The sequence below is a fragment of the Nannocystis punicea genome, assembly GCF_026965555.1.
Lineage (GTDB): Bacteria > Myxococcota_A > Polyangia > Nannocystales > Nannocystaceae > Nannocystis > Nannocystis punicea.
Genome location: NZ_CP114040.1, coordinates 1609013 through 1839698 on the forward strand (window position 1 = coordinate 1609013; position 230686 = coordinate 1839698).

General features: G+C 70.9%; 180 protein-coding genes and 2 pseudogenes (2 of these 182 cut by a window edge). 107 read left to right on the forward strand and 75 right to left on the reverse strand.

Translation table 11 applies throughout. The annotated features are described in order from the left end of the window. Window positions 1-633: the 5' portion of a hypothetical protein gene (locus tag O0S08_RS06250; protein ID WP_269038090.1), read on the reverse strand. The gene continues 120 nt to the left of window position 1, outside the view; 633 of the gene's 753 nt are visible here — the first part of the coding sequence; its start codon is at window positions 631-633; the stop codon falls past the left edge of the window. An 891-nt stretch (window positions 634-1524) separates the two neighbouring features. Here O0S08_RS06250 and O0S08_RS06255 point away from each other — a divergent pair. The 4 genes from O0S08_RS06255 to O0S08_RS06270 all read left to right on the forward strand — a co-directional run bounded on the left by O0S08_RS06255 (window position 1525) and on the right by O0S08_RS06270 (window position 5596). Continuing rightward, window positions 1525-2070 carry a DUF2239 family protein gene (locus O0S08_RS06255; RefSeq protein ID WP_269038091.1) on the forward strand — a complete coding sequence of 182 codons (546 nt, stop codon included), beginning with the start codon at window positions 1525-1527 and terminating at the stop codon, window positions 2068-2070. Next, complete coding sequence (locus O0S08_RS06260) at window positions 2067-2453, forward strand: GIY-YIG nuclease family protein (RefSeq protein WP_269038092.1); 387 nt, start codon at window positions 2067-2069, stop codon at window positions 2451-2453. The genes O0S08_RS06255 and O0S08_RS06260 overlap by 4 nt, the downstream gene beginning before the upstream one ends. Before the next feature lie 51 nt (window positions 2454-2504). Further along, window positions 2505-3572 carry a hypothetical protein gene (locus O0S08_RS06265; RefSeq protein ID WP_269038093.1) on the forward strand — a complete coding sequence of 356 codons (1068 nt, stop codon included), beginning with the start codon at window positions 2505-2507 and terminating at the stop codon, window positions 3570-3572. Window positions 3573-3886: 314 nt separating this feature from the next. Beyond that, entirely contained in the window at window positions 3887-5596 is a 1710-nt protein-coding gene (locus O0S08_RS06270) for a sensor histidine kinase (RefSeq protein WP_269038094.1), read from the forward strand. Window positions 5597-5629: 33 nt separating this feature from the next. Here the strand turns inward: O0S08_RS06270 and O0S08_RS06275 are convergent, their stop codons facing one another. The 3 genes from O0S08_RS06275 to O0S08_RS06285 all read right to left on the reverse strand — a co-directional run bounded on the left by O0S08_RS06275 (window position 5630) and on the right by O0S08_RS06285 (window position 8905). Next, window positions 5630-6562, reverse strand: coding sequence for an aldo/keto reductase (locus O0S08_RS06275; RefSeq protein ID WP_269038095.1), 933 nt, complete (start codon window positions 6560-6562; stop codon window positions 5630-5632). After that, window positions 6559-7476, reverse strand: coding sequence for a helix-turn-helix transcriptional regulator (locus O0S08_RS06280; protein ID WP_269038096.1), 918 nt, complete (start codon window positions 7474-7476; stop codon window positions 6559-6561). Before O0S08_RS06280 ends, O0S08_RS06275 begins: the two co-directional genes overlap by 4 nt. Window positions 7477-7543: 67 nt before the next feature. After that, on the reverse strand, window positions 7544-8905 hold the full coding sequence (locus O0S08_RS06285) for an aerolysin family beta-barrel pore-forming toxin (protein WP_269038097.1): 1362 nt from the start codon (window positions 8903-8905) through the stop codon (window positions 7544-7546). Between the two features lie 170 nt (window positions 8906-9075). On the opposite strand from O0S08_RS06285, the gene O0S08_RS06290 reads away from it, so the two are divergent. Together O0S08_RS06290 and O0S08_RS06295 are read left to right on the forward strand one after the other, a co-directional pair. Continuing rightward, window positions 9076-10581, forward strand: a complete 1506-nt coding sequence (locus tag O0S08_RS06290; RefSeq protein ID WP_269038098.1) for a sigma 54-interacting transcriptional regulator — start codon at window positions 9076-9078, stop codon at window positions 10579-10581. Between the two features lie 11 nt (window positions 10582-10592). After that, window positions 10593-15038 carry a serine/threonine-protein kinase gene (locus O0S08_RS06295; RefSeq protein ID WP_269038099.1) on the forward strand — a complete coding sequence of 1482 codons (4446 nt, stop codon included), beginning with the start codon at window positions 10593-10595 and terminating at the stop codon, window positions 15036-15038. A 273-nt stretch (window positions 15039-15311) separates the two neighbouring features. On the opposite strand, the gene O0S08_RS06300 is transcribed toward O0S08_RS06295, so the two are convergent. Continuing rightward, complete coding sequence (locus O0S08_RS06300) at window positions 15312-16106, reverse strand: helix-turn-helix transcriptional regulator (RefSeq protein ID WP_269038100.1); 795 nt, start codon at window positions 16104-16106, stop codon at window positions 15312-15314. A 1139-nt stretch (window positions 16107-17245) separates the two neighbouring features. Between O0S08_RS06300 and O0S08_RS06305 the strand changes: the two genes are divergently transcribed. From O0S08_RS06305 to O0S08_RS06350, 10 genes are all read left to right on the forward strand, one after another. Beyond that, the gene (locus O0S08_RS06305; protein WP_269038101.1) at window positions 17246-17413 is read left to right on the forward strand and encodes a hypothetical protein; all 168 of its coding nucleotides are present in this window, start codon (window positions 17246-17248) and stop codon (window positions 17411-17413) included. A gap of 76 nt (window positions 17414-17489) precedes the next feature. Beyond that, the gene (locus tag O0S08_RS06310; RefSeq protein WP_269038102.1) at window positions 17490-17672 is read left to right on the forward strand and encodes a hypothetical protein; all 183 of its coding nucleotides are present in this window, start codon (window positions 17490-17492) and stop codon (window positions 17670-17672) included. Window positions 17673-17778: 106 nt separating this feature from the next. Beyond that, complete coding sequence (locus O0S08_RS06315; protein WP_269038103.1) at window positions 17779-17946, forward strand: hypothetical protein; 168 nt, start codon at window positions 17779-17781, stop codon at window positions 17944-17946. Window positions 17947-18033: 87 nt separating this feature from the next. Beyond that, window positions 18034-19023, forward strand: a complete 990-nt coding sequence (gwsG, locus tag O0S08_RS06320; protein WP_269038104.1) for a grasp-with-spasm system ATP-grasp peptide maturase — start codon at window positions 18034-18036, stop codon at window positions 19021-19023. Then, window positions 19013-19213 (forward strand): hypothetical protein, encoded by a 201-nt coding sequence (locus tag O0S08_RS06325; protein ID WP_269038105.1) that lies wholly within the window; start codon window positions 19013-19015, stop codon window positions 19211-19213. The genes gwsG and O0S08_RS06325 overlap by 11 nt, the downstream gene beginning before the upstream one ends. 2 nt (window positions 19214-19215) lie before the next feature. Then, window positions 19216-20358 carry a grasp-with-spasm system SPASM domain peptide maturase gene (gwsS, locus tag O0S08_RS06330; RefSeq protein ID WP_269038106.1) on the forward strand — a complete coding sequence of 381 codons (1143 nt, stop codon included), beginning with the start codon at window positions 19216-19218 and terminating at the stop codon, window positions 20356-20358. A 25-nt stretch (window positions 20359-20383) separates the two neighbouring features. After that, window positions 20384-21604 carry an erythromycin esterase family protein gene (locus O0S08_RS06335; RefSeq protein ID WP_269038107.1) on the forward strand — a complete coding sequence of 407 codons (1221 nt, stop codon included), beginning with the start codon at window positions 20384-20386 and terminating at the stop codon, window positions 21602-21604. Then, window positions 21601-22572 carry an efflux RND transporter periplasmic adaptor subunit gene (locus O0S08_RS06340; RefSeq protein ID WP_269038108.1) on the forward strand — a complete coding sequence of 324 codons (972 nt, stop codon included), beginning with the start codon at window positions 21601-21603 and terminating at the stop codon, window positions 22570-22572. The genes O0S08_RS06335 and O0S08_RS06340 overlap by 4 nt, the downstream gene beginning before the upstream one ends. A gap of 5 nt (window positions 22573-22577) precedes the next feature. After that, a complete protein-coding gene (locus tag O0S08_RS06345) occupies window positions 22578-24785 on the forward strand; it encodes a peptidase domain-containing ABC transporter (RefSeq protein ID WP_269038109.1) in 2208 nt (735 codons plus the stop codon). Then, a complete protein-coding gene (locus O0S08_RS06350; RefSeq protein WP_269038110.1) occupies window positions 24782-25675 on the forward strand; it encodes an efflux RND transporter periplasmic adaptor subunit in 894 nt (297 codons plus the stop codon). The genes O0S08_RS06345 and O0S08_RS06350 overlap by 4 nt, the downstream gene beginning before the upstream one ends. A gap of 107 nt (window positions 25676-25782) precedes the next feature. On the opposite strand, the gene O0S08_RS06355 is transcribed toward O0S08_RS06350, so the two are convergent. The 3 genes from O0S08_RS06355 to O0S08_RS06365 form a co-directional block, all read right to left on the reverse strand. Beyond that, window positions 25783-26535, reverse strand: coding sequence for an SMI1/KNR4 family protein (locus tag O0S08_RS06355; RefSeq protein WP_269038111.1), 753 nt, complete (start codon window positions 26533-26535; stop codon window positions 25783-25785). 405 nt (window positions 26536-26940) lie between these two features. Then, complete coding sequence (locus tag O0S08_RS06360) at window positions 26941-27807, reverse strand: hypothetical protein (protein ID WP_269038112.1); 867 nt, start codon at window positions 27805-27807, stop codon at window positions 26941-26943. Between the two features lie 467 nt (window positions 27808-28274). Beyond that, complete coding sequence (locus O0S08_RS06365) at window positions 28275-29144, reverse strand: hypothetical protein (RefSeq protein WP_269038113.1); 870 nt, start codon at window positions 29142-29144, stop codon at window positions 28275-28277. 333 nt (window positions 29145-29477) lie between these two features. On the opposite strand from O0S08_RS06365, the gene O0S08_RS06370 reads away from it, so the two are divergent. From O0S08_RS06370 to O0S08_RS06380, 3 genes and pseudogenes are all read left to right on the forward strand, one after another. After that, window positions 29478-30185 (forward strand): ABC transporter ATP-binding protein, encoded by a 708-nt coding sequence (locus tag O0S08_RS06370; RefSeq protein WP_269038114.1) that lies wholly within the window; start codon window positions 29478-29480, stop codon window positions 30183-30185. 22 nt (window positions 30186-30207) lie between these two features. Further along, window positions 30208-31269 (forward strand): annotated as a pseudogene (locus O0S08_RS51215) (ABC transporter permease); the annotation flags it as partial. An 88-nt stretch (window positions 31270-31357) separates the two neighbouring features. After that, on the forward strand, window positions 31358-32599 hold the full coding sequence (locus O0S08_RS06380; RefSeq protein ID WP_269038116.1) for an FtsX-like permease family protein: 1242 nt from the start codon (window positions 31358-31360) through the stop codon (window positions 32597-32599). 175 nt (window positions 32600-32774) lie between these two features. On the opposite strand, the gene O0S08_RS06385 is transcribed toward O0S08_RS06380, so the two are convergent. Then, window positions 32775-33206, reverse strand: a complete 432-nt coding sequence (locus tag O0S08_RS06385) for a hypothetical protein (RefSeq protein ID WP_269038117.1) — start codon at window positions 33204-33206, stop codon at window positions 32775-32777. 428 nt (window positions 33207-33634) lie between these two features. Between O0S08_RS06385 and O0S08_RS06390 the strand changes: the two genes are divergently transcribed. From O0S08_RS06390 to O0S08_RS06405, 4 genes are read left to right on the forward strand one after another with little or no spacing between them, the layout of a single operon-like run. Beyond that, window positions 33635-33781, forward strand: a complete 147-nt coding sequence (locus tag O0S08_RS06390; RefSeq protein WP_269038118.1) for a hypothetical protein — start codon at window positions 33635-33637, stop codon at window positions 33779-33781. A 46-nt stretch (window positions 33782-33827) separates the two neighbouring features. After that, window positions 33828-33980, forward strand: a complete 153-nt coding sequence (locus O0S08_RS06395) for a hypothetical protein (RefSeq protein ID WP_269038119.1) — start codon at window positions 33828-33830, stop codon at window positions 33978-33980. A 51-nt stretch (window positions 33981-34031) separates the two neighbouring features. Further along, a complete protein-coding gene (locus O0S08_RS06400; RefSeq protein WP_269038120.1) occupies window positions 34032-35135 on the forward strand; it encodes an MvdC/MvdD family ATP grasp protein in 1104 nt (367 codons plus the stop codon). A gap of 17 nt (window positions 35136-35152) precedes the next feature. Beyond that, window positions 35153-36214 (forward strand): TIGR04500 family putative peptide maturation system protein, encoded by a 1062-nt coding sequence (locus O0S08_RS06405; RefSeq protein ID WP_269038121.1) that lies wholly within the window; start codon window positions 35153-35155, stop codon window positions 36212-36214. 18 nt (window positions 36215-36232) lie between these two features. Here the strand turns inward: O0S08_RS06405 and O0S08_RS06410 are convergent, their stop codons facing one another. Next, window positions 36233-37225: an SPM autocatalytic domain-containing protein gene (locus tag O0S08_RS06410; protein WP_269038122.1), complete on the reverse strand. Its 993-nt coding sequence runs from the start codon at window positions 37223-37225 to the stop codon at window positions 36233-36235. A 291-nt stretch (window positions 37226-37516) separates the two neighbouring features. Between O0S08_RS06410 and O0S08_RS06415 the strand changes: the two genes are divergently transcribed. From O0S08_RS06415 to O0S08_RS06425, 3 genes are all read left to right on the forward strand, one after another. Then, on the forward strand, window positions 37517-38206 hold the full coding sequence (locus O0S08_RS06415) for a glutathione S-transferase family protein (RefSeq protein ID WP_269038123.1): 690 nt from the start codon (window positions 37517-37519) through the stop codon (window positions 38204-38206). 144 nt (window positions 38207-38350) lie between these two features. Beyond that, entirely contained in the window at window positions 38351-39229 is an 879-nt protein-coding gene (locus O0S08_RS06420; protein WP_269038124.1) for a hypothetical protein, read from the forward strand. Window positions 39230-39409: 180 nt separating this feature from the next. Further along, window positions 39410-39682 carry a hypothetical protein gene (locus tag O0S08_RS06425; RefSeq protein WP_269038125.1) on the forward strand — a complete coding sequence of 91 codons (273 nt, stop codon included), beginning with the start codon at window positions 39410-39412 and terminating at the stop codon, window positions 39680-39682. Window positions 39683-39744: 62 nt separating this feature from the next. Here O0S08_RS06425 and O0S08_RS06430 read toward each other — a convergent pair whose 3' ends face one another. The 3 genes from O0S08_RS06430 to O0S08_RS06440 are packed head-to-tail and all read right to left on the reverse strand — an operon-like array spanning window position 39745 to window position 45719. Further along, window positions 39745-41184 (reverse strand): TolC family protein, encoded by a 1440-nt coding sequence (locus tag O0S08_RS06430; protein WP_269038126.1) that lies wholly within the window; start codon window positions 41182-41184, stop codon window positions 39745-39747. Further along, the gene (locus O0S08_RS06435) at window positions 41177-44500 is read right to left on the reverse strand and encodes an efflux RND transporter permease subunit (protein ID WP_269038127.1); all 3324 of its coding nucleotides are present in this window, start codon (window positions 44498-44500) and stop codon (window positions 41177-41179) included. Before O0S08_RS06435 ends, O0S08_RS06430 begins: the two co-directional genes overlap by 8 nt. 10 nt (window positions 44501-44510) lie before the next feature. Beyond that, window positions 44511-45719, reverse strand: coding sequence for an efflux RND transporter periplasmic adaptor subunit (locus O0S08_RS06440; protein ID WP_269038128.1), 1209 nt, complete (start codon window positions 45717-45719; stop codon window positions 44511-44513). 324 nt (window positions 45720-46043) lie between these two features. Here O0S08_RS06440 and O0S08_RS06445 point away from each other — a divergent pair, with 324 nt between their 5' ends. The 4 genes from O0S08_RS06445 to O0S08_RS06460 all read left to right on the forward strand — a co-directional run bounded on the left by O0S08_RS06445 (window position 46044) and on the right by O0S08_RS06460 (window position 50881). After that, complete coding sequence (locus O0S08_RS06445) at window positions 46044-47489, forward strand: sensor histidine kinase (RefSeq protein WP_269038129.1); 1446 nt, start codon at window positions 46044-46046, stop codon at window positions 47487-47489. Continuing rightward, on the forward strand, window positions 47486-48856 hold the full coding sequence (locus tag O0S08_RS06450; RefSeq protein ID WP_269038130.1) for a sigma-54-dependent transcriptional regulator: 1371 nt from the start codon (window positions 47486-47488) through the stop codon (window positions 48854-48856). Before O0S08_RS06445 ends, O0S08_RS06450 begins: the two co-directional genes overlap by 4 nt. A gap of 127 nt (window positions 48857-48983) precedes the next feature. Then, entirely contained in the window at window positions 48984-49598 is a 615-nt protein-coding gene (locus O0S08_RS06455) for a GrpB family protein (RefSeq protein ID WP_371879529.1), read from the forward strand. 332 nt (window positions 49599-49930) lie between these two features. Beyond that, window positions 49931-50881: a PAS domain-containing protein gene (locus tag O0S08_RS06460; RefSeq protein ID WP_269038132.1), complete on the forward strand. Its 951-nt coding sequence runs from the start codon at window positions 49931-49933 to the stop codon at window positions 50879-50881. Between the two features lie 620 nt (window positions 50882-51501). Here the strand turns inward: O0S08_RS06460 and O0S08_RS06465 are convergent. Continuing rightward, window positions 51502-52755, reverse strand: a complete 1254-nt coding sequence (locus O0S08_RS06465; RefSeq protein ID WP_269038133.1) for a hypothetical protein — start codon at window positions 52753-52755, stop codon at window positions 51502-51504. 75 nt (window positions 52756-52830) lie between these two features. Next, window positions 52831-55215: a hypothetical protein gene (locus O0S08_RS06470; protein ID WP_269038134.1), complete on the reverse strand. Its 2385-nt coding sequence runs from the start codon at window positions 55213-55215 to the stop codon at window positions 52831-52833. 207 nt (window positions 55216-55422) lie between these two features. Here O0S08_RS06470 and O0S08_RS06475 point away from each other — a divergent pair, with 207 nt between their 5' ends. Together O0S08_RS06475 and O0S08_RS06480 are read left to right on the forward strand one after the other, a co-directional pair. Then, window positions 55423-55947: a MarR family winged helix-turn-helix transcriptional regulator gene (locus O0S08_RS06475; RefSeq protein WP_269038135.1), complete on the forward strand. Its 525-nt coding sequence runs from the start codon at window positions 55423-55425 to the stop codon at window positions 55945-55947. Between the two features lie 306 nt (window positions 55948-56253). Beyond that, entirely contained in the window at window positions 56254-56382 is a 129-nt protein-coding gene (locus O0S08_RS06480; RefSeq protein ID WP_269038136.1) for a hypothetical protein, read from the forward strand. A 26-nt stretch (window positions 56383-56408) separates the two neighbouring features. Here the strand turns inward: O0S08_RS06480 and O0S08_RS06485 are convergent, their stop codons facing one another. Both O0S08_RS06485 and O0S08_RS06490 read right to left on the reverse strand, forming a co-directional pair. Then, window positions 56409-57032: a class I SAM-dependent methyltransferase gene (locus O0S08_RS06485; RefSeq protein ID WP_269038137.1), complete on the reverse strand. Its 624-nt coding sequence runs from the start codon at window positions 57030-57032 to the stop codon at window positions 56409-56411. After that, window positions 57029-57775: a hypothetical protein gene (locus tag O0S08_RS06490; RefSeq protein WP_269038138.1), complete on the reverse strand. Its 747-nt coding sequence runs from the start codon at window positions 57773-57775 to the stop codon at window positions 57029-57031. The genes O0S08_RS06485 and O0S08_RS06490 overlap by 4 nt, the downstream gene beginning before the upstream one ends. A 288-nt stretch (window positions 57776-58063) precedes the next feature. Between O0S08_RS06490 and O0S08_RS06495 the strand changes: the two genes are divergently transcribed. Then, the gene (locus tag O0S08_RS06495; RefSeq protein WP_269038139.1) at window positions 58064-59359 is read left to right on the forward strand and encodes a hypothetical protein; all 1296 of its coding nucleotides are present in this window, start codon (window positions 58064-58066) and stop codon (window positions 59357-59359) included. Between the two features lie 171 nt (window positions 59360-59530). Here O0S08_RS06495 and O0S08_RS06500 read toward each other — a convergent pair whose 3' ends face one another. Continuing rightward, window positions 59531-60085, reverse strand: a complete 555-nt coding sequence (locus tag O0S08_RS06500; RefSeq protein ID WP_269038140.1) for a hypothetical protein — start codon at window positions 60083-60085, stop codon at window positions 59531-59533. Continuing rightward, window positions 60082-61431 carry a hypothetical protein gene (locus tag O0S08_RS06505; RefSeq protein ID WP_269038141.1) on the reverse strand — a complete coding sequence of 450 codons (1350 nt, stop codon included), beginning with the start codon at window positions 61429-61431 and terminating at the stop codon, window positions 60082-60084. The genes O0S08_RS06500 and O0S08_RS06505 overlap by 4 nt, the downstream gene beginning before the upstream one ends. A gap of 226 nt (window positions 61432-61657) precedes the next feature. Here O0S08_RS06505 and O0S08_RS06510 point away from each other — a divergent pair, with 226 nt between their 5' ends. After that, window positions 61658-61990 (forward strand): hypothetical protein, encoded by a 333-nt coding sequence (locus O0S08_RS06510; RefSeq protein WP_269038142.1) that lies wholly within the window; start codon window positions 61658-61660, stop codon window positions 61988-61990. Between the two features lie 96 nt (window positions 61991-62086). On the opposite strand, the gene O0S08_RS06515 is transcribed toward O0S08_RS06510, so the two are convergent. Continuing rightward, window positions 62087-62887 carry a TatD family hydrolase gene (locus O0S08_RS06515; RefSeq protein ID WP_269038143.1) on the reverse strand — a complete coding sequence of 267 codons (801 nt, stop codon included), beginning with the start codon at window positions 62885-62887 and terminating at the stop codon, window positions 62087-62089. Between the two features lie 431 nt (window positions 62888-63318). On the opposite strand from O0S08_RS06515, the pseudogene O0S08_RS51220 reads away from it, so the two are divergent. From O0S08_RS51220 to O0S08_RS06525, 3 genes and pseudogenes are all read left to right on the forward strand, one after another. Continuing rightward, window positions 63319-63576: pseudogene (locus O0S08_RS51220) on the forward strand (transposase); the annotation flags it as partial. Window positions 63577-63595: 19 nt separating this feature from the next. Beyond that, window positions 63596-64198 carry an IS5 family transposase gene (locus O0S08_RS06520; RefSeq protein ID WP_269033713.1) on the forward strand — a complete coding sequence of 201 codons (603 nt, stop codon included), beginning with the start codon at window positions 63596-63598 and terminating at the stop codon, window positions 64196-64198. 160 nt (window positions 64199-64358) lie between these two features. Further along, window positions 64359-65513, forward strand: a complete 1155-nt coding sequence (locus tag O0S08_RS06525; protein ID WP_269038144.1) for a hypothetical protein — start codon at window positions 64359-64361, stop codon at window positions 65511-65513. A 47-nt stretch (window positions 65514-65560) separates the two neighbouring features. Here the strand turns inward: O0S08_RS06525 and O0S08_RS06530 are convergent, their stop codons facing one another. Together O0S08_RS06530 and O0S08_RS06535 are read right to left on the reverse strand one after the other, a co-directional pair. After that, window positions 65561-66094, reverse strand: coding sequence for a hypothetical protein (locus O0S08_RS06530; protein WP_269038145.1), 534 nt, complete (start codon window positions 66092-66094; stop codon window positions 65561-65563). 407 nt (window positions 66095-66501) lie between these two features. After that, window positions 66502-67764 (reverse strand): SMI1/KNR4 family protein, encoded by a 1263-nt coding sequence (locus O0S08_RS06535; protein ID WP_269038146.1) that lies wholly within the window; start codon window positions 67762-67764, stop codon window positions 66502-66504. A gap of 253 nt (window positions 67765-68017) precedes the next feature. Between O0S08_RS06535 and O0S08_RS06540 the strand changes: the two genes are divergently transcribed. Continuing rightward, complete coding sequence (locus O0S08_RS06540; protein ID WP_269038147.1) at window positions 68018-69550, forward strand: DUF488 family protein; 1533 nt, start codon at window positions 68018-68020, stop codon at window positions 69548-69550. 334 nt (window positions 69551-69884) lie between these two features. Here O0S08_RS06540 and O0S08_RS06545 read toward each other — a convergent pair whose 3' ends face one another. Continuing rightward, window positions 69885-70034 carry a hypothetical protein gene (locus O0S08_RS06545; RefSeq protein ID WP_269038148.1) on the reverse strand — a complete coding sequence of 50 codons (150 nt, stop codon included), beginning with the start codon at window positions 70032-70034 and terminating at the stop codon, window positions 69885-69887. Window positions 70035-70272: 238 nt separating this feature from the next. Between O0S08_RS06545 and O0S08_RS06550 the strand changes: the two genes are divergently transcribed. Together O0S08_RS06550 and O0S08_RS06555 are read left to right on the forward strand one after the other, a co-directional pair. Continuing rightward, window positions 70273-70899, forward strand: a complete 627-nt coding sequence (locus O0S08_RS06550) for a carbonic anhydrase (RefSeq protein WP_269038149.1) — start codon at window positions 70273-70275, stop codon at window positions 70897-70899. Window positions 70900-71073: 174 nt separating this feature from the next. Beyond that, window positions 71074-72048 (forward strand): hypothetical protein, encoded by a 975-nt coding sequence (locus O0S08_RS06555; protein ID WP_269038150.1) that lies wholly within the window; start codon window positions 71074-71076, stop codon window positions 72046-72048. A gap of 209 nt (window positions 72049-72257) precedes the next feature. Here O0S08_RS06555 and O0S08_RS06560 read toward each other — a convergent pair whose 3' ends face one another. Further along, the gene (locus O0S08_RS06560) at window positions 72258-73700 is read right to left on the reverse strand and encodes a hypothetical protein (protein ID WP_269038151.1); all 1443 of its coding nucleotides are present in this window, start codon (window positions 73698-73700) and stop codon (window positions 72258-72260) included. 1142 nt (window positions 73701-74842) lie between these two features. Between O0S08_RS06560 and ltrA the strand changes: the two genes are divergently transcribed. Continuing rightward, window positions 74843-76270 carry a group II intron reverse transcriptase/maturase gene (gene ltrA / locus O0S08_RS06565; protein WP_269038152.1) on the forward strand — a complete coding sequence of 476 codons (1428 nt, stop codon included), beginning with the start codon at window positions 74843-74845 and terminating at the stop codon, window positions 76268-76270. Window positions 76271-76401: 131 nt separating this feature from the next. Next, the gene (locus O0S08_RS06570; protein ID WP_269038153.1) at window positions 76402-76953 is read left to right on the forward strand and encodes a hypothetical protein; all 552 of its coding nucleotides are present in this window, start codon (window positions 76402-76404) and stop codon (window positions 76951-76953) included. A 173-nt stretch (window positions 76954-77126) separates the two neighbouring features. Here the strand turns inward: O0S08_RS06570 and O0S08_RS06575 are convergent, their stop codons facing one another. The 5 genes from O0S08_RS06575 to O0S08_RS06595 form a co-directional block, all read right to left on the reverse strand. Beyond that, window positions 77127-79580: an amino acid adenylation domain-containing protein gene (locus O0S08_RS06575; RefSeq protein ID WP_269038154.1), complete on the reverse strand. Its 2454-nt coding sequence runs from the start codon at window positions 79578-79580 to the stop codon at window positions 77127-77129. Window positions 79581-79676: 96 nt separating this feature from the next. Next, window positions 79677-79898: a hypothetical protein gene (locus O0S08_RS06580; protein ID WP_269038155.1), complete on the reverse strand. Its 222-nt coding sequence runs from the start codon at window positions 79896-79898 to the stop codon at window positions 79677-79679. A gap of 61 nt (window positions 79899-79959) precedes the next feature. Beyond that, window positions 79960-80595, reverse strand: a complete 636-nt coding sequence (locus O0S08_RS06585; RefSeq protein ID WP_269038156.1) for a hypothetical protein — start codon at window positions 80593-80595, stop codon at window positions 79960-79962. A 94-nt stretch (window positions 80596-80689) separates the two neighbouring features. Then, window positions 80690-82375, reverse strand: coding sequence for an FG-GAP repeat domain-containing protein (locus O0S08_RS06590; RefSeq protein WP_269038157.1), 1686 nt, complete (start codon window positions 82373-82375; stop codon window positions 80690-80692). A 365-nt stretch (window positions 82376-82740) separates the two neighbouring features. Next, window positions 82741-82992 carry a hypothetical protein gene (locus tag O0S08_RS06595; RefSeq protein ID WP_269038158.1) on the reverse strand — a complete coding sequence of 84 codons (252 nt, stop codon included), beginning with the start codon at window positions 82990-82992 and terminating at the stop codon, window positions 82741-82743. A gap of 144 nt (window positions 82993-83136) precedes the next feature. Here O0S08_RS06595 and O0S08_RS06600 point away from each other — a divergent pair, with 144 nt between their 5' ends. Continuing rightward, on the forward strand, window positions 83137-85029 hold the full coding sequence (locus O0S08_RS06600; protein WP_269038159.1) for a multicopper oxidase family protein: 1893 nt from the start codon (window positions 83137-83139) through the stop codon (window positions 85027-85029). Window positions 85030-85041: 12 nt separating this feature from the next. On the opposite strand, the gene O0S08_RS06605 is transcribed toward O0S08_RS06600, so the two are convergent. Both O0S08_RS06605 and O0S08_RS06610 read right to left on the reverse strand, forming a co-directional pair. Further along, window positions 85042-85533: a nuclear transport factor 2 family protein gene (locus O0S08_RS06605; RefSeq protein WP_269038160.1), complete on the reverse strand. Its 492-nt coding sequence runs from the start codon at window positions 85531-85533 to the stop codon at window positions 85042-85044. Window positions 85534-86019: 486 nt separating this feature from the next. Then, window positions 86020-86808 carry a YoaK family protein gene (locus O0S08_RS06610; RefSeq protein WP_269038161.1) on the reverse strand — a complete coding sequence of 263 codons (789 nt, stop codon included), beginning with the start codon at window positions 86806-86808 and terminating at the stop codon, window positions 86020-86022. A gap of 123 nt (window positions 86809-86931) precedes the next feature. Between O0S08_RS06610 and O0S08_RS06615 the strand changes: the two genes are divergently transcribed. Together O0S08_RS06615 and O0S08_RS06620 are read left to right on the forward strand one after the other, a co-directional pair. Further along, window positions 86932-87357, forward strand: a complete 426-nt coding sequence (locus tag O0S08_RS06615) for a hypothetical protein (RefSeq protein ID WP_269038162.1) — start codon at window positions 86932-86934, stop codon at window positions 87355-87357. 467 nt (window positions 87358-87824) lie between these two features. Then, complete coding sequence (locus O0S08_RS06620; RefSeq protein WP_269038163.1) at window positions 87825-88472, forward strand: hydrolase; 648 nt, start codon at window positions 87825-87827, stop codon at window positions 88470-88472. Window positions 88473-88506: 34 nt separating this feature from the next. Here the strand turns inward: O0S08_RS06620 and O0S08_RS06625 are convergent, their stop codons facing one another. Continuing rightward, the gene (locus tag O0S08_RS06625; protein WP_269038164.1) at window positions 88507-89397 is read right to left on the reverse strand and encodes an AraC family transcriptional regulator; all 891 of its coding nucleotides are present in this window, start codon (window positions 89395-89397) and stop codon (window positions 88507-88509) included. Between the two features lie 161 nt (window positions 89398-89558). Then, entirely contained in the window at window positions 89559-90464 is a 906-nt protein-coding gene (locus O0S08_RS06630) for a LysR family transcriptional regulator (protein WP_269038165.1), read from the reverse strand. Between the two features lie 67 nt (window positions 90465-90531). Between O0S08_RS06630 and O0S08_RS06635 the strand changes: the two genes are divergently transcribed. The 5 genes from O0S08_RS06635 to O0S08_RS06655 all read left to right on the forward strand — a co-directional run bounded on the left by O0S08_RS06635 (window position 90532) and on the right by O0S08_RS06655 (window position 96839). Beyond that, window positions 90532-91311 (forward strand): NAD(P)H-dependent oxidoreductase, encoded by a 780-nt coding sequence (locus O0S08_RS06635; RefSeq protein WP_269038166.1) that lies wholly within the window; start codon window positions 90532-90534, stop codon window positions 91309-91311. Window positions 91312-91703: 392 nt separating this feature from the next. Beyond that, on the forward strand, window positions 91704-92426 hold the full coding sequence (locus tag O0S08_RS06640; protein ID WP_269038167.1) for an RNA polymerase sigma factor: 723 nt from the start codon (window positions 91704-91706) through the stop codon (window positions 92424-92426). A 436-nt stretch (window positions 92427-92862) separates the two neighbouring features. Beyond that, on the forward strand, window positions 92863-93693 hold the full coding sequence (locus O0S08_RS06645) for a hypothetical protein (RefSeq protein WP_269038168.1): 831 nt from the start codon (window positions 92863-92865) through the stop codon (window positions 93691-93693). Then, window positions 93690-95996, forward strand: coding sequence for a caspase family protein (locus O0S08_RS06650; protein ID WP_269038169.1), 2307 nt, complete (start codon window positions 93690-93692; stop codon window positions 95994-95996). The genes O0S08_RS06645 and O0S08_RS06650 overlap by 4 nt, the downstream gene beginning before the upstream one ends. Before the next feature lie 123 nt (window positions 95997-96119). After that, window positions 96120-96839 (forward strand): thioredoxin family protein, encoded by a 720-nt coding sequence (locus tag O0S08_RS06655; protein WP_269038170.1) that lies wholly within the window; start codon window positions 96120-96122, stop codon window positions 96837-96839. A 364-nt stretch (window positions 96840-97203) separates the two neighbouring features. On the opposite strand, the gene O0S08_RS06660 is transcribed toward O0S08_RS06655, so the two are convergent. From O0S08_RS06660 to O0S08_RS06670, 3 genes are all read right to left on the reverse strand, one after another. After that, window positions 97204-97947, reverse strand: a complete 744-nt coding sequence (locus O0S08_RS06660) for a hypothetical protein (protein WP_269038171.1) — start codon at window positions 97945-97947, stop codon at window positions 97204-97206. A 260-nt stretch (window positions 97948-98207) separates the two neighbouring features. Beyond that, on the reverse strand, window positions 98208-99023 hold the full coding sequence (locus O0S08_RS06665; RefSeq protein WP_269038172.1) for an arylamine N-acetyltransferase family protein: 816 nt from the start codon (window positions 99021-99023) through the stop codon (window positions 98208-98210). A gap of 200 nt (window positions 99024-99223) precedes the next feature. Next, window positions 99224-101272, reverse strand: a complete 2049-nt coding sequence (locus O0S08_RS06670; RefSeq protein WP_269038173.1) for an esterase/lipase family protein — start codon at window positions 101270-101272, stop codon at window positions 99224-99226. Between the two features lie 825 nt (window positions 101273-102097). Here O0S08_RS06670 and O0S08_RS06675 point away from each other — a divergent pair. From O0S08_RS06675 to O0S08_RS06685, 3 genes are all read left to right on the forward strand, one after another. After that, window positions 102098-103039, forward strand: coding sequence for a hypothetical protein (locus O0S08_RS06675; protein ID WP_269038174.1), 942 nt, complete (start codon window positions 102098-102100; stop codon window positions 103037-103039). Between the two features lie 619 nt (window positions 103040-103658). Beyond that, window positions 103659-103967, forward strand: a complete 309-nt coding sequence (locus tag O0S08_RS51225; RefSeq protein ID WP_371879599.1) for a con-10 family general stress protein — start codon at window positions 103659-103661, stop codon at window positions 103965-103967. A gap of 692 nt (window positions 103968-104659) precedes the next feature. Further along, window positions 104660-105499: a hypothetical protein gene (locus tag O0S08_RS06685; protein ID WP_269038176.1), complete on the forward strand. Its 840-nt coding sequence runs from the start codon at window positions 104660-104662 to the stop codon at window positions 105497-105499. Between the two features lie 156 nt (window positions 105500-105655). Here the strand turns inward: O0S08_RS06685 and O0S08_RS06690 are convergent, their stop codons facing one another. The 3 genes from O0S08_RS06690 to O0S08_RS06700 form a co-directional block, all read right to left on the reverse strand. Then, window positions 105656-105886, reverse strand: a complete 231-nt coding sequence (locus O0S08_RS06690; RefSeq protein ID WP_269038177.1) for a hypothetical protein — start codon at window positions 105884-105886, stop codon at window positions 105656-105658. A gap of 271 nt (window positions 105887-106157) precedes the next feature. Then, window positions 106158-109013, reverse strand: coding sequence for a serine/threonine-protein kinase (locus O0S08_RS06695; protein WP_269038178.1), 2856 nt, complete (start codon window positions 109011-109013; stop codon window positions 106158-106160). 133 nt (window positions 109014-109146) lie between these two features. Then, window positions 109147-109782, reverse strand: a complete 636-nt coding sequence (locus O0S08_RS06700; RefSeq protein ID WP_371879530.1) for an RNA polymerase sigma factor — start codon at window positions 109780-109782, stop codon at window positions 109147-109149. Between the two features lie 106 nt (window positions 109783-109888). Between O0S08_RS06700 and O0S08_RS06705 the strand changes: the two genes are divergently transcribed. The 8 genes from O0S08_RS06705 to O0S08_RS06740 all read left to right on the forward strand — a co-directional run bounded on the left by O0S08_RS06705 (window position 109889) and on the right by O0S08_RS06740 (window position 120496). Beyond that, window positions 109889-110287 (forward strand): DUF6010 family protein, encoded by a 399-nt coding sequence (locus O0S08_RS06705; RefSeq protein WP_269038180.1) that lies wholly within the window; start codon window positions 109889-109891, stop codon window positions 110285-110287. 716 nt (window positions 110288-111003) lie between these two features. Next, window positions 111004-111423 carry a type VI secretion system baseplate subunit TssE gene (gene tssE / locus O0S08_RS06710; protein ID WP_269038181.1) on the forward strand — a complete coding sequence of 140 codons (420 nt, stop codon included), beginning with the start codon at window positions 111004-111006 and terminating at the stop codon, window positions 111421-111423. Window positions 111424-111430: 7 nt separating this feature from the next. Next, complete coding sequence (tssF, locus tag O0S08_RS06715; RefSeq protein ID WP_269038182.1) at window positions 111431-113161, forward strand: type VI secretion system baseplate subunit TssF; 1731 nt, start codon at window positions 111431-111433, stop codon at window positions 113159-113161. Then, window positions 113137-114171, forward strand: coding sequence for a type VI secretion system baseplate subunit TssG (gene tssG / locus O0S08_RS06720; protein ID WP_269038183.1), 1035 nt, complete (start codon window positions 113137-113139; stop codon window positions 114169-114171). Before tssF ends, tssG begins: the two co-directional genes overlap by 25 nt. Then, entirely contained in the window at window positions 114168-115535 is a 1368-nt protein-coding gene (locus tag O0S08_RS06725) for an FHA domain-containing protein (RefSeq protein ID WP_269038184.1), read from the forward strand. Before tssG ends, O0S08_RS06725 begins: the two co-directional genes overlap by 4 nt. Then, window positions 115528-116475 (forward strand): hypothetical protein, encoded by a 948-nt coding sequence (locus O0S08_RS06730; RefSeq protein ID WP_269038185.1) that lies wholly within the window; start codon window positions 115528-115530, stop codon window positions 116473-116475. The genes O0S08_RS06725 and O0S08_RS06730 overlap by 8 nt, the downstream gene beginning before the upstream one ends. 229 nt (window positions 116476-116704) lie before the next feature. Then, window positions 116705-119149 carry a hypothetical protein gene (locus tag O0S08_RS06735; protein WP_269038186.1) on the forward strand — a complete coding sequence of 815 codons (2445 nt, stop codon included), beginning with the start codon at window positions 116705-116707 and terminating at the stop codon, window positions 119147-119149. A 36-nt stretch (window positions 119150-119185) separates the two neighbouring features. After that, window positions 119186-120496, forward strand: a complete 1311-nt coding sequence (locus O0S08_RS06740) for an FG-GAP repeat domain-containing protein (RefSeq protein ID WP_269038187.1) — start codon at window positions 119186-119188, stop codon at window positions 120494-120496. A 579-nt stretch (window positions 120497-121075) separates the two neighbouring features. On the opposite strand, the gene O0S08_RS06745 is transcribed toward O0S08_RS06740, so the two are convergent. Further along, window positions 121076-121681 carry a hypothetical protein gene (locus tag O0S08_RS06745; protein WP_269038188.1) on the reverse strand — a complete coding sequence of 202 codons (606 nt, stop codon included), beginning with the start codon at window positions 121679-121681 and terminating at the stop codon, window positions 121076-121078. Window positions 121682-121853: 172 nt separating this feature from the next. Between O0S08_RS06745 and O0S08_RS06750 the strand changes: the two genes are divergently transcribed. The 7 genes from O0S08_RS06750 (at window position 121854) to tssA (ending at window position 134017) form a co-directional block, all read left to right on the forward strand. Beyond that, complete coding sequence (locus O0S08_RS06750; protein ID WP_269038189.1) at window positions 121854-123614, forward strand: FHA domain-containing protein; 1761 nt, start codon at window positions 121854-121856, stop codon at window positions 123612-123614. An 89-nt stretch (window positions 123615-123703) separates the two neighbouring features. Then, window positions 123704-124507 carry a type VI secretion system lipoprotein TssJ gene (tssJ, locus tag O0S08_RS06755; RefSeq protein WP_269038190.1) on the forward strand — a complete coding sequence of 268 codons (804 nt, stop codon included), beginning with the start codon at window positions 123704-123706 and terminating at the stop codon, window positions 124505-124507. An 18-nt stretch (window positions 124508-124525) separates the two neighbouring features. Next, window positions 124526-125890 (forward strand): type VI secretion system baseplate subunit TssK, encoded by a 1365-nt coding sequence (gene tssK / locus O0S08_RS06760; RefSeq protein ID WP_269038191.1) that lies wholly within the window; start codon window positions 124526-124528, stop codon window positions 125888-125890. A gap of 3 nt (window positions 125891-125893) precedes the next feature. After that, window positions 125894-126562, forward strand: coding sequence for a DotU family type IV/VI secretion system protein (locus O0S08_RS06765; protein ID WP_269038192.1), 669 nt, complete (start codon window positions 125894-125896; stop codon window positions 126560-126562). A 5-nt stretch (window positions 126563-126567) separates the two neighbouring features. Further along, a complete protein-coding gene (locus O0S08_RS06770) occupies window positions 126568-130119 on the forward strand; it encodes a type VI secretion protein IcmF/TssM N-terminal domain-containing protein (protein ID WP_269041942.1) in 3552 nt (1183 codons plus the stop codon). Between the two features lie 2 nt (window positions 130120-130121). Further along, window positions 130122-131564 carry a type VI secretion system contractile sheath large subunit gene (gene tssC / locus O0S08_RS06775; protein WP_269038193.1) on the forward strand — a complete coding sequence of 481 codons (1443 nt, stop codon included), beginning with the start codon at window positions 130122-130124 and terminating at the stop codon, window positions 131562-131564. 23 nt (window positions 131565-131587) lie between these two features. Further along, the gene (tssA, locus tag O0S08_RS06780; RefSeq protein WP_269038194.1) at window positions 131588-134017 is read left to right on the forward strand and encodes a type VI secretion system protein TssA; all 2430 of its coding nucleotides are present in this window, start codon (window positions 131588-131590) and stop codon (window positions 134015-134017) included. A 66-nt stretch (window positions 134018-134083) separates the two neighbouring features. Here the strand turns inward: tssA and O0S08_RS06785 are convergent, their stop codons facing one another. The 3 genes from O0S08_RS06785 to O0S08_RS06795 all read right to left on the reverse strand — a co-directional run bounded on the left by O0S08_RS06785 (window position 134084) and on the right by O0S08_RS06795 (window position 137871). Beyond that, window positions 134084-134254 carry a hypothetical protein gene (locus tag O0S08_RS06785; protein ID WP_269038195.1) on the reverse strand — a complete coding sequence of 57 codons (171 nt, stop codon included), beginning with the start codon at window positions 134252-134254 and terminating at the stop codon, window positions 134084-134086. Between the two features lie 234 nt (window positions 134255-134488). After that, window positions 134489-136696, reverse strand: coding sequence for a serine/threonine protein kinase (locus tag O0S08_RS06790; protein WP_269038196.1), 2208 nt, complete (start codon window positions 136694-136696; stop codon window positions 134489-134491). A gap of 35 nt (window positions 136697-136731) precedes the next feature. Then, window positions 136732-137871 carry a hypothetical protein gene (locus tag O0S08_RS06795; RefSeq protein ID WP_269038197.1) on the reverse strand — a complete coding sequence of 380 codons (1140 nt, stop codon included), beginning with the start codon at window positions 137869-137871 and terminating at the stop codon, window positions 136732-136734. Between the two features lie 179 nt (window positions 137872-138050). Between O0S08_RS06795 and O0S08_RS06800 the strand changes: the two genes are divergently transcribed. Continuing rightward, window positions 138051-138953, forward strand: coding sequence for a hypothetical protein (locus O0S08_RS06800; RefSeq protein WP_269038198.1), 903 nt, complete (start codon window positions 138051-138053; stop codon window positions 138951-138953). 162 nt (window positions 138954-139115) lie between these two features. Here O0S08_RS06800 and O0S08_RS06805 read toward each other — a convergent pair whose 3' ends face one another. From O0S08_RS06805 to O0S08_RS06815, 3 genes are all read right to left on the reverse strand, one after another. Beyond that, window positions 139116-140177, reverse strand: a complete 1062-nt coding sequence (locus tag O0S08_RS06805) for a hypothetical protein (RefSeq protein ID WP_269038199.1) — start codon at window positions 140175-140177, stop codon at window positions 139116-139118. A 114-nt stretch (window positions 140178-140291) separates the two neighbouring features. After that, a complete protein-coding gene (locus O0S08_RS06810; protein ID WP_269038200.1) occupies window positions 140292-140576 on the reverse strand; it encodes a hypothetical protein in 285 nt (94 codons plus the stop codon). A gap of 60 nt (window positions 140577-140636) precedes the next feature. Further along, the gene (locus tag O0S08_RS06815) at window positions 140637-140999 is read right to left on the reverse strand and encodes a hypothetical protein (RefSeq protein ID WP_269038201.1); all 363 of its coding nucleotides are present in this window, start codon (window positions 140997-140999) and stop codon (window positions 140637-140639) included. Between O0S08_RS06815 and O0S08_RS06820 the strand changes: the two genes are divergently transcribed. Next, window positions 140989-142197, forward strand: a complete 1209-nt coding sequence (locus tag O0S08_RS06820) for an NHL repeat-containing protein (protein ID WP_269038202.1) — start codon at window positions 140989-140991, stop codon at window positions 142195-142197. The two genes, O0S08_RS06815 and O0S08_RS06820, sit on opposite strands and share 11 nt — an antisense overlap. Before the next feature lie 256 nt (window positions 142198-142453). On the opposite strand, the gene O0S08_RS06825 is transcribed toward O0S08_RS06820, so the two are convergent. Then, on the reverse strand, window positions 142454-142855 hold the full coding sequence (locus O0S08_RS06825; protein ID WP_269038203.1) for a hypothetical protein: 402 nt from the start codon (window positions 142853-142855) through the stop codon (window positions 142454-142456). 490 nt (window positions 142856-143345) lie between these two features. On the opposite strand from O0S08_RS06825, the gene O0S08_RS06830 reads away from it, so the two are divergent. The 3 genes from O0S08_RS06830 (at window position 143346) to O0S08_RS06840 (ending at window position 146326) form a co-directional block, all read left to right on the forward strand. Further along, window positions 143346-143633, forward strand: a complete 288-nt coding sequence (locus O0S08_RS06830; protein ID WP_269038204.1) for a hypothetical protein — start codon at window positions 143346-143348, stop codon at window positions 143631-143633. 28 nt (window positions 143634-143661) lie between these two features. Next, a complete protein-coding gene (locus O0S08_RS06835) occupies window positions 143662-144546 on the forward strand; it encodes a hypothetical protein (protein WP_269038205.1) in 885 nt (294 codons plus the stop codon). Window positions 144547-144838: 292 nt separating this feature from the next. Continuing rightward, on the forward strand, window positions 144839-146326 hold the full coding sequence (locus O0S08_RS06840) for a thrombospondin type 3 repeat-containing protein (protein WP_269038206.1): 1488 nt from the start codon (window positions 144839-144841) through the stop codon (window positions 146324-146326). A gap of 136 nt (window positions 146327-146462) precedes the next feature. On the opposite strand, the gene O0S08_RS06845 is transcribed toward O0S08_RS06840, so the two are convergent. Then, a complete protein-coding gene (locus O0S08_RS06845) occupies window positions 146463-149420 on the reverse strand; it encodes a serine/threonine-protein kinase (RefSeq protein WP_269038207.1) in 2958 nt (985 codons plus the stop codon). A 405-nt stretch (window positions 149421-149825) separates the two neighbouring features. Between O0S08_RS06845 and O0S08_RS06850 the strand changes: the two genes are divergently transcribed. The 3 genes from O0S08_RS06850 to O0S08_RS06860 all read left to right on the forward strand — a co-directional run bounded on the left by O0S08_RS06850 (window position 149826) and on the right by O0S08_RS06860 (window position 153822). Beyond that, complete coding sequence (locus O0S08_RS06850) at window positions 149826-150950, forward strand: hypothetical protein (protein ID WP_269038208.1); 1125 nt, start codon at window positions 149826-149828, stop codon at window positions 150948-150950. 824 nt (window positions 150951-151774) lie between these two features. Further along, window positions 151775-152734, forward strand: a complete 960-nt coding sequence (locus O0S08_RS06855) for an SMP-30/gluconolactonase/LRE family protein (protein ID WP_269038209.1) — start codon at window positions 151775-151777, stop codon at window positions 152732-152734. 872 nt (window positions 152735-153606) lie between these two features. Next, entirely contained in the window at window positions 153607-153822 is a 216-nt protein-coding gene (locus O0S08_RS06860) for a hypothetical protein (RefSeq protein ID WP_269038210.1), read from the forward strand. A gap of 228 nt (window positions 153823-154050) precedes the next feature. Here O0S08_RS06860 and O0S08_RS06865 read toward each other — a convergent pair whose 3' ends face one another. Together O0S08_RS06865 and O0S08_RS06870 are read right to left on the reverse strand one after the other, a co-directional pair. Continuing rightward, complete coding sequence (locus O0S08_RS06865) at window positions 154051-154833, reverse strand: hypothetical protein (RefSeq protein ID WP_269038211.1); 783 nt, start codon at window positions 154831-154833, stop codon at window positions 154051-154053. 1023 nt (window positions 154834-155856) lie between these two features. Further along, the gene (locus tag O0S08_RS06870; RefSeq protein ID WP_269038212.1) at window positions 155857-158868 is read right to left on the reverse strand and encodes a DUF4215 domain-containing protein; all 3012 of its coding nucleotides are present in this window, start codon (window positions 158866-158868) and stop codon (window positions 155857-155859) included. A 646-nt stretch (window positions 158869-159514) separates the two neighbouring features. Here O0S08_RS06870 and O0S08_RS06875 point away from each other — a divergent pair. From O0S08_RS06875 to O0S08_RS06900, 6 genes are all read left to right on the forward strand, one after another. Then, on the forward strand, window positions 159515-160885 hold the full coding sequence (locus O0S08_RS06875; RefSeq protein WP_269038213.1) for a DUF1552 domain-containing protein: 1371 nt from the start codon (window positions 159515-159517) through the stop codon (window positions 160883-160885). Further along, the gene (locus O0S08_RS06880; protein WP_269038214.1) at window positions 160882-162606 is read left to right on the forward strand and encodes a DUF1592 domain-containing protein; all 1725 of its coding nucleotides are present in this window, start codon (window positions 160882-160884) and stop codon (window positions 162604-162606) included. Before O0S08_RS06875 ends, O0S08_RS06880 begins: the two co-directional genes overlap by 4 nt. A 62-nt stretch (window positions 162607-162668) precedes the next feature. After that, window positions 162669-163076, forward strand: a complete 408-nt coding sequence (locus tag O0S08_RS06885; protein WP_269038215.1) for a hypothetical protein — start codon at window positions 162669-162671, stop codon at window positions 163074-163076. 55 nt (window positions 163077-163131) lie between these two features. Then, on the forward strand, window positions 163132-164238 hold the full coding sequence (locus O0S08_RS06890) for a hypothetical protein (protein ID WP_269038216.1): 1107 nt from the start codon (window positions 163132-163134) through the stop codon (window positions 164236-164238). Window positions 164239-164703: 465 nt separating this feature from the next. Next, window positions 164704-165306 (forward strand): RNA polymerase sigma factor, encoded by a 603-nt coding sequence (locus O0S08_RS06895; protein WP_269038217.1) that lies wholly within the window; start codon window positions 164704-164706, stop codon window positions 165304-165306. Then, window positions 165303-166682: a tetratricopeptide repeat protein gene (locus tag O0S08_RS06900; RefSeq protein ID WP_269038218.1), complete on the forward strand. Its 1380-nt coding sequence runs from the start codon at window positions 165303-165305 to the stop codon at window positions 166680-166682. The genes O0S08_RS06895 and O0S08_RS06900 overlap by 4 nt, the downstream gene beginning before the upstream one ends. Before the next feature lie 246 nt (window positions 166683-166928). Here the strand turns inward: O0S08_RS06900 and O0S08_RS06905 are convergent, their stop codons facing one another. Next, window positions 166929-167363, reverse strand: a complete 435-nt coding sequence (locus tag O0S08_RS06905) for a hypothetical protein (RefSeq protein ID WP_269038219.1) — start codon at window positions 167361-167363, stop codon at window positions 166929-166931. A 309-nt stretch (window positions 167364-167672) separates the two neighbouring features. Beyond that, window positions 167673-168530: a helix-turn-helix domain-containing protein gene (locus O0S08_RS06910; protein ID WP_269038220.1), complete on the reverse strand. Its 858-nt coding sequence runs from the start codon at window positions 168528-168530 to the stop codon at window positions 167673-167675. Window positions 168531-168670: 140 nt separating this feature from the next. Here O0S08_RS06910 and O0S08_RS06915 point away from each other — a divergent pair, with 140 nt between their 5' ends. Then, window positions 168671-169012, forward strand: coding sequence for a nuclear transport factor 2 family protein (locus O0S08_RS06915; RefSeq protein ID WP_269038221.1), 342 nt, complete (start codon window positions 168671-168673; stop codon window positions 169010-169012). 282 nt (window positions 169013-169294) lie between these two features. Here the strand turns inward: O0S08_RS06915 and O0S08_RS06920 are convergent, their stop codons facing one another. After that, window positions 169295-170245, reverse strand: a complete 951-nt coding sequence (locus O0S08_RS06920; protein WP_269038222.1) for a LysR family transcriptional regulator — start codon at window positions 170243-170245, stop codon at window positions 169295-169297. Between the two features lie 130 nt (window positions 170246-170375). On the opposite strand from O0S08_RS06920, the gene pcaD reads away from it, so the two are divergent. Together pcaD and O0S08_RS06930 are read left to right on the forward strand one after the other, a co-directional pair. Continuing rightward, complete coding sequence (gene pcaD, locus O0S08_RS06925; protein WP_269038223.1) at window positions 170376-171173, forward strand: 3-oxoadipate enol-lactonase; 798 nt, start codon at window positions 170376-170378, stop codon at window positions 171171-171173. Window positions 171174-172018: 845 nt separating this feature from the next. Continuing rightward, on the forward strand, window positions 172019-174229 hold the full coding sequence (locus O0S08_RS06930; RefSeq protein WP_269038224.1) for a hypothetical protein: 2211 nt from the start codon (window positions 172019-172021) through the stop codon (window positions 174227-174229). Window positions 174230-174367: 138 nt separating this feature from the next. On the opposite strand, the gene O0S08_RS06935 is transcribed toward O0S08_RS06930, so the two are convergent. The 7 genes from O0S08_RS06935 to tssD form a co-directional block, all read right to left on the reverse strand. Beyond that, on the reverse strand, window positions 174368-174700 hold the full coding sequence (locus tag O0S08_RS06935) for a hypothetical protein (protein ID WP_269038225.1): 333 nt from the start codon (window positions 174698-174700) through the stop codon (window positions 174368-174370). 192 nt (window positions 174701-174892) lie between these two features. Further along, complete coding sequence (locus O0S08_RS06940; protein WP_269038226.1) at window positions 174893-176401, reverse strand: hypothetical protein; 1509 nt, start codon at window positions 176399-176401, stop codon at window positions 174893-174895. An 839-nt stretch (window positions 176402-177240) separates the two neighbouring features. After that, on the reverse strand, window positions 177241-178170 hold the full coding sequence (locus O0S08_RS06945; protein WP_269038227.1) for a PP2C family protein-serine/threonine phosphatase: 930 nt from the start codon (window positions 178168-178170) through the stop codon (window positions 177241-177243). Between the two features lie 642 nt (window positions 178171-178812). After that, window positions 178813-179586 carry an SIMPL domain-containing protein gene (locus tag O0S08_RS06950; protein ID WP_269038228.1) on the reverse strand — a complete coding sequence of 258 codons (774 nt, stop codon included), beginning with the start codon at window positions 179584-179586 and terminating at the stop codon, window positions 178813-178815. A 108-nt stretch (window positions 179587-179694) separates the two neighbouring features. Beyond that, a complete protein-coding gene (locus tag O0S08_RS06955; RefSeq protein ID WP_269038229.1) occupies window positions 179695-180402 on the reverse strand; it encodes a tail fiber domain-containing protein in 708 nt (235 codons plus the stop codon). Window positions 180403-180475: 73 nt separating this feature from the next. Next, window positions 180476-183109, reverse strand: coding sequence for a type VI secretion system ATPase TssH (gene tssH, locus O0S08_RS06960; RefSeq protein WP_269038230.1), 2634 nt, complete (start codon window positions 183107-183109; stop codon window positions 180476-180478). 119 nt (window positions 183110-183228) lie between these two features. Beyond that, window positions 183229-183726 carry a type VI secretion system tube protein TssD gene (gene tssD, locus O0S08_RS06965; RefSeq protein WP_269038231.1) on the reverse strand — a complete coding sequence of 166 codons (498 nt, stop codon included), beginning with the start codon at window positions 183724-183726 and terminating at the stop codon, window positions 183229-183231. A 362-nt stretch (window positions 183727-184088) separates the two neighbouring features. Here tssD and tssB point away from each other — a divergent pair, with 362 nt between their 5' ends. From tssB to O0S08_RS06995, 6 genes are all read left to right on the forward strand, one after another. Further along, the gene (tssB, locus tag O0S08_RS06970; RefSeq protein ID WP_269038232.1) at window positions 184089-184598 is read left to right on the forward strand and encodes a type VI secretion system contractile sheath small subunit; all 510 of its coding nucleotides are present in this window, start codon (window positions 184089-184091) and stop codon (window positions 184596-184598) included. Window positions 184599-184635: 37 nt separating this feature from the next. Then, the gene (gene tssC, locus O0S08_RS06975; protein WP_269038233.1) at window positions 184636-186126 is read left to right on the forward strand and encodes a type VI secretion system contractile sheath large subunit; all 1491 of its coding nucleotides are present in this window, start codon (window positions 184636-184638) and stop codon (window positions 186124-186126) included. 4 nt (window positions 186127-186130) lie between these two features. After that, on the forward strand, window positions 186131-187828 hold the full coding sequence (locus O0S08_RS06980) for a serine/threonine protein kinase (protein WP_269038234.1): 1698 nt from the start codon (window positions 186131-186133) through the stop codon (window positions 187826-187828). Between the two features lie 13 nt (window positions 187829-187841). Further along, a complete protein-coding gene (locus tag O0S08_RS06985) occupies window positions 187842-189134 on the forward strand; it encodes an FHA domain-containing protein (RefSeq protein WP_269038235.1) in 1293 nt (430 codons plus the stop codon). After that, window positions 189131-189562: a penicillin-insensitive murein endopeptidase gene (locus tag O0S08_RS06990; protein ID WP_269038236.1), complete on the forward strand. Its 432-nt coding sequence runs from the start codon at window positions 189131-189133 to the stop codon at window positions 189560-189562. Before O0S08_RS06985 ends, O0S08_RS06990 begins: the two co-directional genes overlap by 4 nt. A 118-nt stretch (window positions 189563-189680) precedes the next feature. Further along, a complete protein-coding gene (locus tag O0S08_RS06995) occupies window positions 189681-190421 on the forward strand; it encodes an SDR family oxidoreductase (RefSeq protein WP_269038237.1) in 741 nt (246 codons plus the stop codon). A gap of 18 nt (window positions 190422-190439) precedes the next feature. Here the strand turns inward: O0S08_RS06995 and O0S08_RS07000 are convergent, their stop codons facing one another. Then, window positions 190440-193784 (reverse strand): FHA domain-containing protein, encoded by a 3345-nt coding sequence (locus tag O0S08_RS07000; RefSeq protein WP_269038238.1) that lies wholly within the window; start codon window positions 193782-193784, stop codon window positions 190440-190442. A gap of 118 nt (window positions 193785-193902) precedes the next feature. On the opposite strand from O0S08_RS07000, the gene O0S08_RS07005 reads away from it, so the two are divergent. Beyond that, window positions 193903-196515 (forward strand): type ISP restriction/modification enzyme, encoded by a 2613-nt coding sequence (locus O0S08_RS07005; RefSeq protein WP_269038239.1) that lies wholly within the window; start codon window positions 193903-193905, stop codon window positions 196513-196515. 25 nt (window positions 196516-196540) lie between these two features. Here O0S08_RS07005 and O0S08_RS07010 read toward each other — a convergent pair whose 3' ends face one another. The 3 genes from O0S08_RS07010 to O0S08_RS07020 form a co-directional block, all read right to left on the reverse strand. Continuing rightward, complete coding sequence (locus tag O0S08_RS07010) at window positions 196541-196957, reverse strand: hypothetical protein (RefSeq protein WP_269038240.1); 417 nt, start codon at window positions 196955-196957, stop codon at window positions 196541-196543. 30 nt (window positions 196958-196987) lie between these two features. Then, entirely contained in the window at window positions 196988-198211 is a 1224-nt protein-coding gene (locus tag O0S08_RS07015) for a DUF4215 domain-containing protein (RefSeq protein ID WP_269038241.1), read from the reverse strand. Between the two features lie 92 nt (window positions 198212-198303). After that, the gene (locus O0S08_RS07020) at window positions 198304-199569 is read right to left on the reverse strand and encodes a DUF4215 domain-containing protein (protein WP_269038242.1); all 1266 of its coding nucleotides are present in this window, start codon (window positions 199567-199569) and stop codon (window positions 198304-198306) included. Window positions 199570-200463: 894 nt separating this feature from the next. Here O0S08_RS07020 and O0S08_RS07025 point away from each other — a divergent pair. Beyond that, window positions 200464-201717, forward strand: coding sequence for a hypothetical protein (locus O0S08_RS07025; protein ID WP_269038243.1), 1254 nt, complete (start codon window positions 200464-200466; stop codon window positions 201715-201717). A 381-nt stretch (window positions 201718-202098) separates the two neighbouring features. On the opposite strand, the gene O0S08_RS07030 is transcribed toward O0S08_RS07025, so the two are convergent. Genes O0S08_RS07030 through O0S08_RS07050 form a run of 5 tightly spaced genes read right to left on the reverse strand, consistent with a single transcriptional unit; the run spans window position 202099 to window position 208232 of the window. Continuing rightward, on the reverse strand, window positions 202099-203316 hold the full coding sequence (locus O0S08_RS07030; protein WP_269038244.1) for a TlpA family protein disulfide reductase: 1218 nt from the start codon (window positions 203314-203316) through the stop codon (window positions 202099-202101). A 10-nt stretch (window positions 203317-203326) separates the two neighbouring features. Next, window positions 203327-203593, reverse strand: coding sequence for a hypothetical protein (locus O0S08_RS07035; protein WP_269038245.1), 267 nt, complete (start codon window positions 203591-203593; stop codon window positions 203327-203329). Window positions 203594-203602: 9 nt separating this feature from the next. Beyond that, window positions 203603-204718 (reverse strand): hypothetical protein, encoded by a 1116-nt coding sequence (locus O0S08_RS07040; protein WP_269038246.1) that lies wholly within the window; start codon window positions 204716-204718, stop codon window positions 203603-203605. Window positions 204719-204733: 15 nt separating this feature from the next. Beyond that, window positions 204734-206035, reverse strand: a complete 1302-nt coding sequence (locus O0S08_RS07045) for a vitamin K epoxide reductase family protein (RefSeq protein ID WP_269038247.1) — start codon at window positions 206033-206035, stop codon at window positions 204734-204736. A 13-nt stretch (window positions 206036-206048) separates the two neighbouring features. After that, complete coding sequence (locus tag O0S08_RS07050; protein WP_269038248.1) at window positions 206049-208232, reverse strand: serine/threonine-protein kinase; 2184 nt, start codon at window positions 208230-208232, stop codon at window positions 206049-206051. 489 nt (window positions 208233-208721) lie between these two features. On the opposite strand from O0S08_RS07050, the gene O0S08_RS07055 reads away from it, so the two are divergent. Next, window positions 208722-209366: a hypothetical protein gene (locus tag O0S08_RS07055; protein ID WP_269038249.1), complete on the forward strand. Its 645-nt coding sequence runs from the start codon at window positions 208722-208724 to the stop codon at window positions 209364-209366. A gap of 127 nt (window positions 209367-209493) precedes the next feature. Here the strand turns inward: O0S08_RS07055 and O0S08_RS07060 are convergent, their stop codons facing one another. Beyond that, window positions 209494-211011, reverse strand: coding sequence for a carboxypeptidase regulatory-like domain-containing protein (locus tag O0S08_RS07060; RefSeq protein WP_269038250.1), 1518 nt, complete (start codon window positions 211009-211011; stop codon window positions 209494-209496). A 77-nt stretch (window positions 211012-211088) separates the two neighbouring features. Between O0S08_RS07060 and O0S08_RS07065 the strand changes: the two genes are divergently transcribed. Further along, the gene (locus tag O0S08_RS07065; protein WP_269038251.1) at window positions 211089-211574 is read left to right on the forward strand and encodes a hypothetical protein; all 486 of its coding nucleotides are present in this window, start codon (window positions 211089-211091) and stop codon (window positions 211572-211574) included. Window positions 211575-211613: 39 nt separating this feature from the next. Here the strand turns inward: O0S08_RS07065 and O0S08_RS07070 are convergent, their stop codons facing one another. After that, window positions 211614-213233 carry a GDSL-type esterase/lipase family protein gene (locus O0S08_RS07070; RefSeq protein WP_269038252.1) on the reverse strand — a complete coding sequence of 540 codons (1620 nt, stop codon included), beginning with the start codon at window positions 213231-213233 and terminating at the stop codon, window positions 211614-211616. 444 nt (window positions 213234-213677) lie between these two features. Here O0S08_RS07070 and O0S08_RS07075 point away from each other — a divergent pair, with 444 nt between their 5' ends. From O0S08_RS07075 to O0S08_RS07090, 4 genes are read left to right on the forward strand one after another with little or no spacing between them, the layout of a single operon-like run. Then, window positions 213678-214439 (forward strand): MlaE family ABC transporter permease, encoded by a 762-nt coding sequence (locus O0S08_RS07075; protein ID WP_269038253.1) that lies wholly within the window; start codon window positions 213678-213680, stop codon window positions 214437-214439. Window positions 214440-214441: 2 nt separating this feature from the next. Continuing rightward, window positions 214442-215167 (forward strand): MlaE family ABC transporter permease, encoded by a 726-nt coding sequence (locus O0S08_RS07080; protein ID WP_269038254.1) that lies wholly within the window; start codon window positions 214442-214444, stop codon window positions 215165-215167. Further along, on the forward strand, window positions 215167-215952 hold the full coding sequence (locus O0S08_RS07085; RefSeq protein ID WP_269038255.1) for an ABC transporter ATP-binding protein: 786 nt from the start codon (window positions 215167-215169) through the stop codon (window positions 215950-215952). The genes O0S08_RS07080 and O0S08_RS07085 overlap by 1 nt, the downstream gene beginning before the upstream one ends. Window positions 215953-215961: 9 nt before the next feature. Continuing rightward, the gene (locus tag O0S08_RS07090; RefSeq protein WP_269038256.1) at window positions 215962-216996 is read left to right on the forward strand and encodes an MlaD family protein; all 1035 of its coding nucleotides are present in this window, start codon (window positions 215962-215964) and stop codon (window positions 216994-216996) included. Between the two features lie 194 nt (window positions 216997-217190). On the opposite strand, the gene O0S08_RS07095 is transcribed toward O0S08_RS07090, so the two are convergent. The 3 genes from O0S08_RS07095 to O0S08_RS07105 form a co-directional block, all read right to left on the reverse strand. Continuing rightward, window positions 217191-218111, reverse strand: a complete 921-nt coding sequence (locus O0S08_RS07095; RefSeq protein ID WP_269038257.1) for a tetratricopeptide repeat protein — start codon at window positions 218109-218111, stop codon at window positions 217191-217193. Continuing rightward, the gene (locus O0S08_RS07100) at window positions 218108-218683 is read right to left on the reverse strand and encodes an RNA polymerase sigma factor (RefSeq protein ID WP_269038258.1); all 576 of its coding nucleotides are present in this window, start codon (window positions 218681-218683) and stop codon (window positions 218108-218110) included. Before O0S08_RS07100 ends, O0S08_RS07095 begins: the two co-directional genes overlap by 4 nt. Before the next feature lie 71 nt (window positions 218684-218754). Next, on the reverse strand, window positions 218755-219591 hold the full coding sequence (locus O0S08_RS07105; protein ID WP_269038259.1) for a hypothetical protein: 837 nt from the start codon (window positions 219589-219591) through the stop codon (window positions 218755-218757). A 337-nt stretch (window positions 219592-219928) separates the two neighbouring features. Between O0S08_RS07105 and O0S08_RS07110 the strand changes: the two genes are divergently transcribed. Beyond that, window positions 219929-220936 carry a hypothetical protein gene (locus O0S08_RS07110; RefSeq protein WP_269038260.1) on the forward strand — a complete coding sequence of 336 codons (1008 nt, stop codon included), beginning with the start codon at window positions 219929-219931 and terminating at the stop codon, window positions 220934-220936. 81 nt (window positions 220937-221017) lie between these two features. On the opposite strand, the gene O0S08_RS07115 is transcribed toward O0S08_RS07110, so the two are convergent. Beyond that, window positions 221018-221863 (reverse strand): fatty acid desaturase family protein, encoded by an 846-nt coding sequence (locus tag O0S08_RS07115; RefSeq protein WP_269038261.1) that lies wholly within the window; start codon window positions 221861-221863, stop codon window positions 221018-221020. A gap of 121 nt (window positions 221864-221984) precedes the next feature. Between O0S08_RS07115 and O0S08_RS07120 the strand changes: the two genes are divergently transcribed. From O0S08_RS07120 to O0S08_RS07150, 7 genes are all read left to right on the forward strand, one after another. Further along, window positions 221985-222992 (forward strand): fatty acid desaturase family protein, encoded by a 1008-nt coding sequence (locus tag O0S08_RS07120; RefSeq protein ID WP_269038262.1) that lies wholly within the window; start codon window positions 221985-221987, stop codon window positions 222990-222992. Beyond that, window positions 222989-223723, forward strand: a complete 735-nt coding sequence (locus O0S08_RS07125) for a hypothetical protein (protein WP_269038263.1) — start codon at window positions 222989-222991, stop codon at window positions 223721-223723. Before O0S08_RS07120 ends, O0S08_RS07125 begins: the two co-directional genes overlap by 4 nt. A 184-nt stretch (window positions 223724-223907) precedes the next feature. Beyond that, window positions 223908-224846: a hypothetical protein gene (locus O0S08_RS07130; RefSeq protein ID WP_269038264.1), complete on the forward strand. Its 939-nt coding sequence runs from the start codon at window positions 223908-223910 to the stop codon at window positions 224844-224846. Between the two features lie 181 nt (window positions 224847-225027). Next, window positions 225028-227457 (forward strand): FHIPEP family type III secretion protein, encoded by a 2430-nt coding sequence (locus tag O0S08_RS07135; protein ID WP_269038265.1) that lies wholly within the window; start codon window positions 225028-225030, stop codon window positions 227455-227457. Window positions 227458-227469: 12 nt separating this feature from the next. Continuing rightward, window positions 227470-228585: a tryptophan 2,3-dioxygenase family protein gene (locus O0S08_RS07140; RefSeq protein WP_269038266.1), complete on the forward strand. Its 1116-nt coding sequence runs from the start codon at window positions 227470-227472 to the stop codon at window positions 228583-228585. 3 nt (window positions 228586-228588) lie between these two features. Then, window positions 228589-229743, forward strand: coding sequence for an N-methyl-L-tryptophan oxidase (gene solA, locus O0S08_RS07145; RefSeq protein WP_269038267.1), 1155 nt, complete (start codon window positions 228589-228591; stop codon window positions 229741-229743). A gap of 120 nt (window positions 229744-229863) precedes the next feature. Next, window positions 229864-230686, forward strand: partial view of a GGDEF domain-containing protein gene (locus O0S08_RS07150; RefSeq protein ID WP_269038268.1) — the 5' portion only. Its footprint extends 668 nt past the window's final position; 823 of the gene's 1491 nt are visible here — the first part of the coding sequence; the start codon lies at window positions 229864-229866; the stop codon falls past the right edge of the window.

Genomic DNA, 230686 nt, shown 5'->3' on the forward strand with positions numbered 1-230686 from the left:
CGGGAGGTCGAAGGGCTTTGCCCGGCTCGAATCGATCCGCCCCAGGATCGTCCCGTTGAGGCGAACCCGCGTCGCCTTCACGGAGAAGGTGGCTGTCGCACCCTCGATCGTCCCCTTGTTCTTGAGCGTGAACACCTGTTCGCCGAAATCCAGCCGGACGAGGTTACCGTAATACAATCGTTCCACGTACCGCACCGTAGCGGGGACCCTTTCATCGTTCAGCGGGCGACAAAGCGTGGCCTCGATGCACTTGCGGGCCTGCGAGCTGAGGTCCAGCCGTCTCGCTACCCGGGCGAGCGACAGCTTGGTCACGTCCGAGCGAAACTTCATCCCCACCTCGAGTGGCAGGTCGGCTGGAGGCTGGACCTTGAGATTCGCCCCCACGGAGTTGGCCAGCAGCGCGACCTCGAGTCCGTCCGCCAGAGTGGAGACCTCGATCCAGTCCGATCCGGGCCTGCCCGAGTCCTCGCGCCGTACATGCAGCGTATCGTGTACTTTCCCCAGTTCGTTCGGGATCTCGCCGGCGTCGAACCCTTCACAGGCCTCGTGAGACGCGTCGAAACCGGGGCCGAGCGCTCTCTTTTGCCAAGAGTCGGCGATCTTGACCTCCGCGTGGTCCTGGCGGAAGAGCACCTTGGCGTCGTCACCGAGGGTATCGGCGGCCCACCGAGTCAGGGGATTCTGGTTCAGTGAAGCTTCTCCGCGAAGTATGCAACCCGTTATGAGCAGGCAAGCCACCGCGGCTGCAAAGCCTGGCTTCCGGTCTCTCATGGGAAAAGTCTGACCCGCCCCAGCACACGAGTCAAACCGCCGGATCCGGTCCGTTACGGTCGCGGCTGGAAGTTGCGGCGCAGGTAGCCAACGCCGACTCTGCGGCGGCGCGGGATCGATCCGGCAGCTGTGTGGCGCGGGCCGCAGCGGCCCCGTCGCGGTCGTCCCAAAAACAAATCACCCACCCCGCCCGCGGCGCGCGGGTTCGGCCGCGATCTCGCCGACTTGATTGGGTCGCGGGTGCAGGGGCGGGCGCCATGCCCGCGTGTGCGAGACCAAGCGTCTACATCCCGCGGCCGTCCGGCGCCACCTGCCGAACTTCCTCGCCCTCGCCGCCTGCTCCGGGGATGTAGTTTCTCAGCCGCCCGCCGCGAACGCGAGCGACGACAGTAGGGACCGCCGGCCCAGACGATTACCCGAACTCGTCCGGGTTTGGGGCAGATTTGCGGCAACCAGAGGCAACCAGGGGCAAGTCGTCCATCTCGCAAAAGCCCTCCGTGTGGAGATTCGCGGCATTGGCAGCGGAGGGGTTTTCGGCATGAATGGGTCAGAACTTGTTCCACGAGTTCTGTTACGCGTTCTCTCGTGCGGATCTGTATGCCAGTGGTCAGCGAAAAGGCGAGCGGCTTTGTCCGAGACTCGAGCGTCTCCACGACACAGGTCGAAGCCGACACGGCACCGTTGCGCTCGTCGCGCCGGATAATTTTACCCGGGGAGTATTGACCGGGAATATTCCCCGGGTATTATCTCCGCATGGACCCGGAGCGCACCTACACCGCCTTTGCCGGCGCCCGCCGGCTCGCCTCGGGGAGCGCGCGGGAGGTGTTGCTGCGCCTCCGCGAGGTCGGCGCGGGCGGCGGTCCCGTCCTCGTCTTCGACGACGCCAGCGGGCAGCAGGTCGAGCTCGACCCGCGGCTGGCCGCCGAGGAGCCGCCGGTGCGCGCCGGTCCCGGCCGGCCGAAGCTGGGCGTCGTCTCGCGCGAGGTCTCGTTGCTCCCGCGTCACTGGGAATGGCTCGAGCAGCAGCCGAGCGGGATCTCGGCGGCGTTGCGCCGGCTCGTCGAGGAGGCGATCCGGCGCGACCCGGACGAAGAGCGGAGCCGTCTGGCGCGGGAGGCCGCGCACCGGGTGATGACGGCGCTCGCCGGGGACCTGCCCCATTACGAAGAGGCCGCGCGGGCCCTGTTCGCGCGCGACGCGAAGCGCTTCGCGCAGCAGATCCGCCGCTGGCCGGCGGACATCCGCGATCACCTCGCGCGCATGGTCGAACGCGCATTTCCCCCAGGAGACGAATCATGACGACTTCCACGCCGGCCCGGTCCCGCGCCGAGCAGAAGCGAGAATACCGCGAGCAGCCGCGGCGCGCCGGGATCTACCTCATTCGCAACACCGTCAGCGGCAAGCTGCTGCTCGGCAGCAGCATGAATCTGCAGGGCCCGCTGAACCGCCACCGCTTCATGCTCTCGATCGGCGGCCACCCGAATCGCGCGCTGCAAGCGGACTGGCAGCGTCTCGGCCCCGACGCCTTCGAGTTCACGATCGCCGACGTGGTGACGCCGCAGGACGAGGAGGCAGGCCCGCAGGAGGACGAGCTGTGGCTGTTGGAGCAGGTGTGGATCGAGCAGACCTCGCCCTTCGGTGAGCGCGGCTACAACCTCCACCCGCGAATCCGCGACGCTTGAGCGGCGCGATCGACGGTCGTGGCATCGGGCGATCTGGTACGCTGGCGCGGCATGCCGCTCACGCGCTGGCTCTCCCTCGCGGCGCTCGCCCTGGGGCTCTCGCTGGTCGAGGTCGGGCGCGCGCAGGCGTGCTCGTGCCTGAGGCGACAGATCGGTCCGGGTCGCCTGTATCTTGGGACAGGCGGGACGTTGCCCGCGGACGCGACCGGGATCCCGTGGTCCGGGACGCCGAACATGGCTCCCGATCAAGTTCGGCTGACGCGGGAGGCCGGCGGCCGGCGCGTCGTGGTGGAGCACGAGCTCGTCCGCGAGGGCGAGATCGTGCTGATCGTGCCGCGGACCGGGCTCAGGCCCGGTGACGTGTACACGGTGACGGTGCGGGAAGATCGCTGGCGTACGATGAAAGAGCGGCGTCCCGAGCTCGAGCGCGAGTTCGGGAGCTCGATCGCGCCGGCCGAGATCACCGCGAGGGTCACCGTCACGGCGACGGGCCTCGTGCTGACGGATCCGACCCTGCGGACGACCGAGCACATCGAGCGCCCCGTGCAGAGCCAGTGGGCGGACGCCGGAGCGTGCAGCAGCGCGATCCAGGCCGACACGCTCGCGTTCTCGGTCGACCTGCCGCCCGAGGCAGAGCCGTTCCGTGATTATCTGCTCTACAGGACCCTCGTCGACGACCGCGAATGGCAGCACACGGAGGGCGACTGCGCAGTGAACGAGCCCGGTCGCACATGGACGAGGCAGCCTGGGACCGACCGGATCTTCAGCGAATGTCCGGCCGATCCGCGCAGCGGGGCTCGCGGGCTCGGCCGCGGCGTCGCGGCCGGGCGACATCGTGTGCGGGTCGAAATACGGTCACCGGACGGACGACACGCCGCGAACGCGGCCGCAGAGGTCGAGCTCGGCTGTGGTCGACCGGAGCAGCCCGGGAGCGGACCCCCGAACACGCCGGCGCGGCCACCCGCTCCCGCGCCCGGGGTTTCCAAATCGTCCGAGCCGCCGCCGCTGCAGAAGAATGGTTGCGTCGTAGCGAACGTACAGGACGCGCCCATGCTCATCGTATTCGGTGCGCTGGTGGTGGGATTCGCGCGGCGCCGGCGACCTGTCCGCGACCAGTGATGTGCGCCGTGGGCTCGCTCCGCGTCATTCTCCAGGCCGGGACGAGGTGAGGGTCAACCTCGGGGCAAGGCTGGCCATCCATCCTGGTATGCGAGGCGATCACGCCGGCCTGCGCCGTGGGGGGACGCGATTGCAATGGATAGAGTCCAGCGGACCGCTCGCCCGCTGCGCTCGACGGGCGGCGGCGACAGCGGCTCGCGTCCGGGCTCGGTCTCGGCGAGCGTGCGGCGGACAGGCCGTGCCGGGGGCGCTCGTGCATCATCCTCGGCGGTCTCGCCGCGCCGCTCGCGGGCTGCTGCGCTATATCTTTCGGCGTGGGCGAGCCGGCGTACACGGTCGCTTCTCAGGCGCTCGCGGTGCCGGTGGCGCTGATCGCGGTGGTCAAGGCGTCGCAGGCGATTTCCAGAGAAGTCACCTGGGACCGCCTCGCGCGGCGCTTGCTCGAGGTCGGCCTCGAGCAGGGCGGGGCGGACCGCGGCTGCCTGATCTGCGTCGAGCGAGGCGAGCTCGTGGTCGCGGCGGACGCGAGGGTCGACGAACGGGGCGTGCGGACCGAGCTGTTCTCCTCGCTCCCGCTGGCGAGCTCGGGGCTGGCGCCGACGTCGGTCGTGCAATTCGTCGAGCGCACTCGGGAGCTGGTGATGCTCGACGACGTCGGCCTGGGCGGCTCGTACGCCCACGACGCGTACTTCGGCGCCCGCCGCCCCCGGTCGCTGCTGTGCCTGCCGATCCGGCGCCAGGCCGAGGTGTGTGCGATGCTGTACCTCGAGAGCGAGCGCGTCGCCGGGGCCTTCACCATCGAGCGGCTGACGGTGCTCGAGCTGATCGCGGCCCAGGGGGCGATCGCGCTCGAGAACGTCCGGCTGTTCACGCGCCTCGAGCACGAGAACGTCGAGCGCCGCCGCGCCGAGGCCTTCCTCGCGGAGAGCCGCGCGCGCCTGCAGCAGATCGTCGACAACACCACCGCGGTGATCTGCTTGAAAGATCTGGACGGGCGCTTCTTGCTCGTCAATCGCCGGTACGCCGAGCTCCTGCACCTCGAGGCCGAGAGCATGTGCGGCAAGACGGACTACGACTATTTCTCGCGCGAGGAGGCCGACGTGTTCCGGGCCAGCGACCTCAGGGTCCTGCGAGAGAACCGGCCGCTCGAGTTCGAGGAGGACCTGGAGCTCGACGACGGGCTGCACACGTACCTCTCGCTCAAGTTCCCGGTCGCGGACCCGGCGGGCCGGACCTGCGCGATCTGCCTGATCTCCACCGACATCACCACGCGCGTCTGCGCGGAACGTGAGCGCGACCGGGCGCTGCTCGACGAGCGGCGGTCGCGGGCGGCCGCCGAGGAGGCGGTCAGGCTGCGCGACGAGTTCCTGCTGGTCGCCTCGCACGAGCTCAGGACGCCGCTGACGAGCCTGCAGCTGGCGCTCGAGCGGCTCACCCGCCAGCTCCGCCCCGACGGGTCGCCGCCGGTGAAGCGCGCGCTGGAGGTCTGCGCGCGTCAGTCCCGGCGGATGGGCGGCCTGGTCGAGCTGCTGCTCGACCTCGGCCGCGTCCGCGCCGGCCGGCTCGAGCTGCATCGACGTCGGGTCGACCTCGGCGTGCTCGTTGAGGCCGTGACGGGCAAGCTCGCGGAGGACCTCGCGCGCTCGGGCTGCACATGGACGCTGCACGTCGAGGAGCCGGTCGTCGGCTCGTGGGACGGCGCGCGGCTCGAGCAGATCGTGACGGGCTTGCTGTCGAACGCCGTGAAATTCGGCGAGGGCAGGCCGATCGAGATCCGCGTCGGACGGACCGACGACACTGCGCTGTTGACATTGACCGACCAGGGGATCGGCATCTCGCCCGAGGCCCGGGACCGGATCTTCGAGCGCTTCGGCCGGGCCGTCCCGGCGCGCCATTACGGCGGCCTGGGGCTCAGTCTGTTCATCGCGCGCGCGATCGTCGAGGCGCACGGCGGTCGGCTCGAGGTCGCCAGCGCGCCGGGTCGAGGTTCGACCTTCACCGTCGAGCTCCCGCTCGGAGCGTGAGCCCGATGGCTCCGCGCATCGCGGACGCGCCGCTCAGGCGAGCGCCCGCGCCTCGCGGGCCAGCGCCTCCACCTCGTCCTGCGTCAACGCGATCGTGCGCGCCGCCCAGTTCTCCTCGAGGTGGGCGAGCGAGCCGGTCCCGGGGATCGGCAGCATCACCGGCGAGCGCGCGAGCAGCCACGCGAGGGCGAGCTGCGCCGGCGTCGCGCCGTGCCTCGCGGCCACCCCGTCGAGGGCAGGATGGGCCTTGCCGAGGTCGCCGGTCGCCAGCGGGAAGAACGGCAGGTACGCGATGCCGCGCGCCTCGCAGGCGGCGAGCACCGCGTCCGGCGACTCCACCGCCGCGTGCGTCGCGTGGGCCAGCGCACCGAGCCCGCCCGTCATGTTGTAGAGGTTCTGCACCGCCACGATCGGCGTCCGCGCGAGCGCATCAAAGAGCTCCGCGGTGCCGACGTTGCTGAGCGCGAGGTGGCGGATCTTGCCCTCCTTCTGCAGCTCGATCATCGCGTCGAGCGACTCGCGGAACGGCACGCCCGCGCCGGGCATGTAGCGGAAATGAGTCACGTCGCAGCGCTCCAGCCGCAGCGTGCGCAGGTCCTCCTCGCAGCCCTGGCGCAGCTCCTCGGGCCGGGCGAACGCGACCCAGCCCTTGTCCGGCGTGCGCCTGCCGCCGAGCTTCGTGGCGATCACGAGGTCCTTCGGGTACGGATGCAGCGCCTCGGCGATGAGCCGGTTCGCCACGTGCGGGCCGTAGAACCAGGCGGTGTCGATGAAGTTGATGCCCAGCTCGAGCGCCCGCCGCAGCACCGCGCGGGCGCGGGCGGGATCGTCGGGCTCGCCCCAGACGTCCTTGCCCGGCAAGCGCATGGCGCCGTAGCCGAGGCGAGTGACTTCGAGATCGCCGAGGCGGATCGTGGCGGGCAAGCTGGCGAAGTCGCGGCTGTTCTGCGTGAGGTCGTCGCTCATGCCCCGCAAGCTAGCCCCGACATGCGAAGGCGACTTGGGCGATGTTGGCGCTGCATCGAGCGCGCGAACTTGCCGGGCGTCACCCCGAAGATCCGGCGGAAATGGCGGTGGAGCTGGCTCTCGTCGAAGAGGCCGACGGCGTGCGCGACCTCGGCGCCCGTCATGCCCGCCGACAGCAGCTCGGCCGCCCGCGCCACGCGAAGGTGCGTCAGGTACTCGTAGGGCGGGATGCCCAGCTCGGCGCGGAAGGCCCGGATGAGGTGGAACTTGTCGGCGCCCGCGTGGGCGGCGAGGGCGTCGAGGCTGACGGGCCCGCAGAGGTGCGCGCGCAGGTAGTCGCGGGCCAGGCGGACCGCCCGCGGGGCCCGCTCGTGAACGCGCACCTCGCCGCGCTCGGTGCAGGTGGCCAGCAGCTCCGTGAGCGTCTCGATCACCAGCGCCTCGAGCTCGCGCGTGACCGGCCCGCGGCTGGCGAGCGCCGCGTGCATGGCCGTGGCCAGCGCCGCGGCCCGGGGCGCGCGCCCTGGCGCGACGTCGACGAAGTGCACCGGCCGGGGGACCCCGAGAGTGCGCGCGGCCTCGTCCACCATGTCCGCGGTGAACCCGGCGCCCTGCAGGGTGATCGGGGAGTGCACGCGCAGGTCGCGGTGCACGTCGCCCGGCTCCTTGAGCCGGAGGCCGCCCGCCGCGAGCGTGCGCACTGCCCCGCGGTACCAGCCCTCGACCGCGCCCCGCAGGACCACCACGACCCCGTAGAGCTCCGAGTACGAGGACAGCAGCCGCGACGAGTCCTCGACGCGGAACATCCGCAGCCCCTCCATGCCCTCGGGTCGCCAGTGCTCGACGCACGGCCCGTCGTCCCGCGAGCGCCGCCGCGCCGTCCCCTCGAGAGCCCCGGCAGAGCCATGTCCCATGGGGCGATCGTAGCCGATCGCGGCCGCCTCGACTTGGGCGATCTTGGCGGCCGCGTCCTCGTGGCGATCAGACGCTGCGCAGGCGCCAGCGCTCCCATTCGTAGGTGTTGAGGTGCGTGTAGATGCTGTCGTCGGGCCGCGCGCCGAGGTGCAGCCCCCACTGCGCCGAGCGGATCAGCACCAGGTCCGGGGCGACGGGGAGGATGTACCAGCGCTCCCAGAGGTCGCGGTTGACCGTCCCGTAGACCGAGCCGTCCTGGCGCGAGCCGAGGAAGGTGCCGTGCGCCGCGCTGCGCAGGTAGACCTGGCCCTTGCCCGCGTCCTCGACCTTCCAGCGCTCCCAGACGTCCCGGTTGGGGTGCACGTAGATCGACATGTCGGGACGGATCCCGAGCTGCTTGAGGTGGGTGGAGTTCGTGATCTCGAGGGTGGAGCCGACGTGGACGGACGGCTTGACGGGGAGCGGCGTCTCGATGTTGGTGTGCACGTCGTAGGCGGACACCTGGTGGTACATGCCGGTCTTCTTGACCTCGACGACGGTGCCGTCCGGGTAGGTGCACTCGTAGGTCGCGGTGAACGGCATGTCGATCCGGCCGCGCCGCACCAGGACCTTGACCGTCACCGACGTGCGCTTCGGGACCACCACCGGGGTCGTGAGCGAGACGGTCTGCTCCTTGGTGCTGCTCTGGCCGAAGGTGATCGAGGTCGTGACCTTGGCGCCGAGCTGGAGCGACGTCTTGAAGCCCACCGGGGCGCCGACCTCGACCGTGTGCACCACGCTCAGCTCGAGCGCGGCCGAGGCCTCGTAGGTCTCGGTCTTCGACTCCTTCGTCTCGTAGGTGAGGGTCTGCGACTGGTCGACGTCCGAGTCGTTGTTGATGAGCTGCTGGGTGACGATGCTCGGGTCCAGGTCGGCGATGGTGCCGGCGTTCAGGTCGAAGTCGATGCGCTTGAGGACGTTGCTCGAGTTGGCGGAGAGGAATCGCCACAGCTCGTTGTCGTCGCCGCCGTCCCAGCCCCACGAGATGACCCGCGAGCCGGCCGGGTAGGGGCCGTTGCCGGCGGCGTTGACCTTCTGCTCCCAGTCCTGCACCGAGGCCAGCGCGTTGTAGGTGCCCTGGACGTTGTCGTGCTGCCAGGCCGCGAGGTCGTCGGTGCCGAGCGAGCCGGCGTTGACCAGGCGCAGCGCGGCGCCGTTGTCGGCCGACGCGCGGGCGATGCACTTGCCGGTCGAGCGGTTGACCAGGCCGAAGATCTTCTCGTCGTTGGCGTTGCGCAGCCGCTTCTCCCACATCTGCTTGGTGTCACGATAATCATGCACCGCCAGGACCACGTCGTTGTGGACGACGTCCACGCTGAGGGCCATGACCTCATTGTTCGGTCCGCGCACCTTGGCGATGATGAAATCGTACTGAGTGTTGTTCGGCATTCGTAGCTCTGCTCCGCGGCGCCGTTCAGCAAGCGACGTGCCACGGCGCGACGCGGCGACGCCTCGGCTTCCTGCGCCCCGGCGGCGCGCGTTTGTGGCCTCGGACGTTCACTGAACGTTCACCGGCCGGCGCTTGAACGGACCGGGGCGATGCCGTAGGCTCGCCGCCCGTGGATAGCATCGCCACATTGACCCCGGCCCACGCGCCGGGGGACGATTGTGCACAGGACGTCGCGGGGGTGACGATGACGATTGTGGGTCACCCCGACCCGGGCCGGGTCGGCGAGACCGCGGCGGTCGAATTCGACGCCCGCCAGCGCGTGCCGCTGTCGCGCCGCGAGCCCCTGTTCGCCGCCGCGGGTCAGCCCGGGCGCCCGCTCGAGGACCCTCACCTCAGTCGTTCGCCCATCTACCTGTCCTTCAAGGCAGGTGAGATGCCGGTCTGGACCGATCCGGCCCACGCGCCGAGCGAGATCCGCCCGCTGCACGGCGCGCAGGGGCGCGCGTGGTACGTCGGCTTGCGGCGGCGGGTCGGTCTGCTGATCGAGCTCGGCCTGCGCGCGGCGCCGCCGCGCGAGCAGCACGGGCTGGTCGGGGTGAGCGCCGCGACCGCGCGCCTGCGCGAGCAGATCGAGGCGACCGCGGGCAGCGAGCTGCCGGTGCTGCTGAGCGGCGAGACGGGGACCGGCAAGGAGCTGGCGGCCCAGGCGATCCACGCGCTCGGGCGGCGACGTCAACAGCCGCTCGTCGCGGTCAACCTGTCGGCGATCCCCGACAGCACCGCGGCGAGCCAGCTGTTCGGCCACGCGCGCGGCGCCTTCACCGACGCGGCCCGGGCCCACGACGGCTACTTCCTCCAGGCCGACGGCGGCACGTTGTTCCTCGACGAGATCGGGGACGCGTCGATCGGCCTGCAAGTGCAGCTCCTGCGGGCGCTCGAGCAGCGCGAGATCCAGCCGGTCGGCGGCCGCGTCCGCGCCGTCGATGTCCGGCTGATCACCGCCACCGACGCCGACCTCGATGACGCGGTCGCGGCCGGGCGCTTCCGCAAGGCGCTGCTGTTCCGCCTGTGCGGCCAGACGCTGAAGCTGCTGCCGCTGCGCGATCGACCGGCCGACATCGCGGTGCAGCTGGTCCACTTCCTCGACCGCGCGCTCGACGGGCTCGGCCGGCGCGAACACCTGCGCCTGCGCTCGTGGACCGACAGCCCGTGGCTCGATCTGGAGGCCGTCGAGGCCGCGCTGAACGCTCGCTGGCCCGGCAACTCCCGCGAGCTGCGGGCGGTCGCCAGCCAGGCCGCGCTGCTCGGCGCGAACCAGCCGAAGATCGTGCTCGCTACCAGCTCACCGCCCGCGCCCGCGTCGGCGTCGCGGTCGACGTCGGCGGTCGCAAACGCGGCGGCGGAGGAGCCCGCGCGAGCGCTGACGGAGTCGGCGATCCGCGCGACGCTCGCGGCTCACCAGCACTCGGTGCGGGGGGCTGCGCGCGCGCTGCAGGTCGCGCCCAACACGCTCTACGCCCGCATGCGCGAGCTGGGGATCCCGCTCGCAGGAGCGCTCTCGGACGAGGAGCTTGCGGCCGCGCACGAGGCGTCGGGCGGTAATGTGACGATGATGGCGCGCGCGCTCGGCGTGTCGCTGCGCGGCATCCAGCGGCGCCTCGGTCGCGCGCGATAGCCCGTCGATCCGTGGTAGACGAGCGCGCGTTGCAGGACGACGCTCCAACCGACGGGTCGCAGGTGACCCTGGTGCCCGGGTCCGACTCGATTGTGACAGTGAACCGCGGCCGGGCGCGCGGCCTCGAGGACGTGCCGTCGCGGATCGGCCGCTACGTGATCCTCGGCCGCCTCGGGGCCGGCGGGATGGGCGTCGTCTACGCCGCCTACGACCCGGAGCTCGACCGCAAGGTCGCGATCAAGCTGATGTACGCGGAGGAGAGCGAGGCCGGCGCGCGCCGCAGCCAGGCGCTGCTGCTGCGCGAGGCCCGGGCGCTGGCGAAGCTCTCGCACCCCAACATCGTCGCCATCCACGACGTCGGCGTGCACGCCGGGCAGGTGTTCGTGGCCATGGAGTTCGTCGCCGGGCGCACGCTCAGGCGCTGGCTCGAGGAGGCCCCGCGCGGGTGGCAGACGATCGTCGAGGTGTTCGTGCAGGCCGGCCGCGGCCTGATGGCGGCGCACGCGGTCGGCCTCGTGCACCGCGACGTGAAGCCCGACAACCTGCTGGTCGGCGACGACGGTCGCGTGCGCGTCGCCGACTTCGGCGTGGCCCGCCACCGCGAGCCCGACGAGGCCGCGCGGATCGAGGGCGGCGCGAGCCGGACGATGGCCACCGTGGTCGGACGCGGCGCCCGCATCGGCACGCCGGCGTACATGGCCCCCGAGCAGCACGGCAACGAGGGGGTCGGCCCGCACAGCGATCAGTTCAGCTTCTGCGTCGCGCTCCACGAGGCGCTGCACGGGCTGCGACCATTCGCCGGCGAGACGCCCGACGATCTGGTCGCGGCGATCCGCGCCGGCGAATTGCGGCGACCGAGCGAGCCGTCGCGGCTGCCGGGCTGGCTCGACCGCGCGATGCAGCGAGGCCTCGCGGCCCGGCCCGCCGATCGCTGGCCGTCGCTCTCGGCGCTGCTCTCGGCGCTCACGCCCGAGCAGGGCCAGGCGCGCGCGCGTCGGGGCTGGCGGGCGCTCTACGCCGCGCTCCTGGTCGTCGGCGGGGCCGCGCTGGTGTTCGCCGCGCGCGAGTGGCAGCTCGGCCGGGCGCGCGAGCAGGCCGAACAGGCGGCGGCGGAGCGCCTGCAGGTCGTGATCGGCGGCGTCGATCGCCTGCTCGCGCGCGGCCGCCGGGGCGAGGCCGAGGAGGCGCTGCGGGCCTTCGTCGCGGAGCCCGAGCACCGCGCGTCGCGGGCGGCGCTCGACGCCTGGCTGCTGTGGGCCGACCGCATGGACGAGGCCCGCGATCACGAGGCCGGCCTGGCCGCGCTGGTCGAGGCGTACACCGGCCTGCCGGCGAAGGACCCGCGCGAGGCGGCGATCTTCCTGCGCATCGCCCGGCTGTTCGGCCTGCAGTGGCGCTTCGCCGAGCTGGCGACCCTGGCCCGCACCGCCGGCCAGCGCTCGCCGCAGGCCGTGCACACGCCGACCTGGTCGGGGCTGCGCGCCGACGCTGCGCTGGGCCTGCGCGACGTGAGCGGCTTCCTCGCGGAGGTCGACGGCGGTCTCGCCGGGCGCGAGCGCGAGGACGTCGCGCCGGTGCTGCGCGCCCTCAACGCGGCGAGCTTCCCCGAGGTCCGCGGCGAGCACGTCGTCGTGGTCGACCTCGAGGGCGACGGACGGCGCGAGCTGGCCGTGTTCCCCCGCGACGGCCAGCGCGGGCCGGTGAGCCTGCGCCGCATGGACCGCGCGCTCTCGCCGGTGCTCGAGCTCACCGGCGACGACGCGATCGGCCGCGTCGGCGCCGAGCTCGGCGCGCTCCACCGCAGCGCCGACGGCTCCTCGCATTTACTCGGCCGCGTCGACGGCGATGCGGTGCTGTACGCGCTCGGTCCGGGGCCGCCGCACATTGTGCACACCTGGCCTTACGACCAGCTGCAGGCGGCGGCCGCGGCCGACCTCGACGGCGACGGCCTGCGCGAGTTCTACGTCGGCACCGGGCCCTACACGCGGCGACTGTATCGCCTGACGCCGGACGCGAGCGGGACCTGGCAGCGCAGCCCGGCCCACCCGCCGACCGACGAGCTCGGCAGCGACATCAACGCGCTGGCGACCGGCGACTTCGACGGCGACGGCCGCGACGAGCTGGCGGTCGCCGTCGGCCCGTGGCGCGCCTACGACGTGCGCGTCCTGCAGGCGGGGCCGGACGGCGCGCTCGAGCTCGGGGCGCGGCGGCGGATCGGTCACGTGCGGGCGCTGACGAGCCTGCGCGGGGTCGACGGCGGCACCCTGCTGGCGATCGCCAAGGACAACGAGGCCGCCAGCAAGGGCGCGTTCTCGCCGGACACGCCGCACGGGGAGCCGCCCGGCCTGTACGTCGTGCGGCGCGACGGCGAGGCGCTGACGACCGTGTTCTTCGCCCCGTTTCCGGCGCCCGACGGCGCGCAGGAGGTCGGCCGCGTGCGCACGATGGAGCGCGGCGACTTCGACGGCGACGGCCGCGACGACCTGATCCTCCGCTACCGGGCGCCGTCGCGGAGCGCCATGGCGACGTTGTTGTGGCGCCAGCGCGAGGACGGCAGCTTCGTGTCGGCGTCGCTCGAGCACGTCGTCCCCCACGCCGTCGGCAACTTCGACGACGACCCCGCGGACGAGCTGCTGGTGACGACCCCGCGCGGCGACGGCGAGGCGCTGGCGATCCTCGGCGCCGGCGGCGAGCCGCTCGCGTCGGTCCTGCCGCCGCGCGTGAACGTGACGCCGCCGACGGTCTCGGACCCGTCGCTGGCGCGCGCGTGGGCCCGCGCCGAGGACCTGGTCGGCTTCGGCCTCTACGCCGCGGCCGCCGAGGCGCTCGCGCGTCGCAGCGCGCTCGTCCAGTCGCACGAGGACGGCCGCGCGGCGCAGCAGCGGGCCGCCGCGCTCTACGAGGCCGCCGGCGACCACGCGCGGGCGGCCGCCAGCCACGCGGTCCTGGCCCAGGACGGCGACGTGGGCGCGGCCCTGGCGGCGATCGCCAGCTACGAGCGGGCCCTCGATCTCGCCAGCGCCCTGCGGGTCGCGCGGGCGGTGCTGGCGAGCGACGCGCCGACGCCGTCGCAACGCGACGAGGCCCGCGCCGCCGGCGAGCGCCTGGCCGCCGCGGTCGAGCCCCGTGACGTGCTCGAGCTGCGCTTCGACCAGCCGCTGGCGCAGTCGTGGCAGCTGCACGAGCCGCTGGCGGTGCGCGTCGATCGGGGACGAGGCAGCCTGGCGATCGACGCCTTCGCCGACACCGGCGATCTCATGACGCTGCCGATCGAGCTCACCGGCGGACCGCTCGGCCTCGAGGTCGAGGTCGACGTCGAGCGCGCCGAGTGGGCCGCGCAGCTGGCCGTCGCAGTGCGCACGCCGGGTGGCGAGGAGGTCATGTCGCTCGGCGTGGCCGCGGGCGGCGGCGGCGGCTATCTGCGTCGCCACGGCAGCTTCACCGCGCCGAGCCTGCCCCGGCGCCTCGACATCGCCGGCAGGCCGACCGACGACCCCAGCGCGCCCTCGCGTCATTTGTTGCAGGCGCGCTTGCTGCCGCACCAGGGCATGATCGACGTCGAGGAGCGCGGCGAACATGCGGAGCGGCGCACCTTCCCGCTCCGGCAGGCGCTGCGCCCGGGCCCCCACCTGCTCGTGCTGCGCGCCAGCGGGGTCGAGGAGCACGGCGCGCAGCAGCTGCGGGCCAGGCTGCGGCGCGTCTCGCTGGTCGGCGCGCGGCTGTCGGCTGCGGCGGCGCCGGCCGAGCCCGGGCAGGAGCTCGCGCGGGCGCTCGTCACGGGCCAGTGGCGCGCCGCGGCGGCCTCGCCGGCCGACGGGGAGCTCGCGCCGCTGTGGCGGGCGACTGCGGCCGCGGAGCTCGGCCGACTCGACGACGCGCTCGCCCTGCTGGCGACCCTCGACCTCGAGCGGCCCGTCATCCGCAAGCACCTGCGGCACCTGCTGCGCGGGCAGCCGACGCGGTTCGTGCCGCTGATGCGCGGCGCCTTCGGTCCGCGCCACGCCGAGCTGCTGCGCGAGGCGCTGGCCGAGGCGGCGCGCATGCACCTCGACGCCGAGCTGCAGCAGGTGTGGCTGAGCCAGACCCTCGACGTCGAGAGCTTGCCGACCGCCGACGCGGCCCAGCTCGACACCAAGGTCGAGCTGCTGACCCTGCGCGCCGCGGCGTGGCAGGCCGCGGGCGACCTCGAGCAGGCCGCGGCAGACCTCGACGCCGCGGCCGCGCTGCGCCAGAGCGACGGCGAGGCTCGCTCCGAGCGGCTCGCCGAGCTCGACGTCCTCATCGCCGAGGTCGCGGCCGCCCGCGCTCGCCCCGAGGAGGCGCTCGCTGCGGTGGCCCGCGCGCTCGCCCGCACGCGCGCGCCTGCGTCGATGAAGGAGCGCCTGCGCATCGACCCGCGGCTGCGAGGATTGCAGGACGATCCGCGCTGGCGCCGCTTGCTCGACGCCCGGCCGTAGCTGTCTCATCAATGCGGCGAAGGTCCACGCCCGCGAGGTCGCGCGGACGATGCGTCCCTCTCACGCGAATGCCGAGACGGCGCCGATCAGGGGCGCACCGACGAATCGGCCGCGAGCGGGCGTCGTGCGATCGATCATGCCAGTGTCCCTCGCGGACCCGACGCGCAGCCGCGCGATCGTCGAGGGCCGTCGTACGATTACCAATGGTGTATGCACGAGCCGCGGCGAGGACCTTTCATCGGTCCTCGCCGGGCGCCTGCGAGATCACGACCGTCAGCGCCGCTTGTCCCGCTCGCTCGTGCGGTGGCGGGCGCGGTAGTCGCTCGGCGACTCGCCGGTGACGCGGCGGAACATCGCGCTGAAGTTCGCCAGCGACGCGCAGCCGACCTCGAGCGCCAGCGCGGTCAGCTTCATGTCGGTGTCGCGCAGGGCAGCCTGGGCCGCGCGCACCTGGGCGGCGTTGTACTCGTCCTGGAAGGTCGTGTTCTCCTCCTGCAGGCGCCGCTGCAGCGAGCGCGGCGACATCCCCAGGGCGCCGGCCGCCTTCTCCAGCGTGACGCCGGCGAACGGCGGGACGAGGACGCGGCCCAAGCGTGCGACGATCCCCTCGTCCATCGCCCCGGCCACGATCGCGTCGAGCTCCGCGACGAGCGCGGCCGGCTCGGCGAGCCCCAGCCAGCACAGGGCCGGCTCCGGCTGCTCGTACACCTGCGTCGGATAGGACGGCTGCATCACCTGATAGAACCCGGTCACCACGGCGCCGGGCAGCCCGGCCGGTCGCAGCAGCGCCTGGCGGGTGACCACGCCCTGGTAGGTGGACTGACGCGCGCCGAGGAACGCGACCAGGATCTCGTACGCGCCCTCGTCGACGCCGACGAGCCGGCGCAGGTCGACCAGCGACGCGTGCGCGACGACGTCCGGGCGGATCTCCACGTCGAGGATGGCCGTGAGGGCCCGCAGGTCGGCGACGTCGGGCCGGCCCCACAGCGCGAACCCGTAGAGCTCCGCGCTGGCGCACCAGTACACGAACGTGCGCGCGGCGACGTAGAGACCGACGGGCGCCGTCATGAACGCGGACAACTGCTGCGCTGGCTGCATGCGACGTCTCGCCGGCCCGCCGCGGGTGTCGCCGCCGGGCCCCGACCCTGCCGATTAACGCCAGGCGATCGCGCTGTCAACGGAGCGCCGCGGGCGCAAGCCGCCGAGGTAGATCCCTCGTGGCCGCGATCACCCGTGTCGCGCCAAAGCCCCACCCCGGGCATCCGAGCCCCTCCTGTCTCTCAGGTCAGGTGCGTCCGTGCCTGCGCACTCGGACCCCCGATGTCGGCGCTCGGCCACGACCATCCCGGCGGCGACGAAGTCGAGGTCGTGGGTCGCCCGCGTGACGGCGCGATCACACCGCAATCCCGGCCACGTCGCGGCCTTGTGCGCGATCGAGGCCGCGCAGGAGGTCGGCCTGCGGCGGGTTTCACCGGCGGCAAGTGAGCGAGCGCGGTGAACTCGGCGGCGCGGGTGGTCACACCTGCGAGGGACCGAGGCCCGCGCCCACGCGCCGCCCGTCATCGGCGTCGCTGCGAATGTAAGGAGGACCGCCGGTCATGAATGGGCATAGCGCGGACGCGGCCGGAGTAGTCCCTGCATACGGGCGTTCGCGGGCGTCGATTGGCGTCTTCTCGAAAGCGCCGTCGCACGGACGCAAATCAGCGGTGTGCGCGGGTCCTTCACCGCGACTCATGAGATTTTTTCGCGGCGGGACTGTTGGCAAGATCGGGCCACGCTGCTACAAGAATGCGGGCCGGATCACTTTATCGTGATCCGTTCGGCTCCCTCCCGTCGCTCACTCGACGGTCCGACAGGCGAGTGGTCCTGCGGGAGCCGACGTATCCGCCCGAACGTGGGTCTACGAAGCTATCATGCGCTCTCCTGCCAACATCTCGTCGCGCCGATGCCCCGAGGCGAGGCCGTGCCCCGGAGCTGCGAGCTCCGACGCGCGCGCCACGGGGCGGCGCGACGGGCTCGGGCTCGGCGGCGAGGTGCTGGTGAATGATTTTTCGGGCGACGCCACGGGCTTGAAACCCGCGGCGCCCGCGGCGGGTCGGAGGCACACCGTGGGCCGGCCGCCGCGCCCCTCGTAGCGGCGGCCTTCATCAAGGCCGCGGGCGGTGGAAGAGCTCTCGTATTAATGAACGAGAAGAAATGGATTAGACATGCTCAAGAACGCGAAGAAGAAGGACAGCGAGAAGAAGCTCCCCAAGTTCAAGGCCAATACGCTCGGTATCGACGAGCTGTGCCAGATCAAGGGGGGGATGCCGCCGGAGACCGCGAACACGCAGAGCGTGTGCCACGTCGACGGTACCTGCGATGGTGCCATGTAGCATCGATGCTCTCCCCCGATTGGTGCGGGGCGAGCGGTGGACGAGTTCTCGTACGAACGGGAAGAATGGATAGACCATGAACAAGACCATGAAGAAGACCGACAGCGAGAAGAAGCTCCCCAAGTTCCAGGCCAACACGCTCGGCGCCGACGAGCTGTGCCAGGTGACGGGCGGGATGCCGCCGGAGACCGGCGCCACCACGTCCATGTGCCACGCCGACGGCGTCGACGACGGTGACGGCGGCGGCGGCGTCGCCTGAATCGGTGCGAACGATCACCTTGGCTTAGATTAGACTCCTCGCCCCCGATGGTGCGGGGCGAACATTGGACGAGTTCCCGTACGGACGGGAAAGAAATGGAATAGCCATGAACAAGACCATGAAGAAGCAGGACAACCAGAAGAAGCTCCCCAAGTTCCAGGCCAACACGCTCGGCGCCGACGAGCTGTGCCAGGTGCAGGGCGGGATGCCCCCGGAGACCACCAGCACCAAATCGATCTGCAGCACGGACGGCGTCTCGGACGACGACTACTAGCTCGACAGGTGACAGTGGCCTCCACCGGCGCTCGCCGGTGGAGGCCGCTGGGGCGACGATCTGCGCGCGAACCGAGCGAGGCCACCCATGATCTTGGTCTTCAGCAAATCCGGGGATCCCTCGACCCTCGACGTGATGCGGTGGATCCACCACTTGAGCCCCGCGAGGGTCGTGCGGATCAACGCGGACGAGGAGTACCACGTCGAGCTGACGTTCGCGGACGACGACTTCCTCGTCCGGGTGAACGACGACGAATTCCGGCTCGCGGAGGTGTCCAGCGCGTGGCTCCGCAAGGGCGGCTTCTGGTTCAAGGGCCTGTTCCCGGCCATCACCGCGCAGGGGCGCCCGGCGCTGACGCGGCACCTGAGCCAGATGCTCGAGCGCGAGAATCGCACCCTGCGCGACCACTTTCATTACGTGCTGCGCAAGCGCTGCGCCGTGCTGGGGAGCGCCCACGGCTCGACCCCCAACAAGCTGGTGGTCCTCGAGCACGCGCGCGAGCTCGGCCTGAGCATCCCGCCGTTCAGCGTCTCGAACCTGCGCAGCCACGCCCAGAGCCTGGCGGAGTCGGACCGCGGCCACGTGACCAAGGCGATGTCCGACGGCCTTTACCTGTTCGACACGACCGAGAGCAAGACCGGGTATTTTACATATACCGAGGCGCTCGGCCCGCAGAGCCTCGAAGACGTGGGCACGCGCCTGGCCCCGTCGTTCTATCAGCAATACGTCGAAAAGGCCTTCGAGCTGCGGATCTTCTTCCTCGACGACCAGTTCCGTGCGGGCGCGATCTTCTCGCAGAACGACGAGAAGACCAAGGTCGACTACCGCAAGTACAACAACGAGCGGCCGAATCGGGTGATCCCGTTCCGCCTGCCCCAGGAGATCGAGCACAAGCTGTCGCTCCTCGCGCGCCGGCTCGACCTGAACACCGGCTCGTTCGACATGATCGTGGACAGGCGCGGGGAGTACTACCTGCTCGAGGTGAACCCGGTCGGGCAGTTCGGCCCGCTGTCCGAGAAGTGCAACATGGCGATCGAGCGAATGATCGCAGAGAGGCTGATCGCAAATGAGCGCTGACCTTGAAAAGACCGCCATGGCCGCCCTCAAGCAGGGGGGGCGGCCGCTCGGGTACGCCCGGATCTTCACCAGCGACGCGATCATCGACGACGAGACGACGAAGCGGGTGACGCTCGAGCTGCCGAAGTACCGTCACTCCGTGATCCACGTCCGCCGCGCGGGCAAGCCGATCTCGAAGCTGGAGCTGTGATCATGGACGCCAAGAGCTTGCTGCGGGATTGTCTAGACAGGTACGTGTTCCTCAACCCCGACTGCGTCCCGGTCGAGGGGTACGCGGCGTCGGCGGTCTACGATCTGACCCGCGGGCTGATCTCGACCTTCCCGTCGGCGTACTTCCCCTTCTTCGAGCTGTTCCGGGCGCGACGCCTGCGGGAGATCGTCGACGCCCTGGCCCCCGAAGAGCGCGACGACTTCGTCGAGTTCCTGGATTTTCTGATGGAGCACGAGTACGTCGCGGTCGTCGACGACGCGGCGTCGTTCCCGGAGATCTCGCAGTCGTGGGACGCGCCTTGCAAGATCCACAACGCCATCGTCGATGTTCGTGAGAGGCACCACGACTACCGCAAGATCATCGCGGAGCTCGACGCCCTCGGCTGCCAACACCTCCAGGTGCGGGGCTATTCGAAGCTCTTCGGCTTGACCGAGCTCGCCGAGCTCGCTCGCCTGTGCCGCGATTCGTCGATCCAGACCCTGGAGGCGGTCCTGGCCCACGATCCCGCCGTCCGCGACGACGACTACGTGGCGGTCGTGAGCGCCAACCGCATCATCGCCAGCCTCGTCGTCCACTCGGCCGACGGCGACCGCCAGCTGGTGGTCGACTACGGCGCGCGCGGAGCCGCGGCGGGGCTGGTGACCATGGAGATCCAGCTGACAGTCAAGCCGCTCGAGTCCCACCTCGACTGCGGCCACATCGCCAGGCGGCAGCTCCTCCCGCCGAGCACGCAGACCTTCAACGAGCTGCACCACTTCAACGGCTGCCTGAATCGCAAGCTCTCGATCGACGAGGGCGGCGAGGTCCGCAACTGCCCGACGATGCGCGGGTCGTTCGGCGACCACCGGGCCGTCTCGCTCGCGGACGTGGTCTCGCGCGAGGACTTTCGCCGGGTCTGGCGGGCGAGGAACGACGAGATCCAGGTCTGCCGCGATTGTCCGTACCGCTACGCGTGCACCGGCTGCCGCGCGCTGCTCGAAGATCCCGACGCCGGGGACAGCAAGCCGCTCAAGTGCGGCTACGACCCCTATACCGATTCCTGGACCGACTGGCGGGCCCGGCCGAACGCCGCGGCCACCCTGACGCGCTATCAGGCGCGCGTGCACCTGCCGATCTTGCAGTAGTCGATCGCTCCGAGGCAAAACGACGATGAAGCTCCCACCCATCACCCTCCTGGCCCTCGCCGCTTGCGCGCCGGGGCTCGGCCACGTCTCGGCCCCCGCGGGCCAGAGCGAGGAGACGCGCGAGGTGAAGCGGGAGCTGGGGCGCCTGGTCGCCGATCTGTGCGACAAAGAGGTCGTCCTGCTCGGCGAGAGCGAGCACGGAGACGGTCGCACCTGGGAGATCAAGACCGAGGTCGTCCGCGCGCTGGTGGATTCGTGCGGCTTCGACTCTCTGTATATCGAGAGCGGCCTGTACGACTTCCTCGCGCTGGACCGGGCCCACGCCGCGGGCACCGCGACCTCCCAGGACGTGGCCAGCGCGATCGGGGCGGTCTGGGCGGAGGCCCGCGAGACGCAGCCGTTCATCGCCTACGTCCACGAGGCCGCGGCCGCGGACAGGTTGGAAGTGATGGGCCTCGACGACCAGATCCATTCGACGGCCTTTTACGCACAACAGGAATTGCCCGCAGCGCTCGCGGCCCATCTCCCGGGAGCGCGCAGGGACGAGTGCGGGGCCCGGATCGCGCGGCACGTCCAGTGGACGTATGACGAGGCTCACCCGCATTCGGCCGAGAGCCAGGCGACGCTGCAATCGTGCCTGGAAGAGATCCAGGCTGCGGTCGCGAAGGAGGCGCCGTCGCCAAAGACGTCCGAGGACCTCGCCATGGCGCGCAACCTCTCGCGCTGGGTGGCGCGCGACTTCGTCGCCGAGAGGCAGGCGATCTTCAACACCCGGGACCGGTCGATGTTCGACAACTTCCAGTGGCAGAGGCAGCGGTCGGGAGATCGGGGCAAGGCCATCGTGTGGTGTGCGACGATTCATGCGGCCAAGGGCCTCGACGAGGTCGAGGCGTACCGCGGGTTCTCGCCGCTTGGGCGATACATCCACCAGCAATACGGCGAGCGCGCCGCGGCGATCGGCTTCTCCGCCTGGTCCGGCGCCAGCCGGCGCCGGGGTCGCCCCATTCGTGAGCTCTCGATCGCGCCGCCCGAGTCGCTCGAGGGCCGGGTCCTGGCCGCGGAGCAGCCGCTCCGCTACCTCGACGCCGAGCAGCTGCGCGCGCTGGGCTCCGTCGACGCTCGCCCCATGGGTCACGAGTTCCACCGCGCCGCGTGGCACGAGGTCCTCGACGGCCTCGTCGTCCTGCGCCGCGAGACGCCGGCGCACCACGACGTGGCGCCGGCGGCGAAAGCGGGGAGCCGATGAGCGAGCCGAGCGCCGCCGATTCGCCCGCGAACGCGCACGGGCCCGCCCGGCGGGCGATCTTCCGCGAGGAGGCCGTCCTCGCGCACCGCCGCGGCGCCGGTCCGGGCCGCCCGCTGCACATCGTCGCCACCTGGACGCGCTGGGCGGTGGGCGTGACGCTGTTGTTGATGGCCGCGAGCGTGGTGTTCGCAGTGACCGCGCGGGTCGGCGAATACGCGGAGGGCCTCGCGGTGGTGCGCCGGGAGGGTCGCGTGGCGGTGACCTCGGACGTCCCCGGCACTGTGCAGAGCATCGAGGTGCGGACCGGCCAGCGGGTGGCGGCCGGTCAGGTGCTGGTGCAGCTCGACGACGCGGCCCCGCGCGCCGAGCTCTCGCGCGTGGAGCAGGAGTATCGCCAGCGATTGGTGGAGCTGCTGCGCACCCCCGCCGACGACGCCAAGCGCGAGCGCCTGGCGACCCTGAGGGCGCAGCTGCAGCTGGCCCAGGCGCGCGTGCGCGAGCGGCAGATCGTCGCCTCGCAGCCGGGGCTGGTCTCCGACGTGCGCGTGCGGCCGGGTCAGCCGGTGGCTCCGGGCGACGCGGTGATCGCAGTCGAGCAGGACACCGCGCGCACTGTGGTGATCGGCCTGTTCCCCGGGCACTACCGGCCGCTGCTGAGCGCGGCCGAGAGCCGCCTGTTCCTCGAGCTCGAGGGCTTCCCGGACGGCCGCCACGAGGTCTCGGTGCGCTCCGTGGCCGACGAGGTGGTCGGCCCCGCCGAGGCGATGCGCTACCTCGGGCGCGACCGCCAGGGCGCGCTCGAGCTCGCGGGCCCCGTGGTGGTCGTGGAGACCGAGCTCCCCTCGGACACCTTCGTCGCCGACGACACCGAATATCGCGTGTACGACGGCATGCAGGGCGTGCTCGAGGCCAGGCTCCGCTCCGCGACCCTGCTGGAGGCCCTCGTCCCGGCCCTCAAACACCTGTGAATGCCATGAGCCACACCGAGCAAGACCGTGCGCTCTCGCGGCGCTTCCCCGCCCTGCAGCGTCTGGGCGCGATCAAGGCCTCGCGCCAGCTGGAGCACGTGCAGCAGATGACCGCGACCGACTGCGGGGCGGCCTGCCTGAGCATGGTGCTGCGCTACCACGGCCGCACCCACCCGCTCGACGAGCTGCGCGACGCGATGGGGGTCGACCACCATGGGGTCAGCGCGCTCGGCATCCTGCGGGCCGCTCGCAGCTATGGCCTGCGCGGCCGCGGCGTGCGGGTCGACGACCTCGACGAGCTCGACATGCTGCCGGCCGGCGCGATCCTCCACTGGGAGTTCAACCACTTCGTGGTGTTCGACCGGGCCGATCGCCGCGGCCTCTTCATCCTCGACCCCGCGCACGGCCGCCGTCGGGTGCCGCGGGCCGAGTTCGAGGAGGCGTTCACCGGGGTCGCGCTGCTGCTCGAGCCCGGCGAGGCGTTCGAGCCCAGCGATCGCCGGGCGCCGCTGCTGCGCCGCTACTTCGGCCAGCTGCTGGCCTACCCGGCGCTGTGGAGCCGCTCGCTGCTGATGTCGGTGCTCGTGCAGATGCTCGCGCTGGCGCTGCCGCTGATGACCACCCTGCTGGTCGACCGCATCATCCCGCGCCGCGACACCGACCTGCTGATGGTGCTCGTCGCCGGCCTCGTCATGATGGTGGCGTTCACCTTCGTCAGCTCGCTGGTGCGCGCCAACCTGCTGGTGCAGCTGCGCACGCTGCTCGACGCCAACATGACGATCGGCTTCCTCGACCACCTGATCGACCTGCCGTACTCGTTCTTCCAGAAGCGGTCCGCCGGCGACCTCCTCATGCGATTGGGCAGCAACGCCACGGTCCGCGAGATCCTCACGTCCGGGGCCATGTCCGCCCTGCTCGACGGCACCCTGGTCAGCGTGTACCTGGTGCTCATCTTCTGGATCAGCCCCCTGATGGGCGCGGTGGTGCTGCTGCTCGCCTCGTTGCAGCTGTCGCTGTACTGGGCGACGCGGCGGATCCAGCGCGAGCTGATGACCGAGGGCCTCGCGGTGCAGGCCAAGACGTCGAGCTACGAGGTCGAGATGCTGACCGGCATCGAGACCCTCAAGAGCATGGGGGCCGAGTACCGCGCGGTGGATCGCTGGTCCAACCTGTTCGTCGACTCGCTCAACGTGTCGCTGCGCCGCGGTCGCCTCGACGCCATGCTCTCGTCGCTGCTCGACGCGTTCAGCATGGCCGCGCCGCTGGCGATCCTCGGCGTGGGCACCAAGCTGGTGCTCGACGGCGACCTCGGCCTCGGCGCCATGCTCGGCCTGTCGGCTCTCGGCTCCGGGTTCCTGCGGCCGATGAGCACTCTGGTCGGCGTCGCCCTCAAGTTCCAGGTGCTCGGCAGCTACCTCGAGCGCATCGAGGACGTGATGCAGACCGAGCCCGAGCAGGACGCGACGCGGGTCAAGCGGGCGCCGCGGCTGTCGGGGCGGATCCACGCCGAGTCGGTCACCTTCCGCTATTCGGAGTCAGTCCCGCCCGCGGTCCGCGAGGTCTCGGTGCGGGTCGAGCCGGGCCAGTTCGTGGCCGTGGTCGGGGCGTCGGGGGCGGGCAAGTCCACTCTGGCCAAGCTGCTGGTCGGCCTGTATTCGCCGCAGGGCGGCCGGGTGCTCTACGACGGCCTCGACATCGCCAGCCTCGATCTGCGCAGCGTCCGCGAGCAGCTCGGAGTGGTGACCCAGCGCGGCGATCTGTTCGGCGTGTCGGTGCGGGAGAACATCGCCCTCGGGCGCCCCGAGATCAGCCTGGACGAGGTGATCGACGCGGCCAAGCGGGCGGCGATCCACGACGAGATCGCCGCCCTGCCGATGGGCTACGACACGATCCTCGCCGACCGCGGGGCCTCGCTGTCGGGCGGGCAGCGGCAGCGGCTGGTGCTCGCCCGGGCGCTGGTCGGCAAGCCGGCGATGTTGTTGCTCGACGAGGCCACCAGCAACCTCGACACCGTGACCGAGGCCGCCATCCAGCGCTCGCTGGCCTCGCTCCGCTGCACCCGCGTCGTCATCGCGCACCGGCTGTCCACCGTGGTCGATGCGGACCTGATCCTGGTCATGGACGGCGGACGCATCGTCGAGTCGGGGACCCACCGCCACCTGCTGTCCCACGGCGACGTGTACCGCCGGCTGTACGAGAGGGAGGAGTCATGAAGCGCGATGGTTTGCGAGCTGCACGGCGGCTCGCGTGGGGGTTCGCGCTCGCGGCGTTCGTCGCGTGCGATCCTGGCGAGGCCCCCGAGGTGACCGAGCCCCGGCGCGTCGACGTGCGCACGGACGAGGCGCCCGCATCCGCCGCTGTTTCGGCCGAGGCCATGGTCGGCGTGCTCGTGCCCGAGGCCGAGGTCGTGCTGACGGCCCCGGAGTTCGCCCGGCTCGAGCGACTGGACGTGCAGGTCGGCGACCATGTCCGCGAGGGCGAGGTGATCGCCGCGCTGGATGTCCGCGAGGAGCGTCACGAGCTCGCCGCGGCCACGGCGTCCTGGGAGGCGAGCAAGGCCGAGCTCGAGCGGCTCGAGCTCGAGCTGCAAAAGGCCAGAGAGACGCGCTCCGACACCGAGCAGCTGGAAGGCGTCGTCTCGGGGGCCGAGCTCCGCGAGCACCGCTACGCCGAGCGGCTCGCCGCGGCCCGCAAACGCAGCGCCAGCGCCTCGCTCCGGCAGCAGCGCAGCACGGTGGAGGACGCGACGGCGAAGATCGTCGAGGCCCAGCTGCGCGCCCCGTTCGCAGGGGCGATCTCGCGGCGCTACGTCGACGCGGGCGCGACGCTCGAGCTCGGCAAGCCGGTGGTGCAGCTCATCTCGGACGCGCGGGTCGTGCGATTCGCAGTGCCCGAGGAGCGCAGCGAGGCGCTGCGGCTGGGGGCCGCGGTGCGCGTAAAATTCGTCGACGAAGGCCTGAAGGCGATGGGCGAGGTCACCGCGATCGCGCCGGAGATCGATGCAGGAACACGGCTGGTGTTCGCCGAGGCGCGGCTGGAGGACGAGTCGCTCGCGGCGTTGCGCGTCGGGGCCGTGGGCGAGGTGGACTTCGTCGAAAAATGAGGGCGCGGGCACGAGGTTGCGGGCGTCGTTGTATCGCGCCGGCAGCGGCACGCCTGGGCGAGGGTCAACGGGTGCTCGGTAGGGGTCCGGCGAGGTGAACGCGTAGATTAGCCCTTCACCGACGCATGAGAGAATTGGTCGAGCAGGCCCTCGGCGATCCTGTTGGCGCTCTTCGCCGCCATCGCTCCAATGCTGACGTACAGGATCGACAGTTGGGTGTACTCCTGGATCGAGAGGCTCACGGTGTCGTCACCGAGGCATGCGACCTTCTGCGTACCAGGCATGACGTCCACGAGGCCGAGCGCGTGCATTTGAGCGGCGATCTGACGCATGGCGGGACCCAACTCCTCAGCGGACTCGAAGAAGATCGAGACCTCCCTGACCTTTCTGCGGCGTCGCAACTCGAAGGGTGCGAAGGCGCTCCTCACGAGTTGATCGGCGAGGGTGAACCCGACCTCCTTCACAGCCTCCAGATTGAACCATTCGTCGTCTTCGAACCGAACCAGCGGCGCGTCGGAGCCGTCGCTGCGGCGGAGATCCAGAAAAAGATCGTACTCGGCGATCGCCTCCGGATCGGCCTCATGGCCGATCTTGTGGTACTGATCGTGCGGGTAATTCGAGCCAGGGAGTTGTTCGACGAGCGTATCGAGGTCGCACGCGTAATGATCGCCCAACGGGTAAAAATCCCCATGATCCTTGCCCATCGTCGCCAGGAAGTCGCGGTACAGGGCGGGCAGGGCGATGGCGTATCGAGCCTCGAATTGCGCGATCTCTTCGCGCGGCACTCCCACGAACGCACGGGCGCGCTCGGGGCTACGCCGCGAGATGAAGGCGCGGATGTCGTCCCATCTCGCGTTCATTGCACGTCCTGTCGAAGTAGTTGGTCAGATATAGGATCTGCCGGCACAAGATGCAACAGGGGACGTTCCCGGAGTGAATGATCGGGCCCCCCATTTGCGAGAACCGAGAGCATACGGAGGGTATCTTACCTGTCGGAGCATGGCCGTCAAGCACGGCCCGCGATGGGGCGGCCGACACAGCGGACAACTTGAGCTTCGAGCTCCCGGCGCGTGGGCGACTTGCTCGATCTCATCCCTGGTCATCGCCCGTGCGCCAGCCTTCTCGTTCTCGTGCTCGTGAAGCGGCTCGACCTCGCGGTCGGCGTATGGGCGGTGTCTCCGGACAAAGCTGTATGCTCCGCCCTCCTCTTATTTTGAGAGCGACTGCGGTGCGAGCATTCGGCGCCGCCCGCGGCGCGGGACGCATCAGCGGCGGCGGTACAGCCGATAGCGCGTGGTGCCGTGGACGATCATCGTCACGCCGGCGGCCAGCAGCGCCAGGCCGGCGCCGAGGAGCGCGCCGCTGACCGTCCGATCGTCGCCGAAGTTCTTCTCGCCGAAGGACAACGCGCCCTCCACCGTGCCCAGGGCGCCGAGCACCGTAAGGCCGAAGCCTGCATAAAAAAAGCCCGGGCGACCCGGCCGCACGCGGGCGACGTACTCGCCCTCGAGGCCTTTCAAAGAGAAGTCGCGCGACGGCGTCACCCGGTCGCCGCCGAAGTAGAACGCATTCCCGGCGCTGCCGTCGATCACCCGCCCGCACGGGGCTCGACATACCGACCGCGAAGTCCCGCCGTCATCTTTGCGGCCCATCCGCCCCAACCCCCCACCGAGCGGGACGGAGGCCTCGAGCAGGTGGACCTGACCCCGACGCCTGGTCGACTCGATGAAGATCCGCGGCCGGCTCGGCCCCGGCACCTCGTCCTTGACCTCGAGGACGACCTCGTGGGTGCTGCTCGCAGGCATCGGTCCCGCGGTCGCTCGCGCCTGTGCTTCGGTCGCGGTCGCCGTCGCGCCGGCGAAGTTCGTCGACACGACTTCCTTCCAGGCGAGCGTGCGCGTGCCCTCGGCGAGGGTGATGGTCACTCCTCGTTCGGGGCGGAGCTCGACGATCTTCCCGTGCAGCACGGTGCCGTCGCGCAAGGTCACCGTGTCGTCTGCGGTCGGGCTGGGCGTGGCCGGGCGCGGGGCCGGCCCCTCGACGAGCGGTGGGGCCTGCCCCCAAGCCCGGGCCGGCGCCCCGGTGAGCGCGAGTGCGACGATCGTGGCCGCTGCAACGGTGCGACGCGACATCGGTGGCAAGATACGTGGTGGCCCGCGATCGTGCCACGCACCGCGACGCTCCGCCCGCTCACATCGACGCCCGGGAATACGTGCAGTGGCGTCGACGTGGCCCTGGGCGACGGACGACGGACCGGCACCGATTGTGCCACCGCTCGCTCGCAGTGCGCGAGGAGGCCGGCCGCGGCCGCGCGCGTCGCCGCATTCGTCGATCGCCGTCGGGTGCGACGAACGGGCGAGCGCCGTGCGAGCGAGGCAGGTGTCGTGAAGCGCGGGAATAGAATCAGACGACCTCGAGCGCGCACGGATGCGCCGCGATGGGTCGCGGGCCACAGAGCTGAACAGCCCGGTTCGCTTCCGAGAGGAGCGTGCCGGCGACGTCGAACGACATCATGACCGCCCGTTGCTGGATCGCGCTCGTCGCATTTTCAACGCGACTGCCGTGCGAGCATACGAGGCGCCCACGGCCTCGTGAGGCCTCAGCGGCGGCGGTACAGCCGATAGCGCGTGGTGCCGTGGACGAGCATCGTCACGCCGGCGGCCAGCAGCGCCAGGCCGACGCCGAGGAACGTGCCGCCGACCGTATGTTTGCCGTCGGCCTTCTCGTGCCCGAGGAACATCGTGCCCGCCACCGTGCCCACCGTGCCGAACATCGTCACGAACAGGCCTGAATACAAAAGGCCCGGGCGACCCGGCCGCACGCGGGCGACGTACTCGCCCTCGAGGTCTTTTAAAAAGAAGTCTCGCGACGGCGTCATCCGGTCGCCGCCGAAGTAGAAAGCATTCCCGGCGCTGCCGTCGATCACCCGCCCGCACGGGGCTCGACATACCGACCACGAGGTCCCGTCGCCGCCCTTGCGGCTCATCCGCGCCAACCCGTCACCGATCGGTACGGTGGCCTCGAGCAGGAGTACCCGACCCGGCCGCCCGGTCGACTCGATGAAGATCCGCGGCCGGCTCGGTCCCGGCGGCAGCTCGTCCTTGACGTCGAGGACGACCTCGTGGGTGCCGCTCGCAGGCCCCGGTTCCGGGTCCGCTCGCGCCCGGGTTTCGGCCGCCTTCGCCGGCGCGCCGGAGAAGCTCGTCGACACGACGTCCTGCCAGGCGATCGTGCGCGTGCCCCCGGTGAGGGTGATGGTCACGCCTCGCTCGGGGCGGAACTCGACGATCTTCCCGTGCAGCACGGTGCCGTCGCGCAAGGTCACGGTGTCGTCCGCGCTCAGGCTGGGCGTGGTCGGGGGCGGGGGTGGCCCCTCGACGAGCGGTGGCTCCTGCCCCCATACCCGGACCGGCGCTCCGGTGAGCGCGAGTGCGACGATCGTGGCCGCTGCAACGGTGCGACGCGACATTGGGGCAAGATACGCGGCGGCGGTCGAGCGTGCCACGCGCCGCGATGCTCCGCGCACTCACGCCGCCGCCCGGGAATACTCGCAATGGCGACGACATGGCCCGCTGGGCGAGGCGCCGGGCTCCCGAGAGAGCGAGCTCCGACTGTGCCACCGCTCCCCTTCGCGAGAGGCGCCCATGGTCGCGTTCGAGCGCCCGAACACCACGACCGCCGGTGAACCACGGTCGGCCCCGAAAAAGTTTGGTCCGGCCCGTAGGGTTCGGCGCCGCCGCGGCACTGCAGCAGAGGGGCCGAGGCCCAGATCGAGCGCGAACGACGACGGGAGCGACCTGACATGCAAGCATCGGAGACGCCGATCATCCGCCTCGAGGGCCTCAAGAAGGTGTTTTACACCGACGAGGTCGAGACACACGCGGTCGCCGACGTGCACTGCGAGATCCCGCGCGGGCAGTACGTGTGCATCGCCGGGCCGTCGGGCTCCGGCAAGACCACGCTGCTGTCGCTGATCGGGCTGCTCGACACGCCGACGGCGGGCACCTACTCGCTCGACGGTCGACAGGTGTCGAGCCTGTCGGCGCCGCAGCGCGCCCGCGTGCGCAACGAGCGGATCGGCTTCGTGTTCCAGAGCTTCAACCTGATCGGCGACTTGACCGTCGCCGAGAACATCGAGCTGCCGCTGACCTACCGCGCGATGCCGGCGGCCGAGCGACGCCGGCGGGTCGAGGCCGCGCTCGAGCGGGTCGGCATGTCTCACCGTGCGCGCCACCTGCCGGCGCAGCTGTCGGGCGGCCAGCAGCAGCGCGTCGCAGTCGCCCGTGCGGTCGCCGGCGAGCCGCTCCTGCTGCTCGCGGACGAGCCGACCGGCAACCTCGACTCGAGCAACGGCGACGCGGTGATGGGCCTGCTGCACGAGCTCCACCGGTCCGGCACGACCATCGTGATGGTCACCCACAACCCCGAGTACGCCCGCCAGGCAGAGCGGACCATCCACCTGTTCGACGGCCGTGTCGTCGAGGAGAGCGGCCATGCGCGGCCTGCTTAGAGACGTCCGGTTCGCCCTGCGGATGCTGAGCAAGAGCCCGGGCTACTCGCTCGTGTCGGTCCTCGTGCTGGCGTTCGCGATCGGCGCCAACACGGCGATCTTCAGCGCGGTCAACCTGCTGCTGCTGCGGCCGCTGCCGTACGCCGACCCGGACGAGCTGGTCCTCGTCCACGAGAGCCGGCCCGAGCTCGAGCGGATGACCGTGCCGTACCAGAACTTCCTCGACTACCGGGCGCGCAACACCACGCTCGAGGCGCTCGGGATGACCGGCCTCCACGTCATGAACATGACCGGCGCGGGCGGCGAGGCGGCCCCGGAGAAGCTGCTGCTCGAGATGCAGTCGCACGATTACCTGGCGATGCTGGGGGTCGAGCCGGTGCTCGGGCGCCTGTTCCTGCCCGAGGAGGACCTGCCGCACGGGCCGCGGTCGCTGCTGCTGAGCCACGCGTTCTGGACCCACCGCTTCGGCGCCGACCCGGAGATCGTCGGCCGCGAGCTCACCCTCGACAGCCGCCAGTGGACGGTCGTCGGCGTGCTCCCGGCCGGGCATCGGGCCCACTTCCCGTTCCACGCGGCCATCCCGATCGGCACCCGCGCCGACGAGGCCTCGTTCGCCGACCGCGGGGTCCGCATCGAGGGCACCACCGTCGGCCGCATGAAGCCGGGCACCACCCTGGCGCAGATCCAGGCCGACCTCGACGCGATCGCCGAGGGGTTTCAGCGCGACTACCCCGAGCAGGTCGGCGCGAGCCGGCCGCAGGTGGTGCCGCTCCAGCAGGAGTTGGTCCGCGACTATCGCACGACGCTGCTGCTGCTATTGGGCGCGGTCGGCTGCGTGCTGCTGATCGCGATCGCCAACGTCGCCAACCTGACGCTCGAGCGGGCCATGGCGCGGAGGCGCGAGCTGGGTATCCGCGCCGCGCTGGGCGCCGGCCGCTCGCGGTTGGTCGGCCAGATGCTGGTCGAGAGCGTCCTGCTCGCGCTGGTGGCCGGCGCGCTCGGGCTGCTGGTCGCGGTGTGGGGCGTCGACCTGATCCGCGTCTCCATGCCCTTCGACTTCATCTTCGCGCTGAACGGCGCGGTCGAGATCGACCGGCACGTCCTGGTCTTCACATTGATCGTGGCGCTCGGCACGGGGATCCTGTTCGGCGTGGCGCGAGGAGCTCGCGCAGGTGCTCAAGGACGCCGACCATCACGCCTCGGCCGGCAGCCGGCACCGGCGCGCGCGCGACCTGCTGGTGATCGTCGAGGTCGCGCTGGCGCTGGCGCTGGCGGTCGGTGCGGTGCTGGCGACGCGCAGCCTGAGCGCCATCCAGCGGGTCGATCCCGGGTTCGATCCGGACAACGTGGTGGCGTCCGTCGTCTCGCCGTCGGCGGATCGCTACAGGACGGCCGCCGCAGTCCATCAGTACTGGGCCGAGGCCCAGCGTCGCGTGGCGGCGATCCCGGGGATCGTCGAGGTGTCGCTGTGCTCGGGGCTGCCGGGCTATATCGGCAGCGCGGTCGACACGTTCTACCCGCTCGGCGTCGGTCGCACCGCGGAGAACGCGAGGATGGCGACGGTCCACCGCGTCGACGTCGGCCTCTTCGAGCTGGTCCGGATCCCGCTGCTGGCCGGGCGCACGTTCGGGCCGCAGGATGCGAGCGGGCCGGTGGTCGTCGTCATCGACGAGCGGCTCGCCGACGAGCTGTTCCCCGGGCAGGACCCGGTCGGCAAGCGCCTGCAGGACCGCCTGAGCGGGCAGCCGAGCGTCGAGATCATCGGGGTCGTCGGTCACATCCGTCAGGAAGGGCTCGACGCGCCCGACCGCACGCCGTTCCAGATGTATTATTCGTACCGGCAGATCCCTCCCGACACGCAGGGCTTCGGGATCACGATGCACATGCTCGTCCGCGGGGACGGCGACCCGCTGCCGCTGTCGCCGCAGATCCGCGAGGCGATCGTCTCGGTGGATTCGCAAGATCCCACGTGGGGGACGGAGCCGCTCGTGGCCGGGCTGGAGCGGTCGATGAAGCCGCGCCGGCTGGCGGTGAAGCTGCTGACGATGTCCGCCGGGGTCGCGCTGCTGCTCGCCGCGCTCGGCCTGTACGCGGTGATGGCCAGCGCGGTCGCCCAGCGCACCCGCGAGCTCGGCGTGCGCATGGCGCTCGGAGCCCAGCCGGGCGCGGTGGTGAGGCTGGTGGTCCGTCAGGGAATGACGCTGGTCGGCGTCGGCTTGCTGGTCGGCACGATCGCCGCGCTCGGGTTGACCCGCCTGATGACGCGTCTGCTGACCGACGAGGTCGCCGCCGCCGACCCATGGACGTACGCCGCGGTGGCGCTCGGCCTCGCGGTCGTCGGCCTGCTGGCGACGTTCATCCCGGCGCGCCGGGCCACCCGCATCGACCCATTGGTGGCACTCCGCCACGAATGAGGGCATCCGGGGCGGATGCCCGCGCGGCCCGCCGCGACGAGTAGCGAGGGCCATGACGCTTTTCTCGCATTCGTGGCCGCGAGGATGGATCCGCCGACTGCGGTGTGGCCATTCGCCGGTGAGTCGGCCACGGCGCCGGAGCTCGCTACGAACGGAGCGGTCGGGGGGGGCGAATTCAGTGGATGACGCAGCCCCACTCGCCGTCGCTGCAGGCGTAGCACAGCTGCTGGAAGACGCAGCCGTTGCTGATGTCCCATTGGATGCAGCCGTCGTCCCATTCGCAGGTCGGCGCGGGCAGCAGCTCCGAGTCCGGGGTCTCGTCGGAGCCGGCGAGATCGAGCTGCGGCGCGCCCGGGCGCAGGAGGTGCGAGCGCGCGACCGCGAAATCATCGGCGATCGCCGAGACGTGCTGCACCTGCTCCTCCGGCGTCAGGTCGCGCACCGCCTCGATCTGCTCGATGAGCCACGCCTCGCTGTCGGCGGGCCGGGACGCGACACCGTCGTCGCAGCCGGGCAGCGCCGCCGCACAGGCGAGCACCGGGACGGCCAGCGCGAGGGGACGCAGGAGGGCGGAGAGGGATTGCTTGGCAGTGGCACGAATCATCATGCCGGCAAGGACGCCGCGGGCTCGTTCGAGTCTTCCCGGCCGATCGGGTCGCCGCGGCGTTGCATCCTCACGCAACGCGGATAGCGCTCGCGGGAACTTCCCTGCGGGCGATCGGTGCAGTCCTTCCAGGGGCCGCTGGCGGTGAGCCGTCCACCCACACGCTCGGGGCGCGCAGGAGCGCGGGCGGCCGACGCACGCGCACGCGCGACGGCGTGATTTCGAAAGCGCCTGGCGCCGAGGCACAACCTCTCCTCGTTGCATGCAGCGAGCGGCAAGTCAGAGTTAGCGGACGGTCATCCTCTTGTGCGCCCGGGCGGGGTGACCGAGCTTCCTTTCTTGCTTGGGGCGCCCTACAGACAAAAACATACCGGCGAATGGCACGTCCGCGCCAAACGGCCGTGGTAGGCCCCGGAATGAGGGAATCAGTCATGAACAAGACGATCGAGATCGAGGATCTGCGCGACAACGAGGACAGGCGCGAGCTGAGCGACGAGGCGCTCGAGCTCGTCGTGGGCGGCCAGGCGCCGGCCACCAAGACCAACGAGGGCGGCGGCGACACCGACGATTACGCGTGATCGCGCCGGACGAACCTTTGAATCGACCCCTGAACGAGGAATTACCATGAAGACGATCGAGATCAAGGACATCACCGAGACCGAGGACGGGCGCGAGCTGAACGACAACGAGCTCGAGCTCGTCACGGGCGGGATGCAAAACACCGGGCCCAACACCTCCATCGAGAGCTCCGCGAGCGGCGAGACCGACGACAACTGAGGCGCAGCGGTTCGCCCACGCACCCCATCTTGCATGGGCGACCCGCGAATCGTGGTCGACGCGTCCCGCGAGCGCCTCGCGCGGGCTCGCGGGCGAGGGGAGGGGGAGCGGCGCGACAGGCCGCTCCCCCTCTCCTTCATCTCCGAGGCTCTTTTAAAAAGTAAAGTCATGATCATCATCCTCACCGGGCCGACCGATCCCCACGCCGACGCCGTCATCGAGCGCCTCGAGCGGAGAGGCGCCGAATATCTCCGGTTCGACGAAGCCGATTATCCCAGCCGGGCGAGCCTGTCGTTCCGTTGCTCGTCGGACGGCCGGGTCTCGAACTTCCTTCGCACGCAGGGACGCACCCTCGAGCTCGAGCGCGTCCAGGCGATCTGGAGGCGCCGGCCGGCGCCGCCGGAGGCGGGCCCCGCGGTCCAGGACGCCTCGTGGCGGACCTACGTGGAGCTGGAGTGCGAGGCGATGCTCAACGCCGTGTGGCACTCGCTGCCGTGCCGGTGGCTGCCCGCGCCCACCTCGGTGCTCCGCCGCGCCGATCTCAAGGCGCTGCAGCTGAAGCTCGCGGGCGAGCTCGGGCTCGAGCTGCCGCCGACGCTCATCACCAGCGATCCGGAGGCGTTCCTCGACTTCTACCGGGAGCACAACGGAGATCTGGTGAGCAAGCTCCTCGGCACGGCGATGACCAAGGCGCTCAAGGACTCGCAGCTGGCCCGCTTCACGCAGCGCGTCACCCGGCGGGACGTCGGGTATGCGGACACCATCCGTCATGCGCCGGTGATCTTCCAGGCCTACGTGCCGAAGCGCGTGGAGCTGCGAATCACCGTCGTCGGAGAGCGGGTATTCGCGGCCGAGATCCACTCGCAGAAGGCGAACCGCACGCGCGTGGACTGGCGGCGTTATGACATGACCCACACCCCCCATTACCCGCACACGCTGCCGGACGACGTCCAGCGAGGCTGCCTCGAGCTCGTGCGGCGGCTCGGCCTGCGTTACGGTGCCATCGACATGGTGCTCACCCCCGACGGCCGATACGTGTTCCTCGAGATCAACCCCAACGGCCAGTACCTGTGGATCGAGATGCTCACCGGGTTGCCGATCAGCGACGCGATCTGCGACCTGCTCATGGAACGCGAGGCGCGGGCGGCTGCCTGAGCGCGCAGGAGGACGACGTGAACAGCGAAATCAGCAAGACGACGATCGAGATCCTGGACGAGATGGTCCGGCTCGCCGCAGCGCGGCTCTCGCCGCAGGAGGGCGAACGGCGCCTGCGGGCCGTCGCCCGCGACAACCAGGGCGTCCAGGTGGACGTGCTCTGGGAGCAGGAGGCGATGAACGGCGGCGTCCACTACGACGCGCTCCTCCGCGCGCCCGGCCAGGGCACGGTGTCGATCGGCTATTGCCCCGACCGCGGCGTCCCGTGGGCGTTGCGCGGGGCGTTCCGCTGGAGCGAGAACGAGATGCTCCGCGTCAACGAGAAGCGCATGACGATCGCCGACGTGGTCGCGCTCCTCGACTTCCTGTGGGACACGCCGTATCTCACCGATCGGCTGGTCGAGACCGCACTGGTCGCGGAGGTCCTGGAGCGCGATCCGGCGGCGTTCGAGCCGACGCGCGAGGAGCTGCAGACCGCCGTGGACGGCTTCCGCAAGCGGCGCGGCCTCTTCACCGCCGAGGCGACGATGCGCTGGTTGGAGCAGCACGGCACCACGGTGCAGAGCCTGGAGAAGCTGGTGGACGGCTTCGCGCGCGCGACCAAGCTGCGGGACAGCGTGACCGCGGGGCGAGAGGAGGCGTACTTCGCCGCGCACCGGGCCGAGTTCGACGAGGCGGTGATCGCCCGCATCGTCGTCCCCGGCCGCGAGCGCGCGCTGTCCCTGTGCGCGAGCCTCCGCGCGGGAGAGGTCGATCTGCTCGACGCGGCCGCGATGGCGCTGCGAGCCCCGCAGAGGGCCGATCTGCCGTGGCAGCAGCCGCCTCCGCTGCTCGCACGCGTGCGCCGCGGCGCGCTGCCGGAGGAGCGGGCCGCGGCGATCTTCGGCGCAGCGCCCGGCGCCGTGCTCGATCCGGAGGGCACGTCGGCGGGCTACGAGGTCCTCGTGATCCGGGCGATCGAGCCCGCGACCTTCGACGCCGCGACCCGCCGGGCGGTCCGCGATCGCCTGTTCGAGGCGTGGCTCGCGGAGCGACGCGCCGACTCGAAGATCGAGTGGATCTGGGGTCAGCAGCCGTGAGTGTCACGACCGTCGAAGTCACTGACACGCGAGGTGCAGATCGATCACGGTGCCGGTGGTCGGCCGACCATCGGCGCGGAGCCACGTGAAGTCGGCCTGCTCGATCTCACAGTTCCCGCGGGTGTCACAGCGCGGATCGACGCGGAAGGCGAGGTCGATCGCGGTGAGGCCCCGGGCGGCGACGGGCTCGAGCTCCCACGCAGTCGATCGGCGATCGCCGTCGTGGTCGCTCCAGAGCAGCAGGTCCGGCCACACGGCGTCGCGCGGGGTGATTCGCCCGTCGCCGTCGCCGTCGTGCTCCGCGAGCGCGGCGAAGCCGTCGCGGGCGCGCTCGCCGGTGCGCAGGACGACCGCGCTGCCGAACATCTCGCGCGCGTCGGCGATCGCTCCGTCGCCGTCGCGGTCGAGCACCAGCCACGGGGTCGCGGCGCTCGGCCAGTCGGTGGTCAGGCAGGCCCCCGTGCCGCTGATGTCGAAGGCGTGGCTGCCGGCCCGCGACAGCGCCGGCCGGGCCTCGTCGAACCGGAGCACGAGAGGGGTAAAACACGACTCGGTGTCGTAATCGTCGACCCACTCGGGGAGGCCGTCCCCGTCGAGGACGCACTCCTGGTTGCTCGTCTCCTTGAACGGGATGCACTCGCGCCAGTCGCCGGGCCAGCATGCGATGGTGCGGACGCACGGGCCCCACTGCATCACTTCGTCGATGACGCCGCAGAACTGGACGCCCTCCGCGACCTCGTCGGTCGAGCAGTAGTGCTTCGCCCATTCTTCCTCGCACGCGCCCTGGAGCTCCTCCATCGGCCCTTCGGTGCTGGAGCCGCCGTCGTCGGTGCTCGCGTCGTCGCCGGCGTCGGTGGTGCTGCCGGCGTCGGTGGTGCTGGCTGCGTCCGCGGTGCTGCTGGCGTCCGTGGTGCTGCCCACTTCCGTGTCGCTGTCGACCTCGACATCCTCCGGCCCTCCGCATTGAAGGGCACAGCAGGCGAGAACCAGTGCACGGACGGGGATCCTCATGTTCGGCAGGATAGCGCGAATTTGGGAGATATCTTCGAGTTGATAGCGTCCGATTCCGAGCATGGACGCTCGAAAACGCGCGGGGCGCGTCTCGATCGGCGGCTTGCTGGACCCGGTATTGTGACACCGGACCGTCGATACGTGCCCTGGCGCTCCGTTGCACGAGTGCTGTGATGGAGCGAACTCCGGGGCGACGATCCGACCGCGCGGCCCGGTCGCCGCGCGGGGCTGGACTCCCCGGCGCCTCGCGGCTACCGTCCCGGCGCGAAAACGAACACAGGAGCACGGGCCGTGGCGCTGACCTTCTATTTCCATCCGCTGTCCTCGTACTGTCACAAGGTGCTGCTGGCGCTGTACGAGAACGAGACGCCGTTCGCGGCCCGGATCGTCGATCTCGGCGATGCTGACGAGCGCGCGAGGTACCGCGAGCTCTCGCCGATGCTGAAGATCCCGGCGCTGACGGACGAGGCCGCCGGCCGCACCGTCATCGAGACCAGCATCATCATCGAGTACCTCGACCGGCATCATCCCGGTCCTCGGCCGCTGTTTCCGCGCGAGGAGGCGCAGGCGCTCGAGGCCCGCCTGTGGGACCGCCTGTTCGATGCTTACGTGATGACGCCGATGGCGAAGATCGTCGCCGACCGACTGCGCGGGGAAGGCGAGCGAGATCCTCGCGGCGTCGCCGAGGCGAAGGCGACGCTCGGCCAGGCCTACGACATGATCGAACGGCAGCTCGCGGGCCGGACCTGGGCGATCGGCGAGGCCTTCACCGTGGCCGACTGCGCCGCCGCACCCGCGCTCTTCTACGCCGCGACGCTGGTGCCGTTCGAGACGACGCACCCCAACCTCGCGGCCTACTTCGAGCGGCTGCTCGCGCGCCCGAGCAACCAGCGCGTGCTCGCCGAGGCGCGGCCGTGGTTCCGGTACTACCCCTATCGCGAGGCTCTGCCGGCGCGGTTCCTCGGCGAGGTCGAGGCATAGCCGGCCGCAGCGGCCAGGTGGGCAATAGGCGCAGGAGGTGGCGGAGGTAGCACCTCGCTGCGCTCGGCGGTTCGACCTGGTCGCTCGCGCGGAGGACCGGCGAGACCGTCTTGCGTGGCCTGATGGCCCCGGTATCATCCGCCGATGTTGACATGCCTACGTCGGACGAGCGCGTCGCTCGTCGTCCTCACCCTGTTCTCCGCCAGTTTCCCCGTCCACGCCCAGCCTGTAGAAGCCGCCGCCGCGCCCGCGGAGCAGCCCGCCGATCGCGTCCAGCTGCGTAACGGCGGCATGGTCCAGGGCTCGATCCTCGAGGTCTTACCGAATGACTCGTTGACGATCGTCTCGGCGGCGACCGGCGACCGCAAGACTTTCTCGTGGTCGGAGATCGCCGCCTATGAGCAGGGCGGCCAGCGCGTCGAGCTCGGCGCCGTCGCGTCCCCGGCCCCCGTCGCGCGCGAGGAGCCGGCGCCGCAGGTCTATGGTCCGCGCCTGCATATCGAGACCACCAAGCCCGCCAACGTCCAGCTGTACGAGATCACCGGCGAGATGATCGCCCACGGCGCCAACGTCACCGTCCACGGCATCTCCTATCGCTCCGTGTGCAGCGCCCCGTGTGGCAGCGTCATCGACACGAGCCGCGGCAGCTCGTTCTTCTTCGGCGGCGACGGCCTCACGACCTCGAATCGGTTCAACCTCGCGGACGCGCGGGGCGACGTCACCGCGACCGTCAAGCCTGGCAGGAGGGGCCTGCGGATCGGCGGCATCGTGACGATGAGCGTCGGCATCAGCCTCATGGCCGTCGGCGGCGCGATGATCCTCATCGCCAACAACAACGCCAAGCGCGACGCGATCTTCGACGACAAGCCGCGCGAGGACCCGAAGTACGGGGCGCCGGTCGGGGTGATCGTCGCCGGCGCGGCCGCCCTCGCCGGCGGCATCGCCATGCTCGTCCTCGGCAAGACGCGCTTCAAGCTGAAGACCGGCGGCCTCGGCGTGTTCCGCCCGCTGCGCTTCGGCTGACCTTTGGGTCAGCCAGGGCGCACGACCCCACGGCGGGCGTGGGCGGTGCTCGATCGAGCGCTCGCCCACGCGGCGGGCCGCGATCGCGCCAGGCGACCGTTCCGGTGAGGCGGGCAGACACGCAGCACTCGATGGATGATTTCGCCATGACCTGCGATCCTGTCGCCGGGGCCTCTCAGGATGGCGAGCAGCAAGACGGTACGGGTGCGCGTACAGGTGGAGGCGGGATCGTCCGAAGAGCGTGCCGTCGCGGATTGGCTGCGCGCTTGGCGACGGCGGGGCGTGCAACGTATCGGCAAGACGACGTATCCCTGGCAGGGGGCCCTGATCGCCCAGGACCTGCGCGGCCCCGCGGAAGCGTTCGCCGAGCTGCGCGCCCGCCTCGGCGCCGAGACCTCGGCCAGCATCGAGCCGCTCGTGGCGAGTACGGTCCCTGATGCGGATGAACCGTGAACCCCGTGGAGTGCCCCTGCCGGTGGGCCCTCGGCGCGCGCCCGCCGGCGCCGAGGCGCCGATCACTGGTTTTGCCGCCAGCCGCCGCCCAGCGCCTGATAGATCGAGACGACGGCCTGCATCTGAGCCTTCTTGGCCTCGATGAGATCCATCTCGGCCTCCAGCGAGTCACGCGTCGTCATCAGGACCTCGTTGTAATCCGCCTGCGCCGACTGATAGAGGGCCTTCGACACCTCGATGGCCGCTCGGAGCCTGTCCACCTGATCGGACAATTGCTCATAGCGCTGTCTCATGTTCGAGATCGCCGTCAGCTGGTTGTACACGTCCGTGTACGCCTGCAGGATCGATCGTTCGTAGTCGAAGACCGCCTGGACCTGCCTGGCGTTGGCGGAGCGGTAATCCGCCTTGATCGCCGTGCGGTTCAGCAGCGGAGCGATCAGGCCGCCGGCCACGTTGAAGGCCAGCGACCGCGGGTCGATGAGGTGAGCCAGGTTGAACGACTCGAAGCCGATGCCGGCGTCGAGGCGGAGCGACGGATAGAACCGCGCCTTGGCGCTCTTGGTGTCGAGCTTCGACGCCTCCAGCCGCAGCTCGGCAGCCTTCACGTCGGGGCGGTTCTCCAGCAGATCCGAGGGCAGGCCCGTGGCCACCACGTCGGGCTGCGCGGACATGAAGTTCTGGGAGTTGCGCGCCACGGGCTGCGGGAAGCGCCCGACCAGGAAGTTGATGCGGTTCTCGACGATGATCCGTTGCTGCTCGAGGGAGAACCGCCGGCCCTGGTTCTTGAGCACCTCGGCCTGGAAGCGCTGGACGCCGAGCTCCGTGCCGCGCGCGGCCAGCTTCTTGAGCTTGACGACCTCGAGGGCGTTCTTCTGCAGCTCGATGTTCTTGTCGAGGATCTCGATCTGGAGGTCGAGCGCGACCAGGTCGTAGTACGAGTTGGCGATCTCCGCCACGATCTCGGTGACGAGGAAGTTCCGCTCCTGGATCGTCGCCTCGTAATTGAAGATCGCGGCCTTCCTGGCGTTGCGGAACCTGCTCCAGATGTCGGTCTCCCACGAGGCCACGAAGCCGAAGCGGAAGTCCGCCAGCGGCTTCGGCAAGCTGTGGGCCTCGTGCTCGACTCCCTCGGCGGTGTACCTGCCGGGCTTCTCGAGGCCCGCGCCGACGCCCGCGTCGAGGCGCGGCAGGTAGTCGCCGCGGATCGCCGCGGCGTTGTTCTGGGTGATGATGATCTCCTGCAGCTGGATGTTCAGCTGCTGGTTGTTCTCCATCGCCTCCGCGATCAGGCTCTTGAGGTCGGCGTCGGCGAAGAAGACGTCCCATTGCTTCTGCACCGCGATGCTCGGGCCGGACTCGCCCGTGAGGGCGCCGAAGGAGTCGGGGACGGCGTTGTTCGCGTCCCTGGCCTTGTTGTCCCCCAGAAGGCTGGCGCAGCCGACCGTGAGCGACAGGGCGCAGGCGGCCGCCACGGCGAGGATCGGACTCCGACGCTTACTCACCCGACACCTCCTCCGGGCGACGCGCTCGCGCTTCGGTGGTCGCATGAGGGGTCGCTTCCTGTGGTTCGCCGGCGTCCGGCGCGTGCGTCTTCGCCACCGATCCGGCGTCCTCCAATGTCTCGATGAGGACCGACGCCAGCGACATCTCGGAGAGCGGCAGCGCCGGCGGCGGCGCGGCCTCCTCCGCGGGCGCGCCGATCCGCAGGAACTTCTCGAGCCGCGCGATGTGGCCGAAGATGAAGTAAAGGCCGGGGATGAGGATCACGCCGAACACGGTGCCCATGACCATGCCGCCGAGCGCGGACGAGCCGATGGTGTTGTTGCCGACGGCGCCGGCGCCCTTGGCGACGACCAGCGGATACAGGCCGGCGACGAACGCGAACGAGGTCATCAGAATCGCGCGGAAGCGGGCCTTCGCGCCCGCGACGGCCGCCTCGAACACGGTCGCGCCCTCGCGCCGGGTCTGGACGGCGAACTCGACGATCAGCACCGCGTTCTTGCCGAGCAGACCGACCAGCATGACCAGGCCGACCTGGGCGTAGATGTCGTTCGCCAGGCCCATGACCTGGAGGAACAGGAACGAGCCGAACGCGCCCGCCGGGAGCGAGGTGATCACGGCCAGCGGGAGGACGAAGCTCTCGTACTGGGCCGCCAGCACCAGATACACGAACACCAGCACGATCCCGAAGATGTACACCGCCTCGTTGCCGCGCCGCGCCTCGTCGTACGACAGGCCCTCCCAGGCGATGTCGTAGCCGCGCGGCAAGGTCTTCGCCGCCACCTCCTTGATGGCATTGACGGCGTCGCCGGTCGTGTAGCCGGGGGCGTTGTTGCCGCGGATGGCCGACGAGTTGTACATGTTGTAGCGGGTGATCTCGTTCGGGCCCTGCCGCTTCTTGAGCGTCATGAACGCCGAATAGGGGACCATCTCGCCGGCCTCGTTCTTGACCCACATCTTCAGCACGTCCGGCGGCAGCGCGCGGTACTCGGGCAGCGCCTGGACGTAGACGCGGTAGAAGAAGTTGAAGCGGGTGAAGCCCTGCTCGAAGTTGCTGCCGATCATGAGATCGAGGTTCTCCATGGCCTTGCGGATGGAGACGCCCTTCTGCATCGCCTTCTTGTTGTCGATGACGAGCTCGTACTGCGGGTAGTTGGCGGCGTAGAAGGTGAAGAGGCCGGTCAGCTCGGGCCGCTCGCGCAGCGCCGCCATGAACTCCTGGTTGATGCGATCGAACTCGTAGTAGTCGGTGCTGCCGGTCTTCTCGAGCATACGGAAGGACACGCCGCCGGCCGCGCCGTAGCCGGGGACCGCCGGCGGCTCGAAGAACTCGACGACCGCGCCGATGTCCTTCGCCCGCTCCTCGAGCTCCTTGATGACCTCGGTGACCGACTTGTCGCGCTCGGACCAGTCCTTCAGGTTGATGAGGCAGGTGCCGGCGTTGGAGGCGCGCCCCTCGGTGAGGATCTCGTAGCCGGCGAGGGCGGAGACCGACGAGATCTCGGGGAGCTCCTTGGCGATCTGCTGCAGCTCCCGGGAGACCGCGTTCGTCCGCTCGATCGTGGTGCCCGGCGGGGTCTGGATGATGGCGTAGATGATGCCCTGGTCCTCGTTGGGCACGAAGCCGGCCGGCAGCACCTGGTTGACCTGCATGATGCCGAACACGAACAAGCCGATCGCCAGGATCGTCAGGTAGAACCGCCCCAGGGTCGCCCGAATCAGGCGGACGTAGATCGACGTGACCCAGTTGAACACCCGGTTGAAGCCGCGGATGAACAGGGTGATCGGGTTGCGGGTCCTCCCGTGGTCGTGCACCGGCTTGAGGATCAGGACCGACAGGACCGGCGTGAGCGTCAGCGCGATGAAGCCGGACAGGACGATGGACGAGGCCATCGTGACCGAGAACTGGCGGTAGAACACGCCGACCGGGCCGGGCATGAAGGCCACCGGCACGAACACCGACGTCATCACCAGGGTGATGGCGATGATGGCGCCGCTGATCTCGTTCAGGACCGCCTTCATCGCCTCGTAGATCGACAGGTTCGTCGTCTCCATCTTGGCGTGCACGGCCTCGACGACGACGATGGCGTCGTCGACCACGATGCCGATCGCCAGGACCAGCGCGAACAGCGTGATGAGGTTGATGCTGATGTCCAGCGCCGCCATGAAGATGAACGCGCCGACGAGCGACACGGGCACGGCGAGCGTCGGGATCAGCGTCGAGCGCCAGTCGCCGAGGAACACGAAGACGACCAGGGCCACCAGCACGAACGCCTCGACCAGCGTGTGCGTGACCTGCTCGATGGAGGCGTCGACGAACCGCGAGACGTCGTAGCTGATCGCGTAGTCCATCCCTGGTGGGAAGGTGGTCGCCTTGATCTCGTCGAGCGTCGACTTGACGTTCTCGATGACCTCCTGCGCGTTGCTCCCGAGCGTCTGCTTGAGCACGATGGCCGCCGAGGGGTTGCCGTCGAGGTTGGAGTAGATGTTGAAGAACTCGCTGCCCAGCTCGACCTTGGCGATGTCCTTCAGGCGCAGGATGTGGCCGTCCGGCGTGGCCCGGATGATGATGTCCTCGTACTGCTCGGGCTTGTTGTAGCGGCCCTCCCACACGAGCACGTACTCGAGCGACTGGGCCGTCTTGCCGGTGGCCTGGCCGACGCGGCCGGGGCGGCCGATGATGCTCTGGTCGGCCATCGCGTCCTGCACCTCCTCGGGCGAGACGTTGTAGGCCCGCATCCGGTCCGGGTTCAGCCAGATGCGCATGGCGTACTGCCGGCTGCCGAGGATTCGCGCCTGGCCGATGCCCTTGACGCGCATGATCTCCGGCAGGACGTTGACGTTGGCGAAGTTGAACAGGAACTTCTCGTCCGCCCCCTCGGCGGTGCTGTACACGTTGACGTACATCAACATGCTCGGCATGACGCGCATCAGGATGACGCCCTCGAGCTGCACCAGCTTCGGCAGCTGCGGCATCACCTGGTCGATCCTGGTCTTGACGTTGATGATCGCCTGGTTGGGGTCGGTGCCGAGGTCGAAGATGACCTGGATCGTCGCCTCACCGGCGCTGGTCGCGTCGGTGATCATGTAGCGCATCCCCTGTACGCCGTTGATGGCGCGCTCCAGCGGGATGAGCGTCGACTGGATCAGGACGTCGGCGCTGGCGCCCGGGTACGCGACCGTGATCTGGACCTGCGGCGGCGCGATCTCGGGGAACTGAGAGACCGGGCGCGTGCCGATCGACAGCAGGCCGAGGAGGACGATCAGGACCGAGATGACGATTGCGAGGACCGGGCGGCGGAGAATCTGTGCGAACATGTCGGCCTCCTCATTCCGCGTGGTACTTCAGCTGGGCGAAGACCTCGGCGGGCTCCTCGAGCTTCACGTCGACGTGCTTGCCGTCCTGGACCTTGCGCAGGCCCTCCAGGAGGATGTGGTCGGTGTCCTCGAGGCCGCCGTCGATGATGAAAGAGTGCGGGAGCTCGGCGGCGACCGAGATCGGTCGCTGTTTGACGATGCCGTCGTCGCCGACCACGAAGACGTAGCGGCGATCGAGGATCTCGAAGGTCGCCTTCTGCGGGATCATCTGGGCGTTGGGGTACTTCGTCGTCACGACGATGTTCCCGGTCTCGCCGTGCCGCAGCAGGCCGGTGGGGTTGGGGAAGGTCGCGCGGAAGGCGATGTTGCCGGTCGTGTTGTCGAAGTCGGCCTCGATCGTCTCGACCTTGCCCTCCTGGTCGAACATCTTGTTGTTCGCCATCTGGAACTTGACGACCATCTTCTGCTCGGGATCCGCCTTGTAATCGAGGTACTCGGCCTCGGGCACGTTGAAGTAGATCCACAGCATCCGGTTGTCGGACAGCGTCGTCAGCAGATCGCCCTCCTCGACGAGGCTGCCGAGCCGCACCACGAAGCGGTCCATCAGGCCGCTGAACGGGGCGCGGATCTCGGTCAGGCGCATGTGCGTCTGGGCGAGCTCCAGCTCGGCCTTGGCGCGATTGAGCTTGGCCCCGGCCAGCGCGAGCTCGGCCGACGACACGATGTCCTTGTCGGCCAGCATCTTGGTGTTCTTGTATTCGATCGAGGCCATGTCGGCCTCCGCCTCGGCGCGGTGGAGGTCCGCTCGGTAGATGAGCGGCATGATCTGGAACATCTTCGTGTTCTCCTCGATCAGCTGGCCCTCGTCGACGAAGATCCCCGTCAGATAGCCGCGCTCCTGGGCGCGCACCTCGATGTGCTGGATTGCGTGGACCTGGGCGACGTATTCGCGGGTCAGCTCCACGTCCTGCCGGAGCGGGGTCGTGACAGCGAAGACCCCCTCCTCCGCGTGATGCTCGTGCGGATGCTGGCACGCAGACATGAGCAGGACCGCCAGTCCGCCCGCTAGTGAGATGATTCGAGGCATGAATTTTTTCTCATCATTGCGGCCGAGCAGCACGCGCAGGATCGCCAGGAAAATGGAGGTAGGCCGCCGCGGCGCGATTGGAATGATGTTGTTCATCGAGGTTCGCCTGTCGCGCGCGAGGTCTTCACGCACGGGCCCAGGCGCGGCGCCCTCCATTGAGGGGCCGCGGCCTGCGAGCCTGGTTCACGTCGTTACACGTGCGATGCCGGGGCCGTATCGGTTGGAGATCCTTGATCAAATCATGAGGGTACGGGGACCGATTGGATAAATTCCAAGCGATCGATGGGAGCCTTTCCCATCCTCGTCCCCGCGCGCCCGTCTGCGAGATCGCCGCGGCGTGCGCCGCATCCACCCGCGGCGAGGGTTTCACCGGAATGCAAGCGGCGTGCTCCGGTGTGGCGCGCGGATTGCAGCCGCCGGAACGAACCGCGTTATCCTCGCCGAGGACGCCTGCCCGTGACCCGACGACCCTTCGCCCCCGCCGAACGCAGCCGTGTAAGGATCAGCGGCCTCGTATTGCTCCTCGGCGCGGTGCTCACCGTCGCGGCGGTCGCGCTGGTCGGGATCTGGTTCGAGGACGCGGAGTCCGAGCTGGCGATGCAGCGCGAGCAGCGGCGCCTGGGGAACCTCGCGTCGCTGCTGGCCGTCGAGCTCGCGGCGGAGCTGGCGAACCTCGCGCGCGATCTGCCGCAGACCCCGGACCCCCCGACAACAGACTCCGCGGCCTGGACCGCGAAGGTCGCCGGCGGCGATGGCCGCGAGCTCGCCGTGCGGGTGCAGATCGGGGAGCTGTTCCACGCCGCCGATCACCTCGATTCGGCGGATGAGCGCATCTTCATGCAGCCGCCCGGCGCCGACAAGTTCTTCGACCTGCACGGCCTGTCCGCAGGGCCAGGTGTGCTCGCGGAGCTGGTCGCGCGCGGCGAGGACACCGGCATGCTGTCCGCGGCCCAGGCGCTGCAGCTCGGGCTGCCCGAGTACCCCGCGTTCGTCAGCGTCGCCGCGGCCGACGGCGGCGTCCTCGGCAGCTGGCGCGTCGCCGTCGTCGGCAGCACCCGCGAGGAGGTCGAGCGCGACCGGCGGGGCATGCTGCGCGTGATCATCAAGGTGCTGCTGACCGGGATCACCACGCTGGTGTTCGGCTACTTCGCGTTCCGTGAGTTCCGCGCGCAGGTGATGGCCCGCCACCAGCTCGAGCTCGCCGAGCAGCGACGCGCCGGGGAAGAGGTGCTCGCCCGCGAGAACCGCACCGCGACGATGCTGACGCTCGCGTCCGGGGTCGCCCACGAGGTCGGCACGCCGCTCGGGCTGATCCGCGTCAAGGCGGAGGCGCTGCGCGACGCCCTGCAGGACTCGCCGGAGGAGCAGGACGCAAAGACGATCCTCGGGCAGGTCGACCGCCTGCGCGACGTGGTCCAGGGGTTCCTCCGCGCCGCTCGCGGCAGGATGCCCGAGCAGGCGCGAGTGGCCCCCGCGACGCTGGCCCAGGCGGTGCGCGACCTGATCTCGCACCGCTTCCAGGCCGCCGAGGTCGAGCTGCAGGTGGAGAGCGCGCCCGAGATGCCGGACGTGCGGGTCAACGGACTGCTCGTCGAGCACGCGCTGGTCAACCTGCTCGTCAACGCCTGCGACGCGTCTCCGCGCGGCGGCCTCGTCACGCTGCGTGTGCGCCAGGAGGGCGAGGACGTGGTGTTCGAGGTCCTCGACGAGGGCGAGGGCGTGCGCGAGGAGGACCGCGAGCGCCTGATCAAGCCGTTCTTCTCGCGCAAGGCCTACGGCACCGGTCTCGGGCTCGCGCTCACCAACGAGATCGCCCGCATGAGCCGCGGGTCCGTCACCCTCGCGCCGCGGTCGCCACGCGGCGCGATCGCCACGCTGCGTTTGCCCAGGGAGGTTCCATGACGAGCGAACACAAGGTCCTGCGCCCGCACGTGCTTCTGGTCGACGACGAGCCCGAGTGGGGCGACGCGCTCGGCGAGCAGCTCGGTCGCCGCGGCTTCAAGGTGCACGTGGTGCGCGACGCCGCGGCCGCGCTCGCGCTGCTCGAGTCGCAGGAGATCGACGCGCTGGTCACCGACCTCCGACTGGAGCGCGGCGACGGGGTGTCGCTGATGGTGCAGGCGCAGGAGCTGGTGCCGCAGCTGCCGACGATCGTGATGACCGCCTACGGGGCGATCGACACCGCGATCGAGGCGATCCGGCGCGGCGCGTTCCACTACCTGACCAAGCCGTTCGGGGTCGACGAGCTGGTGCTGTTCCTGCGCCGCGCGCTCGACGACCGCCGGCTCCGCCGCGAGACCGGAGAGCTGCGCCGGCGCCTTCACGACGCGGCGCCCAAGGGCCTGGTCGGCCGCAGCACGGCGATGCGCGCGGTGTTCGAGGTGGTCGCCCGGATCGCCGACACCGACGTGCCGGTCCTCCTCACCGGCGAGACCGGCACCGGCAAGACCACGATCGCCGCGGCGCTGCACGACCGCAGCCAGCGCGCGTCGGCGCCGTTCGTCGCCGTCAACTGTGCCGCGATCCCCGAACAACTGCTCGAGAGCGAGCTGTTCGGCCACACGCGCGGCGCCTTCACCGGCGCGACGCAGGCGAGCCCGGGGCTGTTCGCGGAGGCCGACCAGGGCACCCTGTTCCTCGACGAGATCGGCGAGCTGCAGCCGGCGCTGCAGGCCAAGCTGCTGCACGTGATCGAGCGCGGCGTGATCCGACCGATCGGCGGGACCCGCGAGCGCCGCGTCAACACCCGCATCCTCGCCGCGACCAACCTCGACCTCGCCGCCGCCGTGCGCGCCGGCGAGTTCCGCGAGGATCTCTACTACCGCCTCGCCCTGGTCGTGCTCGAGATCCCGCCGCTCCGCGACCGCCGCGAGGACATCCCGCTGCTCGTCGAGCAGGGCCTCGAGTCGGCGCGCCGGCGCTACCCGACCGCGGTGCCGCGCCGGATCGGCGACGAGGTGATGGCGGCGTTCCTCGCCTACCGCTGGCCCGGGAACGTCCGCGAGCTGACCCACTTGATCGAGCGCCTCGTGCTGCTGTCGCGCAACGAGGTGATCGTGCCGGCAGACCTCCCCCGCGGCTTCGGCAGCGAAGGCCCCGACGCCGAAGAGGGCGGGCCCGGGCCGTTCGGCGACGCAGTGCTGCCGCTGCGGGAGATCCAGCGGCGATATGCGCGCTGGGCGGTCGCGCAGAACGGCGGCGTCAAGGCCCACGCGGCCCGCGCGCTCGGTGTGGACATCAAGACGCTGATGAAGCTGCTCAGCGAGTGACGGGGACGCGGCGGCCTCGAGGGGCAGCAGCCCGGCGCGTGCGCCGTCGAGCTCGCAATTGTTCACCGGGTCGCGGACCTGATGCTGCTACGATTTCGGGCTACCTTCGGAACGCAGGAGTCGCAGGATGTCCACCCCCTCCCAGAATTCATCTTCCGAGGAATACCTGGCCGCCGTGACCATCGGGGAGCGAGTGCCCCTCAACGCCCAGATCACTTTGGTGGCCCCGGATCCGCAGTGGCCCGTCATGTTCGCCCAGGAGCACGCCCGGATCTCCGCCGTCCTCGGTGACCGCGCCCTCGCCCTGGAGCACGTCGGCTCCACCTCCGTCCCCGGGCTGCTCGCCAAGCCGATCCTCGACATCTTGCTCGTCGTGCCCGATTCGAGCGACGAACCCGCCTATGTCCCGGACCTCGAGGCTGCCGGGTACATCCTGCGCATCCGCGAGCCCGACTGGCACCAGCACCGCCTGCTCAAGGGCCCCGACACTCCCATCAATCTCCACGTCTTCTCGCCCGGCTCCGCCGAGGCCCCTCGCATGCTCGGCTTCCGCGATCATCTCCGGGCCAATCCCGCGGCGCGCGATCGTTACGCCCAGGCCAAGCGTGAACTCGCGGCTCGGACCTGGACCCACGTCCAGCACTACGCCGACGCCAAGACCGAGGTCATCGAAGCGATCCTGACGGAGGCGCGTGCCACGGATCCAGCAAGACAGGATCGCCCAGGACATGAGTCGAAGTGACTGTGAATGCTGGTCGCCGACGCGAGCGACGCCGCTGACACCGTGAGCCCGGTGTGGCCGGTGATGGGCGAATGTCGATACGGACGGCCGGGCTTGACCTGGAGCAGCCTTCACCTGTCGCAGACTCCGAGTCCACGGCGCGATATCAAGCGGGCAGTTCGGCGAGCAGTCAGTCACCTGTCTCACTCCGAGCACCTGGAGTCCGGAGCCCTCGGCGGCCCGCTGTGCCCGGTGCCGCGGCGCCCACAGTTGACCGCCAGCCTCTGTACATGCCACGGTGGTTGCCTCCGCGGTGTGGATAGGATCGGCATCACCGCAGAGCAGGAGATGGTGTGAGTACCGCGGTTGGATCGGACAATGCTCTGCAGGAAGAAGTGCTCGCACTGCGCCAGCGGGTCGCCGCGCTCGAGCAGGAGCTCGCGCCGCTGCGGCGGACGCAGGAGCTGCTGCAGAGGGTGATGGACAACCTGCCGCAGGCGATCTTCTGGAAGGACCGGGAATCGGTGTTCCTCGGCTGCAACGAGCAGTTCGCCAGACACAACGGAGTCCCTTCCCCCGCGGAGATCATCGGCAAGACCGACAGGGACATGCCGTGGGCCGAGTTCGCCGACCTGTACCGCGCGGACGACCGCCGGGTGATGGAGACCGACGCACCCAAGCTCAACTACGAGGAGCCGGTCCCGCTGCCGGACGGCACCGAGGGCTGGCTCCGGACCTCCAAGATCCCGCTCCACGACGACATCGACGCAGTGTTCGCCGTTTTGGGCATGTACGAGGACATCACCGCGGTCAAGCGCGCCGAGGCCGAGCGACTGCGCGCGAAAGAGCAGGAGATCCAGGCCCAGGCCGACATCCTCGCCGAGCTCTCGACGCCGCTGATCCCGATCACCGACGTCGTGATGGTCATGCCGATGATCGGGAAGATCGACGCGAGGCGAGCGCAGCAGATCCTCGAGACCCTGCTGTCGGGGATCGCCGCCAACCGCGCCCGGACGGTGATCCTCGACATCACCCGTTTTGGCTCAATTCAGCAACGCACGCGAGAGCTGGAGCTCGGTGCCAGCCGGTGCCAACGCGGTGCCAGTCTCCTCCTCCTCGACGAGGTTGAGGATGGCAGCCGCACGGCGGCTCGTGTCGGTGCCACGGATCTCCTGGAGGTAGATCTCCGTGGTCGTCATGTTCTTGTGCCGCAGGAGTCCCTGCGCGTCCGCAACACCCGCCTTGGGGTGGTGCGCCACGCGGCTCGCGGCGCAGAGACGCAGGAAGTGCCCGCGCTTCTTTAGCGGCAGTCCCGCGCGCTCGTGGATGCGGTACACCCGGTCGCGATCCGTGTTCGTGTGGAGAGCATCACCTGACGCGGTGACGCAGACGTAGCGCTTCGGTATGCATCCGGCGAGCTACGTTCCCGGTTGAGCCACCCGCCGCTGTCGCCGCAGCCGAGGGGGAAGAGACAGACGAGCGGAAGGACGTGGAGGCGAGGCATCGACATGGGAACACGTGTTTCGAGCACCAGGCTGGAGAGGATGGATGGGAGAGTTGCAGGCAGAGCCAGCTCGGCCGCAAGTCAGCGCGGCGGGGGGGACAGGCGGCGGCGGTGGTGAGGTCGCTGTTGTTGTCCTGGTTGCACTCGAGGATGGTGCCGGACTCGCTGTCGCTCGCCGACACGCCGGTGGTCGCGGTGGTGGTCGGCGCGGTGGTCGTCGGGCCGCTCGTGGCGGCAACGACGGTCCAGCTCGACGCGCCCGAAACGACCGAGCTCGAAGTCGGCGAGGCGCTCGTCGCCGGCTTCCGACATGGCCTTCGGGACATGTTCGTTCCGCGATCAGGCCGGCCAGCGCTGCTGCTTCCACGGGCTCTTCGCGTCGGCGAGCAGCCAATCGACGGCCTTGGCGCGCTAGACCGCTCAACCGGGGACGAAGCCGACGTCGCAGCCGTAGCGGACGTCGAGCTTCGCGTCCGGGTCGGCCTGGACGAGCGCGCAGGCCTGCGGGCACAGGAACACGCTGCCGCCCGCGATGTAGAAGGCGTTCGCCCCGCAGGCGGCCTGGTCGACGACCTGGTGGAAGGGCTGCGGCGGGCCGCCGCCGCCGGGGGTGTAGTCGATCTCGATCGTGTTCGGGTCGATCGTGCCCATGTCGGGCGTGGGGATCGGGAAGTCGCAGGCGATCGGCGTCGCCTCGACGACGTCCTTGGCGATCTCCTGGAACAGCACGTCGAACTCATCGACCTGCTCGAGCGGGAAGCGCCAGCCGCCGGACAGCACGCTGACCTGCTGGATCGACTCGCCCTGGCCCTGGATCGGGTCCATCGGCAGCCACGGGGCCGACGGCGGGTTGTTCGGATCCATCGTGGTGATCGAGTGGAAGACGTAGCGGCGGTCCCCCGGTGTGCCGAAGTGCGGCGGCTGCAGGCCGAGCAGCGAGGCGTCGAAGGCGTCGCCGACGTCGGTCTCGGTCGGCGCGCTCGTGCCGTCGGTCATCGCCAGGATCACCTTGCGCGTGTCCGGCCGCAGGAAGTCGCGGTAGCCGCTCGGCGCGAGCCCGTGCCAGTCGGGCGTGGTGTACCACGCGAGGATGTTGTCGAGGAACGCTCCCGAGCCGGTCTCCGCGTCGTAATGCTTGTACCGCTCGGTCACCGCCGGGACCTCCGGCGGATCGACGCAGTCCGTGCCCGAGAGCGGGGCGGAGATGCAGATCGTCAGCTCCCCGCCCGGCGGGTAGTCTCCGAGCACGATCACGCGGTAGTCGATCGCGCTCGCCTCGAGGATCTGCGCGAAGTCGTCGTTGATGCTCGCCTCGACCGCCTCGATCGCCGACTCCATCGAGGGCGAGGTGTCGACGACGACGACGATGTCCACCCCGATCGACTTGGTCTCCGGCGCGAGCATCTGCGCCGCACACTCGCCGGTGGTGCCGTCGATGTCCGGCGCGGCCCCGAGATCGAACTTCATGCCGTTCGTGCCCGTCGTGCCCGTCGTCGGCACACCGCCGGTGATCGAGTCGTCACCGGTGGTCGTGCCGTCGGTCGGGCCGCCGGGGACGGTCGTGACGATGGCGCCGGAGTCGCTGGCGGTGCCCGTCTGGCGGCCGACGCTGTCGCCGCAGCCGAGGGGGAAGAGACAGACGAGCGGGAGGACGCGGAGGCGAGGCATCGACATGGGAACACGTGTTTCGAGCACCAAGCTGGAGAGGGTGGATGAGAGAGCTGCGGGCAGAGCCAGCTCGGCCGCAAGTCAGCGCGGCGGGGGGGGACAGGCGGCGGCGGTGGTGAGGTCGCTGTTGTTGTCCTCGTTGCACTCGAGGATCTCGCCGTCGCCAGCGCTGGCCTGGTCAATTTCGACGTAGAAGTCGGCAGTCATGTCGAGCGGCGGGGCGTCCACGACCAGCTTGATCTTCTCGCTGCCGCCCGGCAGCAGCGCGACGGTGGTGTCGATTTTGTCGAGCAAGATGCCGGTGGCGTCCTGCCCGAGGTAGAAGTCGACATCGACGCCGGCGGGGACGCCGAGGGCGCCTTCGTTGCGGACGGTGGCGATGAGCTCGAGCTGCTTGGGGCAGAAGCCGAGGCCGATCGAGAGCTCGACCGTGAGGTCGGGGGCGTTGAACACGCCCTCACCCTGGACGTTCTGTCGATAGTTGTTGAGGCCGGGGGTGGTCCAGTTGTTGTCCTCGACCATCGGCACGTTGCCGGCCGAGGTGGTGCCGGTGACGTGGTAGGTGTGCTGGGTCCAGACGCGGCGCGTGGGCACCCAGCCGTCGCCAGCGTCGCCGTAGAGGAACACGCCCTTGCGCTGCTGGTAGCCGGGATCGTCGCAGCCGTCGACGAGGGTGGCGACCATGAGGATCTCGGAGTTACCGTCGGCGTCGGCGTCGACGACCAGCGGGTACTCGTGGATCGTCGCGCTCGAGTTCTCGATCTTCAGCAGGATCGACCCGTCGATGCCGGAGTAGACGCGCGCGTAGCACTCGTCGTTGTAGGTGACCTCGGCGGCGCCGTCGCCCTGGAAGTCGAACACCGACGAGCCGGTGACGTTCGACGACTGATCCTGGGTGATGCTCGACCAGCGGCGATAGATCGCCCCGAGCGCGGGCATCGGATCGTTGTCGGGCTTGACGATCTCCTCGCCCTCACGGTGGAGGTCGAACACGGTGTACTGCGAGGCCGCGGCGATGGCGAGCTCGGGGCGGCCGTCGCCGTCGAAGTCGCCGACGGTCGGCGGGCCGCCGAGGCCGCCGCCGGGGATCGTGTGCGGCTGGGTCCGCAGGGCGTCGTTGCCCTCGCACATGACGCCCGTTGGATCGACGCCGCACCACAGCTTGCCGGTCAGGCCGTCGAGGACGCGCACCATGCCGGAGGCGGCGAGGACGACCTCGGGGGTGCCGTTCTGATCGAGATCGGCGATCGCGGGCCAGCCGTCGGTGCCGTCGGTGTTGTTCCACAGCTCAGTGACCATGACCGTCGGCGGCGCGTCGGCGGTCCAGGCGACCTTCCAGGCCTGCTTGCCGCTGACGATCTCGGGGTAGCCGTCGCCGGTCACGTCGGCGACCGCCGAGAGGCCGCCGGGGTAGTTCGGCGGAGCGCCGACGAGGCCGCCGTTGTTGTTCAGGTTCCACACGACGAGGCCGTCGTGGTCGATGAGGGTGGCGCCGAAGACGACCTCGGCCTGCGGGTCGTTGTCGAAGTTGGCCAGGGTGGCGCCGCCGTTCTGCACGCCGGTGCTGACCTGCGCATTGTCGGCGTCGTGCGACGTCCACAGCCAGGCGCCGGCGTGGTCGTAGGCGTGGATCGGGCTCTTGCCGCCGGCCTCGCGCCCTGCGAAGACGATGTCGGGCAGGCCGTCGCCGCTGACGTCGCCGACGGCGAGGGTGCTGCGGCCCTGCGTGCCGTACTTCTGGTTGACGGGGTCGTGCTCGATGCGGAACTTCTCGAGGCCGCTGGCGCCGTCGAGGACGACGACGATGCCGGTCGTGTAGTCGAACTGGGTGGCGTTGACGACGACCTCGGGGACGCCGTCGCCGTCGAGGTCGGCGACCGCGGGGCTCGAGAGCACGTCTTGCTCGGTCCACTGCCACTCGAGGAACACGTTCAAAGAGTCGAACTCGGGGATGATCTCGCAGGTCAGCGGATCGGGCTGCGGCAGGCACTGGCCGAGGGTCTGCTCGCAGTACTCACCGGCCTTGCAGTCGTAGGAGTCCTGGCACGGGCCGGTCGGCATGACGCACTCGGCGCCCGAGCAGATCTGGCCGATCGCGCAGCACTCGAGGCTCGGGCCGCAGTGGACGCCGCTGTCACACTCGGGCATGCAGTTGTCGGCGAGGCACTCGTTGCCCGCCGGGCAACAGCTGGCCGGCTGACCGCACAGGGTGCCGCCCTCGCACTGGTCGTCGCCGGCGGTCGAGCTGCTCTCGGTGACGGTGTTGCCGGTGACCGCCGTGGTGCCGGACTCGCTGTCGCTCGCCGACACGCCGGTGGTCGCGGTGGTGGTCGGCGCGGTGGTCGTCGGGTCGCCCGTGGTGGTGCCAACCGTGGTGATGCCGGTGATCGAGTCGGTGCCGCTCGCGCTCGCGCTGACCCCGGCGCCGTCGTCCCCGCAACCCGCTGCACCCAGCGCCAACAACACCCAAACCGAGACTCGCCCCATCCATTTGTCGTGCATCGCCAGCAATAGGCCGGGGAAGATGGATGCGGCCGAGCGCCGCGGGGAATGGTCGCCATGAGACGTGTACGCGGTGTGAGTGTTCTTACGCATGCGAGGCACCGGCTTGTATCCCATGCTCTCATCATAGTATCTTCATGTCAAGATACTTTATCTGGATATACTTCAGGTATGCCCAAGAGATCTTCCTCCGTCGGTGCAGAGCTCGATGTGGTCGACCAACTGTTGCAAGACTGGCGCCGCGAGCGTCCTGAACTGGATGCGTCCGCGATGGCAGTGGTCGGCCGTATCCTGCACCTGGGCCGGTTGCTGGAAGCGGGCGCCAATGAGCGCCTGCGCGCAGCGGGCATCAGCTACACCGACCTCGACGTGCTGGCGACGCTCAGACGCTCGGGCGCGCCATACCGGCTGACCCCGACCGCACTCCGGAAATCCGTGCTGCTCACCTCGGGGGCGATGACCGCCTGCCTGAATCGCCTGGAGGAGCGCGGGCTGCTCGTGCGCAGAGCGGAAGACGGCGACCGGCGCTCGCTGGCGGCTGCGCTCACGGCCGCGGGCATCCGGCTGATCGACAAGGCGATCGTCACCCGCTTCGAACAGGCCGAGGAGGCCGTCGCCGGCTTGAGCGCGGCCGAACGCGCCGAACTCGCGCGCCTGCTGCGCAAGTTGCGTCTGCAGATGTCCGCCCCGGGTTGAGCCCGCGTCCGCTGGTTGGAGCCGGCGGTGCCGGTGCCGTCGTCGATTGCGGCGCGTCGGGGGCGCGCTGGACCGTCGCGCAGATCGTGGTGCGGTCGGGGATGCCGCCCGGCACGCTGACCGTCACTCCCGGGGTCCAGTCGACGAGGCGCTCAGGCGGGATGATGTTCTGCTCCGGTCCGGGAGGTGGGATCGCGGGTGGGTCCGCTGGTCGTCCCGCCAGTCGTTCATGCACGAGCGGACCGCCGCGCTCGAGGTCGCCGCGGCCGAGAGCGCCGCGCTGCAGCAGCAGGTGATCGAGGCCCAGTGCGCGACGCTGCAGGCGCTGTCGACCCCACTGGTGCCGCTCGCCCGCACGGCATCGACCTCGGCGGCATCACCACCTGCAGCACGCTCCAGCGCGGCGTCGCCCTGGCCCTGGCCGCGGGGCGCTGACGGCCGCGCGGCAGGTACACGCGCGCTCATGCGCCGGAGCGGCAGACCACCTGGAGGAACGGTCGCAGCGATCCGTCCGGCATCGCCTCGTCGACGGTGAAGAAGTCGACGAGGCCGTGCGCCCCGAACTCCCTGCGGATCGAGTCGGCGTCGTAGAAGAAGAGCCGCACGCCGTACTCCATCTGGTAGCGGTCCTCGCCGATCTTGGTGCCCTGACCGAACATCGACGCCGCCTTCGACACGACGGTGAAGATCATGGTCCCACCCGGCGCCAGCTGGTTCGCGCAGTCGTGCAGCAGCTTGGCCCGCTCTGCCGCGTCGAGCAGGTAGATGAGGCCGAAGCAGAAGATGCCGTCGTAGCGGCGCTCGTCGAACGGCATGTCGGTGACGGAGCCGTGGAAGATCGGGATCTCGAGGCCCATCTTCGAGCGCGCCAGATCGATGGCGGTCCCGGAGACCTCGATCCCGGTCACGCTCATTCCGACCTCGATGAACGGCGTCGCGTTGCGGCCGTAGCCGATGCCGGGGATGAGGACGTGCTTCACGCCGCGCGCGGCGAAGTCGTCACGGGCGAGCAGCGCGGCTCGCGTGGGCGCTTCGCCCCACATCATCTGCATGCGGACGAAGGCGTTCTCCCAGAACTCGCTCATGTCTGTTTCGTACACCCGCCCCGCCTCGCGGGGTAGGGCGCCGTTTTCGCTCGTATCGGCGTGGTCTTCGATCGAGCCTGCGCGCCCGGGATGTCGATGATTTGCGCGAGCTCGTCGTCGGCGCGAGACTTCGCCGCGTTCCCACACGGCGAACGCGTCGAGCTCCGGCTACTCGACGACGCGTCGGCTGGTGCGCCGGGACGTCGGGGGCGTCGCCGCAGCGCGAGCAATGTCCACAGCGCGAGCGGGCCGGGGCGATCGACGACCGCGCATCCGCGAGCGTCGAGACGAGGCGGCTCGGCGTCACCGAGCGCGGCGAGCAACTCGTCGGCGTCGCGCAGGCGCGTGGTCAGGCTGCACGCGTCGGCCTCGAGCTGGCCGTCTCGGCGGCGGTACGCGAAGACGAGGTGCCGGGTGCCCGCGTGGAAAGATATCCCGCACCCAGGAAGATCCGGCGGAGTGCGCACGACGACGCGACGGCCAGGCGCGCCGGTCCAGCTGCGCTGCACGGCGAACGCGGCCTGCCACTCGCGTTCGAACCCCGGCACGTCGCGTTCGTACGGCGGCCCATCGACGCGGACGCGTCCGATCACCCGACCCTCGAAGACGGCGTCGGCCGCCGCGGCGGCGCGACGGATCGCCTCGGGGCTGCGCTCGCGGGCGTCGCAACTACACGCCGCGGCGCTCCGCGGCGCTGCCAGGATGACGGCCGTGACGACGAGCGCGAGCGCTGCACGGAGCACGCGTCATTGTACCACCGCGGGCTCATCGGCGTTGCCTCACGGCCGTCGAGGCCGGGGCGAGCTGCAGGTCGAGCGGCTTCAGCCGACTCTCGGTGTCGTCGGGCGGCCCTACGGCTCGTCGAGCGCTTCGTCAGGGCCTCGTCGCGCCTCCGTGTACGAGGTGAACACGCCGGCCGCGATGGAGACGCGCGCCGCCCGGCAATGGGTCGAATCCGTACGACTGGAGTACCGTTCCACTTCGGCGTGGAGCCGCTGGATCCCGCGTCGCCGTCGGGTCAAGATGGATCGGTGATCCGCACCCTCGCCTCGCTCGCGGTCGCGGTCGCCGGCTGCACCGGCCCGGCGCCGTCGTCGTGCGACCAGTCGGCGATCGTCGGCTTGACCGAGACGCTCGAGCGCGAGGCGTCGACCCCTGGCGCCGAGACACGGGCGATCGCGGCGCTCGCCGCCGCGTGTCCCCGGCTCGACCCCGGCTTCGTCCAGAGCCTGCGCGACCGGTATGTGTACGAGCGCGTCCAGTCCTTGGCGGTCTACGACGGCCTCCCCGGGGCCAGGAGGCGGGTCTGCGCAGATCCGGAGGCGTGGGTCGGACAGGTCCCCGTCGCTCCCGCGGAGCGACGCCCGCGGATCGTGTTCGACGCGTGCGGGTTCGCGCGGCTCGGCGTGCTCGACGAGGGCGAGCAATTGCTCGGCGACGACAACGAGGTCCTGTTCGTAGTGGCGACGCTCGACCGCGACGGCGTCGAGCGAGCGCTCCTGCGCCGGCTCGGACGGGCTCTGATGACCGGTGTCGCACCCCTGCCGGTCGCCCGGCGCCGGTGCGCCGAACTGCCTGGCTCCGACGCCTGCACGCGGCTACTGCAGCTCGCAGGCGTCGATCCGGCGCCGTCGACCGTGATGCGCGACGGCCTGCGCGAGGAGCCGCGGCTGCTGCTGAGTCCGCGAGCGTTGCTCTGGACCGGCGAGACGATCGCCGAGCACGACCGCGGCGCGCTGCCGGCCGCGGACGTCGAGGGCCACGGGATCGTCCCGCTCGCGACGGCCGTCGCGACATGGACCACGGGGCGCGGCGAGCAGGACCGCGAGCGCCTCGCCGTCGCGCCGGATCGCGGGCTCGCATTCGGGATCGTGATCGACGCGCTGTACACCGCCACTCGCGGTGGCGTCGAGGAGTTCGCGTTGATCGGTCGAGGCAAATACGCCCTGGTCACGATCCCGGTGGCGACGCCGCGCGCCTGGCTCCCGTCGTCGCACGCCCGGCGTGACGTGCTCGACGGACCGGTCGCGACGATCGATGAATCGGTGGTGTCGGTGACGCTCGGGGCGAGTGAGACGACGCTGTCCGTCCACGCGAGCGCGGCCCTGACCGCACTTGCCGCGCAGTGGCGGGGGGCCGCTCCGCACCGCGACGGCACGATCCACGTGCGGGTGACCCGGGCGACGCGCGTCGACGCCGTGGTCGCCGTCCTCGACGCGCTGCGTGGCCCCGAGTGCCCGTACCTCGACGATGGCATCGGCTGCCTGCTCTCGCGGCCGATCCTCGATCAGGAGCCGCCGATCGAGGCCGTCGCGCCCGGGGAGTGAGTGTCGGCCGGCGAATGACATGTCCGTCAGGACATGTGCTTTCGCTCGCGGCGGCGCTTCGTCGACGGCCTCGGCGCCCGCGCGATCGAGCCGCGGCCGGCGGGCGTGCTCGACCGCCTCGAACAGCGCGTCGCGCTGCGGTCGCCCCGAGGGACGTATTGCATGCGGACCTCAGCGGAACCCGATTCGCGTCTGCTCGACGAGCGACGCGATGAACTGCGCCAGCGCGGTGTCGAGACGCGCGCGCACCCGGTCGCGGGACACCCGTGTCCGTCCGGGGCGGGCGCGCAGCTCGAGCAACTCGTGCACTGCGGCGAGCGCGGCGCGGCTGCGTTCGAGCGCGATGCCGGCGTGAGGCAGTTGTTCGAGCTCGTTGCTCAGGATCCACGCCCGCTCGAGCGCCGTCTCGAGTTCGCCGGCCGCGAGCTCGTCGCGGATCGCCGCGGCCTCCTCGACGAGGCGAGCGAGCGCGGGCGGCAGGTGCGGTGACGCGGGCTCCGCGGGCGGCAGCGCCTCCACGGGCTCGACTTGTCCGAGCACGCGGGACATCGCGGGAGTGCTCGCACCGAGCGTCACCACCCACAGCAGGGGCGAGTAGAAAGTGCCGAAGTAGCCGGTCAGCGCCCACAGCGTCAGCGACGGGATCCACGCGAAGCCGAGCCACAGCAGGAACACGACGAATCGCTCGTCGCGGGTGAGCACCGCCTCGCCGGCGCGATCGCTCACCGCGCCTCCGGGCCGGGCACCAGCGCCGGATCGTCGAGGATCGCGCCCCACGTCGTGCCTGGCGCGAACTCGGTGCGAAGAAAGGTCGGGAGGTGCAGAGCGCCGATCGTGCAGCCGCGCCAGGCCATGGTCGGACCCTCGGCCGAGAGCAGCGCGCGTACCGTGATCCCGGCGACGACGACGCGACCGATCTCGGTCGGTGGGAGCCGCTCCAACAACGGCATCAGCGCGGCGACGGGGACCCGGCGGTCGGCGAACAGCACGAGGCGCTCGTTCGGATGGATGTGGCGCGCGAGCTCGGCGCGCAGGTCGTCCGGCTCGTCGGCCAACGGCACGGGGAACCCGTCGATCTTCGCCGCGAAGCCGCCGGTCCGATCGTCGACGAAGACGACGACGTCGTGGTCGAAGGACGGGCTCTCGACGCAGGCGCCGGTGACGCGCGCGTCGAAGTCCCACGGCGCCCGCAGCCACACGGACAGGCGCGGCGTGACTGCGGGGCGCGGCGGTGGAGCGAGCGTGTCGATCGCGCGGCGGTGCGGAGCCGTGGCGACGGCGGCGGCGAGCCCGAGCGCACACAGACCGGCCGCGAAGACCAGCCGCGCGCGCGACGTCCCGCGTAGCAGCAGCGCGGCGGCGGTGGCGATGGCGAGCGCGGCGGCGGCGATCGCCCACCGCACGGATTGCACGAACGCGACGTGGTGCGCCTCGAACCCGCTTCCCGGGCGAGGCACCGCGAACTCCTGCCAGAGCCAGGCGAGCGCGCCGGTCGCGAGCACGAGCGGCACGGCGAGCGCAGCCGTCAGCCACGCGCGGGCGGGCGGCCAGCCGCGGCCCAGCGCCACACGCACGCCGGCGAGCGCGGTCGCCACGATCGAGAGCGAGGCCAGCGCTCCGACGATTCGCTGCACGCTCAGCGGATATGCATAGCCGGACAGGTCGCGGTGCACGAGCCAGCGAATCGACGTGTCCGGATCGACGGTGACGCGGTGGGCGAGCAGCTCCTCGCGGAAGACCGCGGCCGCCGCGACGGCGGCGCCGAGCTGCAGCGCGGCGCAGATCGCCGCGAGCGCCAGCAGCACGCCGGCGGTCCGGCGTACCCGCGCCAGCGCAAACGCGCCGAACGCCGCCATGCCACCGATCGCCGCCAGCACGATCAGCGCCCGGCCGGCCAGCGAGTACCGCAGTCCCGGCCACAAGTACACGCCGTCCGACCAGCCGCGCTCGCCGGTGGCGAGATCGACGAGCACGAACTCGTAGGCGAGGTAGTCGAGCGCGGCGACGCCCAGCAGCGCGGCCCCGAGGGCGCGGAGCGCGAACTCGAGCGTCGTACGAGGACCGCTGCGCACGGCCCAGCATAACGCAGCGGCCGCGCCCGCGTGTTCCGCCGGCGGAGCGGCCGTTACTGCGCCTGCGTGGCGACTCGAGGGCCTGGGGTGATCGTGCGCGGATCGTCGTCGCCGACGAACACCTCGCTGTCGACTGGCGCTTGTGGCAGGCCCGGAGCGCCGGCGGAGCTGTTCGACCCGGCTGATGGCCGTTGAGCCTGATCAGGGCGACGGCTACCATGTCGCCATGGTCGTCGAGGCCGCGGCTCCGTCACGCTGGAGGCGACTCGGCCGGGTCCTGCGCGTGCTCGCCATGATCGCCGGCGGGCTCTGTGTCCTCCTGGCGCTGCATCCGAGCCTCGGCTACGCGCCGCGCGGCAGCGTCATCGCGGGCGCCGACCTGCGCTGCGAATTTATGCAGATCGTGGGGATGCTGTTCTTGGCGATGGGGGCGACCGCCAGTGTCGTGGTCGCGCTGCTGCCGTCGGCGACGCCGCCGGCGCTGTGGTACGTGGTGCCGTACGCGCTCGGCGCGGTGGTCGCGTACAGGGTGTTTCCGATCATCATGCGATACTATTGAGATTGCCAGGCGGAGCCTCCGGGTTCGGCCACCCCATGGCAGCCCCCGGAGGATACCCAGACTCGCCCGAGCCCCTGTCACTTTGCCGGTGCGGACCTAACTCGCCGCGAGCTTCAGCCCGAAGAACGCGCACGCCGTGGTGGTGCTGCTGGTCGCCAGCGCCTCGACCGTCTCGCCGCGGGCCTTGGCCACGGCGGCGGCCACGTGCGCCAGCAAGGCCGGCTCGTTGCGCTTGGGGGTGGGCTTGATGTCGCGCGGGGCGAGGAACGGCGCGTCGGTCTCGATCATCAAGCGGCTCGCGGGGATCGATCGCACGAGCTCGCGCAGGTGCAGCCCGCGGCGCTCGTCGCAGATCCACCCGGTGATGCCGATGTGACAGTCCATGTCGAGGTAGCGATGCAGCTCGGCCTTGGTGCCGGTGAAGCAGTGCACCACCGCGTCGCACAGCCGCGAGCGGTACTCGGCCAGGATCTCCACGAAGCGCGCGTGCGCCGAGCGCTCGTGCAGGAACACCGGCAGGCCGGTCGTGGCCGCGAGCTCGAGCTGCGCCGCGAAGCACCGCTCTTGCACGGGTCGCGGCGAGAAGTCGCGGTCGAAGTCGAGGCCGCACTCGCCGATCGCCAGCACCTGCGGCCGTTCCGCGAGCTTCGCCAGCCGCGCGGGCGCGTCGCCCTCCCAGTGCCTGGCGTCGTGCGGATGCACCCCCGCCGTGGCCGACAAGAGCCCCGGGTGCGCCACCGCCAGCTCCACGGCGTGGATGCTCCCGGATAGGCTCGTGCCCGTGACCACCATGTGGGCCACCCCCGCCCCACGCGCGCGGCTGAGGACGGCCGGCAGGTCCGAGGCGAACGAGCGGTGGGTGAGGTTGACGCCGATGTCGATGATCGCAGGGGGCACGCCGGTCTCCGGCGGCCATGATACGCGTAACACTCCGAGCGCGGCCAGGTGTCGGTGGTGAGAAATCCGGACTGGTGGCGTCGTCGCGGGTCAGCGCACGATCGGTAGATCTTGAAGCTGTACCGCGGGGTGGCGCCTGATACGCATTGTACGGAGGCTCATGATTCTGGTGATCTTGGTAGGTTGATTGCGCGGGCACCTGCGAGTTCACCTTGGACGTTCGGGGCTGGCCCGCGGGGGCGGTTTGATCGCCAGGGTTACGCGTCGACGGGGAGGTTGAAGCGGCAACTCAGGCAGGGCGGGAATGTCGTCGGTGCGCTCGGCCAGCGGCGGGACGCGCAACGTGACCACCCGATCGGTTAGGCCATGTCCGAAATCCCGAAAACGCCAGTTTCTTGGAGACATCGGGATTTCTTGATCTGGTCGGGGACATGACGCCCCGCGTTCCCCGCCACCAGCTCACGGACGACCAGTGGAACCTGATCGCGGACCTGTTTCCGACTCGCAACTGCAAGACGGGACGGCGCGCGAGAGATCGCCGGACGATACTGAACGCCATCTTTTGGGTGCTCCGCACAGGAGCGCCGTGGCGTGATCTTCCGATCGAGTTCGGTCCATGGTCGACTGCGTGGGACTTCTTCAACAAGTGGAACCAAGACAGGACGTTCGACGAGGTGCTGCGACGACTCCGCAGCTGCGTGGTTTCGCATGACGACCCACCCGCCGAGCTCTGGTGCATCGACGGCACGTCGATCCGCGCGGCTCGCTGCAGCAGCGGCGGGGGGAAAATCGACGAACCCAGAAGAACCGAAGGATCACGCGCTGGGGCGCTCCCGGGGTGGCTGGGGCACGAAGATCCACATCCTGTGTGACGCACACGGACACCCCCTCCACTTCCATCTCAGCGCCGGCCAGATCCACGACCAGACGATGGTCGACACCTTGCTCTGCGGCGCCGATGAGACTCTGCACGACGAGCACGGGACACCGATGGCTTGGCCCGTCGCGCTCGCCGGCGACAAGGGTTACCGAGCGAACTGGGTCGACCAGTACCTGTTGGAGCTCGGCATCAAGCCCATAATCCCGAGTAAGGAGAACGAGGACCGCTCCCTTCGGCCTGTCGCATTCGACAAGGCCGCGTACCGACGTCGAAGCATCATCGAGTGCCTCATCGGCTGGCTCAAGGAGTCACGCCGGATCGCTACCCGGTTCGAGAAGAAAGCCATCAACTTCGGGGCGATGGTTAAACTAGCGTTTATCCACCGCTACCTGCGTCTGTCTGCTTCATGCGCGATTTCGGACATAGCCTAGTGAAGCTCGTCGCTGAATCGCCGGCGACGGACGAGCCCGGTCCGCGCGGCGGGGGGGCGTTTGTGACTCTGTACCCCACGGGTTCGGCCGAGCCGGGCCCGCGAGGCTGCGAGCGAAGGGTGTGGCGGAGCTCGCGGGTGATCGATATGCTCGGGGTGGCATGAGCGAGCCTCTCCCGACGACGCCGGAGCGGCGAGCGCGAGAGTGCGCAGCGCACGTCGTGCTGCTCGGCGTCGTGCTCCTCGGCTGTACGTCGCGCTCAATCTCGGCGACGACGAATGACTCGGTCGCCGCGCCGCCGAAGGCGATCGCGCCTCCACCGCGGCCATCCGAGGCGATCGAGCCGGCCCCCGAAGTAAGGGTGTCGATCGACTTCGATCCGTCGGCGGTGCTCCTCGGGAGCTGCGGCGAATTCGCCTCGGACTATGACGACCACCGAGGTCCCTTCGTCGTCGGCCCCGGGGTCGTGCCATGGGCGGAGGGGGAGCCGCTCTGGATCATGACCAATGCCGGCGGCGTCGTCGAGGCGGTCGCCGGCCGACGCCTGGATCGATGCGGCGACGAGGTCCCGCCGGAGGAGGCGGCCGTGGTCGCGAAGGGCGAGCGCGAGGACGGCGAGGATGGCGACGGCGACCCCTGCGTCCCGGCGGTGGCAATCGTGACCGCCAAGCCCCTCGTCTGCGACCCGATCCTCCCCAGCGGCATCCCGGCGCCGCTCTCGCTCGGCGACCACGACCGGGAGCGGGGCTTCCTCTTCGCGCTCCCCCGCCACGTCCGGTCGCCGTCGGTGATCGCGATGCGCTTCGAGGTCCGGGTCGAGGGGCTCTGCTGGCAGATGGACCCGGACAACGGTGCGCACAGGGGGAAGATCCCGCTCACGGCCGCGCCCGCGCCGATGGATCGCCACTTCACCCGGCGCGTGCCGAGCTCGAAGGCGCGGCGGTGGCGGGCGCTGACGGTGCATTATGGGGCGCCCGAGCACCCGCCGGTACACGTCTATTACTCGGTCGATCGCCGCCTGCCGCACCGGCAGGCCCAGTGGGACGTCTTCGCCGGCGACCCCGAGGGATCGCCGACCTCATGGGTCCGGACCGCCGATCGCCGCGTCTTCGACTCGCCCTTCGTGCGCGAGCGGAATTGCGGGATCCCTTACTCCAACCCGTCCCCGGTCCTCGCATTCGTCCACGACGGACGATTGCACTGGATCACCGTCGACGAGTCTTCGACGATCGAGGCCCGGATCTGGCGCTTCGACGAGGAAGCGCTCACCCCGGTCCGGGCGATCCCGGGGAAGCTCTATACTCACTATTTCTGATGTGCGACGCGAACGCGACACCACCCGCAGAGCCGCGGGCGAGCGCGTCATTCCCAGCCGCGCTGTGAAGCGAGCTGGCGCCTGCGCCGTGCCTGTCGCGGGGGTAGTTCGTCCGCGTCCTCGAGGTAGCGACGGACGCACGCCAGGGCCTCCTGGATCCGCAGACTCCAGGGGCGAGCCGCGGCGAAGTCGAGCATCTCGACGAGGAGTTGATAGGCCGCCGGTTCGGCCGCTGGGATGGGGTTGCCGATGTGGGCGAGGACCCGTTCGCGGCCGTCCCAGCGCTCGCCGTGGGCCGCGATCCCGTCGCGAGAGAAGACATCCCAGGCGTCGATCGGCTGGCGGAGGAGGCCAAGCGGTGGAGCGCTCTCGACCGACGTGAGCATCACCCGCTCGGGCGCCGCGCCCTCGACCAGGACCTCGAGCTCGGCGAGGTCGCCCACACGCCGGACGGTGATCGCCACGTTCGCGTGAAAGGTCGGGCCATAGATGACGCGGAGCGCCTCACCGTCGTCGCCGAGGCGTTCGTCGGCGAGGGAGCGAAGGCCGAGCGTCTCGCGGAGGAAGGACGTGTCAACCACGCCCTGATCCTACAACACGCGAAGCGCCGATGTCGTCGGCGCGACGCGAACCTTTGACCCGCCACGTCCCCAGCCATGTCCGGAGCCACGGGCCGCGGCCAGCGACGCGCGCTGGTGGTGAACCGGCGTCGAGAACTCCGTCGCGTCGGCCGGCGCGGTCGTCGAGCCGACGAGCCCGCAGCGGCGCCGACGCGACGAACAGGGGCAGCCCGAGCGGCCCGAGCCACGCCGGCATACAGCCTGTCTCTGCGAGCAGGTGACGCACGGCGGCGTGGCCGAGTGCGGCGGGGATCGCCGGCAGTGCGAACACGAGCGTCATCAGCGACCCGTGGAGCGTGAACGCGCGGTTGGACGTCGCCGGCGACACGAAGCGGGGCTGCCGTTCCGCGCGTGGCTGTGAGCGCGGGTCAGCGAGGACTGGCGACCTCGAAGGTCGGCGGGCGGCTGCCGGCGCGCCGGCGCGACCACACGGTCCATTCCCACTGGCTGACGCCGTCGAGGTCCTCGCCGTCGGCCGTGATCTCGCCCGACTCGTACAGGGCGACGAGCGTGTCGAGCAGCGACTCGAAGTCGTAGGCGACGATCTCGCGGTCGTTGTCGTCGTGCCAGAAGCCGACGAGCTCGTCGGCCTCGCCGCCGAACTCGCCGCTGGGGTCGAGGCAGATGTCGTTGCCCGACGGGTCGTGCAGCAACGGCAGCCAGGCCGGGTTCCACCACTGGGGCTCGTCGGCGAACCACTCGCGGCCCTGGGCGCGCCGGGCCAGGGCCTCGTCGACCGAATAGAGCGAGTAGACGAACGCGATCGGCATGAACTCGCCGCCGCCGTCGTGCCAGGCCCACAGCTGGCGCAGCGCCGGCGGCAGCGGACGGCCGAGCTCGCGCTCGCAGGCGTCGAGCCGCGCCGGGTCGGCGCCGGGCCGCAGCTCGGCGTGGACGACGGGGGCATGGGTCGCGAGCCAGCGCTCGAGGCGAGCGAGCAGGCCGTCGACGCGGACGCGCTGGGCCGCGGCCTCGCGCTCGCGCCACGCGAGCACCTCGGGGAGCCACGGCGGCGGCTCGTCGGGCGGCTCCGGCAGCCGCTCGGCCCACCGCCAGATCGCGTCGAGGTGAAAGAGGTACTGCGACTCCATCAGGGCGTCACGGGCCTCGCCGTCGACGCGGCGGAGCTCGCGGTCGAACGCGACGATCCGCAGGTGCGTCAGCATGTCGTCGTCGAGCGCGTACGCGTCGCGCCACAGGAGCGCGTCGTTGCGATCGTCGCGATCCTGCTCGACGCGCTCGACGAGCGCGGCCAGCGTGCGGCGGCGCGGGCCGGGGGGCAGCGCCTCGATGTAATTCGAAAAAGCGGCGCGCTGCTCCGGCGAGCCCTCCCCGTCGAGCACGCGCAGCATGTGGGCCGCCTGCGCGGGGTCGGCGAGGCCGCTCGCGCAGGCGCGCCGGGCCCTGAGGCGGCGCATCAAGTAGCGGGCGCGCACGAGGGTCCCGCGCTCGGGTCGATCCATGCTCGCGCCCCACAGGTGCTGCTCGTCGGACCTCGGCGACACGCCGGCGAGGAACGGGTAGCCGACCTCCTCCATCGTGAAGCGGCCGGTCGTCGGATCGAGCCGACACGCGTCGTTGAGCTCGAGGCCCAGGTTGATCATGTCGAGGTCGGGCCAGTGGATCTTCATCGGCGCCTGTGGGCGGCATCGTGGCACACGCCCATGACGTGACGACAGTACCCGCGGACCGCCTCGGCGCGGACAGCACGCTCGCTGGCCCGCACGTGCCGGGGCGCGATTGCGCGCCCTGCGCCGCTGCAGCTCGCCAATTCGGGCGCGGCGCTCCGCTCAGCGTGAAGGGCGCGACGGCCGGGCAAGCCGGGGTCGAGCGCCAGCTCGGCTAGATCCCGGGCGAGGCCCGCCGACGCGAGCCCGAGGGGCGATGCCTACGGCTGCGAGCAATCGCTGGAGGGGGGTGCGGATCTACACGATCGGCCACTCGACGCGGACCTTCGACGAGTTGGTCGCGCTGCTGCGCGCGTTCGACGTCGCCGTGGTCGCGGACATCCGCACGATCCCTCGCTCGCGGCACAACCCGCAATTCAACGGCGACGCGCTGCCGGCGGCCCTTCGGCGCCGGCGCCTGAAATACGTGCACCTCCCGCGTCTCGGAGGTCTGCGGCGCCCCGGCAAGGACGCGACGAACAGCGCGTGGCGCAATCAGAGCTTCAGGGGCTACGCCGATTATATGCAGACCGACGAATTCGCGGCCGGGCTGGCCGAGCTCCGCGCCTGGGCGGCGAAGGGTCGCGTCGCGCTGATGTGCGCGGAGGCGGTGCCGTGGCGTTGCCACCGCTCGCTCGTCGCCGACGCGCTCATGGCCCGCGGGGCCCAGGTCGAGCACATCACCGGCCTCTCGCGCTCCTCGCCGCATCGTATGACCGCCTTCGCGGTGGTCGAGGGCGCGCGGGTGACCTATCCGGGCGAGCGCGACGGCGGCGGGCCGCTCCCCACACCCGCGCCGTTCCACCTCGAGGCGACCGTCCGGGTGCTGCAGCGTCGGCCGATCAATCGCGTCGACGTGTGGGACGACGGCCGTTATCGACGGGTGCTGACAGTCGCCGGAGAGCTCGTATTGGTCGAGGTCGAGGACCGCGGGACGGTCGACGCGCCCGACCTGCGATACGTGGTGTCGCACGGTGACGTTTCGCCGGCGGCGCGTCCGCAGCTCGCGGCCGCCTTGCGCAAGGTGCTCGGCCTCGACGTCGAGCCCGCGCCGTTGCTGCGGCTCACCACCGCCGATCGCAGGCTCCGCCCCACCGGCCTGGCGCTGCGCGGCATGCGGCCGCCGCGGTTCGCCGAATGGTTCGAGGTGTTCGCCAATGTGGTGCCGTTCCAACAGGTGAGCCTCGACGCCGGCGCCGCGGTGGTCGCCCGCCTGGTCGAGCGCTTCGGCAGATCGATCGAGCACGCGGGTCGCCGCTTTCATGCCTTCCCGACCGCCCCGGCGGTCGCCGCGGCTCGCCTCGACACGCTGCGAGCGTGCGGTCTGAGCGCGCGCAAGGCCGAGGTGCTGCGCCACCTGGCCTGGGCGATCGCGTCCGGCGAGCTGGCGGAGGCGACGATCGCCGGCCTGACCACGCCCGACGCGCTCGCTACCCTCGGCGAGCTGCCCGGCATCGGCCCGTGGAGCGCCGCCCTGGTGCTGCTGCGCGGCCTCGGTCGCCTCGACGTGTTTCCGCCGGGCGACGTCGGGGTCGCCCGCGGCCTCCGCACGCTGACGCGCGTGGCCGCGGACGCTCCGCTGGACGTCGAGCGCTTCGGCGATCGTCGCGGCTACCTCTACTTCTGTGCGCTCGGGGGCGACATGTTGGCGCGGGGCCTGATTCACGCGGCGCCGCCGCCGAAGCGTGCGCCGGGCTCCGGCCGCTCGCTACGCGCCGGCACTGCGAGGACATCCAGGGGCCGGGTGTGAGCGCGGCGAGCCGACGACCGTGCGACGCTGCCGCGGCAAACCGCTGCCTGGGCACCATCTGTCTTGAAGGACAGATCGGCCCGACAGCACGCGCACGACCTCGTAGTCGAGACGGCGCGTGCCGAGCTCCGTCCTGTCCGCAACCATGACAGGGGCCGACAGATCGACGCGCGCGATGGACAACGCACTACGAGCAGGAGGTTCGCCACTACCCGGTCGCCGGGCTGTCGAGACAATCGAAGTAGGGACGGACTCGACATCACGCTCGGCGGTGGGCACTCGGTCGGCAGCCAGGCCAGGCGCCCGACATGAACCGGAGGACAGGCTGCTTCTCTCACTCTACCGGCGAACTGCTGAAGCGCGACGCACAGGAACCTGTCTCTTCAAGCAGCTGTCGCGCCGCACGATCGCCGACCGGCGACGCTTCGGTCCATTCGTAGGAGCATCCGCGAGCGAAGGCGAGTTCCAGGATGCGCCAGGTCACGGGACACAGCATCCAGAGGATTCTCCGATACCGCTCGACCGTGCGGAATCCGCTCAGAAATTTCGTGCGCACCGCTCCGCCGCCGCAGGCAGGCCAGGCGCGAGTGCGCTTCGCCCACTGCGACCCGGAGGTCGCTTGCCGGTGGCGGCGATTCGTCGCACTCTGCCCGCGCATTTTCGCCGACCGCGAAGCACCGAGCCCGACCATGCCACAGACTCCCCCGTCCCCCCTTGAAGCGATGCGCCGGCTGATCGCCGGCAACGAACGCTACAAGAACGACACCCGCAGCGTCACCGCGCTGGCGAGCCAGCTGCAGCGCGGCGGGCTGGCAGCGGGTCAGAGCCCGTTTGCGATCGTGCTGTGCTGCTCGGACTCGCGGGCGCCGGCCGAGATCCTGTTCGACCAGGGGCTCGGTGACCTGTTCGTGATCCGCGTCGCCGGCAACATCGTCGCGCCGTCCGGCATCGGCAGCGCCGAGTTCGCCGCGGCGACCTACGGCACCCGGCTCGTCGTCGTCATGGGGCACTCGTCGTGCGGTGCAGTGACGGCGACGCTCGAGGTGCTGCGCGGGGAGAGCACGGTGGCCAGCGACAACATCCGTGACATCGTCGACCGCATCCGCTCGTCGGCGCAGACGGTGCTCGAGGTCGGCAAGGGTCGCTCGCCCGAGCTTCAGCTCCGCGATGCGATCCGCGCCAACGTCCGCAACGCGGTCGATCACCTGCGTCACGGCAGCCGCATCCTCGAGGACATGGTCAACAGCGGGCAGATGGTGATCGTCGGCGCGGTGTACGACATCACCACGGGGCACGTCGACTTCCTCGACGTGCCTGCGGAGCTACGCGAGGCGCTGCCGCCTCAGTGACGCGTCCGCCCCCGCGACGAGGCGCGCCGGGGTGAGCGCGCGACGCGAACGCGATCCTGCGCGCCCCCGAAGCGTCGCCGACGACGTGAGCGTCGACGTGAGCGTCGACGCTTCGTCGAGCGCCCGAGCCCCGGGGCGACCGCGCCCCGGCCTTCGGGTACGATGCGGGCCACCATGACGCGACGATCGCCCACGACACGCGCCGAGGCGGGCCGGCTGATCGAGGCGCTCGTCGAACGACGCTTCGACGGGCCGCTGCCGCCGCTGTCGACGGCCGTCCTCATCGTCGAGTGGACCTCGCACCTCTGCGGCCTCGCGCTCGCCGAGACGCTGCCGCTTCAGGGGCGCGCCCTGTTCGCGTCGGGGTCGCTCGAACCCCGGGCCCGCGAGCACGCCGCGTGGCACCGCGAGGCGTTCTTCCACGAGCTCGGCGCGCCGTTCGGCCTGTCCGCCCGCGCCGTGCTCGCCGCAGTGCGGGCCCGAAAGTTCCCGCTCGTGCCGCCGCGTCCGATCGGCGGCTATGAGTATCTCGGAGCGTTCAGGTGTAGCGGCGTGCTCGATGTGGCCGACCCGTGCCACCTGCGCAAGGCGAGCCGCATGCCGGCCAGCATCTTCGCGCTGTCGTCCACCGTCGAGGCGCTCGCGGGGCCGTGGCAGGTGTTCGTGCGTGCCGGCGTCGGGGAGGACGCCGACTGTACCGCCGAGCTCGCGGTGATCCACGCTGACGGCGTCGACGTCGTCGCAGCGGAGCAGATCGGCACGATCGGCGTCGACGCCGGCATGGCTGGTGTATTCGACCGGACCTGCCCCGAGCCGGCGCAGACCGAGCTCCACGTCGAGGGGGTCGTGCACGGGCTCGGCGCCTTCGCGTTCTCGGGCCACGGCGACGGCCTGTACCCGGTGTTCGTCGGCAAGGCGCTCGGTCGCGTCGCCAAGCTGAGGATCGTGTTCATCGCCGAGCACCCGGAGCGCGACGCGACCGTGCCGCCGCGGGCGAGCAGGCGTTACGCGAGCTCGGAGGTGTTCGCGGTCGGTGACGTCGTCGACCACCCGAAGTTCGGCGCCGGCTCGGTGATCCGCGTGGTCGACGGAAAGATCGAGGTCGAGTTCGACGACGAGGTGCGGACGCTCATCCACGGCAGGCGGTAGGGGACCGCTCGTGTGCGTGCTCGCCGGGCTTCCAGGCCCGGCCGCTCGCAGTCGACGGCGATCTGCGCCCTCTCTGACTCGCGTCGCCGCAGACATCTCCGGGCGGTCTCTTATTATTGAGACGTTGTATATGTCCGATTGGACATGACCTGAGAGACAGAGAGGAGGATGGCGGAGACGCGGCTCCGGGAGCCAGCCCTTGTCTCCCGCTATTCGGCGGCAGGGCGGGCAATCCACACGCCCGAGCGTTCACCGTCGAAGATTTGGTAGGCGATCGTGTCCCGGTCGACGAGCGGGCTGAACCAGCCGAACAGGGGGTGCGGCAGGTGGACGCGGTCGTCGAGCCGATGCTCGGCGAGGGTGAGCGGATCGACGAGGACGAGCTCGCCGAGCCCCTCGGCATCAGCGTCGACGACGGTGTAGGTGCGGCCGTCGCCGAGGCGCCCCGGGGGTGCGGTGATGCGCGCCGCACGTAGCTCGGGCTCGCCGCCGTCGAAGGGGTAGTGCCACAGCTCGAGGTGTCCGTCGGGCCCGGACGCGGGCTCGCGGAGCATCAGCATGCCGTCGGAGCCCCGGCTGTACAGGCTCCCGGGGTCGCGGGTGACGAGGGTCTCCGTGCCGGCGACAGGGTTCCGGATGTACCAGCCGCCATCCTCTCCCTCCATCAGCCAGCGGTCTTCGGAGAATAGGGAGACAAGGCGCCGGCCCGCCGGGATCTCGGTCTCCGTGAGCGACGGCAGGGCGACCGTGCGTCCGCCGGCGAAGCGGCCGGCCGAGAGCTCGACGCGCTCCTCGTACTCATACAACCGCGCAGCGAAGGCGTGGGGCGCCTCGGCGAGGACCGTGTCGATACCCGAGCGGCGATCGCGGAGGACGAGGTCGCCCGGGGGACCCTCGGGGTCGTCGCTACCGGTGAGCCGGTCCTCCCAGATGAGATAGCGGCCGTCGACCCCGGCGTTGAAGCGCGTGACGGCGGCCTGGACGACGGAGAGCTCGCCGTCCGGGAGGTCGATCTGGAGGAGGTTGCCGTCGAGGTCGAGCGCGAGGAGCTCGTCCTCGTCGGTGACGACAACCTCCCGGTGATCGATCGAATCGACGAGGACGGTCGGTTCGATGGGTCCGGCGTCGAGATCGGCGGGGTAGGAGTAAAAGAGCAGGCGGGCGGCGTCGTCGGTGGTTTCGACTTTGCGGACGATGCCATGGCTGGTCCAGACGGCGCTGTCGCAGCCGTCCGACACGAGGAGCCGCGGAGGGGTCACCCCGGCAGGATCGAGGACGAAGAGGTCGCCCGATACCTCGCCGCGGCAGCCGAACAGCGCCCCAGGGAACTGCTCGCGCGCGAACACGTTGCGGATGTCGTCGGCGATGAAGCGGCGCTCCTCGCCGCACAGACCGGCGCTGGACACGGTCGCGGTCGCGGGCGCAGGCGAACCCGGGAACTCGGTCTTACCCGTGCCGGCGATGAAGTAGAGGCGCTCGCCGATTCGAACGTCGCCGAGTGGATGAAGCCTCTCTCCGGGCTCGAGCGCGAACAGCCGATGCGGGCCAGGGGTGCCGCAGATCTCCTCGAACAATGGATCCGTGGCCGACTCGGGGCCGCAAGCGACGACGAGCAGCGCGCCGACAGACACAGCGAAGGACGACCGGTGCATCACGCCAACAGTAGTGCACGCGCGAGGGGGTCGGCAAGCGCGGGCCTCCCGCGGGCTGTGGCACGGGGGGACGCCCGATGCATCGACTGCGACCGGAAGAGAGCCCCCGACACCTGGTGCAGATTGGTCAACTCGACGCAAGCGCCGGCTGCTTCGCCGGCGCGCGCGCGCTCGAGGACCTTCACGAGCCGCGTCACGTCGATCTCGAGCGGTGCGCGGTGCATCTCCTTTCCGGCTGTCACGCAGCTCGGGACGTCCCCCTTCTCGCACGCTGCTTCGCACGAAGAGACATCGCTGCAGACGATGGCCCCGGGCGTGGGGCCGGCTCCGGCTCGGGTTTGGGCAGCTCGGCGTTGCACGCACAGCCGAGCACGAACAGCAGGCCAAGCGAAAGGCGAATCACCGGCGAAGTCTACAAGAGCGCGGCCCGTGTGGAGTGGGGGGCCATGACCGCCCTCGAGGACCGCGTCCGGACGAGCCTCCTGTCGGCGTGCCGACCAACGCCGGGCGAGTCGGGAGGCGGTCGCTCCCCGAGCGGCAACGCAACGCCATGGACAACGGGCAGCATCACGCTCGCCGGGTGGACACGCTCCTCTCACGCTGGCGACCTGTCGGTTACGGCGAGCATTGTGTCCGGAGTCGACCGTTCGCCGAGCTATACTGGCGGGGTGGTGCGTCCTGAAGACACGGACGAGCAGGACCCCGGAGGGGGCGGGTCGGCCGCGTCATGCTGCACCGTTCCAGCGGGTGAGAGTCCCGCCCGGGTAAGCGCCGGAGCGCCCGGTAGCAGGCCCCAGGTGCGAGGAGAGATCCTCGTGGCCCGAGCGGGGCGTCAAGAGCCTCTACGGAGGGAGCAAGAACGCGGGCCGCAACATCAAGTGAAGCCTGCAGCCTCGTCAGAGAAACAATGGGGGAGCCGAGCCGATCACTTCGCGGCGAAGGCCACGTCCACCGCGCACGAGTCCGGAATAGAAAGCGCGATGAGTCCTCCCGGGGTACGGGGCGCAGCACGCGTTCAAGGAGCGATGCGGAACAGGAGAGGCCCGTCTGCACGGTCCGTGTCGGGGCAAGGTGGCTCGTATAAGCCGAAGGCGAAGTCGAGCGCTGTGCAGCGGGAGTCCGAGGGGGTCGTAGTACCGGCGATGGCGGCGCAGAACAACGCCGCCGGAGGGAAGGGCCCCTGGGGTGGTCGTGTCGGAGAAGAAGGTAAGCGCGAGGGCATGGCCTGCAGGACAGGTCCCAACAACCCCGCGCGGCGCAGGCCGCGTGACAAAGTGCGAGAACTTCGACGCCGACTGTGGGCCGCAGCCAAGCGGCATCCGGGTAGACGCTTCCATGCGCTGTACGACCGCATCTTCAGGCGTGACGTCCTGAAGGAGGCGTGGAAGCGGGTGAAGAAGAACAGGGGGTCAGCGGGCATCGATGCCCAGACGCTGGCCGAGGTGGAAGAGCTCGGCGTCGATCGCTTCCTCGAAGCGATCGGTGCAGAGCTCGAGGCGGGGACGTACCGGCCGAGCGCGGTCATGCGGCGGTACATCCCGAAGGCGGACGGGAAGAAGCGGCCGCTGGGGATCCCGACAGTCCGGGACCGAGTGGTGCAGATGGCGGCGAAGCTGGTGCTGGAGCCGATATTCGAGGCGGACTTCCTTCCGTGCTCGTACGGCTTCCGGCCGAAGCGCAGCGCGACGCAGGCGCTCGAGCGACTGCGCGTGTTGGGAGCGCGAGGTGGAAACCATGTGCTCGACGCCGACATCCGCGACTACTTCGGCAGCATCGATCACGAGCGACTGATGAAGCTCGTCGAGATGCGGATCTCGGATCGAAGGGTCCTCAAGCTGGTGCGGCAATGGCTCGAAGCCGGCGTGATGGAAGACGGCGAGGTGACGGCGATGCTCTCGGGGACACCCCAGGGCGGGGTCATCTCACCGCTGCTGTCGAACATCTACCTCGGCGTCCTCGACAAGTTGTGGCAGCGACGGCACGCCCACCTGGGCGAGCTCGTGCGCTACTGCGATGACTTCGTGATCCTGTGCAGGACCAGGAAGGCGTGCGAGGAGGCCGAGGTCAGGGTCCGCGAGATCCTGCGTCGACTTCGACTCGAGCTGCATCCGGAGAAGACGAGGCGCGTCGAGCTGAGCCGGGGACGGCAAGGCTTCGACTTCCTCGGCTGTCACCTGCGTAAGCGCATGTCCGGTCTGATCTGGGAGAAGGAACGCCGCAGGGCGTACTTCCTCCAGCGCTGGCCTTCGACGCGCAGCTTGACGCGGGTGCGACAGCGTGTGAAGGAGCTGACCGGTCGTAACCGCCACGGGGTCAAAGATGTGCGGGTGATCATCCGCGACATCAATCCGGTGCTGCGCGGCTGGGCCAACTACTTCCTCACCGGGAACGCCGCCGCGAAGTTCAACCAGATCGACACCTACGTATGGAGTCGACTCCGCGCCTTCATGGTGAAGCGCAAAGGTCGACATCTCCACGCGGGGGAGGCCAAGGTCTGGACACGCGACTTCTTCCACAACCACGGCCTCCATCGTCTGCGGGGGACCGTGCAGTACCCGGAGGCAGCGTAATGCAACGGCCCGAAAGTCCACCGGTAAGCCGTGTGCGGGAAATCCGCATGCACGGTTTGAACGGGGGTCCTGCCCTTCCTCCGGGGCAACAGCCGTACTCGGCAAGACCGAAGGAAGGGTAGGATCTACCAGTGCGGGTCCAGAAGGCGCTCATGACGATGGCGATCGTTGCGGCGTGCAACGATCGCTCCGCGGAGCTCACGGAAACCTCGGCGGCGGCGAACGACGACGATTGCGCGATGTGTGGGCCGGATGAGTGGTGCGACTGGTCCGACGACCGCTGCGGCGAGGGGGTCGGGCGCGGGACGTGCCGGCCGCGGCCGCCGCCTTGCAACCTGGTTCTGCGGTACACCTGCGCGTGCGACGGGAAGGTGTACGGCAACGAATGCGCCGCGCAGCAGCACGGGGTCGACGTCGCGGCCGGCGGCGGCTGCGAGGTGCCGAAATGGCTGCGCCCGTGCGGGTACAATTACTGCGAGGCGGAGCCGGTGGGGTATTGCGCTGAGATGCTGCCCGCGGCCCGAGGGGAGGCGAGCACGTTCAAGTGCGAGAGGTTCCCATGGAACTGCGCCGCGCACGACTGCAGCTGCATCGAGGGCCTCCCGTGCGCCCAGCCGTGCTTGCCGGCCGAGGACGGCTGCTTCGAGCTCACCTGTCCCCCCGTAGCGCCGTCGACGACCTGATCGTGGGCGTGAGCATCGGCGATTCGGGGCCTGAAGGATCCGCGGCCGCCGCCCGGACGCGGTCGCGGCTTTGTGCCCTTCGACATCGCATGATCGTGCAGAGGGGCGACGCTCACAGTGTCTCGCTGGCGCAGACGGGCGTGGCCGGGCGGTGCGCGAGCCCGGCCGAGTGGTTACGTCCACGAGCGGGAGATCGCCGCGCCGGTGACCTTGCCGGTGCGCGCGTCGATACCTGCCTGAATGAACAGGCCGTCGACGCTCTCGCTCTCGGGGTACTCGTAGAAGTACATGCCGGTGCTCTGGGTCCACAGGATCGGGGCGACGCGCAGCAGCTGCGAGCCCTTGATCTCGAGCGGGAAGTCGTCCTCGCCGCGCTGGGCGTAGACGCGGGCCCAGCCGTCGGTGGTCCACAGGTAGTACCAGGAGTAGTCGCGGCCGGGCAGCGTGAAGTCGATGAACGCCTCGGCGCGCTCGTCGATCGGGAAGCCCTGCTTGTGCATGAAGCCGCTGATGAACGACGAGGTCTCGAGGTACCGCAGCAGCGTCGCGTGCAGCGAGTCGTCGACGAGCTGCAGCTCGAAGAAGTCGAAGTCGGGGTCGCCCTCGTCGCTCGGGTTGCGCACCCGGAAGCCGTGGGCCTGCAGCGCGCGCACGAACTCGGCGAACGACTTCACCTTCGAATGGAACAGCGGCAGCACGGCGTCGGCGCGCACGAACTCGCCCTCGGGATACTTGGCGCGGGCCTTCTGCGGCGGGGCCGCCTTGCCGTGCACGATCAGGTCGACGGGCGCCGTCATCTCGTTGGCGACGCTCTTGGCCCCGAGCGCGTACAGCAGCGAGCGGTACATGTCGTAGTCGTCGACGTCGGCGAGGTACACGCTCTTGTCGGCGACGAAGTCGGCGACCGCGGAGGTGTGGCGAGTGGGGTCGAAATGCAGACGGGTCGGGTGCTGCTGGACGGGCAACATCGGCCTGGCGGGGGTCTCCGCCTGCGCCTCGGGTTGCTCCCACGGCACCACGATCGCGGGCGCGATTTCCCGCGCGAGTGCGGTGAGCTGCTCGCGGATCGGCAGCTTGAGCCGCTCGATCGACGATTCGATGCGAAGGTCGGCCAGCGTGCCGCGCGGTAGCCGGGCGAGCGCCTCCACGAGCGTCTCGCCCCAGCGCGCCGGCTCGCGCCACAGATGCTCGACGTGATCGCGCGCGACTGCCGAGCGGAAAGGTCCAGCGTCGCGCTCCCGCGTCAGCCGGATCGTCCAGCCAATTCCAGATCCGGATCCGGCGAGCTCGCCCCCGTCGCCGGCGATGATGTCGAGGACACGCGGACCGCGACGACTCGCGACCGCGGCGATCTCGTCGGCCTGGACATTGCAGAGCGCGATGCGATCGAGCCGCTCGATCACTGGCGCACCGCGCAGCCATGCCGCCAGCGCCGGCAGCGACCGGTAATGATCGACGTCGATCGCCAGCGTGCGCAGCCCCGGCAGGTTCGTGCCGCGCGCGAGCGGTCCGTCGATCGCAACGTCGGTATCGCCGGTCCAGTACAGCCGCAGCTCGGTCAGCGCGCGGGGGCGGTCGACGAGCAGCTCGAGCGTCGCGGCGTCGGCGAGCAACCCGACGGTGCGCACGCCGGCAAGCCGGGGATCGTCGAGGAGCGCGAGCAGCTCATCGCCGTCTTGGTACTCCTCCAGCGTGCGCACGAATCGCCACGCCGGCTCGTCGAGCGCGTCGGGGAGCTCGTCGAAACCGTGGTGGCCGAACATGCCCCCTGCGAAGAACCCGTCGACGAACTCCATGCTGCGAAACCAGCGGTCGATCGGGTCCGACCACGCCATGCGGTGCACGCGAAGCAGCTCGCGCTCGGCGAGATCCGCGGCGTAGGTGGCCGGCCAGTCGGCGCCGCGGGCGAGCTGGAGCGCGATCAGCTGGCCGCGTGGATCGCCGCGCCCGGTGAGCCAGTCGCCGTACACGCGCTTCAGGCCGGGATCGAGCGGATCCGCGAGCAACGCGGCGAACAGCTGCGCGCGGCGTTCGGCGGCTCGCCTTGCCTCGTCGATCTGCGCGGCGTAGCGAGCCTCGATCGCGGCGATGTCTGCGACCTCGTTCGGCGCCGGCTCATGCACCTCGCGCCTCTCGAGCTCTGCGAGCGTCGCCTCGAAGTACCGGGTGCCATGGCGCGCCACCAGCGCTCGCAGATCGGGGATCGCCCGGACGTCGCCGAGAGCGGCGAGCCGGCGCGTGGCCTTCGACGCCACGGCGTTGTCCGCCGTCGGATCGGCGAGGAGGAACCGGGTGATCGGAGCGACGAGCCGCGGATCGTCGGGCCGGCTGCTCGTCGCGCGGAGCCACAGGTTCGCGAGATGCGTGCTCTTGCACGGCCACGGCCGTGCGAGGAATCGCCCGAGATCGACCGGATCGCCGGGCGCGAGCGCCTCGAACGCCTCGACGTAGGCGATGTCGGTCTTGCCCTCGATCGGCGGGGCGGCGGCGACCAGCGCGTCCGACACGTGCTGGATCAGCTCCGCGATCCGCGGCAGTCGCAGCGTGCGCCACGCCTCGAGCAGATGGGCGAGCCCGGTAGGAGGATCGGCGCGGTCGAACGCAGCTCGTGCTTGCTCGATGGACATCGCCCCCACTGTAACCCGTCATGACCTCTTCAAGCCCGGCACGTCGAGAGTTTTTCCGCCAGCGATCTCGAGGAGCTCCGCCATGGTCGCGGCACCCTACGGACCCGCGTCCACGCGTTCAAGAAGCGGTGGATCGCATCGGGTGATCGCGTCACCCCGAGCAACCTCGACGAGGTTCTCGGCGTTCAAGCGTTTCAGGGCGGGAATTTCCGCAATGGGTCGCGGGTCGGAGCCGCTGATGGTCCACGGATTGGGGGGATGCTCGCCCTTGAATTGGACGGCAGGGGGCACGTCGGCGACCGGGTCCCGTGAATCCATGCACCGGCATGTATGGGCAGTATCCCCGGTGGATGGCCCCTGTCCAGAGCCCGCCTCACAGTCAGTTCATGGATCGAATGACCAGGAACAGCGGTCCCCCGTCCTCGTCCTTTGAGGAGGGCAGGTCCTTGAAGAAGGCTCGCAGTCGCGTGAGTTCGGCGAGCCAGTCGGGCCGACGACCGATGTCCAGCGAGCTTCCGGCCACCGAACCGGGGGACTCTCCCCAGCGGGCCGCGAGCGCGCGGAGCGCGGCCTCGTCGAGCGCCAGGAGCTTCTGAGACACGTCGTCCGGCCACACCGCCACGTATGCGTAATCGAGGGTGCTGAACAACGCTCGCTGCGCGTCCGACAGCTTGTTCGGCGCCGGCAGCAGCCGAGCTCGGCAAGCTTCTTCGTCTTTGTCCCCGCCTTCGTCTTCGTCTTCGTCTTCGTCTTCCTTGTCCCCGCCTTCGTAGAATTTGTCGAAAGGCGGCGGCTCGCCCCGCACCAAGGCGACGAGCGTCGCTAACTCGGTGTCCTGGAGGCTGGACTCCCACCGTAGAAACGGCAAGAGCTCGGGGAACGGGCGCCATTCCTCTTCGTAATCGACGAACTCGTTGTCACACGCCTCGCACCACGCGACGTAGACATGGCTCGTCTTCTTGAGCACCGATGACCAGCCACGGCGAGCGATGAACAGGGCGGATTCCATGGGCATGGCGGGAAGCTACCATCGAGGACGCCCGGTTGCACAGCCGGCCTCCGACCGATCACGGCGTTCGTTCCCGCGTCCAGCCGGGTGAAACCAGCGGTCAGCCCGGCGGGTCGCACACTGCGCCGCCTTCGATCTGCGCCTGCGTGCGGAAGGTGTTGAGCAATTGCCAGCTCTTCGGTTCGACGGCGGGGATGGTGCCGTCTTCGCGGACGTTGGTGACGTGATACGTGTGTTGATTCCAGATCCGTCGCGCCTGGATCCACCGGTCCTCGACGTCGCGGATGACCTGGACGGTGGGCGAGGGCGGGCCCTGCAGGCTTTGGTTGGAGACGACGACGATCTCGGCGGAGCCGTCGTTGTCGACGTCGGCGACCACCGGGAATTCGATGTAGGTGAGGCTCGTGTGCGGGACCTCGAGCAGCGGGGCGCCGGCGCCGTCGAACACGAACAGGCTGTATTCGTCGGCGTACATGGCCTGGGCGGCGCCGGCGGCGATGAAGTCGAAGGCGGTGCCGCCGGCGGCGCCGCTCTGGTCGAGGACGGCGGCCTGCCACTGGATGGCGGCCGGGTTGGTGTCGTAAATGGCGTACTGCGCGGCGGAGCTGTGCGAGAACTCGGGTAGGTCGTCGCCGTCGAAGTCGTGGATGGCGGCAGGGCGCAGCCAGATGAACACGTGATCGGGGGTGGCGCCGGTGAGCCGCAGGTCGAGGTGGCCCGGCTTGGTGGTGCCGTCGTGCTCGAGCACGGTGAGGCCATTGCCGGTCGACAGGAGGATCTCCGGCAGGCCGTCCTCGTCGAGGTCGGCGACGTGCGGCAACGACGAGACCGAGACCGCGTCGTTGGTGTAATAATTGGTGCCGTCGTGACGGTAGGCGCTATGGCCCCAGATGACCTCGAGGAAGCCGTCGTCGTCGAGGTCGGCCGCGACAGGAGTGGCGTAGCCCCATGCGCCGTCGAGGACGCTCCACAGCACCTCGCCGGTGGCGCTGAGGACGGAGTCGGAGAAGAGGATCTCGGGGCTGCCGTCGGCGTTCAGGTCGGCGATGGCGACGGCGCCGCGGATGGCGGCGCCGCTGACCGGTGCGGAGGTCCACTTGGGGGTGCCGTCGTGCTCGTAGGCGCGGACGACGTCGCCGTGGGCGAATACGAGGAGCTCGGGGACGCCGTCGTTGTCGATGTCGCCCAGCGCGGGGCTCGAATAGCCGTAGACGGGGTCGGGGATGGTGTAATGGAGGGCCCCGGTGGCGCCGTCGAGGACGTAGACGTGACCGGTGTCGGGCTCGACGCCGTCGCCCGGGCCGGCGACGACGACCACGTCGGGGATGTCGCACAGATCGATCTCGCCGTCGCCGTTGTCGTCGGTGAGGTTGGCGACCAGCGGCGAGACGCCGCTGAACACGTCCTCGCCGACGCCCGGCCAGCTCCACTGGACCTCGGGACTGAAGGCGTCGGGCGGGGCCTTGGTGCGGCAATTGCCGGCGTCGCCGTCGACCGCGACCTTGCACAGGTTCGGCGCGCCGGTGGTGCCGCTGTCGGTGTCGTCGCCGTTGCCGACGTCGAACTGCACGCTGCCGGTGGCGGTCACGCTGGCGCCCTCGCTGCCGCTCGCGCTGGTCGAGGTGGTGGGCGCGGTGGTCGGCTCCGGGGTCGTGGAGCCGCCGGTGGTGGTCGAGGTGCCGGTGGTCGGGGCGCCGACGGTCGGCGAGGTCTGGCCCTGCGGCCGCCCCTCGTCGCCGCAACCGGCCTGCTGCGCGGCCGCGAGGGCCAGCGAGACGAGCCACATACCGCGAGAGTTCGCCCGATCGTTGCGCATGCGCTTCGTTCCCCGGGGGCCAGGGTTTCACGCGCCCGGCTCGCCTGGCAAGGGCCATGGGGGCGCGATCTCGGCCGTGCAGGCCGGTTCATCGCGCCCCGCCCGAGCGCGTCGGCGCGATCCTGTCCCGGTCGACGCGGGTGACTCTGGCGTCGGGATTCGTGAGGCCGAGATGTCCTCCGGCGGAGCGCGGCTGATGTGCGCCGGTGCGACGGAACGGCGGGCTGATCGCTGTGAGGTGATTGGGCTCACCGCGACGAGCGGGCGCTGATTCGAGGAATTCGAGGGCGAGAAATCTCGCGACTCCGCCGAGAAGGGAGCTCCTCGGCGCCGCTTCACGCGTCAATGGCTCTGGCGAGAGGACTGGCGACATTCCCCGCAGGAAAAACCACCATGAGCGGGGCCTGGATTTCTGGTGCTTCGTCGGACGAAAAGCGGGCCGCGTCACCGGGCCAGCCGGCGCTCCCCGGCTTCGAGATCGTGGCCTGAATCGACGCGTGGCCCAATTCGCGCGCCCGGGTGGCGGTGATCACGGACGATGTTTCGCTGGCGGCGATCGCCGCACTGGTGCCGTGACTTGCGGTCACCGTCGATCACCCCGCGCATAAAAATTTTAGCAGGCCACGGATATCCGCCGGGGATGCGATACAGAGGTGTGAGGGGCTGGGTATGCACGTACATCGTCCATCGACATGGCTTGCACCCAGCACATCGAACTAAGGAGAGTAGGCATGCACAGACGAAAATTCATCCAAGGATTGGGGATGGCGGCGGGGGGCGCGGCCGGGTTGCGGCTGACTCCTGCGCTGGCGGAGAAGGGCGGGAAGGGCCCCAAGGGCAGCGGCACCGGCGGGGAGCCCATGCCGATAAGCCCGCTCATCCTGGCCCCGTTCAACGAACCGTTGCCGATCCCGCAGCCGCTGGCCCCGTCCAATCCCGCGACCTGGACCACTCTCCCGGGCGCTCCCCCGCCGGGGCCGGGCGTCGGTCAACAGAGCAGCCGCAAGGGGACGCACCAAATATGGACGAACGCCGCCAATTTGCCGGGGTTCCCGCTCGTCGATCCCATCATCTATCAGATAAAGCTGCAGGTGGGCTCGCACAGCTTCACCTCCTCGCCGGTGAAGGACGCGCGCGACGGGACCATCAAGCCCTCGCTCCCGGCCAGCACCATCTACGGCTTCAATGGAGTGTTCCCGGGCCCGATGATCCGGGCGTTCTACGGCCGGCCGGCGCTGGTGCGCTTCGAGAACCACCTCGACAAGAACCCGTTGAACCTGCCGCGGGGCGACTTCGGGGACCCTGAGCTGAAGTTCCTCACCCACTTGCACAACGGCCATACTGCCCCCGAGAGCGACGGCAACCCCCACCATTCGCCGCTGGCCTACGAGCCCGGCATGTTCGTGGACAACCTCTACCTCAATTGGCCACCGGACAACGATCCCCGCGAGAAGCAGGCGTTCTTTTGGTACCACGACCACGTCATGGACCACACCTCGGAGAACGTCTACAAGGGCATGGTCGGCATCTACCCGATCTACGACCCGGGCTTCGACGGCGGCGACGAGACGGTCGGGCTGCGGCTACCCAGCTTCGCGTTCGACATCCCGCTGGTGTTCGCCGACTTCGCCCTGGACGACGGCGTCACTCCGCACGCGGGCCACGGCCAGGACGGCCTGGCTCACCCGGAGAATTGGGGCAAGACGTTCTTCGCCCACTACGTCCGCGACGGCTTCGTGGGCGACATCTTCACGGTCAACGGCAAGGCCTTCCCGTTCCTGGCGGTCAAGCGGCGCAAGTACCGGTTCCGCTTCCTCGATGCGTCGGTCTCGCGGTGGTACGAGTTCATGCTGATGCAGGGGACGCCGAAGCTGAAGTCCGGGGTCCAGGGGCAATATCTGCTCGGCGGGGCCGAGCAGGTCATGCGCTTCACGCTGATCGCCAGCGACGGCGGGCTCCTGCCGGCGCCGCTGGTGCAGGACTCGATCGCCATCGCGCCGGCCAAGCGCCGGGAGGTGATCGTCGACTTCACGAGATATCAGGACGGCAGTCCGACGGGGGACGGAGACGAGATCTACCTTACCAATATCCTGACCATGAGGGACGGGCGCAAACCGGACGGCCTCAGGAACGAGAACGTGCCGGTGTTGAAGTTCGTGATCGACGGTGACGAGCTGGCGCCGGATCTCAGCCAGATCCCCCCCGTCCTGCGGGAGCTCCCGAAGATCCCCGCCAACCTCGACGGGCTGGTGCACCGCACCTTCGAATTGCAGCGCAAGGGCGGCCTGTGGACCATCAACGGCGAGCTCTTCGATCACCACGTGCCGCTCGCGTTGCCGAAGAAGGGCAGCGGGGAGGTCTGGACGCTCAAGAACGGCGGCGGGGGCTGGATGCACCCCATGCACATTCATCAGGAGGAGCACCGGACGCTCTCACGCGACGGGAAGCCGGTGTTGCCGGGCAGCCCCGACTTCTCCAAGGAGGACACGACGGCGCTCGATTCGGGCGAAGAAGTGGTGATCTTCCGCCGGTTCCGGACCTTCACCGGCAAGTACGTGGCCCACTGTCACAACCTCATCCACGAGGACCACGCGATGATGTTCTCCTGGGACATCGTGCCGTAGGCGAGGGGGACGTCAGGCGGGCTGGGGCTTATTGAACCACAGGGCGTTGACGATCAGCCAGCGCTCGCCGAAGCGGCCCATGTGGAAGTAGTCGACGAACCACGGGGTCTCGACGCGCACCACGGCCGCGGTGCCGGTCACGTCGAGCACGCGCACGCTGCGATTCCACTGCTCCTTCGGGGTCTTGAGCGCGCCCTGGCGGGTCAGCTCGATGAGCTCGTCGGCGCTCATCCGGCGCAGCGGGAAGACCTCGCGCGCGGTCGGCCCTGCCCCCACGACGGCCCGCTTGGCCAGGTCGGGGTGCAGCGCGCGGGCGACTCGCTGGGGGTCGCCCTCGAGCTGGCCGTCGAGGTAGTCGTAGGCGACGGCCTCGATCGCTGCGCGCGTCCTGGCGTCGATGGTGGCGGGCACCGGCGCAGCCGAGGTCGAGGGCGAAGGCGCTGCGAGCTGGGACGGGGCGGCCTGGACGAGGAACGAGGCGAGGGCGAGGGCGAGGGACGACATGCAGGGTTCCGACAGAAGTCCGGGATGCTAGCCGAGTCGCGGCAGAGGGGCCGCGGGTCGCCCTCACGCTCGCACTGCGCAGGGAGAACGGGGCGGCCCGTTCGCTGCGCGGGCCTCGCGCGCGGTCGGAGCTGCTCCGCGGCAGAGGCGAGACGTCCGCGTCGGTGGTCCCAGGACGCGGACCTGTCCCCGACGCCAGGATGCCCGATTCATACGCGTTTCTCGGCCGCTCGAGGTCGGGTGAATCACTGGGCGGCGGGGCGTGAGGTCCGTGGATTCAGGGGCGGCGCCCGGCGCCACCTGTCGCGGGATTCAGGCTCGCCGCTGGAGCCTGTCTGTCGATTCAGGCGCCGCGTCCGAGGCGGCCTGTCCGTGGATTCAGGCGCCGCGCCGGGCGCGACCTGTCTTGAGAGACATGTCGCTCGCGCGGTGAAGTGCGGTCGTATTTTCGGGCCGCCGATTTCCTGTCCTCGGGGACATGTCACGCTACGGGCAGGCGCCGTCGACGGCGGCCGAGGCGGCGGCCGCTTGCTCGCGCCGGCGGGCGCGCGCCTCGCGGGCGATCCGCTCGGGCAAGAAGCTCAGCGTGATCGCCACCAGCATCAGCGACGCGGGCATCAGGAACACCAGGAACTCGAGGCGGTAGGCGAGCGGGACGGTGACCGCGGCGCCGGCGGCGAAGGCGGCGATCTTGCCGGCGCGCAGGGCCGCGTGGCGCCTGGCGTGGGCGCGCGCCTCGTCCTTGCAGAAGAACAGCTCGGCCAGGTGGATGCCGAGGTCGGTGGCGGGGCCGGTGAGGTGGGTGGTGCGGACCAGCAGGCCGGTGCTGGTGGCGATGGCGGCGTTCTGCAGGCCCATGGCGAAGCTGAGGATCGACAGCAGCAAGAAGTCGACCGGCTGGGTGACCGCGCCGCCGAAGTCGCCGAGCAGGCCGAGGTGCCCGCCCACGGCGGTGAACAGCACCAGGGAGAAGGCGATCCACAGCGGCGTGGCGAACCGGGGCCGCTTGCCCGCGTGCGCGCGGCCGTTGATGAGCAGGCCCGAGAGCATCGCGCCGGCGATGAAGCAGCCGAGCACGAGGGCGAAGTCGACGAACGGCATCAGGTGCACGACCTCCATGCCCAGCCGGGTGACGGTGCCTGTCACGTGCGTCACGTAGGTCTGGCAGGCGAGCAGCGCCGAGGCGTTCACGGCGCCGGCCGCGAAGGTGAACAGCAGCCAGCTCGGGGCGTGCCGGGGCGAGAAGATCGATTCGGGTCTGTAGAGGGTCAGCATCGTCCAGTTTCGTGTCTATGGAATGCGGAGAAGCCATTCCGGTTCACGCGGGCGGCAGGCTGCATTCGTGGCAGCCGTTCGCTCGCCTCGCATGATGCATGATCATAGTATAGTCGCGACACGATGAAATTCATCCACCTCTTGCAGAGCGCGGTAGGAATCGGCACTCCCACCCTCGCCATCGAGGGCGTCGTCGGGCCCGTGCGGGCCGGCGACGTCCTCCGCGGCACCCTCGTGCTGCACGGCGGGACCTACGAGGTGCCGATCGAGCGTGTCCTACTCCACTTCGACGAGCAACATCTCACGCACACGCTGCCCAGCGCCGCGGCGCCGCCGGACCGCCTGAGCCGGCGCCGCGTGGCCACGGTGGAGCTGCCCCTCGCGGCGCCGGTGCTGCGCCGCGGCGAGCGGATCGCGCGAGAATTCACGCTGCCGCTGCCCGCGGCGCTCGAACCGAGCGCAGGCCCGCGTGCCTACGCGCTCCTGGCCGAGGCGCCGATCGCCGGCGTCGACCCGCGCGCCGAACTCCCGCTCGACGTCGTGGCATGACCGCCGCGCCTCCGCCGCGGGCCTCGCCGGCTGCGCCGCGCGGCGCAGATCGGCGACGCTCTTCGACGTGAGCGAGCGCAGGCCGCCTCGCGTGATTGCAGCGGTCTTTTTTAAAGAGTGCGACAAATTCGGGTTCGTGGCGGAGGATGCGCCCGCACCCGGCCGGTCGTCGCGCCCGGGTCATCGTTGCAGTGATGTCATTGTTGCGAGGCCGTCATCGTTGCGGTGCCGTCATTCGTGCCGCCGTCGCGGGCGTGACGATGTCCGCGGCGACAGCCGGGCCCGAGCGGCCGCACGGGGCCGGCCGCCGCCGGTCGGCAGACGGGCCATCGGAGCGGCGCTGGGCGAGGGGTCGGGCCGGCCCGCGTCACGGATCGACCAGGGCGGCACGATCGTCCAAGAACGGCGCGGTCCTCCTCCCTAGATTCGCCGGGCGAGCCGCCGCGTGCGGCTCGTCAGGAGATGCCATGACCAGCCAAAAATTCGGGCTCGACGCGCTGCTCACCCCCGACAATTGCGTCCTCGTGTTGATCGATCACCAGCCGTTCCAGTTCGCCAACCTGAACAGCCATGATCCCGCGACGATCGTCAACAACGTCATCGGCCTGGCGAAGACGGCCAGGGCCTTCAAGGTGCCGACGATCTTGACCACGGTGCTCGAGGAGCGCGGCGGCTATCTGATCAAGGGGCTGCAGGACGTCTTCCCCGAGCAGAAGCCGATCGACCGCACGTTCATCAACACCTGGGAGGACGCGAGGGTCGTCGAGGCGGTCAAAGCGACCGGTCGCAAGAAGATCGTGATGGCCGCGCTGTGGACCGAGGTCTGCCTGGCGATGCCGGCGATCCACGCGCTCGGGGACGGCTACGAGGTCTACATCGTCACCGACGCGTCCGGCGGCGTGTCGCCGGAGGCCCACGAGATGGCGGTGCGTCGCATGGTCCAGGCCGGCGCAGCGCCGATCACCTGGATGGTGTTCGGCGCCGAATTGCAGCGCGACTGGGCCCGCGAGGCCAGTGTGCCGGCGCTCGCCGAGCTGCTGTCCGTCCACGGCGGCGGCACCGGCGTGGCCTTCGCGTGGGAGATGCAGCTGCTCCGCACCGGCGGCCGCGGCTAGCTCGCCGGGCGAGGCTCGACGCCGGCGCCCCGGATCAGCGTCCCCGCCGGGCGTGCGCCCGTCGCCACGCGCTCGGCGTGGTGCCGACGACGCGGCGAAACACGCGGGTGAGGTGCGACTGATCGACGAAGCCGAGCCGCAGGGCGATGTCGGCGAGCGGGACCTCGGCGCCGAGCAGCAGCTGCTGCGCCCGCTCGACCCGCGCGTTCAGCTGCCAGCGATGCGGCGGCACCCCGGTCGAGGCCTTGAACGCGCGGCTGAAGTGCGCCTGCGACATGCCGCCGAGCGCCGCGAGCTCGCGCAGGCCGACGGGGGCCGACAGGTGCTCCTGCATGTACGTGCACACCTCGCGGAGCTGCCGCGGCGTCAGGCCGCCCTTGCGGGAGGCGGGCGCTCGCACGCGGACCGCCCGCAGATACTCGACGAGGAGCGCGAGCACGAGGCTCTCGCCGTACAGCTGGCCGAACTCGCCGCCCCCCGTGACCTCGGCGGCGAGGAGCTCCGAGAGGGCGAAGATCCGCTCGTTCGACAGCCAGGGCCGCGGGGCGAGGTCGATGTCGTCGCGCAAGACCTCGCCGAGACGGTCCGACAGCTCGGCCGGGTCGAACAAGAGCGTCAGCTCGTGGGTGTAGGAGATCCGGTCGCTGTAGCCCCAGATCGGCATTCCACCGGGGGTCGAGGCGAGGTAGCGCGCGCCGGGGTTGCGGGGGACGCCGGGCCTTCGGGGCGCGGTCCTGGCCTCGCAGAAGCCTCCGACCTGCTGCAGGAGGACGGCGAGCCGGTGGCGCGGTCCGGTGAGCTCGACCATGACCCGGCCCTCGTCGACGGAGTAATAGTCGGTGGCTGCGACCTCGACGCCGCTCCACATCCGCCGCGCGGCGCGGATCGAGCGAATGCCCTCGACGACGGGTGACTTGCCGTGCACGACGTCGATGTTACTCCGGTCCGTCGCGGGCCCACCAGCGGGGGTCCAGAGGCGCGTCCGCGCCCGGCGCCGCGTCACCTCGACCCTCGCTCGCTCTCCGCCACGCCGGCCGCGGCGCTCGTCCGATCATAGGTCCTTCGAGACATGTCCTGAGGGGCATGTCAATCGAGGCCCCGCGCGAACGAGCGCACGCGGTCGCGGAACCAGGTCAGCGCCGGGTGGCGGGAGATCCGCCGGTGCCACACCATGGCGATGGCGAAGCCGGGCACGGGGACGGGGGGCTCGAGCAGCTGGAGGCGGTCGGCGCGGTCGCGGGCGAGGCGGGCGGGGACCAGCGCCGCCATGTCCGAGCGCGCGACGAGCTCGGGCACCATGAGGAACGAGGGCACGGACAGGACCACCCGGCGCTCGCGGCCGTGCGCGGCGAGGGCGAGGTCGGTGGGCCCGGTGAAGCCGCCGCCGCGCGGGCTCACCACCACGTGGTCGAGCGCGCACAGCAGGTCGAGGTCGACCGCGCCGGTCACCCGCGGGTGGTCGCGGCGGACGATGACGACGTAGCGCTCGTCGAGCACCTTCCGGCTGCGCAGCTGCTCGGGCGCGGTCTCGGGGGTGATGAGGCCGAGGTCGACCTCGCCGCGCTCCGCCTGCCCCGCGAGCTGGGCGTCGTCGAGGGCGCGCCAGGCCAGCCGCACGCCCGGGGCCTCGCGGCGGAGCTGAAACGCGAGCGGCATCAGCAGCGCGTATTGCATGTAGTCGGACGCGGCGATGGTGATCGTCAGCCGCGCGGTCGCCGGGTCGAAGCCGGCGCCGGCGGCGAGCACGGCCCGCACGCCCTCGAGCGCCTCGTGCAGCGGCGCCTGCAGCTCGAGCGCCCGCCGGGTCGGGGTCATGCCGCGCTGCGCGGGGATCAGCAGCGGATCGCCGAGGAGCTCGCGCAGCCGCTGGAGCTGGGCCGACAGCGCCGGCTGGCTGAGGTGCAGCCGCCGGGCGGCCCTCGTCACGTTGCGCTCGGCGAGCAGGGCGTCGAGCGCGACGAGCAGGTTGAGGTCGAGGCGGCTGCTATCCACCCAGATGATAGCAGCACACAAGCGCGGCGATTTCAACGCGGCGCCGGCGAGGCGTAGGTTTCGCGGCATGAAGATCCTCATCGTCCACGCGCACCCCGAGCCGCGCTCGCTCAACGGCTCGCTCCGCGATCGCATGGTCGCCACGTTGCACGCCGCCGGGCACGAGGTCGTCGTCTCCGATCTCTACGCGCAGGGCTGGAAGGCCACGCTCGACGGCGCCGACTTCCCGACCGAACCCCCGGGCGCGCGCCTCGACCTCATCGACGCGTCCCACCGCGCGTTCGCGGACGGCGCCCAGACGCCGGACGTCGCCGAGGAGCAGCGGCGCCTCCTGTGGGCCGACGCGGTCCTCCTGCAGTTCCCGCTGTGGTGGTTCTCGATGCCCGCGATCCTCAAGGGCTGGGTCGAGCGGGTGTACGCGCACGGCTTCGCCTACGGGGTCGGCGAGCACTCCGACCGGCGCTGGGGCGACCGCTACGGCGAGGGGGTGTTCGCGGGCAAGCGGGCGATGCTGGTGGTCACGACGGGCGGCTGGGCGGAGCATTATTTGGAGCGCGGGATCAACGGGCCGATCGACGACCTGCTGTTCCCGATCCAGCACGGCATCCTGTTCTATCCGGGCTTCTCGGTGCTCGAGCCGTTCGTGGTCTACCGCGCCGAGCGGACCGACGCGGCGCGCTTCGAGGCGATCACGGCCGACCTCGACCGCCGCCTCGCGGGGCTGTTCACCGAGGCGCCGATCGCCTACCGGCGGCAGAACGGCGGGGACTACGAGATCCCGTCGATGAAATTGAAGGAAGGGCTCGAGCGCGCGGGGCAGCAGGGCTTCCGCTTGCACCGGGCCTGAAGGGGGTATGCCGGCGTGAATGCACCGAGAGGGAGATTGTCGTCAGGGGGTGTGGCTGCATTCACGATACCGGCGAGCCCGAGCGACTCGACGCGGAGCTTCGCGGGTCGCAGGGGCGATGCTCGGTAGAGTGATGTCGATGGATGGAGGACCGCATTCACGTCGCGCCGATATGCCTCCGACCCGAGCGACTCGACGCCGAAGTGACGCCTCGCCTCGCAGGTCGGAGGGGAGGTCCTCGTCGGGGTGATGTTGAACACCCCCGTTTCAAAACCCGACAACCCCCTCGGGCAGCGCCTGTGCGAGGTCGTCGCGTGCAGCCGGCTGCGAGCGGGCGAAAAATTCGTCGGCGAGGCCAACCCAGGCGGAGCCGGCTCGCATAAGGATTGGGCGTGCACCCCGCTCCTGGCCCCGCGCCTGCCGAACCGGCCCCCAACGGGTGGCCCTGGAGCCTCCTCCGGGGCTTCCGCGGGGGCGACCGCGACGCGCTGACCGAGGTCTACCGGCTGCATGCGGCCGAGGTCGCCTGCTTCCTGCGCCAGGGCTTTCGCTTCCGCGCCGGCGACGCAGTGCACCGCTTCGTCGGCTTCGGCCGCGCCAGCGAGCTGCACGACGCGCTGCAGGAGACCTTCCGCCGCGCGTTCGAGCCGCGGGCGCGGTCGGGGTACGACGGCCTGCGGCCGTACGGGCCGTACCTGCGGGCGATCGCCCGCAACATCGTGCTCGCCGGCTTCCGCGGGCAGCAGGCCCGGTTCCCGCGGGTCGGGGGCGACGCGGTGGCGCTGCTCGAGGTCGAGGACACCTCGCCCGGGCCCGGCGATCCCGAGGCCGAGCTGCACGCCGCCCAGGTGCAGCGATTGGTGGCCGCGTTCCTGGAGGGGCTCGCCGCCGACGAGCGCGAGCTGCTGCGCCTGCGCTTCACCGAGGGCCTGTCCCAGCGCGAGGTGGCGGAGCGCCTCGGCGTCGGCCGGCAGGTCGTGCGCAGCCGCGAGGATCGCCTGCGCGCGCGCTTGCTCGAGCACCTCGACCGCCGCGGCGAGCGCGGCCTGATCGGTGTGCAGCGAGTGGTCCTGCTCGCCCTGGCCGAGGCGTGGCTCGCGGAGGTGCTGCGATGATTCGCCCGATCTGCGACCTCGAGAGCGGGAGCGGCGGAGTGCGCCGGCATCGGCGGCGATGTCTTGCTCGCGGAGGTGCTGCGATGACTCGCCCGATCTGCGACCTCGAGAGCGGGAGCGGCGGAGTGCGCCGGCATCGGCGGCGATGTCTTGCTCGCGGAGGTGCTGCGATGACTCGACCGATCTGCGACCTCGAGAGCGGGAGCGGCGGCGTGCGCCGGCATCGGCGGCGACGTCTTGCTCGCGGAGGTGCTGCGATGACTCGCCCGATCTGCGACCTCGAGAGCGGGGGCGGCGGAGTGCGCCGGCATCGTCGGCGACGTCTTGCTCGCGGAGGTGCTGCGATGACTCGACCGATCTGCGACCGCGAGCGCGGCCGCGGGGCGGCGAAGAGCGCCGGCATCGTCGGCGACGTCTCGGTTTCGGAGGTGCTGCCATGACCGCCCGCACGATCCGCGACCTCGTGCTCGGCCGGCTCGCGCCGCGGGCGCTTCCGCGGGCGCTCGCGGCCCTGCGCGGCGATCCCAAGGCGCGCGGGGCCTACGACGACGCAGTGCAGGCGCTCCGCTGCCTCGAGGGCCGCCCCGAAGAGGTCGCGCAGTTCGAGCTCGAGCTGGTCGAGGCGCGGCTGCTCGCCGACCTCGCCGCCGAGGCGCCGGCGCCGTGGTGGCGCGGCTGGCTGGCGTGGAGCGGCGGGCTCGCGGCCGTCGCGGCGGCGGTGCTGCTCGCAGTTCGGCTGTCCCCGAGGACATCCTCCGAAGACGGGTTCACCGCCCGCGGCCCGGACCACGGCGCCGCCCTGGCGATCCAGGCGCTGTGCGGCGCGCCGGGGCCCGATCAGGCGTTCGCGGCGGCGGCGGACTGCGGCGGCGGCGACGAGCTCGCGTTCGCGTTCCGCGGCGAGCCCGGGACCTGGCTGTCGCTGTTCGGCGTCGACGGCGAGGGCCGCGTCCTCTACTACGCCCCGACCCCGGACGACGAGGCAGTGCCGGTCGAGCGGCGTCGGTGGACGCCGGCGCCGTTCCGCGTCGCTCTGGCGGTCAACCACCGTCCGGGGCCGGTGCGGCTCTACGCGCTCACGTCGGCGCGCCCGCCCACCCTGGACGAGATCGATCGCCTCGCCGCGGCGCTGCGGACCGCGCCTGCGGCCGCCCCCGGCGACCCGCCGTGGCACGAGCGCGTGCCCGCGGGCGAGAGCCTGTGTCCCGACCCCGACGCCTGCGCGAGCGCCGAGGCCGTCTTCACCCTGCGCGAGTCCGGACGATGACCTCCGCGATCCTGCTCCTGTCCCTCGCCCTCGCGGCGCCCGCCGCCGGGGCCGCCGACTCCACCGCGACGACCGCGACCGCGACCTCGCCGGCCGCGCCCGCCCGGCGGTTCGCCCTCGTGATCGGCAGCAACGCCGCGCCCGACGAGCGCACCCCCGGCCTCCGCTTCGCCGACGACGACGCCGCCCGCGTGGCCGAGCTGCTGCGCGAAGCCGGGGTCGACGTCGAGCTGGTCGCCGAGTTCGACCAGGACACCCAGGCAGTGCACGGCGCCCAGGTCGCGGGTCTGCGCCCGCCCACCCGCGAGGGCGCGCTCCAGGCCCACGCCGCCCTGGTCGCGCGCATGAAGGCCGCGCGGGCCGCCGGGGCCGCCGTCGAGTACCTGGTGTACTTCTCCGGCCACGGCGACATCGGTCCCGACGGACAGGGCTTTCTGGCCATGTCCGAAGGGACACGTCTCACGCGCCACGACCTGTTCGCCGGGCTGCTCGCCGGCTCGCCGGCGGACTACAACCACCTGGTGCTCGACGCCTGCCAGAGCGAGGCGCTGGTGCTGTCGCGCGGGGGCTCGCGCGCCGGGTGGAAGTCCGACCGGGTCGAGGGCGACGGGCAGGCGGTCCAGAAGTACCTCGACGGGCTGCACCTCGACCGCTTCCCCAACACCGGGGTGCTGCTGGCCAGCTCGGCCGACCAGCAGACCCATGAGTGGGAGCGCTACCGCGGCGGGATCTTCACGCACGAGCTGCTGAGCGCGCTGCGCGGCGCGGGCGACGTGAACGGCGACGGCCGGCTCGAGTACTCCGAGGTAGGCGCCTTCGTGGCCGCCGCCAACAGCGGGGTCAAGGACCCGCGCGGGCGCCTGCGCGTGGTCGTCCGCCCGCCCCGCCGCGACGTCCGGCGCCCGCTGCTGGCGCACGAGCTCGGCGGTCAGCGCCTGCTGGTGTTCGCGGCCGGCGACGCCCACCGCTACACCGTCGAGGACAGCCGCGGGGTCCGCCTCGCCGACCTCCGCCGCAGCGGCGAGCTGCCCGGCTACCTGCGCCTGCCGCCCGGCGAGCTGTTCGTGGTCCGCGAGCGCGAGGCGGCCGGCGAGGGCGCCCAGGCAGGCGCGCAGCGGCCCGAGGAGGCGCGCGTGCCCGCCAATCAGTCGACCGCGATCGCGGCGGCGCGCCTGAAGTTCGCCGCCGCCGCCCGCGGGGAGCGCGGGGCGCTCGACCAGGCGCTGCGCGGCGGGCTCTTCACGGTCCCGTACGGCCGCGGCTACTACGTCGGCTACACCGATCGCACCGGCCTCCTGGCGGTCGAGCACGACCAGTGGGCCGGCGACGCGTGGCAGTCGGTCGAGGCGCGGGCCGAGCACGAAAGAATGGTCGGCCCGCCGCCGCCGCCGCCGCCCGTGACTCCGACGCCGACCGGCCCGCCCGAGGTCGAGTGGGAGGACAAGTACTGGAATGCGATGTCGGTCGGCGTGATCTTCTCGCCGTTCCGCGAGCCGGGGCCGGCGACGCTGGCCTCGGACCGCGTCACCGCGGACCAGAGCCGCGCCTGGGCCTCGCCGTTCCGCGGGCTCGACGTCCGCTACTACGCCTTCGAGCTCGGCGGCGACCGCTTCCCGCGCTTCTCGGGCTTCGTGCGCACCGGCTTCAACCGCGGCAGCGTGCAGTTCTCGCCGGCCGAGGGGGCGACCGGGTTCATGCCGACGCAGGCCCGGGAGCTCGACTACTTCGTGGTGCCGCTGTGGCTCGGCGGCAACTTCCACCTGTTCCGCAGGTTCCCGCTGCGCCCGTACGCCGGCTTCGGCTTCGGCTTCGACATCCTGCACGTCGACTACGCCCGCGAGGCCGCGGCGAACGTGGTGAACACCAGCGCGCGGATCGGCTTCGAGGTGCACGCCGGGCTCGAGGTGCGGATCTCGAACTACTTCTTCGCGTCGGCGCAGATCCAGCAACAATGGGCGGCGCGCAAGCGGCTGGCGGAGGTGCCGGACTTCTCGACCCAGGGGCTGTCGGTGATCACCTCGATCGGCTTCGGCTTCCCGATCAACAAGGCCAACGCCGCGCTGTACCAGCGCCGCCAGAAGCGGGCCCAGGAGCAGTACCAGCGCGAACAGCAGGCCGCCGCCGACCGGGCCCGTCGCGCCGCCGAGGCCTGGGAGGCGCGGCCGGTGCAGCCCGAGCTGCTGAGTCCGCGCCCCGCCGCTCCGCCGCTCGAAGGACCCCCGCCCGCGTCCGCGACCCCGGCGCTCGCCCCCATGGTCGCGCCGTCCGACTCGCCCGCGCCCGCAGCCCCGCCCTCGCCCTGACCGGAGACCGCCATGCGCCACCTTTTCTCGCCCGCTCCCGCCATCCGGCCGCGGTCCCGCGCCACCACGATGCGCCGCTCCTCGAACACCTGCGCCACCTGGCCGCGGTCTCACGACACTGCGATGCGTCCCTCGTCGATCGTCATGGGCCGCCTCTGCTCGCTCGCCTTCGCCGTCCTCGCCCTGGCCGGGTGCGCCGGTCACCCCGGGAGCTCGACCGTGCGGCCCGACGAGCCGCCGCAGACGCGCGCGCAATTCGAGGAGGTCCAGCAGCGCGCCGCCGCCGAGCAGCGCGTGCTGCTCGTCGTGACCGTCGGCACGACGTGCGAGCCGTGCGAACAGCTGCGCAGGAACGTCCTGCGCGACGCGGCGGTGGTCGAATGGTTCGGGCGCCGCGGCGCGGTGTTCGTGGTCGATGTGTCCCGCGACGTCGCGCTCCGGGAGGCGCTCGGCCTCGACGCCGCGCCGGTGCTGGTCGCGTACCGCGACGGCCAGGAGTTCGAGCGCAGCGCAGGCAACCGCCGGCCCGAGGAGCTGCTGCTGTGGCTGCAAGACGTCGACGAGGGCCGCACGTCGCTGGGACGTCTCAGTCAGATGCTGGTGTACGCCGGCCGCGAGCGCGACGCGGGCCTGCGCTTCGACTACGCGCAGGCGTTGATCCGCGCCCGCGCCTACGACGAGGCCGCGCGCGAGCTGGCGTGGTTGGACGATCACCTCGACGAGCTCGACGGCCGGGAGGCGGTCCCGGAGTCGACGCTCCGCTCGGCGATGGCCGAGGTGGAGCACGCCGCGCCGTCCACCTCGACCATTTTTGCGAGTCGCCGCCGTCTCGAGCGCCGTTGAGGGCAATCGAGGGAGAGGCGGCATTGCGGGCAGGCGGGTCTCTTTGAGATGAGTCGAGCTCGCGCTGCGATCGCGGAGCGCCGAGGTCGAGACTGAGCGATGGCTACCCGGGGCCGCTTGAGTTGAGCGGTCCACGCGGCGCGCGATGGCGGCCGCGCGGATGTGTTCGTTCGCGGCGATATCGATGTCGCGCGAGCGTCGGTGCCTGGCACGTGGTCTCGACCGAGGTCTCGCTCCGCCCGAGCGCGGGCGACAAGGAGGCGCTCGACGGTCTGCCAGCGGCCGCCGCCGAGGAGTTGCGAGAGCTGCTGTTCAGCTGGGACCAGCTCGGCCTCAAGCTGACGGTCGAGCCGCTCGCAGCCCTTCAGTCCGCCTCGAAGCACCCCGCCTCGGCCAGCGCGCCGACCCTTCGGCGGACCTCCGGCCCCTCCGCCCGGCGCAACAGAGACTCGAGCTGCCGCGTGCAGGCGAGGTGGGCATTGATCCCCTCCACGAACCACTGGCCCTGGTAGGTGTAGCCCCGCTCGACCCAGTGCTCGACCAGCGCCACGAGGTGCGGAACCGCCTCGACCCGCCCCTCTTCGGCGAGCCGGCGGGCCGACGCCTCGGCGTGCGCCTGCTCCCGCAGCAGGTCCCAGACGAGCCGACAGGTGACCGCATCGGCGATCGTCGGCAACGCGTGCTTCTCGGCGAAGTCGCCCACCTGGATCGGCGACAGCACCCGCGCCGCGACCTCGTCGTCCCTCAATGCGCGGGCAAAATCGGCGGCCGTCTGCAGCGCCGGGTCACGCAGCAGGTCGCTCAGGAAGAACTCCGCCGGCCCGGTCATACCCTCGTACCGCGCGATCTGGAAACCCATGCTTTCCCGCACCCCCTCGGCAAAGGCACGGTAGCGCTCGGGCGTGACCCCGGCGCCACGCGGCACCAGCACCACCGGCTGCTCGGCCCGCATGCCCAATTCGTCGTCCTGGTAGAGGGCCATGACCGCCGTCGCGGGCTCGCCGTCGTAGAAAGACAGCTGCACGAGGGCGCTCCAGCTCGACACGGCGGCCTCGACGCGCTCGGAGAAGACGTCGTGCAGGATTTCGAGGGCGGTCGCGGAGTCCATGGGCGCGGAGGGTACGACGATGCCTCCATTCCAGCCAAGCCCTCAGCCGAAGCCATCGATCCGGCACTTCCTTGGGCGTGCGCCGCTCTCCTCGACCGTGCGGTCGAGGCGGACGGCTCGGCCGAAAGGAGGCTCTCATCAGGTTCTGGGGGAGCGCCGCCGACGACATCGACGTCGTCGGGCGAAGTCACGCCGCTGATGCTGCCGGATAGTTCGAGCACTGCGGCGTCGTAGGAGCTCGACACGCGTGAGACCTGCCGTCAGTGCGGCAGGCGGGCGAGGGCCTGGTCGAGCTCGTGGTCGTTGGGCAGGGCGATCTCGAACTCGTGGCCGAGGACGCGGCGGAGCTCGTCGGTGGTGTCGAGGACGCGGCGCTCGGTCTCACCGCCCAAATGGTGGACGGCGAAGTTGCGGTTGCTCAGGGCGAGGCGGCGGTCGGGCAGGGCGCGCGCGGCCGACAGGCCGGTGCGGAAGTGCGAGGCCGGGTTGGTGGAGAGGAAGTAGTTGGTGACCTCGTAGTCGGGCTGCAGCTGCTCCTGCAGGTCGAAGCGGTACAGCGAGCGCCACTCGCCGCGGACGAGGGCCTGCATGCGGAAGTAGCCGCCCTCCTCGACCAGCCGGAACGGCTCGTGCGGGGTCGCTTGCTCGACGTCGGCGACCAGCCGCAGCACGCCGGTGAGGGTTATGCCGCCGAAGCCGACGTCGACGATGTGCGCCTGGCCGTCGAGCTCGACGCGCAGGAGCATGTGGCTGCGCGGGGTGATGCGGTCCTCGGGCTGATTCCACACCACGCGGGCCGCCAGCCCGCGGACCTGGTAGCCGAGCGCGCGCAGGACGTGCGACAGGAGCAGGTTGTGCTCGAAGCAGTAGCCGCCGCGGCCGGACCGCACGAGCTTCTGCTCGAGCCCCGCGAGGTCGAGCGCCGGCGTCCGCCCGACCAGCGGGTCGAGGTTCTCGAACGGGATCGCGGCCGCGTGGGCCCGCACGAGCGCGGCGAGCGTGGCGAGCGTGGGCTCGGTCGACCCGGAGTGGTCGATGCGCTGGAAGTAACGGGGGAGGTCGATCGCGTCGGTCACCGCCCGAATGTACGCCCGAACGCCGCCGCGCGAAAATCCTCCCGCGCCCGGGCACGTGCGGCGAACGGGCCGTTCGCCGGGCGCGCGACGAGGAGAGCGTGCGCGCGCCCTCGGGAAGTGGTGCGCCGCGGTGAGTCCGGGCGACCCGGCGAGTCGATGGGACGTGGCGTTCGCGAGGGCCCGCGTCGAGCCCGGCCGGCTCACTGCACCGCGTCGAACTGGCTGATGATCTTCGTCCACACCGCAGGTGTGACGCCGACCTCGAGGTGCCCGAAGGGCACGCCTTCCTGCCGCGAGCGCGCGGCCTTGTCGGCGCCCGGCCAGCCCTGGGTGAGCTGATCGCGCGCCGCCACGCTGACATCGAACAGCACGCCATCGCCGTGCACCGCGCAGTCCGGGCAGCTCATGCCGTCGATCTCGAACGGGACGTCGGCGCCGCCCGTCGTGCCGTGGACCACGTACAGGAAGTCGAGCTCGCTGCTGAGGCCGTGATGACGGAGCCGCTCGATGAAGTTGCCGCCCATCTCCATGACGGCCTGGATGCCGATCCCGTCCATCAGGCGATACGTCCCGTACCCCCACCAGTAGTCGTCCGCGTTCTCGTCGTAATAGACGTGCTCCGCCTGGCAGGGTGAGCCGGCCGGGTCGAACGCCGTCTCGCGGCACATGATGTGACCGTCGTCGTCGTCGAGATAGCCCCCGAACATGTACGTGAGCTTGTACGACAGCCACGTGCGCCACTTGGTCTCGTCGGTGTCGAGCTCCGACCAGTCCTCCCCGTCGCTCTGGCGGTCGGGGATCGGGTAATACGGGCGCAGGTCATACGCCGTCTGCAGCTGGCCGAGGTACGCCGAGACGTGCTTCCCCTGCTCGTTCACGGAGCCCCACATCGCCAGGTTGTACTTGTCGAAGCTGAACTGGCTCGCCCCGTTCGCCTCGTTGAGCGCCTTGAGGCTGCTCGAAGAGACAGGCCGCCCCTGCGCGTCGAGCCCGGTGATGTTCGAGCTGTAGATCCGCGAGAAGAAGTCCGGCCACGTGCCGCCGCGGCCGTCGCACACCGACTGCGCGAACTGGTTGGGGAACAGCGGGCTCCCGCCGTAGCCCCAGTTGACGCACTGGAGCGCGCTCATCCACCCCCACGTCACCGGCCCCTGGCCGATCGGCGCGTTCTCGAGGGTGCTGTAGATCAGCAGGTTGTCGTACGGATGGCGGAAATTGAGGTCGATGCCCAGGTGCGGGCCCGACAGCGGCACGTAGACGCGCACGTCCTCGCGGAACGCCGGGACGCGCTTCGCCTGCTCCGCCGCCAGCCGCTCGAAGTGCTTCGGCCCGAAGTCGTCCCACGCGGCGACGTCACCGGCGTAGAGATCGACGGACAGCACCCCCTTGCTCCACGCGACCACGTCGACCTTCGGCTGCCCGGTGAGCTCCTTGATCCGGTCGATCGCGTTCGCCACGTTGGTGGCCTGGCTGTAATTGTCGCCGTGGAAGTTGCCGAAGGTGATCGCATACGTGCACCGGCCGGTCGCCTCCAGCGCCTGCACGAAGCCGGTCTTCTGCGTGGTGCCCGGGTACGCGGCGCCGGACCCGTCGCGCCCGCCGGGGAAGAGCCACACGTTGCCGTTCTGCAGCGCCCCGTGCACGAGCAGCACGGGCACTTTCTCGTGATCGCAGGCGTCCTTGCCGGTCTTCGGCCCGTGCTGCAGCAGCGCGAAGCGGGCCTCCGGCCGGGTCGGCCCGACGGACGGGCACGACGGCGCCGAGGTCGAGCCCACCTTCCCGGCACACGCGCTCTTGTAATGGAGGTTGAACCCGTCCACGAGCTGCTGGTTCAGCGCGCCGAAGTAGGTCTGCAGCGGGTAGGTGCCGTCCTGGTAGGTATCCTGCCAGCGAGGTTTCTGCGTCCGCAGATTGTAGCCCTCGGTGCGGTAGGCCTGGAGCCCCTCGAGCAGCTCGATCTTCCCCCACGACCAGGACGGCGGCGTGAGCTCGCCGACCACCCGATAACCATCCTCGTACACGCCGTCGGCCGGCGGATCGAAGTACCCGGCGAACTGCGCCGGGATGGGCTCCCCCGGAGCGGGCAAGTTGCGCGCGATCGGCACGGCGTCGCTCGTGTCGCTCGTGCCGTCGAATTCGTCGACGGTGCCCGCATCGTCGGGCAAGTCGGCGCAGCCGGCGGACATCGCCAGACCGAGGCCAGAGAGCGCTATGAACAGGTGCGACAGCGGGGACAGCAAATACCGCATGACACTTCTCCTCAATGACCGGACAGGCGGGGACGTTAGTCGGGGGAGCCGCGGATGGTCAAGCGATTTCTTTCGCGCTGCAACATAAATACGGGGACGCCGGATAGCGTGATCGCGAACAAGCTCATCCGCGAGCGCGGGGCGCCCCGGCGACGCTGCGGCCACGAGCACCCACGCCGGGCGGCCGCCCGCGCGCATGGCTCGATCTCGGGATCGGGGCGAACGCGGCGCTCGAGCGGGTGGGGGATCCTCGTAGAGGCGCTGGAACGCCTTCGAGCAACCCCTACGGACGAAGCCCAGGCCGTCTTCGAGGAGGTGGAGCGGCTGCTTGCCCTTCTGCGCAGCACTCTCTCGCTCGAGACCCGACTCGCCGCGGCTGGACGACCTCGATGATCTGCGTGCGCGCTTCCCTGGGGTCGCACGCTCGCCGTCACGCGGGCCACCTGCACGCGCAGGGGGGCGCGATGTTTTTTGCGGTGCAAGATGCAGCACCTGGCGCTGGCCGGCATTGACGCCCATTCACGGAGATGAATGTTGCGGCGCAGCAAAGGTGCAGGCATGTCGCGCGCGCTTCAGGTGCGAAGGGCTGGCGTGGTGAAGCCGCGCGCAGGTTGCCGTGGACCGCCGAGCTAGGGTTCACTGTCACATTCGAACGCGTCGAGAGGCGACGACGCACCGCGCTTCCGGTGTCCTCGTCCGTCGCAGGCATGTCGCGCGCGCGGCGAACGCTCGAGGCCTCGCGCACCCATGCGCGCGTCGCAGGGGTGCGCGAGGCCTCTGGGCAGGTGGCGGCTTTTCGTGGTCTCCTGCGCGTGGAGGTGACTCATGAAGAGGCTCTTGTTTGCCACGGTCCTGGCGAGCGCCTGCGCCGACACCGGCAACCCCTTGACTGCCACGATGCCCGGCCCGAACGCGACGGGCGCGGGCCCGACCGGCGATGCTTCGACGCCGGGCGACACCGACGAGACGAGCTCCGGCAGCGGCCCCGGCAGCAGCAGCAGCAGCGGCGGAGTGACGACGAGCGGACCCGGCAGCACCGGCGCGGCCGAGCCGACGACGACGATGGAGGAGGTCAGCAGCACGGGCTCCGGCGGGCCGATGTGCCTGGCCGCGACCGCGCCGTGCACCGACGGCGCGGAGTGCTGTGCCGGCCTCGAGTGCGGCACGACGTCGCTCGGGCAGGTGTGCTGCGGGCAGGAGGGGATCGGATGCGCGACGCCGAACGGCGAGGACTGCTGCGGCGCGCTGCTGTGCATCGCCGGGGTGTGCGGCTACGACGTCGACGACGCCTGCGAACCGCCGTGCACGGCCCCGCCGGCGCTGCTGATCGAGAAGCAGCGGCTGGCGACCATCGGCGGCTCGTTCCTCGGCATCTGCGGCGACGCCAATCACACCTACGGCTTTCACGTGCCGGCCGCCAACCTGCCCGCCGACGATTATTCGCTCGAGGGCCCGGCCAACGTGCCGGTGTGTGAATGGCACGCGGCGGCGATCGACATCGGCATGGACTGGCCCGCCTCGCGCGACTGGCTCAAGTGGCTGATCGCCAACATCGCCAGCGACGAGATCAAGGGCATCGCCGAGGTGATCGGCTCGTACGACGGCGTCAATGTCCGCTACTGGTCGGACTCCTCCGGGTGGAGCACCGACGGCGTCGCGTACCAGGGCAGCGGCCACGACACCTGGACGCACGTGTCCGTGTACCGCTCGACCACGCTCGAGGACCACGGGATCCTGGCCGGCTGGACCGCCAACGGCGGGCCGTGAGCGGCGCAGCCGGGCTGAGCTGCAGGCGAAATGGAGGGGCCGCGGGCGAGCGGCCGACTGCAGCGGCGGCGAGGTCGCGGCCGCGGACCGCGTGGGAGCGGCGCCGATGGAGCCTCGTGCGCCGCAAGGAAATACTCGGAGCTCTTGTTCTCGCTCTCTTCAAAGAGAATGCGCGGGGCCGCCGACTGAGCGCCCTTTGCGCTGAGGGCCCGCGGCGGGACGCCCTGGCGGGGAGCAAGGGTTTTGCCAGGGGCGGCCTCTGCTGAGGACAGTTCGTGTTCAGGGTCGCAGAGTGGCGTCGCAGGCGATTTCGAGCGGATCATGACTCGTCGGACTTGCCCGTCTCGCGTTTCCGCTCACCATGCTCGCGGGCCCACCGAACGACGGTCGGCCGCGACGAGGTGCAGTACGGCGAATGGTTTCGCCGCTGCCACGATTCGCGGCGCCCCGTCCGGTGGCGACGCGCCGGGCCGTCGACGGCTCGATCCTTTTAAAAAAAAGACACACACCAAGCACGGAAAGCGAGACAGACGTCATGGCAAACAACAGCGACAACAAGAACCAGAACCGCGACCAGAATCGGGACCAGAGCCGCGGCGACGGCCGTGGCTTCGCCGGCATGGACGAGGACAAGCAGCGCGAGATCGCCAGCATGGGCGGCCGGGTCGCGCACGAGAAGGGCACCGCGCACGAGTTCACGTCCGAGGAGGCGCGCGAGGCCGGTCGCAAGGGCGGCGAGGCTGTGAGCCAGGACCGCGAGCACATGGCCGAGATCGGGGCCAAGGGCGGTCAGGCCTCGCACGGCGGCGGTCAGAACCAGCGCCGCGACGAGGGCACCCGCAGCGAGCGCGACGACGACGATTCGCGGCGGTCCCGGTCCCAGCAGGGCCAGAACCAGGGCCAGGGCGGCCGCGGCGATCGGCGTTGATCGATCGCGGCGAACGACGGACGCGCTCGTCCCGGTATCCGGGGCGAGCGCCCGCCTGTCACGACGGCGTCTCAGGGAGGAGCGCTGCGTGTTCGTTCGCTCGAGTGGTCGATTCGCGCGCGCCATTCACCAGGGCGGCCCGTGGCCCGCGACGTCGAGGCAGTGCGGACATCACTCGCCTGGACGTCCGCGGGCCGTGGGCGCTCCTTGCCGGAGTCAATCGTGCGTCCGTGCTGCAGTGAATCGAGGTGCTCGTACCGGGAGCGAGCGCCGCGGACGATCGAGAGGACGCTCTCGGCGTAGACTCGCCGGGGGAGCTCCGCTCGCTCGCGCGGGCAGGTGAAACCCGTTGCAGCGGCGATTTCACGCAGGTCACGAGGCGCGAGAATGTCGGACGCGTGACCGGTGCATTCGTGGTCGATTTCATCCTCGTGCGATCGAGGTCTTGCGCGCACCCCGTCCGACATTCAGGGCCGTGAGGCCTTGTTTGTGGGCACCAGGGCGGTGCTACGAGTCGGCGGTCGGTGCGCGAATGCGTAGTGGGCGCCGCGGCCGCTGATTTTTGGGCACCAGTGCAAAGAATGACTTGACAAGTCTGGGCCACAATTGAAATGTGTCAAAGTGCAGCTCGATGAGACAGGCCGTGCTGCGATGATTCCAACGATTTCTTGATCGCGCGAAGTGTGCCCTCCATGCGCGCTCGCCGGCGAAGGACGCGCCCCGATCAAGGATCCGTTTGTACACCTCGACATCGGAGAGAAGACATGACTGAGCCAGACATGAAGCGTGCGCGGTACTACCGGGTCTCGGCCGCGAGTTGGCCGATCGAGAAGTACCTGCTGTGCGACAGCGCGCGACAGGCCGCGGAGGAGTTCGCGGCGCTGTTCGATCTGGGCGAGCTGTTCGACCAGGTCGACATCACGGTGGCGCTGTCCGACACGCGTGGCAAGTGGCAGAAGACGCAGTTCACGATCCGCAGCACCGACATGCGAGTGTACGAGGCGGTGTGGGCCCAGGACGTGAGCGAGCCGGAGGAAGTCCTGGACTTCGAGGATATCGTAGAGATCGACTGCGAGGAGGAGGACGAAGAGTACGCGGAGGACGAATCGTACGTGGCGGACGAATCTTACGCGGCGGACGAAGCGTACGCGGCGGACGAAGCGTACGCGGCGGGCGAAGCGTACGCGGCGGACGAAGCGTACGCGGCGGACGAATGGTACGCGCCGGGCGGAGCGGTCGCCGACGAGGATTCGGTGGTCGAGGCGGTGGAGGCCGAGAACAGTGAATGGTGGCAGCTCGACGCGCCCGCGCGAGATTTGGAGGCGGCGCCGGAGATCGCGGAGATCGCGGCGCCGGACGAGGTGCCGGCGGTGGTGAAGCTCCTCGCCGCGGCCAACGATACCGATCCGCCCGACGACGAGCCCGATGACAGCTCCAGCTCGGGGACGCGCCGGCTCTCCGGGCTGGCGTCCCGCCGCTACGGGATCCTGGTCAGGGGGCTGTTCGGTCGCCGCCGCGGGCGGGCCGCCTGAGCGCGTAGCGCCGCCGAGGCGACCGGCGGCGTGACTTCATTCGTGAGAGTTCACGAAGGGCAGCCGCGAGCGGTCATTCGCTGCACGCGTAATCGCCCTCCTGGCACACTGGGGTCTCCTCGGTGACCGCATTTCTGAAGCGGTCGATTCGCTCGCTCACGTCGGTCTCGGCCGGCAGGCGTCGAACACCGCCGGCTCGGCGAGCGGGCCGACGATCACCTCCTCGGTGTTCCACTGGCACAGATCCAGCGACCCGCCGGTGGTGCGACGGGCGGTGCCGTCACCCAGCGACACGAACAGCGGGTACGCGTCGGTCTCGCAGAGCCGCTCCTCCCACCGCACGCTCCCGATCCTGCGATCGCGCAGGGCCTCGAGGGTGCGGGTCATGGCGCGGCCTCGAACGCCGGGTCGATCACGTTCTCACCGCTGTACACAGCGGCGTGTCGCAAGGGTCGCCCGGCTCGCACTCGCAGCCGGCCGGAAGCGGAGCGGACGTGTCGGTGTCGCCGGATCTGCCGTCGCCGCAGCCGGCGAGCAGGACGAGGCTCGCGAAGTAGAGATGAATAGTTCGGGCGAGGGTCATCGCATTCATTGCAGTGCATGGTTCAGTGTCGGCGAGGATACGATCGATTCGTACCCCCTCCGATCGGGCCCCGCATCAGGGATTGGCGTCGAGCAGCGCGGCGAGCCGGTGAAGCTCCCGATCGCGCATTTCCGAATCGGTGCGGACAGGACGGAAGGCCCAGCCGTGGTCGGGCGCTCGCTCGAGCTGGGCGAGCGCGCGGGGGAGCGAATCGGGCCAGGCCTCGCGGGCTCGCGCGGCGGCGAGGCGGGCGTCGAGGAGGTCGCGGGCCCGGGCGAGGTCGTCGCGCGCGGCCGCGAGGTCGCCGAGAGCGTGGTGGGTGAGGCCGAGCAGGGCGACGGTCGTCAGCTGCGAGACGTGATCGGGACCCACCAGCGCCTCGCGCTCGCGCAGGGCCTCGCGCAGGTGGGCCTCGGCGTCGGGGTAGCGGCCCTCGGCCAGGGCGAGGCGGGCCTCGTCCAACAGCACGTCGGCCAGGCGCAGGCGGGCGAGGCCGTGGCTGCCGGCCAGGCCTTCGCGGGCGCGGGCGAGCTCGCGGGCGGCGCCGCCGCGATCGTCGCTCGCGGCCAGCAGGCGGCCGCGGACGTGGGCGAGCGCGGGGGCGAAGCGGTCGTCGAGATCGGATGACTCTTTGGACATGTCCTCGAGCTCCGCGAGCTCGCGGGCCGCGCCGTCGCGGTCGCCGCGGGCCAGGCGGAGCTCGACGAACGCGAGCTGCAGCCAGCCGCGGCGGTTGTGCGCGGCCGGGTCGGAGGTGCCGCGGAGGAGCGTGCGGGCGGCCACCAGGGCCTCCTCGGCGCGGTCTGCCAGACCCAGGCCGACGTAGGTGCGGGCCAGGACGATGGCGAGGTCGAGGGTGACTGCTGGGCGTCGCGAGTGGGCGGCGGTGAGCGCCAGGGCGTGGCGGGCGGCGTCCTCGGCGAGCTCGTAGTCGCCGAGCTCGAGCCACGCCTCGGCGGTGACGGCGTACGGCGTGAGCAGCAGGCGCGCCAGGTCCGAGCCGACGCCGAGGGGCTCGTTGCGCCACAATGGACTCTCCTGGGAGGCGAACGACGCCCGGCGCACGTGCTCGAGCAGGTTGCGCCCGGGCAGAGCCTCGCGGTTCTCGAGCAGAGCCAGGTGGCTCTGGCGCGGGGCACCGCCGGCGGCGCCGAGAAGGATCTGCAGGTCGGTCGCGCCGAGTCCGTAGGCAGGGATCTTGACCGACGCGGCCGCGGCGGCAGTGAAGGCCTCCTCGAGGGCCTGCCAGGCCCGGCGTCGGTGGCCGGCCGCGAATCGCCCGCGCGCGAGCCCCTCGCGGCCGGCCAGCGCGAGCGCGGTCTCGCCGGCGGAGGCGGCCGCGACCGCCGCGGTGAAGCGACTCTCGGCGGTCGCGAGGTCGTCGGCGGCGGCGGCCTGCTCGGCGCGGAGGAGCTGGGCGCGGACGACCTGCTCGTGGCGCTGCACCGCCGGATCGTCCGACCAGGTGGTGGCCGTGAGGTGGCCGGGATCGAGGCAGCGTTCGGGGCGCGGCAGGTAGAAGAAGTGGTGGAGCTGGCGCGACGACGGCAGCTCGCCGGCGACCGCCAGGTCGGTCTCGAGGTCGCGGCGGGCGGCGTCGAAGCAGCGCTGCATCTGTCCTTGCAGCCATGGCGCTTCGGACACACGCGACGGCGGGCGGACGCAGGCCTCGACGCGGCGGTCTCGCCACGCCTCGGCCTCGAAGTCGAGCTGGTGGTCGAGGAGAGCGAGCTCGGGGCCCAGCGGCTGCGCAGCGGTGATGCCACGCTTGCGCAGGAACGCGGCGCGGTCCTCGGGCCCCCACAGCTCGGCGAGCTCGGCGTCGGCCGCGGCCTCGCAGGCGCGCTGGTGGCGGTGCTGCTGGGCGAGCGGGGCGAGCAGGCCGAGGACCAGCGCGGAGGCGCCGACGAGGGTCCCGGCGATCCATCGGCGGCGCGCGCCGTCGCGGTCGCGGCCGAGCTCGGCGAGCAGGGCGGCCATCGACGGCCAGCGCGCGCCGGGGTCGCGGGCGAGGCCGCGGACGACCGCGGCGTGCAGCCACGCGGGCACGCGCGAGCCTGCGGGCGGATCGATGGGCCGGCCGCGCTCGAGGGCGCGATAGAGGTCGGCGATCGTCGGGCCGTCGTAGGGGCGCACGCCGTGGAGCGCCTCGAACAGGGTGACGCAGAAGCTGAACTGGTCGCCGCGGGCGTCGTAGACGTGGTCGCGGAATTGCTCGAGGGCCATGTACGCCGGGGTGCCGACGACGATGCCGGTCTGGGTCAGGGCGGTCAGCGGCTGCTCGCCGAGCGGGCCGTCCGCGCGGGCGTCGTCGCCGTCGGCGAACGAGCGGGCCAGGCCGAAGTCGAGCACGCGGGCGCGGCCGTCCTCACCGAGGAGGACGTTGCTCGGCTTGAAGTCGCGGTGCACGAGGCCGGCGGCGTGCACCGCCTGAAGGCCGCGCCCGGCGTCGAGGAGCATCGCCAGCACCTGCCGCCACGGCCTCGGCCGCGGGTTGTCGCGCAGCCAGGCGTGCAAGGTCCGGCCGGGCACGTACTCCATCGCCACGAACTCGCGGCCGCCGGTGCTGCCGACCTCGAACACCTGGACGATGTTGGGGTGCGACAGGCGGGCCAGCGCGTGCGCCTCGCGGTGCAGCCGCGGCTGGTGCTGCTCCTCGTGGAGCAGCTTGAGTGCGACCTGCCGCCCGAGCCGATCGTCGTCGGCGAGGTAGACCGTGCCCATGCTGCCCTGCCCGAGGCGGCGGTGGATCCGGTAGTGAGCGACGCGCACCACCTCGGCCGGCAGATCGAACAGCTCGGCCGCGAGGGCGGCCTTGTGGACCTGATGCCCGGGGTCGCTGGCGAGGTCGGGCCGCGGCAGGCGCGGCGCGGGCTCGGCGTCGTGCTCGCCGGACAGGTCGCGCGGGTCGTGCGCGGTCACGTCGGCCATCTCGAGAAGAAGTCGCTGCTGGGAAGTCGCTGCCAGGGCCATGTCGGTCTCCGGCGCGGTGGTTCCGCGAGCAGGCGGTCTTGCTTAAGGTCGCGGCGATTTTTTTTCAGGGCCCGGGCGGGCGCGTCCGCGCTCATCTGCCGGCCCCGCGCACGTGCGCGCGGACGGCGGCGATCCACCGCTCGAGCCCGGCCAGAGTGCTCTCGATGAGGTTGGGGGTCGCCGCTGCGGCGGCGAGGCTGTCCTCGAGCAGCTGCCGGCCGCGTCGCACCCGCGAGCGCGCGGTGCCCGGCGGCAGCTCGAGCGCCGCCGCGATCTCGTCGGTGGTCATGCTCTCCCAGTAGTGCAGCTCGAGCACGACCTGATAGTCGAGCGGCAACCGCTGCAGCGCGGCGAGCAGGAGCCGCAGCTCCTGGCCCGACGCGGCGTGCTGGCTCGGCGACGGCTGCCAGTCGGCGACCGACAGCTGCTCGAAGTCGACGACCGCCCGCTCGCCCGCGCGGCCGCGGTAGTGGCGGCACAGCTGGCGGTAGGCGATGCCGAACAACCAGCTGCGGAACTCGCCGTCGCCGCGGAAGTTCGGCAGGCCCTCGATGCAGCCGAGGAAGGTCCGCTGGATCAGGTCGCGGGCGACGTCGCCGTCGACCTTGTTGAAGAAGAAGCGGGCGACGGGCTCGTAGTAGCGGTCGAACAGGGCGTGGCCGGCCGCGCGGTCGCCCCTGCGCCAGGCGTCGACGAGCTCGCGGTCGGAGGCCGGATCCACCAGCATCGAGAGTAGAGGTTCGCCGCCGGCCGTCAACCGTGGCCGAAACCGGGCGATCGTTGGCGCCGGCGCGGCTGGCACTCGAACCGGCCCGGGGAGCACTCTGGCGGCGATGACCGACGACTTCACGGTTCAGGACGCGGCCCTCGCGGTCGCGGTCGCCTTCGCGTTCGTGCTGCTGGTCTCGCGGCTGCGCGAGCCGACGCGCCGCCAGTTCATGGCGATCTTCGTCGCCGGCGCGGGCTCGGCCTATCTGAGCGGCGGCCTCGGCGGGTGGGAGTTCGTGTACGTCGCGGGGGCCACCTACGCGGCCTGGCGCGGGCTCGCGTCGTACCGCTGGATCGCCGCGGCCTGGCTGATGCACGTCGGCTGGGACGTGGCGCATCACCTGTGGGGTCGGCCGATCATGCCGTTCTTGCCGACGTCGTCGGCCCAGTGCGCGGTCACGGACGCGCTGCTGGCGGTGTGGTTCTACTACGGGGCGCCGACGCTGGGGCCGCGGCGGCGCTGAATCACCGGATGTCCTTTCGGACATGTTATGTGTCCTTTCGGACATGTTGAAACGAAGAGCCGCGGGAGCGGAGGGCTCCCCGCGAGCCGTCGCGCCGCCGCTGCGCGCTGGTCGGCCGCGGCCAGGCGTTCGTGAAGGCTGCGCTGGGCCACGGGGTCACGCCCGACGCCTGCCCGGCCGGTGTGGGAGGCGGCGCAGCGCGGCACGAGCGACGCGGAGGCGGCCGAGATCGTCGCCCTGCTGGTGGCGGCCGGCTGGTCGGCCATCGCGACGCCGACGTACGACCCGCGGACCCCGGCCGAGATCGCGGCGGCGAAGCAGTGGACCCGCACCAGCGCGGCCCTCGCCCCGGGCCGAGGCGCGAGGCCGCGTGCGCGAGGAGATCCGCAGGGACGCCCCGCCGAGGCGCGCCGCCGCGTCCGCGTCGTCGCCGCGAGGACGCGCGGACGCAGATCGGGGCGGGCCCGCGCCCCTGCGAGTTCTCCAGAGTCGCGGCGCAGCGTCGGCTCGGCCCCGGGCTGGCGGATGTCCGATCAATCCTGTCCGATCGGTCATGTGATGTGGGCGGGCGTCCGCCGCGCGCGCTCGCATGCGCGCGCACGCGCGGAGGAGCGACGCGGGTGGCGTCTGGTCCACGGCCCCGCCCGCCTGCTATCGTCGCAGTCCGCCGGGCCGGGAGGCGCGGCGTCGCGCGCACGGGGGGAGCGAGCAGGCCGATGAATTCCACGAGCCAGGGGTCGGGCCCGAGAGCGCCGCGCCGCGGGTTGCTGGCGCGGCTGTCGACGGGCGGGCAGCGGATCGGCGAGCTCGAGTCGATCGTGACGCACCTGCAGGAGCTGCTCAACACGCGCTCCGGCGAGTCGCTGTCGGCGCCCGACTTCGGGATCGTCGACTTCGCCGACGTCGTCCACAACTTCCCCGAGGCGACGCAGGTGCTGCAGCAGAGCATCCGCGCGACGATCCTCAAGTACGAGCCGCGTCTGCGCAACGTCTCGGTCCACCCGGTCCCGAGCGGCGACACGCTGATGATCGCGTTCGAGGTGTCGGCCCGGCTGGCCAGCGGGGCCCAGCGCGGGGTGTTCCGCGTGCGCACCGAGATGACGTCGACCGGCAAGATCCAGGTCTCGGGGCGGTGAGGCGTCGATGAGCTTTTCGCACTACTACAAGAGCGAGCTCGCGTTCATCACCGAGATGGCGCGCGCGTTCGCCGAGGCCAACCCCGCCACCGCCGGCCTGCTCAAGGAGCGCAGCAGCGACCCGGACGTCGAGCGGCTGATCGAGGCGTTCGCGTTCCAGGCCGCAGGCATCCGCGCGCGCATGGACGCGGTGGCGCCGAGCATCGTCCACGGGCTCGCCGAGCTGCTGCTGCCGCACTACCTGCGGCCGCTGCCGGCGGCCACGATCGTCGAGTTCCAGCCCAACATGCGGGCGCTGCGGAACCGCCACAAGGTGGCGAAGGGGCGGGTGCTGCAGTCTCGCCTGGTCGAAGGGACAGCCTGCAAGTTCCGCACGTGCTGGGACGTCGACCTGGCGCCGGTCGAGGTGGTCGACGCGTCGCTCGACGACTCGGTGGCGGCTCGCCCGGCGATCCGCATCACCCTGCGGCTGTCGGAGACCGGCAAGGGCGTGCTGGCCGAGTGCGAGCGCCTGCGGTTCTTCCTCCACCACCGCGAGCCGTCGCTGCCGGCGACGCTGATGATGTGGCTGTCGCGCCACTTCACCGGGGCGACCGCGAAGACCGGCGAGGGCGAGGGCGGGACGGTCCAGCTGGGCGCCAAGGCGGTCGAGCTGGTCGGGCTGTCGCGCGACACGGCGGTGTTCCCGTGGCCCGACACCGCGCCGACCGGCTACCGCGCGATCCTCGAGTACTTCACGCTGCCCGAGAAGTACCACTTCTTCGACCTCCTCGGCCTCGAGAAGGTCAAGCTCACCACCAACGAGCTGACGCTCCGCCTCGAGTTCGAGCGGCCGCCGCCGCTGCCGACCCAGGTCGGCAAGGACACGTTCCGCCTCCACTGCACGCCCGCGGTCAACCTGTTCGAGGTCGCGGCCGAGCCGGTGCAGTACTCGCCGCTCGAGCGCGAGCACCTGCTGCGCGCCGACGGCGTCGACCCCAGGCACATGGAGATCTACGAGGTCCGCGGGGTGACCGGGGTCGGCCGCGCGACCAACACGCGGCGCTCGTTCCTGCCGTTCTACCGCTTCACCCACGCCGGCGCGGCCCGCTCGACGCCCCACTACTCGCTGCGCCGGGTCGAGGCGATCGACGACGGCGTCGACACGTACATCACGCTCGACGAGCCGGCCGGCTCGGCGCCGACGCAGGAGGAGTCGGTGTCGATCGAGCTGGTGTGCACCAACCGCGGCCTGCCGCGCGAGCTGCAGCCGGGCCAGATCACCGAGACCACCCCGGGCGCGATGTTCCGCGGCTACGAGAACATCACCCAGGTGACCGCGCCGATCCGCGTGCCGCTCGGCTCCGAGGCGCTGTGGCGCATGCTGTCGCATCTGGCGATCGGCCAGCGCGGCCTGGTCGAGGTCGAGGCGCTGCGCGCGTTGCTCGGGCTCTACAACCTCCAGGGCCTCGGCAACGTGCAGATCGGCCGCGGCAACGAGCGCCAGATCGAGGCGGTCCGCCGGCTGCAGCGCGAGACGGTGACGCGCCTGGTCTACGGCATCCCGATCCGGGCGGTCCGCACCCGCATCGAGCTCGACGAGACCGGCTTCCCCTCGGCCGGCAACGCGTTCGTGTTCGGCGGGGTGCTCAACGCCCTGTTCGGCTCGCTCGTCAGCCTCAACGCGGCCAGCGAGGTCGTCATCACCCTCGTCCCCTCCAAGGCGGAGTTCGCGTGGCCCGTGCAGATCGGCCTGTAAAGGAGACGGCGGAGTCGTGGGCCGAGCGCCTGGCCGAAGCGCCAGGTCTGGTCGACTTCTTCACCGCCGTCGACGTGCTGACGGCCGCCACCCGCGGCGGCGAGCTCGGGGCCGGCGAGCGCTTCCAGGACGAGCGGGTGCTGCTCGGCCACGCGCCGGGGCTCGGGTTCCTGCGCGCCGAGGTCGAGTCGGTCGCGCTCGAGCGCGGCCCCGACGGCCTGCGCGCCCGCCTCGTCGCCGACTTCTTCGGCCTCACCGGCGCAGCCACGCCGCTGCCGCTGCACATGGCCGAAGAGGCAGATCGCGACGACGACCACGGCGAGGTCATGCGCGGCGTGCTCGGCCTGTTCCACCACCGCTTGCTCAGCCTCCTGTACCGCGGGGTGCGTCAGCTCGACTACCCGGGCGGCTTCCGCGAGGACGGCAAGGACCCGTGGACGCTGCGCGTGCTGGCGCTGCTGGGGGTCGGCGAGCGGGCGCGGGCGCTGTCGATCGGCCAGCTGCTGCGCCTGGCGCCGGTGCTGGCGTCGGGGGTGCGCTCGCCGCAGATGCTCGAGGCGGCGCTGCGGATCGCGCTCGATGATTGCCTCGGCACCGCGGCGATCCGCTGCGAGCCGTTCACCGGCGAGTGGATGCCGATCGACCCGGCCGAGTGGTCGCGCCTCGGCGGAGGCACGGCCGCCGTCGGCGCGACCTCGGTGCTCGGCACCAGCGTGATGCACCGCTCCGGCGCCGCGCGCGTCGTCGTCGGCCCGCTGTCGGGCGACAACTACAAGGAGTTCACGCCCGGCGGCCGCGCCTACGAGCGCGCCGCCGAGGTGCTCGACACCTTCCTCGACGAGCCGCTCCACCTCGACATGATCCTCGAGATCCAGGACATGACCTACCCGCCGGCCCGCCTCGGCGAGCGCCGGCTGGCCGACGATCTGTGGCTGGCCCGCAGCAAGCAAGCCGGCCTCACCACCCGGATGGCGGTGCCGATGGGCAAGCGGCGCGAGGGGGCTGCGTGAATAAAGGACAGGTCCCGAAGTTCAGCCTGGTCGTCACGGTGATCGACACCGAGGAGCACCGCTCGAAGCGCCACGAGTTCCAGCGCGGCCCGGTGCGGATCGGCCGTGACCCCGGCAACGAGCTCCACCTGCCGTACAAGTTCGTGTCGTCGTGGCACGCGGTCGCCAAGTTCGACGCCCGCGGCGCCCGCGTCGAGGACCTCGGCGGCGCCAACGGCCTCAGCGTCGACGGCCAGCGAGTCGCCTCCGGCGGCCGCGTCGAGGTCCGCGGCCGCATCAAGATCGCCATCGGCCCGGTCGAGCTGCTGTTCGAACACAAGGTCGAGGGCGCCCAGCAGCAGCAGCAACAGGAGGGCCCGCCGGACCTGCTCGAAGAGCCAGCTCCGCGCGGCGCCCGACCCCGCGGGTCCGCGCCCGGGCCGACGCCGCCCGACGAGCTGCACATGCGCGACCGCCGGTCGGCGCAGGGCGAGCTCGGCGACGGCGACGAGCCGCCGTCGCTGATGCCCGAGGGCGGCACGCAGCAGATGAACCTGTCGCGGCTGCACCAGGCGATCCTCCGCCTGCGGCCGCTGTACGAGAAGCTCCGCGAGGGCCACTCGGCCTGGGACGCGGCCTTCGCGGCGGCGCTGGCCGAGCTGTCGACGGGGCGCGACCGCGGCGAGGCGCTGCTGCTGCAGCGCGAGTTCCCGCCCCTGTCCTTCGGGACAGGTAGCGAGGGCCCGGCCGCGCTCGACCAGGGCGGCGCCGAGTTCTACCAGCAGGCCGAGCTCGGCGCGGTCGCCCAGGCGGCCGAGCAGGTGCTCGAGGGCCTGCGCCCGCCCGGCAACGTCGACGAGACCCGCCGCTTCCTCGACCGCTGCGTCGCCGCGCTGCGGGCCTTCGCGGTCGCGACCGTCGAGCTGCAGGAGCTGATGCACCGCCAGGGCGGCGAGCTCGGGGTGCGCATCGAGGGCGAGGACAACCCGCTGCTGATCGCCGAGTCGGACAACGACCTGCTGCGCTACCTGCTCGACTGGCGAGCCACCCGCGAGGAGCGGTCGCACCTGCTGGCGGAGGTGTTCGCGGCGGCGATGGCCCACCTGCGCGGGGCGCTGCGCGGGGCGGTGGGCGGCGGGCAGAAGGTCGGCGAGACGCTGTCGCCGCGGGAGATCGAGCGCTCGGTGACCGCGGCGTGGCCGACCCGCGCGGGGGCGCTGTGGCGCCGCTTCGAGGAGCGCTACGAGTCGGTGTTCGGCGACGGCGACGAGGGCCTGGGTCGGGTGTTCCGCAGCTCGGCCGGGCGGGCGATCCGGGAGGAGCTCGCGCGCGCCGGGATCCGCGTGCAGGCGAACGAAGAGGCCGAGGAGGACGAAGATGCGTAGGTCGATGATGACGATGTTCGCCGGGACGGCGCTGCTCCTCGCCGCCGGCGCCTGCAAGCCGAAGGAGCGCGACCTGCCGATCTGCCCGTCGATGGTGGCGGCCGAGCGCGCCAGCGAGGCCGACACCCAGACCCTGCCGGTCGACGTGTGGTACTCGGTGCTGGTCCGCAACTTCAACCGCATGGCCATGGAGCCGCCCGACGAGCCGCGCGAGTGCAGCGGCCGGCCGATCGAGGTGACCTGGCCCGAGAACCTCAAGGACGACCCACGGGCCGCCGCGCGCCCGCTCGACAAGCGCCGCCTCGGCGACGGCGACGTCACGTTCACGCAGGGCGAGGACGGCGCGCTGCTGGTGTGGGCGCGGATCCAGGACCTCGGCAACGGCGACGCGCTCGGCCCGGTCGCGCTGGTCCGGTGGGTCGAGCGCGGCCTCGAGGTCCGCGGGATCGGCAGCGTGCAGGCCCCGGCCCAGCGCGCCCGCCTGCGCCTGGAGCCGCTCGGCCCCGACGCCAAGGTGCTGGTGGTCGAGAGCGAGATCTGTCCCAAGGACCAGGCCACCGGCAAGTGCTCGCGCGAGGCCCAGCTGCTGCCGCTGGTCGACCAGCGCTTCGTCAGCGCGCCGATGATCGAGGACGGCGTCGACATCGGCCCGGCCCGCTTCGTCCTGTCCGACCACTTCGAGCTGACCCTCAAGGACGGGTGGATCCGCCGCTACGACCTGGTCCGCCTGCTCAAGTTCGAGAAGGGCGTGCCGATCGTCGACGAGACGATCCGCAGCAAGGACTGCGACCCCAAGAACACCGCGACGCCCTGCGAGGAGCGCATCGACGCCGCCGAGAAGCGCCCGCTGGTGTTCAGGGACGGGGTCTTCATCGCCCCCCGCAGCGCCTGGACCCGCACGCGCGCCGAGAACATGAACCAGGTGCCCGCCGGCGAATAGCTCGAGGACCGGCGACGCGAGTCGCGGACACCCAACGCGAGTTCGCGTGGGAACGCAACGAGGGCAGGTTGGCCGGGGTGGATAACGAGTGCTCCACTCCTGTGTCCCGAATGGGGCACAGGAGGCGGATATGCCGAAGGTTGGTTCGACGACGGGTATTTGCGGGGTTGCGCTCGCGGTCGCGGGAATCGTGGGTTGTGACGGGGTCGCCGGTGAGGCGGTATCGAGGGTGATCGAGGCCCAGGCGCCCGATCTGCAGTGCGACGCTCCGTGCAGCCCCGGCGCGGGTTGTTGCACCGAGGTGTTCGTGCACGGCACCGGGGCGCCGGTCGGCTGGCTGCGGCGAGGGGCGCCGATCGCAGTGCCCGTGTCCGCGGGGGTCGATGCGGTGGTGGACGAGTTCAAGCGCTGGCTGCGCGAGCACCCTGGCGTCGCCGGCTTGACGCAGATGCCCGACGTTTCGCCGCTGGCGGGCCTCACACCGTGGCCGATGTCACCGCGGACGTTCGGGTCGCTGTCGACGATCCGGCTCGAGCAGAAGTACCGCGAGGTCGAGGTCATGGGGGCGGGCGAGACGGTGACGTTGACCCTCTCGCCGGCGCACGGCGTGATCGCGGTCCACGGGGCGATCGCCGACGCGCGCGACGTCTATGCCGGGTGGGACTCGCCGATCTCGCAGAGCGAGGCGCTCGCGGCGGCGGAGCAGCTGCTTGCGGGGTTGCAGCAGGACGACGAGGTCGAGCCGGTGGCGTGGTCCGTCGCCGAGCCGGAATTGGTAGCGATCGTCGAGATCGAGACGATGGCCCACCGGATGCGCCTGCTGAAGAACGGGCAGGACGTCGGCGTGATGACCGTGAGCGCCGCCGACGGCGGGATGCTCGACATCTCCTTCAACTCTTCGTCGTCGCTGCTCGACCCGGAGCCGGTGACGGTGCGCAGCCGGACGTTCCAGAGCGACACGTACGACATCTTCGACGCCGGCAAGCAGTTCGTCGCCGACCTGACGCACCTGGACGGGCAACCTCTGCTCGGCTCGAGCTACATGCCGCTCGCGTGCCAGGAGGACCCGGGCGCGTCGCCCCGGTGCGGACAGACCCGGCTTGGCAACCTCGAAGTCGCCGTGGTCGACGCCCGGGGGCACGAGATCGCGGACAAGCAGGCGATGCTGCTCGCGCCGACGAGCCCGAGCGGGACGTTCCTGGCCCAGCCGCCCGGGACCAAGGACGACCCGATCACGGAGGAGACCCGCGCGGCGGCGCTGCAGGACGCGTTCTATCGCCTGCTGGCGACGTTCAGGCTGTTCGCGCCGTTCAAGGCGGGGCGGTGGGACTCGCTGTGGGAAACTCTATCGGGCTTCCCCCCGGACGAGTTCGTACCGCGGGTCGTGTACTTCTTCGACACGGCCTGCATCGACGGGGCGTCGGGATGTGCGGGGAGCTACTTTCCCGCGGTGAAGGTCAATGAAGTACCGACCGGTACTTACGACGAACATCCATGGACCGACTTGCCGGCGCATCGCCCACCAGCGGGGCCCGACGAGGGAATGGGGAAGATCGTCACCAGCGTCGAGAGCTTCCGCAGCATCGATGTCTTGTTCCACGAGTTCGGCCACATCGTCGATGTGTTCAGCTTTGCGAACACGATCGGCTTCGGCGTCGTCGGCAGCGGCTGCGCGGGGCCCGGGGACATGATGTGCGAGAAGGCCTGCGTGCTCGACAGTACGGACGAGAGCGAGGCGCTGAAGGAGACGGTGGCCGACTTCCTGGGTATCTTCGCGATCGGGCGCCTGTACACGGGGCTGACCTACGACAGCAAGTGCGGCGCGGTCTCGTCGATCGCCAACTCGGGCGTGTCGACGCCCGTGCACGGGCCCACGTGCGTCGTCAACCCGAGCCAGATCCGCAGCTTCTTGAACGAGCGGCCGACGGAGCCGGGAGTCACGCCGCCGGAAGACGGGATGCTGCCGACCGGCAAGTGCGGCGAAGGCTCGGGCTATCGGCAGGGGGCGCTGGTGCAGGCGTGGTGGGAGTGGACCCACGGGCAGGACTGTGACGCCGGGGCGCCGTTCACCTGCGCCACGTTCGGCGAGGAGTCCTTCGGCGCGACCACGGGCGTCGAGGCGATGCTCTACACGCTGAATTTGGGGAACTCGACGTACTACCGCAAGTTCCTGACCGACGCCGAGATGTATCTCCAGTGCGTGTACGGCGACGTGCTGGCGACGCGCTGGCGCGCGGTCTGGTGCCACCACGAGGGGCTCAGCTGTGACACGTTGCCGTCGCCATGCCCGGGGCTATGCGGCGACGGCGTAGCCGACGGCGACGAGGCGTGCGACCACAACGACATGGCTGGAAAGACATGTAAAGACCTGGGCTTCGCAGGCGGCCCGCTCGGCTGCAAGTCGGACTGCATGTTCGATACGTCGCAGTGCGAGCCGCTCGAGGCGCCGACGACGGGAGAGACGCCGACGACAGGAACGAGCACGAGCGCGGACGGAAGCAGCGGCGAGACAGCGCCCGACAGCGCGACCGCGGGCGGCGGCGGCGTCGGAACCGATGCGGGCTGTGGCTGCGCGACGGGTGTCGCGAACGGGGCGTGGCTCCTGGGTCTCGCGCCGCTGGCCCTCCGTCGTCGCCGCCGACGTTGCCTGGACAGGCATCCACACGCGCGCTAGGTTGGTGACCGGGTGTCTCCGCGACGGTCGCTGGTCATGCTTGTCCTTGTCGTCGCTTGCGGCGACGAGGCGGCGCCCTCGTCGTTCCCTCACTGCGGTGACGGCATCCCGGTCGACGGCGAAGTCTGTCTGGAGGTGGAGCGGAAGCCTGCGGCATTCGGCGCAGGGGTGCTCGTCGCGGGCGACTTCGATGGGAACGGCGGGCGCGACTATTACGCCGATGGCGGCGGGCTCGGCGGTCGTTACTTGGTGGTCGAGGAACGTCCCAAGGCGTGGGACCTACTGCACCAGGGAGAGTTTCTCGGCGAGGACGGCCTGGAACATGCGGTCTACCGCGCGAGCGCGCGAGACTTCGACCGCGACGGCCTCACCGACTTGCTCACGCTGATGCAGTACGAGTACTGGTCTTCCGATGTCCAGTCGATCGCGTTCGGCGGCATCGTGCTGCACAACCGGCCCGGTTACCAATTCGACTACGAGTCGTACCTCTTCTGGGAGTTCGACCTGGAGTACGAGAACGACCCGGAGAGCCGTTTCGACGGGGCGTTCGCCGACTTCGACGGCGACGGCGGAGCGGAGCTGGTGTTCGCGACCAATTTGCGCAGCGCGTACGTATTTCGAGTGAAGCCCGATGCGCCGCCGGGTCAGCTGTTGGAGCTCGATCAAGAACTGGACCTCCGGCCGTTCGCGGCGCAGGGCAACATCGTCACTGTCGTCGTCGACCTCGACGGCGATGAGCGCGACGACCTCGTGCTCGTGGACGGCCTGGGCCGCGTGTGGACCCACCACAGCGATGCACAAGGAGTCCTCGAGCCGGGGACGCTGACCGACGCGCCGGTGTTGCCGCCGATGGTGGCCACGGTGCTCGCGCGGGACGTCGATAACGACGGAGTCGTCGACCTCGCCGGCGCAGCGACCAAGTTCGTGGCGGGGCAGGGGCAGCAGCCGGGGGAGTTTGCCGTCGCGCGCGGCGAGACGGACGGCGGGTTCACCCAGGTCGCCGCCTGGACCGACGCGGGCCCGACGCAGACGAAGGCGCCGTTCGGCCCCCCTGTCTACTACGTGCACCTCGTGCTGCTCGACCTCGACGCGAGCGGCTACCCGGCGCTGGCGTACGCGCTGCCGAAGGCTCGCAAGCTGATCGTGCACCCGCAGGTCGGGCGCACTCTCGGAGCCGAGGCGGTCGAGCTGGAGCTCGACCTCGAGCCGGCGGGGATCTTCGCCGACCCGCAGCACGACGGCACGGTCGATCTGCTGGTCTCGTTGTGGCTCGACGACGGCGGCACCGAGGACGACGAGTCGGACGACCTCGGGCCGTTCATCGATCGCTACCGTGTCGACCCGTGACGGGCGCGTCACGGTCAGCAGCGCAGCGCGAGGCGACGTCGAAGTTCATCGCGGCGGGAGCTCCGGCGGCGTTTGGCGCGGCGCCCACGAGCTGCACGTCGAGCCGACCGGCGACTCCTGTCGAGGGCAACGCTCGTTCGCCCGGCGAGGCGGAGGGCTCGGATCGAAGAGCATGCATGTCTCTTCGAACATGTAGCGACAGACACCACCCTCGCCCGCCGAGGACCGGACGGACGGGGCAACGCTCGTTCGCCCGGCGAGGCGGAGGCTCAAGTCGAAGAGTAAATATGTCTCTTCGGACATGTCGCAAAGGACACTCGCCTCGCTCGAGGAGGGCCGGACGGACGGGGACGATCGGGGAGGCGTGCGGCGGGGCGGGGAGCGGCCCCGGCCGCGACGACGCGTGACCGACGAACTTGGGTTCGCCGCCTGACCGGGACGGGCGCTTCGGCGCGGGAGCAGATCTGGCGCGCGAGGGTCGCCGCGGGCAACTGTCCGGGCGATCGCAGACGCGCGGCCACCTGACTCGCGGGTCAGGTGATCGCGCGGGCCGGGAGCGAGCTGTCCTCGCGGACAGGATCAGTCGGCGCCGCCGGCGCGCTCGACGGCGGAGCGGGTCGGGCGGTAGGTGTCCTTGCGGATCTGCAGGTCGATGGTGAGGACCTTGCCGGACTTGCGGACGACCGCGAACACCTCGTTGGCCTCGGCGAGCGAGCGCTGCTTGGTGTAGCGCAGCTGGTTGCGCTTGAAGTTGTTGCGGCGGTAGCTGATGGGCTCGTCGTACTTCTCGCGGTCGGGGACCTTGATGAGGGTGTACAGATCGAGCTCGGTCTGGGCGAAGGCGTAGGCGCAGGCGGTGTCTTCGCACTCGTTGTCGAAGCTGACCCACAGCACCGGCATGCCGTTCTGCTCGGTGGTGCCGATGACCTTGCCGGGGGTGTTCTTGCCGATGATGCGCTCGAGCGGGCGGTAGGCGCCGCGCTCGGTGATCTTGCGTTTGGTGACGTCGTAGCTCTGATTGACCGACGACTCGCGGTAGATCGAGATGAGCTTCTTGTTGGGGACGACGCGCAGGGTCTTGAGCTCGGAGTCCTTCTCTTTGATGCGTCCGAGCTCGCCCGGAGTGAGATCGAGCCGGCGAGCGCATGCGCTCGCGACCAGCGCCGTGGCCGTGAGGAGGAGCACCGCGAGGGGCCGACACCAGGCGAGCTTGCCTCGAAGGTCGGAGTTCGAAGGCGCCCGCAGATTCATGTGCCGCTCCACCTGGCTCATGGGTACCATAGGGTCCTTACCTTCCCGCCCGACTCGAGTCAATCATGTCGAGCAGACCGCCGCGCGCGCGCGGGAGCAACCACTGATGATCCGCGTCACGATCCGCCGCCAAGACTCCAGCCAGGACGAGGTTCACGAGTTCACGCTGCCGCAGATCACCGTCGGTCGCGTCGACCGCAACCACGTGGTGTTGCCGAACAACCGCGTGTCGAGCGTCCACGCCCGCGTGATCGAGAACGAAGAGGGCATCGTGCTGGTCGACAACAACTCGACCAACGGCACCTTCGTCAACGGCGAGATGGTGCGTGGCCCGGTGGTGCTCGCGCCGCACGACGCGGTCGACATCGGCGTGTTCACGCTCCACTTCGAGCGGGCCGAAGAGGGCCACGAGGTGCAGGAGTCGTACGGAGCGGGGCCCGACTTCGAGGACCCGCAGGGCTACGGCGAGTCGCCGGAGCCGGCCGAGTACGACGAGTTCCAGGGCGGTCCGGAGCCGATGGGCGAGCCGCCGGATCTCTTGCTCGGCTCGGCCGAGCCGACCCCGGCCGATCCGATCGCGGCGCAGGACGTGCCCGTGCGCATGGTCGAGCCGGTCGGCCCGGCGGGCAGCGGCGCGTACCGGATCTCCCCCGAGCAGGCCGCCGACGCGCCGGCGCGGCCCTACGGCGCGGATATGCGCCGCACCGCGGTCGCGCCGCGGCGCACCGAGCCCGACCCCGAGCCGCCGCGCACGCTCGACGACGCGCTCGAGCTGGCGTTCCGCCAGACCTCGGAGGCGCTGCTCGGCGAGCCGCCGGGGCCCGGCGCGCGAGTGCGCGCGCTCGCGGCCGCGCGGGAGATCGTCGAGCGCACGCTGACGATGGCCGACCCCCGCCAGCGCCGGCAGTGGATCGACTGGTTGGCGCAGGAGGTCGCGGGCACCGGCCCGCTCGACGACATCCTCGCCGATGCCGCGGTGTCGGAGGTGCTGGTCGCCGGCGCCAGCCACATCGAGGTCCGCCGCGGCGAGCAGCGCTCGCGGCACCCGGCCCGCTTCTCGTGCGAGCAGGCGGTGAGCCTGGCGCTCGAGCGGTTGATCGGCACCCGCACCAGCGCGAGCGCGCCGATCGTCGACGGGGTGACCGAGGCCGGCGTGGCCGTGCACGCGGTCGGGCGACCGATCGCCGCCGCCGGCCCGATCCTCGTGCTCAGCCGGTCGGCGGGCGACACGCTGTCGCTGGCGCAGCTCGGCGAGCGCAAGACGCTGTCGCCCGGGGCCGCCGAGTTCCTGGCCGCGGCGCTGCGGCAGCGGCTCAATTTCCTTGTGTGCGCATCGACCCGCGGCGACGCGGGCGCGCTGCTCGGGGCGATGGGGATGGAGCTCCCGGGCGACGTCCGGGTGGTCGCGGTCCACCGCGGTCCGGTGGCGGCGGGGCTGGCGAGCCGGGCGATCGTCCTCGACGCGGGGCGCGACCCGACGGCGGCGGTGCGCAGCGCGGCGCGGATGCGACCCGACTTCCTGTTCGTGCAGGACCTCGGCGGGGTCGAGGTCGCGGAGCTGTGCGCGACGGCCCGACGTCCTGGCGGGGCGACGATCGCGGTGCTGGCGGCCGACAGCGTCGAGGTCGGGCTCGAGCGGATGCAGGCGACGCTCGCGCTGACGTCGGCGGGCGCCGATCCGGCGCACCTGCGGGCCTACGTGGCGGGCTGCTTCGACGTGGTGGTGGCGCTGCGTCGCTCGCTGTCGGGGCGCGATATCGTCGCGCAGGTGGCGGAGCTGCGGCGCGGCGATCTCGTGGAGCTGTTCGCGCGCGCCGACGACGAGTCGCCGCTGCAGTCGACCGGTGTCACACCCTCGCTCGTGTGACGCCCTCGCGCCCTGGCGGCCCGTGAGCGGCAACGAGCACGGCGAATCGCTGTGCTAGAGCTGCGACGGTTTCTGCTAAGTTCGCCGCTGTGACAGGGCGCGAGGGAAGGGTGCCGTCGGCGGTCGTGTGGCCCGCGGCGCTGGGGTTCTTGGCTGCGGCGGCGCTCGGCTGCCGGGCCGGTGACGAGTCGAAGCCGCCGTGCGAGGCCCAGCCGGCCGTGCAGGCGCTCGTCCAGGTGTCGGACGTCGTCAACGTCGGCGAGGGCGGCGAGTCGTGGCCGACGACGCTGGTGGTGTATCAGCTGAAGGGCATCACCAGCCTCGACCAGCCGCTCGACCCCGACGCGATGGCGACCGAGGGCGAGAAGGTGTTCGGCGACGAGTTCGTCGACAAGCGCGAGCTGGTCGCCTACCCCTCCACGGCCGACAAGCTGACGCGCGACAAGATGACCGTCGCGCTCAAGCCGAACACCACGCACCTGGTCGTGGTGGCCCACTTCCGCGAGAAGATCGGCTCGGCCTGGTACGCCTCGATGGCGGTGCCGCCGAACACCCGCGAGGACCAGTGCGCCGCCGTGGCCGAGGACGAGGAGCCACGGCTGCCGTGCCTCTACGTCTCGCTCGAGCGCAGCGAGCTGGCCGGCGGGGCGTTCGCGCCGTCGGGCTTCGAGCTGTCGACCTTCGAGACGGTGTGCGCGGCGCCGTCGACGGCCAAGAAGAAGCCGAAGAAGAAGAAGAAGAAGAAGGCCGAGGTGCCGAAGGTGCCGAAGACGCCGCAGGTGCCGAAGACGCCGTCGACGCCGTCGACCCCGTCGACGCCGAGCGCCCCGTCGACGCCGAGCATGCCGTCGAAGCCGACGGCGCCGACCGCCCCGAAGCTGCCCGGACGCTAGGACTGAGAGGATTACGCGATGCTGAGCGGACGACCCGTGTGGAACGAGGGGATGCTGCTGTGCCCGCAGCACATGCAGCAGCAGGACCTGTATCACGAGCAGAACCTGGCGGCGCGGCTGGGGGTGATGACTGCGCAGAGCTGGGGCGTCGCGGCGATCTCGTTCGACGCCGGCGCGATCAAGGCGGGCCAGCTGGCGCTGACCGCCTTCCGCGGCGTCCTGCCCGATGGGACAGCCGTGATGTTCGAGGCGACCAGCCAGAGCCGCCCGGCGAGCCGGCCGATCGCGCCGGTGTTCCCGCCGAGCATGCGCTCGGTCGAGGTGTTCCTGGCCCTGCCGACGCTGCGCGAGGGCGTGGCCAACTACGCCGGCGCCGAGGTCACGGCCGGGCTGCAGCGCTACAAGACCGTCACCCGCAACGTGTTCGACCTGACGCTGGCCCGCAGCGAGCGCGAGCTGCAGTTCAGCGAGCCCAACCTGGTGCTGCTGTTCGGCAGCGAGCCGCGCGACGACTACGCGGCGATCAAGGTCGCCGAGGTCGTGCGCGACGAGACCGGCGGCTTCCGCCTCAACGACGAGTACATCCCGCCGTGCCTGGCGATCGGCGCCGCGCCGGCGCTGCTCGCCTCGCTGCAGGACCTGCTCAGCCTGTCGGTGACCAAGCGGCGCCGCCTCGCCGAGGAGCGGCGCACCCGCGACGGCGTGCGCATCGAGTTCAACGCCCAGGACATCACCCGCTACCTGTTCCTGCAGACCTTGAGCGGCGCGATCCCGGTGCTGAAGCACTTCAGCGAGGCGCCGACGACCTCGCCGTGGCCGGTCTACGTCGAGCTGTCGCGGCTGTGCGGCGCGCTGATGACGTTCTCGTCGGAGGGCGACCCGGCCGAGCTGCCGGGGTTCCAGTACAACGACCTGCAGGGCGCGTTCGGCAAGCTGACCAGCGAGATCAAGCGGCTGCTCGGCCTCGTGATCCAGGAGGCGTTCGTGACGGTGCCGCTGCGGGCCCGCCAGGACAACTCGTGGATCGGCGAGCTGCGCGACGACCGGCTGCAGCGCTGCACGCAGTGGGTGCTGGCGGTCGAGGCCGAGGGCGAGCAGCAGCAGGTCGCCAACGAGGTGCCCGAGCTGGCCAAGATCGCCAGCTGGAAGCGCATCCCGCTGGTCGTGAAGAACAACGTGCTCGGCGTGCCGCTGAAGACGGCCCACCGCCCGCCGCCGGAGATCCCGATCCGCCCGCGGCAGGTCTACTTCATGGTCACGACCGACGACCCGCACTGGCGCGAGATCCTCAACGAGCGGACCATCGCCATCTACATCAAGCCGCCCTACGACCCGCGGCGGGCCAAGGTCACGCTCATGGGGATCTTGGCGCGGGAGGACTAGCGAATGCACCGGATCTACGAGGTGACGCGGGTCTGCTTCGACCACGCGCTCCTGCTGAACCAGCCCGAGGGCGTCACCGACGTGGCGACGCTCCACCGCAGCGCGGTCGACCAGGTCGAGTCGACCGAGGCCGCCGCGCGCAAGGTCGGGTTCGGGGCCGAGAACGCCCGGCTCATCAAGTACGCGCTGGTCGCCTTCATCGACGAGGTCGCCCAGGCCACGCCGGGGCCGGTCGCCGACTTCTGGGTCGACCACCTGCTGCAGCGCGACTACTTCAACGAGGTCCGTGCCGGCGAGAACTTCTTCGTCCACCTCGAGAAGCTGCTCGGGGCCCGGCGCGACGACGAGGACGCGCTCGACGTGCTGCAGGTCTACGCGACTTGCCTGTTCCTCGGCTTCCGCGGCAAGTACGTCGCCCGCTCGAACGAGAAGGGCTTCGACCAATTGTGCCGCCGCGTCGAGGACAAGCTGAAGGACCGGCTGGCGCTCGAAGAGAGCCTGCCGGCCCCGGCCGAGGCCGAGTGGAAGCAGCCCGGTCGCACGAGTAACCTCGCCGTCTGGATCGGCGCGATCGCGCTGCTGTTCTCGGTCGCGCTGCTGTGCGGCTACGAGAGCGAGCTGTCCGAAGACGCCGAGGCGCTGGCCGGCCGGCTGCAGGAGGGCGTGCCGTGAAGGGGATGATCTACGTCCTGACGTTCGCCGGCGCTGCGATCGCCGCCGTCGTCGCCGCGGTCCGTTACCTCAGGCTGCCGCAGGAGTACGTGTGGTGGACGGCGGCGCTGATGGCGGTCGTCGTCCTCATCGCCGGCATCGTCACCTTCATCAACTTCCTGCGGGCCAAGAAGGCGGCGGTCGACAAGGCCAACCCGAAGGCCAGCCAGGAGCAGCTCGACTTCGACAACCGGCTGCGCGACGTCGCGGCCACGTTGAAGCACGTCGAGCGCCACCAGCGGGCCACCGCGTCGGCGCGGCCGCGCTTCGTCAGCGCCCGCGTCGACACGCCGTACGTCGCGGTGCTCGGCCTGCAGGGCCAGGGCAAGACGCGCCTGCTCGGCGGGCCGCACCCGAAGCGCCTGCCGGAGTACGACCACAACGGCCCGGTCAAGGGCGCCGACGCCAGCGCGGCGCCGGAGGACCGCCCGCGGCTGTTCAGCGCGCCGGGTCAGGCGGTGTTCGTCGAGGTCCCGCACGCGCTCGCGCACCGCGAGGACCTGCGCAAGTCGTGGCTCGCGGAGCTCAAGCTGTTCGCCAAGCGCCGCCAGCCGCTGCACGCGATCGTCCTGTGCGTCGCCGCCGACGACCTCGTCACCGCCGCCGACCCGGTCGCCCGCGCCGGCGAGATCGGCGACCTGCTCGCCGCCGAGGTCTCGGACCTGGTGACGCACCTGCAGGTCCACGCGCCCGTGTTCCTGGTCGTCACCCGCCTCGACCGCCTGTCCGGCTTCGGCGACGTGCTCGGCGCGTTCGAGACGCTGACGTCGCCGCTGGGCTTCGAGCTGCCCGACGGCCGCAGCGAGGAGCTCGCGCTCAAGGAGCTGCGCTCGCGCTTCGACGCGCTGAGCGGCTGGCTCGACCGCCGCGCCCTGCGCCTGCTCAGCCGCTTCCGCGAGCCCGACCCGCCGCGCCAGGGCCGGATCTACACGCTCGTGCAGCAGATCGCCGGCCTGCAGGAGCCGCTCGCCGCCATCGCCCAGCGCGTGCTCGCGGCCCGCGGCGGCGACCCGGTGCGCTTGCGCGGCGTGTTCCTCACCAGCGCCATGCAGGACGGCGAGCCGGTCGTCGACGCTGTCCTCGAGAACCTGGCCAGAAAGACACGTGGCAACTTCACCCCGGCCGCGGCCGACCCGACGCCGAGCAAGCGGATCTTCGCCGAGGAGCTGGTCGGCACCCACGTGCTGCGCGCCGGCGGCCTGGCCCGCCGGACCACCCGCACGCTGCAGCGGTCGGCGGTCAAGCGGATCGTCGCCGGCTCGGCGCTCGGCCTGGTCGGCCTCTACATCGCGCTCGACGCCGCCGGCGCGGCCGGGCGCAACCGCGACCTCAACCAGCAGACCGCCGACGCCGGCGCCGCGGCCGCGGCCGAGCTCAGCGGGCGCCGGCGGGTCCCGGTCGAGAGCGGCAAGATCGTGCCGCTGCGCGAGCTCCTGGCCCGCTGGGAGGACGAGAGCGGCGACGACCGCGACGACGTGCGCGAGTGGGGCCTGTTCCGCGGCGAGGTCGTGCCGCCGCTGCGCGCCTTCTACAAGGACGCGATGTTCGCCGGCGTGACCTCGACCCTGCGCGACAAGGCCGAGGCGGAGCTGCGCGACTTCGCGGCCCGCTTCGAGTCGCCGGAGCTGATCCCCGACATCGAGGACCGGATCCGCAACCGGCTGTCGCTGCGGTTCTACCTGCTCGTCACCGGCAACAAGAAGAGCTACGAGATGCAGCCGATCACGCAGGAGTCGAAGTTCCTGCGCGAGACGCTGCGGACCCGCTGGTCGGGCAGCTCGCGCACGCAGGTCGGCACCGCCGAGTACGGGGCGATCGAGCGGGCGGTCGACAAGTACATCGACCTCGCCCAGGACAGCGACTTCACCCTGCCGCGCGAGCCGACGCTCGTCGAGCAGGTGCAGGAGATCCTCAAGCGCGAGGACTCGGTGCGGGCCGAGGTCGAGAAGATCGTCGAGGAGGTCAACGGCATCCAGGAGCTGTCGAAGATCAACCTGCGCACGCTGACCGGCCTGCCGGACCTCGAGAACGACGGCACCGAGGTGCGGGCGGCGTTCACGATCGAGGGCTGGGGCTACGTCAAGCGCGAGCTGGCGAGCGCGCTCGAGGCCGACTCGTGGGTGCTCGGGCTCGACCAGAGCCAGGCCAGCCAGCGCCAGCGCCGGCGCGGCGCCGAGATGCGGACCGAGTACTTCAAGATGTACACGGAGGAGTGGCGCCGCTTCATCCAGCGCACGCGGATCGCCCCGCCGACCAGCCTCGACGAGGGCAAGCGGCTGATGGGCGAGCTGGTCAAGGGCCCGCGCCTGCCGCTGTCGCGGGTGTTCGCCGAGCTCAAGCGCCACACCGAGATCGCCGACGACTACGACTACGGCGACAACAAGTCGCTGATCGACCTGCTGAAGAAGCAGGACAAGAACAGCGGCGGGCTCGTCAAGGCCGACGCGGTGCGCAAGGAGTTCGCGCGCCTGGTGATCTTCGGCGTCGCCCCCGAGGGCAAGGAGGGCAGCACCGGGCTCGACCAGTACCACGAGCGGCTCAAGCAGCTGCGCGACGCGATCGGCAAGGCGCTCGAGGACAAGGAGGAGGAGAAGGCGCTGGTCGAGCAGCTGCGCGGCGCGATCGACTTCACCAAGTCGCTGGTGCAGGACGCCGAGCTCGACACCTGGACCGCGGGCACCACCAAGCTGCTGGTCACGCCGCTCGAGGAGCTGCTGCGCATGCTGGTCCGCGACCAGGGCACCGGCGCGGTGGCCGACTGGTGCGCGCGCATCGTCGAGCCGATGTACGAGCGCTTCGACGGCCGCTACCCGTTCGTCGCCGACTCGCGCAGCGACGCGGCCGTGGCCGACTTCGAGGAGTTCTTCCACCCCGAGAACGGCTTCATCCGCAAGGCCCGCGAGGAGCTGCTGTCCGGCTACGTGGTGCTCGAGGGCAACACCGTCGAGCTGCGCGACCGCGGCCGCAACGACGGCCCCAAGCTCGACTCCGGCGTGATCCGCTTCCTCAACCGCGCCCAGGACATCGGCTCGGTCATGTTCTACAACGAGGAGCTGCGCGTCGACTTCGAGCTCATCCTCGCCTGCAACCCGCAGGTCAGCAAGGTCGAGGTCACGATCGAGGGCAAGAAGGTCGACTTCTCGTGCAGCAACGAGAAGCCGTCCGCCCTCCGCTGGCCCGGCAAGGAGGAGCACGGGGCGTCGCTCAAGGCCTACGGGCGCCAGGGTAACAAGGTGCTCGGGTCGGCCGGCGAGTGGGGCCTGTTCGAGCTGCTCGAGAAGCCGCCGAGCTCGGTCCCCGAGTTCAAGGGCGACGAGGTCATCAGCTTCCGCTTCGACATGACCTCCTTCAACCTGGGCCTGCTCGACGTGCGCCTGCGGCCGCGCCGGGTCCGCGGCGGCACCGCGTTCTTCGGCCTGCCGAACGGCAACAAGCAGTTCCTCTCGCTGGTCCGCGCCGCCGACGTGCTGCCGCCCAAGCGGCTGTTCACCAACATGGCGCCCTGCGGAGGCGTCTGACCGTGGCGACGGTGCTCGAAGGACTGCTCGAGGGCGTGCCCGAGAGCGACCGCCCGCGGGTCCGCCGCGGGCTCAAGACGGTGCTGGCCGGCCTGGCCCGCACGGCGGCCTGGCGCGCGCCGGAGCAGGTCGACGCGGTCCACATCGACAGCATGATCGCCGAGCTCGACCGCCGGTTGACCAACCAGCTCGACCTGATCCTGCACCACCCGAACGTGCAGGCGCTCGAGTCCGCGTGGCGCGGGCTGCGGTTCGTGATCGAGCACGTGCGCGAGGGCGACAACACGTTCATCGAGCTGGTCAGCGTGACGAAGCAGGAGCTGGCCGACGACTTCGCCGACGCGCCGGAGATCCCGCAGTCGGGCCTCTACCGCCTGGTGTACTCGAGCGCCTACGCGACCTTCGGCGGCAAGCCGTACGGCCTGATCTGCGCCGACTACGACTTCGGCCCCGGGGCGGAGGACCTCGGGCTCCTGCGGCAGTGCGCCGCGGTCGCGGCGATGGCCCACTCGCCGTTCATCGCCAACGCCGCGGCCGGCTTCTTCGGCCTCGAGTGCCTGGACCAGATGCCGCGCGTCCGCGACCTGCGGGCGATCCTCGGCGGGCCGCGCTACCGCCTGTGGCACGCGTTCCGCGACACCGAGGACGCGCGCTACGTCGGCCTGTGCCTGCCGCGGTTCCTGCTGCGCGTGCCGTACCGCGTCGACGGCGACCCGTTCATGCCGCTGCGCTACCGCGAGCGCGTCGAGGGCAACCACGACCACTACCTGTGGGGCCGGGCCTCGTTCGCGTTCGCGGTGCGGGCGATCGACAGCTTCGCCCGCACGCGCTGGTGCGTGTACATCATCGGCTCGCGCGCCGGCGGGATGATCGAGGGGCTGACGCAGATCGGCTTCCCGTCGATGCCGCGCCTGGCCCCGCGCTGCCCGTTCGAGTGCCTGGTCACCAGCCGCATCGAGCACATGCTCAGCGAGGAGGGCTTCATCGCCCTCGTCTACGACCGCGCGTCGGGCGGGGCGATGATCCACTCGGCGTCGTCGACCCAGCGGCCGCGCAAGTACGCCGACACCGAGGAGGGCCGCGCGGCCCAGGCGTCGGAGCGGCTCGGCGCCCAGCTGCCGTACATGTTCCTGGTGTGCCGGCTGTCGCACTACATCAAGCGGGTGCAGAGCGAGCGGCTCGGCCAGTGGGACAGCCGGCAGACCCTGCAGAAGGAGCTGACCGACTGGCTGCGCGGGTTCGTGTCCGACGTCGAGAACCCCCACTGGGAGACGCGGGCGAGGAAGCCGCTGCGCAAGGCCTCGATCAAGGTCGAGTCGGTCGAGGGCCAGACCGGCTGGTACCGCTGCCAATTGCTGCTGCAGCCGCACCTCACGCACAACAGCGCCTCGTTCACGCTGTCGCTGCTCGGGCGGCTGGAGAAGAGCACGGGCTCGCGCGAGTGAGCCGGGAGAGATAGGAGGGAGCCGTGGCGATCGCCGAGGTGTTCATCAAGGAGGCCGAGGCCATGCTCGCGCCGATCTCCGCCGCCGAGCCCGGCGGCAAGAACCCCAGCACCGACGAGCGCTACCAGGAGCTGCGCGTCGAGGTCGACAAGGAGAACTCGCCGATCGGCGAGGCCGTCGGCTGGCCGCGGGTCGAGAGCCTCGGCCGCGAGATCCTCGGCAAGGTCGCCAAGGACCTCCTCGTCGCCGCCTACACCGCCTTCGCCCTCCACAAGACCCGCGGGATCCACGGCCTCGCCGTCGGCGTCCTCGTCGTCGACGGCCTGTTCGACCGCTTCTGGGACACCATGTACCCCCCGGTCGCCCGCCTCAAGGGCCGCGGCACCGCGCTCAAGTGGCTGCTCGAGCACGCCGCCTCCGGCCTGCAGAGCTACACCCCGCAGGTCTCCGACCGCGCGGCGATCACCGCCCTCGTCACCGCCAGCAAGCAGCTCCGCGGCCGCGCTCGCGAGAAGCTCGGCGACCACGTGCCCTCCTTCAAGGAGTGGTCCGACCTGATCGACAGCATCCAGGCGACCCTGCCGCCCGAGCCCAAGGCCGAGCTGCAGCCCGAAGCGCCTTCGGGACAGGTCGCATCGGACATGTCCCAACAGGCAGCACCGCCCGCCGCCCCCGCGGCGCCGCCGGTCGCCGCCGCGCCGCCGCCGGTCGCCGCACCCGCGCCGGCCGCCGCGCCCGAGCCGCCGCCGCCGCCGGCGAAGCCGACCCCGAAGGACATCGCCGGGCCGTGGCTCGCGCCGATCGCCGGCGCCAACCCGGCCGGCCGCGACCCGACCGAGTCGACCGAGTACCAGACGATCCTGGCGGAGATCGACAAGCTGCAGTCGCCGACCGGCGGGGCGATCGACTGGGCGGGGATCGTCCAGAACTCCGACGTGGTCCTGAAGACGCAGGCGAAGGACCTGCGGGTCGTGTGCCACCAGGTGCTGGCGCGCTTCAAGACGAAGCGCATCGACGGCCTCGCGCTCGGCCTGGCGATCCTCGCCGAGGTCGCGGACGCGTTCTGGGACACCGCGTTCCCGCCGGCGGCGCGCCTGCGCGGCCGCGCGGGGGCGCTGCGCGGGATGCTCGAGCAGATCGAGCCGGAGCTCGGCGCGTGGCAGCCGAAGCCGAACGAGCGCGCCGCGCTCGAGCAGCTCAAGGAGAACACGACACGGCTGCAGCAGGTGGTGCGGGCCCGCTACGCCGACCAGGCGCCCAACCTGCGCCCGCTCCTGCAGTCGATCGACCAGCTGCTGCTGACGATCCCCGCGCCCGAGCCGCCCAAGCCGGCCGCACCGCCGCCGCCGCCGCCGCCGCCGAAGGTCGAGGCACCGCCGCCGCCGCCGCCGCAGGCAGCACCGCCGCTTCCGCCGCAGCAGGCGCCGCAACCTGTCCCTCAGGCCAGCCCGCCGAAGCCCGCGGCGGTGATCGAGCCGCCCAAGGCCGTGGCCGCCGCGCCGACCGCCGACCTCGCCGCGGTCGACAAGTTCCTGCGCGGCACCGGCGAGGAGCTGGTCAAGCTGGCGCACGCGCTGCGCCGGGCCAAGACCAGCGACGCGCTGGCCTACCGGCTGCTGCGCTCGGGCCTGTGGATCTACATCGCCGCGCCGCCGCCGATCCGCCCCGACGGCAACACGGCGATCAACGGCCTGCCCGAGGGCGAGCGCAACCGCCTCGAGGCGCTGATGAACGCCGGCAAGTGGGCCGAGCTGGTCGAGAACAGCGAGTCGTTGCTGCCGATGAACCGCTTCACGCTCGACCTGCACCGCTACAGCATCGAGGCGCTGAAGCACCTGGGTCCCGACCACGACCCGGCCCTGCGCGGCCTGCTGGCCGAGGTCGGCGCCCTGCTGACGCGCCTGCCGAAGATCTTCGAGCTCAAGGACAACTCGGGCGTGCCGATGTGCAGCGACGCGACCCGGGCGCTGCTCGAGCGCGAGGCGCTGGGCGGCGGCGGTGGTGGCGGCGCCCCGGCCGCGGCGGCGCCCGGCGGGCCGGCGCAGATCGTGATCGCGGCCCCGGTCGCCAGCGGGATCGACGACGCAGCGATCGCCCAGATCAAGGGCCTGCTCCGCGGCAAGCGCGAGGAGGGCCTGCGCCTCGGAGCCGCGCGCGTGCAGTCGGCCGTGGGCGGACGGTCCCGCTTCCTCCGCCGCGTCGAGCTGGCGGAGGCCTGCCTCGACGGCGGCGAGGTCGGCCTGGCCCGCTCGCTGTTCGCCGGGCTGGTCGGCGAGATCGACGGGCAACACCTCGAGGCGTGGGAGCCGGAGCTGGCCGCCCGCTGCCTCGAGGGCCACGTCCGCAGCGCGCCGAAGGGTCAGCCGGCCGAGAAGGCCGCCGTCGACGCGGCGCTGGCCCGCCTCGCCGGCCTCGACCCGGTCCGCGCGGCCGCGCTGGTGCCGAAGAGCTGAGGGACGCATGTCTCCGGGGACATGTCCTCGGGGGCAGAAGAGCTCGAGGGCCTCGCCCGGCAGGTGTCAGGCCTCGACGAGCCTGGCGAGATACTCGCGGGCGACTCGGAGCACTGCGCTCTCGTCGATCCTCGCCGGCTCCGAGAACTCGAACGGCGAATCGATGAAAGCCACGTCGTACAGGCCTTCGCCCCACGCGACCATGACTCGCCGCGCCGCCTGGCCGCGAGCGAGCACGAGCGCCGCGTGCGACACTGTCGGCCGCGCGTCGGCGAACGCGGATCGCGCCGGACCATGTCGGCCAGCTTCCTCATCGCCGTCAGCGTCGGATGGAGCACGCGATGACGCTCGAGACGAGCGAACGCCTCGTCGACCTCGCCCCACGCGCTCATGCGATCGCCATGGTCTTGTCCATTCCAAGACTGTCCAATGAGGCATGTCCTTGGAGACATGCCGAACGCGGCACCGCGCTCACAGCCGCAGCGCCAGGGTGGCCTTCTGCGGTGACGCGAGCGCGGGGAAGCGGGCGCGCTGGGCGGCTTGCTCGACGCAGTTGCCGAGGTCCGAGCCGCGGGCCGGCTTGTGCGCGGTCGCGCTGGTGACCTTGCCGTTGGTGCCGACCTCGACGTCGACCTTGTACGTGGTGCCGGGGATCCCCAGCTCCGAGCACGCCACCAGCGCGCCGGACAGGCCGGCCGCGGCCGCCTTGATCTCGGCGTCGCCGAGGGCGGCCAGCGGGGCCTTCGGCGGGGTCGCCTTGGCGACCGCCGACTGCTTCGGCTCCCGGGTCTCCTTCACCTTCCTGGCCGCCTTGTTCGAGGCCGCCTCGGGCTCGCCCGCGGGCGCTGAGGTGTCCTCGGGGACAGGTTGGGCCACCGGCGTCGTCGGCTCGAGCGGGGCCTTCGGCGGGGTAGCGATCGTGGGCTCGACCGCCGAGGCGGGCGGCTCGGCCGGCGCGGCGGCCAGCGACGGGGCTGGCCCATCGGGCATGTCCTGCGGGGCAGGTGGCCGCACGGCCAGGAACACCCCCAGGCCGACGACCGCGGCCAGGCCGACGGCCGCGAGCGCGGGGCCGAGGATCCGGCGCGGCGGCGGGGCCTGGACCATCTCGAAGTGGATGTCGAACGCGCCGGCGGCGTCGATCGCCCGGATCGCCGCGGCCAGCTCGTCGGCCGACTGGAACCGGTCCTCGGGCTTCTTGGCCAGGCAGCGCAGGATGATCGCCTCCTGCCGCTCGCTGACCGGGTGGTTGGGGTCGACCTCGCTCGGCCGCGGCGGCGGCTGCTGCATGTGCATCCCCAGCACCGCCATGAACGCCTTGGCGCGGAACGGCAGGCGGCCGGTGAACATGCGGAACATCAGCACGCCCATCGCGTAGATGTCGGAGCGGCCGTCGAGCGGCTCGTCCTGGGCCTGCTCGGGCGACATGTACTCGGGCGTGCCGAGCAGCACGCCGGTCTGGGTCATCTCGTCGCCGGCCTCGCTGATGATCTTGGCGATGCCGAAGTCGAGCACCTTGACCAGCTCCTGCTCGCCCTGGCGGATGAGGTAGATGTTGTCGGGCTTGAGGTCGCGGTGGACCAGGCCGTGCGCGTGGGCGGCCGCCAGCGCCGCGCACACCTGCAGGATGATGTCGCGGGCGCGCTCCCACGGCAGCACGCGCTCGCGCTTGAGCACCGACTTGAGGTCCTCGCCCTCGAGGTACTCCATGACGAAGAACGGCGCGCCGTGGTCGGTCTTGCCGAAGTCGGTGATGTCGACGATGTTCGAGTGGCGGACCCGCGACGACGTCCGCGCCTCCTGCATGAAGCGCTCGGCGATCTCCGGCTTGTCCTGCAGGTGAGCGTTGAGCGTCTTGATGGCGACCTTGCGGCCGATGTCCATGTGCTCGGCGAGGTAGACCTCGCCCATGCCGCCCTTGCCGAGGCGGTGGTGCACGCGGTAGCGGTCGGCGAGGACCTCACCCTCGTGGATGGTCGCCGGCGCGGGCGCAGGCGGGTGGCTGAAGCTCGAGGAGTTGGAGCCCGACATCCGCGTCGGCGTGTCGGTCGGTGCTGCCTGAGAGACCGCGAGCGGGACGTCGAGGACAGGCGGCGGCGCGGGAGCTTCGACGACGAGCGCGAGGGCGTCGAGGACGGACGCAGGCGCGGGGGCAGGCGCGTCGACGACGGGTGCAAGGGCGTCGAGGACGGACGCCGGCGCAGGCGCAGAGACGACAGGCGTCAGCGCGGGCGCGGAGAAGACAGGCGTGGGCGCGGGCGCGGAGAAGACAGGCGTGGGCGCAGGTGGAGAGACGACGGGCGTGGGCGCGGAGAAGACAGGCGTGGGCGCGGGCGCAGAGACGACGGGCGTGGGCGCGGAGAAGACAGGCGTGGGCGCGGGCGCAGAGACGACGGGCGTGGGTGCGGAGAAGACGGGCGGCGGCGCCGGGAGCTTGAGGCCGGGCGGGGCGGCAGCCTGGACGCTGGGCGGCGGCGCGGGGAACTTGAGGGAAGGCGGCGACGCGGAGCTTTGGACGCTGGGCGGCGGCGCGGGGAACTTGAGGGCGGGCGGCGCAGAGACAGTGGGCGGCGGCGCGGGGAACTTCGCAGCCGGTCGCGGCGCGGCGGCGGGCTCGGCGTCGAGCTCGACGTCCGCCTCGACCTCGAGCTCCGGCAAGGGTTGTTCCTCGGCACTCACGGCCGCCACGATACCGCAACGCGAGCCCGCGGCGGTCACGCCCCGCACGCCGCGCGCAACTCGGCCCGGATCTCCTGCATCAGCGGCACGTACGCGTTACCCCCCGGCACGACGTTGCACAGCGTGTCGATCGCGTAACGATCTTCCGGCAAGGATTGGATGAAAGCGCGCAGCTTGGGGGTCGTCTCGGTGCCGAATCCGTCTTCGTTCTCGCTCGGGTCCCAGGTGCAGGCTGGCTGCCCCATCTTGGGGTCACCGAGCAGACCGACCATGTAGAGGTCGTCGATCCCGGTCGGCTTGACGTTGGTCAGCGAACCGGCCCAGAACTGCTCGAAGATCTCTTCCGAGCCGTCGTGGCCCTGGGCGTCGTTGTTGTCGTCGTCCTCGTCGGCCAACAGGATCATCGTGAGGAACGCGCCCGGGCGGTAGAAGCCCTGGTTGCAGCCCATGTTCAGCGTCGGGTCGAGCGCGCCCACCGTCGAGAACAGGGCGTCGATCGGCCGCTCGTCGGGGTCGCCCCCATTGCCGATGTTGAACAGGCACTCGAGCGTCAGCGGCATGTCGAGGTCGGCCATGGTCGCGTACGGCAGGCCCTCCATGTGCGTGCACGGATCGCCGTCGTTGTCGGCGGTGACCAGCGCGCCCAGCTTCTGGCACTCGGGGGGGTTCTGCGCGTAGGCGCTGGCGGTGACCACGCCGAGGTGGATGCTGCAGGCCTTGCGCAGCTCGGGGATCATCTCGTTGCCGAACGTGGTGATGAAGTCGAGCAGGATCAGGGTCTTGATCAGCATGCTCGGCGAGTTGTCGGCGACGAACAGGATGTCGAGGTCCTTGCACCGGCCGATCCCGCAGACCTCGCCGGTGGTGTCGATCTCGCCGGTCGTGCTCGTGGTCGTCAGCGGCGGCAGCGTCGGGTCCGCGGTCGTCGTGGTCGTCGTGGTCGACGTCGACGTCGGCTCGACCGTGGTCGCGTCGCTCGCGGTCATCGTCGTGGTCGGCGTCGTGGTCGTCGACGTCGGGCTCGTCTGCGCTGTGGGACCGCCGCACACGCCCGCCTCGCAGCGCAGGTTCGGGCCGCAGTCGCTGTCGGCGGTGCAGGGCTGGCCGGACAGGAAACCACCGGTGAAGCAGGCGCTGAGCGCGAGCGCCCAGGCGACGAGGAGCGGGCGCGCCATCGTCGGCAGTATCGGCGAGGACGTGCCGACGGTGCAACGTCCGCCGACCTGTCCCATGAGACATTCGGGTCACGGGGCCGGGGCACGGCGCGCGGAACTGCGCCTTGTGGCGGCTGCGATCGCCGGCATATGATCGCGGCGCGATGGCGATGGCGATGGCGATGCGCGGGCGGCGATGCTTGTCCGCGGGGCTCGCGGCGGCGCTGGCCGTCGCACCGGCGATCCCCGAGGTCCGCGCGGCCGCGCCGGCGAAGGGGAGCGAGGAGCTCAACGCCAAGATCAGCGCCCTCGCGCAGGAGGCGCAGACGCGCTTCGAGACGGCCGACTACGCCGGCGCGATCGAGCTGTGGACGCAGGCCTACGCCGCGCTGCCGAACGAGCCCGCGTACGACAAGCGGCGCAACGTGCTCGCCTACCAGATCGCCCAGGCCTGCGTCGAGGCGTACACGCTCGACCCGCAGCTCGTGTACCTCCGCAAGGCCGAGCGGCTGTTCGACAACTACCTCAAGACGATCAGCGCCAAGGACAAGACGACCACCGCCAAGGTGCAGGGCACGCTCGACGAGCTGCGCGAGAAGATCCGCGTCGCCGAGGAGCGCGAGGCCGAGAAGCAGGCCGCCGAGGCGACCGAGGCCGGTGGAGGCGACGCCGAGGCCCGCCTCGCGGCCGAGAAAGCCAGCCAGGCGCGCGACGCCGAGGCCCGCCGCGAGGCCGCCGAACGCGACGCGAAGCGCTCGCGCCGCCTCACCATCGCCGGCGGCGCCCTCACCGGCGTCGGCGCGATCGCCCTCGGGGTCATGGCCTACGGCCTCGCCCGCGGCGCCCGCGTCGACCGCGACGGCGAGGCCGCCAAGGCCGACGGCGTCACCGACCCCGCCGTCTATCGCGACCTGCTCGCCCAGGGCACCGCCGCCAACACCCTGGCGATCGCCACCGCGGTGGTCGGCGGCGTGCTGGTGGTCACCGGCATCGGCCTGCTCGGCGCCGGGGCGGCCGGCCAGCAGCGCGCCCGCCGCGAGCTCGGCCTGGCGCCGACCTGGCTGCGCGGCGGCGCGGGGCTTGTCCTTCAGGGCAGGTTCTGAAGGCCAGGTCGCAAGGGACATGCTCTGCGGGGCATGTTTTTGAGAGCATGGCGATAAGGGCATGTATCTCGGGACATCGTTCGCCGAACGCCGGTGATCCGGCGCGAGCGCGGCACCCGGTCGCGCCGCCGCGAGGGGACGGCCCGCTCGTCGAGGCCCGCGTCACAGGCGGCGGGGCGGGCGGCTGACGCGGCGATCGGGCTGGGACACGCGGCGGGCCAGCTCGTCCATGAAGGTCTCGTCGGCGAGGTCGGGGGTGCGCTCGCGCAGGTGGTGGAGGAAGGCCTCGATGTCCGGCTTGTCGCTGCCCTGCTGCAGGCCGCGCATCACCCCGAGCAGCATGCGTTCGCTGCGGAGGCGCTCCTCGTCGAGGCGGCGGCGGAGGAGGATCGCGCGGCCGACCAGGATCGCCAGCACCAGCGCCACGCCGCCGAGCGCCCAGGCGATGATCGCGCTGAGCTGGATGCCCTTGTGGAGCAGGGCGTCGAGGCGGGTCCAGAAGTCGACCTGGAAGGCGCCGGCGCGCTCGCGGTAGCGCAGCTCCTCGAGGCCGTCGTGGCCGCCGAGCACGATCTGCCGCGTCACCTCGCGCGCGACCAGGCCGAACGCGGGCGTCAGCTCGTCGGCGATCGCCCGCCGCAGGCTCGGTGTGACGTCCCGGGCGATCACGGTGCGCAGGCTGGGGCCGAGCTCGTCCTCGATCACCGCCCGCAGGGCCGGGCCGAGCTGGTGGCGCAGGCCGTGCTCGGCCGACTCCATCATCCCGTCGACGGTCGCGCGCGTCAGCGTCTGCGCCAGCGCGCGCATGTCCTGACGTGTCTCCGGGGACAGGCTGGTGGCGAGCACGCGGGCGACCGCGTCGCGGGCGGCCTCGGCCGCGGCCGGACCGAGGTCGGTCCGCAAGCTGCGCGCGGCGGCGGCGGCGACCGCCTCGACGTAGCGGGTCGAGGCCTGCCGCAGCTCGGCCTGGCGCGCGTCGTCGGTCATCGACTCGACCACGCCGTCGACCAGCGTCTTTGTGAGCTCGCGGGCCGCGCTCTGCACCTGCGGGTCGAGCATCAGGCGCTCGATGCGACGCTGCGACGAGGGGTCCTCGAAGAAGCCGAGGCCCTCGTCGAGCGCGGCGGGGACGGTGCGACGCGTGACGCTCTCGGCGCTGATGCAGCCGAGGTCGCCGCACAGACAGAGCACGAGGGCGAAGGGGACGCCGAACCGAGCGCGCATGCCGAGGTTCATGCGCGAGGTGGCGAGGGCCGTCCGCGGATGCGCGACGGGACGGGCGCGCGCGGTCGGGCGGGCGCGCCCGTCACTCGCGGCGCGGAGCGGCGAGGCAGCCGCTCACGGCTTGCCGCGCGTCTGCGGGTTCTTGCCGCGGCGGCGGAGCTCGCGCGGATCGTAGGCGTCGAAGCCCTGGTCGCGGTGGCCGTCGGACTGGCGGTCGCGGTTCGGCTGCAGCTGACTCGGCCGGACGTCGTGGGGCTCACCGCCCTGGTGGCCCTTCTCGCCGTCCTCGCGCGTGCGCGGCGTGTCGTTGGGGTTGACCTGGTTGACGCCGCTGTTCGGTCCGCCGCGGTCGCGATCGGTGTTGTCGTGGGAGGGCTTGAATCGCTTGTGCGGGTCCATGCCCGAACCGTGACGTGGGCGGTCGGGGAGTCAAGGCGAGCGCCGGAGGCGAGCGGGCAACTACGAATAATCGATCTGGTGTTGCGCGCGGGTCGGGGGAACTCTCTGCGGCCTGATGCATGGATCCACGCTCTCCGAAGCGGTTGTGATAGCTTGGTCGTCGATGGTTTCCACGCGTTCTTGGGTAGGGGGTATCTTCGCGCTCTTCGGGCTCGTCGGTTGCGGCGACGACGGGCGCGCCACGGCCTCGGCGACGGCGGGCCAGACCGAGGCGACGACGACACCGGTCACCGCGACCGAGCCGACGGGCGGCACCGGCAGCGCGACGCAGGCGACGACCGACGACGCGGGCACGGCCTCGAACTCGGCCAGCGAGGCGACGACGACGACCGCGCCGACGACCACGCAGGACGTGACGATCACCGGGACCACGGGGCCGACCACGAGCACCTCGACCGGGCCCGACCTCACCACCACCGGCCCCGACACCACGACCACCGGTGACCCGTGCGGCGGCGGCGGGCGCGGCGGCTTCGACTTCAGCTACCTCTGGGTGGCCAACACCTCGCAGGGCAGCATCTCGAAGGTCAACACCAACACGCTCGTCGAGGAGGGCCGCTACTACGCCGACCCGAACCCGGCCGGGGCCAGCTCGTCGCGCACGTCGGTCAACATCGACGGTCACTTCGTGGTGGTGTCGAACCGGGCCTCGTACAGCGTGACCAAGTTCGCGGCCGACAAGGGCGACTGCGTCGACAAGAACGCCGACGGCATGATCACGACCTCGGCCAACAAGGACGACCTCCTGCCGTGGGGCAGCGACGAGTGCATGCTGTGGAACACGCCGGTCAGCCCGGCCCCGTTCGGCTACAACGGCGGCCCGCGCGGGACCGCGTGGGCGCCCGGTGAGTTCAACCCGGCGACCTGCAAGTACGAGAATCAGAAGGTGTGGGTCGGCTGGCTCGACGCGCCCACGCACGCGATCATCGGCCGCTTCGACGGCGCCACCGGCGTGCAGGACGCGACCATCCCGCTCGACGGCTGGACCAGCCAGATCTCCCCGTACGGCGCCGCCGCCGACGGCAACGGCTACGTGTGGTTCATCAACGTCTACCAGGAGCTGGTCCGCATCGACACCGAGACGCTCGAGGTCAAGCGCTACCCGGGCGAGGGCATCCAGTTCTACGGCATGACCGTCGACGGCAAGGGCAACGTGTGGTTCGGCCCGTACAACAACGGCAACGTGGCGATGTTCGACGCCCAGTCCGAGACGTTCCACCAGATCCCCAACTCGGCCGAGAACCACCGCGGGATCGCCGTCGACTCGAACGGCATGGCCTGGGTCGCCGCCAACGCCGGCGGCACCCACGGCTGCGGCCTCAACCAGATCGACACCAACACCATGACGGCGGTCCAGTTCCACACCTTCGAGCAGTGCAGCACGCCCGTCGGCGTCAGCATCGACGTCGACGGCTTCGTGTGGATGGTCGACTACGGCGGCTGGGCCTACCGCATCGACCCCAACACCTACGTCAAGACGCAGGTGCCGATCGCCGGCGACCACTACACCTACTCGGACATGACGGGCGGCGGCCTGTTCAATGCCGTGATGCCGGGCTAGCGAGCGCGCGGGGACGCGGCTGCGCGCGCGCGCTCGCGCCCGCCGACGGCCGGCACGGAACCATCTCGGTAAGCTGACGCGCCATAAGTGGCGCCTGTTCGGCGGCCAGCCCTGGCCGTCGAACGGGCGCTCGTTACATGTCTTTCAAGACATGCGATGTCGGAGCGCGAGGGCGCATTCATTCGCGGCAGCGGTCGCCGATCCTTCACGCTTCGCCGCTGCCGTCGGCGAGCTCAAGGCGCCCGACACGCGCTGACTAAGGGTCGGTCACGAGGGCGAAGGTGTGTTGGCCCGGAACAGGTAAGCAACCGAACAACGCGGCTCGATTGTCACAGACCCAGTTTGTCCACAAGCCCTGCAATGCACCGTTATATCCGGCGACCTCACAGAGATTCCACGCCACCGCGAAGTCTGCATGACTGTAACACCACCGGGTGGTCGAACGAGCTGGAAGCTCGTCCTCGGCGCGCGCTTCGTCATCGAAGGTCTCGGGATCAGCTCCCCCATTCATCGCGTTCGCGGATCGGATTTTAAAGCCGGTGGCCTGGGCGAACGAAACGTCCGAGACAGCGAGAACCGAGATGAGTATCGGTGAAGTCATGAAAACCCAGATGAGCCCACTCTTGTCCCAATAATGTGCGTTTTTGCGCTTGAGCATGGCATATGCCCCTCCTTTAGGGCATGGAGCCTAGATGTCTCGAGCCGTGCAAGGGTCAATTGCGATCTGACTGCAACCCGCTTTTCGGGGGGCACGGCACTCCAACACGCCAGAGGCGCCTACCGTGGCGAGCCCGCCGCCAGGCGAATGTTCGCGCGAGCAGTGGGATCGTGCAACCGTTTGGCACGATCGAAATCGCGGACTGAGATGTCGAGGTGATGCCCGCGCCGGCGCGAAGGCATTGCGCACTCTCGGCCGTGGCCCGGGCTGGGGAGCGGGACAGGAGCCGGCTCGGTGCGCGGTTGGCTGGGGGCTTGGGGGACGGTTGGCGTGTGAGCGCCGGCTCAGGCGCGGGGGCCGGCTCAGGCTCGGACTGCCCCAAGCACTGCCCAAACCCCTTCAATGCCGCCATGCCGGGCTCGCACCCCGAGTCCCCGCGGGAATTCTTTTGGTGGGCCGGCGGCCGCGTAGAGCCTATCGTGGGCCGGCCATGAAAAAATTCGCGCTGCCGATCCTCGTCGTCTTCACGCTCTTCAGCGCCGTCGTCGTCGTGCGCCACGGCTACTTCGGCTTCATCGGCCTCGCGCTGCGCGAACCGTGGGCGCTGCAGATGTTGCTCGACCTCGTCCTCGCCCTGTCCCTCGTCGCCGGCTGGCTGCGCCGCGACGCCCGGAACCACGGGATCGAGGCGTGGCCGTACCTGGTCGCCCTGCCGTTCCTCGGTTCGATCAGCCCGCTCGCCTACCTCGTCCACCGCGACCTCAAGCGCCGCACCTGAGGCCCGATCCGTGCCAAGCTGCGCGCGCATGGCCAGGATCCACGAGTACGGCGAGGGGGAAGGGGATGACGACGCCGCGTCCTTGATCGCGCGCCACGAGACGCTCGACAGCTCGTTCTGGATCGAGCAAGGCGACGCGGTGCTCGCGGTCAGCCACATCCGCTTCGGGGCGGAGGGGTTCTTCTGCCAGTGGCACGAGCGGTCGGGCCACGGCATCCTGGCGGCGATCGGCCGCGGCGGCCACGGCCTGGCGCTGGCGTTCGACGGCGGCGGTGAGCCCCTGGTGATCGACGGCGGCTGTGCGATCGACCGCGCGGCCGCGATCGCGGTCGTCGAGCGGTTCCTGCTCGACGGCGGCCGCAGCGACGCGGTGCGGTGGGGCGCGGGGATCGTCCGCACCACCCTCGACGTCGAGCACGGCTGGACCTTCGTCGAGGTCGGCGAGCCGCGCGAGCCGAGCGGCTGGTTGCCCGCGGGCCTGCGCTCATGGCTCGGCGGGGCGGTGGACCCCGAGCTGCCGCGGACCGCCACCTGGCGGGTGCTCACCGAGGTCGTCGTGTGCGACGTCGAGTGGCTGGAGACGCTCGCCGAGACGCCGATGCCGTGCCTGCGCCGCGTCATCGTCGACGCGCAGGCCGGTTCGCTCGCGGCGCTCCCGGCGGCGATCGCCGGCGCGCCGGAGCTCGAGGAGCTGGTCGTCTTCGGCCCCGAGGTCGCCCGTCTGCCGCGGCTCGTCTCGCAGTCGCTGCGACGGATCACCCTCGGCCTCGGCGGACCCATCGGCCCGGTCGACGATCCCCCGCCCGACTGGCGCCTCGCGATCGAGGCGGCGCTGGCCCGCTGCGAGCTACCGGCCCTCGAGGCGACCAGTATCGTCGTCAACGTCGAGCTGCAAGACGGCGAGCTCGATTGATTCGGCGCCGGCGCGATGAAGACTCACCGGGCTCGCCGTCCGCGGCTCACACGGGCCGCGACGGGCTGGTTCGACCCGCCGACAGTTAGTTCCGCGCGGCTGTCAAGCCCTGTATGGCGCCACGTTGTCTGCCGGCCCCGCCTCATCGGCGCGAGATGTTGGAGCAAGAACCCGGGGAAGGCGCCATTTTGCGGGTTTTCTGCGAGGCCCTCGCAATTCATCCGCGGTCGGTGGCCACTATAGCGGCATGATTTTCTCTCCTCGTCCTCGCTTATCGCTGGCGCTCGCCGGCGTGTTCTCCCTGACCGCGTGCCCCGGCGACGGGACCGCGACCACGGACTCCTCCTCGACCACCAGCCAGGGGCCCGAAGACTCGACGACGAGCACCGGTGACTCGACCACGGTCGACGAGCCGACCGTGACCACCGCCGAGCCGACCAGCACGACCACGAGCGAGCCGTCGACGAGCACGACCGGCGAGGACGAGGTGATCCCGGTGCCGCCGGCCTGCGACGACCCGGTGGCGCCGCGGTGCACGGACCCGATCACGAAGTGCAAGCTCGACGAGGATCGCGACGGCGTCGCCTTCAGCTGCGACAACGCGCCCAAGTACACCAACCCCGGGCAAGAGGACATCGACGGCGACGGCTTCGGCGACATCAACGACATGTGCCCGGTGACGGCGACCGCCGCGAACGCGGGCGACACCGACCGCGACGGCGTCGGCAACGAGTGCGACGTGTGCTCGCGGTTCCCCGGAACTTACAACAAGCTGGACGTGCCCGTGCCGTTCTACATGAGCGTACGCGGCAACCCGTCGCAGATGGACAGCGACCGCGACGGCGTCGGCGACAGCTGCGACAACTGCGTGCGGGTCGCCAACTGCCAGGGCTTCGGCGACGGCCCCGGGCTCACGCCGCACGTGGTCGGGCAGCTCGCCGACGTCGAGGTCGCCGGCTGCCAGGACGACGCCGACATCGACCTCATCGGCGACGCTTGCGAAGGGGCGATGATGGTCGGCGCCGCCGGTCCGGTCGGCTTCCTCGACGGCGACGACTTCGATCAGGACGGCCTGGCCAACATCGTCGACGGTTGCCCGCGGCAGCCGGTCGAGCGCCGCGCCTGCGACGGCGACGACGACTGCCCGAGCGGCGCGACCTGCAGCGCGGCGCAGATCTGCAACCACGCCGATCACGACGGCGACGACATCGGCGACGTCTGCGACAACTGCCCGTGGACCGCGAACCCCGAGCAGCTCGACGAGAACGCCGACGACGACCCCGACCGCGACTTCATCGGCGCGGCCTGCGAGCAGGTGCAGTTCTGCGTCGACCACGACAACCCGCGTCCCCTCGCGTTCTACGACGTCAGCGCCAACGGCTACTGCTGCGTGACGACCTACAACGGTCAGCCGCTCGTCGATCCCGACGGCGAGCCGATCGACGTCGCCGACCTGCCGCCGCTGCCGCCCGGCGTGCTCGAGCTCCCGCCCGGCTGCGAGGAGGCGCTCGCCGCCAGCGAGGACGGCAAGGCGCACAAGATGAAGGCCTGCCACGTCGACGCGCCGACGGACCTCTGGCAGTACCTGTGCCTGATGCCGGCGTGGGACCAGGAGTACGACGGAGTGCCCGACGGCTGCGACCTGTGCCCGTTCGCGTACGACCCGACCAACGCGATCTACGTCGATTCGGACATGAAGGAGTGGCCGAACTACGGCAAGTTCTGCAACGGCGATTACAGCCCGGACAACTTCGACCCGGCGAACATGTGCCTGCCGTGAATCGACCTCGCCCTCGCGCGCGCACCGAGCGACGGCCGCGGTCTCGAGCTCCGGCGAAGGACGCCCGCCGGACCCGGCCGTCCGGCGCAGGAGCTCGCGGACAGGCGGGCTGATCGCAGCCTCTCTCGAGCTGCGATCAGCGGTGTTCGGCCAGCCACGATTCGACCGCGCGGACCTCGTCCGCGCGGGACCTCGCGCGCAGGGCCGAGAGCGCCTGCTCGGCGGCCTCGCGCGCCGCCGGCGGCGCCGAGTCCGCAGTGCCCGTGGCCGCCCGCGCGGACGCGAAGCGGGCCCGCGCGAGGGGCGTGTAGTCGGGCTCGGCGACCGCGCCGTAGATCGACGCGGCCTCCGCCGACCAGTGGCTGGCCGTGGCGAAGTTGCCGCGCTGCAGGGCCAGCTCACCGAGCGCGAGGCGGACGTCGGCCCGCTCGAGGTTGCGGGGGGACAGCACCTGGTCGTAGTCCTGCCGCGCGGCTTGCAGCGCCTGCTCGGCCAGATCGAGCTCGCCGAGGCGCGCGCGTCGCTTGCCGAGCTCGAGCGCGATCGCGGCGCGGCGTCGGATGTCGCGGGCCGCGGTCGCCTCGACGAGGGCGCCCTTCGCCGTCTCGAGCGCCTCGATCGCCTCGCGCGTGCGCCCCAGCGAGGCGAGCGCGCGCCCGTGGGCCAGCAAGAAGTCCTGGTAGTAGAAGTCGTGCAGGTCGAGCGGCCGCGCGACGAGGGCCAGCGCGGCGTCGTGCGCCGCCTGCATCGCCGCCGCGTCGCCCTCGATCGCGGTCGCGCGCATCAGCTCGAGCCAGTAAAGGAAATTGAAGTGCTCCGGGCTGGCGCGCCGCGCCGCCTCGAGGTCGCGCCGCGCGGCGGCGGCGTCCTCGTCGGCGAGCTCGATCATGCCGGCGACCGCGAGCGCGAGCTTGCGGTACTCCTTGCTGGCGATGCCGTCGATGTCCCTCACGACCGGCCGCAGGACCTCGAGCGCGGCGCGCGGGCGGCCCAGGTTCTGGTAGTTGAGCGCCAGCACCACCTCGAAGAGGGTGCGCTCGGCCTGCTGTCGGCCGAGGATCTCGTCCGACAGCGCGATCGCCCGCAGGAGGATCGGGTGGGCCTGCTCGTAGCGGCCCTCTTCGCGGTGGATCAGGCCGACGTTGAACAGCATGCCGATCCCCTGCGGCGTCGCCAGCCGCCCGTGCTGCTCGCGCAGCGCCACGGCCTGCTCGGACAGCTTCAGCGCCTCGGCCCAATCGTCTCCGCTGAGGTGGATCGCGCCGGCGTAGTTGAGGTACTCGCTGTACAGCTCGACGTCGTGCTGCACGCGGCGGTTGAGCGCGGTGATGAACGGCAGATCGGCCAGCGCCTGCGCCGGCCGCTGGAGCCGAACGGCGTGCAAAAATCCGCGACGCGAGCTCGTCTGCGCCGCCACCGGCCCGTGACCGGTGGCCAGCGCGGCCCACAGCGCGGCGTCGAACGACTTCTCCGCCGCCGCCGAGTCGCCGCCCTGCATCTCGAGGCTGCCCCGGCGCAGGTACGCCTCGGCCTGCAGCGGCTCGTACGCGACCGCCTCGGCGTCCGCGAGGACCTCGCCGACGATCTCTAGCCCGCGGTCCTTCTGCCCGGTGTGCTCGTAGACCTGCGCCCGCGCCAGCGCCTCGCGGTGCTTCTGCACGCGCACGCGCAGCAGCGGGTCCGAAGGGGGCGGCATCGCGGCGGTCAAGGCCGTGAAGTCGGCGCAGCTGTCGAGCGGCGGCAGCCGACCGACGGCGGCGCGCAGCTCGTCGATCTTCTCCGCCTCGGCCGCGCCGATCGCGTCGACCGTGGCCGCGAGGCTGGCGCGGCGCTGGTCGAGGCACGAGGTCCGCTGGTCGAACAGCTGCGCCGACTGCTGGCCGAGCGCATGGGCGACGCACGCTTCGTTGCGCATGCGCGTCCACTCGTCCGCGTAGCGCTCGACCTCCGGCAGGGCCAGGTCGAGCACCTCGTCGGCCCGCGGCGAGCCCGTCGCGCGCACGGCCTCGCGTACGACGCCCGCGCGGTCCTCGTCCCAGATCCCCGCGAGCTCGGCGTGGGCGTCGGGGCACGGCGCGAGGGTCGAACCGCCGGCGAAGTAGATGCCGACCCCCCCGGCGACCGCGGCCGTCCCCAGCAGCGCGCCGACGCGGCGGTAGATCGCGGCCGGGTCGCGCTGCAGCACCACCAGCAGCTCCGTCATCGACGCGAACCGGTCCGCCGGCGCCGCCATCAGCCCGCGTCGCAGCGCCTTGAACACCCGCGACGGCACCGGGCTGCGCGACGGCGGCGGGATGATGTTGCCTGCCAGCACGTCCTCGATGCGCACCCCGAAGCCGTCGGTGGCGAACGGCAGCCCGCCGTACAGGCACTGGTAGAGCGCCGCGCAGAAGCTGAACTGGTCGCTCGCGGCGGACGCCGGCAGGCCGGCGCGCTGCTCGGGTGGCATGTACGCCGGCGTCCCGAGCATCACGCCGGTCCGGGTCAACGCGCGCTGCAGCAGCGCGCCGGAGTTCTCGGGCGGCGGCTCGGGCGGCGCCTCCTCGGCGCTGTCCTGGCCGCGCGCGAGGCCGAAGTCGAGGACCTTCACCCGGCCGTCCTCGTCGATCATCACGTTCTGCGGCTTGAAGTCGCGGTGGACGAGGCCGGCCCGGTGCGCCGCCTCGAGGCCGCGTCCGGCCTGCACGAACGCAGCGACGACCTCGCGCCATTTGCGGGGCTGCGCGCACCAGGCGTCGAGGGTGAGGCCGCGGATGAACTCCATGGCCACGTACACCTGCTCGCCGGTCTGCCCGACCTCGAAGGCGGTGACGATGTTGGGGTGCGACAGGCGGGCCATCGCCTGCGCCTCGCGCATTAGGCGGGCGCGTGACAGCTCGGGGTCGCGGACGCGCGCGAGGTGCAAGATCTTGACGGCGATCTTGCGGTCGAGCTGGTCGTCGAAGCACGCGTACACCACGCCCATGCCGCCCTCGCCGAGCAGCTTGAGCACCGTGTAGCGACCGATCCGCACCGGCTGGTTCCGGCGCGGGAACAGGGCCCGCCGCATCAGCGCTTTGCCGAGCGGATCGTCCTGCGGCTCCGGCCGCGCCATGAAAGCTTCGGCGCCGCCGTCCTCGACGTCCTGCCGCGCGGGGGGTGGCTGCGGCGTGTCTGCGGCCGACGCGGAATCTTCATCCGTGGCGGCGTGGATTTGCCTCGGCCGGGCGGAGACGCGCGAGCCCGGGCTGTCGTCGTCACTCGCCATGGACCTCGACGCGGGATGGCCATGATGGCGGCAAGCGACGCCGCGAGACAAGCCCTGGGATCTCCCTGGTGCTTCGGACGCAGATCCAACCTGCGCGCGTCGTGGACGAAATCACGGCCGCGCAGCGATGGGAATCGTCGTCGGCAGGCAATTGTTCCGGACGCTCGCGGCACCCACAGAAGCAAGCTTCGGGCAAATGGAGCGAACCTGACCAGTTGGTCGCAGACACATCCTAAAATGAGAGATTTCATCATGCGTACCCCGGCTCTCTTCTCGCTTGCACTGACCTCCGCGCTCGCCGCCGCCTGCGACGACGACCTCGAGCTCGTCGACGCCGACGAGCCGGTCGCCTTCCGCTGCGGCATACCGTGCGTGAACTCGCCGTACCTCGGCTCCTACGACATCACCAACCTGACGTACCGCCACGGGTTCGAGTCGGTCAGCCCCGACGGCGAGCACAGCATGAGCTGGACGGGTACGAAGTCCGGCGCCACCATCTCCGCGATCAACGTCACCGTCGACGGGACGGCCACAGTGTCGCTCTCGACCGGGTCTACCGTCCCGATCGTCGGCTCCCGCCTCGACCTCGTGGTCAACTACGGGGGCACCACGACCAACGGCAAGGTCTGGTTCGCCGGCGTGACCACCGAGCCCGGGGACGAGGACGACAGCTTCACCGTCACGCGCTACGACATCCGCACCAACGTCTACCCCGGCCCCGCCCACGAGTTCGTCGGCACGGAGAAGGACCCGTGGTGGACCGTCTGCCCGGCCAACGTCCACGGCTCCAACATGGCGGTGCTCCTCTCCGACACGCACGCCGACTCCATCGCCGACGGCAGCATCGGCTGGGTCAACTACGACTACACCGAGTTCGCGATCGCGTGCGACGGTCACTCGCTGGCCAAGGGGGTCACGGAGCTCAACGTCGTCCCGCGGTCGGGCCACGCCCGCAGCTACGGGTACGACCACTACAGCTCGCTCATGCAGGGCTGGCAGGCGGTCTTTCAGGGCCAGTCGCGGACGTTCCTCGGCGCGCCGGTCGGGGTCGTCGACACCGCCCACAGCCCGCCGCTGTTCCACACCCTCGGCCCCATCCCGCTGCCGCCCCCGATCATCGGCCAGTATCAGTGGGTCCTCGAGTCGGTGTACAAGGACACCGGCACCGCCACCCGCGGCGCGCGATGCAAGTTCACCGGCAACGCGTACCGCCTGCAAGGCGAGCACCGCAACTCGGCGTACGATCCCCCGGTCGCCCAGATCGCCGGCTGGAGCAGCCTGCCCGAGTGCAGCGGCAACCTGTCCCAGTACGGCGACGTGGCGTTCTACAGCGTCGCGCACATCATCTTTCAGCAGGGCGGAGGCGGCGGCTCCTGAGTCCGCGCCCGCCGCGGCGCGGCGCAAGAGCTGACCGAAAGAACAGGAGGTGCCCGGGGCCGGTGGAGATGCCGCCTCGCGGCACCTCCAACCGGTCGATCGCGTCACCATCAGCCGCCGCGGAGCTCCGCGGGGTGATTCGCGGTCAATGATAGTACTGGTGAATAGCCCGTCGTATTCGCGGCGTCCTCGACGGCTCATTCTGCACACTCGAGACTCTGACGAATCGGGGCTCGTATCTTCGTAGGTGTATCACGGGTCGCCGACGCCTCTGCCTCGCGTCTCGACGGCGCACGGCCGCGGCTCGTCGTCGGGTCGGGGCCGACCTCCCGCGGGCATTCACGGGGCCGATCGCGCGGTGAGAGTCAAGCGTGCTCAGCCCTGGCTCGCGCGGCGCTCCGTCGAGGAGCCTCGCGCATTTGACGCGAACGCCGGCGCAGCGCGATTGCCGGAGCGCTGCTCCAGCCTCGCGAGTCCGTGGGGCCGGGCATGTCCGGGCCTCGGGTGCTGCGCGACCCAGTTGCAGGCAATGGGTCGGCGGATCAGGGCACGCGCCTCCCGTCGGACTGCGAGCCGACCGACCCATTCGCCGGCTCACGGGCGAGGAGCCGCGCGTCCGCGTGATCATGACGCCGCCGAAACTATGTCCCGGCCGACGCCGCTGCCCCTGCAGCCGACGGCTGCGGCGGTGCGAGAGGCCCGGGGTGGAGCCAACGGTGAGCGTGATGAACCCCGCGATCGGGACAGTCGGGTTGGCGTGATCCCGTGCTCTCCTTCAGATCACTAACTGCTGGTTGGATCTGCGCCGACCACGAAAGGTCGCCATGAAGAACATCGCCCTGCTGTCCATCTTCGCCGCGCTCCCGGTCCTCGCTTCGTGTGACATTCCCCTGCCGGAGCAATATGCCCTGGCGAGTGAGAGCTCCCTGCCTGAGGGGATCGCCTACGACGAACTGACGTACTCGTTCTACGCCACCGCGATCAATGGGGGCGAGATCACCCGGATGTCCGCGCTCGGGCAGGAAGAGGTGTTTTATGCCTCGGAGGACCCGCTGGTGTCGTTCAGCGGGGCGCATGTGGACGGCGAGCGGCGCCTCCTTTGGGTCTGTCAGGTCGACGTCAAGACGGACGCGATCCCCAACTCGAAGGTCGTCGCCTTCGACATCGACGAGCGCACGCTGGTGCGGAGCATCGACCTCGGCGAGCCGTCGTTCTGCAACGACCTGACGACGGACGCGGACGGTGTGGTCTACGCGACCGATTCGGCGCTGCCCAACGTCTACCGGATCGGCGAGGACGACGAGTTCGAGGTGTTCGCCACGAGCCCGCAGTTCGTGCCCGGCGGCGCGATGGGGCTCAACGGCATCGACATCGCGCCCGGCGGCGAGGACCTGATGGTCGTCAAGACGATGCCGCCGGCGCTCTACCGCGTGTCGCTGGCCGACCCGTCGGACATCGAGGAGGTGACGTTCTCCGGCGACCCATTCGCGGTCCCCGGCGACCCGCGGTTCCCCGGCCCCGACGGGCTGGAGTTCCTCGGCGAGGAGCTCTACGTGATCTACGACGGGGGCGTGCAGCAACTGACGTTCTCCGGCGACGATCACACCCAGGCGGTGGTGCGCACGACGACCTCGGTGCCGACCGGCCTCACCAGCGCGACGGTCGCGGAGGGCCGCCTCTACATGATCGACAGCGAGGTCTTTCGGGTGCTCTACATGTTCCAGCCGCCGGAGCTGCCGTTCAAGATCCTCCACCTCGACGAGTCGCTGTTCGCCGCCATGTGACGCGGGCTCGACGAGCGACCGCCGGGACACGGGTGACCGGCGGTCGCCGACTCCGATCGGCAGCGTAGGATTGACGCAATATGTCCTTTCGGACCTCGCTGGAATGCGATCCGCCGTTGTAGCAAGTATGTGAATCAAGGTCGGGTCCCGGTAGAGCCGGGCAGCCGGGCCTCTCGTTCATCGTCCGGCCGGACGCGCACGTCGTTGAATTCGCGCTGGCCTCGTTGGCCCAGGGATCGTCGTAGGCGGCCGATTTCGGCCGGACTCCGAGGCCGTGGGCGCAGAGGTTTGGCTGCGGACCTCGCGATCCTGTCGCGGGGTCCTCGTAGGAATTCCGCCGTGCTCTCGCGGCCGTCGGCGGAGACCCCGAACGTCGGCGCGAGCGTCACGAGGCCGCCAGGCCGCCGGTGAGGCGAGTCGGCCCACCAGAAGGCGGATCGAGTCGTCGGTGCTTTCGTGCAGCTGCCGAAGAGGCGACGAATGGTGTGAGTCCGCCTGGTTTTATAGAGCGACCCATCGTTCGCTCTTTTCAGTGATATGCGATCTTTCCTCGTTGGCTCGGAGAGCGCGGGCCGCGGGATTGCGTGGGGGCTCGCTGAGCAGGCACGCCCGCTGCTGCGCCACGGCAATCGCGGGCGGTCCGCTGATCCGCAGTTGCCGCGAGATCCAGCTCGGCGGGGACGACTGATGCAAGCTCCGGCGCAGCGGCGCCGCCGTCTGCGAAGCGTGCCCGCCTCTTGCGACCCCGCGGCCGCGATGATTTCAAACCGCACGCGGCTCGCCAGCTCTCTGTCTGCTCACACTCGATTCGTGAATAAGCTCACCCTCTGCCGATTCCTTCGCGCACGCCGCAACGTGGTACGCACCGAGCAATGTCCGCCGATGTCTCGTACCTGTTGCTTGGGTTCACCACGTTGATGCTGCTGGGCTTCGGCTTGCAGATCGTCATCATGCGCAAGCGTCGCGGCGAGTACATCGTCTACAAGCCGCTGCTGCTGCTGGCGCTGGTCGTGCTCTGGGGCCTCAGCCTGGTCTCCGTCGTGACCGGCAAGAGCATCTCCGAGCTCACCGGCGGCGTGATCGGGTAGCTCGCACGACTACCGGACTCCACCGCGGCCTGCAGGGATCCCGACCCGCACGAACGAGGTGCGAAGTGGCCTCGAGCGCCGGCTCCCTCATCGGCGCTCGGCGCCGTCGCGGCGAAGCGCGCCCAGTAGGCGCCCGTGGCCGGCGGTGGGGCTGTACCCGATCCCGTCGAAGGTGCGGAAGACGTAGGGGCGCCGGATGCGTGGCGGCGCGATCTCCTGCGGACAGGCCTACGAGCTGCCGCCGCCGGGAATGACGTGTTTGAGGACGAACACGCCGACGGGGCCGAATTCGGCCCAGTCGCTCGACGTGCCGCCGCAGCTCGTCATGGTGCTCCACCCCGGGAGCTCGGGGTTTCCACCGGGGGGGTCGAAGCGGCGATGTGCGCCGTTCGGAAACTCGGAGTCGGTGTAATAGCAGTTGGCGCCGAGCGGGTCCCCGAGCGCATCGGCGTCCTTGTACACGGATTCGAGGACGAACCTCCAGCTGCCGAGGGTCGGCGGGGGCGGGAGATAGTCGCTGGCGGTCTGGTCGAACCACGGAGGGTCGTGCGCGAGGTCCTTGAGGTTGACGGGCGTGCCCGGCGTCGTCCTCGGTTCACCGGCATAGAAAGCCCTGTAGGCATGGACCAGGGCGTCGTACCCGGCGAGGCCGTAGCTCCGCTCGCCGGGGGCGTTCGCATCGACATACGAATTGGGCGTGACCGCCAGGAATTCCTGCGGCTTGGCGAGGGCGTGCCCCTGGCAGGCGAACACCGAAGTGGACGGGTCCTCGGCGTGGAAGGGCCCGGACGCGCGGCCATCCGCGAGCCGGGCCGCTTCGCCGTCGGAGCCGAGCGCGACGTACTGCAGGACCAGCGCCTGGCCGCTCGCCTCGGCGGAGGCGGGCAGATCGAGTAGTACGTGCCGCCCCAGTCGTGGACTCCGGCCGGGGGCGGAGCGCTGGATGGGCTGCCCGCGGACGGGAAGTCGCTCGACGGCGGCACGACCCTGGCGGCGATCGTATATTTCCACACGTCGAAGGTAGGGCCGGCCGGGCTCGACGAGACGTCCTTGATCCAGATCGGGACGTGGGTCGGAGGGTCGGAGGCGCCGGTGATCGTCAGCATGAAGAACGCCTGGAGCCCCTCGTCGACGGCTTCCGAGGTCTGAGAGGCCGAATCATGGGCGATCAGCCTGCCCTCCGCCGTCGGGACCAGGAAATCGAAGGTCATCCACGAGTGGTCGGCGCGCTGGAGGTATCCCGAACCCCAGTGCGAGTCCTCGGCGGAGCCCGCGAAGGGCGAGGGCGCCGGGATGCCCTCCCGGGTCCTGATGTTGGCGAAAGAGAAGCCTCCCACGTACGGGTTCCCCACGTACGGGGAGTTGGCGAGGCAAAGAGGGGGGTCGTCACAGCGGAAGGAGAGGGGATCGTCCGGCCGACCGGCGAGGTCGTCTGCCGCGATCTCGTCGCAGGCGCCGGATATGACCATAACGAGAGAGATGTTCAGGGTAACAAGGATCTTGGTGGAAGCGCGCATGAGGTTCGCCTCGTCTCTGGAGGGATAGGAGCGGTCGGGCCAGGCCACGTTTGCTACCACAGCCATGGCCGTGGTTTGGTTTATGCGATGGGTATCCAATGAGCCAGAGAACTTTAGGGAACTGGCCGACTTTCTCGCACTCGGCATTCACCCGATACGGCCTATCCATGTGGAAGAAGCGCATCGGGCATTCCGCCGGGCGTTTCCGCGCCTGGATTCGCGCTCGGCCCGGCTCCGGCGCGATGAGGGCACACAGACGGGCGAGGAGCTCGTCAGGCGTCCGCGAATCGCATTCGCGGTGAAGTGCCCTGGCGCTGGTCGACCGCGCCCCGGTGCGGCCAATGATCCGGGCCCGCCTCATTCGACCAGGATACGAGGACACCCATCATAGTTCTCGCTCCAGGGCGAATGGCATCGTCTGCTCACCCTGCAGCGCCGGAGAGCCGCAGCCGGCGGAACTGCTTGCGACCGCCGACTCGACGCGCCGCGGGCCGGTCGCCGCGGCGCGCCGGCCCGATCACCACACCGCGGAGAACAGGCGCACGAGCGGCAGGGCGTCGCCCATCTGCCCGGGCTGGACGCCGTGGTACACGTTGTCGCCGACGCCGAGTTCGCCGAAGTACTGCTCGCCCCAGCACTTGATCGACCCGTCCTGGAACCGGACGCAGCTGTTGTACAGGGCCTCGCCGATCGACACCTGGACGGGCACCTTGCCGGTGCCGAGGCTGACCGCCGGCAGGGCGTCGCCCATCTGACCCGGCTCGCGGCCGATGTCGTCGCCGTTGCCGAGGCCCAGCGCGCCGAACGACCCCTGACCCCAGCATTTCAGGCGGCCGTCGGCCAGCACTGCGCACACGCTCTCCCATCCGGCCTCGACGGCGACCGCGGTCGCTCCGACGCCGAGGTCGACGAAGGGCAGCGCGTCGCCCATCTCGCCCGGACCGTCGCCGCGGGTCTGCGTGTCGCCGAGGCCGAGCTGACCGGTGTAGTTGTCGCCCCAGCACTTGATCTTGCCGCCCGCCAGCAAGGCGCAGCTGTGTCGGCCGCCGACCGTGAGCGCCTGCGCGACCGCGCCGGCGCCGAGGTCGACGAACGGCAACGCGTCGCCCATCTCGCCCGGCCCGTCGCCGACGTTCTGGGTGGTGCCGATGCCGAGGTCTCTGCCGTAGCCCCAGCACTTCACGCGGCCGCCGGTGAGCAGGGCGCAGGTGAGGGTGTTGCCGGTGTCGACGTCGACGGCGGTCTGGCCCGCACCGAGATCGACGGGGAGCAGGGCGTCGCCCATCTCGCCCGGCTGGTCGCCCTTGTTCGCGGTGCTGCCGGAGCCGAGCCGGCCGTACTCTCCGCGGCCCCAGCACTTCACCGCGCCGCCGACGAGGACGGCGCAGGTGTGCATCGAGCCGGCGGAGATCCGGGTCGCCGTCGCGCCTGTGCCGAGGTCGACGAACGGCAGCATCGCACCCATCTGGTTCGGCGCGGCGCCGCGGTTGGAGGTGTTGCCGTAGCCGAGCTGACCGAAGTTCGCGCCCGTTCTCCCGCCCCAGCACTTGACGCCGCCCCCCGCGAGCCGGGCGCAGGCGTGGTTCGCACCGACGGAGAGCTCGAGCGCCGGCCCGCCCAGCTCCGTGAACGGCAGGTTGGCCCCCATGTCGCTCGGCTTGGAACCTCGCGAGGCGCCGTCGCCGTTGCCGAGCAGGTCGCCCTGGCCCCAGCACTTCACGCGGCCGCCGGTGAGCAGGGCGCACCCGTGGTTGCCGCCGTGGGCGACCTGCCGCGCACGGTCGCCCGGCGCGGTGCAGTCGGGCAGGCACGCGTCGTAGTCGTGCGGGTTGCCGTCGTCGCACGCCTCGACCCCGGCCCACACGTGGCCGTCGCCGCAGCTGGCCGGCTCGCAGCCGATGCACGCGTCGGCGTCGTCCTGGTTGCCGTCGTCGCAGGTCTCGACGCCGGCCTGTACGTGGCCGTCGCCGCAGCTGGCCGGCTGGCACGTGGAGGTGCACGCGTCGGTCTCGTCGTCGTCGCCGTCGTCGCAGGCCTCGACGCCGGCCTGCACGTGGCCGTCGCCGCAGCTGGCCGGCGCGCAGTTCGACAGGCACTCGTCGGTCTCGTCGTCGTCGCCGTCGTCGCACGCCTCGACCCCGGTCCACACCAGCCCATCGCCGCAGAACGCCTCGATGCATCCGGCAGTGCACGCGTCGGTGTCGTCCTGGTCGCCGTCGTCGCAGGCCTCGACCCCGAACCACAGCACGCCGTCGCCGCAGGTCGCTGCCTCGCAGGTAGCGCGGCAGGCGTCGTGCTCGGACTGGTTGCCGTCGTCGCACGCTTCGACCTCCGCGTGCACGAACCCGTCCCCGCACACGTTGGCGACGCACGACGACAGGCACCCGTCGCCGTCGTCGAGGTTGCCGTCGTCGCACGCCTCGACCCCGGCGTGCACGACCCCGTCCCCGCAACTCGCGGCCACGCAGGAGGACAGGCACTCGTCGCCGTCGTCCTGGTCACCGTCGTCGCACACCTCGACGCCGTCGAGCACGAACCCGTCCCCGCACACCGCCACCTCACAGGTGGTCGGGCAGGCGTCGCCGTCGCTGGTGTTGCCGTCGTCGCACGCCTCGACCCCGACCTGCACGAAGCCGTCGCCGCAGCTGGCAGGCTGGCAGGTCGACAGGCACGCGTCGTCGTCACGGGTGTTGCCGTCGTCGCACGCCTCGACCTCGACCTGCACGACCCCGTCGCCGCAGCTCGCCGGCGCGCAGGTCGACAGGCACTCGTCGCCGTCGTCCTGGTCGCCGTCGTCGCACGCCTCGACCCCCGCCCACACGAACCCGTCCCCGCAACTCGCCGCCACGCAGCCCGGGAGGCAGTCGTCGTCGGTCTCGGCGTCGCCGTCGTCGCACGCCTCGACCCCGGCCTGCACGACCCCGTCGCCGCACACCGCCAGCGTACACGCGTTGGTGCACGCGTCGCCGTCGACCTGGTTGCCGTCGTCGCACGCCTCGACCCCGGCGCGGACGATGCCGTCGCCGCACGCCGCGGCCGTGCACGTGTTGGTGCACGCGTCGTCGTCGATCGCGTTGCCGTCGTCGCACGCCTCGACCCCGGCGCGGACGATGCCGTCGCCGCAGACCGCGACCGTGCACGCGTTGGTACACGCGTCGAGGTCGTCGCTGTCGCCGTCGTCGCAGGCCTCGCCGGGGCCGGCGTAGCCGTCGCCGCACGAGCACGGGCCGGTGTGCACCGCGGACGTGTCGTTGCACACCGCGAAGCACTCGTTGACGTACGTGACGTTGTCGGCGCCGCACACCGCCTGTTGGCCGCCGAGGATACACAGCAGGCATAGCAGGCCGCCCGCTGCGGGATCCTCCTGGGCGAGCCGCAGGTCGTGCTCGTCCGGCGCCGCCGCGGGCGCATGGGGGATGGACGGCTCCTCGTGCACCGCTCCGGCCGGATCGCAGGCGAGGAGGAAGACTGGGAGAAAATGTAGAGGACTGGGCTTCAGCCCGGCCCGGGTCACTGGCAGCTGGTTCACGCGTGCTCCTGGCTCGGCCACGAATGGGCCGATCTCCAGGGAAACGTCAGACCCGTCGAGTTGATCCCGGCGGTCTCTCATCACGCCGACGATTGCCGCAGGGTACGACGCTGGAGTGCCAGCCCGACATCCCGCGCTCCCCGAGGGCCCGCTGCACTTCGCCGGCGAGCATCTCGCTCGCGGACAGTGGATCGAGGGAGACCTCGATTCCGCAGTGCACGCGGGGCGCGAGGTCCAGCACAAGCGCCTTCCGGGGGCGCTCGTGCAGATCGACGGAGCTCCCTTGGGGTGGTCGCCGGCGCCGAGCTGCGAAGGTCGACAGGAGCGGGCTGCGCGGGGCCGCCCATGCCTCACAGCCGACGCGAGGGCGCCTCCTGGCCGCGCGGTCGCGCGCCGGAGCTGCCGGGAAAATTTTTCATCCACCCCGCCGCCGCCGCGCCACAGGAGGGCGTGAGGCGTCGCGCGGTCGACGCTCGCGGGTATTCATGAACTTAACGACATGAACTTAACGACATGAATTTTGGGTCACACAAGGAATGACTGCTTCGGCGCCGCTCGTGCGACGTCCGGCCGCCCGATCTCCTGCTCCTGTCACTCTCCCTGGTCGAACATCGCGCGCGGGCAGCCTGCGCGCGCGGAGGAACGCATGCACCGATCGCAGCAACGACTGATGCGCCGCACCTTTTTGAAGGCGCTGGGCCTCGGCATCGCCGCGCCGCTCGCGGCGAAGATGTCGCGCCTGGCGGTCGCCGCTCCAGGCGACCGGCCGAAGCGCCTCTTCATCTTCTACATCCCCCACGGCATGCCGCCCGAGCACCTGCAGCCCTACGGCGAGGGGGACGCCTTCTTGCAGGGCTCGAACGTGCTGAGCCCGCTCCTCCCGTACAAGAGCCGCGTCGCGGTCGTCCGCGGCCTGTCGATGAACGGCGGGATCTCGAACCACGTGGCGATCCGCGCGACCTTGACCGGCTTCCCCGAGGGCGAGGGCAGCGACTCGATCGATCGCTTGATCGCCGAGGGCATGGGCGTCACTCCGCACGTGCTCGGCGCGATCCCGTACGACAAGGGGGCCGGCTTTTACAGCGACTGTTACCTCGTCAAGCACGGCTCGTGGGTGCGGCCGATCGAGAGCCCGGTCGAGGCCGCGGCGCAGCTGTTCCAGGGCGTCGGTCCGGCGCCGATGCCGATGCCCGGCGTCGACGAGAACAAGTTCCGCGCCGCCACGCTGGCGCTCACCGAGGGCGAGCTCGAGGCGATGCAGAGCGCGGTGTCCGGCCTGACCCGTGAGGAGAGCAAGCTCGCGCTGCACCTCGACGCGGTCCGCAACCTCAAGGCCAAGGCCTCGGGCGAGGGGCCGCCGCCGCCGATGGTCAGCTGCGACAGCAAGCCGGCGCTGCCGGCCGTCGACGCGGTCGCCGGGCTCGACCCGCTCAACCAGAGCTTCTTCGGCAAGATCCTCGACGCGCACCTCGAGGCGAGCGCCTACGCCTTCATGTGCGGCTCGGCGCGGGTCATCACCCTGCAGAACATGTGGGTCAACGCCGGCCTCAACTTCGGCTTCGAGGGCGGCCCGGGGATCGCCAAGGGGCACCACGACCCGGTCTCGCACTCGTGGGACGGCTCCGGCCGCGCCGAGTTCGCGCAGTGCCAGAAGTGGTTCTTCGAGCGCCTCGCCGAGAAATTCTTGAAGGTGCTCGACCAGCCCGACCCGCTCGACGTCGAGGACCCGACCCGCACGGTGCTCGACAACAGCCTCGTCTACGTGTGCAGCGAGGTGTCCGACGGCGCCAATCACAACTCGGACCACTCGGACGTGTGGATCGACGGTCAGCCGGTGAGCTCGAGCCTGCCGGCGATCTTGATCGGCGGCGGCGGTGGTTACCTCAAGACCCAGCAGGCGGTGCAGGTCGAGCGCAGCCACATCGACATGCTCGCGACCCTCGCCGACGCCATGGACGTCCCGCTCGGCACGATCGGCGGTCAGTCGGTCTCTGCGATCCAGGAGCTCAAGGCATGACACGCATCCATCTCTCCTCCCGACATGGGGTCCTCGCGCTCGGCCTGGCCTTTGGGACAGGATGCCCGAGCGGCGGCGGGGCCGGCAGCGACACCGACGTCGACGCCACCGACACCGCCACCGGCGGCACCTCGATCGGCGGCACCACCGCGGACGAACCGACCGGCGGCACGAGCGACACCGGCGACGCGCCGCCGCCCGTGAACCCGGCCGGTCGCTGCGAGGAGTCGCGGCTCGGCGCGCGGGTGCTGCGGCGCCTGACGCAGGTCGAGCTCGAGCACACGCTGCGCGACATCTTCCCCGAGATCGAAGCCACCTGGTCCGGAGTGCAGCTCGGCATCGATCCGGCCTCGAAGCACGGGTTCACCAACGACGCCGCGACCTTGCTCGTCGGCGACCAGACCGCGGGCGAGTGGCTCGCCACCGCCGAGGAAGTCGGCGACGCAGTCACCGCGCCCGACGTCTTGCCGGTGATCCTGCCGTGCGCGGCCCAGAGCCCCGACTCCGCCTGCGCCGCCGAGTTCATCGACACGTACGGCCAGAGACTCTTCCGCCGCCCGCTGACTGCCGACGAGCGGGCGCGCTACGAGGCGCACTTCGCCGCGATCGCCGCCGAGGTCGAGTTCCCGGTCGCGCTCAAGTGGACGCTCGTCGGCCTGATCCAGTCGCCGCACGCGGTGTACCGCAGCGAGCTCGGCGAGCCGACGGACGGCGGCCACGCCCTGACGCAGTACGAGGTCGCGACCGCGCTCGCGTACACCTACGGCGGCAGCACGCCGAGCCCGCAGCTGCTGGCGAAGGCCGAGCAGGGCGCGCTCACCACTCCGGAGGCGCGCATGGCCGAGGCCGACGCGCTGCTCTCGACCTCGCGCGGCGAGGACGTCCTGCACCTGTTCTTCCGCCAGTGGGCCAAGTATCCGCAGGTCGAGAGCAAGGTGAAGATCGGCGTCGACGGGTTCGACGACCTCCGCATGCGCATGATCGACGAGACGCGGCGCTTCATCGACGAGGTGGTGTTCGCGCAAGACGGCGACGTCCGCGCCTTGCTGACGGCGTCGTTCACCGTGCTCGACGCGGCGCTCTCGCAGTTCTACGGCTTCGGTCAGGTCGCCGGCGACAGCGCGGTGGTCGAGCGTCCGGCCGACTGGGGCATCGGCCTTCTGGCCCAGGGCTCCGTGCTGGCGGGGCAGGCCCACGCCGACAGCTCGTCGCCGACCAAGCGCGGCCTCCTGGTCTACGACCGGCTGCTGTGCGGCCCGCACATCCCCCCGCCGATGAACATCCCGGCGATCGATCCGCCGATGCCCGGCACGCAGACCACCCGCGAGCGCTACGAGGTCGCGCACGCCGGTGATCCTGCCTGCCAGTCGTGCCATCAATACTTCGATCCGATCGGCTTCGGCTTCGAGCACTTCAACGGGGCGGGCCGCTTCCGCGCCGACGAGAACGGCCTGACGATCGACGCCACCGGCCAGGCGGTGGACTCCATGCTCGCGCCGCTGATCACCTTCGACGGCTTGACCGACATGGCGAGCAAGCTCGCCGCGCTGCCGCAGACGACCGACTGCGTCAGCGGTCTGCTGGCGAACTTCGCCTACGGCGTCGAGGAGAACTGCCTCGCCGAGGAGGCCCGCACCGCGCTGCAGGACGGCGAGGTCGGCCTGCGCGAGTTCTACGTCCAGCTGGCGGCGAGCGAGCACTTCGTCCGCCGCGCCGAGTGAGGCGAGGCAGCGGCGCGTTCGCTCGCCGTTGCCTGCCCGCGGTCCGCCCGCTAGAAGAGGTCATGCGTGCCCGCTCTCGCAGTCGCCCTCGGTTCGCCCTGCTCGCGGTCGCGCTCGTGCTCGCCTGCCGCGGCGAGGGCGAGGTCCTCGAGCTCGCGGGCGGCGAGCCGGGCGACGGCCGCTGCGGCCTCGTCGTCGTCGACAGCTCGGCCGCGCTCACGGTCGCTCGCGTGCTCACCAGCGACTGGGAGACCGGCTCCTGCTACGAGCTCACGCTCACCAACACCGGCGCGGCGCGGGCGGTGTGGTGGGTTCACCTCGCCACCGACGCCGCGGTCGTCGACCGCTGGAATCACACCGCCGCCGACCTCGGCGGCGGCCTCTTCGAGTGGCGGGGGATCGCCGCCTCCAACAACATCGAGCTCGATCCGCAGGGCACCGCGGTGGTGGGCACCTGCCTGGAGTGCTGACCCGCGACGCCCCGGCTGGTCGGCGCTCTCGGGCCGGGATATAAATCCGGCGCCTGTGGTCGCCATCCCTCTGGCCCTCGCGCTCGTCGTCGGCGAACCGTCGCCCGTGAGCCCGCCCGCCGAGGCGACCGCGCCCGCCACCGAGCCCCGGCGGATCGTCGTCGGCGTGATCGAGGGCGGCCGCATCGACGCTGTCGGCGTCGTCCAGGCCCTGCGCGGCCACCTCGCCGATCTCGGCGTCGGCCCGGCGGTCGAGGTCCGACCTGCCGCCGCGCTCGCGGAGCAGCTCGGGTGGGCCCGCGAGCGCCTCGCGGAGGGGGCCGGCGCGGTCGTCTGGGTCGAGGCCACTGCCGGGCAGGGGAGCGCCGTGTATCTCCTCCTCGGCGCGCCCGAGCGGCTCTACACGCGGCACCTCGACACGCCCGACGATCCGCTCGAGACGCGGGAGATCCTCGGCGTGGTGATCCGCGGCCTGGTCGCCTCGCTCGCGGCGAGCGAGGCGCCTGCAGACATGGAGGTCGTCGCAGTGCCGGTGGCCGAGCCGCCGCCGCCGCCGCCGCCCCCGGCCCCGGCAGAGCCGCGTCACGCCATCCCGCCGAATCCGCCGCCGGCGCCGCGCCTGCGCCTCTTGCTCGGCCTGGGTTACGTCGGTTCGAGCTACGCCGCCCGGCTCCCGTGGGCCAGCGGTCTCGGCCTCGAGCTCGGCTTCCTCGCTCGCAACGGTCTGGTCGTCGCCGTGGGCGGCGCGGGCCTCCTCCATTCCGTGCTCACGCCGGCGCTCGGCCAGCAGACCTTCGACGACGCTCGCCTGCGGCTCGGCCGCGCCGCCTTCACCGTGCGGCTCGGCTACCGCGTCCCGCTCGGCGCCCGCCGCCGCGTCTTCGTCGAGCCGGCCGTGGTCGGGCGCGGCGAGGCGCTCGTCTGGCGGCCGAGCGCGGGCTCGCAGGCGCGCGGGGGCGCGGGGCTGCGGGTCGGCGTCGCGCCGACCGTCGGCCTCGGCCTCGAGCTCGGGCGCGGCTTCGCCCTCGTCCTCGCGGCCGGCCTCGACATTTGGCTCCGCAACTTCGACCTCGTCGCGCGCACGCCCGTGGGCACGACCCCGCTGGTCCGCGCGCCGACCGTCGGCGCCACCGCCGGCCTGGGCCTCGCCTGGGTCCGCTAGGGCGCCGCGGCGCGTCCGTGGGCACGACCTCGCCCGTCCGCGCGCCGACCGTCGATGCCACCGCCGGCCCGGGCCTCGCCAGGGTCCGCCAGGGCGTCGCGGCGCGTCCGTGGGCACGACCTCGCCCGTCCGCGCGCCGACCGTCGATGCCGCCGCCGGCCCGGCCTCGCCAGGGTCCGCCAGGGCGTCGCGGCGCGTCCGTGGGCACGACCCCGCTGGTCCGCGCGCCGACCGTCGGCGCCACCGCCGGCCTGGGCCTCGCCAGGGTCCGCCAGGGCGCCGCGGCGCGTCCGTGGGCACGACCGTCCGCGCGCCGACCGTCAGCCCCAGCGCGCGCGCCCGACCGCGAGCGAAGCAGGGGGCTCGAAGGGCCCGCTCGCCGCCCGGGCGCCGGCATATTTTTTCATCCGCCGCCCCGCCGCCGGGCCACCCTACCGGCGATTGCTCGCCAAGGCCCCCGCATCCGTGCTCGTGGCCGTCGCCGCGGACGACCCGCCCGACGGCGCTGCGGACCACGCCGAAGCTCGCGCGCTCGCGCGGGCCACCGCTGCCGGCGACCGCCAGGCCGCGACCGCCTTCGCCCGCCGTCTCCTGCCGGTCGCGCGCCGGGTGACGCGGGCGCTGCTCGGCTCCGGCACCGACGCCGACGACGTCTCGCAGTCCGCCCTCATCGAGCTGCTCGAGTCGGCGCGCACCTACGCCGGCCAGGGCCCGCTCGAGGCCTGGGCCCGCCGGATCACCGTCCGCGTCACCCTCCGCTGGCTTCGTCGCGGGCGCCGGCTCTCCCTCGTCTCGCAGGACGAGGACGACCTCGGCAGCGAGCCCCCCGACCTCGGTGACGACCTCCGCGAGCACATCCCGCGCGCAGTCACCGACTACCTCGCGCTCCTCCCCGAGCCGCAGCGGATCGCCCTCGTCCTCCGCCACGCGCTCGACCACACCTTGCCCGAGATCGCCGAGCTGACCGCGGCGCCGGTGCCGACCGTGAAGTCGCGGATCCTCAAGGCCGAAGCCACCCTCCGCAAGCTGATCCGCCGCGACCTCAACCTCGGCCGTCCGGCCCCGTGACGGAGCCTCCGATGCACCACGACCCCGAAGCAATCGACGACACCCCCGAGGACCGACGCTGGCGTCGGCTCGTCGACGCGTCCCTCGGCGGCGACCCGGTCTCGGCCGACGACGCCGCCTTCCTCGCGGCGCACCGCGGCGACGGCCCGGCGACCCGGCGCGAGCGCGAGCTGCTCGACGCCCTCCGCCGCGGCGAACCGGAGGCGACCGAACCCGCTGACGACGCGCTCGTCGCCGCCGCGGTCGACCGCTTCCTCGCCGGCCGGCCCGCCGTGACCGGCGCCCCGCGCCCCGGCCGGCGCTCGGCCCTCGTCATCGGCCTCGGCGTCGCCTTCGCCGCGGCGGCCGCCTGGCTCCTGATCATTCGACCCTTCGGACATGTTCAAAAGGACATCTCGTCGCCGCTCGCCGCCGCCGAAGCAGGACATGACCCGAAGGACATCCGCGACGAATCGGCACATGACCCGCAGGACAGCCTCGTCGCGCGCTCGGCGGACGATCCCTCCGTGGATGCTCCTGTCCCGAAGGACATCCCCGCCCCGCTGCGCCTGCTCCGCGGCGGCGGCTCCGCCGGGCAGGCTCCGCTCGCGCTCCACCAGCCCCTCGCCGACGGCCCGCTCCGACTCGACGACGCCGGTTGCGTCGGCGCCGCCGAGCTGCTCACTGCCTGCGCCGAGGGCGAGGCCGAGCTGCGCGTGCGCGGGGCGGTCCTCGCCGTCGAGCGCGGCCGGGTGCACGTCGAGGTCGCGCCGGTGGGCGTCGGCATCGTCTGGATCGAGGTGGCAGGCGTGGCGATCGTCAGCGACGAGCCGGGCGCCCTCCTGATCGTCGCGGAGCCCCAGCGCTGGCGAATCACCGCCCTGCGCGGCGCTCACCGCCTGCGCGAGGGCGGCGTCGAGCGCCCGCTCGCAGAGGGCGAGACGGCCGAGCCCCGCGAGCAGGCCGTCCCCGCCGACGGCGGCCGGGCGGAGCGGGGCGCCTCCGCGAAGCCGCGCCCCGCGAGCGACCCCGGGCAGCTCATCGACGAGGCGCACGCCCTCCGCGGGGCAGGCAAGTACCGGGCGGCCGCCCGCCTCTACCGCCGCCTGTTGCGCGAGCACGGCGACACCTCGCTCGCCCGCACCGCCCAGGTCACTCTCGGTCAGCTCTCTCTCGGCCCGCTCGGCGATCCGCGCAGCGCTCTCTCCGCCTTCGACGCCTACCTCCGCGACGCCCCGCAGGGCGCCCTCGCGGAGGAGGCCCTCCACGGGCGCGTCGAGGCGCTCCACCGCCTGGGCCGCGACCAGGACGCCGCCCGGGCCGGCGCCGAGTTCCTGCGCCGCTTCCCTCGCAGCCGCTACGCCGACGATGTCCGCCAGCGGCTCGGTCCAGGCTGAGCCGGCGGGCGGCGAACTCGTCCTCGAGAATGAGGTGAGGGCGATCGCCGCGTAAAGTGCCAGCGACTGGGTGCTCAGGCCGCCGCGATCGACGAAGATCGGAGGCGCGGACACCGAGGTCACCGTCCCCGCCGACGCGGCGGGCCCGCCACGCCGCTCGTCGGCCCCGACAACGAGTACCAGCAATATCAGAGCGCCTCGTCGACGTTCTACCCTGCGAGCGCCTCGATCACCCCGCTCCGACGCTCACTTGCCCGCCGGCCGCAGGGACATGCACATGTCTCGATTGGCGGCGATGACCGCCTCGCTGGCCCTGAACTCCATCCGGACGCTGCACTCGATGTAGCTCCTGGCGTCGAGCGGCTTGCTCACGTACAGATGAGTGACGGTCTGCAGCATGGCCTTGTCAGTTTCGGTAGCGACCATCCCCTCGAAGGTGAACGCACAGGACAGCGAGCCGTCGGGCCAACGCTTCTCCTCGAGGACCTGCAGCTCATTCCCCTGCTTCCATTGCTTCGCCATCTGGGCCACCGTCCTGGGCGGCGCGGCCTTGATTTTCTTCAAATAGGCGGATTGCTCCCAGGCCAACTCGGTGTGAAACCATTTGTTGGCGGGATCGAAGACGTGAGCCGCTCCGTCCGGGAGGGTGACCTCCAGCGCCCACGGCTCGATCAACACCACCTTCGTCTTCGCAGGCTCGGGCGCTGCGCTCGACGGCGCGGGCTCGCCGGCCGGAGCCGGCGCCGGAGTGGGAGCCGCGGTCGGAGCGGGAGGCGGCGCGGTCGGAGCGGGAGTCGGCGCGGTCGGAGCGGATGGCGGTGAAGTCGGCGCCGGAGCGTCGCAAGCGAGCACCGTGAAGGCGAAGAATGCTCCGAGTCTCATGACCGGCAGGATACAAAATTCGGCGAAGACCGGCCCTCGAACGTGGCCGAGCGAAAACAATCATGGGCGGCGCTTCTCTCGTCCCGAGGGCTCGGCACGCGCCCGCGATCACCCTGCCGGACGCGGCGAGGTCGCTCCGGCCGTCCCGCCACAACGAGGACAAACCCCGGGTGACTCTGTGTTCACGACGCCTGCCGCGAGGCCGCGGAGATGCTCCGCGGTGCGCGCGTCGCCGGGGAAGTAGGCCTCGATCACGATCTCCTCGAGAGTGATGTCGAACGGCGCGCCGAATGTCGTCACAGTATTGAAAAAGCACAGCACTGCCCCGCGGTGACGGAGACGGATCGGCAACATCACCTCCGCGAGATCGGGCGGCGGGAGCTCGCCCGGCGGGCCGTAGGCGACCAGCTCCTCGTGGAGAGCGCTCAGCTCGGCGCTGCCGGTCTGCAGCGCCTGCCTGGCGAGCCGCGGCAACAGGAATGCCCGCACCTGGGCGAGGTTCTCGACGCGCGACGCGAAGCCGCCGGGGTGGAGGCCGAGCCGCATCATGTTGACGGGAGGCTGCAGCAGCGCCGGCTCGACCCCCTCGAGAAAGACCTCGACCGCGTCGTTGGCGAGCACGAGGTTCCAGCGGCTGTCGAGCGCCAGCGCCGGATAGGGCTCGTGCCCGCGCAGGACCTGACGGATGGCCTCCCTGGCCGCCGCGAGGTCCGGCGCCTCGAGCGGCCGCTGGCGAAACGTCGGCGCGTACCCTGCCGCGACCAGCAGGCGGTTGCGCTCGCGGAGCGGCACGCGCAGGTGGTCGGCGAGCCGCAGCAGCATCGTGCGACTCGGGAGCGAGCGGCCGGTCTCGACGAAGCTCAGGTGCCGGGCCGAGATGTCCACCTGAAGCGCCAGGTCCAGCTGGCTGAGCTTGCAGCGGCGCCGCCACTCGCGCAGCAGCTCACCGACGTGCCGGTCGTGCATCGCGCGATTCTACCGCCCGCGCGACCGCCTCGCCATGACCTCGCAGGTAATCGACAGGACCGCGGCATGTCGCCACGGTCGTGGGCATGACAGCGACGACCGACACAGCGCCCGACAGGGCCACCCGCAACAGGCAGATCGTGCAACACGCCTTCGCCGAGTTCGCCAGGGGCAACCTGAAGATCCTGGACATCGTGCTGGGCGAAGACTTCGTCGAGCACAGCCCCGGCAACCCCTCGGGCAAGGCCGCCTTCATCGAGTTCATCGCCGCCGCGCCCGTCGCCGGCTCGCGCCTGGACCTCAAGCGAGTCATCGCCGACGAGGAGTACGTGGTCGTGCACTACCACATGATCCCGCCCGAAGGCGGACGCGGCGACGCCGTCGTCGACATCTGGCGGCTGGAGGGCGACCTGATCGTCGAACACTGGGACGTGGTGCAGCCGGTCCCCGCCGCCGGGGAAATTCCCAACGGGATGTTTTAGGCGCCTCGCGTCGTGGGACAAATCGAGTAGGTCGATGATCCTCGCGTTCGTGGCTCTGCCCGCGCCGCTCGGCCGCGGTGACGGGAAGGGCGGCGATTCGGAGACTTCCGCGGCCCGGCCGACCCGGCGTGATGCCGCGCGGCCGGCCCCGGGTGGAGACCCACGCCGGTGCCATGATTCGCGGGGCGTGGTATTCGCAATCTCGACGACGAATCGCCTGGGCCAACGCGCGCAGCGGGCAGTTCGGGGTGCGACGATCCGGGCGCCGCGCACGAGCTTCGATCAGCGAGAAGGAGCCCCCCGCCGCTTGCGCGCGCCCGGTGCCTTCCTGGTGGCCGCGCGGAACTGCGGCGCCTGCTCCTGCAAGTATTGCCATAGCCGCGTCGCCACCGGCCCGTGCGGGCGGTCGCTGCAGCGCGCGGCCACCAGGTCCTCGACCAGGCCCGGAAAGTGCTGGCCGGACAGACACAGCAGCCGGCCGTCGGCCAGCTCGCGCTCGACCAGGAATCGCGGCAGGTGGCCCCAGCCCAGCCCCTGCAGCACGATCTCCTTCTTCATCGCGTGGTCGGACACGGTGCATTGCGGCGCGCCCTCGATCAAAAAGTGGTCGCGCGGCGGCGAGTGCCGGGCAGTGTCCCGGAGCACGCACTGGGTGAACTCCCGCAGCTGCTCCGGACGCAGCGCGCGCGCGTTCGGGACCGGCAAGAAACCCGGCGCTGCCACCGGCACCAGCGGCACCTTGCACAGATCGACCCATTCCAGCCGCGGGTCGGTCTTGTCGACCGGATGCAGGATCACGTCGGCCTCGCCGTCGAGCAGGCGTTCGCGGGGGCCGGAGACCGCCTCGAAGTGCAGGTGCAGCCGCGTCGCCGGCCACTGGGCGAAGAAGCGGCCGAGCAGGCCCAGAGTCGCCGGCAACGGGCACAGGTCGCCGACCACCACCCGCAGCTCGCTCTCCTCGCCCATCGCCAGTTGCGCCGCGTGCCGACGCAGGCCGTCCAGCTCGCGCAGCAGCGTCTGCGCGCGGCGGTGGAACGAGCGGCCGGCCTCGGTGAGCGCGACCCGGTAGCCGCTGCGGTCGAGCAGGCGCAGGCCGAGCTGCTGCTCCAGCTTGGCGACCGCGGCGAACACGGCAGGATGCGAGCGGTGCAGCCGCGCCGCCGCGGCCTGGAAGCCGCCGGCGCTCACCACCGTGTCGAAGCACTGGAGGTCGTGCAGGGTGAATCCAGTCATGTCGGAGAAACTTACAGAGATTGTGCGAACTTTGTAATTTTTTCCAAGTCGGGCCGCGACTAGCGTGATCCCACGGCACTCCCGTGCGGGGACAGAGCTCCCGCCCACGCATTCGAACAGGACCCATGCCATGAACGACGTCTCCTTCTTCACCGCCGGCGACGGCACCCGCATCGCCTACCGCCTGGACGGTCCGGCCGATGCGCCGGTGCTGGCGCTGTCCAACTCGATCGGCACCACGATGGCGATGTGGGACGGACAGATCTCGCCGCTCACTCGCCGCTTTCGCGTGCTGCGCCACGACACCCGCGGTCACGGCGCGTCCGCAGTGCCAGTCGGCGCCTACTCGCTCGACCGCCTCGGCCGCGACGTGCTCGAGCTGCTGGACGCGCTGGGCATCGAGCGCGCGCATCTCCTCGGCCTGTCGCTGGGCGGCCTGATCGGCCAGTGGCTCGGCGTGCACGCCCCCGAGCGGCTCGGCAAGCTCGTGCTGAGCAACACCGCTGCCCATCTCGGCCCGGCGCGGCAGTGGGACGAGCGCATCGCCGCCGTCCTGCAGGCGCCGGACATGAAGGACACCGCCGAGATCTTCCTCGCCAACTGGTTCCCGCCGGCGATGCTGCAGGCCGGCGGTCCAGTCGTCGACGCGTTCCGGGCGATGCTGCTGGCCACCGATCGCCGCGGCCTGGCGGGCGCCTGGGCGGCGGTGCGCGACACCGACCTGCGCCGCACCATCGCGCTGATCCAGGCGCCCACCCTGGTGATCGCCGGCCGCGACGACACAGTGACCTCGCTGGCGCACGGCGAGCAGATCGCCGCGACGGTGCCCGGCGCGCGGCTGGTCGTGCTGCCGGCGGTGCATCTGTCCAACATCGAGCACCCGCAGACGTTCGCCGCGATGGTGCTCGATTTCCTCGCAGAGGCATGACGTCGCGCCCGGCCGCGGTGCTGCTCGATGCGCTCGACGAGATGGACGTCGCAGCGCGGGAGTTCGCCGACGAGCCGCGGCGATGCGAGCATTCGCGTCGTCGCGGCAGACTCTGACCACGTCGATCCACGCGTCCCTCGACGCGGGATCGGGGCGCCCTCGATGCTATGCGAGCTGCAGTCGGCGCGTGCAGGGCAGGCGCACGCCTGGGGATGACCGCACGGCGAGACGTCGTCGACGATCACGGGAATCGCCCCGGTGTCTCGCCAATGAGACAGGGGACGACCCTGGGCGCATTCTTGCCCCGTGTCGACTGCGACCCCCGATTGATCGGAGTGCCGTGAATGCTCATTCTCGACAGTTCGCCGACTTGACGGCCCGACGCCGGCTCCCTTAGCGTGCCCCGCCATGAAGCCTTGCTTTCGTTGCCATCGTCACTCGCCGAGCGCCGCGTCGACCTGCCCGTTCTGCGGCCAGGACGCGGCCGGCGAAGCGACCGTCCTGGCGAGTCTCGACCTCGTGCTCGCCGAGAGCGGCGCGACACGACCCGTCCCGAAGACCCGCATGGACGCGCGCACCCCTCGATGCGACGGGCAGTCGACGCGAGGGCGCCCGCGACCCGCAGGGTCGAACGCGAGCGCGGCCGCCGGCGCGAACGAGCGCCCTGGCAACTTCTTCGGTCCGCGGCTCACCCTCCTCGTCGCGACCTGCCTCCTCGGCGTCGCGTGCGGCGGTCAGGACGGCGACACGACGGCGAGCACCAGCGGCGATGCGACATCACCACCACGCCGCTCTGAGCGATGCGGGCCCTCGATTTACGTCTCATTCGCGGAAAGAAATTGACCATGACGATCGATCGACGAACTTTTCTTGAGTCCACTCTCGCGCTGTTCGGGGCCTGGGGCCTCGGCGCGTGCGGCGATGCCACAGGGGGCTCCGGCTCCACCGACAGCGACGGGACGACCGGGCAGGGCGAACCTTCCGGCACCTCCGGCGGTGCCCCGACGGACGGGACCGGCGGAGAGTCCGATTCCACCGGCGATGAGCCGACCACGGGAACTACCGGCGGTCCCGACCTGATGCCCAAGGACATCATCACGGTGACTCTGACCGCGGGCACCTCCGGCGAGCTGCTGCCGTGGACGATCGGTCACTTCTTCGCCGAGGGAGATGTCCCGTCGGGGACCCGGGTCGTGGCGGACGTCGACGAGTTCCAGGCCGTGGTTCGCAATCGCTGGCCGGACGGCTCGGTGAAGTTCGCCGTCCTCTCGGGGCGCTGCGACTTCACCGCAGGGACGCCGCGGAGCGTGCAGCTCTCGCGCGTCGCCGAGGCGGCCGATCCGGCGCCGGCGATCACCGAGGCGGAGCTCGTCGCGGCGGCGCCGGACCTCGCAGTCCAGGTCGGCATGCTCGGCACCGTCTCGCTGGCGTCCGCGCTCGGCAGCCCCGTCCAGCAGCTCCTCGCCGGCCCGGTCGCGTCGGAGTGGCGCTATCGCCTCGACGTCGACGAGCAGCTGGTCGTCTGGTGTTTCGTCCGCCTCTACAAGGGCGGCGCGGTCGAGGCATTGGTCAGCGTCGAGAACGGCTGGCTCGACTACGCCGGCGCCACCAACAAGCTCGCTCGCGTCGTCGTGACCTCGAAGGGCCACACGCTCTACGACTCGACGAGCGAGCTCGACATCAAACACCACACGCGCATCGTCTGCACCGCGGGGCACAGCGGCAAGCTGTGGCTCGACGCCGATCCGCAGATCGTCGTCGCGCACGACGCCGCGTACCTGCAGCAGAGCGGGGCGGTCCCCGCCTTCCTCGCGGAGTCGACCAGCCAGGAGCTCCTCGACAAGCTCGCGGACAAGTACGTCCCCTTCGCGCAGCACAACCTGCCGGGCGACGCCCTCGGCAGCGGAGGCGACAGCGCGTCGATCGGCTGGCTCCCGCTGTGGGACGCCACGTACGTCGTCTCGGCCGCGCCGCGGGCGTTGCAATCGGTGCTGGTCAACTCGTTCGCCGCAGGGGCGTGGAGCGTGCACATTCGTGACGCGTCGACGAACTCCCCGCCGACGTTCGCAGCGTACCCCGACCTCAAGCTGCCCCAGTCGAGCGGAGACATGTACGGCGGGCGCGCCTACTTCGCCGGCCAGTACGGCACGGATTGGGACATCTCGCACGGATGGTTGCCCGGCTACGTCGCCTATCTGGTCTCCGGGGATTGGTGGCACCTCGAGGAATTGCAGTACTTCGTGAAGTGGGTCCACTTCAGCTCGGACGTCATGTCGCGCGGGGGAGCCGCGGGCCTCATGGTGCGCAGCATCCAGCCGCGCGGGACCGCCTGGCAGCTCCGCAATTGTGGCATGGCCGCCGCGATCACGCCCGACGACGACCCAGAGCGCCTCGGGTACGCCAGCGCAGTGGGCGCGTCGCTCGCGTGGATGCGCGACTATCACACGAACGCCCTCGGCATCATCATCGAGCCGGATCAGATGTACTGGGGCGATATCGGCGGAGAGCGGACCTGGATGAGCGACTACATCGTCGGCTCGGTCGCGTGGGTGCTCGACCTGAAGGTCGTCGAAGCGACCCACGAGGCCGCCGCGGACGCGTTCATGCAGTGGTGCGGCTCGGGCCTCGTCCGGCGCATGTCGGACGGCACGAACCCCGAGGGCTGGCACTGGGCCTACCAGGCCTATTCGCCGACGCTCAGCGAGCTCTCCTGGCCCGAGAATCAGCAACAGACGTCCTTCGACGCGAATTGGGGGATCGCCTTCGAGCGCTTCGCCGGCCGCCCCAACGGCCCCGACCTGGACGACGGCTACATTCACGCCACGAACTGGGACGACCTCGGCTTCGAGGGCATGCCGGTGAAGGAGGCGTTCGGCGGCGACTACTTCGAATATGCGATGTGCGCGCTCGCTCTGTGCGTGAATCGGCAGATCGAGGGCGCGGAGGCTGCGTTCGCGCGGATCGCTCAAGCCACCAACTTCCCCACCTGCCGCGCGGCGCTGGCCGGAGACCCACGCTGGGGCATCGCGCCGCGCTCCTTCGTCCAGCAAGGGTAGCGCCCGACGGCCATTCGCCCCGGAGGACCCCGCCGACCGCGGGGCCCCGGCCCCGGGTCGGCTCGCAGCTTTGGTTTCGAGCGACCCGAACTTCTGGGCCTATTTCACGACCACGGGCGGCCGCTGGAGAGCGCTTGGTCAGTTATAGCAATTGCACGCATCTCCATCGAAGGCGTTGGAGTCCGCCCAGCCGAGGGACTTGCACATGGCGCTGCATGCGGCCTCTCCGAGGCTGCCACTGCCCGAGCAGTAGCAGTAGACCTCCAGGGCGTACTCTTTCGCATCACCGCCGGAGAATCCGGCATTCAGGCAGGTCGCTGTGCAGGCGCTGGCGGTCGTGAGCTCCTCTTCGTCGTCCGGCTCCTCGTCCGCGCCTTCTTCGCTGTCTTTCTCCGGTGGGTCGTCCTTCGTGTCCGGGCCTCCGCAACCGAGCAGCGGAAGGGCGAGGAAAAGGGCATAGAGGCGCGGCATGGGAAGCTCCTGGTGACGAGGCAGGTTTGACCGTAGCATGAGATTTGGCGCCGGTGAATGGGAGGCGCCGTCGCTACCGTCAGCGCGCGAGCCTGCTCGCTAGCCAGGTACCGTTGGGCCGCGCCGCGGGACGGTTGTTGTCCGTCGTGCACGGGGCCGGCGCATGGCTGATGGGACTGCGCGTCATCCGAATCAGTCGAAGCGGGTGTCGAGGGTCAAGACCAGCCGCGTGACGACGCCGCTCGCGGCGCCTCCGAGGTCCTCGACGGCGAGGTGCCAGGTACCGCCGGCGCTCTCGTCGGTCGGCACGCCGACCTCGAACAGCTGCAGATCGATCACCGGCCCCTCCGAGATGGTGACGGGCGTGCTGGTCCCGAACGGATTGACGAGGTGAACGGCGACGCTGTTGGCCGCGTCCTGGACGATCTGCACGTCGAGATACGCGGCGGTCGGGACGGTAGCGATGCCGGAGGCGAGGATCGGGAGCAGCAGCGTGCCGTCGGCGACGAGCTGCGAATCACCGGCAGGACCGGCGAAGCTGCGACGCATCCAGCCCGGTCGGCATACGCCGTCGCCGTCGCCCTCGAGCCGGTCGAGGCAGAGCAGGCCGCTGCTGGGCCCACAATCGGCGTGCGCGCTGCAAGCGGCACCGTCGCCCGGGATCGCAACCTCCGACACGCAGGTGCCCGCCGCGAGCACGACGCCGCCCTCGCCCTCGAGCACGTCGAAGCACGTGTGCTCGTCGCCGCACGCGAGCGCGTCCTCGCAGGGCCGACCCTCGATCGTCTGCTCCACCCCGCAGCGGGTGAACAGGTCGGCCTCGATCGCGCCGGCGATCGTGAAGGTCTGCCAGAAGAACATGCGGCCGTGGCGTACACCGTCGTAGTGCGCCGAATACAGCACGAGCACGCGATCGGTGCCGACATCGAGGACGGTGAGCTGCTCGACCCCGCCCTCGTCGGTGGCGCTCAGCGCCTCCTCGACGGTCGCGCTGGCGACCCCGATCTCCGCGCTCGCCCGCAAGAGCTGCTCCTGCTCGGTCGCATCGAGCTCGGCGGCGCTGGTCACGAGCCGCCGATCCATCAGCACGACCGCCGGCGCGAACAACAGCTCGTCGTACGACCCCGGCAACAGGCACACGTCGGCGAACAAGATCGTCTGCGCGCGAGCGATGCACGCCGGGAGCACGGTCTCGACGAACTGCGGATACTCGAGGCCGCAGATCGGGTCGTCGGGAGCGCTCGCGCAGTGCGCGTCGTAGTCGTCGGCGACCGGCTCGGCGTCGCTGCACATGAACAGCAGGTCGAGGAGGAAGTTGCCCGCGGGGAGCTCGGGGTCGCTCTGCAGATCGGCGATGCAGGCCAGGATCGCCTGGTCGATGGCCTCGGGGCACTGCAGCGGCGCCTCGGGATCGCCGGTGGTGTTCGTGGTGCTCGTGGTGTCGGTCGTGCTCGTGGTGCCGGTCGTGCTCGTGCTCGCGGGACCGGTGGTCGGTTCACCCGTCGTGACTTCGCCCGTCGTGACGTCGCCCGTGCTCGTCGAGGTGCTCTCCGCCGGTTCGCCGCTGGTCTCGCTCGACGTCGCCGGCGTGTCGCCGGCGCTCGTCGTCGCCCCGGTACCGCCGGGCTCGGTGGGCCCGCAAGCCGCGGCGACGAGCAGAGTGAACGGGACGACGCGGGACAGCGCAGCGAAGGTCGACATGGCGACCTCTTCTTACGCCATGCCGGCGGGCTCCGCACCTGCTCTCGCTCGGCGTGCGTGAGTGATTTGCACTGTGGACGCAGCGAGGCGGGGCTCCTGAGGGCGCACCGCCACCCATCCGGCTCCGGGCGAACACTCCGCGGCCGGGCGAGGTGTGCGAGCAGTCGTATCGTGGTCCGGAGCAGCCGCCGGAGGCCCTGCTCGAGCGGCGCCGCAGTGCGCCAGAACAGGGTGATCGCACGCTCTTCCGTGTTGATGCGCACGCCGTCGCACGCGAGAGCGTGGTGCGATTGGTGCTCCTGTACGGGTGCTTGGCGGTCACTCGGAAAGAGGGCAGAGAGAACTCGAAGGGCCCTTCCGGGGCGAAGCCGTCGAGTCGCTGTCGTCGACCTCTTCGACGTCGTGCCCGTCCGCGACGAGTTCGTCCTCATCGTGCGCTCCCTGTAGGTCCGTGTCCATCGGCGCCTCGTAGCCGACGAGACCATATCAAACCGCGACATCCGGCTGAAGCGCCGCTCAGGCGAGCCAGCCTCGGCTGAGGTTGGTCTTTTTGTAAGATGGACCCGCCATCATTTCAACGCCCATCGAGAACGGGATCCCTGGGCCCCATTGCACGCGCTTCTCGATTGTGCGACTGCGCGCATCCGCGATCTGATGGATCGAGTAAGCCCAACGACAACCACGCCGCGCCCCACGAGCCCGTGGTCTGTGGAGAGCCGGTGACGATCATCGCCGTCCGAGCTCCACGCTCCGCGACGGCTTCAGCCGCGTGAAGCGCCTCTATTGCGAGTTCAACATACGCGATCAGGCCGCTGCAGGGCTCGGCGCCGCAGCGCCAGCTAACCCGGCCCGAGGATCTCCACGAAGAGCGCCGTGATGTTGTCCCGCCCACCGCGCCGCCGGGCGTGTCGAACGGCGGCGGGAGCGGCGGCTCGGATGTCGAGCTGGAACAGGTGCCGCAGGACCTTCTCGCGATCGAAGTATTCGTGCAGGCCATCGGAGCACAGCAGCAGCCGGTCTCCTCGCGCGATGGGCACGGCGTAAATGTCGACTTCCAATTCGTCGGCCAGGCCGAGCGCTCGGGTGATTGGCGATCTTCGGCCGCGCGCCTGCTCCGGAATCATGAGTCCTTGCTTGACCTGCAGGTTGAGCAGGGTGTGGTCTTCAGTAACCTGTCGGACCTCTGCGCCGCGCGCGTGATACACCCTCGAGTCCCCGACCTGTCCCACCACCGCGACCTCGCCGGCGACGAGGACGACCGAGGCCGTCGTACACATCCCTGCATAACGACCATCCACCTTCGCCATCGCGCGGAGCTTTTGAGAAGCGTCCTGCATCGCCGTGCGAACGACCCCTCCGATCTGCACGACAGCCTCGCTACCCACCCAGTCCGAGCCTTGGCCGGACATCAAGGCGCCTATCGCCGGGGTCTCACGCCAGATCCGCTCCCAGAGCACGGACACGGCCTCGCCAGCAGCGAGGCCCCCAAAGGGCCTTCCACCCACGCCGTCAGCCACGATGAACAGGCCGAGCCGACCATCCGCCAGGAAGGCATCCTCGTTGAGAGCGCGCAGCCTTCCCGGATCGGTCATGCCGAAGTGCGTGGTGTGCGCGGCGGGCCAGGTCGAGCCGAGCAACGCCGAAGCCTGCGGCCATCGGAGCGCTGAGTGCGCAGAGCCGGACACCGGCCCTGGAAGAGCCGGATCGTCGGCCTGAGGCAGCCCCTCGCCCGTGGGAAAGAGCGCGAGTTTTCGGCGGCGATGGCTCATGGGGCTCCAGCTTGGCGAGAGCGCGCATCCTCGCACAGCGCGGAGACGCTCACAAGGATCGGGGTGGCTTGGCAAGCGCATAATCGCACGGCGCGTTATCGCTCACAAGTGTCGGCGGCAGACCCCTGGCTTGGCCACTCCGTGAGCCCCTCAGGAGGCGAACTGGGCGTGACGAGACGGCGGGCTCAACGGTCACGAAGGGGACGGCTCGCCTCGGCCGACGCCTTGCCGCCTTGTGCGCCCTGGCTTGCAGGGCGGCTTCATTCGCGCCTGTGAGTACGACCGACCGAAGGTTCGCCGCGCGGCCCGAACATGCGAGGGCCCCGCCCCACGGCTCGGTGATCTGGCCGCCTGTCACCTGGAAGAGCCGCGTGCTTGTCGACGCGCAGGCGTGGTGCAGGTGGACAGCCACGAGGTCCTCCTCGGCGACGAGAAAGTCGACGTGCTCCTTGGAGGGCGGGTTCTGTTCCGCGTAAGGCAGCAAGCGGCTCATGAAGCCGGTGCGGTCGACCGGCGCCCGGTTGTGTCACTGGGATCGCGCTGGACGAAGCCTGGAGCGAGCTCGGCACGCGCCGCAAGCGGTCTCGCCTCTCGCGGACCGCTTGCCCAAAAACAGCAAAAAAAACCGAACCCCGCGTAGCCCTACTTCAGCTCGAACGTGGCGTGGACGATCGTGATGATGTCCTTCTCGAGCGACGAGGTGTCGTTATTGCCGTCCCAGGAGCCCTCGGTGGAGTTGGCGGGGTTGACGTTGATGACGCCCATGTCCGCGTTCCGGAGGGCGCCGATCTCGGCGCCGCCGGCGGAGGCGACGATGTTCTCGGCGCGGGTCCTGGCGTCGCGCGAGGCTTCGGCGAGCTGTTCGATCTTGACGTCGCCGAGCTTGGTGTAGAAGTACTCCGGCGCGTCGGAGCTGATGGTCACGCCTTGCTCGAGCAGCTCGGTGACCTCGCGCGACACCTTCTCCACCAGCGCGACGTCGTTGGAGCGGACCTTGATCTCCTGCACCGCGTCGTAGCCGGTGAGCACCTGCTTCTCGATGCGGCTGTCGCCGGTGCCGTGGTACTCCGTCTCGTAGGACCCGTCGACGCTGGCCGAGGACAGCCAGATCTGGTCCTTCGGCACGCCGCGCTGGATCAGGAACTCCTCGGTGCGCTTGGCGTGGTCGTGGAGCACGCGGTAGGCCTCGGTGCGCTCCTTGGCGTTGGCCTCGACGGTCGCGGTCCACTCGATGAAGTCCGAGACGATGCGCTTCTTGGCCGATCCGGTGACCTGGATCGTGCGGATCTGCGGGCGCACCCTGACGCGCTCCCAGGTGCTGCTGGCGATGTATGTGGCGAGGACCAGCGCGACGCCGACGCCGAGGAGGCCGAAGGGTCGCAGATCGAGGGAGGCGGGTTGCTTGCTCGGTTCCATGCTGACGGGCCCTACGTGCGAGGCGTCCTCAAGATTCCACGCCGTAGATCTTTCAGGACATGTCCGAAGGATCCATCGCCGTGAGGTCGGACACGTCTCCTGCGAGCCTCATGGCTGCGCGGGCGACAGAGCGGCGAGGCGGCGCTCGAGGCGGTCGAGTCGCGCTCGCAGCTCGTCGTTCTCGGCCTCGGCGGCGACGAGGCGACGGTGCAGGCCCTGGATCGCGGCCAGCGATACGCCGGTGGCGTCGAGCGGGAAGATCATGCGATCGGTGTTCCACAGGCCGAACGCGGCCTTGAAGTCCTGGGCCATCGGGCCGAGGTGGCGGACGTCGACCGGGTCCGTCCTGTAGCGCCAGGTCGAGATGTCGAGCGCGACCACTCGGCTCAGGACGTCGCTCGGGTCGATGGGGCGCAGGTCGGTCTTGGCGTTGCGATCGCTTATCGGGCAGTTGTCGCTGCAGAACTCCTCGCCGGGCGGGACCGGCACGCCGGCGCAGCAGGTGAGCCCGTCGCAGCACTTCTGGCCGGCGTTGCACGGCTCGGTCTGCTGCGAGCACGCGCCGCCGGTGCTGCTGGCGTCGCCGGTGGTGGGGCCGGTGGTCGTCGCGCTCGTCGAGCTGCCGGTGGTGGACGTCGCGGTCGAGCTCGTCGCGGACGTCGTGGCGCCCTGCGTGCCCGTGTCCGCGGTGCTGCTGGTGGTCGCGGCGGTCGTCGCGGTCGAGCTCGTCGACGGCTCGGTGGTGTTCTTGTCGCCCGGAGCGCCGCAGGCGACCAGGGCGGTGAGGGCGAGGGAGATCCGAGTGTGACAGTGCATCCCCCGAAGATGGGGCATCTTCGGGGGTGGAGCTACCTCGTCGCGCGCGGACGAGTCCGGGCGACGAACGTCGTCACTCGGGCAGCGGGTCGAAGGTGATGTCCCAGGCCTCGCCTTCCTTGCCGAGGCCGATCCGGACCTTGCTCGGCTGCTGTCCGGCGGCGAACGTCTCGAGCAGCTTGCGGCTGAGCACCGGCATGAGCGAGCCGCGGAGGATGTGATCGACGTTGCGGGCGCCGGTCTCGGCCTCGTTGCAGCGCGCGGCCATGGCGTCGTAGACCTCGGCGAGCACCTCGGCCTCGATCTTGTGGCTGTCCCACAGGCGCTTGCGCAGGCCCTTGAGCTTGAGCTCGGTGATCTCGCGCAGCACCGGCGGCGGCAGCGGCTGGAACGGCACGATCGACATGCGCGCCAGCAGGGCCGGCTTGAAGTGCTTCGACAGCGTCGGGCGGATCGCCTCGACCAGCTCCTCCGGCGTGCGCGCGGCCAGGCCGTTTTCGGTCAGCTTCATGATCGCGTCCGAGGCCAGGTTGCTGGTGAGGATCACGATCGTGTTCTTGAAGTCGATGAGGCGGCCCTCGCCGTCCGACAGCATGCCCTTGTCGAACACCTGGTAGAACAGGTTCATGACGTCGAGGTCGGCCTTCTCGCACTCGTCGAGGAGGACCACCGAGTAGGGCCGCTGGCGCACTGCCTCGGTGAGCACGCCGCCCTCGCCGTAGCCGACGTAGCCCGGCGGCGAGCCGATCAGGCGCGACACCGTGTGCTTCTCCTGGAACTCCGACATGTTGATCGTCGTCATGAAGCGCTCGCCGCCGTAGAGCAGGTCGGCGAGGGCGGTGGCGGTCTCGGTCTTGCCGACGCCGCTGGTGCCGACGAACAGCAGCACGCCGATCGGGGTGCTCGGGTTGCGGATGCCGGCGTGGGCGATCCGCAGCGTCTCCGACACGACCTTGACGGCGTTGGGCTGGCCCTTGACGCGCTCGGTGAGGGTGTCCTCGAGGCGCAGCAGGCTCTCCATGGCGTCGCGCTTCATGTTGCCGACGGGGATGCCGGTCCAGTTGGAGACGACGCGGGCGACGGCGTCGCTGTCGACCTCGGCGTGGATCAGGCGCTCCTCGCCGCCGGCGGCGATGAGCGTGGCGTCGGCGGTGCGCTTGGCCTCGCGGAGCTCCTCGCCGGCGGCGTCGCCGGCGGCGCGCAGGGCCTCGCGCGCCTTGTCGACGGCGACCAGGGCCTCCTTCTCCTCCTGCCAGCGCTTGTCGAGCGCGGCCCGCTCGTCCTCGCCGGCGCGCAGCTTGTCGCGCAGCTCGGCGAGGTGGGCCAGGTCGACCAGGTTGCCCTCGCGGTCCTCCCGCTCGAGCGCGCCGATCTCTCGATTCAGGGCGGCGAGCTCCTGCTCCTGGCGCAGCATCGCCTCGGGCCGCGACGCCTGCTCGATCTTCACCCGCGTCGACGCGGTGTCGAGCAGGTCGACCGCCTTGTCGGGCAGCTGGCGGCCGGAGATGTAGCGGTGGCTGAGCTTGACGGCGGCGATCAGCGCCTCGTCGCGGATCGTCACGCTGTGGGTGCTCTCGTAGGTGTCACGCAGGCCGCGGAGCATGACGAGCGCCTGCTCCTCCGACGGCTCGTCGACCTTGACCAGCTGGAAGCGGCGGGCGAACGCGGCGTCCTTCTCGAAGTACTTCTTGTACTCGGACCAGGTGGTGGCGGCGATCGTGCGCAGCTCGCCGCGGGCGAGCGCGGGCTTGAGGATGTTGGTGGCGTCGTTGTCCTTGTTGCCGACGATGGTGTGGGCCTCGTCGATGAACAGGACGATCGGCTTGGGCGAGGACTTGACCTCCTCGATGACGGCCTTGAGGCGCTTCTCGAACTCGCCGCGCACGCCGGCGCCGGCCTGCATGAGGCCCATGTCGAGCTCGAGCAGCTCGACGTCGTGCAGCGAGGACGGGACGTCGCCCTCGACGATCGCGCGGGCGAGGCCCTCGACCAGCGCGGTCTTGCCGACGCCGGGCTCGCCGACGATGATCGGGTTGTTCTTGCGCCTGCGGGTCAAGATCTCCACCAGCTGGCGGATCTCCTGGTGGCGGCCGAAGATCGGGTCGATCTTGCCCTCGCGGGCCTTCTGCGTGTACGACGAGGTGAAGCGGCGCAGCGCCTGCTCGCCGGCGGCGACAGGCGCGGCGGCGACAGCTCCGCCGCCCGTGCCGCCCGCGGGGGCCGAGGCGGCGCGCACGGCCTCCTTCGAGCCGGCGGTGATGCCCTCGAGGTCCTTGCGCAGCGTCTCGATGTCGATCGCGGCCAGCTCGGCCAGCGTCTCGGCGCTGTAGCGGTGGCCGCGGGCGCACCACTGCTGGATCAGGTGGCCGGTGCGGATCTCGGTGGCGCCCCACTGCAGCGAGGCGACGACCCACGCGTCCTCGAGCCACTGGAAGAGCGTCTCGGCGAACACGGGGCGGCCGGCGTTGCCGGTGCGCATGGTCTCGAGGACACGTTGCACGCGCTGGCGCAGGCGCGTCGCGTCCTGGTTGAAGTGCGAGAGGATCTTCGCCGCGTCGGTGTCCTCGCCGTTCAGGATGGCGGCGAGCAGGTGCTCCGGGACGATCTCGTAGTAGCGGGAGCTGGCGGCGTGGGACACCGCAGCCTCGAGCATCGAGGTGCAGGTCGGGTTGAGCCTTCGAACGATCGCTTTCGGGTCGACGCGCATGCGGGGTCTCTCGCGGGGAAAGGTGGGGATGGAGGGGGAGCGCTATAGTAGAAAGGCAGGCCGGCCAGGCGCGGAGACGAACTCTCGCGCCAGGCCGTTTTATGTGCAACGAACGGTGCTTACGCGCCGTCGCTGTTCGACCACGAGTCGACGAACTCGGCGCCCGTGGGGACGAAGATCCACGTGATGGTGTGGTAGACGATGCTCACCGTCTCGAGCGGCGGGGCCTTGGCCTCGGCCGGGTCGAGGGCGTTGGGCGAGAGGCGCTCGATCGAGTCGATGCGGCCGTTCTCCAGCTTGACGGTGAAGAACTGCTCCGTCGTGCCGTCGCCGTTGGGATTGGGGCGGAAGAACTTGAACTCGGCGTCGATTCTCTCGTTGCGGCACAGGGCCTTGGCGATCAGCGGCGAGCTCTTGTCGATGCGCTTCACGACCCGGATGGGGGCGTGGACGCGGCGACCGACAGCGGCGCGGCTGCCGTGCTCACGCGCGGTGCGGACGCTGTCTTGGAACTCGACGCACTCGATCGAGTTCTCGCGACCGAGCGAGGTCTGCGAGCTCTCGCCCTGGATGTCTTGGCCATTCGCTTTCAGGTACAGATGGACGGTCTCAGCCATGCGGGACACCTTATCAAAGGCCCCGCGGCCGGCTACGGGCACAACCCCGGTATTTTCGCGCCTGCGCGGCCTTCAACGCGACTTTGGCTCGCACAATCGCGCAGGTTCGAATCCGCGCCGGTGTCACTTTCGCGCGAGCGTTCGCGCGAGCGCGAGTCGACGTCCGGAGCGCCCTTATCTGCGTTACGTCGGCGTCAGCTTGCGGTGATTTCGCGCGCGCGCGATCGCGGCGCTCGTCGCACGCTCTGGACGCCGGACGGCCCGCCGTTCTATGGTCCATGCCGCAGAGGTGCCGCTGTCTGGCGCACCGCGGGGACAGACGGGGCGAGGAAAACAGTAGTGTCCGCGAGGATGGTGCCTTCATGAGCAAGGGTAAAGAGGGATCGGTCGCGCCGAAGGAGCGCGTGAACATCACGTACAAGCCGGCCACGGACGGGGCAGCGGAGGACGTCGAGCTCCCGCTCAAGATCCTCATGCTGGGCGACTTCACCGGGCGACAGGACGACCGGCCGGTCGAGGAGCGCGTGCCCATCAACGTCGACAAGGACAACTTCGACAAGGTCATGTCGGCGCAGAAGCTCGAGACCTCGATCAGCGTGAGCAACAAGCTGACCGACGGCGACCAGGGCGACCTCTCGCTGAACCTCAAGTTCGACACGCTGAAGGACTTCCGCCCCGAGGGGATCGTCGAGCAGGTGCCGGAGCTGAAGGAGCTGATGGAGCTGCGCAACGCGCTCACGGCCCTCAAGGGCCCGCTGGTCGGCGGCAACGTGCCGGAGTTCAAGAAGAAGCTGGTCGAGGCGCTGCGCGACCCGGACAAGCGCGCGCGGCTGATCAAGGAGCTGGGGATCGAGGACAAGCCGGGGTCGTGAGGCGCCCGCGACGGAATCGCAGAAGGAGTTTTAGGACATGACGGACACGAATTCCCAGACAGCCTCCCAGCGGCAGACCGAGGTGCAGGACTCGCTACTCGACTCGCTGCTGTCGGAGACCAAGCTCGGCCCGACCGACGGCGAGGCCTATGAGCTGGTCCGCCGCGGTACGCGCAAGTTGATGGACGATCTCCTGCGCTCGAACGAGGTCACGCCGAAGATCGACAAGGGCCTCATCGACGAGATGATTGCCGACATCGACCGCCGCTTGACCGCGCAGGTCAACCAGGTCCTCCACCACCCGCAGGTCCGCCAGCTCGAGTCGTCGTGGCGCGGCCTCAAGTACCTGGTCGACCAGATCGACTTCCGCGAGAACGTCCGCCTCGAGATCGTCAACGCGACCAAGGAGGACCTCCGGGTCGACTTCGAGGACGCGCCCGACATCACCAAGTCGGGCCTCTACAACACGATCTACCGCAACAACTTCGGCGTGTTCGGCGGCAAGCCCTACGGGGTGATCTGCTCGACGTTCGACTTCGGCACCGGCACCGAGGACATCCAGCTGCTCAAGCAGTTCGCGGCCGTCGGCGCCATGTCGCACGCGCCGTTCCTCGGCAACGCCTCGCCGAAGATGTTCGGCGTGCAGTCGTTCACCGACCTGCCCAAGCTGAAGGACCTGCAGGCGCTGTTCGAGGGCCCGCAGTACGCCAAGTGGAACAGCCTGCGCGAGACCGAGGACGCCCGCTACCTCGGCATGTGCATGCCGCGCTTCATGCTGCGCGCGCCGTACGGCAAGCGCGAGAGCGAGCTGTCGGTCAAGGCCTTCGACTTCACCGAGGAGGTGATCGACCAGCACGACGCGTACCTGTGGGGCCCGGCGTCGCTGGCGATGGCCGCCAAGATCGCCGACAGCTTCGCCAAGTACCGCTGGTGCCCGAACATCATCGGCCCCCAGGGCGGCGGCGCGGTCTACAACCTGCCGCTCCACCAGTACGAGCAGGGCGGCGAGCTGAAGAGCAAGATCCCGACCGAGACTTCGCTCGACGACCGCCGCGAGTACGAGCTCGCCGAGCAGGGCTTCATCGGCATGGTGTTCCGCAAGGACTCCGACAACGCGGCGTTCTTCTCCGCCAACTCGATCCAGCGGCCCAAGGTGTTCGCCAAGACCGCCGAGGGTCTGGCCGCGCAGACCAACTACATGCTCGGGACGCGCCTCCCGTACATGTTCGTGATCACGCGCCTCGCCCACTACATGAAGGTCCTCCAGCGCGAGCAGATCGGCACGTGGAAGAGCCGCGCCGACCTCGACCGCGAGCTCAACACCTGGATCCGCCAGTACGTGTCGGACATGCCGGACCCGCCGGCCGCGACCCGCTCGCGCAAGCCGCTGCGCAAGGCCAAGGTGATCGTCGAGGAGGTCGAGGGGCAGGTCGGTTGGTACCGCTGCAACCTGGCCATCGAGCCGCACCTCAAGTTCGAGGGCGCCGAGTTCACCCTGTCGCTCGTCGGCAAGCTGGACAAGTCCTAGCCAGGTGACAGTCACTTCGTCACATCGGGTCGGCACCGTCGTCGCCGGCCGCTACCAGCTGCGCGAGTCCCTCGGAGGCGGGGGAGTCGGGCAGGTGTTCCGCGCCTGGGACACCCAGGGCCAGCGAGCCGTCGCGCTCAAGGTCCTGGAGGCCGGGCGCGCCGGCGACGACGCGCTCGACCGCTACGCCAAGTTGGTCGCCACTGCCGGTCGCGCCGGCCACTCCGGGCTCGTGCTGCCGCGCGGGCTCGGGCTGGCCTCGCGCAACCCGCCGATCGTGGTGATGGATTCGCTGACCGGCGACGACGTCGGCAAGCTGCGCGCGCGCCTCGGCCGGATGCCGTGGATGCGCGCGCTCGAGCTGTGCGGTCAGACGGCGGAGATCCTCCACGCGGTCTATTCGAGCACGCGGACAGCACACCGCGACCTCAAGCCGAGCAACATCTTCGTCACGGACCGCGGCGAGGTGCGCATCCTCGACTACGCGACCGCCGAGCTGGAGATCGTCTCGAGCGACAGCACGCGCGTCGACTCGGCGCTCGGCACCGTCGACTACCGCGCGCCCGAGCAGCTCGAGGGCCGGCCGACCGACGAGCGTACCGACGTGTTCTCGCTCGGGGTCGTGCTGTTCTCGCTGGTCAGCGGCCAGCTGCCGTTCCAGGGCCAGTCGTACTACGAGATCGCCCGCAAGATCCTGGGCGAGCCGCCGCCGAAGTTCGCCGATCTGGCGAGCGACGCCGGCGTGCCGGTCGGGGTCGAGGGCCTCATCCGTCGCGCGCTCGGCAAGCAGCCCGACGAGCGCTTCGCCGATCTCAAGGCGATGGCCGACGCGATCGCCCACGTGCGCCGCTTCCCCGGCGTCACTCCCGGCGCGCCGGTGACCGCCGCGGGGACGATGATCGAGGTCCGCGGCCAGACGCCGCGCCCGTCGGGCACCGTCACCGAGGAGGACGACGAGGACGACACGACGACCACGTTGATGCCGACCAAGCGGCCCGGCCGCACCGGCGCCAACCTGCTGCTGCAGAGGCCGAGCGTGCCGCAGAAGCAGGCGACGATGCCGCCGGCCGAGCGCACGGTCATCGCGCCGAGCATGTCCCCGAGGACAGGTACCACGGGGCCCAACAACAACCTCGCCACGCTGCGCCCGGTGAGCGCGACGGTGGTCGACCCGCAGGCGCCGGGGCGCACGATCGTGGCGCCGACCACCGGGGCCGGGCGCACCGTCGTGGCGCCGACCACCGGCGCGGGCGACGAGGCGCCGGTCGACCGCACGGTCGTGTTCCGCACCGACAGCCACCCGGCGGTCGGCAGCGGCGGCACGGTCGTGCTCGGGCAGGCCAAGTCGCCGCCGCCGAGCGAGTCGACGATGATCCTGCCCGACCCGTCGGCGCAGCGCGGCGAGTCGACGATGATCCTGTCCGACCAGGGCGGGGCGCCGGCGCGGCAGGACACGACGATGATCCTGCCCGACCCGAACATCCCGCAGGGCGAGACGACGATGGCGCTGCCCGACGCGGCCTCCGCGGTCTCGTCGCGCGCGCGCCCGGCAGAGGCCACCATGGCCCTCGACGGCGCGACCGCTGCGGCGGTGGCCAAGAAGCCGGCCGAGTGGTCGCTGCAGAAGACGCTCATCGTCGTCAACGTCGCCTGCGGCCTGCTCATCCTGATCGGCCTGCTGGTCATGCTGCTGGCCAGCTGAAGGAGAGGACGCGGTGGCCGACGGACCTGTCTTCAAGGTCATCTCACCGGACGGTGACGAGCGCCGGGTCGCCTTCAAGGGCCCGGAGATGCAGCTCGGCAGCAGCGTCGACTCCAGCCTCGTCCTCGGCGGCCACGGCGTGTCCGGCAAGCACTGCCGGATCTCCATGCGGGGCGACAAGCTCATCGTCACCGACCGCGGCTCGCGCAACGGCACCTATATCAACTCGCGCCGCTGCGTCGAGCCGACCGAGTTCGGCCCCGGCGACCGCCTCAGCGTCGGCGCCTACGTGCTCGAGATCTCCGACGACGACCGCGACCGGAAGCTCGAGCAGAAGCTGAAGTTCGAGCCGGTCGCGCTGGCCCGCGGCGAGGACGAGCAGCGGGCCGGGGAGCAGCGCCGGCTGGCCCGCTACGCCCGCGAGTGGGTCGACCACGGGCGGGCGCGCCGGCTGCTGCTGCACGGCCGCGACCTGGCGCTGGCAGAGGGCTGGATGGCCGTGCCGGCGCAGCGGGCCGAGGTCGAGGCCGAGCCGTTGCTGCGCGAGTTCGTCGGCGCGAGCATGCGGGCGCACATGATCCGCCGGGCCGTCGGGTTCACGACCGCGGGCGTGCTGCTCGGCGCGCTGATGATCTTCCTGTTCAAGCGCCCCGAGGCGACGCAGCCCGAGCCGACCGCGCCGCCGCCGTCGCCGGTCGAAGATCAGGTGGTCGAAAGGACAGGTCCTTCGGGACCGAGCGCGCGCGAGGAGTGGATCGAGCACCAGGTCAGCCCGGGCGAGACGTTCGAGGACATCGCCCGCTACTACGAGGTGTCGCCGGTGCTGCTGCAGCAGTGGAACGGCGGGGTGACGACGCTGGTGCCGGAGATGCAGCTCAAGGTCCGCACGACGCGTCCGCCGCGGCCGCCGCTGGTGCAGGAGTACTACACCGTCGGCGAGGGCGAGGACTGGCTGGCGGTGGCCAACCTGTACAGCACCAGCGTCGACAAGCTGCGCCAGTTCAACCCGAAGACGCCCGACCGGCTCAAGGGCGGCGAGGAGCTGACGCTGTGGATCGACGCCGGTCAGTTCGGGGCCAAGACGCCGAACCCCGACGACCTGCCGATCTTCATCGTCCCCTCGGGCGCGAGCTCGGTCGGCGGCGTGACCAGCGGGACGCTCGTCAATCCGGTCCAGCTGCTGCCGTCGCAGCTGGCCGACGTCCGCTGCGCCTCGCACGCCTACGCGACCAACCACACGCTGTCGCAACTGCTGCGCGGGATCTCCGAGTTCCGCGCCCAGGGCTTCACCATCATCAGGTCATGATCGCCGACCTCAGCCTCAAGGACGGCGGCGGCTACGGGCGTCACAAGTCCCATCAGTCAGGTCGCGACGCCGACATCTGGCTGCAGGTGAAGCGCAAGCGCTACCTCGACGGCTGCAAGAACTGCAGCACCACGAGCTGCCGGCCCGAGCCCGAGGAGGTCGACTGGCGCACGACGTGGCGGTTCATCCGCGCGCTGTACTCGACCGGGGCGATCCAGGAGATCTTCCTGTCGCACTGGCTGCAAGAGGAGCTGCACAAGGCGGCGGTCGCCGAGGGCGAGAGCCCGGCCGAGCTGAAGAAGCTGATCCAGTGGCCGCGGCCCAAGGGCACGCCCGCGCTGGTGATGCACTCCGACGGGCACATCCATCACATCCACGTCCGCTTCAAGTGCGACCCGACCGACACCGCGTGCAGCAACGCGAAGTGATCCGGCGCCGCGCCCGCGCAGCGCGGCCGCCGGGCGAGCCGCGGCGCGAGAAGTGACGCTCGCTACGGGCTCCGGCACGCGTCCCGGCGCGCGCGCGGCCGGGTGTTACGAGACGCGCATGAGCGAGAGAAACCCAAGGACGGCGATCGTGACCGGGGCGTCGCGGGGCATCGGCGCGGCGGTGGCGACGCGGCTGGCGGCCGACGGCTTTCAGGTGGTCCTCAACTACTCGAGCGACCCGACGCCGGCGGAGGCGCTCGCGCGCCAGCTCGAGCACGCGGGCCGCCGCGCGCTGCCGGTGAAGGCCGACGTCTCCGACCCGCAGGCGGTGCGCTACCTGTTCGACGCGGCCGAGGCGACCTTCGGCGGGACCGACGTGCTGATCAACAACGCCGGCGTGATGGCGATGACGAGCATCGCCGAGACCGACGACGCCACCTTCACCCGCCAGGTCGAGGTCAACCTCCGCGGCACCTTCAACACGCTGCGCGAGGCCAGCACGCGCCTGCGCGCCGGCGGCCGGATCGTCAACTTCTCGTCGAGCACCGTCGGCCTGCGCCAGCCGCTCTACGGCGTCTACGTCGCCACCAAGGCGGCCGTCGAGGCGCTCACCAGCGTGCTCGCCAAGGAGCTCCGCGGCCGATCGATCACAGTCAACGCGATCGCGCCCGGACCGACCGCCACCGACCTGTTCTTCCAGGGCAAGTCGCAGGAGATGATCGATCGCGCGACGCTGGCGACGCCGCTCGGGCGCCTCGGCCACCCCGAGGACATCGCCGCCGCGGTGGCCTTCCTCGTCGGCCCCGACGGCGGGTGGATCAACGGCCAGACGCTGCGCGCCAACGGCGGGCTCGTGTGAGCCCGCGAGCCCGAGCGACTACTTGCCCTCGCACAGCGGCTCGACCGGCTCGCCCGGGTAGAGCGAGCTCCACTCGTCGTCGCTGAAGTCGCGGCCGACGGTGCGGCAGGCCAGCGCGATCAGGAGGTCGTGCTTGAGCGGCCAGACGCGGAGCGCCCCGTCGGCGCCGCCGCTGACGAGGATGCGGCCGGTGCCGTCGACACGCATGGCGGTGACGGGGCCGGCGTGGCCGGTGAGGGGGATCGATCGCACGTCGCCGCCGCGGCTGAGGTCGTCGACGAGCCACAGGCGCAAGGTCTTGTCGGCGCTGGCGGACACCAGGAGCTCGCTGCCTGGCTCGAAGAACAGGGCGGTGATGGCCGTCTCGTGACCCTTGAGCGGCTTGCTCCGCTCGGTCATGTTCTTGAGGTCGGTCATGTTGATGACGCCGTCGTCGCTGCCGGTGGCCAGCCAGCGCTTGTCGGGGCTGAACGCTGCGGCGCGCACGCGCGAGTCGTGGGCCACCGCGGAGCGCTCGGGCATCTCGGCGGTCTTGCCCTTGTCGACGGTGCGGAGGATCGCGCGGGCGTCGTCGCTGGTCGAGACCAGGTAGTCGCCGCCGCCGCTGAAGGTCAGCGACAGCACCGACTTCTCGTGCTGGACGACCAACTGCTCGCCGCCGTTGCCGCTCATCGGCCCCAGATTGACGCGGTTGTCGGCCGTCGCGACCGCGAAGTACGGGCTGTTCGGCGAGAGCGCCAGCGCGGTGACCGAGCGGCCGAGCGCGACCTTGCGAGCCGGGCTCTCCTCGGGGCCATCCTGCTTCATCGGCCAGGTGTTGAGCGCGCCGGAGAAGTCGGCGCTGACCAGCCAGCGGTTGTCGGGGCTGAAGGCGACGTGGCTGATGAGGTCGTCGTGCTGGGCGCGCTCGATCGGCTTGGGCTCGCGCTCGCCGCCGCCGAGGCTGTAGACGAGCAGCTGGCGCTCGACGCCGACGGCCGCCCACATGCCGTCGGGGCTGACCGCCAGCGCCTGCGGGGCCTGCTCGAAGGTCCGCTCGAGGATCCGCCGCGGCGTGCCGCGGTTGTCGAGGCGCCAGGCGCGGAGGGCCTTGTCCTGGCCGAGCGAGGCCATGCGGCCGCCGTCGCTGCTGAGGCCGAGGCCGGTGATCGGGCCGCGGTGATCGCTGAGGACCGCGAGCGCGCCGCCGGCGTCGGCGTTCTGCAGCGGCCACAGGCGCAAGGTGCCGTCGGCCGAGGCGGACAGCAGCGAGTTGCCGTCGTAGCTCGGCAGCATCGACTCGATGGTGTCGACGTGCTCGTCGAACACGACCACCGGCTGGGCCGAGGTGTGGCGCTGAGCGGCGTCCCACACGTAGATCTTGTGGTCCTGGGCGGCGACTGCGATCCGCCGCCCGGTCGGGTCGGCCGCCAGCGCCTTGGGCTCGCTCTGCAGGCCGCGCAGACCGACGCGCAGCGGCTCGCTGCCCTCGCGCATCATCTGGTCGAGCTCCGTGACGATGACCTGCTTGTCCACTCCGAGAGACAGGACGGCCCGCGCGCCGGGGAGGAACGCCAGGTCGACGACCGTGCCGGTGTGGCTGGCGAGCGCGTCCTGCTGCGCGCGCGCGAGGGTGCGGACCCGCCAGCGCACGACCTGGCCGATGCTGTCGCCGACCACCACCTCGTCGCCCTCGCCGTTGACCGCGAAGGCGGTGGCGTCGCCGCCGATGGCGAGGGTGAGCTGCTTGCCCTTCTTGCGCCCGTCCTGCAGGTCGGTGGCGATCGCCTGCTTGCCGCCGAACGAGTACAGGCGGCTGCCGCCGTCGCGGAACACCAGCTGCTCGATGGCCCCGGTGTGCTGGCGCAGCTCGCCGAGCTTGGCGCCGGCGTCGGTGCCGCGCATGTCCCACACCGTGACGTTGCCGCGGCGGTCGCCGGTGGCGAAGAACCGGCCGTCCTCGCTGAAGGCGATCGCGGTGACGGGGTCTCGGTGGCTCTCGAGCTGCTTCGTCAGCTTGGGCGCGGTGCGCTGCGCGAGGTCCCACAGGTCGACGGTGCCCTTGGCTGTCCCGACGGCCAGCCAGCGCCCCTCGGGCCCGAGCGCCGCGACCTTGCCGGCGCCGCTGCTCGAGGGCAGCGTCTTCGGCTGGGTGGCGCCGGTGCGGTCGTAGAGGAGCACCGCGCCGGTGTCGTCGACGGTGACGACGTCGCGCTCGTCACGGCCGACGTCGGCGTTGCGGATCGGCGAGGCGCCGCGGCCGATGACGCGGCTGCGCTGGCGCGAGAGGGCGATCCGCAGCGCCCGCTCGGCGTCGGACTGGCGCGCGCACGGGCCGTCGGCGGCGCTGACGGCCCGCGTGCCGGCGAGGATCGCCAGCTCGAGGTCGGTCTGCTCGGCTGCCTTTTGGGCCAGGAGGTTGGCGCGCTGCACCGCCGGGTTGTCGGGCGTGCACTGGCCGGCGCCGGCCTCGCGACCGGCGAGGGCGTCCTTGAGCTCGAGGTCGTCGTGCAGCCCGTGCGCCGCCGCGTAGCCGCCGACCAGCGCGACCGTCAGCGCCGAGGCGCGCAGGCCGAGGTCGCGGATCCGGTGGCGACGATCGCCGCGGCTGGCGTAGATGAACTCGCGGTGCAGCTCGGTCGGCCGCGGCCGCAGCTTGCGATCGCTGGCCGCCCAGGCCAGGCCGCGCTTCAGCAGCGGGCCGTGCAGCAGCAGCCCCTCGGGCTTGCCGAGCTCGCGCCAGCGCCGGGCCAGCGGATCGATCTGGCTGCGGCACGACTCGTTCTCGTCGTTGACCGGCCCGGTCGGCTTGCCCTCGGGCTCGGGCGCGGCGGCCGGCTCGGGCTCGGGCTGGCGCAGGTTGACCTTGATGCTGCTGTCCGGAAGGCCAGCTTCGGGCTCGGGCGCCGGCCGCGGGGCCTTGGCCGCCGGCTTGGCCGGCTCCGGAGCGGGCCTGGCCTTCGGGGCAGGTTCGGGCGCGGCCGCCTTGGCCGGCTTGGGCGCGGCCGCCTTGGGCGGGCGCTGGACGGTCTGATCCTCGTCCGCGCCGCGCGGCTGGACGCGCGCGGTGCCGCGGCCGCCGCCCGCACCTGCCTCTCCGACCAGGTAGATCTTGACCTTGCCGACCTCGACCTCGTCGCCGGGCTTGATCGGGGTCTTGGCGGCGATCCGCTTGCCGTTGACCTTGGTGCCGTTGCGCGAGCCGAGATCCTCGACGTAGTGCTGGCCGCGCTCGTGGCTCAACCGGGCGTGCTGGCGCGAGGCGCCGTCCTCGAAGTTGAGCTGGAGATCGTGCTCGGCCTCGCGGCCGACGACGACCACGTCCTTGGCGAAGCGGAGCTCTTTGCGCGGCTGTCCCTCGCGTTCGACGGCGATATGAAGCATGAGCCGCCAGGAGGATATCACCGCGGGCCGGTCAGCCCGCGGGCGCGAAGGCACGCCGGCCGCGCGGGGACCCGCCCTTCGCGCGAACGCGGGGCCTCGCGCGCGATGTTGCTCTGCTATGTTTCCGCGCGTGCGCCGGCCGGGTCCGAGGAGTTCGCGCGAGGTCGCGGCGCTGCTGGCCGCGCGCTGTCGGGCGCTGCGTGACGCGCTGCGGGCAGCGGCCGCGCCGGGCTCGGGGCTGCGGGCGCTGGCGGACGAGTGGACGCTCGCGGCCTGCGGCGGCGAAGCCGAGTTCGCCGAGGCGCTGGCGCCGACGATCGCGTACGGGCTGTGGAGCGATCGACTGGCGCACCCCGAGGCGACGACGGAGGTCGCGGGCGCTTGCACGCGCCTGCGCGAGACGCCCGGTCCGCTGCTGCGCGCGCTGCGGGCGGCGATGCTGCACCGGGGGGAGATCGGCGCGGCGCTGGAAGAGCTCGAGGCGACGATCGCGGGGCTCGACGGGGACTCGCTGGCGGCGCTGCGCGAGGGCGAGGGGACGTACTTCTACGAGGAGTTCCTGGCGGCGTACGACGACCGCCTGCGGCGTGAGGCCGGGGCGTACTACACGCCCGCGGCGGTGGTGCACGCGCAAATCGTGGCAGTGCAGGAGCTGCTGGCGCGGGAGCTGGGGGCGCCGCTCGGGTTGGCGGCGCCCGAGGTGGTGATGATCGATCCGTCGTGCGGCACCGGAGTGTACCCGCTGGCGATCGTCGAAGATGCGCTGCGGCGGGTGCGGGAGGCGGGCGGGGATGTGGCGGCGGCCGCGAGCCGGCTCGGCGAGAATCTCACGGCCCACGAGGTGCTCGCTGGGCCGTTCGCGGCGGCGCACGCTCGCCTCACACGCGCGCTGCGGGCCGCGGGGGGGCGGTTGCCGACGTCAGGGGTGCGAGTGTTGCGGCGCGACACGCTGGCGCGGCCGGAAGGCGAGGAGGTCGAAGGGGGGATTCGCGTGTGCATCGGCAATCCGCCGTACGACCGCCGCGAGCTGGCGGAGAGCGACCGCGGCGGGTGGGTGCGCCACGGCGATCCGCAGCGCGGAGAGCGGGCGCTGCTGGCTGACTTCCTGCCCGACGCGGCGGTCGGCAAGCACGCCAAGAATGTTTATAACGCCTACGTCTATTTCTGGCGCTGGGCGCTGTGGTGGAGCTGCGAGCAGGCGGGGCCGGGGATCGTCTGCCTGATCACGCCGTCGAGCTATCTGCGCGGCCCGGGCTTCACCGCGATGCGACGCCACCTGCGCGCGGTGCTCGATGCGTTGTGGATCGTCGACCTCGGCGGCGACGCGCTCGGCCCGCGCCGCTCCGCCAATGTTTTTAAAAAGATTCGCACGCCGGTGTGTATCGCGGTGGGATTGCGACGCGGGGGGGTCGACCGATCGCGGCCGGCGGAAGTGCGGTACGTGCGGCTGCCGGATGGAGATAGCCGCGAGCAGAAGTTGCGGGCGCTCGGAGCGTTGAAATCACTGCAGGAGCTCGAGTGGTCGCGCGCGTCGAACGGATGGGAGGCGCCGTTCGTGCCGGGGGCGTCCGGGGACTATGGTGATTGGCCCCGACTGGTGGATCTGTTCCCCTGGCAGCACGCGGGGGCGCAGTGGAAGCGGACGTGGCCGATCGCGGAGACGCCCGAGCTGCTCGAGCGCCGCTGGCGTGAATTGTTGCGGGCGGACGATCGCGCGGCGGCGTTCCGCGAGACGGAGGCGTGGACGATCGCTCGGCCAGGGTTTGGCCTGCTCGATGGGGCTCCGCTGCCGGCGTTGGCGTCGCTGGAGGTCGATGCTCCGACGCCGCACATCGAGCGGATCGCCTGGCGCTCGCTGGACCGCCGCTACTGCCTGGCTGACGCGCGCCTCGGCGATCGGCTGCGGCCTGCGTTGTGGCGAGCGCACGGGCCGGGGCAAATTTATCTGACGACGCTGCTGTCGAGCGGGCTGTCGCGCGGACCGGCGCTGATGGCCTGCGCGGAGGTGCCCGACCTGCACCACTTCCGTGGGTCCTTCGGCGACAAGGGAGTGATCCCGCTGTGGCGCGATAGGAGAGGGAGCCAGGCGAATGTGACGGGCGGATTGTTGAATGTCCTTCAGGACATTTTCAATAGAGCAGTAACGCCGCACGAGCTGTTCGCGTACGTCTACGGGTGTCTGGCGCATCCGGGGTACGTCGAGGCGCTTGAGGAGGCGCTGGCGGAGCCGGGGCCGCGGGTGCCGATCACGCGGGATGAAAAATTGTTCGCGCGCTGTGGGGAGCTCGGGGCAGAGCTGCTGGGGTTGCACACGTATCGGGTAGGGGGGAGAAGTGGTGTAGCCCGCTGCGTGGCTCCTGTGCGCGAGATGCCGGAGAAGTTCTCGTACGCGGGCGAGGTGCTCACGGTCGGCGGAGGGAAATTCGCGCCGGTGTCCGCGGAGGTGTGGAGCTACGAGGTGTCCGGTTTAAAAGTGGTGCAGTCCTGGCTCGCGGGGCGGATGCTGCGGCCGCGCGGACGCACGTCGTCGCCGCTCGACGCGATACGGCCGGAGGCGTGGTCGGAGGCGCGGACGCAGGAGCTGCTCGAGCTGCTGTGGGTGCTCGAGCGCTCGCTCGAGCTGCATCGTGCGCAGGGTGAGGTTTTTGCCGAGATTGTCGCGGGGGCGGCAGTGTCCGCGAACGAGCTGCCGGCGCCCACTGCCGAGGAGCGGACTGAGCCGCGGGCGTAGGCCGAGGTTGTTCGTCTCGCCGCTTCTACTGATGAGGAGAGGTGAAGGCGACGAATCTCCGCATGTCCGGGAACGACCGCCGTGTGTCTTCCCAGATCGGCGACCAGGACGCCTCGGCGCCGCGGACCACGAGGGCGTCCGTTTGCGTCCACGTGGCCACCTCGTCACAGAAGGCGGTCAGGACGACTTCAAGCCACATCCCGTTCGGCGGACTCTGAGTGAACGGGACGATGCGCTCGAACAGGGCGCGCACGGAGGTGTTGGAGAACTGGAACCAGTCCGTCGAAGCCATGACGATCCACCGTTCGCCGGGCGCCAAGACGTGGACATGCTGGCAGCCGAGACTTAGCGCCTCGTCGACGAGCCCCGACGCCAGCTGGGGGGCGTCGCGGAAATACATGTTTGGCCTGGCGCGGATAATGGCGAGTGCGTCGTCGAGCACATGCATGGTATTAGCCCGGGGGAAGCTCGCTCAGTTCTGCACGCAGTAGAGGTGCTGCATGGAGTTGCAGTCCTCAACGGTTCCGGTATTCGCCCACATCGCGTCGGCGGCGTTCGGGTCTCCGACGCTCCCGGTGCCGGTATTCGAGTCCCAATTGTTGCAGTGCGAGACCGTGTCGAGCGAGAGGATCTTGCCGTCGGTCTTGGTGTTGGACCAGGCGGTCGCGTTCGCCGGAACCTGGTTGCCGGCCTCATCTCGGTTGATGGGATTCACCAATGTCCCCGAAATCAGACCCGCCCAATCTCGCGCGACGAGGACCGGCTCGGGTCCGGGGAGAATATACCAACCGGCGAAGGTCGTGTCCATGCGCGCCGCGGGCGATAGGCTGTCATCGCTGAGCCAGGCAGTCCATTCCCCGACCGGAAGATCGGCGGCTGCAACACCGCAGCGAGCGTCGGCACCGCTGAGCTTGTTCATGTCGCCTTTGTAGGTCTGAGAGGTGATGAAGATGTAGCGGTAGGGGATAATCTCGCAGGCGTTGCACAAGTCGTCGCCGTCGGGGGTGCCGTCGTCGCACTCTTCGGGGGCCTCGACGATCCCGTCGCCGCAGTATGGGCCAGGCTGGCAATCGGTCGTGCAGCCGTTGTAGGCGGCGTCGTCGTTTTCGCGGCCGTTGTCGCAGGCCTCGACGCCCTCGAGTACATGGCCGTCGCCGCAGGTTGCAGCTTCGCAGGAGGACAGGCACTCGTCGGTCTCCGTGTCGTTGCCGTCGTCGCAGGCTTCCATGCCGGCGTACACGATGCCGTCGCCGCAGAGCGCATTCTTGCAGGTGTTGGTGCAGGCGTCGGTGTTGTCGTCGTTGCCGTCGTCGCACTCGTCGCCGCCGTTGACCGTGCCGTCGCCGCAGGTCGCCGGGATGACCGTCTCGGTGCAGTTGTTCTCGCAGCCGTCCATCGGGACGTCGTTGCCGTCGTCACATTCTTCGCCCACGTTCACCATACCGTTCCCGCACAGTTCGCCGGGCGTGAAGGCGCAGTCAGCTTCGCAGCCGTCGCCCGGGGTGGCGTTGCCGTCGTCGCACTGCTCGCCGGGCTCGATCACGCCGTTGCCGCAGGCCGGCTTGTCGCCGGTGCTTATCGTCGTGGTCACCGTGGGGTCGGTCGTGTCGTATCCCGTGGTCGTATCCGGCAGGGGCGGAGTGCCTTCGGGGGTATAGAAGCAGCCGTGCGCGGCGAAGAAAGCGAGAAGTGCCAAGGGGCGAGAGGACATAGGTCTCCTGGGGCCTGCGATAGGCGCAGTCCCGAGCGGCGGAAGCTCCTGGGAGGTCCTGGCCGGACCGCCTGAGCTCAGTTTTGGACGCAATAGAGGTGCTGCATGGAGCTGCAGTCGACGAGGGCCGCGTTATTCGCCCACGTCGCATCGGCGGCGTTCGGGTTGCCGACGCTTCCGGTCCCGGCGTTCGAGTCCCAATTGCCGCAGTGCGAGGCCGTGTCGAGCGAGAGGATGAAGCCGTCGGTCTTGGTGTTGGTCCAGGCCAGGGCGTCTGCAGCGATGGGGTTGCCCGACTCATCGCGGTTGATTGCGTTTTTCAGCATTCCTGATGTCAGGCCAGCCCAATCGCGCGCCACGAGGACCGGTTCAGGGCCGGGGAGGACGTACCAACCGACGAACGCGGTATCCATCCGTGCAGAGGCGCCCTGGTTGTTGTCGCTGAGCCATGCCGCCCATTTCGGGGTGTCATCGGGAAGACTGGCGTTGTCGGCCGCCGAAGTGCACTTGATATCCGCGCCGCTAAGCTTGTTGAGGTCGCCCTTGTAGGCTTGCGAGGTGACGAAGATGTACCGGAAGGGGACGTTCTTGCAGGCGTTGCAGAGGTCGTCTTCGTCAGGAAGGCCGTTGTCGCATTCTTCCTCGGGGGCCTGGACAACTTCGTCTCCGCACCGAGGGCCGAATTTGCACTGCTCGGTGCAGCCATTGTAGGCGGTATCGTCGTTTTCGGCACCCTTATCGCATTCCTCCACGCCCTCGTGCACCATGCCGTCTCCGCAGGTTGCAGCGATGCAGGAGGAAAGGCAGTCGTCGGTCTCGACGTCGTTGCCGTCGTCGCAGGCTTCCATGCCGTCGTGCACGAGGCCGTCGCCGCAGAAGGCGTTCTTGCAGGTGTTGGTGCAGGCGTTGGTGTTGTCCTTGTCGCCGTCGTCGCACTCCTCTCCTTCATTAGGCACGCCGTCGCCGCAAGAGGCCGGGATTTTCGTCTCGGTGCAGTTGTTCTCGCAGCCATCCATCGGGATGTCGTTGCCGTCGTCGCACTCCTCGCCCTCGTCCACCATTTCGTTGCCGCACAGTTCGCCCGGCGTGGTGGTGCAGTCGGCCTCGCAGCCGTCGCCCGGGGTGGCGTTTCCGTCGTCGCACTGCTCGTTGGGTTCTTGGACGCCGTTGCCGCAGGCCGGCTTGTCGCCGGTGGTCATCGTCGTGGTGACCGTCGGGTCCGGGCCCGTGGTGGGTCCGTTGGTGGTCTCGGTGTCGGTGCCGCTGAGGTCGAACTGAGTGAGATCCTTCAGACAGCCGGCGGTGAGAAGGGCGAGGACGACGAGCGAGGAGCGGGCGAGCATGGCGGTGCGCTTGTGGACATGGTCGACGCTGGCGCCGCGGAGTGCAAGGGTGCGCCGGGGCGCGCAGGTAGATCTCGCGGAACGACGATCTCGACGACACGAAATCCCGGGAAGGTTCCGCCACGACGCCAGCGCCGGCCCGTCGCGCCTGGCGGGGCGAGCCGCAGGCATTGTTGCGGGACGCGCGGAGCGGCCGCCGGGAGTGGTCGCGCCGTACGGCAGGTCCTTCTCGAGCCTGAGGCGGGTGGCCGCGCGGATCCCGGCGCGCTCGTCGAGCCAGCCGAGCGGCGCCGTGGAGAGAGGTGCACTGCTGCACGCTTCGGTGGCGGCGTGAAGGCGTGCGAGGGGCTGATGGGCCGCGGGAGCCTCGGGCGCCGCAGGAATTGCTCGCGCTCCGCCGAGACGGGACTGCGAGGCGCGCAAACATCGGGCGAAGAGCCGGGCTGCGGGAAGACGAAGCCCGAGCCTCGGAGGAGCACGCCGCGCGCACGGCAGGTCGGAGCCGAGGTCGCGGACGCAGGAAGGTGGCACACGAAGGCCGCAGCTCCCACAATTTTTGATCAGGGCGAGCTCCTCGAGGTCGACCCGCGGAGCATTCCTGCGGAGTCGAGAGACACACCGGCGCACGACGGCCGCGAGGCTCGTGTGTCGCGATTGCAAGGCTAGCGAGACGAACTCGCCGCCGCGGCGGAGAACGCGTAAGACTTCGAGGGCTCGAGGAGCGGACGGGGCCGCAGAGCGCGGTGGCGAGGGCCCTCCGCGAAACGGATGCGCGCGGGCGAGCCTGGCCGTTGAAGCAGGTACGGCGCGATCGGGCGCAATCGCTGCTGCGCTTCGCTTGGCCCGCGGGCCGGTGAGGCTTATACTCGCGGCCCGGCCGGGGAACGAGGGCGCATGCTGATCGTGCAAGGTGTCGCGCTGGCGATGGCGATGGTGACTGCGGACGCGCCAGCGGCGTCGGCTTCGTCGAAGGAACAGCGGGTCGCAGCGGCGTACCAGCAGTTCGAGAAGCAGCGGCACGTCGAGGCGGCGCTCGAGTTCGAGGCGCTGTGGCGCGACTTCAAGGAGCCGCGGTTCTTGTTCAACGCGGCGGTGACCCGCTACACGGCCCGCCACTATGCCCATGCGGTGGCGTACCTCAACGAGTACCTGGCGCTGGCCGAGGTGAAGGGGGCCGACCGCGACGAGGCGAAGGCGCAGCTCGAGGTCGCGCGCCGCGAGGTGTCGAGCGTGCAGGTCAAGGTCCAGGCCGAAGGGGTCGCGGGCGCGCCGACGGTGACTGCGCGATGGGTCAGCGAGCTGGCGTCCGACCTGCGGCCGAACCTGCCGGTGCCGGTGTCGCCCAGCGGGGCGGCGCAGAGCGGGGTGATCCAGCTCGACCCGGGGACGTGGGTGATTCGCGCGGAGGCGGCCGGGGCCGAGCCCGCCGAGGTCCAGGTGAAGGTGGTCGCCGGGGCGCCGCTGACGGCCGAGCTGGCGCTGAAGCCACTGCCCAAAGAGACAGGTCCCGTGGGACAGGCGCCGCAGGACACCGAAAAGAAGTTCGACGGGCGCAAGATCGGCCTGGCGACGATCGGGGTCGGCGCCGGGCTGGCGATCGTCGGCGGGGTCATCACCGGGGTGGCGCAGGGCAAGGAGTTCGGACCGGCGCTCAAGGCCGAGGCGACCGAGTGCGCGTACGGGCCGCCGCTGCAGAGCTGCTCGGCGGAGCTGCGCGCCGGGGCGACGCTGCGTGCGGCCGGCACGGGGGTGCTCGGCGCAGGTGTCGGCCTGATCGCCAGCGGCGCGGTGTGGTACGCCCGCACCGAGCGGGCGCGCAAGATCGCCTGGTACGTCGAGACCGGCGTCGGCGCGGCTGCTGTGATCGGCGGGATCGTCGGGCTGGTCCTCACCGCGAACAGCTTCAATGACGTCAACGGGACGCTGCCTGCTCCCAAGTGGGCCGAGCTGCAAGACGGGGTGAAGGGGCCGGCGACCATGTTTTCGGTGTCCTCGGCGGCCGCGGGGCTCGGCGCGGGGCTGGTGGCCGGGTCGGCCCTCGGGCTCGGGCTGTCGCGCGGGCGCACGTCGCAGTACGCGAAGGCGCTGCGGATTGGCGGCGGGCCGGGCCGCGGGGCGCTCGGGCTGACGCTCAGCGGGCGGTTCTGAGGCGCAGACGGGCGATGTGTCCTTGAGGACATGTCGCGCGTCTTGCCATGCGTCGAGCCAGGACGCTCGGGCCGATGCTCAGCGGGCGCTTCTGAGGCGCAGGCGGGCGACGTGTCCTCGATATGCTACGCGTCGTGGCATGTGACGGGCCAGGGCGCTGGCGCTCAGCAGGCGCTTCGGATGCGGGGGTAGTGATGTGTCCTCAGGGACATATCGAGCGAGGACGGGCCGCGGCTCCGTGGTGCGACGCGCTGATGCGCTCGGCGGGCGTATCGAGTCGCGGCGGCGACGTGCCCTCGAGGGTACGTCGCGCGACGCGTCGCACTGACGCCGAGTCTCTTATTGCGCATGTCCCACAGGACATGCTCGAGGGGCCAGCCGCTACTTGAGGCCCTTGGCCTGGCAGGTGTGGCGGTCGCTGGCGTCGAGCTTGCAGACGAGGGGGGCGTCGCAGGGGCAGTCCTGGCAGCAGGTCTGGCTGCTCTCGCCGCGGGCGGGCTCGCAGACGCCGTTGCCGCAGGTCTTGGGGCCCTGGGGCTTCTCGATCTTGGGGGTGACGGGGGCGCCCTTGAGGCGGGAGCAGCGGCCATCGCCGGCGCGGAACTGTCCCGGAGGACAGGCCTCGGGGGTCGGCTCGACGGGCGGGAGCACCGGGGTCTCGACGGTGGGGCCGCGCTTCTTGAGCTCGCCGCAGTCCTCGGGGCTGTGGTGGGCGGCCGTGTTCTCCTTGCCCTCGCAGCGGCCGTTGCCGGGCCAGGGCTTCTTACACCAGGCGTCGGGCGAGTCGTCGGACAGCTCGGCGTGCAGCTGGTCGAGGTGGCGCTCGAGATCCTCGAAGTCGGCCTCGGTGAGCTGCTCGAACTTGGCCCAGCGGACGCGGCGGTTGCAGTCGAGGACGAAGGTGACGGGCAGGTTGCCGCGGAACAGCTGGCGCTGCTCCTCGCTCTCCAGCACCTTGACGAACAGCTCGTCGTAGCTGCGGTCGGCCAGCTTGACGGCCGCGGGCGGCATGACGTCGGCGAAGTCCGAGTACGACTTGCGCGGGTCGGTGTTGTCCTTGAGCTGGACGGGGACGAACTTGACGGCGTCGCTCCAGAGCTCGGCCTTGCGCGCGAACATGGCCTTGAAGTCAGGCATCTCGGCCTTGCACGGGCCGCACCAGGTCGCCCACAGGTTGACGACGTGGACCGCCTGCGACGGCAGGACCTCCTGCGCGCCGAAGCGGACCTCGACGGGCGGCTTGGTGGCGTCGCGGATCGCCTCGAGCTTCACCAGCATGGCCGGCGAGATCTGGGTCCCGAACTTGCCGACGTAGCCGCTGCGCGGCTGGTCCTGCGGCGGCGCGACCTCCTCGGGGTCGACGATCAGCGCGGTCTTGGTCTCGAGCACCCGCGTGGTGTCGACGCAGCCCTGCTTCTCGCGCTGCAGCACGCGCGCGAGCTGGCGCCGGACTTCGCCCTCCTTGAGCCAGATCAGCATGGCGACGCCGCAGGCGAGCGTCGTGAGCATGACGTTGACGACCGCCCAGCGGACGTACAGCCGCGCCTTGGCCCGCGCGGGGTCCGTGTCCTTGAGGTCGAGGCGGGTCGGCTCGGACATGGTCTTTCGGTCAGGTCTTGGGGGCGTTGACCGGTTGGTTGACCGGTTGATTGACCGGCATGTTGACGGGCTGCGGCGGGGGAGCGCCCGTCGGCGGGGCGGCCAGGGCCTCGTGGCAGCACGGGCAGGCCTGCAGCTTGCTCTGCAGCAGGTCGCGGGTCTTGCCGACGCGGAGCATGAGCATGACGGCGACCAGCAGGCTGACGCCGGCGATGAAGGTCGTCAGGATGGCGACCAGCTTGTAGGCGAGCAGGGGCGGCGTCGGGGCGCTGGACATGGCGGGGGCTCAGCCGGCGGACTCGTCGAGGATGGTCTTGGGCGGCTTGTACTCGGTGCCGTCGCAGGGGATCGGGACGACCAGGACGACGCGGTTGATGGCGTTGAACAGCTCGGTCCAGTCGCGCGAGCTCTGGTCCTTGAGGTCGATGGCGCCGTCGAGGAGGCTCTGCATGCGCTTCTGGTTGGTCTCGTCCCACGCGACCACCGGCGACGGGGTCTTGTCGCCCGGGTTGTCCTGGACGTCGAGGTAGCTCTTCTTGAACCGCTCGGGGTTCAGCGGCTTGGCGTCGCGCATGGCGAACGGCTGGATCGGGATCTGCTTGCGCTCGGTCTCCGCCAGGCCCTCGTTGACGATCTCGCCGATGATCTGGGTGACCATGTCCATGCGCCGCACCGCGAGGTCGTGGTTCTCCTGGCGGTCGCCGTCGGGCGAGGCGCGGCCGATCACGAACACCTGCTTGGCCCGCGACAGCTGCTCCTTGAAGCGGCGGATCTGCTGCTTGTAGTGCTCGCGCACCGTCTTGGTCGGCCAGTTGGTGCCCTTCTTCGGCAGGCCGGTCGGGTAGTGGACGGAGAAGCGGCCGGGGAAGGCGGCGAGGATCAGGTCGAACTGCGGGTCGTCAATCGCCAGCTGCTCCCAGTCGGACGGGGTGCACGAGCGGGTCGAGACCAGGTCGCCGAGGCTCTTGTCGCGGCTGGCGCACTTGTTCTGCAGGTTGCGGACGGCCTTGGCCAGCTCCTCGTTGCGGGCGCACTCGAGCGGGGCCCGCTCGAGCTTGCTGGGGTCCTGGCAGCGCATCTGGTGGCACACGAGCGGCATCTCGCAGTCGCAGTCGCGGCAGCTGTCGCCCTCGCCGCAGATCGCCAGGTCGTCGATCGGGGCGCACTTGTCACCCATGCAGTACTGCCCGGGCGGGCACTTGGCCGAGCCTTCGGGCGTGCTGGCGTCGCAGTCGGCCGCGGGCGCGACCGCGGTCGGCTGGCCCGCCTCGCCGCTGGCCTGGGCGAGCAGCGGGTCCTCGGTGCGGAAGATCGCCACGTAGGCGATGAGCAGCACCATGAGGGCCATGAAGCCGGTCAGCACCAGCAGGAGCTTGGTCGTCGTGTCGAACTCGGAGGCCATGAGTGCCGGCTCGGATCAGGGCGTCTTCACCACCACGCCGCGGACGATGTTGATGATCGCGCGGGGGGTGTAGTCGGACTGCAGGTGGTTGACGGTGTCGAGGCGCGGGGCGCCGTTCTCGATCGGGAACACGTAGCCGGTCGGGACCTTGTAGTCCTGGTCGACGGCGTACTTCTGGTGCGCGGTGATCCGCGTGGGCGCGTCCTTGTCGTTGTTGATGCAGTGAAACAGCTCGTTGTCCTTGTCGTCCGGGTCGATCTCGAGGCCGATGTCGACGGCCTTGTTGGCGACCCGCTCCGGGCTGAACAAGGGGCCGCCGCTCGGGTCCGGATCGGCCTGCAGCGCGAACAGGCCGGCGATCATGTCGAAGCCGGCGCCGGGCCGCAGCTTCTCGACGCACTCGGCGGCCTTGGCCGCGAGGCAGGCGCCGCCGTTGAAGGCGTCGGGGTGGTGCTTGGGGTAGCCGGCCGGGAAGGCCTCGGTGTCGCAGGCGGCGCGCGGGGTGTGGAACACGTAGACCCGCGTCGGCACGTCGAGGTCCTTGCTGCGGATCGCCCGGCCGACGTTGCGGAACTCGTTGGAGCAGTGCGGGCAGCTGAGGTCGAGGAACAGGGCGATGCCGACCTTGGGATCGGCCGCGCCGGTGACGATCGTGGTGGTCGGCAGGGCGGTGGTCGGGGCGACGCAGCCGGTCTGGGCGTCGACGAACCGGCGCGTGGTCTGGAAGCCGACCGACTGCACGCCGAGGCCGACGACGAACACGACGCCGGCGACGAACACCGCGTCGAGCAGGTCGGCCTGGCGCCGCGTGGTCAGGCGCTTCCACAGGTTGCGCGGGGCGCCGTGGACGGCGAACAGGGCGCACATCAGCAGCAGGGCGCTGATGACGTAGAGCGACAGGCAGTACGGGCAGGGGGCCTTGAGGATCAGGAAGGCGTAGGAGCCGTAGACGGCGCTGACGGCGATGTCGAACAGCGCCAGGCCGAGCAGCAGCGGGCGGGCCGCGCCGCGCAGGAAGTCGGAGCGCATGAACAGGCCGCCGGCGATCACCGCGACGACCAGGTAGAACGCCGAGCCCCACAGCGAGATCGGCAGGCCCATGAGGGTCGACCAGCTGCTCTGCAGCGCGTCCTCGCACGACATGCCGCCGATCGCACAGGCGCCCTTGGTCGAGGCGCACGGCGTGTAGGTCATGCGGAACTTGAGCACCGTGAGGTACGCGCCGACGCCGATGCCGAGCAGGCTGAGCAGCAGCGCCGCGCCGGCGCCGAAGCGCGCGATCGCGGGGGGCTTGTCTTGAGATGTCGTGGAGGACATGTCCCGAAGACCTCTAGGGGGTGGGGGTCGACAGCGGCAGCTTCTCGAAGGTCGCCTTGCCGTTCGTGTAGGTGTATCCGAAGGCGCCGCCGCGCGGGCTGGAGTCGAACGGGAACTGCTCGAACAGGCCGCGCACGCACTTCCGCACCGCGGCGTTGCTCGAGATGACCTTGATCTTGTGCGGCGGCATGCCCGACTTGCGGACCTCGATGGTGAACTTCAGCTTGGCCGCGCTCTGGCCGGCCTCGTCGAGGCAGGTCTGGAGGAACTTGTGCTGGTCGCGCAGCTCCTTCTCGGCGCTGCGGTAGCCGAAGTCGGGGTCGGGCACGCCGGCGTTCGCCGGGGCCGGCTCGGGCGGCTTGCTGTCCTGAGGGACAGGCGGGGTCTCGACCTTGGTCGGCTCGGGCGGCGTGGCCTCGACCTTGGTCGGCTCCGGCGGCGGGGCCTCGACCTTGGTGTCGGCGACCGGCGGCGGGGTCTCGACCTTGGTGTCCTCGGGGACAGTCGGGGCCTCGACCTTCATCGCCTGGGCGACGGGGGGCGTGCTGTCCGAAGGGACAGGCGGCGGCTCGACCGGCGGCGGGTTGACGACCGGCGGCTCCTCGGGCTTGACGGGCTCGGGCTCGGGCAGGTCGTCGGCGGCGGCAGCAGCGGCGGCAGCGGCGACGGCGTCGTTCGGACCCGGGGCCGGGGCGGCGAGCCATGAGGCGAGGCCGAACACCAGCGCGAGCGACAGCAGGGTGCCGCCGCGGGCGACGACGTCCTTGCGGGTGATCGGGCGCGGCGCGTCGGTGTCGAACTGCGACGAGCGCGAGATCTCGTCGCGCACGACCGGCTCGCTCGAGTGGGTGGCCGACTCGGCGTCCTCGAGGGTCGGCGTGCCGAGCGGGGTGGCGCCGGGCCGCGGCGTGCCCTGCGGCGTCGGGTTCGGCGCGGGCGTGCCGATCGGCGTGGTCCCCGGCCGCGAGCGCTCGGGGATCGCCATCAGGAACGGCTGGCTCATGTGCCGCACGATCGGCGCGCCGACCACGGCCTCGAACGACTCGAGCAGCGCCTGGCCGAACTCGTCGGCGCTCTGGAAGCGCTTGTCCGGGTCCTTCTCCAGCGTCTTCAGCAGGATCTGGTCGGCGATCTTCGGGATGTTACGGTCGGGCGCCCGCTGGCTCGGCGACTCGGGCGCGGTGTGCTTTTGGTGGTAGAGCAGGTCGAGGACGTTCTTGCTCGAGAACGGCGGCGTGCCGGTGATGAGCTTGTAGAGCGTCGCGCCCACGGCGTAGATGTCGGAGCGGGCGTCGGGGGTCGCGTTGGTGGCGATCAGCTCCGGCGCCATGTACTCCGGCGTGCCGAGCAGCACGCCGTCCTGCGTCAGCTCCTGGCCGCTGTTGGTGTCCTTGGCGATGCCGAAGTCGATGAGCTTGATGTGATCGGGGTTGCGATCGAGGGTGACGCGGAAGCAGTTCTGCGGCTTGATGTCGCGGTGGTAGGTGCCCTTGGCGTGGGCCGAGCTCAGGCCGCTGCAGATCTGGATGGCCATGTTGGCCAGGCGGTGCCACGGCAGCGGGCCCTCGCGCTGGAGCATGTGATCGAGGTCCTCGCCCTCGAGGTACTCCATGACGATGTACACCTGCCCCGACGGGGTCTGGCCGACGTCGTACGCGCGCACGACGTGGTTGCTCGAGATGTCCATCATGGCCCGCGCCTCGGCGAGGCAGCGCTGCTGCATGTCGGCCTTGCCCGACAGCCGCGGGTCGAGCAGCTTGATCGCCAGCTTGCCGCCGGTGCGCGCGTGTGTGCCGCGGTACACCGTCGACATGCCACCTGACCCAAGGGGCTGCTCGAGCTTGTAGCGGCCGTCGATCACCGAGCCGGGCCCGATCGGCGCCGGCGGCTGCTTGGCGGGGGCGGGCCGCGCCGGCGCTGCGCCGCTGCCCGTCGTTCCAGTGACAGGTCGCGGCGTGCTGCCGGTCGGCGAGGCGGTGCCGGGCCGCGTCGGCGTGCTGCCTGCGGGAGAGGCGGTGCCGGGCCGCGTCGGCGTGCTGCCTGCGGGCGCGGCGGTGCCGGGCCGCGTCGGCGTGACGCCGGGCAAGGACGATGTTCCAGGCCGCGTCGGCGTGCGCGCGGGCGGCTTGCCGGGGGTCGCCTTGGCCGGGGCCGGAGCGCCGGAGAGCGAGGCCGGCTGCTTGCTGGGCGCCCTCATCTCGCCGGTGCTGGCGGTGGCGGCGGGACGTGGCCGCGGCGCCGGTTTGGCAGGCGGCCTGGGATCGTTGGGCGGCATATCAGGGGTCTCATCTTACAGGACACTGAGGCGCGACGGCGACAACGCGGCGATTACTTGTGTGCGCCGCGCCGGCAAGATGTCCGAAGGGCCATGCCGCGCGGCGCGATCACGCCCGCGTGAACGATCGCGACAGCGAGCGCGATCGCGCGAGTAAACCTGTCCATTAAGACATATCAACGTTGCTCGCGGCGATCTGCCGCACAACGGACGGGGACGCGCGGGAACTGGTGGGGGCCGGCCCGAGGGCCGGTTCGCGCGCGTGGGGACGTGGTCCTCCGCGAGGCCGCGCGCCGCGAAGATTTCGCGGCGAGATCCCGGCGTCGCGGCGACATCGCGCGGTCGCGGGTGCGCGGGCGGCGACTGGTGGATGTCCCCGAAGTCAGGTGCAGACGCTCGCTTCGGCGACGCGTGGTTCAGGGCTTGTCGCCGGCGACGATCGCGTCGAGCCGCGCTCGCTCGGCCGGCGAGCGAGAAGGTCTGGACGATCTTCGCCACGTCGAGGTCGAGCGTCTCGATCGCCTGCGCGAGCCCCAAAGTCGCCGGCCGCGCGCGCGGGACCTCGTTCGTGACGGGGAAGAAAGCCAGGTCGCCCTCGATCCGCAGGCGCTCGCGCGGGAAGTAACAGACGCGATACGAGTCGGTGTGCTCGGTGTACGCGCCGATGCCGTGCAGCCAGGGCGCGTGACCGGTGGCGTCGGTGAAGACGTGGCGGCCGTCGACGACGAGGAGCCAGGGCGGGCGCGGCTCGCGGGCGAGAGCGTCGAGCGCGAGCGCGTGAGGCCTGCGCGCGAGGTCCTCGATCAGGGGCACGTTGGGCGCCGGCGTGGAGCGGCGGGCGCAGGCCTCCGCTGCAGTGCGGGTGGTGATGGCCGAACACGCATGGCGGATCTTTTTGTCGGGCGCGTGCGCGCGGACGGCCGCGAGGAGATCCTCTCCGGCGGCGCCGCGCAGCGGGGCGTCGAGCACGACCACGAAGTCGTCGAACACCGCGAAGGCGGCGCGCACGTCCTCGACCGGGAGCTCGACGGCGACGACCTGCGCCGGCGGGCGTGATGCGGGCGGTGGATCGGTGCCGGCGAGAGCGGGCCAGTGCTCGTCGATCTCGCGCGGCGCGAGGGCTTCGTGGCCTTCGCGCTCGACGAGCTCGACGAGCTGTCCCGAGGGACAGGCGCCCGACGGGTCAGCCGGGGATCGGGTCCTCGTCGTCGGGGATCAGGCAGGCCGACAGCTCGAAGAACATGAACACGAGGGCCTTCTCCTGGGGGGACAGCCCCTGGGTCTCGCAGCCGGTCGGGAACGGCTCGCCGATGTTGTCGCCGGAGGAGACGTGGATGTCGCTGTCGACCACGCGGCCGCACTGATCCTCGGCGGGCACGCCGACCGGGGCGTTGAAGGTGAAGTACTGCACAGTGTCCTCGGGCGAGTCGGTGTAGACCCACCGCGTCGAGGTCATCTCGTTGACGGAGTCGACGGTGTACTGGGCCTCCTTGATCTGCATCTCGCCGTGGACCTCGGAGCCGCCGACGTGCAGCATCCAGTCGGCCAGGGCCATGCCCTTGGGGAAGCTGGTGTCGATCTTGCCGGTGACGGGGTTCGGCAGGTCGGGCTCGCTGACGAAGTCGGCGGTGCTCGGCCACGGGTCGGGCCCGTCCTCGATCCAGATGTTGTGCCAGTGCGACAGGAAGATCCGCCCGCCCAGGCCGGCGTAGTCGACCAGGTTCTGGCGCATCGCGTTCGACTTGGCGCCGCCGTTCTGCGCGCCCTCGCAGGCCATCAGGACCATGTCGTACTTCTTGTAATTGTCGAGGCTGCCCCACAGGTTGCTGGCGCCGCTGAAGTCGGCGCCGCCGTTGAGGTCGTTGCTGTACTGGTCGGCCCCGCCCTCGCCCTCGAACAGGTTGACGCGGCCGCTGCCGTCCTCGGGGGTGAACTCGCCGTCCTCGATGCCGATCTTGCGCAGCAGGCACTCGAGCGGGTCGGCGCCGCCGGTGACCATGGCGATCTTCGGGATGTGGCCCTCGCTCTGGTTCTTCGGCAGGCGGGTGAGGTCGTAGGGGGCGAGGTTGTCGGAGCAGGCGACGACCTCGGGGAGCACGACCTCGCGGCGCCACTTGCCCACGCTGACGACCAGCGGGATGTTCTGCCCGGAGGGCACGCCGGCGAGGGTGAACTCGCCCTTGGTGTTGGTGAGGGTGGCGACGATCGGGTCGCCGGGCAGGGCGCCGCCGCAGGTGTCGCAGGTGACGCCCTCGACCACCGGGTCGAGCGGCCCGGACGGCACGTAGACGGTGATGTTGTAGAGCGGCAGGGTGCCCTCGGGGGCGAACACGATGCCCGACAGCGTGGTCTTGTCCTTGTTGCCGTCGCACGGATCGATCTGGCACTCGAGGCCGATGCACGGCGGCGCGGTCGTGCCGTCGGTGTCGTCGGTGTCGGTCGCCGATGGATCGGTGGTGGTCGTCGTGGTCGAGGTCGGCGGCGTGACCGTGGTGCCCGTCGAGGTGGTGCCGGTCGGGTCGGTGGTGCCGGGGTCGGGGCCGGTCGTGGTGCCGGGGGTCGGGTCGACGGTGATGCCGGTCGGCGCGGTCGAGGTCGGCGTGGTGTCGGTGCCGCTGGCGGTGGACGAGTCACCGCAGGCGACGGTCAAGTAGGTGGAAGCGAGGCAGGCGAAGGCGATGCGCTCGGCGCGTTGAGCCATGGGACTCTCCTATGGCGGCGATCGTAAGCGATCTGCGGTGGCCTTGGGCTCCTGGTTTCGGGTAGAAAACTCGGAGGATGCGAGCGAGCGCGACGGTGGTGGTGATGCTGTGCGGGTGCGCCGGCGCGCAGGGAGCTGCGGTCGTCGTGCCACCGCGTCAGCCCCCACCGCCGGCGATCAGCGAGCGCGGCGACGTCGAGCTCGGGCTCGGCGCGGTGACGGCCGCGGTCTCGGGCGCGCTGATCGGCGTGGGCACCCACGAGGCGCTGCGTGCGGTTCGGGTGCGCGCGCACTGCTCGGGAGAAGGTGCGAGCTCGGACCCCGATTCGATGATCGTGTGTACCGGTCCGCTCGGCGGCGACCCGTTCGTCGCGGCGGTGGTGTCGAGCTCGCTGTCGTTCGCGTTCGCGGTGCCGATCGCGGTCGCGAGCGGGTTCCTTCTCCGTCGCGGGATCGTCACGCGCCGCGCGTGGAAGGCCGACCAGTCGAAGCGCAAGATGTCTGTTCGGCCATGGTCGAACGGACAGACGCAGTTCGGGCTGTCGTTCGGCGTGGCGTTCTGAGTCGTGACGCTCGCGGACGTCGCGGCGGCGACGTCGTCGTCACGGGGCCGAGGCGGGGACGACGGCCAGCGGCGGGGCTTCGGGCGCGGTCGGCTCGGGGCTGGCGGGCTCGGCCGGGACTGCGTCGGGCGGCACCGTGGGGTCGGGCTGCGGGGCCTCGCGCGCGAGCACCGGGTCGCCGCCGGGCGCGGTCGTGGGCGCGCCGCCGTCGAAGTCGAACATCAGCGCGTCGGCGAGGGCCATGCCCATGCGGGTGTAGCCGCGGCGGTTGAGGTGGAGGTGGTCGGACATCGCCATGGCGGGCTGGGCGGCGGCCCAGTAGGCCATCGAGCCCTCGCCGCCCATGAACTGCACGGTGTCCCAGAAGGCGCAGCCGGCCTCCTGGGCCAGCTCGCGCTGGGTGGCGACGATGTCGGCGACGCGCGGGCGCGGGCCGAGCGAGTTGTCGGGGCGCTTGAGCGGGAAGTCGCCGGGGCCGACGAGCACGCAGCTGGTGTCGGGCGAGGCGCGGCGCAGGCGGGCGAGGACCTCGCGGAGGTTGTTCTTGTAGACGCCGATCGGCTGGTCCTCGTCGACCGACTCGTTGCTGCCGTAGGCGAGGATCACGAGGTCGGGGTCGCGGCGCTTGTAGTTGTCGGCCCACACGAACTCGTCCCACTTGAGGTGGTTCGAGGCTCGCGTGCCGCCGATGCCGAGGGTGTCGACGACGACGCCCTTGGCCTCGTTCTCGACGGTGACGCCGAACAGGCGCACCTCGCCGTCGCCGACCGGGCGGACCTCGATGGCCTCCGGCGGGCCGGGGCGCTCGAAGCTGTGGTAGCCGGGGCCCGCCTGCTTGGCCTTGGTGTCGACGGTGAAGGCCTTCTTGCCGCCGAACAGCACCTGGAACTTGCCGCCGCCGGGCTGGCGCAGGAAGTAGAGGTCGTAGCGGCTGAGCGCGGGCGGCTCGGCCTTGCGGTCGAGCGGCGGATTAAAGGAGACGCGCGTCACGTCGCGCTTCTTGGTGGCCGAGGCGCTGGCGCCCAGCAGGCCGAAGAAGCCGTCGTCCCGCGCCTCCGAGCGCTGGGCGTGCTCGATCTTCCAGCCGCGCGAGCTGTCGATCGTGCAGCCGTAAGGCCGGGTGTACTTGCTCGGCTTGGCCAGCGGGTAGAAGCCGAGGCCGCCGTCGCCGAAGCGCTTCTGCAGGTAGGCGCGCAGGTAGGTCGGGTAGATGTCGGCGGCTGTGTGCGAGGCGCCGTAGATCAGCACGCGGACCTTGCCGTCCTCGTCGAGGCCCTGCTCGAGGCGACGGAGGGCGTCGTGGAAGTGCTGCAGGGGGTCGTCGGCGCCGCGCTGGAGGAGGATGAACTGGCCGAGGGCGTTGCCGTTGATCGCCGGGGCGACGCCGGTGCCCGCCGGGCCGGTGCCCTCGGAGCCCGGCAGCGCGTCGAGGTTGCCGGGGCCCGCGCCCGGCATCATCGCGGCCTGGAGCTCGGTCCCGGCTGCGACCGGGATCACAGGGAAGGGTTGACCGGCGCTGTCCTCGAGCAAGGCCGCCCGCTCGCCGAGGATCGCTCGCTGGGCCCAGAGCCGGGCGTCCCGCGCGGCGTCGGTGAGCGCGGGGGTCGGCCCCGGCGGCGGTACGTGCACCTGCACCGGCTCGGCCGCGCCGCCCGTCACAGGCGCGGGATCGGTTGGGGGGACGGCCTGTGCTTGTTGCGCAGGCCCGGGCGTGACGCATCCGGGGCCGCAGGCGAGGCCCAGAGATGCGACGACGGCTGCCGTTACGAGCCGCATGTTCACCGGCCTCACCCGGGAACATTGGCCGCTCGCGGGGAGGGAGTCAAATTTGCCGGAAACGAGCGCCCCGGGGGGGCTAGGAGGCCTCTGCGCGAAAACGCGCCGCGGCCTTGGCGGCAATTTTCACGGCAGGACAGGGCTCTTGGACCAGGTGAGCGCGCGGCAGCCTCCGTGGGAGCGCCGGGCAGCGGTCGCGCATGCGGCTGCGCAGCGGGCTCATAGCGGCCGCGGAGGTCGAGAATTTTGTTGCGCTCGGGACCTGGTCCACGGTTAAACAGCACGAGGGACCATGTCGGCAAAGCAGCACAAACCGGGGAGGCGGCCGTGTTGAACCGGTCGTTCCGCTGGTTTGAAGCGTGCGCCGCGTTCGTCGAGTTCCTCTGTGCTGTTTGTCGTTGTCTGGTGACGGGTCCGCGTTACCTGCGTGAGACATTGCGGGTGATGGACCTGCTGGTCCGGCGCTGCTTGATCCCGGTGGGTCTGGCGGTGGCGCCGGTGGGCGCCGTGATCTCGCTGCAGGGCGCGGGGCTGTTCCGCATGTTCGGGGCCGAGAGCCTGCTGTCGTCGCTGCTGGCGACGGCGATCTTCCGCGAGTACAGCCCGGCGCTGGCGTCGGTGATGGTGGCGGCGCAGGCGGGCTCGTCGATCGCGGCGCGGATCGGGACGATGAAGGTGCGCGGGCAGATCGACGCGCTGGCGGTGATGTCGGTCGATCCGATCCGCTACGTCGTGGTGCCGGGGCTCATCGCTTGCGTCATCGTCACGCCGCTGCTCAGCGTGCTGACGACGCTGCTCGGGCTCGTCAGCGGGTGGTTCTTCGCGGTGCCGGTGATGGGGGTCGACCACGGGTCGTTCCTCGCCAACCTTTATGCGCAGGTGTCGCTGGTCGACCTGTGGGTCGGCCTCGGCAAGTGCATGGCCTTCGGGACAGCCGTGGGCCTGATCGCCGGCTTCCTCGGGCTGCGCACCACCGGCGGCGCGGCCGGGGTCGGCAAGGCGGCCAACGACACAGTGACGATGACGATCGTGCTGATCCTCGTCGCGGACTACTTCGTCAGCATGGCGCTGCTGAGGCTGGGGGTGTAGGCGTGGAGTTCCTGCACTTCGTCCGCCGCGCGCTCGTCGCCCAGTTCAGCGGGCCGCCGCCGCGTGACGAGTTCGTGCGCCACGCGCTCGACGCCGGGGTCGGCAGCCTGCCGCTCTTGACGCTGCTGACGATCTTCGCCGGCATGAACCTGTCGGTGCAGGCCTACGGCACGTTCGTCCGCTTCGGCGGGCAAGACCTGCTCGGGCTGTTCTGCGGGGTCGGCGGGATCCGCGAGCTGTACCCGGTGATGGCGGCGGTGATCTGCGGGGCGCGCATCGGCGCGACGCTGGCGGCCAGCCTGGCCAACATGCAGATCAGCGAGCAGGTCGAGGCGCTCGAGGTGATGGCGGTCGACCCGATGCGCCTGCTCGTCGCGCCGCGGCTGTGGGCGGTGACGCTGATGCTGCCGCTCCTGTGCGGCTACGCCGACGTGGTCGGCCTGGCGGCCAGCTACTGGGCGGCGACCGAGCAGATGGGGGTCAACGGCGGGACCTTCATGGAGCAGGTCCGCGACATCGTCCACCTGAGCGACCTGGCCGCGGGGGTGTTCAAGGGCGTGGTGTTCGGCTGGCTGGTGGCGATCGTGTCCTGCTACCACGGCTACCGCGCGCTCAAGCGCGACGGCGCGGAGGGCGTCGGGGTGGCGACCAACCGCGCGATCGTCCACTCGGCGGTGCTGTGCATCGTCCTCAACATGTTCCTGTCGGCGCTGCTGTACGTGAGGTGATGATGGCGGAGCAGCAACCAGCGATCACGCTCGAGAGGGTCTGCAAGTCCTTCGGGAACAACCGCGTCCTGCACGAGGTGTCGCTGGTGCTGCCGGCCGGGAAGATCCTGGTGATGCTGGGGCCGTCGGGCACGGGCAAGTCGGTGCTGCTGCGCTGCCTGGTCGGCCTGATGAAGCCGGACTCGGGCCGGATTTTCGTCGAGGGCCAGGACATCACCGCGCTCGACGAGCGCCGCTCGGCCGGCCGCGAGCAGATGTTCGCGCTGCGCCGCAAGTTCGGCATGCTGTTCCAGGACGGGGCGCTGTTCGACGACATGTGCGTCGGCGACAACGTGGCGTTCCCGCTGCGCCAGCACGCGAAGATGTCGGAGCGGCAGATCGCGGAGCGGGTCGCGGAGGATCTGGAGCGGGTCGGCCTGAAGAACGTGCAGCGCAAGATGCCGGCGGAGCTGAGCGGCGGGATGCGCAAGCGGGTGGCGTTCGCCCGGGCGATCGCGCTGCGGCCGAGGATCGTGCTGTGCGACGAGCCGTCGTCGGGCCTCGACCCGGTGATGTCGGCGACGCTCGACGAGCTCATCCTCGATCTGCACCGCTCGCTGAACATGACCTTCGTGGTCATCAGCCACGACACCGCCGAGGCGCGCACGATCGCCGATTACATCGGACTGCTTTATAAGGGCGAGCTGCAGGAGTTCGGACCGAAGGAGCAGGTGCTCCGCTCGAGCCGACTGGCCATCAATCAGTTCTTCGACCGATCCACGGACGGGCCGATCCAGGTCCTGTGAGGTGAAGCCATGAACACGCGCTACCTAACCCTGGCAATCTTCGTCACCGCGACCCTGGCCGCGCTCGCGGGGCTGGCGTGGACGCTCGGCGCGTTGCCCAAGGCGGGCCACCACTATCGCCTCCACCTCGACGACGCCGGCGGGCTGGTCGAGGGCAACGCGGTCCGCATCGCAGGGGTGCAGATCGGGCAGATCCAGAAGATCGGGATCGACGGCAACCGGGCGCTGCTCGAGCTGCGCATCAACCCGGAGGTGCCGATCTTCGCCGAGACGTGCGCGTCGCCGCAGATGAAGGGCCTGCTCGGCGAGAAGTTCCTGCAGCTGCGCCAGCCGGACACCGGGACGCCGCTGCCCGCGGGCTCGGAGATCCCGTGCGTCGATCCGAGCGTCGACATCGGCGAGGCGCTCAACGCGATGAACGGCGTGGTCGAGGGCGACGAGGCGCTCTACGGCCACGTGGTCCGGATCGTCAAGCGCGTCGACACCCTGACGAAGGCGCTCGACGAGGGCGGCCTGCCCAGCGAGCGGCTCGACCGCATGCTCGGCGAGGTCGAGACGATGCTGACCGACGCGAAGGCGATGCTGGCCGAGAACCGCGAGGACCTGCGCGCGATCGTCAAGGCGACCCGCGCTCACCTCGAGAACCCGAACGTCGGGCGCCTCATCGACCGCGGGGCGTCGCTGGTGACGACCCTCGAGCAGAAGGCGCCAGGGTTGCTGACGAAGGTCGACAGCCTGCTGAACGACGGCTCGGAGCTGCTCGCCAAGGGCGAGAAGATCATCGACGCGGTCGACCCGGCCAAGGTCGAGTCGATGATGGCCGACGGCGGCGCGGCGGTGAAGAACCTGCGCAAGATCAGCGAGGAGTTCCAGGGCGTCGGCAAGGCGGTGATGCCGATGTTCAAAGATCTGGCGACGATCGCCCACCGCGGCGCGGCCATCAACGAGGAGCTCATCCGCAAATTCTTCCAGATCGAGGGCTTCCGCGTGCGCCTCGGCGTGCCGTACGGCGTGCGGGGCAAGGTCGAGAAGCTCGAGGAGTAGCGAGCGGGTCGCGGGAGCCGTGCGGGCGGGTCGTCCGGACGCATGGCTTTCAGGACAGGTTGCGGCCGAGCGCGCGGCTGGCACGGAGCGGCCCGCGCTGCCATGCCCGAAGATGTCGCTGACGGGCAGCGGCGTATCGCGGGTCGATCCGCCTGCGGGGCGGATCTCGGCGTCGTGTGAGCGGGCCGCGGGACTCAGCGCGGGCGCAGGCCGGTGCAGGCGGGGCCGGGGCCGAGGCGGTTCAGGGCGGCCTCGACCTCGTCGGCGAGCTGCTCCTTGCCGGGGTAGCGCTCGAGGTAGAGGGCGTAGGCGCAGCGGGCCTCGTCGGTGCGGGCGGCGGCCTTGAGGAGGCGGGCGAGGTCGAGGAGGGCGGCGCGGGCCGGCGGGCTGTCGGGGTGGGTGGTGACGAGGAGGTCGAGGACGCGGATGGCGGCGTCGCGGCGGCCGGCGGCCAGCAGGGCGTCGGCGTGGCGGGCGAGCTCGGACGGGCTGGCCTTCGGGCCAGGTTCGTCGTCGAGGCCGGTCTCGGCCGGGGCGACTGCGAGCGGGGTGCGGGCGCCGTCGGGGGCGATCCACGTGGCCACGCCGGTGCTCAACACGGCCTCGGTGCGGGTGCCGGCGACGACGATGACGACCCGGCCCTGGGCGATCTCGACGGTGCCGCCGGCCGTGTCGACGCGCAGCAGCTCGGGGCCCGCGTGGGCGGCGACGGTGACGTCGTAGCGGCCGTCGCCGAGCTCGACCTGCCACTCGCCGCGCACGCCGGCCGCCGGCCCGTCCTCGGCGACCACGCGCACTGCGGCGGCCAGCGCCGGGGCGGCGACGTGGGAAGCCTCGCTGCTGACCGTTGCGACAGGTTCTAAAGTGCCTGTCCTGGAGGACATGAACGAAGGGCGCGCCCACACCAGCGCCACGGCGGCGGCGGCGGCCAGGGCGAGGCCGCCGACGAGGCGGCGACGGTCGCGGCGGCGGACCTGGAAGCCGGCGAAGACCGCGTCCGAGCTGACCTTGAGGACAGGCGGCGGCGCGGACCGGGCGGCCTGCACCAGGCGCAGCAGCTCGGGCGAACGGACGGCGGGCTCGCCGAGGTCGGGAGGGCGAATCTCGGGGGTCATTCGTCCCTCCAGGGGAGCCCCAGGGCCGCGCAGAGCAGCTGCTCGGCGCGCCGGGTGCGGTAAGAGACAGTGCTGATGGGGACGCCGAGAGCGGCCGACGCCTCGTGCAAATTCATGCCCTCGATCGCGCGGGCGACGAAGGACTCGCGCAGCTTGTCAGGCAACTCACCGAGGGCGCGATAGAGCCGCTCGCGCTGCTGCGTGGCCTCGAAGTCGGCCTCGGGGGTGGCCACGGGTTCGTCCCCGGTGCTGGCCGAGGCGATGTCCTCGCGGCGTCGGCGGCGGCGCTGGGAGTCCCACCAGTTGCGCACGCGGTTGGCGGCGATGGTGTAGAGCCAAGTGCCGAGCTGGGCGTCGCCGCGGAAGCGCCCGAGCGCCGAGAAGGCCGAGATGAAGACCTCCTGGACCAGGTCGTCGACCGACGAGGCGTCGCCGGTCATGCGGAACACCTGGCGGGCGACCCGATCCTTGTAGGCCTCGAAGATGGCCGCCTGGGCCGCCTTGTCGCCGTCCTGCGCCGCCGCCAGGACGGCAGCGCTCTCCACGTCCCTGACTGCGGCCCGCGACGTCATGGCCGGCCAGAGTGTAGCGGAGGTGAGCACGCAGCTATAGACCGCGTCGGTCGTCGCGAATCCAAGGCCGCTCAGCCGAAGACGACGCCGACGACGAGGCCCAACATCCACTGGGCCGGACCGCGCCGGATCCGCGCCCCGTGCCCGGGCACCGGCCGCGCCGGCAGGACGAGATCGACCCCGGTGCGAGCGCCGAGGAACAGGCGCCGACCGCGGTATTGCAACGTCGCGCCGATCTCCGTCGAGGACGTCCAGTCGACGCGGAAGTGGTCGCGCTCGCGGAGCCGCGAGCGCAGCGCGTGCGCGAGGACATGTCCTCCGAGCCAGATTCGCCGATCGAACAGCGGCGCGCCGGCGGCCAGTCCGCCGCCGAAGCGGAGGTGGAACAGAGACACGTCCTCGGGCGCGGCGCCCCCGAGGCCGAGGCTGGCGATCGGTTGCAGGTGCTCGCGGAGCAGCCAGGCGCCGCCCATGACGTCGATCCCGCCCTCGACCAACTTCGGGCCGGCCTCGACGCGCGGGCCGAGGCCGAGCCACCCTGAATAAGGAGGGCGGCGCGCGGGCGGTGGGGGTGTCGCAGGCTTCCCTCCACGCGGGGGGCTCGGGGCCTCATCCATGAGCAGGGTGAGACTGGCGGCGAGCTCGCGGCTGCGGTCTTCGCGGGTGGCTCCGGTGAGGACCAGTCGGCGGGTGCGTGTGGCGCCGTCGGGGCCGCGCAGGCGGACCTCGAGCGCGTCGGCGGTCGAGCCGGGTCGGACGCTGATCGTCCAGGCGTCGAGGTCGTCACCGACGCGTGCGCGCAGGCCGGTCTCGGTGAGGCGGTGATCGACTGCGTCGGTGTGCAGCTCGAGCGGGGCCGCTGCGAGGACCAGCCAGGCGACGACCGCGAGCTGAGGCGCGAGGGCCACGGGCCGCAGGAGTGCCAAAATTCGCGGCGTTTGACCAGCGACGCGGCAGTCGGCGGCGAGGTGCGACAGGGAATTCACGAGGTCGTGTCGGGAAGCGCGAGGCGGGTGCGATGGCAGCGAGGTCAGTCGGCTGCGCGGCGGACGTGTTCGCGGCGAGGATGAAGGGAGGCGCGAGGCGGGTGCAGTCGGCTGCGCGGCGGACGTGTTCGCGGCGAGGATGAAGGGAGGCACGAGGCGGGTGCGATGGCGGCGACCCGGTGAGTGCAGTCGGCTGCGCGGCGAACGTGTTCTCAGCGAGACGATGGACAGCGGCGGAGGCTCGCGGCACGCTCGCGCCGTGCCCGTCGACCGCGATCGCTGGAACGCCTGCCGCTTCGATCCTTCATCGGCGAGCGGGCACTACGAGAGTTACTTCCAGCGGGCCAACCATCCGACGCGGCCGCTGGCGTGGTGGATCCGCTACACCATGTTCTGTCCCAAAGGACAGCCGGAGGCGACGGTCGGCGAGCTGTGGGCGATCTGGTTCGACGGCGAGCGCGGGGTCATCGCCGCGGCGAAGCAGGTGGTGCCGTGGGAGCGCTGCGCGTTCGCCCGCGACCGCCTGGATGTGCGCGTCGGCGAGGCCACGCTCGACGACCGCGGGCTGCGCGGGGCGGCGGTCGGGGCGGCGCACGCGTTCGCGTGGGAGCTGGCGTACACCAGCCCGGAGCCGCCGCTGCTGCTCCTGCCGGCCAACCTCTACGGCGGCGGGTTCCCCAAGGCCAAGTCGCTGGTCGGCTCGCCGAACGCGGCGTTCACCGGCACGATCACGGTCGACGGCGAGGCGCACGCGATCGACGGGTGGGTCGGCAGCCAGTCGCACAACTGGGGCTCTCGCCACACCGACCGTTACGCGTGGGGCCAGGTGGCCGGCTTCGACGGCGAGCCGGACAGCTTCCTCGAGTGCGCGACGGCGCGGGTGAAGCTCGGGCCGCTGTGGACGCCGCCGCTGACGCTGCTGGTGCTGCGCGTGGGCGGCGAGCAGATCGCGCTCAACTCGCTGTGGCAGGCGGCGCGGGCCCGCGGCGAGGTGGCGGTCGGCGGGGCCGAGTTCGAGTGGCGGCTCGCGTCGCAGACGCGGGGCGTCGCGGTGGAGGCGCGGATCTCGGCGCCGCGGCGGGCCTTCGTCGGGCTCGCCTACGCCAACCCGCCGGGGGGGGTCAAGACCTGCCTGAACAGCAAGATCGCCCGCTGCGAGCTGCGCGTGCGCCGGCCGGGGCACAAGCTGCTCGAGCTGCGCAGCGATCGCGCGGCCTTCGAGGTGCTGACCGACGCGACCGACCACGGCGTGCCGATCGTGGCCTGAAGGACATGTCTGAACGGGCATGTCCGCTCGGGCATGTGCGAACGGGCATGCCCCGAAGAGCATGCCCGTGAAGACCGCGAGCTACTGGACGCGGGCGGCGGCGCGGCGGGCCAGGACCTGGTCCATCTTGGCAGGGTTGAAGATGTTGGCCCGCTTGTGGTGGTTGGCGTGCATGTAGAGGCCGAACCAGATGCGGTTGCCGAGCCAGTAGAGGCCGTGGTCGAGGTTGACGGGCTTGTAGTCGCCGGTCGGCGAGTGGGCGTTGTGGGTGGCCCAGTTGAAGTGGGCGACGTGGACCCAGCCCACGGCCTGGGCGGGCAGCCACAGCAGGATGAACGCCTCGGGGCCGAGCAGCAGCCAGAACGCGAGGTTGAGCGGGATCATGACCGAGAAGCTGAGCACGCTGCGCAGCTGCTCGCGCCGGCGCATCTCGGGGGTGTCGCCGAACTGGTCGTAGGCCTGGTTCTGCAGCTGCTTCTCGACGTTGACGAGCATCGTCCGGGCGAGGAAGCGCCAGAAGTTGGGCATCACGTGGTGCGGGTCGCGCTCGGGGTCGTCGGAGAAGCGGTGGTGACGCTGGTGGATGATCTCCCACGAGGCGTAGCGGGTGATCACCAGGACGCCGGCGATCTCGCCGATCAGGCGGTTGATCGGCCGCGGGAAGTTGCCGTGGCAGCAGTTGTGGATGAAGACGTTGAGCAGGATGTGGACGTAGATGACGACCGGCAGCAGGGCGAGGTACCACCACTGCCACTGGAGCAGCGGCTGCTGCCCGGTGGCGAGGATCCAGGCGTCGAGGGCGAGGAAGGCCAGCAGGTACGCGCCGTCGTAGAGGAAGTAAAACCACGGGTTCCTGCGGTACTGGACCGAGGGCTGCGCGGTGAGCCACGTGGACAGGTTGGTGGCGATGCCGGTGTGAGCGGTCACGGTGCAGACGGGCGCGGACGGGCGCGGGGCAGGGATATCACGCGCGCCGGGGCGCGTCGAGATTGTCCCCACGCGCGTGAAGATTGAGGCCGTCCGGCGCGCGCAGTATGGTGCCGCGGCGATGGCCTCTCAGGGCGAAGCCGCCGGTGCGAATCCGGCTGCGCACGGGCGCGAGCGCGAGCACCAGACCTGGCTCGTGCGCCATCCGGCGGAGTGGCGACAGGTCGGGATCGTCGGCGCGTACCTGGGCCTCCTGGGGCTGATGTACTTCGTGCCGGCGTGGCGCCACCCGCTGCCGTTCGCGCTGGCGTGCCTGCTCAGCTTCCTCAACGCGGTCGTGATCCACAATCACATGCACCGCGGGATCTTCCACTCGCACCGGCTCAACCTGATCTGGCGCGGCGTGCTCAGCTTCGGCGCGCTCTACCCGGCCTCGGCCAACGTGCCGGCGCACAACCTGGTGCACCACCACTTCGCCGACGACGGCCAGCCCGACTGGGCCGACCCGTCGCACGTGGCGTTCCGCTGGCACCTGCTCAACCTGATCCACTTCCCCAACATCGCCGGGCCCAACACCTTCGCCGGGGTCGGCCGCTGGGCCCAGGTGACGAAGCAGCAGGGGTTCGTGCGCCAGTACACGACCGAGCTGGCGGTCGCGTTCGGGCTGACCGGCGCGGCGCTCTTGCACGACTTCTGGGGCGCGCTGCTGTTCATCGTCCTGCCGCAGCTGTACGGCGCGCGCTGCATCCTCCGCATCAACCTGATCCAGCACGACGCGACCGACCCGTCGAGCGAGTACGACCACTCGCGCAACTTCGTCGGCCGGTGGTTCAACTGGATCATGTGCAACAACGGCTACCACACGATCCACCACAACCGCGCCGGGCTGCACTGGACCGAGCTGGCCGAGGCCCACCGCCGCGAGGTCGCGCCGCGCATCGAGCCGCGCCTCGACGAGCCGAGCATGGTGCTGTACCTGCTGCGTACGTTCCTGCTGCCGCGGCGCCGGCCGGTGATGCGGGCCCGCGCCGGCGGCGAGGCCGAGCAGAGTGCCCGGGCCGAGCGGCGCGCGGCGGCCGAGCAGCAGGCGGCGCGCGAGCAGTCGGGGCCGGAAGGGGCGGCGACGTGACCGGCTTCCCGGCGGTGCTGGCGTACGCGGCGCTGGCGATCTTCTGGCTCAATACGGTGCTGATCGCGGCGGCCGGGTGGGGCGAGTGCGCCCGGCTGCTGCGGCGCTGGGGCGCGCGAGCGCGGGTCGGCGTGGTGGTCGAAGGGACAGGTCCCGAGGGACAGGCGGCGATCCACCGGGTGCGCCAGGTCGGCCGCTCGAAGGGCGACGCGACGATCTGGTTCCACGACCGCGCGTACGAGGGCGAGGTGCTCGGCGGGGTGGTGGCGGTCGGGTCCGAGCAGGTCGGCCTGGCCGGCGGGACGGTGTGGGTCGGGCGAGCGCGTCAACGGGCGGCGGCGGCCTGCCCCGGGCCGGAGGCGTTCGCGGCCGCCAAGCCGGCGGCGACGCGCGCGGCCGGCTGGACGCGCGCGGTCGAGGTGTCCATTCGGACAGGTGATCGAGTGTGGCTGTCCCAAGGGCCAGGCGGGCCGCTGATCGCCGACGACGACCCGCGAGGGTGGCGGCGCAAGGTCGTCGGGCTGACCGCGGCGCTGGTGGTGGGCGTCCTGGTGGTTGCGGCCTGGTGCACTGCGCTGTGCCTGTGGCCGCCGGTGTTCGGGACGGTGAGCAAGCTGGGCGCGTTGGCGACGCTGGTGGTGTTCAACCTGTTCCAGCTGTTGGGCAAGCTGCATCACGAGGCGATCCAGCCGCCGGCGACGCTGGCGTTGCGCGGGGTCTGGCGCGGCTGAGGCTGCGGTGCGAGCCCGCGACTGGGCTGCGGGCGCGGCTGCTCGAGCGGCCTTGCTCGATCTCCGCCCGGGCGGCGGCGTTGCTCGCCTGTCACAAATCGGCGGCCACGGCCGCGTGCGAGCCGGTCTCGAAGGGCCCCGCGCGACTGGTGCGGGGCGATGCGCGTCGAGTAGAGTGAGGCCGATGTCGTTCGTGCGGTCGCGAGCTTGGGTCGTCGTCCTCGCCTCTCCGGGGTGCTTCTCGCCGGCCGGGATCGACGGCAGCGCGACGGGCACGGAGACGAGCTCCGGGACGACCGAGGCGACGACGGCGTCGACGGAGACGACGGCGATCACCACGCGGGGGGAGCCGACGACCGGGATGGTGACGTCGATGGGGTCGATGACGGAGACGACGACCTCGACGACGACGGAGCCGGTGACGTCGACCGATCCGCTGACGACGACGACGGACCCGAGCACCAGCACGACGACGATCGACGAGACCACCGGCTCCTTCTGCGGCGACGGGACGCCCGACATGCCGGTAGAGGAGTGCGACGACGGCAACAACGACGACGGCGACGGCTGCAGCGCGGACTGCGAGGTCGAGCGGCCGGACAAGCAGAAGCGGTTCGTGTTCCTGACCAGCGAGCTGCACTCGGGCCTGAGCGTGGGCGGCCTCGCGGGCGCCGACGCGATCTGCAACACGCTGGCGAACAGCCCGACGGCACACCCGGCGCTCAAGGGGCGCATGTTCACGGCCTGGATGTCGGACGCGGGTGCGAACGCGATCGACCGCATCGGCGAGTGGCAGGGGGAGTACACCCAGGTCGGCGGCGTGACGGTGGCGACCGGATCGATGGCCTTCAAGAGCGCGGACCTGACGACCGCGATCAACGTGACCGAGAAGGGCGAGTCGATCCCGGCGACGATGCAGCCGTGCGAGACCGGGAGCGACGTCGCGTGGACCGGCACTCTGGCCGGCGGCCAGGTCGACCCCTCGTACACGTGCAACGACTGGCAGTCGGACGTGGGCCAGGGCCGGGTCGGCATGTTCAACGCCACCAACTCGTCGTGGACGGACTGCGCCCCGCGCGACTGCACCGAGATGTTCCGGCTGTACTGCATCGAGATCGAGTGATCGCGCCCGCCGTCGGCGCAGTGGTGGTCGGGCAGGAGCTCGACGCCGGCCGTGCTCGCACAGGGCCGGGTTCTCGCGGGCGACGTCAGCACTGCGTGGATCCGCGGCGAGCGAGGGGCGAAATCGCACTGAACACTTGCCGATCTTGGCGCGCGTTCGCGCGCGGCTAGCCTGAGCGGCAATGCGCATCGGCCGAGCCGCGGGCTCCGGACGCGATTTCTGGGCGGTTCTGCCGGGCTACGGGCTGGTGCTGTGGGTGCTGGCGGCGATCGTCTGCGCGCTGTTGCCGCTGCCGCGCTGGCTGGTCGACCTGCTGCTGACGTTGAGCCTCGCGGGCTCGGTGACGGCGCTGGTGGCGAGCGTGACGGCGCGGCGCAGCGCGGAGCTGCTGGGGTTCCCGCGGCTGATCTTGCTGATGACGCTGACGCGGATGGCGCTCAACGTGACGACGACGCGGCTGATCCTGCGCGACGCCGACGCGGGCGAGGTGATCGCGGCGTTCTCGACGCTGGTGATCCAGGGCGACCTGCTGGTCGGGGCGGTGGTGTTCGCGATCGTGACCGTGGTGCAGTTCGTGGTGGTGGCCCGCGGCGGCGAGCGGATCGCCGAGGTCGCGGCCCGCTTCGCCCTCGACGGCTTGCCGGGGCACCAGGCGGCGATCGAGGCCGATCTGCGGGCCGGGGCGATCTCGGCGGCGGAGGCGTCGCGGCTGCGGGCGCGCCTGCGCGAGCGCTCGAACTTCTACGGGGCGATGGACGGGGCGGCCAAGTTCATCCGCGGCGACGCGATCCTTGGTGTGGCGCTCACGAGCATCAACGTGGTCGGCGGGGTGGCCGTGGGGCTGCGCGACGGGCTCGGGCTGGCGGCGTCGCTCGAGCTGTACGGGCGCCTGGCGATCGGCGACGGCCTGCTGGCCCAGGTGCCGGCGCTGCTAGTCGGGCTGGCGGGGGCGCTGCTGGTGGCGCGGGTCGACCGCGAGGAGCCGGCGACGCGGCGCGTGGCGTGGTGGAGCCCGGGGCTGCTCGCGGCCCCCGCGGGGCTGCTGGCCGGGCTGGCGCTGGCGCCGGGGATGCCGGCCGCGGCGTTCGGGACCACCGCCGCGGGGCTGGCGGCGCTGGCCTGGTGGACCCGACGCTCGCGCGGGCGGCCGGGCCGGCGGATCGTGGTCTGTCTCCCGGGACATGACGAAAAGGACATGCAGGCGCTGCGTCGCCCGCTGGCCGAGCTGCGCCGCCGCTGCGCGGGCGCGCTGGGGATCGAGGTGCCGCCGATCGTGCCGGTGGCGGGGCCGAGCTTCGCGGTGCGGCTCGGCGAGCGAGTGCTGAGCGCGCCGGAAGACCTGGGCGAGCGGATCGGGAGCGGGGCGCGAGCGGGGGACGAACGAGTGGCGGCGGACGAGAGAGCCGAGAGCGCGGCGTCGGGTGCGGCGCGCGAGCTGGCAGCGCGCGCGGTGTCGGGTGCGTCGCGCGAGCCGGCCGCGCGCGCAGGAGAATGGGTGGCGGGAGAGTCGAGCGACGCGGGTGAGGGAGCAGAGAGCGTCGCGTCCGGCGAGTCGAGTGAGCTGGGGGCGCGGGCAGGGAGACGGGTGTCCGGTGAGTCGAGCGAGCCGGGGGCGCGGGCAGAGAGACGGGTGTTCGGTGAGTCGAGCGAGCCGGGGGCGCGGGCAGAGAGATGGGTGGCGGGAGAGTCGAGCGAGCCGGGGGCGCGGGCAGAGAGACGGGTGTCGGGAGAGTCGAGCGAGCCGGGGGCGCGGGAAGAGAGACGGGGGTCGGGAGAGTCGAGCGAGCTGGGGGCGTCCGGGGCGGACGGGCGTCGGCGAGGTGTGCAAAGGGACATGGTCGATTGGGCAGGTCTTTCGGGGCATGGTCGAGAGGACAGGATCGTGACGGCGGTGTTTCGGGCGGTGATGCGGGGGGCGGAGGCGCTGGTCGACCTGGAGACGATCGCGGCGGCGCTGGAGCTGCAGCGGACGCGCGAGCCGGCGATCACGCGCGAGGCGCTGGCGGCGGTCGGGCCGGGCGAGCTGCTCGAGCTGACGCGCGGGCTGCTGCGCGAGCGGGTGCCGTTGCCGCTGTTCGCGGCGCTGCTCGAGGCGGTCGCGTCGGAGCCGCTGCTGCGACAGGCGAGCGAGCGCGGGCGCTGGTTGGCGGCGCTGCGCGAGCGGTTGGCGCCGCAGTGGGTCCGCGAGGTGGTGGCGGCGCACGCCCGCGTCGGCGCGGTGACGTGGACACGACCGGTGGCCGACGCGGAGGCGGCGCTGATGTCACGGGCGGTGAGCGGTGAGCGCGGGCTGCGGCTCGGGCTCGACGCCCGCTCGCGGCAGGCCTGGCGCTGGCGAATAATGTCGCAGAACAACGTTGCGGGCGGAGATAGCGAGGACGGGCCGCCGCCGATCGTGGTCTGTTCGCCGCGGGCGCGGCCGGTGTTCGCGCTGCTGCTGGCCCGCGGGGCGCCGCACGTGACTGTGCTGAGCACGGTGGAGCTGCAAGAGGCCGAGCTGCCGGTGCCGGGCGATCTTGACGGGCCGCCGGCGCGATGGTTCGAGGCGCCGGTGCACGCGGGCGGCGCCTCACGCGGCCGGACGTTGCCGGGCGAGCGCGACACGGCGTAGCTTTCGCGGCCTATGGCCGGCAAGGCGACGCTCTACTGGGATTACATCAAGCTCGAGGAGCTGCTCGGACTGCAGACGGGCATCGAGCCCGACGAGTCGGAGCTCGAGAACGACGAGGTGATGTTCATCACCATCCACCAGATCGACGAGCTATGGTTCAAGCTGGCGATCCGCGAGCTCGTGCGGATCCGGAACCTGTTCGCGCAGGAGAAGGTGCGCGAGCAGTCGCTGTCCGACGCGGTCCGCGGCATTCGCCGCACCGCCTTGCTGTTCGACCAGGTGGCGCATCACTTCCGCCTGATGGAGACGATGACGACCCGCGACTACCTCGGCTTCCGCGACAAGCTGAGCCCGGCGAGCGGGTTCCAGTCGGCGCAGCTGCGGGAGATCGAGATCCTGATGGGCCTGCGGGTGGCCGACCGGATCCCGCTCGGCCACGACAACGACTACCTGCGGGCGCTCCGCTACCCCGACGGGCGGCCGTCGCCGGCGTCGAAGCGGGTCGAGGCGCGGCTCAAGGACGTGCCGACGCTGCTCGAGGCGATCAACGAGTGGTTGCACCGCACGCCGATCCAGGGCTCGACGCCGGAGCAGGAGGGCGACGCGGAGAACGTGCGCCGGTTCGTCGAGAATTATCTCAAGGCGCAGGCGATCGAGGCCGAGGAGGCGATGATGCTGGTGCGCGACTCGGCGCCCGGCGAGGCCGACCGGCGGCGGATCGAGGAGCGCTACAAGCAGGAGCGGAGCAAGGCGCGCGAGTTCCTGCTGGCCGAGGAGGTGCCCGAGGAGGAGCGGCCGCAGGTGGCGCGGGTGCGGGCGGCGCTGCTGTTCATCGAGAGCTACCGCGAGCTGCCGCTGCTGGCCTGGCCGCGCGAGGTGCTCGACGGGCTGGTGGAGCTCGAGCAGGCGTTCGTGATCTTCCGCCAGCGGCACGCGCGGATGGTCGAGCGGGTGATCGGCCGCCGCACCGGCACGGGCGGCTCGGCGGGCGTCGATTATCTCGAGCAGACTGCGCTGCGTTACCGGGTGTTCCGCGAGCTGTGGGCGGTGCGCACGTTGATGATCCGCAAGACGGCCCTGCCGCCGCTGCGCGGGCCCGACGTGTACGGCTTCGTGGCCAAGGAGTGATCGATGCGCGGACCGAAAGTCATCGTCGTGGGCGGCGGGACGATGGGCTCGGCGACCGCGTGGGCGCTGGCGGCCCGCGGCGCCGAGGTCACCGTGCTCGAGCGCTTCTCGCACGTGCACGAGTACGGCAGCCACTCCGGCTACACCCGCATCATCCGCGAGTCGTACCACGAGGGCGCCGGCTACGTGCCGCTGGTGCGCCGCGCCGACGCGCTGTGGCAGGCGCTCGGCGAGCGGGCCGGCGAGGCGCTGCTGGTGCGCACGGGGATGGTCGAGTTCGGGCCCGAGAGCGACCCCGACTACCGGGACGCGATCGCGGCCTGCGTCTCGGCGGAGGTCGAGCACGAATTGATGGACGCGGCGACGGCCCGCCGGCGCTTCCCGATCGCGGTGCCCGAGGGGTGGACGGCCTGCTTCACGCCGTCGGGTGGGTACCTGCGCGTTGGGCCATGTCTCGAAGCGCTAAAACGAGAGGCCATGTCTCTCGGGGCAGGTTGGAGGACGGGCGTGCGGGTCCGCGAGGTCGCGCTGGGCGAGCGGCCGCGGGTGCTGCTCGACGACGGCGCGCTGCTGCCGGCCGACCACGTGGTGGTGACTGCGGGGGCGTACCTGCCGGGGCTGCTGCCGGGGTTCATGCCGGGCCAGCTGAAGGTGCTGCGGCGGGTGCTGGCGTGGACGCGCCCCGAGCCGGGCGAGGTCGACCGCCTGGCGGCGATGCCGGTGTGGGCGTCGTTCGGGCCGGGGGGCTTCGTGTACGGGTTCCCGTACGGGCACGAGGGCGTGACCGGCTTCAAGGTGGCGTGTCACGTGCCGCCGCCGGAGGTCGGGGCGGCCGAGGCGGGGGTCGATCCGGAGCGGGTCGACCGCGCGATCCACCCGGCCGATCTCGCGCCGCTCGACGCGTTCCTCGCCGAGTACCTGCCGGCGGGGCGGGGCGAGTTCGTGCACGCGGCGGTCTGCCTCTACACTTGCACGCCGTCGACGGACTTCGCGATCGATCATGTCCCGGGGGACAGGCGGGTGTGGGTGGCCGGCGGGTTCTCCGGGCACGGCTTCAAGTTCGCGCCGGCGATCGGCGAGCTGGTGGCCGAGGCGGTGGTGACCGGGGAGGCGCCCGAGGCCCTGCGGGCGTTCGCGCGCGCACGTCACGCGGGGTGATCGGCCCGCGGCCGGGCGCGGACAAATCCGCGCGGGTCGCTGCACGAGCCGCCGAGGAGCGTAGATGCGCGCCTGCGCCCGTTGCTGGCCTGCGGGGCTTTTGCCAGCATCGCGGGGCCGATGTCCGACCCAGCGACCAGCGGGATCCCCGAGGCTCTGGCGACGGCCGTGCGTGCGGTCGACGTGCCGCACGATCTCCGGACGCTCTTCGAGCGGCTGGCCGTGCCCCTCGCGCTCGAGGTCGAGGCGCCGGCCGAGGACGCGCCGCCGCTGGTCCTGCAACTGTTGCGGCTCGCCGGCCACGGTTCGTCGTTGCGGCTGGTAGGGGTTCGCACGAGCGCCGAGGGGCCGAAGGTGCGCTTCGTCCACGGCACCAGGGACCTGGTCCTCGGGACAGCCGAACTCGCCGACGGGATCCCCGCGCTCGCGCGGCGGATCGCGCAGAGCCTGCTCGACGCCGACGAGACCGCCGGGGCGCTCGAGCGCTTCGTGCGCGAGTCGCCGCGGCAGGACGCGCTGCGCCGGCTGACGCGGGCGATGCTCAAGACGAACAGCGTCGACCGGCTGCGGACGATCCTGCTGATCGGGATGACCTCGGGGCTGGCCCTGGGGTTCAGCCGGGCGGCCCTGTTCGTGTACGACGAGGACGGGCGCGCGCTGGTCGGCGAGTCGGCGATCGGGCCGGCCGACGCGGCCGAGGCGGTGGGCGTGACCGCGGGGTTGGAGCTCGAGCGGCGGATCGCCGAGGTGGAGGCGACGGAGCCGCGCTACGAGAATTTCGTGCGCACGATCGCGGTCGACGTGACGACCGACCCGCGCGACGAGATCGGGCAGGCGCTGGCGGCGAGCGGGCCGCTGCTCTTCTCCCGCGAGAAGCCGGTCAACCCGGCGCTGGCCGCCCTCGAGCCGCCGCACGAGTTCCTGGTCGCGGCGATCCGCCTGC

Bases quoted from the DNA above. Each gene is read 5' to 3' on its own strand.
- O0S08_RS06770 (WP_269041942.1), top strand. From the start codon at position 126,568: ATGATCTACGTCCTGACGTTCGCCGGCGCTGCGATCGCCGCCGTCGTC.
- O0S08_RS06940 (WP_269038226.1), bottom strand. From the start codon at position 176,401: ATGTCGACCTTCGCTGCGCTGTCCCGCGTCGTCCCGTTCACTCTGCTC.
- tssD (WP_269038231.1), bottom strand. From the start codon at position 183,726: ATGGCTGAGACCGTCCATCTGTACCTGAAAGCGAATGGCCAAGACATC.
- O0S08_RS07135 (WP_269038265.1), top strand. From the start codon at position 225,028: ATGCGCATCGGCCGAGCCGCGGGCTCCGGACGCGATTTCTGGGCGGTT.
- O0S08_RS06300 (WP_269038100.1), bottom strand. From the start codon at position 16,106: ATGACGGCGCCCGTCGGTCTCTACGTCGCCGCGCGCACGTTCGTGTAC.
- O0S08_RS06705 (WP_269038180.1), top strand. From the start codon at position 109,889: ATGACCGACGACTTCACGGTTCAGGACGCGGCCCTCGCGGTCGCGGTC.
- O0S08_RS06920 (WP_269038222.1), bottom strand. From the start codon at position 170,245: ATGACTGGATTCACCCTGCACGACCTCCAGTGCTTCGACACGGTGGTG.
- O0S08_RS06525 (WP_269038144.1), top strand. From the start codon at position 64,359: ATGAGCGAGCCTCTCCCGACGACGCCGGAGCGGCGAGCGCGAGAGTGC.
- O0S08_RS06835 (WP_269038205.1), top strand. From the start codon at position 143,662: ATGGCCAGGATCCACGAGTACGGCGAGGGGGAAGGGGATGACGACGCC.
- tssF (WP_269038182.1), top strand. From the start codon at position 111,431: ATGAGCTTTTCGCACTACTACAAGAGCGAGCTCGCGTTCATCACCGAG.
- O0S08_RS06335 (WP_269038107.1), top strand. From the start codon at position 20,384: ATGAAGCTCCCACCCATCACCCTCCTGGCCCTCGCCGCTTGCGCGCCG.
- O0S08_RS07100 (WP_269038258.1), bottom strand. From the start codon at position 218,683: ATGACGTCGCGGGCCGCAGTCAGGGACGTGGAGAGCGCTGCCGTCCTG.
- O0S08_RS06995 (WP_269038237.1), top strand. From the start codon at position 189,681: ATGAGCGAGAGAAACCCAAGGACGGCGATCGTGACCGGGGCGTCGCGG.
- tssH (WP_269038230.1), bottom strand. From the start codon at position 183,109: ATGCGCGTCGACCCGAAAGCGATCGTTCGAAGGCTCAACCCGACCTGC.
- O0S08_RS06655 (WP_269038170.1), top strand. From the start codon at position 96,120: ATGCGTCCCTCGTCGATCGTCATGGGCCGCCTCTGCTCGCTCGCCTTC.
- O0S08_RS06410 (WP_269038122.1), bottom strand. From the start codon at position 37,225: ATGAGGATCCCCGTCCGTGCACTGGTTCTCGCCTGCTGTGCCCTTCAA.
- O0S08_RS06590 (WP_269038157.1), bottom strand. From the start codon at position 82,375: ATGTGGCTCGTCTCGCTGGCCCTCGCGGCCGCGCAGCAGGCCGGTTGC.
- tssE (WP_269038181.1), top strand. From the start codon at position 111,004: ATGAATTCCACGAGCCAGGGGTCGGGCCCGAGAGCGCCGCGCCGCGGG.
- O0S08_RS07000 (WP_269038238.1), bottom strand. From the start codon at position 193,784: ATGCTTCATATCGCCGTCGAACGCGAGGGACAGCCGCGCAAAGAGCTC.
- O0S08_RS06280 (WP_269038096.1), bottom strand. From the start codon at position 7,476: ATGGGACATGGCTCTGCCGGGGCTCTCGAGGGGACGGCGCGGCGGCGC.
- O0S08_RS06510 (WP_269038142.1), top strand. From the start codon at position 61,658: ATGGTCGTCGAGGCCGCGGCTCCGTCACGCTGGAGGCGACTCGGCCGG.
- O0S08_RS06885 (WP_269038215.1), top strand. From the start codon at position 162,669: ATGCGTGCCCGCTCTCGCAGTCGCCCTCGGTTCGCCCTGCTCGCGGTC.
- O0S08_RS06285 (WP_269038097.1), bottom strand. From the start codon at position 8,905: ATGCCGAACAACACTCAGTACGATTTCATCATCGCCAAGGTGCGCGGA.
- O0S08_RS06450 (WP_269038130.1), top strand. From the start codon at position 47,486: ATGACGAGCGAACACAAGGTCCTGCGCCCGCACGTGCTTCTGGTCGAC.
- O0S08_RS06340 (WP_269038108.1), top strand. From the start codon at position 21,601: ATGAGCGAGCCGAGCGCCGCCGATTCGCCCGCGAACGCGCACGGGCCC.
- O0S08_RS06605 (WP_269038160.1), bottom strand. From the start codon at position 85,533: ATGTCGTCCCTCGCCCTCGCCCTCGCCTCGTTCCTCGTCCAGGCCGCC.
- O0S08_RS06880 (WP_269038214.1), top strand. From the start codon at position 160,882: ATGACACGCATCCATCTCTCCTCCCGACATGGGGTCCTCGCGCTCGGC.
- O0S08_RS06765 (WP_269038192.1), top strand. From the start codon at position 125,894: ATGCACCGGATCTACGAGGTGACGCGGGTCTGCTTCGACCACGCGCTC.
- O0S08_RS06255 (WP_269038091.1), top strand. From the start codon at position 1,525: ATGGACCCGGAGCGCACCTACACCGCCTTTGCCGGCGCCCGCCGGCTC.
- O0S08_RS07025 (WP_269038243.1), top strand. From the start codon at position 200,464: ATGCTGATCGTGCAAGGTGTCGCGCTGGCGATGGCGATGGTGACTGCG.
- O0S08_RS06810 (WP_269038200.1), bottom strand. From the start codon at position 140,576: ATGGACCCGCACAAGCGATTCAAGCCCTCCCACGACAACACCGATCGC.
- O0S08_RS07090 (WP_269038256.1), top strand. From the start codon at position 215,962: ATGAACACGCGCTACCTAACCCTGGCAATCTTCGTCACCGCGACCCTG.
- O0S08_RS06620 (WP_269038163.1), top strand. From the start codon at position 87,825: ATGACCAGCCAAAAATTCGGGCTCGACGCGCTGCTCACCCCCGACAAT.
- O0S08_RS06555 (WP_269038150.1), top strand. From the start codon at position 71,074: ATGACGCGACGATCGCCCACGACACGCGCCGAGGCGGGCCGGCTGATC.
- O0S08_RS06845 (WP_269038207.1), bottom strand. From the start codon at position 149,420: ATGGCGCGGCCGGAGCCGCAGGACGATCCGCTCGGCAAAGCGCTGATG.
- tssB (WP_269038232.1), top strand. From the start codon at position 184,089: ATGAGCAAGGGTAAAGAGGGATCGGTCGCGCCGAAGGAGCGCGTGAAC.
- O0S08_RS06935 (WP_269038225.1), bottom strand. From the start codon at position 174,700: ATGCCGCGCCTCTATGCCCTTTTCCTCGCCCTTCCGCTGCTCGGTTGC.
- ltrA (WP_269038152.1), top strand. From the start codon at position 74,843: ATGGCGGCGCAGAACAACGCCGCCGGAGGGAAGGGCCCCTGGGGTGGT.
- O0S08_RS07005 (WP_269038239.1), top strand. From the start codon at position 193,903: ATGTTTCCGCGCGTGCGCCGGCCGGGTCCGAGGAGTTCGCGCGAGGTC.
- O0S08_RS07060 (WP_269038250.1), bottom strand. From the start codon at position 211,011: ATGGCTCAACGCGCCGAGCGCATCGCCTTCGCCTGCCTCGCTTCCACC.
- O0S08_RS06345 (WP_269038109.1), top strand. From the start codon at position 22,578: ATGAGCCACACCGAGCAAGACCGTGCGCTCTCGCGGCGCTTCCCCGCC.
- O0S08_RS06365 (WP_269038113.1), bottom strand. From the start codon at position 29,144: ATGTCGCGTCGCACCGTTGCAGCGGCCACGATCGTCGCACTCGCGCTC.
- O0S08_RS06875 (WP_269038213.1), top strand. From the start codon at position 159,515: ATGCACCGATCGCAGCAACGACTGATGCGCCGCACCTTTTTGAAGGCG.
- O0S08_RS06700 (WP_371879530.1), bottom strand. From the start codon at position 109,782: ATGCTGGTGGATCCGGCCTCCGACCGCGAGCTCGTCGACGCCTGGCGC.
- O0S08_RS06275 (WP_269038095.1), bottom strand. From the start codon at position 6,562: ATGAGCGACGACCTCACGCAGAACAGCCGCGACTTCGCCAGCTTGCCC.
- O0S08_RS06650 (WP_269038169.1), top strand. From the start codon at position 93,690: ATGACCTCCGCGATCCTGCTCCTGTCCCTCGCCCTCGCGGCGCCCGCC.
- solA (WP_269038267.1), top strand. From the start codon at position 228,589: ATGCGCGGACCGAAAGTCATCGTCGTGGGCGGCGGGACGATGGGCTCG.
- O0S08_RS07140 (WP_269038266.1), top strand. From the start codon at position 227,470: ATGGCCGGCAAGGCGACGCTCTACTGGGATTACATCAAGCTCGAGGAG.
- O0S08_RS06390 (WP_269038118.1), top strand. From the start codon at position 33,635: ATGAACAAGACGATCGAGATCGAGGATCTGCGCGACAACGAGGACAGG.
- O0S08_RS06740 (WP_269038187.1), top strand. From the start codon at position 119,186: ATGCTTGTCCTTGTCGTCGCTTGCGGCGACGAGGCGGCGCCCTCGTCG.
- O0S08_RS06350 (WP_269038110.1), top strand. From the start codon at position 24,782: ATGAAGCGCGATGGTTTGCGAGCTGCACGGCGGCTCGCGTGGGGGTTC.
- O0S08_RS06310 (WP_269038102.1), top strand. From the start codon at position 17,490: ATGAACAAGACCATGAAGAAGACCGACAGCGAGAAGAAGCTCCCCAAG.
- O0S08_RS07030 (WP_269038244.1), bottom strand. From the start codon at position 203,316: ATGTCCGAGCCGACCCGCCTCGACCTCAAGGACACGGACCCCGCGCGG.
- O0S08_RS06485 (WP_269038137.1), bottom strand. From the start codon at position 57,032: ATGAGCGAGTTCTGGGAGAACGCCTTCGTCCGCATGCAGATGATGTGG.
- O0S08_RS06690 (WP_269038177.1), bottom strand. From the start codon at position 105,886: ATGACCCGCACCCTCGAGGCCCTGCGCGATCGCAGGATCGGGAGCGTG.
- O0S08_RS07130 (WP_269038264.1), top strand. From the start codon at position 223,908: ATGTCGTTCGTGCGGTCGCGAGCTTGGGTCGTCGTCCTCGCCTCTCCG.
- O0S08_RS07095 (WP_269038257.1), bottom strand. From the start codon at position 218,111: ATGACCCCCGAGATTCGCCCTCCCGACCTCGGCGAGCCCGCCGTCCGT.
- O0S08_RS06475 (WP_269038135.1), top strand. From the start codon at position 55,423: ATGCCCAAGAGATCTTCCTCCGTCGGTGCAGAGCTCGATGTGGTCGAC.
- O0S08_RS07085 (WP_269038255.1), top strand. From the start codon at position 215,167: ATGATGGCGGAGCAGCAACCAGCGATCACGCTCGAGAGGGTCTGCAAG.
- O0S08_RS06855 (WP_269038209.1), top strand. From the start codon at position 151,775: ATGAAGAACATCGCCCTGCTGTCCATCTTCGCCGCGCTCCCGGTCCTC.
- O0S08_RS06695 (WP_269038178.1), bottom strand. From the start codon at position 109,013: ATGGCCGACGTGACCGCGCACGACCCGCGCGACCTGTCCGGCGAGCAC.
- O0S08_RS06420 (WP_269038124.1), top strand. From the start codon at position 38,351: ATGTTGACATGCCTACGTCGGACGAGCGCGTCGCTCGTCGTCCTCACC.
- O0S08_RS06645 (WP_269038168.1), top strand. From the start codon at position 92,863: ATGACCGCCCGCACGATCCGCGACCTCGTGCTCGGCCGGCTCGCGCCG.
- tssC (WP_269038233.1), top strand. From the start codon at position 184,636: ATGACGGACACGAATTCCCAGACAGCCTCCCAGCGGCAGACCGAGGTG.
- O0S08_RS07040 (WP_269038246.1), bottom strand. From the start codon at position 204,718: ATGGCCTCCGAGTTCGACACGACGACCAAGCTCCTGCTGGTGCTGACC.
- O0S08_RS06535 (WP_269038146.1), bottom strand. From the start codon at position 67,764: ATGAAGATCCACTGGCCCGACCTCGACATGATCAACCTGGGCCTCGAG.
- O0S08_RS06540 (WP_269038147.1), top strand. From the start codon at position 68,018: ATGCCTACGGCTGCGAGCAATCGCTGGAGGGGGGTGCGGATCTACACG.
- O0S08_RS07020 (WP_269038242.1), bottom strand. From the start codon at position 199,569: ATGCTCGCCCGCTCCTCGCTCGTCGTCCTCGCCCTTCTCACCGCCGGC.
- O0S08_RS06860 (WP_269038210.1), top strand. From the start codon at position 153,607: ATGTCCGCCGATGTCTCGTACCTGTTGCTTGGGTTCACCACGTTGATG.
- O0S08_RS06685 (WP_269038176.1), top strand. From the start codon at position 104,660: ATGCGCGCTCGCCGGCGAAGGACGCGCCCCGATCAAGGATCCGTTTGT.
- O0S08_RS06750 (WP_269038189.1), top strand. From the start codon at position 121,854: ATGATCCGCGTCACGATCCGCCGCCAAGACTCCAGCCAGGACGAGGTT.
- O0S08_RS06660 (WP_269038171.1), bottom strand. From the start codon at position 97,947: ATGGACTCCGCGACCGCCCTCGAAATCCTGCACGACGTCTTCTCCGAG.
- O0S08_RS06455 (WP_371879529.1), top strand. From the start codon at position 48,984: ATGTCCACCCCCTCCCAGAATTCATCTTCCGAGGAATACCTGGCCGCC.
- O0S08_RS06435 (WP_269038127.1), bottom strand. From the start codon at position 44,500: ATGTTCGCACAGATTCTCCGCCGCCCGGTCCTCGCAATCGTCATCTCG.
- O0S08_RS06675 (WP_269038174.1), top strand. From the start codon at position 102,098: ATGAAGAGGCTCTTGTTTGCCACGGTCCTGGCGAGCGCCTGCGCCGAC.
- O0S08_RS06370 (WP_269038114.1), top strand. From the start codon at position 29,478: ATGCAAGCATCGGAGACGCCGATCATCCGCCTCGAGGGCCTCAAGAAG.
- O0S08_RS06325 (WP_269038105.1), top strand. From the start codon at position 19,013: ATGAGCGCTGACCTTGAAAAGACCGCCATGGCCGCCCTCAAGCAGGGG.
- O0S08_RS06955 (WP_269038229.1), bottom strand. From the start codon at position 180,402: ATGCACTGTCACACTCGGATCTCCCTCGCCCTCACCGCCCTGGTCGCC.
- pcaD (WP_269038223.1), top strand. From the start codon at position 170,376: ATGAACGACGTCTCCTTCTTCACCGCCGGCGACGGCACCCGCATCGCC.
- O0S08_RS06600 (WP_269038159.1), top strand. From the start codon at position 83,137: ATGCACAGACGAAAATTCATCCAAGGATTGGGGATGGCGGCGGGGGGC.
- O0S08_RS06560 (WP_269038151.1), bottom strand. From the start codon at position 73,700: ATGCACCGGTCGTCCTTCGCTGTGTCTGTCGGCGCGCTGCTCGTCGTC.
- O0S08_RS06670 (WP_269038173.1), bottom strand. From the start codon at position 101,272: ATGCGGTATTTGCTGTCCCCGCTGTCGCACCTGTTCATAGCGCTCTCT.
- O0S08_RS06575 (WP_269038154.1), bottom strand. From the start codon at position 79,580: ATGTCCATCGAGCAAGCACGAGCTGCGTTCGACCGCGCCGATCCTCCT.
- O0S08_RS06825 (WP_269038203.1), bottom strand. From the start codon at position 142,855: ATGCTCAAGCGCAAAAACGCACATTATTGGGACAAGAGTGGGCTCATC.
- O0S08_RS06305 (WP_269038101.1), top strand. From the start codon at position 17,246: ATGCTCAAGAACGCGAAGAAGAAGGACAGCGAGAAGAAGCTCCCCAAG.
- O0S08_RS06315 (WP_269038103.1), top strand. From the start codon at position 17,779: ATGAACAAGACCATGAAGAAGCAGGACAACCAGAAGAAGCTCCCCAAG.
- tssK (WP_269038191.1), top strand. From the start codon at position 124,526: ATGCTGAGCGGACGACCCGTGTGGAACGAGGGGATGCTGCTGTGCCCG.
- O0S08_RS06950 (WP_269038228.1), bottom strand. From the start codon at position 179,586: ATGGAACCGAGCAAGCAACCCGCCTCCCTCGATCTGCGACCCTTCGGC.
- O0S08_RS06550 (WP_269038149.1), top strand. From the start codon at position 70,273: ATGCGCCGGCTGATCGCCGGCAACGAACGCTACAAGAACGACACCCGC.
- O0S08_RS06465 (WP_269038133.1), bottom strand. From the start codon at position 52,755: ATGTCGATGCCTCGCCTCCGCGTCCTCCCGCTCGTCTGTCTCTTCCCC.
- gwsG (WP_269038104.1), top strand. From the start codon at position 18,034: ATGATCTTGGTCTTCAGCAAATCCGGGGATCCCTCGACCCTCGACGTG.
- O0S08_RS06795 (WP_269038197.1), bottom strand. From the start codon at position 137,871: ATGGCGCGCCCGCTCCTCGTCGCCTGGGCGCTCGCGCTCAGCGCCTGC.
- O0S08_RS06635 (WP_269038166.1), top strand. From the start codon at position 90,532: ATGAAGATCCTCATCGTCCACGCGCACCCCGAGCCGCGCTCGCTCAAC.
- O0S08_RS07045 (WP_269038247.1), bottom strand. From the start codon at position 206,035: ATGTCCTCCACGACATCTCAAGACAAGCCCCCCGCGATCGCGCGCTTC.
- O0S08_RS06850 (WP_269038208.1), top strand. From the start codon at position 149,826: ATGCGTACCCCGGCTCTCTTCTCGCTTGCACTGACCTCCGCGCTCGCC.
- O0S08_RS06520 (WP_269033713.1), top strand. From the start codon at position 63,596: ATGACGACCCACCCGCCGAGCTCTGGTGCATCGACGGCACGTCGATCC.
- O0S08_RS07050 (WP_269038248.1), bottom strand. From the start codon at position 208,232: ATGAGGGCGCCCAGCAAGCAGCCGGCCTCGCTCTCCGGCGCTCCGGCC.
- O0S08_RS06355 (WP_269038111.1), bottom strand. From the start codon at position 26,535: ATGAACGCGAGATGGGACGACATCCGCGCCTTCATCTCGCGGCGTAGC.
- O0S08_RS06265 (WP_269038093.1), top strand. From the start codon at position 2,505: ATGCCGCTCACGCGCTGGCTCTCCCTCGCGGCGCTCGCCCTGGGGCTC.
- O0S08_RS07035 (WP_269038245.1), bottom strand. From the start codon at position 203,593: ATGTCCAGCGCCCCGACGCCGCCCCTGCTCGCCTACAAGCTGGTCGCC.
- O0S08_RS06945 (WP_269038227.1), bottom strand. From the start codon at position 178,170: ATGAGCCATCGCCGCCGAAAACTCGCGCTCTTTCCCACGGGCGAGGGG.
- O0S08_RS06395 (WP_269038119.1), top strand. From the start codon at position 33,828: ATGAAGACGATCGAGATCAAGGACATCACCGAGACCGAGGACGGGCGC.
- O0S08_RS51225 (WP_371879599.1), top strand. From the start codon at position 103,659: ATGGACGAGGACAAGCAGCGCGAGATCGCCAGCATGGGCGGCCGGGTC.
- O0S08_RS07120 (WP_269038262.1), top strand. From the start codon at position 221,985: ATGGCCTCTCAGGGCGAAGCCGCCGGTGCGAATCCGGCTGCGCACGGG.
- O0S08_RS06910 (WP_269038220.1), bottom strand. From the start codon at position 168,530: ATGCACGACCGGCACGTCGGTGAGCTGCTGCGCGAGTGGCGGCGCCGC.
- O0S08_RS06580 (WP_269038155.1), bottom strand. From the start codon at position 79,898: ATGGATTCACGGGACCCGGTCGCCGACGTGCCCCCTGCCGTCCAATTC.
- O0S08_RS06425 (WP_269038125.1), top strand. From the start codon at position 39,410: ATGGCGAGCAGCAAGACGGTACGGGTGCGCGTACAGGTGGAGGCGGGA.
- O0S08_RS06730 (WP_269038185.1), top strand. From the start codon at position 115,528: ATGCGTAGGTCGATGATGACGATGTTCGCCGGGACGGCGCTGCTCCTC.
- O0S08_RS06585 (WP_269038156.1), bottom strand. From the start codon at position 80,595: ATGCCCATGGAATCCGCCCTGTTCATCGCTCGCCGTGGCTGGTCATCG.
- O0S08_RS06615 (WP_269038162.1), top strand. From the start codon at position 86,932: ATGAAATTCATCCACCTCTTGCAGAGCGCGGTAGGAATCGGCACTCCC.
- O0S08_RS06360 (WP_269038112.1), bottom strand. From the start codon at position 27,807: ATGTCGCGTCGCACCGTTGCAGCGGCCACGATCGTCGCACTCGCGCTC.
- O0S08_RS06385 (WP_269038117.1), bottom strand. From the start codon at position 33,206: ATGATGATTCGTGCCACTGCCAAGCAATCCCTCTCCGCCCTCCTGCGT.
- O0S08_RS06610 (WP_269038161.1), bottom strand. From the start codon at position 86,808: ATGCTGACCCTCTACAGACCCGAATCGATCTTCTCGCCCCGGCACGCC.
- O0S08_RS06830 (WP_269038204.1), top strand. From the start codon at position 143,346: ATGAAAAAATTCGCGCTGCCGATCCTCGTCGTCTTCACGCTCTTCAGC.
- O0S08_RS06930 (WP_269038224.1), top strand. From the start codon at position 172,019: ATGACGATCGATCGACGAACTTTTCTTGAGTCCACTCTCGCGCTGTTC.
- O0S08_RS06805 (WP_269038199.1), bottom strand. From the start codon at position 140,177: ATGCGCGCTCGGTTCGGCGTCCCCTTCGCCCTCGTGCTCTGTCTGTGC.
- O0S08_RS06260 (WP_269038092.1), top strand. From the start codon at position 2,067: ATGACGACTTCCACGCCGGCCCGGTCCCGCGCCGAGCAGAAGCGAGAA.
- O0S08_RS06990 (WP_269038236.1), top strand. From the start codon at position 189,131: ATGATCGCCGACCTCAGCCTCAAGGACGGCGGCGGCTACGGGCGTCAC.
- gwsS (WP_269038106.1), top strand. From the start codon at position 19,216: ATGGACGCCAAGAGCTTGCTGCGGGATTGTCTAGACAGGTACGTGTTC.
- O0S08_RS07065 (WP_269038251.1), top strand. From the start codon at position 211,089: ATGCGAGCGAGCGCGACGGTGGTGGTGATGCTGTGCGGGTGCGCCGGC.